The organism is Pseudomonas sp. 31-12 (assembly GCF_003151075.1).
Lineage (GTDB): Bacteria > Pseudomonadota > Gammaproteobacteria > Pseudomonadales > Pseudomonadaceae > Aquipseudomonas.
Map to the genome: position 1 here is coordinate 6,345,343 of NZ_CP029482.1, position 230,686 is coordinate 6,576,028.

Annotated in this window: 209 protein-coding genes, 4 pseudogenes and 1 riboswitch (1 of these 214 cut by a window edge); of the genes and pseudogenes, 96 read left to right on the forward strand and 117 right to left on the reverse strand. The window is 59.9% G+C overall.

Annotated features, from left to right (window positions below; genetic code table 11):
- The 7 genes from purU to DJ564_RS30085 form a co-directional block, all read right to left on the reverse strand.
- On the reverse strand, positions 1-309 hold the start of the coding sequence (gene purU, locus DJ564_RS30055) for a formyltetrahydrofolate deformylase (protein ID WP_109635419.1). The gene continues 549 nt to the left of window position 1, outside the view; 309 of the gene's 858 nt are visible here — the first part of the coding sequence; the start codon lies at positions 307-309; its stop codon lies beyond the left edge, outside the window.
- 195 nt (positions 310-504) lie between these two features.
- On the reverse strand, positions 505-1,137 hold the full coding sequence (locus DJ564_RS30060) for a sarcosine oxidase subunit gamma (RefSeq protein WP_109635421.1): 633 nt from the start codon (positions 1,135-1,137) through the stop codon (positions 505-507).
- Between the two features lie 129 nt (positions 1,138-1,266).
- Complete coding sequence (locus tag DJ564_RS30065) at positions 1,267-4,284, reverse strand: sarcosine oxidase subunit alpha (protein WP_109635423.1); 3,018 nt, start codon at positions 4,282-4,284, stop codon at positions 1,267-1,269.
- The gene (locus tag DJ564_RS30070; protein WP_109635425.1) at positions 4,281-4,610 is read right to left on the reverse strand and encodes a sarcosine oxidase subunit delta; all 330 of its coding nucleotides are present in this window, start codon (positions 4,608-4,610) and stop codon (positions 4,281-4,283) included. The genes DJ564_RS30065 and DJ564_RS30070 overlap by 4 nt, the downstream gene beginning before the upstream one ends.
- Before the next feature lie 14 nt (positions 4,611-4,624).
- The gene (locus tag DJ564_RS30075; RefSeq protein ID WP_007947735.1) at positions 4,625-5,875 is read right to left on the reverse strand and encodes a sarcosine oxidase subunit beta; all 1,251 of its coding nucleotides are present in this window, start codon (positions 5,873-5,875) and stop codon (positions 4,625-4,627) included.
- 23 nt (positions 5,876-5,898) lie between these two features.
- Positions 5,899-7,152 carry a serine hydroxymethyltransferase gene (gene glyA / locus DJ564_RS30080; protein ID WP_109635427.1) on the reverse strand — a complete coding sequence of 418 codons (1,254 nt, stop codon included), beginning with the start codon at positions 7,150-7,152 and terminating at the stop codon, positions 5,899-5,901.
- A gap of 283 nt (positions 7,153-7,435) precedes the next feature.
- Positions 7,436-8,152 (reverse strand): TraX family protein, encoded by a 717-nt coding sequence (locus DJ564_RS30085; protein ID WP_109635428.1) that lies wholly within the window; start codon positions 8,150-8,152, stop codon positions 7,436-7,438.
- A gap of 133 nt (positions 8,153-8,285) precedes the next feature.
- On the opposite strand from DJ564_RS30085, the gene DJ564_RS30090 reads away from it, so the two are divergent.
- Together DJ564_RS30090 and DJ564_RS30095 are read left to right on the forward strand one after the other, a co-directional pair.
- Complete coding sequence (locus DJ564_RS30090; RefSeq protein WP_109635430.1) at positions 8,286-9,326, forward strand: low specificity L-threonine aldolase; 1,041 nt, start codon at positions 8,286-8,288, stop codon at positions 9,324-9,326.
- Between the two features lie 264 nt (positions 9,327-9,590).
- Positions 9,591-10,415 (forward strand): NAD(P)-dependent oxidoreductase, encoded by an 825-nt coding sequence (locus DJ564_RS30095; protein ID WP_109635432.1) that lies wholly within the window; start codon positions 9,591-9,593, stop codon positions 10,413-10,415.
- Positions 10,416-10,638: 223 nt separating this feature from the next.
- Here the strand turns inward: DJ564_RS30095 and gbcB are convergent, their stop codons facing one another.
- Positions 10,639-11,739, reverse strand: a complete 1,101-nt coding sequence (gbcB, locus tag DJ564_RS30100; RefSeq protein ID WP_109635434.1) for a glycine-betaine demethylase subunit GbcB — start codon at positions 11,737-11,739, stop codon at positions 10,639-10,641.
- 283 nt (positions 11,740-12,022) lie between these two features.
- Between gbcB and gbcA the strand changes: the two genes are divergently transcribed.
- On the forward strand, positions 12,023-13,318 hold the full coding sequence (gene gbcA / locus DJ564_RS30110; RefSeq protein WP_109635436.1) for a glycine-betaine demethylase subunit GbcA: 1,296 nt from the start codon (positions 12,023-12,025) through the stop codon (positions 13,316-13,318).
- A 682-nt stretch (positions 13,319-14,000) separates the two neighbouring features.
- Here gbcA and DJ564_RS30115 read toward each other — a convergent pair.
- The 8 genes from DJ564_RS30115 to DJ564_RS30155 all read right to left on the reverse strand — a co-directional run bounded on the left by DJ564_RS30115 (position 14,001) and on the right by DJ564_RS30155 (position 23,800).
- A complete protein-coding gene (locus DJ564_RS30115) occupies positions 14,001-15,170 on the reverse strand; it encodes a retropepsin-like aspartic protease (protein WP_109635437.1) in 1,170 nt (389 codons plus the stop codon).
- A 79-nt stretch (positions 15,171-15,249) separates the two neighbouring features.
- On the reverse strand, positions 15,250-15,816 hold the full coding sequence (locus tag DJ564_RS30120; protein WP_109635439.1) for a GNAT family N-acetyltransferase: 567 nt from the start codon (positions 15,814-15,816) through the stop codon (positions 15,250-15,252).
- A gap of 144 nt (positions 15,817-15,960) precedes the next feature.
- The gene (locus tag DJ564_RS30125; RefSeq protein WP_109635441.1) at positions 15,961-16,731 is read right to left on the reverse strand and encodes an electron transfer flavoprotein subunit beta; all 771 of its coding nucleotides are present in this window, start codon (positions 16,729-16,731) and stop codon (positions 15,961-15,963) included.
- 15 nt (positions 16,732-16,746) lie between these two features.
- On the reverse strand, positions 16,747-17,967 hold the full coding sequence (locus DJ564_RS30130; protein WP_109635442.1) for an electron transfer flavoprotein subunit alpha/FixB family protein: 1,221 nt from the start codon (positions 17,965-17,967) through the stop codon (positions 16,747-16,749).
- Positions 17,967-19,916: a dimethylglycine demethylation protein DgcB gene (gene dgcB / locus DJ564_RS30135; protein WP_109635444.1), complete on the reverse strand. Its 1,950-nt coding sequence runs from the start codon at positions 19,914-19,916 to the stop codon at positions 17,967-17,969. The genes DJ564_RS30130 and dgcB overlap by 1 nt, the downstream gene beginning before the upstream one ends.
- Positions 19,917-20,136: 220 nt before the next feature.
- The gene (gene dgcA / locus DJ564_RS30145) at positions 20,137-22,197 is read right to left on the reverse strand and encodes a dimethylglycine demethylation protein DgcA (RefSeq protein WP_008151900.1); all 2,061 of its coding nucleotides are present in this window, start codon (positions 22,195-22,197) and stop codon (positions 20,137-20,139) included.
- 15 nt (positions 22,198-22,212) lie between these two features.
- Complete coding sequence (locus DJ564_RS30150) at positions 22,213-22,743, reverse strand: DUF5943 domain-containing protein (RefSeq protein WP_008033249.1); 531 nt, start codon at positions 22,741-22,743, stop codon at positions 22,213-22,215.
- A gap of 79 nt (positions 22,744-22,822) precedes the next feature.
- Positions 22,823-23,800, reverse strand: coding sequence for a dipeptidase (locus DJ564_RS30155; protein WP_008033250.1), 978 nt, complete (start codon positions 23,798-23,800; stop codon positions 22,823-22,825).
- Between the two features lie 237 nt (positions 23,801-24,037).
- Here DJ564_RS30155 and DJ564_RS30165 point away from each other — a divergent pair, with 237 nt between their 5' ends.
- Complete coding sequence (locus DJ564_RS30165; protein WP_109635449.1) at positions 24,038-24,439, forward strand: lysozyme inhibitor LprI family protein; 402 nt, start codon at positions 24,038-24,040, stop codon at positions 24,437-24,439.
- Positions 24,440-24,443: 4 nt separating this feature from the next.
- Here the strand turns inward: DJ564_RS30165 and DJ564_RS30170 are convergent, their stop codons facing one another.
- Together DJ564_RS30170 and DJ564_RS30175 are read right to left on the reverse strand one after the other, a co-directional pair.
- Positions 24,444-25,682 (reverse strand): type II toxin-antitoxin system HipA family toxin, encoded by a 1,239-nt coding sequence (locus DJ564_RS30170; RefSeq protein ID WP_109635451.1) that lies wholly within the window; start codon positions 25,680-25,682, stop codon positions 24,444-24,446.
- On the reverse strand, positions 25,679-25,975 hold the full coding sequence (locus DJ564_RS30175) for a helix-turn-helix transcriptional regulator (RefSeq protein ID WP_109635452.1): 297 nt from the start codon (positions 25,973-25,975) through the stop codon (positions 25,679-25,681). Before DJ564_RS30175 ends, DJ564_RS30170 begins: the two co-directional genes overlap by 4 nt.
- Before the next feature lie 218 nt (positions 25,976-26,193).
- Here DJ564_RS30175 and DJ564_RS30180 point away from each other — a divergent pair, with 218 nt between their 5' ends.
- The 3 genes from DJ564_RS30180 (at position 26,194) to DJ564_RS30190 (ending at position 29,501) form a co-directional block, all read left to right on the forward strand.
- Positions 26,194-26,613 carry a DUF3010 family protein gene (locus DJ564_RS30180; RefSeq protein ID WP_109635454.1) on the forward strand — a complete coding sequence of 140 codons (420 nt, stop codon included), beginning with the start codon at positions 26,194-26,196 and terminating at the stop codon, positions 26,611-26,613.
- 91 nt (positions 26,614-26,704) lie between these two features.
- A complete protein-coding gene (locus tag DJ564_RS32110) occupies positions 26,705-27,826 on the forward strand; it encodes an RHS repeat protein (protein ID WP_162556252.1) in 1,122 nt (373 codons plus the stop codon).
- Positions 27,827-27,848: 22 nt separating this feature from the next.
- Positions 27,849-29,501 carry an RHS repeat-associated core domain-containing protein gene (locus tag DJ564_RS30190; protein WP_162556253.1) on the forward strand — a complete coding sequence of 551 codons (1,653 nt, stop codon included), beginning with the start codon at positions 27,849-27,851 and terminating at the stop codon, positions 29,499-29,501.
- 58 nt (positions 29,502-29,559) lie between these two features.
- Here DJ564_RS30190 and DJ564_RS30195 read toward each other — a convergent pair whose 3' ends face one another.
- Positions 29,560-30,510, reverse strand: coding sequence for a GlxA family transcriptional regulator (locus DJ564_RS30195; protein WP_109635460.1), 951 nt, complete (start codon positions 30,508-30,510; stop codon positions 29,560-29,562).
- Between the two features lie 196 nt (positions 30,511-30,706).
- On the opposite strand from DJ564_RS30195, the gene choX reads away from it, so the two are divergent.
- The 6 genes from choX (at position 30,707) to DJ564_RS30225 (ending at position 36,316) form a co-directional block, all read left to right on the forward strand.
- Positions 30,707-31,651, forward strand: a complete 945-nt coding sequence (choX, locus tag DJ564_RS30200) for a choline ABC transporter substrate-binding protein (protein ID WP_109635461.1) — start codon at positions 30,707-30,709, stop codon at positions 31,649-31,651.
- Between the two features lie 75 nt (positions 31,652-31,726).
- The gene (locus tag DJ564_RS30205; RefSeq protein WP_109635463.1) at positions 31,727-32,614 is read left to right on the forward strand and encodes a 3-keto-5-aminohexanoate cleavage protein; all 888 of its coding nucleotides are present in this window, start codon (positions 31,727-31,729) and stop codon (positions 32,612-32,614) included.
- Between the two features lie 210 nt (positions 32,615-32,824).
- The gene (locus DJ564_RS30210; RefSeq protein ID WP_109635464.1) at positions 32,825-33,790 is read left to right on the forward strand and encodes an L-carnitine dehydrogenase; all 966 of its coding nucleotides are present in this window, start codon (positions 32,825-32,827) and stop codon (positions 33,788-33,790) included.
- Positions 33,791-34,013: 223 nt separating this feature from the next.
- Positions 34,014-34,490, forward strand: coding sequence for a thioesterase family protein (locus tag DJ564_RS30215; RefSeq protein WP_109635465.1), 477 nt, complete (start codon positions 34,014-34,016; stop codon positions 34,488-34,490).
- 14 nt (positions 34,491-34,504) lie between these two features.
- On the forward strand, positions 34,505-35,665 hold the full coding sequence (locus tag DJ564_RS30220) for a gamma-butyrobetaine dioxygenase (RefSeq protein WP_109635467.1): 1,161 nt from the start codon (positions 34,505-34,507) through the stop codon (positions 35,663-35,665).
- 387 nt (positions 35,666-36,052) lie between these two features.
- A complete protein-coding gene (locus DJ564_RS30225; RefSeq protein WP_109635469.1) occupies positions 36,053-36,316 on the forward strand; it encodes a hypothetical protein in 264 nt (87 codons plus the stop codon).
- Positions 36,317-36,441: 125 nt separating this feature from the next.
- On the opposite strand, the gene DJ564_RS30235 is transcribed toward DJ564_RS30225, so the two are convergent.
- On the reverse strand, positions 36,442-37,545 hold the full coding sequence (locus DJ564_RS30235; RefSeq protein ID WP_109635472.1) for a GlxA family transcriptional regulator: 1,104 nt from the start codon (positions 37,543-37,545) through the stop codon (positions 36,442-36,444).
- Between the two features lie 573 nt (positions 37,546-38,118).
- Positions 38,119-39,495 (reverse strand): L-serine ammonia-lyase, encoded by a 1,377-nt coding sequence (locus DJ564_RS30240; RefSeq protein WP_109635474.1) that lies wholly within the window; start codon positions 39,493-39,495, stop codon positions 38,119-38,121.
- A gap of 435 nt (positions 39,496-39,930) precedes the next feature.
- On the opposite strand from DJ564_RS30240, the gene DJ564_RS30245 reads away from it, so the two are divergent.
- From DJ564_RS30245 to choV, 3 genes are all read left to right on the forward strand, one after another.
- Positions 39,931-40,881, forward strand: coding sequence for a choline ABC transporter substrate-binding protein (locus DJ564_RS30245; RefSeq protein WP_010466989.1), 951 nt, complete (start codon positions 39,931-39,933; stop codon positions 40,879-40,881).
- A gap of 77 nt (positions 40,882-40,958) precedes the next feature.
- Positions 40,959-41,804 carry a choline ABC transporter permease subunit gene (gene choW, locus DJ564_RS30250; protein ID WP_109635476.1) on the forward strand — a complete coding sequence of 282 codons (846 nt, stop codon included), beginning with the start codon at positions 40,959-40,961 and terminating at the stop codon, positions 41,802-41,804.
- Positions 41,801-42,979, forward strand: a complete 1,179-nt coding sequence (gene choV / locus DJ564_RS30255) for a choline ABC transporter ATP-binding protein (RefSeq protein ID WP_109635477.1) — start codon at positions 41,801-41,803, stop codon at positions 42,977-42,979. Before choW ends, choV begins: the two co-directional genes overlap by 4 nt.
- 197 nt (positions 42,980-43,176) lie before the next feature.
- On the opposite strand, the gene DJ564_RS30260 is transcribed toward choV, so the two are convergent.
- On the reverse strand, positions 43,177-45,126 hold the full coding sequence (locus DJ564_RS30260; RefSeq protein WP_256597533.1) for a BCCT family transporter: 1,950 nt from the start codon (positions 45,124-45,126) through the stop codon (positions 43,177-43,179).
- Between the two features lie 379 nt (positions 45,127-45,505).
- Between DJ564_RS30260 and betI the strand changes: the two genes are divergently transcribed.
- The 9 genes from betI (at position 45,506) to yccS (ending at position 59,628) form a co-directional block, all read left to right on the forward strand.
- Entirely contained in the window at positions 45,506-46,099 is a 594-nt protein-coding gene (gene betI / locus DJ564_RS30265) for a transcriptional regulator BetI (RefSeq protein ID WP_008151939.1), read from the forward strand.
- A gap of 109 nt (positions 46,100-46,208) precedes the next feature.
- Positions 46,209-47,681 (forward strand): betaine-aldehyde dehydrogenase, encoded by a 1,473-nt coding sequence (gene betB / locus DJ564_RS30270; RefSeq protein WP_109635480.1) that lies wholly within the window; start codon positions 46,209-46,211, stop codon positions 47,679-47,681.
- A gap of 216 nt (positions 47,682-47,897) precedes the next feature.
- Complete coding sequence (gene betA, locus DJ564_RS30275; RefSeq protein WP_109635482.1) at positions 47,898-49,601, forward strand: choline dehydrogenase; 1,704 nt, start codon at positions 47,898-47,900, stop codon at positions 49,599-49,601.
- Positions 49,602-49,878: 277 nt separating this feature from the next.
- Entirely contained in the window at positions 49,879-51,321 is a 1,443-nt protein-coding gene (locus DJ564_RS30280; RefSeq protein WP_109635484.1) for a TldD/PmbA family protein, read from the forward strand.
- Positions 51,321-52,658, forward strand: a complete 1,338-nt coding sequence (locus DJ564_RS30285) for a TldD/PmbA family protein (RefSeq protein WP_109635486.1) — start codon at positions 51,321-51,323, stop codon at positions 52,656-52,658. Before DJ564_RS30280 ends, DJ564_RS30285 begins: the two co-directional genes overlap by 1 nt.
- Positions 52,659-52,832: 174 nt before the next feature.
- Complete coding sequence (gene mdtD / locus DJ564_RS30290; protein WP_109635487.1) at positions 52,833-54,260, forward strand: multidrug transporter subunit MdtD; 1,428 nt, start codon at positions 52,833-52,835, stop codon at positions 54,258-54,260.
- A 291-nt stretch (positions 54,261-54,551) separates the two neighbouring features.
- Positions 54,552-55,889: an ATP-dependent RNA helicase DbpA gene (gene dbpA / locus DJ564_RS30295; protein WP_256597534.1), complete on the forward strand. Its 1,338-nt coding sequence runs from the start codon at positions 54,552-54,554 to the stop codon at positions 55,887-55,889.
- 144 nt (positions 55,890-56,033) lie between these two features.
- On the forward strand, positions 56,034-57,212 hold the full coding sequence (locus DJ564_RS30300) for an NAD(P)/FAD-dependent oxidoreductase (protein ID WP_109636239.1): 1,179 nt from the start codon (positions 56,034-56,036) through the stop codon (positions 57,210-57,212).
- A 232-nt stretch (positions 57,213-57,444) separates the two neighbouring features.
- Positions 57,445-59,628: a YccS family putative transporter gene (yccS, locus tag DJ564_RS30305; protein WP_109635491.1), complete on the forward strand. Its 2,184-nt coding sequence runs from the start codon at positions 57,445-57,447 to the stop codon at positions 59,626-59,628.
- Between the two features lie 122 nt (positions 59,629-59,750).
- On the opposite strand, the gene DJ564_RS30310 is transcribed toward yccS, so the two are convergent.
- Positions 59,751-60,488 carry an ABC transporter substrate-binding protein gene (locus DJ564_RS30310; RefSeq protein WP_109635492.1) on the reverse strand — a complete coding sequence of 246 codons (738 nt, stop codon included), beginning with the start codon at positions 60,486-60,488 and terminating at the stop codon, positions 59,751-59,753.
- A 257-nt stretch (positions 60,489-60,745) separates the two neighbouring features.
- On the opposite strand from DJ564_RS30310, the gene DJ564_RS30315 reads away from it, so the two are divergent.
- Entirely contained in the window at positions 60,746-61,198 is a 453-nt protein-coding gene (locus DJ564_RS30315; protein ID WP_109635494.1) for a GNAT family N-acetyltransferase, read from the forward strand.
- A gap of 96 nt (positions 61,199-61,294) precedes the next feature.
- Here the strand turns inward: DJ564_RS30315 and DJ564_RS30320 are convergent, their stop codons facing one another.
- The 3 genes from DJ564_RS30320 to DJ564_RS30330 are packed head-to-tail and all read right to left on the reverse strand — an operon-like array spanning position 61,295 to position 64,266.
- Positions 61,295-61,591, reverse strand: a complete 297-nt coding sequence (locus DJ564_RS30320; protein ID WP_090178776.1) for a helix-turn-helix domain-containing protein — start codon at positions 61,589-61,591, stop codon at positions 61,295-61,297.
- A 13-nt stretch (positions 61,592-61,604) separates the two neighbouring features.
- Positions 61,605-62,096, reverse strand: coding sequence for a M48 family metallopeptidase (locus tag DJ564_RS30325; RefSeq protein ID WP_109636241.1), 492 nt, complete (start codon positions 62,094-62,096; stop codon positions 61,605-61,607).
- Positions 62,097-62,142: 46 nt separating this feature from the next.
- Positions 62,143-64,266 (reverse strand): bifunctional diguanylate cyclase/phosphodiesterase, encoded by a 2,124-nt coding sequence (locus DJ564_RS30330; RefSeq protein WP_109635495.1) that lies wholly within the window; start codon positions 64,264-64,266, stop codon positions 62,143-62,145.
- A gap of 323 nt (positions 64,267-64,589) precedes the next feature.
- Between DJ564_RS30330 and DJ564_RS30335 the strand changes: the two genes are divergently transcribed.
- The 5 genes from DJ564_RS30335 (at position 64,590) to DJ564_RS30355 (ending at position 70,839) form a co-directional block, all read left to right on the forward strand.
- The gene (locus tag DJ564_RS30335) at positions 64,590-65,258 is read left to right on the forward strand and encodes a polysaccharide lyase family 7 protein (RefSeq protein WP_109635497.1); all 669 of its coding nucleotides are present in this window, start codon (positions 64,590-64,592) and stop codon (positions 65,256-65,258) included.
- A gap of 927 nt (positions 65,259-66,185) precedes the next feature.
- Positions 66,186-67,322 (forward strand): hypothetical protein, encoded by a 1,137-nt coding sequence (locus DJ564_RS30340; protein ID WP_109635499.1) that lies wholly within the window; start codon positions 66,186-66,188, stop codon positions 67,320-67,322.
- A gap of 103 nt (positions 67,323-67,425) precedes the next feature.
- Complete coding sequence (locus DJ564_RS30345; protein ID WP_109635500.1) at positions 67,426-68,565, forward strand: hypothetical protein; 1,140 nt, start codon at positions 67,426-67,428, stop codon at positions 68,563-68,565.
- Positions 68,566-68,788: 223 nt separating this feature from the next.
- A complete protein-coding gene (locus tag DJ564_RS30350) occupies positions 68,789-69,829 on the forward strand; it encodes a hypothetical protein (protein WP_109635502.1) in 1,041 nt (346 codons plus the stop codon).
- Between the two features lie 38 nt (positions 69,830-69,867).
- Positions 69,868-70,839, forward strand: a complete 972-nt coding sequence (locus DJ564_RS30355) for a hypothetical protein (protein ID WP_109635504.1) — start codon at positions 69,868-69,870, stop codon at positions 70,837-70,839.
- A gap of 42 nt (positions 70,840-70,881) precedes the next feature.
- Here the strand turns inward: DJ564_RS30355 and DJ564_RS32280 are convergent.
- The 7 genes and pseudogenes from DJ564_RS32280 to tkt all read right to left on the reverse strand — a co-directional run.
- Positions 70,882-71,182 (reverse strand): annotated as a pseudogene (locus tag DJ564_RS32280) (class II fructose-bisphosphate aldolase); the annotation flags it as partial.
- A gap of 233 nt (positions 71,183-71,415) precedes the next feature.
- Positions 71,416-72,480 carry a class II fructose-bisphosphate aldolase gene (gene fba / locus DJ564_RS30365; RefSeq protein ID WP_109635505.1) on the reverse strand — a complete coding sequence of 355 codons (1,065 nt, stop codon included), beginning with the start codon at positions 72,478-72,480 and terminating at the stop codon, positions 71,416-71,418.
- Positions 72,481-72,770: 290 nt separating this feature from the next.
- Positions 72,771-73,103 carry an MliC family protein gene (locus DJ564_RS30370; protein WP_109635507.1) on the reverse strand — a complete coding sequence of 111 codons (333 nt, stop codon included), beginning with the start codon at positions 73,101-73,103 and terminating at the stop codon, positions 72,771-72,773.
- A gap of 56 nt (positions 73,104-73,159) precedes the next feature.
- Complete coding sequence (locus DJ564_RS30375; protein WP_010466937.1) at positions 73,160-73,381, reverse strand: hypothetical protein; 222 nt, start codon at positions 73,379-73,381, stop codon at positions 73,160-73,162.
- 34 nt (positions 73,382-73,415) lie between these two features.
- Positions 73,416-74,579: a phosphoglycerate kinase gene (locus tag DJ564_RS30380; protein WP_109635509.1), complete on the reverse strand. Its 1,164-nt coding sequence runs from the start codon at positions 74,577-74,579 to the stop codon at positions 73,416-73,418.
- A 12-nt stretch (positions 74,580-74,591) separates the two neighbouring features.
- Complete coding sequence (epd, locus tag DJ564_RS30385) at positions 74,592-75,644, reverse strand: erythrose-4-phosphate dehydrogenase (RefSeq protein ID WP_109635511.1); 1,053 nt, start codon at positions 75,642-75,644, stop codon at positions 74,592-74,594.
- Positions 75,645-75,795: 151 nt separating this feature from the next.
- Entirely contained in the window at positions 75,796-77,793 is a 1,998-nt protein-coding gene (gene tkt / locus DJ564_RS30390) for a transketolase (protein ID WP_109635512.1), read from the reverse strand.
- A gap of 273 nt (positions 77,794-78,066) precedes the next feature.
- Between tkt and DJ564_RS30395 the strand changes: the two genes are divergently transcribed.
- From DJ564_RS30395 to DJ564_RS30410, 4 genes are all read left to right on the forward strand, one after another.
- The gene (locus DJ564_RS30395) at positions 78,067-79,062 is read left to right on the forward strand and encodes a metalloregulator ArsR/SmtB family transcription factor (RefSeq protein ID WP_109635514.1); all 996 of its coding nucleotides are present in this window, start codon (positions 78,067-78,069) and stop codon (positions 79,060-79,062) included.
- A gap of 18 nt (positions 79,063-79,080) precedes the next feature.
- Positions 79,081-80,271 carry a methionine adenosyltransferase gene (metK, locus tag DJ564_RS30400; protein WP_010466931.1) on the forward strand — a complete coding sequence of 397 codons (1,191 nt, stop codon included), beginning with the start codon at positions 79,081-79,083 and terminating at the stop codon, positions 80,269-80,271.
- A 248-nt stretch (positions 80,272-80,519) separates the two neighbouring features.
- Positions 80,520-82,193 (forward strand): NAD-dependent DNA ligase LigB, encoded by a 1,674-nt coding sequence (ligB, locus tag DJ564_RS30405; RefSeq protein WP_109635516.1) that lies wholly within the window; start codon positions 80,520-80,522, stop codon positions 82,191-82,193.
- 97 nt (positions 82,194-82,290) lie between these two features.
- Positions 82,291-82,686: a DUF1090 domain-containing protein gene (locus DJ564_RS30410; RefSeq protein WP_109635517.1), complete on the forward strand. Its 396-nt coding sequence runs from the start codon at positions 82,291-82,293 to the stop codon at positions 82,684-82,686.
- A gap of 92 nt (positions 82,687-82,778) precedes the next feature.
- Here the strand turns inward: DJ564_RS30410 and DJ564_RS30415 are convergent, their stop codons facing one another.
- Positions 82,779-83,228 carry a cytochrome c gene (locus tag DJ564_RS30415; RefSeq protein ID WP_109635519.1) on the reverse strand — a complete coding sequence of 150 codons (450 nt, stop codon included), beginning with the start codon at positions 83,226-83,228 and terminating at the stop codon, positions 82,779-82,781.
- Between the two features lie 128 nt (positions 83,229-83,356).
- Here DJ564_RS30415 and DJ564_RS30420 point away from each other — a divergent pair, with 128 nt between their 5' ends.
- Positions 83,357-84,541 (forward strand): murein transglycosylase A, encoded by a 1,185-nt coding sequence (locus DJ564_RS30420; protein ID WP_109635520.1) that lies wholly within the window; start codon positions 83,357-83,359, stop codon positions 84,539-84,541.
- A 145-nt stretch (positions 84,542-84,686) separates the two neighbouring features.
- On the opposite strand, the gene DJ564_RS30425 is transcribed toward DJ564_RS30420, so the two are convergent.
- Both DJ564_RS30425 and DJ564_RS30430 read right to left on the reverse strand, forming a co-directional pair.
- Positions 84,687-85,070 (reverse strand): MAPEG family protein, encoded by a 384-nt coding sequence (locus DJ564_RS30425; RefSeq protein WP_109635522.1) that lies wholly within the window; start codon positions 85,068-85,070, stop codon positions 84,687-84,689.
- Between the two features lie 40 nt (positions 85,071-85,110).
- Entirely contained in the window at positions 85,111-85,944 is an 834-nt protein-coding gene (locus DJ564_RS30430) for an EamA family transporter (protein WP_109635523.1), read from the reverse strand.
- Between the two features lie 221 nt (positions 85,945-86,165).
- On the opposite strand from DJ564_RS30430, the gene DJ564_RS30435 reads away from it, so the two are divergent.
- Positions 86,166-87,335, forward strand: coding sequence for an MFS transporter (locus tag DJ564_RS30435; RefSeq protein ID WP_109635525.1), 1,170 nt, complete (start codon positions 86,166-86,168; stop codon positions 87,333-87,335).
- Positions 87,336-87,514: 179 nt separating this feature from the next.
- Positions 87,515-88,780, forward strand: coding sequence for a sodium:proton antiporter (locus tag DJ564_RS30440; RefSeq protein WP_109635526.1), 1,266 nt, complete (start codon positions 87,515-87,517; stop codon positions 88,778-88,780).
- On the opposite strand, the gene DJ564_RS30445 is transcribed toward DJ564_RS30440, so the two are convergent.
- Both DJ564_RS30445 and DJ564_RS30450 read right to left on the reverse strand, forming a co-directional pair.
- Positions 88,781-89,668, reverse strand: a complete 888-nt coding sequence (locus tag DJ564_RS30445; protein ID WP_109635528.1) for a formate/nitrite transporter family protein — start codon at positions 89,666-89,668, stop codon at positions 88,781-88,783. It abuts the gene before it with no gap.
- Between the two features lie 205 nt (positions 89,669-89,873).
- Positions 89,874-90,278 (reverse strand): acyl-CoA thioesterase, encoded by a 405-nt coding sequence (locus tag DJ564_RS30450; RefSeq protein ID WP_109635529.1) that lies wholly within the window; start codon positions 90,276-90,278, stop codon positions 89,874-89,876.
- Positions 90,279-90,476: 198 nt separating this feature from the next.
- Positions 90,477-90,579: riboswitch (S-adenosyl-L-homocysteine riboswitch) on the forward strand.
- A gap of 23 nt (positions 90,580-90,602) precedes the next feature.
- On the opposite strand from DJ564_RS30450, the gene ahcY reads away from it, so the two are divergent.
- The 4 genes from ahcY (at position 90,603) to DJ564_RS30475 (ending at position 96,139) form a co-directional block, all read left to right on the forward strand.
- Positions 90,603-92,012, forward strand: coding sequence for an adenosylhomocysteinase (gene ahcY, locus DJ564_RS30455; RefSeq protein WP_077747242.1), 1,410 nt, complete (start codon positions 90,603-90,605; stop codon positions 92,010-92,012).
- Between the two features lie 193 nt (positions 92,013-92,205).
- Complete coding sequence (gene metF, locus DJ564_RS30465) at positions 92,206-93,051, forward strand: methylenetetrahydrofolate reductase [NAD(P)H] (protein WP_109635533.1); 846 nt, start codon at positions 92,206-92,208, stop codon at positions 93,049-93,051.
- A 175-nt stretch (positions 93,052-93,226) separates the two neighbouring features.
- The gene (locus DJ564_RS30470) at positions 93,227-94,042 is read left to right on the forward strand and encodes an ABC transporter substrate-binding protein (RefSeq protein ID WP_109635534.1); all 816 of its coding nucleotides are present in this window, start codon (positions 93,227-93,229) and stop codon (positions 94,040-94,042) included.
- A gap of 222 nt (positions 94,043-94,264) precedes the next feature.
- The gene (locus tag DJ564_RS30475) at positions 94,265-96,139 is read left to right on the forward strand and encodes a DEAD/DEAH box helicase (RefSeq protein ID WP_109635536.1); all 1,875 of its coding nucleotides are present in this window, start codon (positions 94,265-94,267) and stop codon (positions 96,137-96,139) included.
- A gap of 275 nt (positions 96,140-96,414) precedes the next feature.
- Here DJ564_RS30475 and DJ564_RS30480 read toward each other — a convergent pair whose 3' ends face one another.
- From DJ564_RS30480 to DJ564_RS30490, 3 genes are all read right to left on the reverse strand, one after another.
- Positions 96,415-96,999, reverse strand: coding sequence for a YceI family protein (locus DJ564_RS30480; protein WP_109635537.1), 585 nt, complete (start codon positions 96,997-96,999; stop codon positions 96,415-96,417).
- 32 nt (positions 97,000-97,031) lie between these two features.
- Positions 97,032-97,583: a cytochrome b gene (locus tag DJ564_RS30485; protein WP_109635539.1), complete on the reverse strand. Its 552-nt coding sequence runs from the start codon at positions 97,581-97,583 to the stop codon at positions 97,032-97,034.
- Positions 97,584-97,847: 264 nt separating this feature from the next.
- Positions 97,848-99,599 (reverse strand): flavin monoamine oxidase family protein, encoded by a 1,752-nt coding sequence (locus tag DJ564_RS30490; RefSeq protein WP_109635541.1) that lies wholly within the window; start codon positions 99,597-99,599, stop codon positions 97,848-97,850.
- Positions 99,600-99,821: 222 nt separating this feature from the next.
- Between DJ564_RS30490 and DJ564_RS30495 the strand changes: the two genes are divergently transcribed.
- Positions 99,822-101,228 carry an adenosylmethionine--8-amino-7-oxononanoate transaminase gene (locus tag DJ564_RS30495; protein WP_109635542.1) on the forward strand — a complete coding sequence of 469 codons (1,407 nt, stop codon included), beginning with the start codon at positions 99,822-99,824 and terminating at the stop codon, positions 101,226-101,228.
- Between the two features lie 179 nt (positions 101,229-101,407).
- The gene (locus DJ564_RS30500; RefSeq protein ID WP_109635544.1) at positions 101,408-102,127 is read left to right on the forward strand and encodes a 16S rRNA (uracil(1498)-N(3))-methyltransferase; all 720 of its coding nucleotides are present in this window, start codon (positions 101,408-101,410) and stop codon (positions 102,125-102,127) included.
- A 74-nt stretch (positions 102,128-102,201) separates the two neighbouring features.
- On the opposite strand, the gene DJ564_RS30505 is transcribed toward DJ564_RS30500, so the two are convergent.
- The 3 genes from DJ564_RS30505 to DJ564_RS30515 are packed head-to-tail and all read right to left on the reverse strand — an operon-like array spanning position 102,202 to position 104,742.
- Complete coding sequence (locus DJ564_RS30505; protein ID WP_109635545.1) at positions 102,202-103,104, reverse strand: transporter substrate-binding domain-containing protein; 903 nt, start codon at positions 103,102-103,104, stop codon at positions 102,202-102,204.
- Positions 103,105-103,131: 27 nt separating this feature from the next.
- Positions 103,132-103,482 (reverse strand): RidA family protein, encoded by a 351-nt coding sequence (locus tag DJ564_RS30510; RefSeq protein WP_109635547.1) that lies wholly within the window; start codon positions 103,480-103,482, stop codon positions 103,132-103,134.
- A gap of 18 nt (positions 103,483-103,500) precedes the next feature.
- Entirely contained in the window at positions 103,501-104,742 is a 1,242-nt protein-coding gene (locus DJ564_RS30515) for a D-amino acid dehydrogenase (RefSeq protein ID WP_109635548.1), read from the reverse strand.
- A 106-nt stretch (positions 104,743-104,848) separates the two neighbouring features.
- Here DJ564_RS30515 and DJ564_RS30520 point away from each other — a divergent pair, with 106 nt between their 5' ends.
- Positions 104,849-105,757, forward strand: a complete 909-nt coding sequence (locus DJ564_RS30520; protein WP_109635550.1) for a LysR family transcriptional regulator — start codon at positions 104,849-104,851, stop codon at positions 105,755-105,757.
- A 5-nt stretch (positions 105,758-105,762) separates the two neighbouring features.
- On the opposite strand, the gene DJ564_RS30525 is transcribed toward DJ564_RS30520, so the two are convergent.
- A complete protein-coding gene (locus tag DJ564_RS30525; RefSeq protein ID WP_109635552.1) occupies positions 105,763-106,380 on the reverse strand; it encodes a hemolysin III family protein in 618 nt (205 codons plus the stop codon).
- A gap of 129 nt (positions 106,381-106,509) precedes the next feature.
- Between DJ564_RS30525 and DJ564_RS30530 the strand changes: the two genes are divergently transcribed.
- Positions 106,510-107,424: a LysR substrate-binding domain-containing protein gene (locus tag DJ564_RS30530; protein ID WP_109635553.1), complete on the forward strand. Its 915-nt coding sequence runs from the start codon at positions 106,510-106,512 to the stop codon at positions 107,422-107,424.
- Positions 107,425-107,509: 85 nt separating this feature from the next.
- Here DJ564_RS30530 and madM read toward each other — a convergent pair whose 3' ends face one another.
- The 11 genes from madM to DJ564_RS30590 form a co-directional block, all read right to left on the reverse strand.
- Positions 107,510-108,274: a malonate transporter subunit MadM gene (gene madM, locus DJ564_RS30535; protein ID WP_010466889.1), complete on the reverse strand. Its 765-nt coding sequence runs from the start codon at positions 108,272-108,274 to the stop codon at positions 107,510-107,512.
- Between the two features lie 5 nt (positions 108,275-108,279).
- The gene (madL, locus tag DJ564_RS30540; protein WP_010466888.1) at positions 108,280-108,672 is read right to left on the reverse strand and encodes a malonate transporter subunit MadL; all 393 of its coding nucleotides are present in this window, start codon (positions 108,670-108,672) and stop codon (positions 108,280-108,282) included.
- Positions 108,673-108,737: 65 nt separating this feature from the next.
- The gene (gene mdcH / locus DJ564_RS30545; protein WP_109635555.1) at positions 108,738-109,649 is read right to left on the reverse strand and encodes a malonate decarboxylase subunit epsilon; all 912 of its coding nucleotides are present in this window, start codon (positions 109,647-109,649) and stop codon (positions 108,738-108,740) included.
- Positions 109,646-110,257 carry a malonate decarboxylase holo-ACP synthase gene (locus DJ564_RS30550; protein ID WP_109635556.1) on the reverse strand — a complete coding sequence of 204 codons (612 nt, stop codon included), beginning with the start codon at positions 110,255-110,257 and terminating at the stop codon, positions 109,646-109,648. Before DJ564_RS30550 ends, mdcH begins: the two co-directional genes overlap by 4 nt.
- Entirely contained in the window at positions 110,251-111,054 is an 804-nt protein-coding gene (gene mdcE / locus DJ564_RS30555; protein ID WP_109635558.1) for a biotin-independent malonate decarboxylase subunit gamma, read from the reverse strand. The genes DJ564_RS30550 and mdcE overlap by 7 nt, the downstream gene beginning before the upstream one ends.
- Complete coding sequence (locus tag DJ564_RS30560; protein ID WP_109635559.1) at positions 111,051-111,902, reverse strand: biotin-independent malonate decarboxylase subunit beta; 852 nt, start codon at positions 111,900-111,902, stop codon at positions 111,051-111,053. The genes mdcE and DJ564_RS30560 overlap by 4 nt, the downstream gene beginning before the upstream one ends.
- Positions 111,895-112,194: a malonate decarboxylase subunit delta gene (locus DJ564_RS30565; RefSeq protein WP_109635561.1), complete on the reverse strand. Its 300-nt coding sequence runs from the start codon at positions 112,192-112,194 to the stop codon at positions 111,895-111,897. The genes DJ564_RS30560 and DJ564_RS30565 overlap by 8 nt, the downstream gene beginning before the upstream one ends.
- Positions 112,194-113,051 (reverse strand): triphosphoribosyl-dephospho-CoA synthase, encoded by an 858-nt coding sequence (locus tag DJ564_RS30570; protein ID WP_109635562.1) that lies wholly within the window; start codon positions 113,049-113,051, stop codon positions 112,194-112,196. Before DJ564_RS30570 ends, DJ564_RS30565 begins: the two co-directional genes overlap by 1 nt.
- Positions 113,051-114,721, reverse strand: coding sequence for a malonate decarboxylase subunit alpha (gene mdcA / locus DJ564_RS30575; RefSeq protein WP_109635564.1), 1,671 nt, complete (start codon positions 114,719-114,721; stop codon positions 113,051-113,053). Before mdcA ends, DJ564_RS30570 begins: the two co-directional genes overlap by 1 nt.
- Positions 114,722-114,952: 231 nt before the next feature.
- Complete coding sequence (locus DJ564_RS30585) at positions 114,953-115,378, reverse strand: hypothetical protein (RefSeq protein WP_109635568.1); 426 nt, start codon at positions 115,376-115,378, stop codon at positions 114,953-114,955.
- On the reverse strand, positions 115,341-115,970 hold the full coding sequence (locus tag DJ564_RS30590; RefSeq protein ID WP_109635569.1) for a nucleotidyltransferase domain-containing protein: 630 nt from the start codon (positions 115,968-115,970) through the stop codon (positions 115,341-115,343). Before DJ564_RS30590 ends, DJ564_RS30585 begins: the two co-directional genes overlap by 38 nt.
- 304 nt (positions 115,971-116,274) lie before the next feature.
- Here DJ564_RS30590 and DJ564_RS30595 point away from each other — a divergent pair, with 304 nt between their 5' ends.
- On the forward strand, positions 116,275-116,661 hold the full coding sequence (locus DJ564_RS30595; RefSeq protein WP_109635571.1) for a DUF6124 family protein: 387 nt from the start codon (positions 116,275-116,277) through the stop codon (positions 116,659-116,661).
- Positions 116,662-116,773: 112 nt separating this feature from the next.
- Here the strand turns inward: DJ564_RS30595 and DJ564_RS30600 are convergent, their stop codons facing one another.
- The 6 genes from DJ564_RS30600 to pilG form a co-directional block, all read right to left on the reverse strand.
- Entirely contained in the window at positions 116,774-117,229 is a 456-nt protein-coding gene (locus tag DJ564_RS30600; protein ID WP_109635572.1) for a chemotaxis protein CheW, read from the reverse strand.
- Positions 117,222-123,122: an Hpt domain-containing protein gene (locus tag DJ564_RS30605; RefSeq protein ID WP_109635574.1), complete on the reverse strand. Its 5,901-nt coding sequence runs from the start codon at positions 123,120-123,122 to the stop codon at positions 117,222-117,224. The genes DJ564_RS30600 and DJ564_RS30605 overlap by 8 nt, the downstream gene beginning before the upstream one ends.
- Positions 123,123-123,174: 52 nt before the next feature.
- On the reverse strand, positions 123,175-125,232 hold the full coding sequence (locus DJ564_RS30610; RefSeq protein ID WP_109635575.1) for a methyl-accepting chemotaxis protein: 2,058 nt from the start codon (positions 125,230-125,232) through the stop codon (positions 123,175-123,177).
- A 154-nt stretch (positions 125,233-125,386) separates the two neighbouring features.
- Complete coding sequence (locus tag DJ564_RS30615) at positions 125,387-125,926, reverse strand: chemotaxis protein CheW (RefSeq protein WP_109635577.1); 540 nt, start codon at positions 125,924-125,926, stop codon at positions 125,387-125,389.
- Between the two features lie 10 nt (positions 125,927-125,936).
- Positions 125,937-126,302 carry a twitching motility response regulator PilH gene (pilH, locus tag DJ564_RS30620; protein ID WP_109635579.1) on the reverse strand — a complete coding sequence of 122 codons (366 nt, stop codon included), beginning with the start codon at positions 126,300-126,302 and terminating at the stop codon, positions 125,937-125,939.
- Positions 126,303-126,359: 57 nt separating this feature from the next.
- Complete coding sequence (pilG, locus tag DJ564_RS30625) at positions 126,360-126,764, reverse strand: twitching motility response regulator PilG (protein WP_010466861.1); 405 nt, start codon at positions 126,762-126,764, stop codon at positions 126,360-126,362.
- A gap of 234 nt (positions 126,765-126,998) precedes the next feature.
- On the opposite strand from pilG, the gene gshB reads away from it, so the two are divergent.
- The 7 genes from gshB (at position 126,999) to DJ564_RS30660 (ending at position 133,076) form a co-directional block, all read left to right on the forward strand.
- Complete coding sequence (gshB, locus tag DJ564_RS30630) at positions 126,999-127,952, forward strand: glutathione synthase (RefSeq protein ID WP_109635581.1); 954 nt, start codon at positions 126,999-127,001, stop codon at positions 127,950-127,952.
- A 77-nt stretch (positions 127,953-128,029) separates the two neighbouring features.
- Entirely contained in the window at positions 128,030-128,929 is a 900-nt protein-coding gene (locus DJ564_RS30635) for an energy transducer TonB (RefSeq protein ID WP_109635582.1), read from the forward strand.
- 242 nt (positions 128,930-129,171) lie between these two features.
- Complete coding sequence (locus DJ564_RS30640; protein WP_109635583.1) at positions 129,172-129,744, forward strand: YqgE/AlgH family protein; 573 nt, start codon at positions 129,172-129,174, stop codon at positions 129,742-129,744.
- Positions 129,744-130,181 (forward strand): Holliday junction resolvase RuvX, encoded by a 438-nt coding sequence (ruvX, locus tag DJ564_RS30645; RefSeq protein ID WP_005792259.1) that lies wholly within the window; start codon positions 129,744-129,746, stop codon positions 130,179-130,181. Before DJ564_RS30640 ends, ruvX begins: the two co-directional genes overlap by 1 nt.
- Positions 130,182-130,272: 91 nt before the next feature.
- Positions 130,273-130,776 (forward strand): bifunctional pyr operon transcriptional regulator/uracil phosphoribosyltransferase PyrR, encoded by a 504-nt coding sequence (gene pyrR, locus DJ564_RS30650; protein WP_109635584.1) that lies wholly within the window; start codon positions 130,273-130,275, stop codon positions 130,774-130,776.
- Between the two features lie 27 nt (positions 130,777-130,803).
- Positions 130,804-131,808, forward strand: coding sequence for an aspartate carbamoyltransferase catalytic subunit (locus DJ564_RS30655; protein WP_007897943.1), 1,005 nt, complete (start codon positions 130,804-130,806; stop codon positions 131,806-131,808).
- Complete coding sequence (locus tag DJ564_RS30660; protein WP_109635586.1) at positions 131,805-133,076, forward strand: dihydroorotase; 1,272 nt, start codon at positions 131,805-131,807, stop codon at positions 133,074-133,076. The genes DJ564_RS30655 and DJ564_RS30660 overlap by 4 nt, the downstream gene beginning before the upstream one ends.
- A 94-nt stretch (positions 133,077-133,170) precedes the next feature.
- Here DJ564_RS30660 and DJ564_RS30665 read toward each other — a convergent pair whose 3' ends face one another.
- A complete protein-coding gene (locus tag DJ564_RS30665; RefSeq protein WP_109635587.1) occupies positions 133,171-133,602 on the reverse strand; it encodes a TM2 domain-containing protein in 432 nt (143 codons plus the stop codon).
- A gap of 249 nt (positions 133,603-133,851) precedes the next feature.
- On the opposite strand from DJ564_RS30665, the gene DJ564_RS30670 reads away from it, so the two are divergent.
- The gene (locus DJ564_RS30670) at positions 133,852-134,469 is read left to right on the forward strand and encodes a C40 family peptidase (RefSeq protein ID WP_109635589.1); all 618 of its coding nucleotides are present in this window, start codon (positions 133,852-133,854) and stop codon (positions 134,467-134,469) included.
- 142 nt (positions 134,470-134,611) lie between these two features.
- Here the strand turns inward: DJ564_RS30670 and DJ564_RS30675 are convergent, their stop codons facing one another.
- A complete protein-coding gene (locus tag DJ564_RS30675) occupies positions 134,612-135,646 on the reverse strand; it encodes a type IV pilus twitching motility protein PilT (protein WP_109635591.1) in 1,035 nt (344 codons plus the stop codon).
- A 56-nt stretch (positions 135,647-135,702) separates the two neighbouring features.
- On the opposite strand from DJ564_RS30675, the gene DJ564_RS30680 reads away from it, so the two are divergent.
- The 10 genes from DJ564_RS30680 to DJ564_RS30725 all read left to right on the forward strand — a co-directional run bounded on the left by DJ564_RS30680 (position 135,703) and on the right by DJ564_RS30725 (position 142,806).
- Positions 135,703-136,389 (forward strand): YggS family pyridoxal phosphate-dependent enzyme, encoded by a 687-nt coding sequence (locus DJ564_RS30680; protein WP_109635593.1) that lies wholly within the window; start codon positions 135,703-135,705, stop codon positions 136,387-136,389.
- Between the two features lie 35 nt (positions 136,390-136,424).
- The gene (gene proC, locus DJ564_RS30685) at positions 136,425-137,243 is read left to right on the forward strand and encodes a pyrroline-5-carboxylate reductase (RefSeq protein ID WP_109635595.1); all 819 of its coding nucleotides are present in this window, start codon (positions 136,425-136,427) and stop codon (positions 137,241-137,243) included.
- A gap of 24 nt (positions 137,244-137,267) precedes the next feature.
- Positions 137,268-137,855 (forward strand): YggT family protein, encoded by a 588-nt coding sequence (locus DJ564_RS30690; protein WP_010466835.1) that lies wholly within the window; start codon positions 137,268-137,270, stop codon positions 137,853-137,855.
- The gene (locus DJ564_RS30695; RefSeq protein WP_109635596.1) at positions 137,855-138,151 is read left to right on the forward strand and encodes a DUF167 domain-containing protein; all 297 of its coding nucleotides are present in this window, start codon (positions 137,855-137,857) and stop codon (positions 138,149-138,151) included. The genes DJ564_RS30690 and DJ564_RS30695 overlap by 1 nt, the downstream gene beginning before the upstream one ends.
- A 286-nt stretch (positions 138,152-138,437) precedes the next feature.
- On the forward strand, positions 138,438-139,577 hold the full coding sequence (locus DJ564_RS30700) for a homoserine O-acetyltransferase (RefSeq protein ID WP_109635598.1): 1,140 nt from the start codon (positions 138,438-138,440) through the stop codon (positions 139,575-139,577).
- Between the two features lie 7 nt (positions 139,578-139,584).
- The gene (gene metW, locus DJ564_RS30705; protein ID WP_010466828.1) at positions 139,585-140,205 is read left to right on the forward strand and encodes a methionine biosynthesis protein MetW; all 621 of its coding nucleotides are present in this window, start codon (positions 139,585-139,587) and stop codon (positions 140,203-140,205) included.
- Between the two features lie 25 nt (positions 140,206-140,230).
- Positions 140,231-140,665 (forward strand): DUF4426 domain-containing protein, encoded by a 435-nt coding sequence (locus DJ564_RS30710; protein ID WP_109635600.1) that lies wholly within the window; start codon positions 140,231-140,233, stop codon positions 140,663-140,665.
- Entirely contained in the window at positions 140,662-141,258 is a 597-nt protein-coding gene (rdgB, locus tag DJ564_RS30715; RefSeq protein WP_109635601.1) for an RdgB/HAM1 family non-canonical purine NTP pyrophosphatase, read from the forward strand. The genes DJ564_RS30710 and rdgB overlap by 4 nt, the downstream gene beginning before the upstream one ends.
- Entirely contained in the window at positions 141,255-142,460 is a 1,206-nt protein-coding gene (hemW, locus tag DJ564_RS30720) for a radical SAM family heme chaperone HemW (RefSeq protein ID WP_109635603.1), read from the forward strand. The genes rdgB and hemW overlap by 4 nt, the downstream gene beginning before the upstream one ends.
- Positions 142,461-142,482: 22 nt before the next feature.
- Complete coding sequence (locus DJ564_RS30725; protein ID WP_109635605.1) at positions 142,483-142,806, forward strand: DUF3392 domain-containing protein; 324 nt, start codon at positions 142,483-142,485, stop codon at positions 142,804-142,806.
- 132 nt (positions 142,807-142,938) lie between these two features.
- Here DJ564_RS30725 and trmB read toward each other — a convergent pair whose 3' ends face one another.
- The 4 genes from trmB to DJ564_RS30745 all read right to left on the reverse strand — a co-directional run bounded on the left by trmB (position 142,939) and on the right by DJ564_RS30745 (position 145,191).
- The gene (gene trmB / locus DJ564_RS30730; RefSeq protein WP_083375541.1) at positions 142,939-143,664 is read right to left on the reverse strand and encodes a tRNA (guanosine(46)-N7)-methyltransferase TrmB; all 726 of its coding nucleotides are present in this window, start codon (positions 143,662-143,664) and stop codon (positions 142,939-142,941) included.
- A 9-nt stretch (positions 143,665-143,673) separates the two neighbouring features.
- Positions 143,674-144,468 carry a thiazole synthase gene (locus tag DJ564_RS30735; RefSeq protein ID WP_109635606.1) on the reverse strand — a complete coding sequence of 265 codons (795 nt, stop codon included), beginning with the start codon at positions 144,466-144,468 and terminating at the stop codon, positions 143,674-143,676.
- Between the two features lie 60 nt (positions 144,469-144,528).
- Entirely contained in the window at positions 144,529-144,729 is a 201-nt protein-coding gene (thiS, locus tag DJ564_RS30740; protein ID WP_007897898.1) for a sulfur carrier protein ThiS, read from the reverse strand.
- Between the two features lie 90 nt (positions 144,730-144,819).
- A complete protein-coding gene (locus DJ564_RS30745) occupies positions 144,820-145,191 on the reverse strand; it encodes a DUF423 domain-containing protein (RefSeq protein WP_109635608.1) in 372 nt (123 codons plus the stop codon).
- A 74-nt stretch (positions 145,192-145,265) separates the two neighbouring features.
- Here DJ564_RS30745 and mtgA point away from each other — a divergent pair, with 74 nt between their 5' ends.
- Positions 145,266-145,988, forward strand: coding sequence for a monofunctional biosynthetic peptidoglycan transglycosylase (gene mtgA / locus DJ564_RS30750; protein ID WP_109635609.1), 723 nt, complete (start codon positions 145,266-145,268; stop codon positions 145,986-145,988).
- A gap of 188 nt (positions 145,989-146,176) precedes the next feature.
- On the opposite strand, the gene rpoH is transcribed toward mtgA, so the two are convergent.
- The 4 genes from rpoH to ftsY form a co-directional block, all read right to left on the reverse strand.
- Positions 146,177-147,031, reverse strand: a complete 855-nt coding sequence (gene rpoH, locus DJ564_RS30755) for an RNA polymerase sigma factor RpoH (protein ID WP_007897890.1) — start codon at positions 147,029-147,031, stop codon at positions 146,177-146,179.
- A 113-nt stretch (positions 147,032-147,144) separates the two neighbouring features.
- Positions 147,145-148,167, reverse strand: a complete 1,023-nt coding sequence (gene ftsX / locus DJ564_RS30760) for a permease-like cell division protein FtsX (protein ID WP_109635611.1) — start codon at positions 148,165-148,167, stop codon at positions 147,145-147,147.
- Positions 148,164-148,835 carry a cell division ATP-binding protein FtsE gene (ftsE, locus tag DJ564_RS30765; RefSeq protein ID WP_010466809.1) on the reverse strand — a complete coding sequence of 224 codons (672 nt, stop codon included), beginning with the start codon at positions 148,833-148,835 and terminating at the stop codon, positions 148,164-148,166. Before ftsE ends, ftsX begins: the two co-directional genes overlap by 4 nt.
- Positions 148,832-150,331, reverse strand: coding sequence for a signal recognition particle-docking protein FtsY (gene ftsY / locus DJ564_RS30770; RefSeq protein WP_109635613.1), 1,500 nt, complete (start codon positions 150,329-150,331; stop codon positions 148,832-148,834). The genes ftsE and ftsY overlap by 4 nt, the downstream gene beginning before the upstream one ends.
- Before the next feature lie 344 nt (positions 150,332-150,675).
- On the opposite strand from ftsY, the gene DJ564_RS30780 reads away from it, so the two are divergent.
- The 5 genes from DJ564_RS30780 to DJ564_RS30800 are packed head-to-tail and all read left to right on the forward strand — an operon-like array spanning position 150,676 to position 156,014.
- On the forward strand, positions 150,676-152,031 hold the full coding sequence (locus tag DJ564_RS30780; RefSeq protein ID WP_109635615.1) for a pitrilysin family protein: 1,356 nt from the start codon (positions 150,676-150,678) through the stop codon (positions 152,029-152,031).
- Positions 152,024-153,514 carry a pitrilysin family protein gene (locus tag DJ564_RS30785; RefSeq protein ID WP_109635617.1) on the forward strand — a complete coding sequence of 497 codons (1,491 nt, stop codon included), beginning with the start codon at positions 152,024-152,026 and terminating at the stop codon, positions 153,512-153,514. The genes DJ564_RS30780 and DJ564_RS30785 overlap by 8 nt, the downstream gene beginning before the upstream one ends.
- A complete protein-coding gene (gene rsmD / locus DJ564_RS30790) occupies positions 153,514-154,125 on the forward strand; it encodes a 16S rRNA (guanine(966)-N(2))-methyltransferase RsmD (protein ID WP_109635619.1) in 612 nt (203 codons plus the stop codon). Before DJ564_RS30785 ends, rsmD begins: the two co-directional genes overlap by 1 nt.
- 56 nt (positions 154,126-154,181) lie before the next feature.
- Positions 154,182-155,180 (forward strand): hydrolase, encoded by a 999-nt coding sequence (locus tag DJ564_RS30795; protein ID WP_109635620.1) that lies wholly within the window; start codon positions 154,182-154,184, stop codon positions 155,178-155,180.
- 3 nt (positions 155,181-155,183) lie between these two features.
- On the forward strand, positions 155,184-156,014 hold the full coding sequence (locus DJ564_RS30800; protein WP_109635622.1) for an AraC family transcriptional regulator: 831 nt from the start codon (positions 155,184-155,186) through the stop codon (positions 156,012-156,014).
- Positions 156,015-156,139: 125 nt separating this feature from the next.
- On the opposite strand, the gene DJ564_RS30805 is transcribed toward DJ564_RS30800, so the two are convergent.
- Both DJ564_RS30805 and DJ564_RS30810 read right to left on the reverse strand, forming a co-directional pair.
- Positions 156,140-156,994, reverse strand: coding sequence for a sulfurtransferase (locus tag DJ564_RS30805; RefSeq protein WP_109635623.1), 855 nt, complete (start codon positions 156,992-156,994; stop codon positions 156,140-156,142).
- Between the two features lie 33 nt (positions 156,995-157,027).
- The gene (locus DJ564_RS30810) at positions 157,028-157,699 is read right to left on the reverse strand and encodes a TetR/AcrR family transcriptional regulator (RefSeq protein WP_109635625.1); all 672 of its coding nucleotides are present in this window, start codon (positions 157,697-157,699) and stop codon (positions 157,028-157,030) included.
- Between the two features lie 148 nt (positions 157,700-157,847).
- Between DJ564_RS30810 and DJ564_RS30815 the strand changes: the two genes are divergently transcribed.
- The 5 genes from DJ564_RS30815 (at position 157,848) to DJ564_RS30835 (ending at position 162,556) form a co-directional block, all read left to right on the forward strand.
- Positions 157,848-159,278 (forward strand): coniferyl aldehyde dehydrogenase, encoded by a 1,431-nt coding sequence (locus DJ564_RS30815; RefSeq protein WP_109635626.1) that lies wholly within the window; start codon positions 157,848-157,850, stop codon positions 159,276-159,278.
- Between the two features lie 27 nt (positions 159,279-159,305).
- On the forward strand, positions 159,306-159,851 hold the full coding sequence (locus DJ564_RS30820) for a twin-arginine translocation pathway signal protein (protein ID WP_109635628.1): 546 nt from the start codon (positions 159,306-159,308) through the stop codon (positions 159,849-159,851).
- 160 nt (positions 159,852-160,011) lie between these two features.
- A complete protein-coding gene (locus DJ564_RS30825; protein WP_109635630.1) occupies positions 160,012-161,607 on the forward strand; it encodes a GMC family oxidoreductase in 1,596 nt (531 codons plus the stop codon).
- 115 nt (positions 161,608-161,722) lie between these two features.
- Complete coding sequence (gene coaD / locus DJ564_RS30830) at positions 161,723-162,202, forward strand: pantetheine-phosphate adenylyltransferase (RefSeq protein ID WP_109635631.1); 480 nt, start codon at positions 161,723-161,725, stop codon at positions 162,200-162,202.
- 102 nt (positions 162,203-162,304) lie between these two features.
- Positions 162,305-162,556, forward strand: a complete 252-nt coding sequence (locus DJ564_RS30835; protein ID WP_048722619.1) for a YfhL family 4Fe-4S dicluster ferredoxin — start codon at positions 162,305-162,307, stop codon at positions 162,554-162,556.
- Positions 162,557-162,716: 160 nt separating this feature from the next.
- On the opposite strand, the gene DJ564_RS30840 is transcribed toward DJ564_RS30835, so the two are convergent.
- From DJ564_RS30840 to DJ564_RS30850, 3 genes are read right to left on the reverse strand one after another with little or no spacing between them, the layout of a single operon-like run.
- Positions 162,717-163,040, reverse strand: a complete 324-nt coding sequence (locus tag DJ564_RS30840; protein ID WP_109635633.1) for a multidrug transporter — start codon at positions 163,038-163,040, stop codon at positions 162,717-162,719.
- Between the two features lie 54 nt (positions 163,041-163,094).
- Entirely contained in the window at positions 163,095-163,907 is an 813-nt protein-coding gene (gene mutM, locus DJ564_RS30845) for a bifunctional DNA-formamidopyrimidine glycosylase/DNA-(apurinic or apyrimidinic site) lyase (protein ID WP_109635635.1), read from the reverse strand.
- Positions 163,908-163,952: 45 nt separating this feature from the next.
- Positions 163,953-164,768 carry an HDOD domain-containing protein gene (locus DJ564_RS30850; RefSeq protein WP_169857237.1) on the reverse strand — a complete coding sequence of 272 codons (816 nt, stop codon included), beginning with the start codon at positions 164,766-164,768 and terminating at the stop codon, positions 163,953-163,955.
- Positions 164,769-165,078: 310 nt separating this feature from the next.
- Here DJ564_RS30850 and DJ564_RS30855 point away from each other — a divergent pair, with 310 nt between their 5' ends.
- The 5 genes from DJ564_RS30855 (at position 165,079) to ilvD (ending at position 172,056) form a co-directional block, all read left to right on the forward strand.
- Positions 165,079-166,275: a class I SAM-dependent rRNA methyltransferase gene (locus DJ564_RS30855; protein WP_003195152.1), complete on the forward strand. Its 1,197-nt coding sequence runs from the start codon at positions 165,079-165,081 to the stop codon at positions 166,273-166,275.
- Between the two features lie 426 nt (positions 166,276-166,701).
- The gene (locus DJ564_RS30860; protein ID WP_109635636.1) at positions 166,702-167,781 is read left to right on the forward strand and encodes a SagB family peptide dehydrogenase; all 1,080 of its coding nucleotides are present in this window, start codon (positions 166,702-166,704) and stop codon (positions 167,779-167,781) included.
- The gene (locus tag DJ564_RS30865) at positions 167,778-168,755 is read left to right on the forward strand and encodes a diiron oxygenase (protein ID WP_109635638.1); all 978 of its coding nucleotides are present in this window, start codon (positions 167,778-167,780) and stop codon (positions 168,753-168,755) included. The genes DJ564_RS30860 and DJ564_RS30865 overlap by 4 nt, the downstream gene beginning before the upstream one ends.
- A complete protein-coding gene (locus DJ564_RS30870; RefSeq protein WP_109635640.1) occupies positions 168,748-169,956 on the forward strand; it encodes a multidrug effflux MFS transporter in 1,209 nt (402 codons plus the stop codon). The genes DJ564_RS30865 and DJ564_RS30870 overlap by 8 nt, the downstream gene beginning before the upstream one ends.
- Positions 169,957-170,214: 258 nt before the next feature.
- On the forward strand, positions 170,215-172,056 hold the full coding sequence (gene ilvD / locus DJ564_RS30875) for a dihydroxy-acid dehydratase (protein ID WP_007945541.1): 1,842 nt from the start codon (positions 170,215-170,217) through the stop codon (positions 172,054-172,056).
- 197 nt (positions 172,057-172,253) lie between these two features.
- On the opposite strand, the gene DJ564_RS30880 is transcribed toward ilvD, so the two are convergent.
- Positions 172,254-173,309 carry a phosphorylcholine phosphatase gene (locus DJ564_RS30880; protein ID WP_109635642.1) on the reverse strand — a complete coding sequence of 352 codons (1,056 nt, stop codon included), beginning with the start codon at positions 173,307-173,309 and terminating at the stop codon, positions 172,254-172,256.
- A gap of 242 nt (positions 173,310-173,551) precedes the next feature.
- Here DJ564_RS30880 and DJ564_RS30885 point away from each other — a divergent pair, with 242 nt between their 5' ends.
- Positions 173,552-174,943 carry an L-cystine transporter gene (locus DJ564_RS30885; protein ID WP_109635644.1) on the forward strand — a complete coding sequence of 464 codons (1,392 nt, stop codon included), beginning with the start codon at positions 173,552-173,554 and terminating at the stop codon, positions 174,941-174,943.
- A 122-nt stretch (positions 174,944-175,065) separates the two neighbouring features.
- Here DJ564_RS30885 and DJ564_RS30890 read toward each other — a convergent pair whose 3' ends face one another.
- Positions 175,066-175,578 (reverse strand): dihydrofolate reductase, encoded by a 513-nt coding sequence (locus DJ564_RS30890; RefSeq protein WP_109635646.1) that lies wholly within the window; start codon positions 175,576-175,578, stop codon positions 175,066-175,068.
- 85 nt (positions 175,579-175,663) lie between these two features.
- On the opposite strand from DJ564_RS30890, the gene DJ564_RS30895 reads away from it, so the two are divergent.
- Both DJ564_RS30895 and DJ564_RS30900 read left to right on the forward strand, forming a co-directional pair.
- On the forward strand, positions 175,664-177,043 hold the full coding sequence (locus tag DJ564_RS30895) for a DUF2868 domain-containing protein (protein ID WP_109635648.1): 1,380 nt from the start codon (positions 175,664-175,666) through the stop codon (positions 177,041-177,043).
- Positions 177,036-178,412: a GTPase/DUF3482 domain-containing protein gene (locus DJ564_RS30900; RefSeq protein ID WP_109635649.1), complete on the forward strand. Its 1,377-nt coding sequence runs from the start codon at positions 177,036-177,038 to the stop codon at positions 178,410-178,412. The genes DJ564_RS30895 and DJ564_RS30900 overlap by 8 nt, the downstream gene beginning before the upstream one ends.
- 118 nt (positions 178,413-178,530) lie before the next feature.
- Here the strand turns inward: DJ564_RS30900 and DJ564_RS30905 are convergent, their stop codons facing one another.
- The 8 genes from DJ564_RS30905 to DJ564_RS30945 all read right to left on the reverse strand — a co-directional run bounded on the left by DJ564_RS30905 (position 178,531) and on the right by DJ564_RS30945 (position 188,136).
- Positions 178,531-178,953 (reverse strand): hypothetical protein, encoded by a 423-nt coding sequence (locus DJ564_RS30905; RefSeq protein ID WP_109635651.1) that lies wholly within the window; start codon positions 178,951-178,953, stop codon positions 178,531-178,533.
- Between the two features lie 85 nt (positions 178,954-179,038).
- On the reverse strand, positions 179,039-179,605 hold the full coding sequence (locus tag DJ564_RS30910; protein WP_109635653.1) for a phosphonate degradation HD-domain oxygenase: 567 nt from the start codon (positions 179,603-179,605) through the stop codon (positions 179,039-179,041).
- Complete coding sequence (locus DJ564_RS30915) at positions 179,602-180,738, reverse strand: TIGR03364 family FAD-dependent oxidoreductase (protein ID WP_109635654.1); 1,137 nt, start codon at positions 180,736-180,738, stop codon at positions 179,602-179,604. The genes DJ564_RS30910 and DJ564_RS30915 overlap by 4 nt, the downstream gene beginning before the upstream one ends.
- A gap of 143 nt (positions 180,739-180,881) precedes the next feature.
- On the reverse strand, positions 180,882-181,907 hold the full coding sequence (locus tag DJ564_RS30925; protein ID WP_109635657.1) for a putative 2-aminoethylphosphonate ABC transporter substrate-binding protein: 1,026 nt from the start codon (positions 181,905-181,907) through the stop codon (positions 180,882-180,884).
- Positions 181,908-181,948: 41 nt separating this feature from the next.
- Complete coding sequence (locus tag DJ564_RS30930) at positions 181,949-183,673, reverse strand: putative 2-aminoethylphosphonate ABC transporter permease subunit (protein ID WP_109635659.1); 1,725 nt, start codon at positions 183,671-183,673, stop codon at positions 181,949-181,951.
- Positions 183,673-184,749: a putative 2-aminoethylphosphonate ABC transporter ATP-binding protein gene (locus tag DJ564_RS30935; RefSeq protein ID WP_109635660.1), complete on the reverse strand. Its 1,077-nt coding sequence runs from the start codon at positions 184,747-184,749 to the stop codon at positions 183,673-183,675. Before DJ564_RS30935 ends, DJ564_RS30930 begins: the two co-directional genes overlap by 1 nt.
- Before the next feature lie 227 nt (positions 184,750-184,976).
- The gene (locus DJ564_RS30940; RefSeq protein ID WP_109635662.1) at positions 184,977-185,840 is read right to left on the reverse strand and encodes a LysR family transcriptional regulator; all 864 of its coding nucleotides are present in this window, start codon (positions 185,838-185,840) and stop codon (positions 184,977-184,979) included.
- A gap of 16 nt (positions 185,841-185,856) precedes the next feature.
- Positions 185,857-188,136, reverse strand: coding sequence for a heavy metal translocating P-type ATPase (locus tag DJ564_RS30945; RefSeq protein WP_109635663.1), 2,280 nt, complete (start codon positions 188,134-188,136; stop codon positions 185,857-185,859).
- An 84-nt stretch (positions 188,137-188,220) separates the two neighbouring features.
- On the opposite strand from DJ564_RS30945, the gene cadR reads away from it, so the two are divergent.
- Positions 188,221-188,670, forward strand: coding sequence for a Cd(II)/Pb(II)-responsive transcriptional regulator (gene cadR / locus DJ564_RS30950; RefSeq protein WP_109635665.1), 450 nt, complete (start codon positions 188,221-188,223; stop codon positions 188,668-188,670).
- A gap of 125 nt (positions 188,671-188,795) precedes the next feature.
- Here the strand turns inward: cadR and DJ564_RS30955 are convergent, their stop codons facing one another.
- From DJ564_RS30955 to DJ564_RS30965, 3 genes are all read right to left on the reverse strand, one after another.
- On the reverse strand, positions 188,796-189,767 hold the full coding sequence (locus DJ564_RS30955; RefSeq protein ID WP_109635666.1) for a thymidylate synthase: 972 nt from the start codon (positions 189,765-189,767) through the stop codon (positions 188,796-188,798).
- A 48-nt stretch (positions 189,768-189,815) separates the two neighbouring features.
- Positions 189,816-190,628 carry a prolipoprotein diacylglyceryl transferase gene (gene lgt, locus DJ564_RS30960; protein WP_109635668.1) on the reverse strand — a complete coding sequence of 271 codons (813 nt, stop codon included), beginning with the start codon at positions 190,626-190,628 and terminating at the stop codon, positions 189,816-189,818.
- Positions 190,629-190,702: 74 nt separating this feature from the next.
- A complete protein-coding gene (locus tag DJ564_RS30965; protein ID WP_109635669.1) occupies positions 190,703-191,485 on the reverse strand; it encodes a sulfite exporter TauE/SafE family protein in 783 nt (260 codons plus the stop codon).
- A 135-nt stretch (positions 191,486-191,620) separates the two neighbouring features.
- On the opposite strand from DJ564_RS30965, the gene DJ564_RS30970 reads away from it, so the two are divergent.
- Positions 191,621-192,367, forward strand: a complete 747-nt coding sequence (locus DJ564_RS30970; RefSeq protein ID WP_109635670.1) for an NRDE family protein — start codon at positions 191,621-191,623, stop codon at positions 192,365-192,367.
- Positions 192,368-192,575: 208 nt separating this feature from the next.
- Here DJ564_RS30970 and ptsP read toward each other — a convergent pair whose 3' ends face one another.
- Together ptsP and DJ564_RS30980 are read right to left on the reverse strand one after the other, a co-directional pair.
- Positions 192,576-194,855, reverse strand: a complete 2,280-nt coding sequence (gene ptsP, locus DJ564_RS30975; RefSeq protein ID WP_109635672.1) for a phosphoenolpyruvate--protein phosphotransferase — start codon at positions 194,853-194,855, stop codon at positions 192,576-192,578.
- A gap of 22 nt (positions 194,856-194,877) precedes the next feature.
- Entirely contained in the window at positions 194,878-195,357 is a 480-nt protein-coding gene (locus DJ564_RS30980; protein ID WP_007945562.1) for an RNA pyrophosphohydrolase, read from the reverse strand.
- Between the two features lie 143 nt (positions 195,358-195,500).
- Between DJ564_RS30980 and DJ564_RS30985 the strand changes: the two genes are divergently transcribed.
- On the forward strand, positions 195,501-196,157 hold the full coding sequence (locus DJ564_RS30985; protein ID WP_109635673.1) for an HAD family phosphatase: 657 nt from the start codon (positions 195,501-195,503) through the stop codon (positions 196,155-196,157).
- 121 nt (positions 196,158-196,278) lie between these two features.
- Here the strand turns inward: DJ564_RS30985 and DJ564_RS30990 are convergent, their stop codons facing one another.
- Both DJ564_RS30990 and ilvA read right to left on the reverse strand, forming a co-directional pair.
- A complete protein-coding gene (locus DJ564_RS30990) occupies positions 196,279-196,704 on the reverse strand; it encodes a DUF2269 domain-containing protein (protein WP_109635675.1) in 426 nt (141 codons plus the stop codon).
- A gap of 39 nt (positions 196,705-196,743) precedes the next feature.
- Complete coding sequence (gene ilvA, locus DJ564_RS30995) at positions 196,744-198,258, reverse strand: threonine ammonia-lyase, biosynthetic (RefSeq protein ID WP_109635677.1); 1,515 nt, start codon at positions 198,256-198,258, stop codon at positions 196,744-196,746.
- A 334-nt stretch (positions 198,259-198,592) separates the two neighbouring features.
- Between ilvA and rpiA the strand changes: the two genes are divergently transcribed.
- A complete protein-coding gene (rpiA, locus tag DJ564_RS31000) occupies positions 198,593-199,267 on the forward strand; it encodes a ribose-5-phosphate isomerase RpiA (protein WP_109635678.1) in 675 nt (224 codons plus the stop codon).
- 128 nt (positions 199,268-199,395) lie between these two features.
- On the opposite strand, the gene DJ564_RS31010 is transcribed toward rpiA, so the two are convergent.
- From DJ564_RS31010 to DJ564_RS31030, 4 genes are all read right to left on the reverse strand, one after another.
- Positions 199,396-200,313 carry an SdiA-regulated domain-containing protein gene (locus tag DJ564_RS31010; RefSeq protein ID WP_109635680.1) on the reverse strand — a complete coding sequence of 306 codons (918 nt, stop codon included), beginning with the start codon at positions 200,311-200,313 and terminating at the stop codon, positions 199,396-199,398.
- A gap of 105 nt (positions 200,314-200,418) precedes the next feature.
- Positions 200,419-201,348 carry an SdiA-regulated domain-containing protein gene (locus tag DJ564_RS31015; RefSeq protein WP_109635682.1) on the reverse strand — a complete coding sequence of 310 codons (930 nt, stop codon included), beginning with the start codon at positions 201,346-201,348 and terminating at the stop codon, positions 200,419-200,421.
- A gap of 267 nt (positions 201,349-201,615) precedes the next feature.
- The gene (locus DJ564_RS31025; RefSeq protein ID WP_109635683.1) at positions 201,616-202,281 is read right to left on the reverse strand and encodes a fumarylacetoacetate hydrolase family protein; all 666 of its coding nucleotides are present in this window, start codon (positions 202,279-202,281) and stop codon (positions 201,616-201,618) included.
- A gap of 36 nt (positions 202,282-202,317) precedes the next feature.
- On the reverse strand, positions 202,318-203,712 hold the full coding sequence (locus DJ564_RS31030) for an FAD-binding oxidoreductase (RefSeq protein WP_109635685.1): 1,395 nt from the start codon (positions 203,710-203,712) through the stop codon (positions 202,318-202,320).
- Positions 203,713-203,912: 200 nt separating this feature from the next.
- Between DJ564_RS31030 and serA the strand changes: the two genes are divergently transcribed.
- Positions 203,913-205,142 carry a phosphoglycerate dehydrogenase gene (gene serA, locus DJ564_RS31040; RefSeq protein WP_109635687.1) on the forward strand — a complete coding sequence of 410 codons (1,230 nt, stop codon included), beginning with the start codon at positions 203,913-203,915 and terminating at the stop codon, positions 205,140-205,142.
- A gap of 63 nt (positions 205,143-205,205) precedes the next feature.
- Here the strand turns inward: serA and DJ564_RS31045 are convergent, their stop codons facing one another.
- Complete coding sequence (locus tag DJ564_RS31045) at positions 205,206-205,631, reverse strand: DUF4399 domain-containing protein (RefSeq protein ID WP_109635689.1); 426 nt, start codon at positions 205,629-205,631, stop codon at positions 205,206-205,208.
- Between the two features lie 135 nt (positions 205,632-205,766).
- On the opposite strand from DJ564_RS31045, the gene DJ564_RS31050 reads away from it, so the two are divergent.
- Positions 205,767-206,354, forward strand: coding sequence for a transporter substrate-binding domain-containing protein (locus DJ564_RS31050; protein ID WP_109635691.1), 588 nt, complete (start codon positions 205,767-205,769; stop codon positions 206,352-206,354).
- A gap of 219 nt (positions 206,355-206,573) precedes the next feature.
- Here DJ564_RS31050 and DJ564_RS31055 read toward each other — a convergent pair whose 3' ends face one another.
- Positions 206,574-207,059: a DUF523 domain-containing protein gene (locus tag DJ564_RS31055; protein ID WP_109635692.1), complete on the reverse strand. Its 486-nt coding sequence runs from the start codon at positions 207,057-207,059 to the stop codon at positions 206,574-206,576.
- Between the two features lie 2 nt (positions 207,060-207,061).
- The gene (locus DJ564_RS31060) at positions 207,062-207,694 is read right to left on the reverse strand and encodes a 2OG-Fe(II) oxygenase (protein WP_109635694.1); all 633 of its coding nucleotides are present in this window, start codon (positions 207,692-207,694) and stop codon (positions 207,062-207,064) included.
- Between the two features lie 123 nt (positions 207,695-207,817).
- Between DJ564_RS31060 and DJ564_RS31065 the strand changes: the two genes are divergently transcribed.
- Positions 207,818-208,570: a DUF2059 domain-containing protein gene (locus tag DJ564_RS31065; RefSeq protein ID WP_109635695.1), complete on the forward strand. Its 753-nt coding sequence runs from the start codon at positions 207,818-207,820 to the stop codon at positions 208,568-208,570.
- Positions 208,571-208,674: 104 nt separating this feature from the next.
- Here the strand turns inward: DJ564_RS31065 and DJ564_RS31070 are convergent, their stop codons facing one another.
- Positions 208,675-209,622 (reverse strand): alpha/beta hydrolase, encoded by a 948-nt coding sequence (locus DJ564_RS31070; protein ID WP_109635697.1) that lies wholly within the window; start codon positions 209,620-209,622, stop codon positions 208,675-208,677.
- A gap of 97 nt (positions 209,623-209,719) precedes the next feature.
- On the opposite strand from DJ564_RS31070, the gene DJ564_RS31075 reads away from it, so the two are divergent.
- Together DJ564_RS31075 and DJ564_RS31080 are read left to right on the forward strand one after the other, a co-directional pair.
- Positions 209,720-210,298, forward strand: coding sequence for a DUF6436 domain-containing protein (locus tag DJ564_RS31075; RefSeq protein ID WP_109635698.1), 579 nt, complete (start codon positions 209,720-209,722; stop codon positions 210,296-210,298).
- 102 nt (positions 210,299-210,400) lie between these two features.
- Positions 210,401-212,812, forward strand: coding sequence for a penicillin acylase family protein (locus DJ564_RS31080; protein WP_109636242.1), 2,412 nt, complete (start codon positions 210,401-210,403; stop codon positions 212,810-212,812).
- 127 nt (positions 212,813-212,939) lie between these two features.
- Here DJ564_RS31080 and DJ564_RS31085 read toward each other — a convergent pair whose 3' ends face one another.
- The gene (locus DJ564_RS31085; RefSeq protein WP_109635699.1) at positions 212,940-213,905 is read right to left on the reverse strand and encodes a GlxA family transcriptional regulator; all 966 of its coding nucleotides are present in this window, start codon (positions 213,903-213,905) and stop codon (positions 212,940-212,942) included.
- A gap of 336 nt (positions 213,906-214,241) precedes the next feature.
- On the opposite strand from DJ564_RS31085, the gene DJ564_RS31090 reads away from it, so the two are divergent.
- Positions 214,242-214,883 (forward strand): HD domain-containing protein, encoded by a 642-nt coding sequence (locus tag DJ564_RS31090; protein WP_109635701.1) that lies wholly within the window; start codon positions 214,242-214,244, stop codon positions 214,881-214,883.
- 134 nt (positions 214,884-215,017) lie between these two features.
- On the opposite strand, the gene DJ564_RS31095 is transcribed toward DJ564_RS31090, so the two are convergent.
- From DJ564_RS31095 to DJ564_RS31130, 8 genes and pseudogenes are all read right to left on the reverse strand, one after another.
- A complete protein-coding gene (locus tag DJ564_RS31095) occupies positions 215,018-215,911 on the reverse strand; it encodes an ABC transporter permease subunit (protein WP_010466694.1) in 894 nt (297 codons plus the stop codon).
- Entirely contained in the window at positions 215,908-216,789 is an 882-nt protein-coding gene (locus DJ564_RS31100; RefSeq protein WP_178082364.1) for an ABC transporter permease subunit, read from the reverse strand. Before DJ564_RS31100 ends, DJ564_RS31095 begins: the two co-directional genes overlap by 4 nt.
- A gap of 35 nt (positions 216,790-216,824) precedes the next feature.
- Positions 216,825-217,967: an ABC transporter ATP-binding protein gene (locus DJ564_RS31105; RefSeq protein WP_109635704.1), complete on the reverse strand. Its 1,143-nt coding sequence runs from the start codon at positions 217,965-217,967 to the stop codon at positions 216,825-216,827.
- 72 nt (positions 217,968-218,039) lie between these two features.
- Positions 218,040-219,137: a polyamine ABC transporter substrate-binding protein gene (locus DJ564_RS31110; protein ID WP_109635707.1), complete on the reverse strand. Its 1,098-nt coding sequence runs from the start codon at positions 219,135-219,137 to the stop codon at positions 218,040-218,042.
- Positions 219,138-219,325: 188 nt separating this feature from the next.
- Positions 219,326-220,438, reverse strand: coding sequence for a polyamine ABC transporter substrate-binding protein (locus DJ564_RS31115; RefSeq protein ID WP_109635708.1), 1,113 nt, complete (start codon positions 220,436-220,438; stop codon positions 219,326-219,328).
- A gap of 169 nt (positions 220,439-220,607) precedes the next feature.
- On the reverse strand, positions 220,608-221,972 hold the full coding sequence (locus DJ564_RS31120; RefSeq protein ID WP_109635710.1) for an aspartate aminotransferase family protein: 1,365 nt from the start codon (positions 221,970-221,972) through the stop codon (positions 220,608-220,610).
- Between the two features lie 58 nt (positions 221,973-222,030).
- On the reverse strand, positions 222,031-223,389 hold the full coding sequence (locus DJ564_RS31125; RefSeq protein WP_017341357.1) for a glutamine synthetase family protein: 1,359 nt from the start codon (positions 223,387-223,389) through the stop codon (positions 222,031-222,033).
- A 103-nt stretch (positions 223,390-223,492) separates the two neighbouring features.
- Positions 223,493-223,807 (reverse strand): annotated as a pseudogene (locus DJ564_RS31130) (gamma-glutamyl-gamma-aminobutyrate hydrolase family protein); the annotation flags it as partial.
- A gap of 278 nt (positions 223,808-224,085) precedes the next feature.
- Here DJ564_RS31130 and DJ564_RS31135 point away from each other — a divergent pair.
- Together DJ564_RS31135 and DJ564_RS31140 are read left to right on the forward strand one after the other, a co-directional pair.
- A complete protein-coding gene (locus DJ564_RS31135; protein WP_109635714.1) occupies positions 224,086-225,462 on the forward strand; it encodes a glutamine synthetase family protein in 1,377 nt (458 codons plus the stop codon).
- 228 nt (positions 225,463-225,690) lie between these two features.
- Positions 225,691-226,329: a TetR/AcrR family transcriptional regulator gene (locus DJ564_RS31140; protein ID WP_109635715.1), complete on the forward strand. Its 639-nt coding sequence runs from the start codon at positions 225,691-225,693 to the stop codon at positions 226,327-226,329.
- 201 nt (positions 226,330-226,530) lie between these two features.
- Here DJ564_RS31140 and DJ564_RS31145 read toward each other — a convergent pair whose 3' ends face one another.
- From DJ564_RS31145 to ssuE, 6 genes and pseudogenes are all read right to left on the reverse strand, one after another.
- Positions 226,531-226,746: a molybdopterin-binding protein gene (locus DJ564_RS31145; protein ID WP_003229256.1), complete on the reverse strand. Its 216-nt coding sequence runs from the start codon at positions 226,744-226,746 to the stop codon at positions 226,531-226,533.
- A 33-nt stretch (positions 226,747-226,779) separates the two neighbouring features.
- Entirely contained in the window at positions 226,780-227,586 is an 807-nt protein-coding gene (gene ssuB, locus DJ564_RS31150; RefSeq protein ID WP_109635717.1) for an aliphatic sulfonates ABC transporter ATP-binding protein, read from the reverse strand.
- A complete protein-coding gene (ssuC, locus tag DJ564_RS31155; protein ID WP_109635719.1) occupies positions 227,583-228,365 on the reverse strand; it encodes an aliphatic sulfonate ABC transporter permease SsuC in 783 nt (260 codons plus the stop codon). The genes ssuB and ssuC overlap by 4 nt, the downstream gene beginning before the upstream one ends.
- A gap of 8 nt (positions 228,366-228,373) precedes the next feature.
- Positions 228,374-228,892 (reverse strand): annotated as a pseudogene (locus DJ564_RS32230) (LLM class flavin-dependent oxidoreductase); the annotation flags it as partial.
- Positions 228,884-229,843: pseudogene (locus tag DJ564_RS31160) on the reverse strand (sulfonate ABC transporter substrate-binding protein); the annotation flags it as partial. The pseudogenes DJ564_RS31160 and DJ564_RS32230, both read right to left, overlap by 9 nt.
- A gap of 90 nt (positions 229,844-229,933) precedes the next feature.
- Positions 229,934-230,527, reverse strand: coding sequence for an NADPH-dependent FMN reductase (gene ssuE / locus DJ564_RS31165; RefSeq protein WP_109635722.1), 594 nt, complete (start codon positions 230,525-230,527; stop codon positions 229,934-229,936).
- Between the last annotated feature and the right edge of the window lie 159 nt (positions 230,528-230,686).

Below are 230,686 nucleotides of genomic sequence, written 5' to 3' on the forward strand. Positions count from 1 at the left end.
GAGGCAGTGATCGGCCTTGGAAACCATGATCACCACTTTTGGCCGGTAGTTCGGCTCGGTCAGCTCGAAGACCATGCCGAAGGCTTGACCACGTTCCGCCAAACCTGCGCGGAAGGCTTGTTCGTCGAAGCCGTCAGGCTGGCGGAATTCCACGCGAATGAAGAAACGGCCCGAAAGCCGGTCATCGAAGGAATGGTGCTCGGTGACGTAGCAGCCCTGCTCGAACAGAAAGCGGGTCACCGCGTCCACGGTGCCGAGAACGCTTGGGCAGTCGGCGGTCAGAATCCATGTGTCTGGGGCGCGGCTCATAGTGCGGTGACTCCTGCTGCTACATCTGTGATCAGAGAGAACTCTGTGGCGAGGGAGCTTGCTCCCGTTCGGCTGCGAAGCAGTCGTAAATCCAGCAAACGCGGTGTGTCAGTCAGACCGAGCAATCAGGATTTAGGGCCGCTGCGCGACCCAACGGGGGCAAGCCCCCTCGCCACAAAAGCTCCCTCGCCACGATTACGCCTGGACGCTCAGGCCGTATTCGGCCGCCGCATCCTGCAACCACAACCACCAGTAATCCGAGAAGCTGCGGCGGATCAGCAGTTCCCAGGTGTCTTCGGCGGTGTGGCGGATCACCAGTTGCGACTTGGCGAACACGGTGCCGACTGCCTTGCCCACCGGGAAGCTGTTGGGGTGCACGTCGTAGCTGGTGGATTTCATCAGCACCTGGCGCACATTCGGGCCGCTCAGTTCGAGGATCTGCTGGCCGCCGCTGACGTTGGTGATCGCAATATGCAGATCGCCCAGCGCTTCACGCAGTTTTTGCTCGGCGGCGAATTCTTCACCGGTCGGCACGATCAGCAGCCATTCATCCGGCCCCATCCATTGCAGGCTGGTTTCGCCTTTGACCACGACGGTCAGCGCACCTGGCAGCTCGATGCCGAGGCCCTTGTGCACGCCTGCGGCGAAGGCAGCATCGTGGCCATCGCCACGAATGGTCAGGTGGCCGAGGAGTTTTTTCTCACGCACGATCACGCCGGCGCTTTTGCGGCCCTTGCCCACCAGGCTGGCGAGGTCGGCATGATGCAGCGACGACTCGGCCTTGGCCCCAGTGGTTGGGCGTTGTTGGTAAACATTGGCTGCGGTCATAAAGCACCTTTCCTGAATTCGTGTGCCCTGTGGGAGCGGGCTTGCCCGCGATGGGAGCGACGCGTTCTGCCTGAAGCACCGCGTTATCGTTCATCGCGGGCAAGCCACGCTCCCACAGGTACTGTGGTGTTACACGTTCTGGCGATCGCCTTTCGGATCGAAGAACACCGAAGAAACGATTTCCGCCTCGATCACGCTGCCATCCGCCAGCGGTGCGAACACCCGCTCACCGATGCGCTTCAAACCGCCCTTCACCACGCCCATGGCAAACGAATAGCCCAGGGAGTTGTGCAGGTAGCTGGAGGTGACGTGACCGACCATCGTCATCGGAATCGTCTGTTTGGTGTTGAACACCAGTTGCGCCCCTTCCGGCAGCCATTTGGTCGGATCGATCGGCTTCAGGCCCACCAGCTGTTTGCGCTGGTCACGCACGCAGTCTTCGCGGTTCATGCCACGCTGGCCGATCCACGAGAACGGTTTGGTGCGACCGACACACCAGCCCATGTTCAGGTCGTCCGGGGTCATCGAGCCGTCGGTGTCTTGACCGACGATGATGAAGCCTTTCTCGGCCCGCAGAATGTGCATGGTTTCAGTGCCATACGGGGTCAGGTTGTACTGCTTGCCGGCCTCGACGATTTTCTCGAGAACGCCCATCGCATAGTCGGCTTGCACGTTGACTTCGTACGACAGCTCACCGGTAAACGAAATCCGGAAAATCCGCGCCGGCACACCGCCGACCAGCGCTTCTTTCCAGGTCATGAACGGGAAGGCTTCGTTGCTCAGATCGGCGTCGGTCACTTCGCTGAGCAGCTTGCGGCTGTTCGGCCCGGACAGGGTCATGGTTGCCCAGTGATCCGTCACGGACGTGAAGTACACCTTCAGGTCTGGCCATTCGGTCTGATGGTAGATTTCCAGCCATTGCAGCACGCGTGCAGCGCCGCCGGTGGTGGTGGTCATCACGAAATGGTTGTCGGCCAGGCATGCAGTCACGCCGTCGTCGAACACCATGCCGTCTTCTTTACACATCAGGCCGTAACGCGCCTTGCCCACATCGAGCTTGGTCCAGGCGTTGGTGTAGATGCGGTTGAGGAACTCGCGGGTGTCCGGGCCCTGGATGTCGATCTTGCCCAGGGTCGAAGCGTCCAGCAGGCCGACGCTGTCGCGCACGGCTTTGCATTCGCGTTTTACGGCAGCGTGAATGTCTTCACCGTTTTTCGGGAAGTACCAAGGACGCTTCCACTGACCGACGTCTTCAAACTCGGCGCCATTCTTCACGTGCCAGTGATGCAGCGCGGTGTGACGCACAGGTTCGAAGATGTGCCCACAGTGACGGCCGGCCACGGCGCCGAAGGTTACCGGCGTGTAGTTCGGGCGGAACATGGTGGTGCCCATTTGCGGGATGGTCACGTTCAGCGAACGGGCGGCGATGGCCAGGCCGTTGACGTTGCCGAGTTTGCCCTGGTCGGTACCGAAGCCCAGTGCGGTGTAGCGTTTGACGTGCTCGACCGACTCGAAGCCTTCGCGGGTCGCCAGTTCGATGGCGGCGGAAGTGACGTCGTTTTGCAGGTCGACGAATTGCTTGGGCCCGCGCGCGGTGCCTTTTTCATGCGGCACCTGGAACAGCGCCAGGGTGGGCTCTTCGAGACGGCTCAGGGCTTTCGGCAACGTGCCTTCGACCACGCTGAAACCGGCTTCGCTGGCTGCGCGAGCGCCGCCTTCAAAACCATCGGCCAACGAATCACCGAGGCCATAGACGCCGTTGATGCCACCGACGCACACGCGTTTCTGCGGTGCTTCGCCCGGTACGAAACCGAGGATGTCTTCACGCCAGGTCGGCTTGCCGCCCAAGTGCGAAGCCAAGTGAACCACCGGGCTGTAACCACCGGAGCTGGCGATCAAATCGCAATCGAGCCACTCGCCAGGACTGGTCACAGCGTGTGCTTTGACATCGATCGCGGCGACGCGAGCGGCGGTCACGTGTTTGCTGCCACGGGCCTCGATCACGGCGCTGCCGGTCAGGATGCGAATGCCTTTGGCGCGTGCTTCTTCAACCAGCGCTCCACGCGGATTGCTGCGGGCGTCGGCGATAGCCACGACTTGCAGGCTGGCGTCGAGCCAATCCAGCGCTACGCGGTAGGCGTGATCGTTGTTGGTCGACAGCACCAGTTTTTTGCCCGGTGCCACGCCGTAACGGCGCACGTAAGTCGACACAGCGCCGGCGAGCATGTTGCCCGGCACGTCGTTGTTGCCGTAAACCAATGGACGCTCGCAAGCACCAGTCGCCAGCACCACACGTTTGGCGCGAACCCGGTGGATGCGCTGACGCACCTGGCCAATCGGGGCGCGGTCGCCGAGGTGATCGGTCAGGCGCTCGTGAATGGTCAGGAAGTTATGGTCGTGGTAACCGTTGACCGTGGCGCGCGGCAACAGCAGCACGTCCGGGGTGTCTTTCAGCTCGGCGATGACGCTGGCGACCCACTCGGCCGCTGGTTTGCCGTCGAGGCTTTCGCGGGAATCGAGCAGGCTGCCGCCGAACTCTTCCTGCTCATCGGCGAGAATGACACGAGCACCGCTGCGCGCAGCTGCCAATGCAGCGGCCAGGCCAGCGGGGCCACCGCCGACGATCAGCACGTCGCAGTGCTGGTTCATGTAGTCGTAGGTGTCCGGATCGTTTTCGGTCGGCGAGCGGCCAAGACCGGCGGCCTTACGAATGTACTTTTCGTAAGTCATCCAGAACGATTGCGGGTACATGAAGGTTTTGTAGTAGAAGCCCGGCGGCATCAGCTTGCCGCCGACCTTGCCGAGAATCCCCATCATGTCGTTGTTCACGCTCGGCCAGCCGTTGGTGCTGGTGGCGACCAGACCTTGGTACAGCGCTTGTTGCGTGGCGCGTACGTTCGGGATCTGCGTAGCTTCGGTCGCGCCGATCTGCAGCACGGCGTTGGGCTCTTCGGCGCCGGCAGCGAAGATGCCGCGCGGACGGGAATACTTGAAGCTGCGACCGATGATGTCGACACCGTTGGCCAACAGGGCAGCGGCCAGCGAATCGCCTTCAAAGCCTTTGTAGACCTGGCCGTTGAAGGTGAAGCTCAACACTTTGTTGCGGTCGATCCGTCCACCGTTGGACAGGCGATTGATCTGGCTCATACCTTCTCTCCCAGAGCCGTCGTGGCCGCTTTCGGGCTATCGGTCTTGTCGGTGAACTGCGGCTTGGCGCCGATCTTGTAGGTCTCGAGAATCTCGTAGGTCACGGTGTCGCGGGTGGCGTTGAAATACTGACGGCAACCGGCGACGTGATCCCACAGCTCGTGGTGCAGACCGCGAGGGTTATCGCGGAAGAACATGTAGTCGCCCCACTCCTCGTCGGTGCAGTTGGTCGGATCCAGTGGGCGCGGGATATGCGCCTGGCCGGATGCGTGGAATTCCTCTTCGGAGCGCAGTTCGCCGCAGTGAGGACAGAAGATATGCAACATGGGGATTTCTCCTGTTAGTGGGCAACCGCAGCAGCGCCGTGTTCATCGATCAACGCACCGTTGTGGAAACGGTCGATGGAGAAAGGTGCAGCCAATGGGTGCATTTCACCCTTGGCCAGGCTCGCGGCAAACACGTTGCCCGAGCCAGGTGTTGCCTTGAAGCCACCGGTGCCCCAACCGCAGTTGAAGAACATGTTCGGGACCGGGGTTTTCGAAATGATCGGGCATGCATCCGGCGTGGTGTCGACGATGCCGCCCCACTGACGGTTCATGCGTACGCGCGACAGCACCGGGAACATCTCGACGATGGCCTGGATGGTGTGCTCGATCACCGGGTACGAACCACGCTGGCCGTAGCCGTTGTAGCCGTCGATACCGGCACCGATCACCAGGTCGCCCTTGTCGGACTGGCTGATGTAACCGTGTACGGCGTTGGACATGATCACGCTGTCGATAATCGGCTTGATCGGCTCGGACACCAGCGCTTGCAGCGGATGGGATTCGATCGGCAGACGGAAACCGGCGAGTTTGGCCATGTGCCCGGAGTTACCGGCGGTCACCACACCGACGCGCTTGGCGCCGATGAAGCCCTTGTTGGTTTCAACACCGATGCACACGCCGTTTTCCTTGCGGAAGCCGATCACTTCGGTCTGTTGAATCAAGTCCACGCCCAAGGCGTCAGCGGCACGGGCAAAGCCCCACGCCACGGCATCGTGACGGGCCACGCCGCCGCGACGCTGGACGGTTGCGCCCATCACCGGGTAGCGGGTGTTCTTGGAGCAGTCGAGGTACGGAATCTCGTCGGCCACTTGCTTGGCATCGAGCAGTTCGCCGTCCACACCGTTGAGGCGGTTGGCGCTGACCCGACGCTCGGAATCACGGATGTCTTGCAGGGTGTGGCACAGGTTGTAAACGCCGCGCTGGGAGAACATCACGTTGTAGTTCAGGTCCTGGGACAGGCCTTCCCACAGTTTCATCGCGTGTTCGTACAGGTGCGCCGACTCGTCCCACAGGTAGTTGGAGCGAACGATGGTGGTGTTGCGCGCGGTGTTACCGCCGCCCAGCCAGCCTTTTTCGACCACGGCCACGTTGGTGATGCCGTGTTCCTTGGCCAGGTAGTAAGCGGTCGCCAGACCATGCCCGCCACCGCCGACGATGACCACGTCATAGACCTTTTTAGGGGTCGGCGTGCGCCACATCTTCTGCCAGTTTTCGTGATGGCTGAGGGAGTGTTTGAAGAGGCCGAAGCCCGAGTAGCGTTGCATAGTCATTTACTCCAAAACCGCGCTCAGCGATAAACCGGGAAGTCCGCGCACAGGGCCGACACTTGCTGGGCAACATTGGCCTCTACATCGGCGTCGCCGAGGTTGTCGAGGATGTCGCAGATCCAGCCGGCCAGCGTGACGCACTGGGTCACCTTGAAGCCGCGCGTGGTCACCGCCGGGGTGCCGATGCGCAGGCCGGAGGTGACGAACGGCGACTGTGGATCGTTCGGGACAGCGTTCTTGTTCACAGTGATGTGGGCGCGACCGAGTGCTGCGTCCGCCTCTTTGCCGGTGAGGCCCTGACGGATCAGGCTGACCAGGAACAGGTGGTTATCGGTGCCGCCGGACACTACATCGTAGCCGCGTTTGATAAACACGCCGGCCATGGCCTGGGCGTTGTCGATCACTTGTTGCTGGTAGGCCTTGAAACCAGGTTCCAACGCTTCCTTGAAGCACACCGCTTTACCCGCGATCACGTGCATCAGCGGGCCGCCCTGGGCACCCGGGAACACAGCCGCGTTGAGCTTCTTCTCGATTTCTTCGTTAGCCTTGCACAGGATCAGGCCGCCACGTGGACCGCGCAGGGTCTTGTGGGTAGTGGTGGTGACCACATCGGCGTACGGCAGCGGGTTCGGGTACAGGCCGGCAGCGACCAGACCGGCGACGTGGGCCATGTCGACGAACAGCAGCGCACCGACCTTGTCGGCGATCTGACGGAAACGCGGGAAGTCGAGGGTCTTGGAGTAAGCCGAGAAGCCGGCAACGATCATCTTCGGCTTGCATTCGACGGCCAGGCGCTCGACTTCGTCGTAGTCAATCAGCCCGGTCTTGGTGTCGATGCCGTACTGCACGGCGTTGTACAGCTTGCCTGAGGACGACACTTTGGCGCCGTGGGTCAGGTGACCACCGTGGGCCAGGCTCATGCCCAGGATGGTGTCGCCCGCCTGGATTAGTGCCAGATAAACGGCGCTGTTGGCCGAGGAACCGGAGTGCGGCTGGACGTTGGCGTAATCGGCGCCGAACAGTTGCTTGGCGCGTTCGATGGCCAGGGCTTCAACCTTGTCGACGTGCTCGCAGCCACCGTAGTAGCGCTTGCCCGGATAACCTTCGGCGTATTTGTTGGTCAGGCCACTGCCTTGCGCTTCCATGACGCGTTTGCTGGTGTAGTTCTCTGACGCGATCAGCTCGATGTGATCTTCCTGGCGTTGCTCCTCGGCATTCATCGCCGCCAGCAGTGCATCGTCGTAACCCTGGATCTGGTCTTGCTTGCTGAACATCGCGTCTCTCCCAGCGGCATCTATGCGCCATTCGTCTCGGTAAGGCACCGGTGTTTCGACAGTGCCCTTTGATGCGATGGTATGACCGGCGCAGACAGGCCAAATGCCTACGGACGCCACGCAAAGGTGCGTTTACGACATGGGCTGAAATGGCTGACCGGACACAGTCTTCAATTCAGCCAGGATCCCCTGTGGGAGCGAGCCTGCTCGCGATAGCGGTGGGTCAGGCAACATCAATGCTGGCTGTGACGACCTCATCGCTAGCAGGCTAGCTCCCACAGGGTTATGCGGCGATATTGCGGACGAGTAACAGAAGCAAAAAATGCAGCGGATATAAGGCATACGCCCAACGTCGCATCGGCGGTGGCTGGAGATGTTTGGCATGTCGCAACAAGACCAGCCCCAGCAATGGCGCAATCAGACAAGTGGCGATGCCAAGGATGGCGGCACCATTACCGAAACGCGCGGAGTAAAACAGCACCTCCCATTGATTGGCCACCAGGCACACCAGCCCCGGCAACAGGCTGAAATACCAGGGCCGCTTGATCACCAGCAAGATCGCCAGCGGCAGCAGAACCCCGAAGAAACCAAACATCAGCCACTGCGGAAACAGCGCTGCCAGCACCAGGGCGCCGGCCGCGAGCAATCGCGATTGCAGCGTCCTGTCCTGCCAGCCACGCGCCACCAACAACCCCAGCGCCAACGTAGGCATCACGTTCAACGTGTCGGGATCAGGTATGAACAGCCGATACGGAATTTCACTGATGGCGCTGAACAGCAGCAACCAACCCAGATATCGCCACTGGCCGCCGGTTGTCACTGTGCGGCTCCGCGCCAGGTTGGCCGCCATCGCCAGACAAAACCACGGAAACGCCATCCGTCCCGGCACATACAGCAGATCGACGGAATAACCGATATATCGCAGGTGATCGAGCACCATGCTCAATAGCGCCAGCCACTTGAGCAGATCCAGTGCCCCATCCCTTTGCGTCATGTGCATAATTGCCCGTCGTCTTTGTATTGTTCTGTCAGACGCATCCCGTGTGCTCCCCGGATGATCTTCGGTAAAGTGCGCACCATCATTGACCACGAGACGCTTCACCATAAGCGTCTCGACCACGGAAAGCAGGGCCATGACCGATAAGAGCCAACAATTCGCCAGCGACAACTATTCCGGTATCTGCCCTGAAGCCTGGGCTGCCATGGAACAGGCCAACCACGGCCACCAACGCGCTTACGGCGACGATGAATGGACCGCTCGCGCGTCCGATGATTTCCGCAAACTGTTCGAAACCGACTGCGAAGTGTTCTTCGCCTTCAACGGCACCGCGGCCAACTCGCTGGCTCTGTCGTCGCTGTGCCAGAGTTACCACAGCGTGATCTGCTCGGAAACCGCCCACGTCGAAACCGACGAGTGCGGCGCGCCGGAATTCTTCTCCAACGGTTCCAAGCTGCTGATTGCCCGCACAGAAAACGGCAAGCTGACCCCGGAATCGATCCGCGAAGTCGCCCTCAAGCGCCAGGACATCCACTACCCGAAACCCCGCGTCGTGACCCTGACCCAGGCCACCGAAGTTGGCAGCGTCTACACCCCTGAAGAAATCCGCGCCATCAGCGCCACCTGCAAAGAGCTGGGCCTGAACCTGCACATGGACGGCGCGCGCTTCTCCAACGCCTGCGCATTCCTCGGTTGCTCGCCAGCGGACCTGACCTGGAAAGCCGGCGTCGACGTACTGTGCTTCGGCGGCACGAAAAACGGCATGGCGGTCGGTGAGGCGATCCTGTTCTTCAACCACAAACTGGCCGAAGACTTCGACTACCGCTGCAAACAGGCCGGGCAACTGGCCTCGAAGATGCGTTTCCTCTCTGCGCCGTGGGTCGGGATCCTGGAAAACGACGCCTGGCTCAAATACGCCAAACACGCCAACCATTGCGCGCAACTGCTGGCGGAACTGGTCAGCGACATCCCCGGCGTGGAACTGATGTTCCCGGTGCAGGCCAACGGCGTGTTCCTGCAACTCTCGGAACCGGCCATCGCCGCGCTGACGGCCAAGGGCTGGCGCTTCTACACCTTCATCGGCAACGGCGGCGCACGCTTCATGTGCTCGTGGGACACCGAAGAAGAACGCGTCCGTGAACTCGCGACGGATATCCGCGAAGTCATGTCCCACTGATTCCTTCAAACAGCAACCCGATCCCCTGTGGCGAGGGAGCTTGCTCCCGCTCGGCGGCGCAGCCGTCGTAGAACCAGCCAATGCGGTCTGCCAGACAGACCGCATTCTCAGTATTCGGGGCCGCTTCGCAGCCCAGCGGGAGCAAGCTCCCTCGCCACAAAACCCCTTTCCCCCTCCCCTGATCACTCACCCTGAAACTCTTGGTCTACATTGATTGGCGAGCCGCTTCTATCCGCTCAGACAACAATAATCAGGAGCGTACGCATGTCATTACAAGGCAAGACCCTGTTCATCACCGGCGCCAGCCGTGGCATTGGTCGCGAGATCGCACTGCGGGCCGCGCAGGACGGGGCCAATATTGTGATTGCCGCCAAAAGCGCCGAGCCCCACCCCAAATTGCCGGGGACGATTTTCAGCGTGGCGCAGGAAGTTGAAGCGGCGGGCGGCAAGGCGTTGGCTTTGCAGGTGGACGTGCGCGATGAGGTCGCGGTGCGTGACGCACTGGCCCAGGCCAACGAGCATTTCGGCGCTATCGATGCACTGATCAACAACGCCGGCGCGATCAAGTTGACTGGCGTCCAACACATCGAGCTCAAACGCTTCGACCTGATGCACCAGATCAACACCCGCGCCGTTCTCCTGTGCAGCCAGGCTGCTTTGCCCTATCTGAAAAAATCCAGCGGCCACATCCTCAACCTGTCGCCGCCGCTGAATCTGGCGAGCAAATGGTTCGCCCAGTACAGCCCCTACACCGTGACCAAATACGGCATGAGCATGCTGACGGTGGGCATGAGCGAGGAATTTGCCAGTTACGGCATCAGCGTCAACTCGCTGTGGCCGCAGACCATGATCGCCACGGCGGCGATCGAGTTTCAGCTGGGTTCACGGGAGTCGTTCAAACATGCGCGCACGCCCGCGATCATGGCGGATGCAGCCCATGTCATTCTGGACAGCAGCGGTCGCAGCATCACCGGGCGGTTGCTGATTGATGAGGAAATTCTGGGTGAGAACGGGGTGACGGATTTTGAAAGGTATCGGTTTGCGCCTGACACCACCGAGCCGCTGATGCCGGACCTGTTTGTTGGTTGAGTGATTTAGGGTGTCAGTTAAATCCGCCCCTAACCCTAACCCTCTCCCCAAAGGGGCGAGGGGACTGACCGAGGCGTTCTTGGAGCTACATCGACCTGAAATATCGGAGTCGAACTCAGGCTCTGAAACCAACGCAGATCTACTCCCTTTCCCCTCTCCCCACTGGGGAGAGGGCTGGGGTGAGGGGGTGGATCTTGAAGTTAATTAACCTTCCAGCCTCAAATCAAAACTCGATGCGCACATCACCCTTCGGCACGCTGCAGCACGACAGGATGTAGCCCTCGGCTTCGTCTTCCTCGGTAATCCCGCCGTTGTGGTCCATTTCGACCTCGCCCCCCAGCTTCAGCACCTTGCACGTTCCGCAGATGCCCATCCCGCAGGCCTTCGGGATCAGCAGGCCGAGCTTGGCCGCCGCCGCATGCACGGTTTCACCCGGGGCCACGCGAATGCTCTTGCCGGACGAGATAAATTCGACTTGATGCAGGTCCGCCAGATCGACTTCCGGCGCGTCCGCAGCAATTTCGGCCTGTTCCACCGCATCCGCACGGGCTTCCGGCGGCGTGGCACCGAACGATTCCTCGTGATAACGCGACATGTCGAAGCCGACTGCTTCGAGCATGCGCTTGACCGCGTTCATGTACGGCGTCGGGCCGCAGCAGAACACTTCGCGCTCCATGAAGTCCGGGGACATCAGTTCGAGCATCTTGTGGTTCAGGTAACCACGATAACCGGCCCACGGTTCGCCCAGACCATGCTTCTCGCAGATCAGGTGCAGGCTGAAGTTATCGATCCGCGACGCCATGTGTTCCAGTTCGCGGTGGTAAATGATGTCTTTGGGCGAACGGGCGCTGTGGATAAACACCATGTCGACGTTGCCGTTGGTGTCGTAGAACCAGCGCGCCATGGACATGACCGGCGTGATGCCGACGCCGCCGCTGAGGTACAAAACCTTCGGCGCAGTGAAGTCCATGGCGTTGAACAGCCCGACCGGCCCGTGCACCGCCAGCTCCTGGCCTTCGTGCAAGGTGTCGTGCAGCCAGTTCGAGACCTTGCCGCCCGGCACGCGCTTGATCGTCACCGAAAAGCTGTACGGCACCGACGGCGAGCTGGAAATGGTGTAGGAGCGCATGATCGGCACGCCTTCGATTTCCAGCTCCAGGGTGACGAATTGCCCCGGCTTGAAGAAGAACAGGATCGGCTGGTCAGCCATAAAGCAGAAGGTGCGCACATCCCAGGTTTCCTGGATGACTTTGACGCAACGGACGATGTGTCGACCGTTGGCCCAGGTCTGGGTGGTTACCGGATTCAGGAAGCTGTTGGACATGCTGTTCTCCACCGCCGATGGTCGGCCTTATGTTGGCGATTCTGCGTATAGCGCAGAACACCCATTTACCTATCTGCGACATTCACATACTTATCGCGACCAGCCCGCATCTACCGGGGGTTGCGCGTCGGGAACAGATTGGGCCATGTCGCCCATGGATAAGGTTCTGCCCAGCGCCGGCCCCACACTCGCTCCATACCAAGACACAATCTTTACACCTTGCGTAGCAAACCTGATTAGCCACTTTCGCCGGCCACACAGAATGGCCTTGAGGATCAAATCGATGGACGTCACCGCAAAAATCAGCCTGGGCGATCCGCTGGAACCCGCACGCAAGGCCACCGCACAGATGCTGCAAGAGCGCGAGCGCACTTTCTCGCTGCCGCAGCCGTTTTACTCTGACGAGCGGCTGTTTGATATCGATATGCAGGAGATCTTCCAGAAAGAGTGGTTGATCGCCGGCATGGCCTGCGAAATCCCGACCAAGGGCAACTACCTGACCCTGCAAGTCGGCAAGAACCCGATCATCGTGATTCGCGGCGCCGAAGGCGTGATCCATGCGTTCCACAACGTCTGCCGTCACCGCGGTTCGCGGCTGTGCACCAGTGAAAAAGGCAAGGTCGCCAAGCTGGTCTGCCATTACCACCAGTGGACGTATGAACTGGACGGTCGCCTGTTGTTCGCCGGCACCGAGATGGGCGCCGACTTCGACATGAAGCAGTACGGCCTCAAGCCGGTGAACGTGAAGACGGCCGGCGGCTACATCTTCATCAGCCTGTCGGAAAATCCGCCAGCCATTGATGACTTCCTGTCGACGCTGAACCATTACATGGAACCGTACGACATGGAGAACACCAAGGTGGCGATTACCACCACCTTGATGGAAAAGGCTAACTGGAAACTGGTGCTGGAAAACAACCGCGAGTGCTACCACTGCAACGCGTCGCACCCGGAGCTGCTGAAAACCCTGCTGGAATGGGATGACGTTACCGACCCGCGTGCCGACCAGGCCTTCAAGGACCACGTCGCCGCCTCCGCCGCTGCCTGGGAAGCCGAGAAGATTCCTTACGCCCACGCCAGCTTCGGCCTGCGTAACCGCATCGTGCGCATGCCGCTGCTCAAGGGCACCGTGTCGATGACCCTGGACGGCAAACAGGGCTGCGCCAAACTCATGGGCCGCATCAAGAACCCGGACCTGGGCTCGATGCGCATCCTGCACCTGCCGCACTCGTGGAACCACTGCATGGGCGACCACATCATCGTGTTCACGGTGTGGCCGATCAGCGCTCAGGAAACCATGGTCACCACCAAGTGGATCGTGCACAAGGATGCGGTTGAAGGTGTGGACTACGACGTGGATCGCATGCGTCAGGTCTGGGATGCGACCAACGACCAGGACCGTCGTCTGGCTGAAGAGAACCAGCGCGGGATCAACTCCACGGCGTACCAGCCAGGGCCTTACTCCAAGACCTATGAGTTTGGCGTGGTGAACTTTGTGGACTGGTACAGCGAGCGTCTGCTGAACAACCTCGGGGCCGAGCCTGCGCCTTACCTCAAAGGCGTTCCGGTTCAAGGCTGACCGATCCGCTGAGACAAAAAACCGCGAACATGTTTCGCGGTTTTTTTATTGTTCAAATTTCGACCAATCGCTTTAGAGCTGCCACTGGCATGGGGCTGTAGAGGTTCGCAAACAAGTTATCCACACCTCCACCCACAGCTAATGGGGACAAGTATGGATTTGCTCGAAACTTTCTCTTCATAAAGTGAATAAAAACCGTGACTTATCCAGAAGCAGGGTTTTGAACAGCGATTGGTTGTTTTTTGATCTATCACTTGCAGGGCACGTTGTACGTGGCTTGCAGTGGTTGGCGAACACGTTATCCACAGAAGCGCCAACAGACTTTGGGGGCAACTTTCACCGAACTGTGGAAAACCCGCGCAAAGCGCGGTAAATCAAGGTTTACGGCTGGTTTGCTCCGCTAAAACGGTGATTTGATCGTTTTTTGATCACCAGCCGGATAAGCCCGTTTTATATAGCCTGTAGCGGACAGCGAACATCTTATCCACAGATGCGCTAACAGAGATTGGGGGCAAGTATTAACGCTTGTGCAAAGTTATCCTCTGGAAAAAGCGTGGAAAAACCGCAAGTTAGCCTGGTTGTTTTTTGTACGAAGGCTTGCAGGGCTTGTTTTGTATGGGGTGCAGCGAAGGGCGAACACGTTATCCACAGAAGCGCTAACAGGGATTGTGGGTAAAACCGTTCAGCGCCTGTTGAAACACGACAAGCCAGCGTCGATGTCCAGATTGAGCTCATAGTCATCGAATGCCCGCCACCCGAACAAAATCGAAGGCACGTAGCGCCCCGCCAGTAACGACGGCGGGATCGTGAAGCTCGGGTAGTGTTTATAAGTGACCGGCGCGGTATGACCCGACAGATTCAACTCGCCCTGAAAGGTTTGGTAGTTGGGCCTCGCGGCGACGTGAACGGGAGAGCTGCCCGGCGCGGCGGACGTCAGGTAATCCACATTGCCGGTGTCGATAATCCCCAGGGTCGCCCGACGATCCAGCCGTGCGGCAATGGTTAATCGTTGATTGATGTCCATGCGCGTATAGGTGATCGGTGAATCACATCCGGTGGGAGGTCGGGCGTTGAGCTCCAGGGTTTTCTTCGTGACTTTCAGGCGTCCCAACTTGCCGATCAGGTCCAGACCCAGCAGGTTGTCCCGGTCACTGACAAACACCAGCACATTCCTGAACTCGCTTGCGCCGATCTTCAACGACTTGAGGATCCCGAGTTTGGCCGACAGGTCGCGCTCACCGTAAAAGGTGCTGTAGCCATAGTGAGAGTCGGTTAGCAGCTTGATCCCCATCTGCTTCGCGGTGACAGTGTTAACCCGTGTTTGCGGGGCGCCGGTGTCCAGGATGAAGCGTGACGTGAAGCCGTTCGCCGCGGTGACATCGATATAGGGCAGCACTTCGTCAGACACGTAATCGTCAGTGGGGGACGGGTAAATCGCGAGGACTTCGCGGCGCTGGGTTCTTTCCACGGAAAAATCGGCGACCGTGCGCAAGGTCACGATCGACTGGCTGCCAAACATGGAAAACAACACCTTGAGTTCCGGGTCGGTGCCGATAGCCCGGGCATGACGACGCTTGATTGCCAAGTAGTAATCGGGAAGCTGATTGGCGGCTTTGTCCTCGAAGATTCGGGCCAGAACGGTCACGGAGCAATTGAGGTTTTCATCAGCCGCCAACACCTTGTCGCACTGCTGCTTCATCTGCGCCAGAGAGGCTTTTCGTCCCGGTTCCGACGCCAGCCATTGGTAAAAATCAGGCTCTTTGCTGGTGTCGGCCGTCGAATACGGGGACACCACCAGAAGCACCATCACGGCACAGATCAGACATGTCTCACGTCGACTGACCGCGTTCATGGTCAACCCATTGTTGAAAACGCGTTGTATGAATTAGCGCTGCTGCCGGATCGGGCCGCTCATAAAGAAATGTAGCTCACTAGGGCCGATACATCAGGTAGGCCTCCCCCGTGACCCGGATCATCGGATGGGGCGTGATCTGGCAGGTGTCAACGATGCGGAAGCCATGACGCTCATAGAACCGACGAGCGCCAGTGTTGGCGGCGTAGTCGATCAGGCTCAAGCCGTTGAGCCCGAGCCGGTTGGCACGGTCGTAGGCGTAGGCGAGGAATTGCTTGCCCAGGCCCAGGTTCCGCCAGCCTTCATGCAGCGCGAGGCTGGAAATGTAGAGCGTGTCGGGGATTTCCATCTTCGCGTAAGGCGCCAGGACCGGATCGGTGGTCGGCTCTGCCAGCGGATCGTGGCGCATCACGTAGCTGTGCAGCATGCCGATGACGTTGCCATCGGCCTCGGCAATCAGGCAGTTCTGCCAAGAGAAATCCACGTCGTCACGGGCGTAACGAGTGGCGCCGACCTCCAGCAGATCCTGACCGGGCTGGGCCAGTTGGCTCCAGATGTAATCGGCAGCCCCCTCCGATGTTATTTGAAAGAGACGCGCAATCTCACGCGCATCGGCGCGCACTGCCGAACGGAATTCAACGGCCATTGTTTCCCCATAAATGTCGGTGACACGAACACCCTGTGGGAGCGAGCTTGCTCGCGAAGGCGGCGTGTCAGGCAATTCAAATGTCACTGACACACTGCATTCGCGAGCAAGCCCGCTCCCACAGTGGATAGTGGTGAAATTGAGTTAGCGGACCACGCCTTCTTCGATCAGTAACTTGAGAATGGCTTCGGCACCGGCCTGCGCCGTCACGCCTTTGAGCACTTGTCCACCGCCGCCACTGGCCTTGGCCGTCGCGGCTTTCATCCGGTCCGCGCCGCTCTTGGCCTTGATCACCTTCAAGCGTTTTGGCCGTGGCTTGGCCGGTTGCAGGGTAGCGACGGCCAGCAGTTCATCGTCGATGACTTCAACCTCGTCCGCCTGCAACACCCCGCGCCGCGCTGGGCCATAAGCGCTCTGCCGAGGCTTCGGTGCGGCGTTATCCACAGTCGCCAGAAACGGCAACCGAACCTTCAACCGACGGCGCTGACCACGAGGCAAAGCTTGTAGCACCAGCGCCGAACTGCCATCGATGGACTCCACCTGAGCCAGCCCGACCACCAGCGGCCAGCCAAGGCTTTCCGCCAGCAGGAACGGCAACATCCCCGAGCCTTCACCGGTTTCCGCCTGGCTGCCGGTCAGCACCACTTGCGCCCCAGCGTCACGCAGGTACGCGGTCAATGCCGGCAAGGCATCGGCGCCTTCCGGTTGTTCGAGCACATGCAGTTGTTCCAGGCCCATGCCCAGATAAGCGCGCAGCGCCGGCTCCGCAACATCGCCGGCATGCAGCACTTGCAGGTTATCCCCAGCCAGTTGCAGGCCCAGTTCCACCGCCCGCGCATCCTGCTCCGCGCGACGTGGCCGGCCGGAGGTCGGGTGGGCGCCGATGGACACCAGGCTGATGATTTTCGTGCTCATAACCCTTTCCTTTCCTTAAGCCGCATCGCGCTTGGCTTCGTTGCGGTAAGCCTCTACCGCCGCGATCAAGGCTTGAAGAATCTCGGCACTCTCGCCGATCACCGACAGGTCGGCCCGTTTGATCATGTCGCAGCCCGGATCGAGGTTGATCGCCACCACCTTGTCGCAGGCGCGGATGCCTTGCAGGTGCTGGATCGCCCCGGAAATCCCCACCGCCACGTATACCCGTGCCGTGACCCAAGTGCCGGACGCACCGACCTGACGGTCGCGGGCCATGAAGCCATCGTCCACCGCCACACGCGAAGCACCTTCGGTCGCGCCCAACGCTTCGGCCGTCCTGTGGAAAAGTCCCCAGTCCTTGACCCCGTTGCCGCCGGAGAAGATGAACTCGGCCTCGGCCATCGGAATCGCCGCCGGGTCCACCGCCACCGCGCCCAGATCTTCGATGCGCGACAAACTGCGCGCCACGGCTGTGGATAACTCCACCGGCAAGGCTTCGTGACGGGTTTCGCTGACCGGCTCGGCGCATTCGACGGCGGCCAGAATCAAGCGTGCAACCGGGCGCGCAAGGTCTTGTAAGCCAGCGCCGGCGCGGCCGATGCATTCCTGATCCTTGACCTGCCAGACCCGCGTGGCCGGGCGTTCGCCCAGTGCGGCGGCAAAGCGTCGACCGAGTTCACCGCCACCGCTGCGGCTATCGGGCAGCAGCCAATGGCGCGGGCTGAACTGGTTATCCACAGCCCGCAGACCCTGAACCCGTTGTTCCGGTGCATAACCGCTGAATTCGTCGCCTTCGAGTACCAGCAAGCGATCGACGCCCGCAGTGGCGAAGGCGTTTTCCTTGTGTTCGCCGAAGACCACGGCCAATACCGCGCCGTCCTTGCCGGCCAATTGATGCGCAAGGCCGAGCAAATCACGGTCGTGGCTGCTCAAGCGGCCGCCGACCATGTCCGGCACCACGCTGATGTAAAACGCAGGTGCAGGCACTTGATGCAGTGGCAATTGCACTTCAACCGCGGCCGAACGTTTGGTCGCCCCGCCCTGTTGAGCGCCGCTGCGGTCAATGCGCTTGATGCCGTTGGGGCCGATAAACCCGATGCCATGCAGATTTTTGCGGATGACACCGTTAGGGCCCATCCAGCTGTGTTGCGCCGGTTGCATGGCCGCGTGCAGCGGGTGCAGACGGTTACGGGCGATCCATTCGGCGCGGGGGTCGCGGCGGATAATGTCGCTCATCAGTGGGCCTCCGCAGGTTCACGTTGGGCCGGCGTGGTCGGCTTGCTTGGCGCGGCATCTTCGAGCAATGCGTCGGCCACCAGTTCGGCGATGTCCTTGATCAGCGGACGCGGTTCGACCACGCCTTCAAGCATCGCGGTGCACTGTGGACAACCCACGGCCACCAGTTCGGCGCCGGTTTCGCGGATGTCTTCCATGCGCATGTCGGGGATCCGTTGCTTGCCCGGAATGTCGGTGATCGGCGCACCGCCACCGCCGCCGCAGCAGCGCGAACGGAAACCGGAACGCTCCATTTCTTTGACTTCAATCCCGAGGGCGCGCAGCACTTCACGCGGCGCCTCGTATTCGCCGTTGTAGCGGCCGAGGTAGCACGGGTCGTGATAGGTCACGCTGCTGCCTTTGTGCTGGCCGAGATTGAGGGCGCCAGCACCGATGATTTCCGCCATGTAGGTGCTGTGGTGCTGCACGAGGTAGTTGCCGTCGAAGGCGCCGTACTCGTTTTTCAGCACGTGGAAACTGTGTGGGTCGCAGGTGACGATGCGGTTGAAGCTGTACTTGGCCAGGGTCTGGATATTGCGTTTGGCCAACAGTTGGAAGGTGGCTTCGTCGCCCAGGCGTCGGGCCACGTCACCGCTGTCGCGCTCTTCAAGACCCAGCACCGCGAAGTCGACCTTGGCCGCTTTCAGCACTTTGACGAACGCGCGCAAGGTGCGCTGGTTACGCATGTCGAAGGCACCGTCGCCGACCCAGAACAACACGTCGACCGACTTCTTCTCGCTCATCAGGGTGAGGTTCAAATCCGCCGCCCAGTTCATCCGCCCGCCCGGGGCGAAGCCGCCCGGGTTGTCGGTGGCGATCAGGTTTTCCAGGACTTCGGCGCCCTTGTTCGGGGTCGCGCCTTTTTCCAGGGTCAGATGGCGGCGCATGTCGACGATGGCATCGACGTGCTCAATCATCATCGGGCACTCCTCGACGCAGGCACGGCAAGTGGTGCAGGACCACAGCGTTTCGGCGTCTACCAGACCGTTAACGATCGGTTGATGCGGATTGCCGGCGTGTTCACCGATGGCTTTGCCCGGATACGGACTACCGGCGAACTTGGCGTCTGTGCCACCGGCCAGGCCGACGACCATGTCCTGAATCAGTTTTTTCGGGTTCAGCGGCTGGCCGGCGGCGAATGCCGGGCACGCGGCTTCACATTTACCGCACTGCACACAGGCGTCGAAACCGAGCAGTTGGTTCCAGGTGAAATCCTTGGGTTTTTCCACGCCCAGTGGCGCGTTCGGGTCATTCAGATCCAGTGGCTTCAAACCGGTGGAACGACCACCGCCAAAGCGTTCGGCGCGACGGTGCCAGGCCAGGTGCAGCGCCCCGGCGAAGGCGTGTTTCATCGGACCGCCCCAGGTCATGCCGAAGAACAGTTCCGACACGCCCCACAGCACGCCGACGCCGAGGATCGCTGCTACTACCCAACCACCGAAGTTTTCCGGAAGGATGCCAGCGACCGGCAGGGTCAACAGGAAGAAACTCGCCGAGAACGCCAACAGGCTTTTCGGCAGGCGCATCCACGGCCCTTTGGACAGGCGCGCCGGTGGGTTGCGACGACGCAGATACACAAAGATCGCACCGACGAACATCACCACCGTCATCAACAACAGCGCGTAGCCGAGGATGCGGTTATGCAGGCCGAAACCGTGCACCAGAATCGCCAGCACGATGGACGCCACCGCACCACCGGCCGTGGCGACGTGGGTGTTGGCGATGTATTTGTCCCGCGCCACGACATGGTGCAAGTCGACCATGTAGCGCTTGGGCATGGCGAACAGGCCGCCGATCAGGTCGACTTTCGAAGCCCGGCCCCGGCGCCACATAGCCACCCGCCGCAACGCGCCGAGGACAGCGAGGCCCAGGGCAGCGAACAACAGGATTGGAAGAAGGGTGTTCAACATGGTGGAGCTCCCAAAGACCTCGGGGTCTTGCACGGGTTCATGTGCGTGCCGATGAAGGCCTGACACCTACTGTGGCGAGGGGGCTTGCCCCCGTTCGGCTGCGAAGCAGTCGTAAACCGGCCAATGCGTTTGTCCTGACAGACCGCATTGGTTGATTTTGGGGCCGCTTCGCAGCCCAACGGGGGCAAGCCCCCTCGCCACAGGGATGGTGGTGATGCCGTTAGAAATCCTTACAGAGCCGCAACGCGTCATAGATCGCCGCGTGGGTGTTGCGCTGTGCCACGCAGTCGCCGATGCGGAACAGCAAGTAGCCGTCGCCCGCCTGGCTCAACGAAGGTTGCGGCTTGATCGCGAACAGGGCTTCGATGTCCATCTGGCCTTTGTTGCGCGAGCCTTCCTTCATGGCGTAGTAGATTTCTTCGTCCGGACGCACGCCGTTTTCGACGACGACCTGGTCCACCACCCGCTCCTCTTTGGCGCCGGTATATTCGTTTTCCAGCACCGCCACCAGCTTGTCGCCTTCGCGGTAGACCTTCTCCAGCATCATGTCCCCGGTCATGATTACTTCTTTGGGGTACATGCTGCGGTAGTAAGTCGGGAACGACGTACCGCCAATCGCCACGCCCGGCTTGATGTCGTCAGTGACAATCTCGACCTGGCTGCCCTTGTCGGCGAGGAAGTCCGCAGTGGACATCCCGGTGAACTCGCAAATGGTGTCGTAGACCAGCACGTTCTTGCCCGGTGCGACCTTGCCATCGAGGATGTCCCAGCTGCTGACCACCAGGCCTTCAGCCGCGCCCCAGTGTTCGTTCTGCTCCAGGAATGGATGGCCGCCGACGGCGAGCACTACCACGTCCGGACGCAGGTCGAGAATGGTTGCCGCATCGGCGGCCACACCCAAGCGCAAATCAACCTTCAGACGTGCCAGTTCCAGTTGGAACCAGCGGGTGATACCGGCGATCTGGTCGCGTTGCGGAGCTTTCGAGGCGGTGGTGATCTGCCCGCCGATGAATTCTTTCTTCTCGAACAAGGTCACGTCGTGGCCACGTTCGGCCGACACGCGAGCCGCTTCCATCCCGGCAGGACCGGCACCGACCACCACGACTTTGCGCTTCACACCGGTCGACTTTTCGATGATGTGCGGCACGCCCATGTATTCACGGGAGGTCGCGGCGTTCTGGATGCACAACACGTCCAGGCCTTGGTACTGACGGTCGATGCAGTAGTTGGCGCCGACACATTGTTTGATCTGGTCGACCTGGCCCATTTTGATCTTGGCGATCAGGTGCGGGTCAGCGATGTGGGCGCGGGTCATGCCGACCATGTCCACGTAGCCGCCTTCCAGAATGCGGGTTGCCTGGTTCGGGTCCTTGATGTTCTGCGCGTGCAGGACAGGAGCCTTCACCACTTCCTTGATACCGGCCGCCAAATGCAGGAATGGCTCCGGTGGATAACTCATGTTCGGGATAACGTTGGCCAGGGTGTTGTGAGTGTCGCAACCCGAACCCACCACACCGATGAAGTCGATCATGCCGGTGTCGTCGTAGTACTTGGCGATCTGCTTCATGTCCTCGTGGGACAAGCCGTCCGGGTGGAATTCATCACCGCACAGACGGATGCCGACGCAGAAATCCGGGCCGACTTCAGCCCGTACAGCCTTGATCACTTCCAGGCCGAAACGCATGCGGTTCTCGAAGCTGCCGCCCCATTCGTCGGTACGTTTGTTGACCCGTGGGCTCCAGAACTGGTCGATCATGTGCTGGTGCACTGCGGACAATTCAACGCCGTCCAGGCCGCCGGCCTTGGCCCGTGCAGCAGCGCTGGCGTAGTTGCCGATCACCCGCCAGATTTCTTCCGGCTCGATGGTTTTGCAGGTCGCACGGTGCACCGGTTCACGGATGCCCGACGGCGACAGCAGGGTTGGCCAATGCTCGCCGTCCCAACGGGAACGACGGCCCATGTGGGTAATCTGGATCATGATCTTGGCGCCATGCTTGTGCATGGCATCGGCCAGGTTCTGGAAGTGCGGAATGATCCGGTCGTCGGCCAGGTTGACCGACTTCCACCAGCCTTGCGGGCTGTCGATGGCCACGCTGGAGGAACCGCCGCAAATCGCCAGGCCGATCCCGCCCTTGGCTTTCTCTTCGTAATACTTGACGTACCGGTCGGTGGTCATGCCGCCGTCGGTCGCGTAGACCTCGGCGTGCGCGGTGCTGAGCACGCGGTTGCGGATGGTCAGTTTGCCGATCTGGATCGGCTGGAACATTGCTTCGAAAGCCATGGCGGGTTCCTCGACTTACAACGGCTTGACGGTGAACAAACCGTCGTCGTGGCCTTCTTCGGAGCCACCGTAGACTTGTTCGGCAACGGTGCGGATCTTGCTGCCGCGGGCCTGCAGAATCTGGTCCATGGCACCGGCAAACCAGCCAGTGAACATGTAATCGACCTTGCGCCCGACCTTGCCGTACACGTAGACGAACGCCGAGTGTTCGAGCTTGACGCTGGCAGTGCCTTTGTCGAGGTCGATGTCCTGGATCTTGAACAGACCCCAGCCGCGCTGCGACAGACGCTTCATGTAATGCTCGAACACCGCGACGCCTTCCAGGCCGTGGCATTCGGCTTCTTTTTCACACCAGTGCCAGGCGGATTTGTAGCCGGCCTTGTAAAGGATCTCGGCGTAGGCGTCGGCGCCCAGCACTTCCTCGATGCCCATGTGGTTGTTGACGAAGAAATGACGCGGTACGTACAGCATCGGCAGGGCGTCGGAGGTCCAGACACCGGTTTCGCTGTCGACTTCGATTGGCAATTGCGGGGCGATCTTGGCCATGGAAACTTAACTCCAGAAAAATTTGGGTGTTGCCCCCGGCGTGGATGGCCGGGGGAAAGGATTCGTCAGGTGCGGCGGCTTATTCGCCCCAAACGTCTTTCAAGACGTTGACCCAGTTCTCGCCCATGATCTTGCGGACCACGCGCTCGGAGTGGCCGCGTTTGAGCAGGGTTTCGGTCAGGTTCGGGAACTCGCCGACGGTGCGGATGCCCAGCGGGTTGATGATCTTGCCGAAGCTGGTCAGGCGGCGGGCGTAGCCCTTGTCATGGGTCAGGTATTCGAAGAAGTCCTGGCCATGGCCCTGGGTGAAGTCGGTGCCGATGCCGATGGCGTCTTCGCCGACGATGTTCATGGTGTATTCGATGGCTTCGGCGTAATCGTCGATGGTCGAATCGATGCCCTTGGCCAGGAACGGCGCGAACATGGTCACACCGACGAAACCGCCGTGATCGGCGATGAACTTCAGTTCTTCATCGGATTTGTTGCGCGGGTGAATTTTCAGACCCGACGGGAGGCAGTGGGAGTAGCACACCGGCTTCTTCGATTCGAGGATGACTTCTTCAGAAGTCTTGGAACCGACGTGGGACAGGTCGCACATGACCCCGACGCGGTTCATCTCGGCAACGATCTCGCGACCGAAACCCGACAGGCCGCCATCGCGCTCGTAGCAACCGGTGCCCACCAGGTTCTGGGTGTTGTAGCACATCTGCACAATACCGACGCCGAGCTGCTTGAACACCTCGACATAGCCGATCTGGTCTTCAAAAGCGTGGGCATTCTGGAAGCCGAAGAGGATGCCGGTCTTGCCCTGCTCCTTGGCCTTGCGGATGTCGGCGGTGGTGCGCACCGGAATCACCAGGTCGCTGTTCTCGCGGATCAGCTTCTGGCTGGCAGCGATGTTGTTGACGGTGGCCTGGAAGCCCTCCCACACCGACACGGTGCAGTTGGCCGCGGTCAGACCGCCCTTGCGCATGTCTTCGAACAGCTCACGGTTCCACTTGGCAATAATCAGCCCGTCGATAACGATGCTGTCGGCGTGCAATTCGGCTGGGCTCATCAGGCTGTCCCCTATTAGCGATTCATGCGCCGAATCGTGTGCCGGCGCTTTGGGGCCAGCATATGCCTGAGGACCGGGGCAGCCGGGTGCAAAAACGACAGGGGGTTTGCCGAAAGCGTCAATCCGCGACAAAGGGTCGTTGATGGACGCAATCGCCCACCTGTTCAAGGGCCGTTGCTTGGGCCAGAATTCGCTGCATTACTGAATTGGCACTGAAAAAATAGGGGCTGCGTCGCAATGAGAACGATCTTCCTGGCTTTGGCACTGATAGCGACCGGCGTACACGCGGCTGAAGAGGCTGACGACAACCCCTGCGACAAGGTCGAAAACGACGTCCAGACCCTGGAGTGCTCCGCCTACAGCAGAACCACCGCCGAAGACCTGCTCAAAGACAACTACCAAAGCCTGAACGAGCGCATGCAGACGGCCTACGGCAAGAACCCGGCGCAACTGACCGACATCACCGCCAAGCTCAAGGCTGCGCAGCAGCAATGGCTGAAGACCCGAGACGCGGATTGCGCGGTAGAAGCGTTTCCGGCGACCAGCGGTAGCAAGGCGTTCACCATTGCGCTGAATGATTGCGTGGCGCGGATGAGTGATGAGCGGTCGGAGTTTTTGGAGTCGATTGGGCAGGAGTGAGGCGTTAGAGCGCCTGCCACATTGACTCAAGAGCGGTCAGCAATTTTTTGCTTGCCGTTTTATCGATCTCCAGCTCGGCGCAACAGATATTCCACTCGGAAAAAGCATCCAGCGTTTGTTCTATGTAGCGTTCGGGCTCGAGGAAACTGAAAGGTTTGCACACCTCAATCAAAGCCTTGCGTGTGGGTGTACCTCTTCCCGCGAATGCTGTGGTGTGCTCGACGCCGCGCCCTGCGGTACTGGAAAAGGTCAGGTCGTAGGCCGGTGCCATTTTCCAGCCATCCTTGCCGCCAAAAAACGAAAAGTTCTTCGCATGATCGTCGTGATTATGAGCGAGCGCGTTAAAGACCATCAACCGAGCCATTTTGTCGACCTCGGCCGCGTCCTTGGTCATTGCCCAGGTCGCTCGTAGCAAATCACTGTAATCAAGGCTTGGCGTGCGGAAGTCGGCGTATAAAATCGCCGCAGCGGTCAGCATGTGGCGCTTGGCACCGTCTTCCCGATCAAAGCGTTTCGTGGCGAAAAATTGCTCTGTCCCCTTGATCGTTTCTACCTGAAACAGTTTCGACTCGGAAATCTCGACCCCGGCCCGGCGAGCCGTCAGAGCATAAGCCTGCTCAATAGCGCCGCTATCTCGATGCTCCTCCTCGCAGCGAAATTTGATCAACCAGTGCTCATATCCCTTGGGCATTTTACCGAATGACGAAATAGCGCGATGCTTGTCCGGCGAAAGGCCAATGACCGCTTTGGGACGGGCACCACCGGGGGAGCCACCCGCCAATCGCAGAGAATTGATGACCTCGTCGGCGCTACCTGCAAGTATTGTTTGTGAAGCCTCGTAGAGCGCAGCCAGATCGAGGTCTTCGTCTGCTTCAACAGTTTCAAACATCGGCACGTATTCAAGCGCGCCCATGCTGCGATTGCCCATATAGGCCAGACGATCCAGAGGGCCGATTGCGTGACGCTCGACGCCCAACTGACTACGAAAGAACCGATCCATCAGCAGCAATCCCCAGCCATCGGGCAACGAATCGCTGAAGGCACCGTGCAGGCCGTTGAACAGCAGCGGATCAGCCGCCTTCTGGGGTTTGACCGAGAAATCCATATGAAACGGCGCAAGGTTGAATCCTTTCGCTAACCAACCCGGATCATAAGAAAAGAACACACCCTGACGAGGGATCGCGACCAGTTCACCGACCCGTGATCCTTGATGCATGACGCTGAGTGCGTTGATGGGTTTCATTGTCGGCCACGAGCCCTTTCGTAGTTTTTCAGTTCTTGAAGCGTCAGCGATTGAGGCGAGGCGAACAAATTCGTCAACGGTTCCTCCGCCCCGAGGCAGATTGCAATCAGCAACAAGCCATCCAAAGAAATCTTGCCCGTCGTTTCAAAGCGCTTGATATTCGACTCCGGGACACCTGATTTTTGCGAGAGCGTACGTCGCGAAAGGTTTTTGCTGAGTCTCAGACGCTTGGCGTTCCCGGCGATCTGTATGGCGATCTCACCGGGGGAGTAGAGGATATGGGTAAGGGCCATGAGTCGACCTCAAGAGGAATGTGAGCAAGTGTAGCAGCGCGATAGATACATATTAGATATAGGACAACATTAAGCCTTATATTCAATTTTATACGCAATAAAAGACAATATTTTGTCCATTAAATTTAATCATTAATTTCAATCTGGACGTTGTGCGCACCCGCTACATTTGTCACTTGAGCTATAAGCACCGCTTCACCTACCGGAAAGGGATCGAAATGAAAATCTGCGGCATAGAAATCAAAGGCAGCGAAGCGATCATCGCCGTGGCCTCGCTGGACGGTCAGACGCTTAGCCATGTCGCCCTGGCCACCAAGAAAATCGCCCTCGACGATGACGACGAAGCCGCGAACGTCAAAGTCTTTGCCGCTCAGGTGGCGTCGTTTGTGCGTGAGAATTCCATCGACCGGATCGCGATCAAGAAGCGCAGCAAGAAAGGTGAGTTTGCCGGTGGGCCGACCACGTTCAAGATCGAGGGCGTTTTTCAGTTGCTGGAGAGTTGCGAGGTGACGTTGCTGTCGCCGCAGACCATTAATGCGCAGAACAAGAAGTTTGACTTTGCGCTGCCGGAGACGCTGAACAAGTATCAGCATGAAGCCTTCAAAGCCGCCTGTTCAATGTTGATGAAAAGCCGGTAGGCAGCGGTGTCCACCTGTAATTTCTGACAGTAGACGGGAACTTCGAATGACGTAAGCATAGGTCTGGTTTCTAGTCAGGTGCTCCAGACCAATGATGAGCGATTCGACGGCCAACATTCATCACAATACCCCCCTGCTCTGGGGGAACGATCCGCGCGGCCTGACCATCAGGACCGTGGCTTATGAGCGTCGTGATTCCGGTCTCGCTCAGGCACGCATCTCTCGCCAGGAGTTCAATGCACACGGACGCTTGAATTCACAATGGGATTCCAGGCTTCTGGAAAACGGGAGGGGGCCGAACCTCTCGACCATTTTCACGTTGTCAGCCCAACCAATACTCACAAGAAGCGTTGATTGCGGCTGGCGCGTGCTGCTTCTGGGCCCCGCCCATCAACTCCTGCGCGCGTGGGATGGTCGTCATAGTCAGCAACAGATCAAGTACGACGGACTGCTGCGCCGAACTGAAGTGACGGAATACCTCCAAAATGAAGCGCCCTCTGTGACCGAGCGACTGATCTATGCCGATAGTCGCCCCGAACATGCTCGACACAATCAATGCGGTCAACTGATCAGCCAATTTGATTCAGCAGGACATCTTGAGATTGCGGAGTTCGACATACAGGGTCGGAGACTGAGCGAAACCAGACGGTTCTTGAGCGACTTGCAGACACCAGACTGGTCATCCAACCCGGATGAAAACACCACAAGGCTCGAAATTGAATCAAACATCACTCGCAAGAAATACAACGCTCTGGGTGCCGTACTGAATCAGACCGATGCGCGAAACAATCAGCAGATAAGGCTCTACGACGTCGCAGGACAACTTCAAAAGGTTCAGCTAAAACGCCCGAATCTACCCGTCAAAACATTGCTTAGCTACATCACTTACAGCGCAACAGGCAAGGTAGAAAAGGAGACGACAGGTAACGGCGTACAGACGACTCGCCTGTATGAACCCGAATCCGACCGATTGATTGATTCAATACACTGTCGCGGGTCCGGATCACGACTTTCAAAATTGTTTCTATCGCTACGACCGAGTCGGCAATATCTGCGAAATCCAGGACCTGGCACAACCGACGCGTTACTTCCGAAACCAGCGGACCGCGGCTGTCAGCACGTTCAAATACGACACCCGCTATCAACTGATCGAAGCCACAGGTCGCGAATCCGTACCCAATGCTCAGGGTCCGGCCCTTCCCGAATTGCATAAACCGACTATCGATCCCACTCGAATGGGCAACTACAAGCAGACATTTACCTACGACCCGGCGGGAAACCTGAAAACCCTTTGCCATGCAGGAAGTCACCCCTACACCGTCGAAATGGCCATTGACCCCGCAAGCAATCGCAGCCTGAAAAAACCTGACGTGGGTGAACCTGATTTCACGGGCAGCTTCGACAGTAATGGCAACCTGCTGATGTTGTCGCCAGGGGCGGAAAAAATGCGATGGGACGCCCGTAATAGACTGACTGAAGTCATTCAAGTCGCCCGTCGACAAGAACAGAACGACACTGAATCCTATTGGTATGACAGCGACGGCCAACGATTACGCAAAGTCATACATACCAAGACCAGCGCCTTGATGCGAACAGCCGAAGTTCGTTTTTTGCCAGGGCTGGATATTCATTACGACCCTGACGGAGAAACCCGTCATGTCGTCAATATCGAAGCGAGCCACAGCCGGGTTCAGTCGCTGCACTGGCTCACTGACCCGCCGGAAGGCATGGCTAACAATCAGATTCGCTACAACCTGGTTGACCACCAAGGTTCCTGCACTCTTGAGGTGGACGAAGAGGCAGGCTTGCTGACGCAAGAAGGCTATTACGCGTTTGGCGGTACGGCGTGGTGGGCTGCCCGCAGTGACGTCGAGTCCAGGCACAAAAGTATTCACTACAGTGGTAAAACACGGGATACCAGCGGGCTGGTCTACTACGGGTATCGGTACTACGCCCCTTGGCTGTTTCGCTGGATTAATCCTGACCCTGCGGGGTCGGTCGACGGTCTGAACCACTTCCGGTTTTGTAGGAACAACCCCGTTACCTACAAAGACTTCACAGGGGCGCAATCGGTCATCAATGGCGATGGACCGGACGATATCAAGTTGCCGAGCGATATGACCCCCGAGCAAATCGAGACTATTCAATTATCCAAAGGCAAAGGGGCGATGTTAACGGGAACAATCGTGCATCAGATCAGCCTGCCCAAACAGTTCAAGCTCGATAACATGAGCCGCGAAACGTTCAAAAACGCCGGTCCTGGAACAGCATTTACGGCGATCGCCAATGTCTACACAGGAGATATTTACTTTTCCCCACTGGAGTCAAACGCTCGTAGCCTGCCGCCCACCAATCGAACCCGAACCGAATCCTTCGTCACCCACACTCGCCTGGGCAAAGTACCTAACCCGCCAATTGCACATCAGGGCGGTGGCGAGAACCCAAGTCATACGCAGCTGGCTCAACGTGTAGGTCTTGATCAAAAAGACGCGGTTGGTTTCGCCTTGAGTAGCGGTCTAAATCGCGGCATCTACAACATGACCTTCATGTCACGGTCCAGCCAAAACACTCCGCTTGTTGATGATGACTCGAATGACCGACTGAGTTATGTCGATCAAAAAGATCTGCAGAAATATAAATTCGTGACGGAAAGCAGCGGAGGAGTCCTTACCCGGACGCATCAAGTCAGCGTGCTGCCACCTAAGTGGGGGAATGCCATTTATGACTACTTGTCGGGTGAGTTGGGGGAAGACAGTCATGACCAGGACCCCAACGTGTTTGCCAGCAAAACGCGCTCCGAACCGACGGCGTTTGCGCCGCCACCGCCGCCTCCAATGTTGATGGCACAGAAACCGAGTCAGTCGTTACGTCCTCGGGTGGTGCATTAGAAAAAATGCCTATCCCGCACGCCTCAGGATTATTGAGGAGCCGCACGCGTGCCGAAGCCTAGGCTTGCGCTGCCGTTCCTCTACGATCCTCCCGCGGACACCGTGCAAACCGCGCCCGATAACTGCGGGTGAAATACGACGGTGATTCAAACCCGCACGCAATACTCACCTCCAGCACGCTCATGTCCGTCTGCCGCAGTAGCTGCCGTGCCTTTTCCAGCCGTAATCTCAGGTAGAAATTGCTCGGCGTGTCGTTCAGGTGCAGCCGAAACAATCGCTCCAGCTGCCGTCGCGTCACCTTGATCGACTCCGCCAATTCCAGCGTGCTCAGCGGCGGTTCGCTGTGCTGCTCCATCTCCCCGATCACATGCACCAGTTTCTTGTTACTGATGCCATACCGCGTGGCGACTTCCATGCGCTGGTGGTCTTTGCGTGGGCGGATGCGGCCGAGCACGAATTGTTCGCTGACCTGAATTGCCAGTTCCGGGCCGTGGGACTGGGCGATGAGGTCGAGCATCAGGTCGATGGACGCAGTACCGCCGGCTGAGGTGATGCGGCGGCGGTCGATCTCGAACAGTTCCTGGGTGACGCTCAGTTGTGGATAGGATTCCTTGAAGGCATCGATGGCTTCCCAGTGCAGGGTCAGGCGATGGCCGTCGAGCAGGCCGGCTTCGGCGAGGACGAAGCTGCCGGTGTCGATGGCGCCGAGGGTCACGCCCTCGTTGTCCAGGCGGCGCAGCCAGTGCTCCAGCGCGGGCGTGGCGAATTTCAGCGGTTCGAAACCGGCGACCACCAACAGGGTTGCACCTTTCTTCAGCGGTTCCAGCGCTGCGTCGGCGTTGACCGACATGCCATTACTGGCTAGAACGGCCCCGCCGTCAGCGCTCAGCACGTGCCAGCGATACAACTCGCCACGAAAGCGATTGGCGACCCGCAACGGCTCGATCGCTGAGATAAACCCGATGGCCGAGAAACCCGGCATCAACATGAAGTAGAAATCCTGGGACATGGAGCGCACTCGGTTGACGGGTAGCGTGTGGACGTTGATACGCCACTTGCGAGTGGCATTCAAGAGGTCAGGTCGCTGCAGTGCAAGAGCTGGTCGCCGTAGTGCGTTTTAACGGGGGCATTGGTGCGTAACTTGGTCATCACCGGCGCACGAAGATGCCGGGCCCCACAATAACGAACTGCCGAGGAAAACTGAGATGAAACGACTGATCAGCAGCTGTGTTCTTGCACTCAGCGGTACCGCCTTCTTGAGCGCCAGCGTCATGGCGGCCGAACCTGCTTCATGCCAGAACGTGCGCATGGGCGTGGTGAACTGGACCGACGTGATCGCCACCAGCGCCATGACCCAAGTCCTGCTCGATGGCCTCGGCTACAACACCAAACAAACCAGCGCCTCCCAGCAAATCATCTTCGCCGGGATCCGCGACCAGCGCCTGGACCTGTTCCTGGGCTACTGGAACCCGTTGATGACTCAGACCATCACGCCTTTCGTCGACGCCAATCAGGTCAAGGTGCTTGAAGCGCCAAGCCTGAAAGACGCCCGCGCCACCCTCGCCGTACCGACGTATCTCGCCGACAAGGGCCTGAAAACCTTCGCCGACATCGCCAAGTTCGAAAAAGAACTGGGCGGCAAGATTTACGGCATCGAGCCAGGCTCGGGCGCCAACACCCAGATCAAGGCGATGATCGCCAAGAACCAGTTTGGCCTCGGCAAGTTCCAGTTGGTCGAGTCCAGCGAGGCCGGCATGCTCGCGGCGGTGGATCGCGCCGTGCGCCGCAAAGAAGCCGTGGTGTTCTTCGGCTGGGCGCCGCACCCGATGAACGTCAACGTGCAGATGACTTACCTCACCGGCAGCGAAGACGCTCTCGGCCCGAACGAAGGCATGGCCACGGTCTGGACCGTCACCGCGCCGAAATACGCCGAACAATGCCCGAACATCGGCAAATTGCTGAGCAACCTGACCTACACCGCCGAAGACGAGAGCCGGATGATGCAACCGCTGCTCGATCACAAAGACGCTTTCGAATCGGCCAAGCAATGGCTGAAAGATCACCCGCAAGACAAGCAACGCTGGCTCGAAGGAGTGACCACCTTCGATGGCAAACCGGCCGCTGAGAATTTGAAACTGACCAGCAAATAAACCCCGATTGAACCACCGCATCGCAGCCCTGCGGGGCTGCGAACGGAATCATCACGCCTGTAAGGAACCCGCCTCATGAACCACGACGTCATCATCACCTGCGCACTCACCGGTGCTGGCGACACGACCAGCAAGAGCCCACACGTGCCGGTCACCCCGAAACAAATCGCCGCTGCCGCCGTGGAAGCCGCCAAGGCTGGCGCCACCGTCGTTCACTGCCACGTTCGCAACCCGGAAACCGGCAAGTTCAGCCGTGATGTGGCGCTGTACCGCGAAGTGATGGAGCGCATCCGCGAAGCCGACGTCGACATCATCGTCAACCTCACCGCCGGCATGGGCGGTGACCTGGAAATCGGCGCGGGCGAGAATCCGATGGAGTTCGGCCCGACCACAGATCTGGTCGGCCCGCTTACCCGTCTGGCCCACGTTGAAGAGCTGCTGCCGGAAATCTGCACCCTCGATTGCGGCACCCTGAACTTCGGCGACGGCGACACTATTTACGTGTCCACTCCAGCCCAGCTGCGCGCTGGCGCCAAACGCATTCAAGAGCTGGGCGTGAAGGCCGAACTGGAAATCTTCGACACCGGTCACTTGTGGTTCGCCAAGCAGTTGATCAAGGAAGGCCTGCTCGACGACCCGCTGTTCCAGCTCTGCCTGGGGATCCCGTGGGGCGCCCCGGCCGACACCACCACCATGAAAGCCATGGTCGACAACCTGCCGGCGAACGCTGTGTGGGCCGGGTTCGGGATTGGTCGCATGCAAATGCCGATGGCGGCGCAAGCAGTGCTGCTCGGCGGCAACGTGCGGGTCGGTCTGGAAGACAACATCTGGCTGGACAAGGGTGTGCTGGCGACCAACGGCCAACTGGTCGAACGCGCCTCGGAAATCCTCAGCCGCCTCGGCGCCCGCGTTCTGACCCCGGCGGAAGGCCGGGCAAAAATGGGCCTGACCAAGCGCGGCTGACCCCACACCACACATTTCACCCGTGGGAGCGGGTGTGGCGAGGGGATTTATCCCCGTTCGACTGCGAAGCAGTCGCAGAACATTGCATGCGGTGTGGCTGACACACCGCGGTTGCAGGTTTTGGGGCCGCTTCGCGACCCAACGGGGATAAATCCCCTCACCACAAAACCCCGCTCCCACAGGGATCACCGAATCTTTTAGGAAGTCGCCATGAGTTTTATCACTGATATCAAAACCTTCGCAGCGTTAGGCAGCGGTGTCATCGGCAGCGGTTGGGTGTCCCGCGCCCTCGCCCACGGCCTCGACGTTGTCGCCTGGGACCCGGCGCCCGGTGCCGAAGCCGCGCTGCGCAAACGCGTCGCCAATGCCTGGGGTGCGCTGGAGAAACAAGGCCTCGCGCCGGGTGCCTCGCAGGATCGGTTGCGCTTTGTCGCGACCATTGAAGAGTGCGTTCGAGACGCAGACTTCATTCAGGAAAGCGCCCCTGAACGCCTCGATCTGAAACTGGAACTGCACAGTAAAATCAGCGCGGCGGCCAAGCCCAACGCCTTGATCGGCTCCAGTACTTCGGGCCTGTTGCCGAGCGAGTTTTACGAGAGCTCGACGCACCCTGAACGTTGCGTGGTCGGACACCCTTTCAACCCGGTTTACCTATTGCCATTGGTGGAAGTGGTCGGCGGCAAAAACACGGCGCCTGAGGCGATTCAAGCGGCAATGAAAGTGTATGAATCCCTGGGCATGCGTCCGCTGCACGTGCGCAAGGAAGTGCCGGGGTTTATCGCCGACCGCTTGCTCGAAGCGCTGTGGCGTGAGGCGCTGCACCTGGTCAACGACGGTGTGGCAACCACTGGCGAGATCGACGATGCGATCCGTTTTGGCGCGGGGTTGCGCTGGTCGTTCATGGGCACATTCCTGACCTACACCCTGGCGGGTGGCGATGCGGGGATGCGCCACTTCATGGCCCAATTCGGTCCGGCGTTGCAGTTACCGTGGACTTACCTGCCAGCGCCGGAGCTGACCGACAAGCTGATCGATGATGTGGTGGACGGGACCAGTGATCAGTTGGGCGATCACAGCATTTCCGCGCTGGAGCGCTATCGTGATGATTGCTTGCTGGCGGTGCTTGAAGCGGTGAAGACCACCAAAGAGAAGCATGGGATGGCGTTTAGCGAATGATTGCACTTGGCTTGAGATCCCCCTCACCCTAACCCTCTCCCCAGAGGGTAGAGGGGACTGACCGAGGTGTTCTTAGAGCGACATCGACCTGAAAGAACTGAGTCGAACTCAGGCTTTGAACAGCATGGAGATCGGCCCCCTTTCCCCCTCTCCCCTATGGGGAGAGGGCTGGGGTGAGGGGTGGATCTTGAATTACAACCAAATCCTCAAGCGGACACTCGTCATGCCCACCCTAACCACCCACCAAACCAAAATCATCCCCGACTGGGTCGACTACAACGGCCACCTGCGCGATGCCTTCTACCTGCTGATTTTCAGCTACGCCACCGACGCGCTGATGGATCGCCTGGGTATGGACAGCAACAACCGCGAAGCCAGCGGCAATTCGTTGTTCACCCTCGAACTGCACCTCAATTACCTGCACGAGGTGAAGCTCGACGCCGACGTCGAAGTGCACACCCAAATCATCGGCCACGACAGCAAACGCCTGCACCTCTATCACAGCCTGCATCTGGTCGGTGACGACAAGGAACTGGCGGGCAACGAGCAAATGCTCCTGCACGTCGACCTCGCCGGGCCGCGATCCGCATCGTTCAGCGAAGACACCTTGAGCAAGCTGCAAGCCATCGTCGCCGAGCAAGCCGACCTGCCTACCCCCGCCTACATTGGCCGAGTGATCGCGTTACCCCCTAAAAAATAACAAGGAGATCGCCATTGAACACCGCCGCTTTTGCCGACTTCCGTACCTACCCGTTGATCAGCGCGTTGACCGCCGTGCATACCTTGGCGGACCGAATTCAAGTGCAGTGGGCTGACGGCCGGGTCAGCCCGTTTCATCATCAATGGCTTCGCGACAACTGCCCGTGCGCGCAATGCGTCTACACCGTGACCCGCGAGCAAGTGCTGGAAATCGTCGACGTCGCAGAGGACCTGACGCCGACAGCGGCACACCTCGATGCCGAAGGTTGCCTCAGCGTCGAATGGCACGACGGCCACCTCAGCCGCTTCGACCCGGGCTGGCTGCGGGCTCACGCCTATGACGACGAGTCCCGCGCCGAGCGCCGGGCTGGCAAGCCAACATCCAGGCTGTGGAAAAGCGACTTGCAGCTGCCGGTGTTCGACTACCAGGCGCTGATGAACGACAACGACGCCCTGCTGCAATGGCTGCTGGCGGTGCGCGATATCGGCCTGACGCAAGTGCGTGGCGTGCCCACCGAAACCGGCTCGCTGAAGCTGATTGCCCAGCGGATTTCCTTCATCCGCGAGAGCAATTTCGGCGTGCTGTTCAACGTGCAATCCAAGGCCGACGCCGACAGCAATGCCTACACCGCTTTCAACCTGCCGCTGCACAGCGATTTGCCGACCCGGGAGTTGCAACCGGGGCTGCAATTTCTGCATTGCCTGGTCAATGACGCGGACGGTGGCGAGAGTATTTTCGTCGACGGATTTGCCATCGCCCACGCACTGCGCGAGGAAGATCCCGAGTCGTTCAAGGCCCTGTGTGAAATCCCCGTGGAGTTTCGCAACAAGGACCGTCACAGCGACTATCGCTGCCTGGCACCGATCATCGCCCTGAATGCGTTGGGGCAGGTTTCGGAGATCCGCATGGCGAACTTTCTGCGGGGGCCATTTGATGCCTCGATTGAGGACATGCCCAAGCTATACCGGGCGTATCGGCGGTTTATTGCGATGACCCGTGAAGCGCGCTTTCGGGTGATGACGCGGCTCAATCCCGGCGAGTTGTGGTGCTTCGACAACCGCCGCACTCTCCACGCCCGCAATGCGTTTGATCCCGCCAGCGGCGCCCGGCATTTCCAGGGATGCTATGTCGATCGTGACGAGTTGTTGTCGCGAATATTGGTGTTACAACGCTAGACCGCGTCATCGTTCATCGCGAGCAGGCTCGCTCCCACAGTTGACCGGGTTCTCACTGAGGAATGCGGTTAAATGTGGGAGCGAGCCTGCTCGCGATGGCGTCTGCACAGGCGACACAAACCCTCTGATTCACAGGCAAAAAAAACCCCGATCAAGCCGTGACAAGATCGGAGTTGAGGAGGGTACTGTTGAGGAGCCGTTGCGCGAGGGTGACCAAACCTTCGTGTTGCCAGCTGAGCCCAGTGTGCCCACTCCCATGATTCACAAGTTAGCCGAAAACGACCTGTTCATAGGTATTGCGGCCATTGCGACAAATCGTCCTTGCCGCCACCCCCTGCCCCTACGAGAATCGATCCACGACACCGTTCCCTGAAGAAGGATTGCGTCATGATGTACGCCGATTTGATAGACCAGGAAGACCTGTTGGGCCAGCTCAAGGCATTGGGATTTGCCGTGCCCCCTGGCGCTAACGCCGAGCAGGCCTGCGAGTGCGCGGTACGAGGTTTGAACAACGAACGGGCAACGGAACTGCGGACCATGGTCAAGCAGATGTACACCAGCAGCGCGACCATCCTGCCGGCCGTGCGCCAGGCCATCGACAAGCAGTTGCTGCCGGCACTGGCGGAGTATCAACAAAGCCGTAGCGCCTGACCTGTGGCGAGGGGCCTTGCCGGATCGCCGCATCGCCCCGTTCGGCTGCGCAGCAGTCGTAAAATCCTGGGGTCGCTGCGCAACCCAACGGGGGCAAGCCCCCTCGCCACAACAGCCAGCCCGGTTTAGAGCCTTACGCTGGCAAACGTCGACTCATTGCGCGCCTGACTCAGCGCCGACAACGGCCCGGACAGCGGCGACAGCACCAACGCCTGCGGCAGCGGCATCATCGCCACCTGTTGTGTGGTGTTGGAGCCTACGCGCTCGTCACGCGGCGGAATGCCGAAGTATTCGCGGTAGCACTTGGAGAAGTGCGGCGTGGACACGAAGCCGCACACCGACGCCACTTCGATGATCGACATCGGCGTTTGCTTGAGCAACTGCCGGGCACGGATCAGGCGCAGTTTCAGGTAATAACGCGACGGCGAGCAGTGCAGGTATTTTTGGAACAGGCGCTCCAGCTGACGACGGGAAACAGCGACATACACCGCCAGTTCGTCGAGGTCGATCGGCTCTTCCAGGTTGGCTTCCATCAGCGCAACGATTTCCTGCAACTTCGGCTGGTTGGTGCCGAGCATGTGCTTGAGCGGCACACGCTGGTGATCCTGCTCGTTGCGGATGCGCTCGTAGACGAACATCTCCGAAATCGCGGCGGACAGTTCACGGCCGTGATCGCGACTGATCAGGTGCAGCATCATGTCCAGCGGCGCCGTGCCGCCAGAGCTGGTGAAACGGTTACGGTCGAGGGTGAACAGGCGTGTGCTCATGGCCACGCGCGGAAACGCTTCCTGCATCGAAGCCAGGCATTCCCAGTGCACGCTGCAATCAAAACCGTCCAGCAGGCCGGCGCAGGCCAGGGCCCAACTGCCAGTGCAGACCGCGCCGAGACGACGGGACTGACGCGCCTGGCTTTGCAGCCACGAGACGTGTTCACGGGTAACGGTGCGCTGAATGCCGATGCCGCCGCAGACAATGATGGTGTCCAGAGGCGGGGCTTTGTGCATGGAGCAATCGGGGGTGATCTGCAGACCGTCACTGGCCCAGACCTGACCGCCGTCGACGGTGAGTGTGGTCCAGCGATACAGCTCGCGACCGGACAATTGGTTGGCCATGCGCAGGGGTTCCACTGCGGAGGCCAGAGAAATAAGCGTGAAATTGTCCAGCAGCAAAAAGCCGATGGATTGAGGCGCACGGTTCTGGGGTTGAGCCCCGGAGTTGAACGTCGTCATCGCGGTATCTCCTCACACAAAGCGGGTGATGGCCTCAGGCGGAGGCTCTTGTTATTGCCATCGTTCTCGCGTGGGAGACGGGCTTTGTAATGACAGAGCAATTGCCATGCCTAAAGTTGAATGGTCATTCAATAACTCCTGAAAACGACGTCGCGGCGTGTCTATATAAGCCGTGCGCTGAGTGGGGGTTATAAGTGCCATTATCGGCGGCAGGCGCTCTGCCCCGTTGGGCTTGAGCAAATCGGTAGCACTTGTGGGAACAGGGCTACGGCGACCTGATGGAGAGTGTCACCGCAAGCACAGGTGACAGGCGGTAATGGCCAATCTGGATCCCGGATCTTGGACAAGTGGCTTATCTGTAAGCGACGCTCTAAAAGGTGGCGCGGTCGGGATTATGTGTTCACTTAGCGCGCAGTTTTGACTGGTCTTCTCTGGCAAATGACCTTTCTGTGGCGAGGGGATTTATCCCCGTTCGGCTGCGCAGCAGTCGTAAAGATTCTGGGGCCGCTTCGCGACCCAACGGGGATAAATCCCCTCGCCACAAAAGCCCCTCGCCACAAGGTCAACTCGGTCTCAGCACTCGACCGCGCTTACCGCCAAACCACCCCGCGATGTCTCTTTATATTTGTCATGCATGTCAGCGCCGGTATCGCGCATGGTGCGGATCACCCGATCCAGCGAGATAAAGTGCTGACCATCCCCGCGCAACGCCATCTGCGCCGCGTTGATGGCTTTCACCGCGGCAATCGCATTGCGCTCGATGCACGGCACTTGAACCAGCCCGCCCACCGGATCGCAGGTCAGGCCCAGGTTGTGTTCCAGACCGATTTCCGCCGCGTTGCACAGTTGCTCCGGCGTGGCGCCAAGGATCTCCGCCAAGCCAGCCGCCGCCATTGCGCAGGCCGAACCAACCTCGCCCTGACAACCGACTTCCGCACCGGAAATCGAAGCATTCTTCTTGCACAGAATCCCCACCGCTGCAGCACTGAGGAAATAGTCGACCACGTTGGCGTCCGTCACCGCTTCACTGAATTTCATGAAGTAGTGCAACACCGCCGGGATGATCCCCGCCGCGCCATTGGTCGGCGCCGTCACCATGCGCCCGCCCGCAGCGTTCTCTTCGTTGACCGCCAGAGCGAACAGGTTGACCCATTCCATGGCGCTCAAGGTCGAGCCGATGACGTTGGGTTTACCCAGCTCTTGCAGGCTGCGATGCAACTTGGCCGCGCGACGGCGCACATTCAGCCCGCCGGGCAAGATGCCTTCGTGTTTCAGGCCTTGATCGACGCAATCCTGCATGGCGCGCCAGAGCTTCATCAGGCCACTGCGGATTTCATCCTCGCTGCGCCAGACTTTCTCGTTGGCCATCATCAATTCGGCGACGCGCAGGTTGTGCTGCTTACAGAGGCTGAGCAGTTCGACAGCGCTGGAGAAGTCGTACGGCAATACGGTGCGATCCAGATCGACCACACCGCTGGAAGCCTGCGCTTCGTCCACGACAAAACCGCCGCCGATGGAATAGTAGGTGTCGCGATGCAGTTCACCGTGATCGCCTTCGGCAACCAGGGTCATGGCGTTGGGGTGGAAAGGCAGGTTTTCGTCGATCAGGCGCATGTCCCGGGCCCAGATAAACGGCACCGACAGGCGACCATCGAGCAACAGTGTGTGGGTCTCGCGCAGGGTGGCGATACGGATGCCGATTTGCGACGGATCAATCGCGTCCGGCCACTCGCCCATCAGGCCCATGATCACCGCGTTGTCGCTGCCGTGACCAATGCCGGTGGCCGACAGTGACCCATAAAGCTGAACTTCGACGCGCCGCACTTGTTCCAAAAGACCCTGCTCACGCAAACCTTGCACGAACAGCGCGGCGGCCCGCATGGGTCCAACGGTGTGCGAACTGGAAGGGCCGATGCCGATTTTGAACAGGTCGAAAACACTGATAGCCATTACTGCCGAACTCCTGGATGTGCCAACTCCAGGCGCAAAAGCGCCCAGTGACGGAGCTGCTACGCTCAAGCTGCAATCCGCCGGGATGGCCGCATCATCAGGCTTTTGCCGTGTCGTTCGACGTCTCACACCGACGCACTCATGCTCAGCAACGCCGCGGGCGTTTTACGCTGCGTTTTCGCCGTTTTTTTGCGGATCAGTGGGGTAAAGGGGGCTGAAAAAAGCTGTAAACGACGTCACCGACACTGGATGCGACCATCCCTGTACTGGTTACGACGCCCCCTGTAGGCGTCAGATTTTCACTGGTACATGATCGTATCGACTCGATTGCAAGGCGCCGTGGTAGAGCTGTCTCCAAAACGCCATCCAACCGCAACCTATAAGTGCGGTGGTCCAGTCGGAACACTGCCAAAAAAAACACCAAGGAGTCCATCCATGAAAGGTTCCCCGTCGTTGTTGTTGGCCGCCATGCTGAGTCTGCCATTACTGGCTCAAGCTGCAGAACCCGCTCAATGCAGCACCGTAAACTTCTCCGATGTCGGCTGGACTGACATTACTGTCACCACCGCCACCACCAGCGTCGTTCTCGATGCCCTGGGCTACAAAACCAAAACCACGATGATTTCCGTCCCGGTGACCTACAAGTCCCTGGCTGACGGCAAGAACATGGATGTGTTCCTGGGTAACTGGATGCCGACCATGGAAAACGACATCAAGGCCTACCGCGATGCCGGCACCGTGGAGACCCTGCGCGCCAACCTCGAAAACGCAAAATACACACTCGCCGTGCCCGAAGAGTTGTATAACAAGGGTCTGAAAGATTTCGCCGACATCGCCAAGTTCAAGAAAGAACTCGACGGCAAAATCTACGGCATCGAACCAGGCAACGACGGCAACCGCCTGATCCAGAGCATGATCGACAAGAACGCCTTCGGCCTGAAAGACGCCGGCTTCAAGGTGGTCGAGTCCAGCGAGGCAGGCATGCTCTCGCAAGTCGATCGCGCCCAGCGCCGCAACACCGCCGTGGTGTTCCTGGGCTGGGAACCGCACCCGATGAACACTCGTTTCAAGATGAAGTACCTGACAGGCGGCGACGACTTTTTCGGCCCGAACTTCGGTCAGGCGACCATCTTCACCAACACCCGCAAGGGCTACGCGCAGGAATGCAGCAACGTCGGACAGTTGCTGAAAAACCTGGTGTTCACCCTCGACATGGAAAGCACGCTGATGGGCAACGTCCTGGACGACAAAATGAAGCCTGACGCGGCCGCCAAGGCCTGGCTGAAAAAGAATCCACAGGTGCTCGATACCTGGCTCGCTGGCGTGACCACCATTGACGGTAAACCAGGCCTGGAGGCCGTGAAAGCCAAGCTCGCGCAGCCTTGAATTAAGAAGCACCGCTTACGCCGGGCGGGTTCGCTCGCCCGGGCTGTTTATTTCCTTGCATGCGGACGTTCACTACCATGCTGATTGATCAGAAAATACCTCTAGGCCAGTACATCGCAGGCTTCGTTGAATGGTTGACGCAACACGGCGCCAACACCTTCGACGCCATCGCCGTGTCACTGGAAACGATGATCCACGGCGTGACTTTCGCGCTGACCTGGTTCAACCCGCTGGCATTGATCGGCCTCATCGCGCTACTGGCACACTTCATTCAACGAAAGTGGGGGCTGACCGTTTTCGTCATCGCTTCCTTCCTGCTGATCCTCAATCTGGGGTACTGGCAGGAAACCATGGAAACCCTCGCCCAGGTGTTGTTCGCGACCCTGGTCTGCGTGGTCATCGGCGTGCCGTTGGGCATCGTCGCCGCGCACAAACCGATGTTCTACACACTGATGCGTCCGGTGCTCGATCTGATGCAGACCGTGCCGACGTTTGTGTACCTCATTCCTACCCTGACCCTCTTCGGTCTGGGTGTGGTCCCGGGCCTGATCTCCACGGTAGTGTTCGCGATTGCCGCGCCTATCCGCCTGACCTACCTGGGTATCCGCGATGTTCCCGCAGAATTGATGGACGCCGGCAAAGCCTTCGGCTGCTCGCGCCGTCAACTGCTCGCACGCATCGAATTGCCCTACGCCATGCCAAGCATCGCGGCCGGCATCACCCAGTGCATCATGCTGTCGCTGTCGATGGTGGTGATCGCGGCACTGGTGGGCGCCGACGGCCTGGGCAAACCCGTGGTCAACGCACTGAACACTGCTGATATCGCCCTGGGCTTCGAAGCCGGCCTGGCGATCGTATTGCTGGCGATCATGCTCGACCGTATCTGCAAACAACCCGACGCTAAAGTAGGGGGTGACGCATGAGCATTATTCGCTTCGAAGACGTCGACGTAATCTTTTCCAAAGACCCGCGCGAGGCGCTCAAGCTTCTCGACCAGGGCATGACCCGCGACCAGATCCTGAAAAAGACCGGGCAGATTGTGGGCGTTGAAAAAGCCAGCCTGGACGTCGAAAAAGGTGAAATCTGCGTATTGATGGGGTTGTCCGGCTCCGGTAAATCCAGCCTGCTTCGCTGCATCAACGGCCTCAACACCGTCAGCCGCGGCAAGCTGTTCGTCGAGCACGAAGGCAGGCAGATCGATATCGCGTCCTGCACCCCGGCAGAGCTGAAAATGATGCGCACCAAGCGCATTGCGATGGTGTTCCAGAAATTCGCCCTGATGCCTTGGCTGACGGTGCGCGAGAACATCAGTTTCGGTCTGGAAATGCAGGGTCGCCCGGAAAAGGAACGGCGCAAGCTGGTGGACGACAAGCTTGAGCTGGTGGGCCTGACCCAGTGGCGCAACAAGAAGCCTGACGAACTCTCCGGCGGTATGCAGCAACGCGTGGGCCTGGCCCGTGCACTGGCGATGGACGCCGACATTCTGCTGATGGACGAACCGTTCTCGGCACTCGACCCGCTGATCCGCCAAGGCCTGCAAGACGAACTGCTGGAACTGCAAAGCAAGTTGAACAAAACCATCGTGTTCGTAAGCCACGACCTCGATGAAGCCCTGAAGCTCGGCAGCCGTATCGCGATCATGAAAGACGGCCGGATCGTGCAGTACAGCAAGCCTGAAGAAATCGTGCTGAACCCGGCAGACGACTACGTGCGGACCTTCGTCGCGCACACCAACCCGCTGAACGTTCTGTGCGGTCGCAGCCTGATGCGCACCCTGGACAACTGCAAACGCATCAACGGTTCGGTGTGTCTCGATCCGGGCGGCGATTCGTGGCTGGACCTGGCCGAAGGCAACACCATCAAGGGCGCCCGCCAGAACGGCGCGAGCCTGGACCTGCAGAACTGGATTCCAGGGCAAGCGGTTGAAGGCCTGGGACGTCGGCCAACGCTGGTGGACTCCAACATCGGCATGCGCGATGCGCTGCAGATTCGTTATCAGACGGGCAACAAGCTGGTGCTGCACGACAACAACAAGGTTGTGGGAATTCTGGGCGACAGCGAGCTGTACCACGCGCTGCTCGGCAAGAACCTGGGGTAAGGCAGCAGACACAAAAACGCCGCGAGAGGATCGCGGCGTTTTTGTTTATGGGATATCGGGTGATGCAGCGTTGCAGTTGCAACCCCCATCGCCAGCAGGCTGGCTCCCACATTGGAATGCATTCTCTTGTGGGAGCCAGCCTGCTGGCGATGAAGCCGACGCGGTGCTTCAGAGCGAAACACCGCGTCCTTGATTACTTAGCTATAGACCCGACCAAGGAGCTGCCGATGGCTTTCAAACTGATCGAGCACGTCACGGGTGATCTGATCCTGAGTGAAGCCCATCAAGTCGTAATCCTGGCTGCCGTTGTGCAGGTAAACCTCGGCGCGGTAGTAGCGCGCACGCGGTTCATCAGCGCTTTCAGCCGAGACCGTATCGCTCGCCGCCGCCAGATAGCCATCCAGGCTCACTTCGTAGACAAAAGGGTTGCCCTCTTCCATCTCGATGCGCACACCCATGCAACGCTTGGATTTACCCAGCAACGTTTGCACTTCCAGGCCTTGACCGCGCAATTGCACCGCCGCCTCTTCCAGCGCCGGGCTGACTTGCTTGTCCATGAAGCGCTGAACGATCGACTGGTTCGGTTGCAGGTCCAGCTGCGTCAGACGCTCGCTGAAACCACGACGACCGCGCGCTGCGAGTTCCGCTTGCTCCTGTTCGATCTGCACGTCCTGGCGCATGGCCTTGTGCAAGCCGAACATGAAGAACACCAGCACCACCGAGAACGGCAGACCGGCCAGCACCACCATGGTTTGCATGGCTTCGAAGTTACCGGCGAACAGCAGGCCGATGGTCACCAGCGTAATCACCGCCGACCAAAAGATCCGCAGCCAGAGCGGGGCGTCTTCGTCAACATTGCCGCCCTTGCAGGAAAGGTTGGCCATCATCACCGCGCCAGAATCCGCCGGGGTCAGGAACAGCACGAAACCGACGAAGATCGACACGCCGATCACAATCTTCGACGCCGGGTAATGCTCAAGCAGCTGATAAATCGCCATCGACGGCTGTTCCAGCGCCGTCTTCCCGAGCTCCACCGCCCCATGGTTCATCACCAGGTCCAGGGCCGAGTTACCGAAGATCGACAGCCACGCCAGAGTGAAACCCAGCGGGATCAGCAGCACGCCGGCCACCAGTTCGCGCACCGTGCGACCACGGGAAATACGCGCGATAAACATGCCGACGAATGGGGCCCAGGAAATCCACCAGGCCCAGTAGAACAAGGTCCACAGGCCCATCCAGCGCTCGCTCTTCTCGCCACTGCCTTCGTACACATAGAGGTCGAAGGTTTTCAGTACGATACCGTTGAGGTAGTCACCGATGTTCTGCACGAAGCCGTTGAGCAGGTGCAACGTCGGGCCGAACAGCAGCACGAAAATCAGCAGGCCGCTGAACAGCACGATGTTCAGGTTGGACAGACGACGAATGCCGTTTTCCACGCCGGACACGGCGGCGATGGTCGCCACGGTGCTCATCACAATGATCACGATCAGCAGGTTGGTGTTGTTGTGTTCCATGCCGAACAGGTTTTCAAGGCCCGACGACACTTGCAGCGATCCAATCCCCAGGTTCGTCACCAGACCCAGCAGGGTCACGAACATGCCGAAACCGTCCACCGCGTGACCGGCCGCGCCTTTGACCCAGCGCTCGCCCACCAGCGGATACAGCGCCGAACGCAACGCCAACGGCTGGTTATGACGGTAGGCAAAATACGCCACCGCCAGGCCGACCAAGGCGTAGATCGCCCAGCCATGCAGGCCCCAATGCAGGAACGTCAGCTGTACAGCCTGACGGGCGGCCATATTGCTGCCGGCCACGCCTTCCGGCGGATTGAAGTAGTGGTCCAGCGGCTCGGAAGCACCGAAGTACAGCAGCGAAATGCCGATACCCGACGAGAACAGCATCCCCGCCCAGGCGCCGTAGCTGAAGTCCGGGGTGTCGTCCTTGCTGCCCAGCTTGAGTTTGCCGTAGGACGAAAACGCCAGGCCGACGACGAATACCAGATAGGCAGCGATCACTACCATGTAGTACCAGCCGAAGCTGCGGGACAACCAGGCCTGGGCGATACCGAGCAATCTGCCGGCCTCTTGCGGGGCGATGATCAGAATGGCGGTCAACAACAGAATCAACGCGGTAGAGGTGTAGAACACCCAACCGTTGACCGTCACCTTCTGGGGTGGGGTCTTTATAAGAGAGGCAGAACTCATGGCACAGATGCTCCAGGCAGTGCGAGAGAAGAACACAAGGCAACGCGTTACCCGACTAATCGGTTAGTTGGCAGCCGACCGACGGGTGATATAAAGAGACCCCGAAAAAAGCCCGAAGCCCGGGAGCGCCAGTGCGCGTGGGTTTCGAGCGTTTTCGGATGTCGTTTTTCCGCCCACTACACGTAGGAAAAACCTGTAGGCAGCGACGATTTGTCGCAGATCTTATTCTTTGTTGATTGAACGTTCAATCAAAACAAAATAGACTGGCCTTCAATCCGATAGACGTTTGACGTCCACCGGAAGGCCTAAGGAGATGTGCAAGATGCCCAAGGTCGGTATGCAACCCATCCGCCGCCAGCAGTTGATCGAAGCCACATTGCAGGCGGTCGATCAGGTCGGAATGGGGGACGCCAGCATTGCGCTGATCGCCCGTTTGGCCGGTGTCTCGAATGGCATCATCAGTCACTATTTTCAGGACAAGAACGGCCTGATTGCTGCCACAGCGCAGTATCTGATGAGTGTCCTCAGCGAGAACGTCACCGCGCGCCGTCAGGCGCTGGAGGACAGCAGCCCGCGGGCGCACCTCCAGGTGATCATCGAAGGCAACTTCGACGCCAGCCAGGTCAATGGCCCGGCAATGAAAACCTGGCTGGCCTTCTGGGCCACCAGCATGCACCACCCGTCTTTGCACAGGTTGCAGCGGATCAACGATCACCGCCTGTATTCCAACCTGTGCTGCCAGTTCCGCCGTGTACTGCCGCTGGATGATGCACGCAGCGCAGCACGAGGCCTGGCAGCCCTCATCGACGGTTTGTGGTTGCGCGGAGCCCTGTCGGGAGATGCTTTCGACACTGAGCAAGCGCACCAGATCGCTTACGAATACATGGATTTCCAACTGGCCAAGCAGGTGAGTTAGAGCACACATAACCGCTCAACCCCTGAACTGCTACTGATCGGTGTTGCCACACCTATATGGCTTCACCGCAGTGGTCAACGCCAACCACTTATGCACTTGCGAGGACTTTATGGCCCGTTTCGAACTGCAAAAACTCTACATCGATGGCGGCTACAGCGACGCCAGCAGCGACGCCACTTTCGAAGCCATCAACCCGGCTAACGGAGAAGTCCTCGCAAAAGTACAGCGTGCGACCAAAGAAGACGTCGAACGCGCTGTGGTCAGCGCCGAAAAGGGCCAGAAAATCTGGGCCGCGATGACCGCCATGGAGCGTTCGCGCATCCTGCGTCGTGCCGTGGACATCCTGCGCGAGCGCAACGATGAACTGGCAGCCCTGGAAACCCTGGACACCGGCAAGTCGTTCTCCGAAACCAAGTATGTCGACATCGTCACCGGTGCTGACGTGCTGGAATACTACGCAGGCCTGGTGCCCGCCATCGAAGGCGAGCAGATCCCGCTGCGTACCACGTCGTTCGTCTACACCCGTCGCGAGCCGCTGGGCGTCGTGGCCGGTATCGGCGCGTGGAACTACCCGATCCAGATCGCCCTGTGGAAATCCGCTCCTGCCTTGGCAGCCGGTAACGCGATGATCTTCAAGCCAAGCGAAGTCACTTCCCTGACCACGCTGAAACTGGCCGAGATCTACACCGAAGCAGGCCTGCCAGCCGGCGTGTTCAACGTCCTGACCGGCAGCGGCCGTGAAGTCGGCACCTGGTTGACCGAGCACCCGCGCATCGAAAAAATCTCCTTCACCGGCGGTACCGACACCGGCAAGAAGGTCATGGCCAGCGCTTCCGCTTCGTCGCTGAAAGACGTGACCATGGAACTGGGCGGCAAATCCCCGCTGATCATCTTCGACGACGCCGACCTCGATCGCGCCGCCGACACCGCGATGATGGCCAACTTCTATAGCTCCGGCCAGGTCTGCACCAACGGCACTCGCGTGTTCGTACCGACTCACCTGAAAGCCGCTTTCGAAGCCAAAATCGCCGAGCGCGTTGCCCGTATCCGCATCGGCAACCCGGAAGACGAAAACACCAACTTCGGCCCGCTGGTCAGCTTCGCCCACATGGAAAGCGTGCTGGGTTACATCGCCAAAGGTAAGGAAGAAGGCGCTCGCGTGCTGTGCGGCGGCGGTCGTCTGACCGAAGGCGAATTCGCCAAAGGCGCGTTCGTGGCACCGACCGTGTTCACCGACTGCACCGACGAGATGACCATCGTTCGCGAAGAAATCTTCGGCCCGGTGATGGCGATCCTGACTTACGACACCGAAGAAGAAGTGATCCGTCGTGCCAACGACACCGACTTCGGCCTGGCTGCCGGTATCGTCACCAAGGACCTGAACCGCGCTCACCGCGTGATTCATCAACTGGAAGCCGGTATCTGCTGGATCAACGCCTGGGGCGAGTCCGACGCCAAGATGCCGGTCGGCGGCTACAAGCAGTCAGGCGTGGGCCGTGAGAACGGCATCAGCTCGCTGAACAACTTCACACGCATCAAATCGGTACAGGTCGAACTGGGCGATTACGCCTCGGTTTTCTGATCTGCGCGAAGTCTGGAGCGAACGCCATTGTGGCGAGGGGATTTATCCCCGTTGTGCCGCGCAGCGGCCCCTATCCAGACACCGCGACTCTTCAGATAGAACCAGTCGCTGAGTTTACGACTGCTGCGCAGCCGGACGGGGATAAATCCCCTCACCACAGGTTGCGCGGCGTCAAGGCGATCTGCGACCTGACCAACTTCAAAGAGGGTGCATTCAATGTCCCAAGAATTCGATTACATCATCATCGGTGCCGGCTCGGCCGGTAACACCCTGGCGACCCGTCTGACTGAAGACGAAGGCGTCACCGTCCTGCTGCTCGAAGCAGGCGGCCCGGACTACCGTCTGGACTTCCGTACGCAAATGCCGGCCGCCCTGGCGTTCCCGCTGCAAGGCCGTCGGTACAACTGGGCCTACGAAACCGATCCAGAGCCACACATGGACGGTCGCCGGATGGAATGCGGTCGCGGCAAGGGCCTCGGCGGTTCTTCGCTGATCAACGGCATGTGCTACATCCGTGGCAACGCGATGGACTACGACAACTGGGCCAAGCTTCCAGGTCTGGAAGACTGGGATTACTTGAACTGCCTGCCGTATTTCCGCAAGGCTGAAACCCGCGACATCGGCCCGAACGACTACCACGGTGGCGACGGTCCGGTCAGCGTGACCACGCCGAAGGCCGGCAACAACCCGTTGTTCCACGCGATGGTTGAAGCAGGCGTGCAAGCCGGTTACCCGCGCACTGAAGACTTGAACGGTTACCAGCAAGAAGGCTTCGGCCCGATGGACCGTACCGTGACGCCGAACGGCCGTCGCGCCAGCACCGCTCGCGGTTACCTGGACGTCGCCAAGAAGCGTTCGACCCTGACCATCGTCACCCACGCGTTGACCGACAAGATCCTGTTCGAAGGCAAGCGTGCCGTTGGCGTGCGTTACCTGATCGGCGCCGCTGAAGAGCGCGTTGAAGCCCGTGCCCGCAAAGAAGTACTGCTGTGCTCCGGCGCCATCGCTTCGCCGCAGATTCTGCAACGCTCCGGCGTCGGCCCGGCCGAACTGCTGAACAAGCTCGACATCCCGGTGGTCCATGACCTGCCAGGCGTCGGCGAAAACCTGCAGGATCACCTCGAGCTGTACCTGCAATACGCCTGCACCCAACCGGTCTCGCTGTACCCGTCGCTGCTCTGGTACAACCAGCCGGCCATCGGTGCCGAATGGCTGTTCAACGGCACCGGCATCGGCGCCAGCAACCAGTTCGAAGCCGGCGGTTTCATCCGTACCCGCGAAGAATTCGATTGGCCGAACATTCAGTACCACTTCCTGCCAGTTGCCATTAACTACAACGGCAGCAACGGCGTGAAAGAGCACGGTTTCCAGGCACACATGGGTTCCATGCGTTCGCCGAGCCGTGGTCGCATCCAGGCCAAGTCCAAGGATCCGCGCGAGTACCCAAGCATCCTGTTCAACTACATGGCCACCGAGCAGGACTGGCAGGAATTCCGCGACGGCATCCGCCTGACCCGTGAAATCATGCAACAGCCTGCACTGGACGCTTTCCGTGGCCGCGAAATCAGCCCGGGCATCAACGTGCAAACCGATGAGCAGCTCGACAAGTTCATCCGCGAACACGCCGAAACCGCGTTCCATCCGTCCTGCTCGTGCAAGATGGGCACCGACGACATGGCCGTGGTCGATGGCGAAGGTCGTGTGCATGGCCTGCAAGCCCTGCGTGTGGTCGATGCCTCGATCATGCCGATCATCACCACCGGCAACCTGAATGCGCCAACGATCATGATCGCCGAGAAAATCGCCGACAAGATCCGTGGTCGCCAGCCATTGCCGCGCAGCAAGGCTGATTACTTCGTTGCCGGCGATGCGCCGGTGCGTGGCAAGCCGCTGCGGGATGTGAGCCTGACTGCCCAGTAAGACCGTTACACCGCGTCACGGCCAATCGCGAGCAGGCTCGCTCCCACAAGGGATCTTCTGTGAACACAGATTCTGTGAACACCCAAGATCAACTGTGGGAGCGAGCCTGCTCGCGATGGGGCCTGACCAAACGCCCCACATTTCCCGGTTATCCCTTCCTACATCGCACCGCCCTTGATCCTACCCCCCGCCCAGGCCTAATCTAGCGCCACGCAAACGTTTCACCCCCCCTTCGCAACACCGCTGCACCGCCACTCCAGACCAAGGAGGTTCCTGAATGTTCGATTTCCACCCCCAGCTCAAGCAGCGCTTCGCTGCCTTGCGCACGGGCGCTGAATTCTTTTCGCTGCGTTATGTGCGCGAGTCCGGCCAGTACCTGTCGGTGCGCAAGAATGTCGCCGAACCTCCAAGCCTGAGCCGTGACGAAGGCGCGATGCTGACCGTGCGCGTCAACGGCGTCGAAGCCTACGCCGCGACCAACGATCTGTCGCAACAAGGCCTGCAAGCCGCGCTGGAACGAGCCGAGCAACAAGCCCGCCGACTCAAGCCCCACGCCCTGCTCGACCTGCGCGAGCAAGCCGTCTCCAGCGACCGCGCCGACTACTTTTCGCCGAACCTCGACCAGCCCTTCCCGTCCCTGAGCGATTGCTACCAACTGCTCGGCGCCGAATCCGCGTCCGTGCCCAAGGACGAGCGTCTGGTGAACTGGCAGGTGAGCATCGGCATCACCCACGTCGAGCAGATCTACCTCAACAGCGCCGGCGCGGAACTGCGTCAGGCCCAACGTTTCGTCTACCCGGGCCTCGATGTCACCGCCTACGACGGCAGCGACAGCCAGACCCGCAGCCTGGGTCGCGAGAACTTTGGCCAGCAAGGCAGTGCCGATGTCATCAGCCGCTGCGGCCTCGTCGGTGCCGGCCCAAAAGTCGCCGATCAGGCGCTGCAATTACTGCTGGCGCCCAACACTCCGCAAGGCCCGCGCGATTTGCTGTTAATGCCCGACCAGATGATGCTGCAGATCCACGAATCCATAGGTCACCCGCTGGAACTGGATCGCATCCTCGGCGATGAACGCAATTACGCCGGCACCAGTTTCGTCAATGCAGAAGACTTCGGTCATCTGCAATACGGCTCGAAACTGCTGAACGTAACCTTCGATCCCGATATTCCCGAGCAACTCGCCAGCTACGGCCATGACGACGACGGCACGGCCGCGAGCAAGCAATTCCTGATCAAAGAAGGCCTGTTGCTGCGTCCATTGGGCGGTGCGCTGTCGCAATTCCGTGCCGGCATGGACGGCGTCGCCAACAGCCGCGCCTGTGGCTGGAACCGTCCGCCGATCGACCGCATGGCCAACCTGAACATCGAGCCCGGCGATCAGCCGCTGGAACAACTGATCGGCAACATCGAGCACGGCATTATGATGTCGACCAACCGTTCTTGGTCCATCGACGATGCGCGCAACAAGTTCCAGTTCGGTTGCGAATGGGCGCAGTTGATCGAAAACGGCGAGCTCAAAGGCGTGGTGAAGAACCCGAATTACCGGGCGATTTCCGCGCACTTCTGGAAGAGCCTCAGCGCCGTCGGCGACGCCAGCACCTTCAAGGTCCTGGGCACGCCGAACTGCGGCAAGGGCGAACCGAATCAGGTAATTCGCGTCGGCCATGCCTCGCCGGCCTGCGTGTTCAGCAACGTAGATGTATTTGGGGGAGACGCCTGATGAGTACGTCAAACACTCAGGCCGAGTCGTTCAAAGCCTTGGTCAATTGGCTGCGCGATGCGATTCGCGAGCCGGAGCAATTCACCCTCAGCTACGCCGCCGAGTCCTCGGCCTTCGTGCGCTTCAATCACGGCAAGGTGCGTCAGGCCGGTCAGGTGCAGCAAGCGAGCGTCGGTTTCAAATTGATTAACGAAGGCCGGCATGCCGACCTCAACATCACCCTGGCCGGTGATCAGGAAGTCGACCTTCAGCGGCTGGCCGAAGGTCTGCAACAATTGCGCGAAACCTTGCCGCTGCTGCCGCAGGATCCCTACCTGATGCTCAACAACAATGGTTGGCAGAGCAAGAACGTGCAAACGCATCCGCTGCCGGACACCGAGCAAGTGGTGGCCGAAATCACCCAAGCCGCCGAGGGTCTGGATCTGGTGGGTTTCTACGCTGCCGGGCCGATCAGTCGTGGTTTCGCCAGTTCTTCGGGGGCCTTCGGCTGGCATCAGGCCAACAGCTTCAACTTCGATTTCAGTCTGTTCCACGACAACGGCCAAGCGGTGAAAGCCAGCTACGCCGGGCACGACTGGAGCAGCGAAGGATTTGCCAGGCGATTTGCGCAGGCGCGCGAGCAGTTGGAATTCCTGGGCAAACCGCAACGCACCCTGGCGCCGGGTCAGTACCGCGCCTATCTGGCGCCGGCCGCCCTGGGGGAAATCATGGACATGCTGGGCTGGGGTGGTTTCTCGGCGCAGTCGATTGCCAGCAAACACAGTCCGTTGCAGAAGCTGTATGCGGGCGACAGTTCATTCAGTCCATTAGTGTCGGTCGATGAAAAGGTCAGCGGTTCCTTGAGCCCGGCGTTCTCCGGCGAAGGTTATCCGCGCAGCGATCTCGGCTTGATCGTCGAAGGCAAGGCCGGCGCGCAGATGGTCAGTTCACGCAGCGCCGCCGAGTACGGCCTGACCGCCAACGGCGCCAGCGGTGGTGAAATGCCGAGTGCGGTGAACATGGCAGCCGGCACGTTGCCTGACGCAGAGATTCTCAAGCAACTGGGCACCGGTTTGTACATCAGCAACCTCTGGTACCTGAACTACTCGGATCAACCGGCGGCACGCCTGACTGGCATGACGCGGTTTGCGACCTTCTGGGTCGAGAACGGCGAGATCCAGGCGCCGGTGAGCACCATGCGCTTTGATGACAGTGCCTACAGCTTGCTCGGTTCGCAGCTGGAAGCGTTGACCGAAGAACGTGAGCTGATGTTGTCGGCCAGCACCTACAGCCAGCGGGCCACAGCTTCAGCGTTGTTGCCGGGCGCGCTCGTCAGCAAACTGACCTTGACCCTGTAAACACAAAACCTGTGGCGAGGAGGCTTGCCCCCGTTGGGCTGCGCAGCGGCCCCAAAACCAGCAAACGCGCTTCATCAGACATACCGCATTTGCCGGAACTACGACTGCTTCGCAGCCGAACGGGGGCAAGCCCCCTCGACACAGGGCCCGAGCACTACCTGACGAAGAGGTCCCATGCCCAACCGCCTGCCTCTCGACGCTGTCACCGCCCGCTGGGTGCCGTGGGTCGTCGCCATCGCTTTCTTCATGCAATCCCTCGACGGGACCATCCTCAACACCGCCCTGCCCGCCATGGCCCGCGACCTGGCCGAAGATCCGCTGCGCATGCAGGGCGTGATCATTGCCTACATGCTCACCGTCGCACTGCTAATCCCCGCCTCGGGCTGGATCGCCGACCGCTTCGGCACCAAGAAAATCTTCTTCGGCGCGATTCTGCTGTTCAGCCTCGGCTCGCTACTCTGTGCGTTGTCGAGCACCCTGAGCATGCTGATCGGCGCCCGGGTGATCCAGGGCCTGGGCGGTGCGCTGATGCTGCCGGTCGGCCGATTGGTGGTACTGCGCGCCTACCCGCGCTCGGAACTGGTGCGGATCATGGGCTTCATCACCATTCCCGGCCTGCTCGGCCCGTTGATCGGCCCGACCATGGGCGGCTGGATGGTCGAATACCTGACCTGGCACTGGATCTTCCTGATCAACTTGCCGGTGGGCGCCGTCGGTTGCTACGCCGTATGGAGGTTCATCCCCGACCTGCGTGGCAGCGAACGCACCCGCTTCGACAGCCTCGGCTTCTTGCTGTTTGGCGCAGCGATGGTGCTGATCACCATCGCCATGGAAGGCCTCGGCGAACTGCACCTGCCGCACCTGCGCGTGATGTTGCTGCTGTTCGGCGGCATGGCGTGTCTGGCGGCGTATTGGCTGCGCGCCGGGCACATCGATAATCCGCTGTTCGCGCCGTCGCTGTTCAAGACCCGGACGTTTGCCGTGGGCATCCTCGGCAATCTGTTCGCCCGTTTGGGCAGCGGCGCCTTGCCGTTCCTTGTGCCGTTGCTGCTGCAAGTGGCGCTGGGTTATTCGCCGTCCCAGGCCGGGATGAGCATGTTGCCGCTGGCCGCTGCGGCGATGGTCGCCAAGTCGGTGGCGCGGCCGCTGATCGAGCGTCTGGGCTATCGCATTGTGCTCACCGGCAACACCCTGGCGCTGGGGCTGATGCTGGCGAGCATGGGCCTGGTCAGCGAGCAGACGCCGTACTGGCTGCTATTGGTGATGCTGTCGATTCTGGGGGCGATCAACTCCTTGCAGTTCACCGCCATGAACACCGTAACCCTGATCGACCTCGACGACGCCAGCGCCAGCAGCGGCAACAGCCTGCTGTCGGTGGTCGCGCAATTATCCCTGAGCCTCGGTGTTGCCTGTGCCGGCGCCTTGCTCGGCGGCTTTACCGCAGAGATCGGTAACGACGGTGTGGACACGGTGCTGGGTGCGTTCCAGCTGACCTTTGTAACGGTCGGGATCATGGCGATGCTGGCCGCGACGATCTTCTCCCAGCTCTCAAAGGAAGACGGACGGCGCGTCAAACGTCCGGAAGAGCACATCGAACACTGAACCGGATACTCGTGGTGAATGATTTATCTGTGGCGAGGGGATTTATCCCCGTTGGATTGCGCAGCAATCCTGAGAAGGTTGATGCAGTCAGTCTGGCCCACCGAGGAGGCAGATCAAAGGGGCGCTACGCACCCCAACGGGGATAAATCCACTCGCCACAAGGTTTGCGTTCGTCCAGAACATTCGAGGTAAGTGACCGGGGACTGATACACTGCGCGACATTTTGTTTTGCAGGCCAGTCCCGTGACCACCATCGCCACCGCTTTTAATACTTTGCCGCTGTCCGCCGCCATGCTGGCTAACCTCGACTCCCTCGGTTATGCCCAGATGACGCCGATCCAGGCGCAAAGCTTGCCGGTGATCCTCAAGGGGATGGACCTGATCGCCCAGGCCAAGACCGGCAGCGGCAAGACCGCCGCCTTCGGTATCGGCCTGCTGAACCCGATCAATCCGCGCTTCTTCGGTTGCCAGGCGCTGGTCATTTGCCCGACTCGCGAACTGGCCGACCAGGTCGCCAAGGAAATCCGTCGTCTGGCCCGCGCCGAAGACAACATCAAGGTCCTGACCCTGTGCGGCGGCGTGGCTTTCGGCCCGCAGATCGGCTCTTTGGAGCACGGCGCGCACATCATCGTCGGCACCCCGGGCCGCATTCAGCAGCACCTGCGCAAGGGCTCGTTGATTCTCCATGGCCTCAATACCCTGATCCTCGACGAAGCCGACCGCATGCTCGACATGGGCTTCTACGATTCCATCGAAGAAATCATCGCCCAGAGCCCTGAACGTCGTCAGACTCTGCTGTTCTCCGCCACCTACCCGACGGGCATCAAGCAATTGGCGGCGAAGTTCATGCGTAACCCGCAGGTCGTGAAGGCCGAGGCGCTCCACGACGACACGCAGATCGAGCAGCGTTTCTACGAGATTTCCCCGGAAGAGCGCATGGACGCCGTGGTCAAAGTCCTCGCGCATCATCGTCCCGCGTCCTGTGTCGCCTTCTGCTTCACCAAGCAGCAGGTTCAGGAAACCGTCGATCACCTGACCTCCAAAGGCATCTCCGCCGTCGGCCTGCACGGCGATCTGGAACAGCGTGACCGTGACCAGGTGCTGGCCATGTTCGCCAACCGCAGTACTTCGGTACTGGTCGCCACCGACGTCGCCGCTCGCGGTCTGGACATCGATGCGCTGGACATGGTGATCAACGTCGAACTGGCCCGTGACTCGGAAATCCACATTCACCGTGTCGGCCGTACCGGTCGCGCTGGCGAGAAAGGCATCGCGATCAGCCTGGTCGCACCGTCCGAAGCGCACCGCGCCCAGGCCATCGAGCAACTGCAGAAGTCGCCGTTGAGCTGGGATCAGCTGGACAACCTCAAATCCCAGGGCGGCGCACCGCTGCTGCCGGTGATGAGCACGCTGGTCATTGGCGCTGGCCGTAAAGACAAGGTTCGTCCGGGCGACATTCTTGGCGCACTGACGGGCGATGCCGGTATTCCGGGCGCTCAGGTCGGCAAGATCGCGATTTTTGACTTCCAGGCCTATGTGGCCGTGGAACGCGGGATCGCCAAGCAAGCCTTGCAGCGCCTGAACGACGGCAAAATCAAAGGCCGTTCGCTGCGCGTTCGCATCCTCTAAGAACGCCGCGCCCCCTGTGGGAGCTGGCCTGCCAGCGATGGCATCGACTCGGTCTGACTGGTAAACCGAGTCGATGCCATCGCTGGCAGGCCAGCTCCCACATTTGATTGCATTCCAGATCAGCTCTTGTATGAGGACATCGTTTTGCGCTCTACCGAAGTCGTGATCATTGGCGCTGGCGCCGCAGGGTTGATGTGTGCGCTGACCGCCGCCGGGCGTGGGCGCAAGGTGATGTTGCTCGACCATGCGAACAAGGCCGGCAAGAAAATCCTGATGTCGGGCGGTGGCCGCTGCAATTTCACCAACATGTACACCGAACCTGGCAATTTCCTCTCGCAGAACGAACACTTCTGCAAATCCGCACTGGCGCGCTACACCCAGTGGGATTTCATCGGCATGGTCGCCAAGCACGGCGTGCCGTACCACGAGAAGAAACTCGGCCAGCTGTTCTGCGATAACAAATCCAGCGACATCCTCGAGATGCTGCTCAACGAGTGCGATCAGGTTGGCGTCAGCCTGCACCTGGACACGTCGATCCAGACCATCGAGAAGCTCGAAAGCGGTTATTTGCTGGACACCACGCTGGGCCAGATCACCTGTGAATCCTTGGTGATCGCCACCGGAGGTCTGTCGATTCCGACGCTGGGCGCCACCGGTTTCGGTTATCAAGTGGCCAAGCAATTCGGCCACGACTTGCTGCCAACCCGCGCCGGCCTGGTGCCGTTCACCATCACCGATCAGCTCAAGGAACTGTGCACCGAGCTGTCCGGCACCTCGGTGGATTGCCTGGTGAGCTGCAACGATCAGAGCTTTCGCGAGAACATCCTGTTCACCCACCGCGGCCTCAGCGGTCCGGCGATTTTGCAAATTTCCTCGTTCTGGGAATCCGGCGATACGGTTGAGATCAACCTGATGCCAGACCACGACGTGCCGACCTGGCTGCAACAACAGCAAGCAGAACGCCCGAACAGCGAGTTGAAAACCCTGCTCGGTGAAATCTTCACCAAGAAGATGGCCAACCTGCTGGCGGACAACTGGTTCGTTTCCAAGCCGATGAAGCAGTACACCCACGCCGAAATCGCCGACATCACCGAAAAACTGGCGAGCTGGAAAGTGGTTCCTGCCGGGACTGAAGGCTACCGCACTGCCGAAGTGACGCTGGGTGGCGTTGATACTCATGAAGTGTCGTCCAAGACTATGGAATCGCTGAAAAGCCCTGGCCTGTACTTCATCGGCGAAGTCCTCGATGTCACCGGGCACCTGGGTGGCTTCAACTTCCAGTGGGCCTGGGCCTCCGGATACGCCGCTGCGCAATTTGTTTGATTAACGGGTGTACACAAATCAAATGTGGGAGCGGGCTTGCTCGCGAATGCAATCTGTCAGTCGCCATAGATATTGACTGACACACCGCTTTCGCGAGCAAGCCCGCTCCCACATTTGTTATGCGTTGATATTTAAAGGAACAGATTTTGCTGTCAGATGTGATCGGCGCCATTGCGTCGGCGTCATTACTGGCTCAATTTAGCGGCATTGCCTCGGAAGGCCTTCGCACTTCATGTCATCGACCTCATTTCGTCAGTCTCTGCGCCGTCTCTGGGCGCTGGATAAATTCAGCTACAGCGTGCGGGTGTTCATCGCCCTGACCGGCAGCATGGCCGTCTGTTGGTATCAGGATGAAATGGGGCTGTTGATCCCGTTGTTCCTGGGGATCATCGCCAGCGCCCTGGCCGAGACCGACGACAGTTGGCAGGGCCGCCTCAACGCGCTGGCCGTGACGCTGGTGTGTTTTCTGGTCGCCGCGCTGTCGGTCGAATTGCTGTTCCCTTATCCCGTCTTTTTCATCATCGCCTTCGCCCTCGCCGCTTTCTGTCTGACCATGCTCGGCGCCCTCGGCGAGCGCTATGGCGCGATTGCCTCGGCGACGTTGATTCTGTCGGTGTACACCATGATCGGCGTCGACCAGCGCGGCGGCGCGGTCACCGATTTCTGGCACGAACCGGTGCTGCTGGTGGCCGGTGCGGCCTGGTACGGCTTGCTCTCGGTGCTGTGGCAGGCGATGTTTTCCAACCAGCCGGTGCAGCAGAGCCTGGCGCGCTTGTTCCGTGAGTTGGGTTATTACCTGAAACTCAAAGCGTCGCTGTTCGAGCCGATCCGGCAGATGGACGTGGAAGCGCGCCGTCTGGAACTGGCCCAGCAAAACGGACGCGTGGTGGCAGCACTCAATGCGGCCAAGGAAATCATCCTGCACCGGGTCGGCAATGGTCGGCCGGGCTCGAAGGTCAGCCGATACCTCAAGCTGTATTTCCTCGCCCAGGACATCCACGAGCGCGCCAGCTCTTCGCACTACCCTTACAACGCGCTGGCCGAGGCGTTCTTCCACAGCGACGTGCTGTTCCGCTGTCAGCGCCTGCTGCGCCAGCAAGGCAAAGCCTGCCGGGCGCTGGCGGAATCGATCCAGATGCGCCAGCCATTCATCTACGACGCCAGCTTCGCCGAAGCGTTAAGCGACCTGCACGCTTCCATCGAGCACCTGCGCATCCAGAGCAATCCGGCCTGGCGCGGTCTGCTGCGTTCATTGCGGGCCTTGGCCGCCAACCTCGGCACTCTCGACCGCTTGCTCAGTGACGCCAGCAACCCCGACGCCCTCGCCGACGCCACCGACAGCAGCCTGCTCGACCGCTCGCCGCGCAACCTCAAGGATGTGTGGATTCGCTTGCGCACGCAGCTGACGCCGACCTCTCTGCTGTTCCGTCATGCACTGCGCCTGCCCCTGGCGCTGAGCATCGGTTACGGCATGGTGCATTTGATTCACCCGTCGCAGGGTTACTGGATCATCCTCACCACGCTCTTCGTCTGCCAGCCGAACTACGGCGCCACTCGGCGCAAACTTGGCCAGCGGATTATCGGCACCGCGATCGGCCTGACGGTGGCGTGGGCGCTGTTCGACCTGTTCCCCAATCCGCTGGTCCAGTCGTGCTTCGCGATTGCTGCCGGGGTGGTGTTCTTTATCAACCGCACCACCCGCTACACCCTGGCCACCGCCGCGATCACCCTGATGGTGCTGTTTTGCTTCAACCAGGTGGGCGACGGCTACGGGCTGTTCCTGCCGCGACTCTTCGATACCTTGCTCGGCAGCCTGATCGCCGGGCTGGCGGTGTTCCTGTTCCTGCCGGACTGGCAGGGCCGACGCCTGAACAAAGTGCTGGCCAACACTCTGACCTGCAACAGCATTTACCTGCGCCAGATTATGCAGCAATACGCCGCCGGCAAAAGCGACGACCTGGCCTATCGCCTGGCCCGACGCAACGCGCACAACGCTGACGCGGCACTGTCGACGACGCTGGCCAACATGCTCATGGAACCGGGGCATTTCCGTAAGGAAGCGGATGTCGGGTTTCGTTTCCTGGTGTTGTCGCACACCTTGCTCAGCTACTTGTCGGGCTTGGGTGCGCACCGTGAAACCCAGTTACCGGCGGATGTTCGCGAGCATTTGATCGATGACGCGGGCGTGAGCCTGGCGGCCAGCATCGACGAGATCGCCCAAGGGCTGGCAAGCAAACAGCCGATTGCGATTCAAAGCGATGCGGAAGAGGCGCTGGCCAATACGCTTGAGCAAATGCCGGATGAGATCGATGAAGGGCAGCGGCTGGTGCAGACGCAACTGGCGTTGATTTGCCGGCAGTTGGGGCCGTTGCGCACGTTGGCGGCGCATCTGATCAAGGACACCAGCGAAGCCTGAGATCTGTGGTGACTGGGCGGGCCTCTTCGCGGGCAAGCCCGCTCCCACATTTGGAATGCGTTCCCTTGTGGGAGCGGGCTTGCTCGCGAAGGGGCCATCAGCCGCACCACAAATCTTCGGCTCTACATCCCATGCTGCTTCATCAACCGCTCATAACTCCCATCAGCCTTCATCTCCGCAATCTCACGGTCGAAACTGGCGACGATCTGTTCATGCTGCGGATTCTTCAGGCTGACCAATATGTGCAGGCTGTTCTCGCTCAGCGGTTTGGGCAGGAACTCCACTGAATTGCGCACCTTGGATGATTCCCGAGCCAGGTAATAACGGGCGACGTATTCATCTTCAAGCGTCAACTTGACCCTATCCGCCGCGACCATGCGCACGGCCATGGCGAAGTTATGCACAGGGACTTTCTGCAGCGACACGTCTTCGTCGAATTCCGATGAATAGGCATACCCGCGCACCACCGCAATCGGATAGGTGTGCAGTTGCTGCAGGTTGTTGAACTCTATGGGCGCGTCCTTGCGCTTGAGAAAGCGCACGCGGTTGATCAGGTATTCGCCGGAGAACTGGCCCAGTTTGGTGCGTTCATCGGTGTACCAGGCGTTGACCAGCACGTCGTACCGGCCCTCGCCCACCCCGAGCAACGCTCGCGCCCAAGGCACTTGTTCGAAATCACTGGCGTAACCGGCCCGGGCCAGCGCGGTGCTGACGATGTCCGTGGCCAGGCCGCCATTGACCAGCGTGGCGTCGGTAAACGGCGGCCAGGCGTCCGCGACCAGACGCAGCTTTTCTGCTGCCGCGCTCTGTGTCAGCAACAGCAGCACGATCAAAGCACAAGCTTGATGCAATCGCGGCATGCCAGAAATCCTTAGCGGGCGCGTTGCCCGGCGTGTTTTTCAGCCAAAACTCCAAGACTCATGTACCGACCAGCCAGGTACTCAACATTAGCTCATTGGAGCCACTGCACAGCGCTTCATCGCAGATTACACAAAGAAGACAACGCCGCGCGAAATGAATGGTGGCATTTTGGCCTTTGTCACAGATTTCTCCGCCATAAAGACATCTATCGCCGGGACGCTTAGTATCGGAACGACGTTGCTCAAGGAAAGTGAAGATGACAATCGATTGGGTCTGCAAACACCACAGCGATCTGGGGAAAGAGCAGCTGTACGCCATTCTGCAGTTACGCGCTGAAGTGTTCGTCGTTGAACAGAAATGTGCTTATCAGGATGTCGATGGCCAGGATCTGCAAGGTGACACCTGCCATTTGATGGCGTGGGACGGGGATCGGCTGGTGGCCTATCTACGCTTGCTCGACCCAGAAACACAGGGCGGCGACGTGGTGATCGGGCGGGTGATCATTGCACCTGGCGCCCGTGGCAATGGTCTGGGACATGAGTTGATGGCCCAGGCGTTGAAGCAGGCAGGGAAACGCTGGCCTGAGGTGCCGATCTATCTCTCGGCGCAATCGCATTTGCAGGGGTATTACGGGCGATACGGGTTTGTGGTGGCGGGTGAGGAGTTTCTAGAGGATGACATTCCGCATATCGGGATGCGTCGCCTTTAAGGGCCCCATCGCGGGCAAGCCCGCTCCCACAGGTACAGTGAAATCCCTGTGGGAGCGGGCTTGCCCGCGATAGCGTCAGCCGCAACACTGAAAATCTCAGGGATATTCCAACACCGCTTTAATCTGCCGCAAATTGCGCTCGATCCACCCCCGATCAATCGCCCCCCACTCGCGAATCCGATAGCGTCCCGCATGATTGCGCGCCCCCTCTTCCTGCTCGAACTCGCAAATGATGTCCAGGTCCGCCAACGCCGCAATCGTATCCTGCGCCGTGCGCCGGGGCATGCCGGTCACTTCGGTAAGCGCCGGGACACTGCTCGCCAACCCGCTATCGATCAGGTACGCCACGTACAACCGGCGATAGAAGCTGCTTTTGGTTTTGCTTACATCCATCCAGTCACTCCCTTTACTGCATATCCCGCCACGTCAGGTACACCCGCAGATCAAACTCCACCTGGTGATACCCCGGCAACATGTGTTCGCAGAGCTTGTAGAACGCCTTGTTGTGATCCGATTCCTTAAAGTGCGCCAGCTCATGCACAACGATCATTTTCAGAAACTCGGAGGGCGCTTCCTTGAACAACGAGGCCACGCGGATTTCTTTCTTGGACTTGAGCTTGCCGCCCTGCACCCGCGAGATCGTCGTGTGCAAACCGAGTGCGCGGTGGGTCAGGTCGAGGCGGTTGTCGAATAGCACCTTGTCGATGGCCGGCGCATTGCGCAGGTATTCCTGTTTGAGATCCAGCGCGTAGGTGTACAGCGCCTTGTCACTCTGCACTGCGTGTTTTTCCGGGTAGCGCTGGCTCAGGTAGTCGCCCAGCCGATCTTCGACGATCAACTGGCGCACCTGGTCTTGCAAAGCAGCGGGATAGGCCTGGAGGTATTTCAACGCGGTCATCAGGGGCGGCAACACAATCACGGAAAAGGTCGCCAGTGTAGCGAATTCAGCCGGTCAGCGCGCTCCAGTCAAACGGCTCCACAAAGTCGCCAGCGTCTTCGGCCATCATCGGCCGCCCCACCAGAAAACCTTGCACGTACTGGCAACCATTGGCTTGCAGCCACTCATATTGCGCAATGGTTTCCACCCCTTCGGCAATCACCAGCATGCCGTATTGCTTGCACAGATCGATCACATTGCGTACCAGCGCCGCATCCCGTTCGGACGCCGGCAATCGAGCGATCAGATGCCGATCAAGCTTGAGCGTGTCCAGCTCCAGGTCGCGCAGATGCGCCAGTGAGCACGGCCCGGAACCGAAATCATCCAGCGCCACCCGCACCCCGAGATTGCGTAGCAGGCGCAACGTCTTGCGGGTTTCTTCGGGGTTTTGCATCAACGCTTCTTCCGTCACTTCGACTTCCAGATGACGGGGCTGCAAACCGTGACGCTCCAGCACCTGGCGCAATTCAGTGACCAGATTGGGCATGCCGAACTGAGTGCTGCTCAAGCTGACGCCCAACACCAGATCCTCGGCGAACAAGGTTTCCCAGGCTTTGCGCTGGCCAGCCCCGCGATGGTAAATCCAGCTGCCCAGACGACTGATCAGCCGCGCCTCTTCCAGCAATGGCAAAAACAGCCCCGGCGGTACATCGCCGACACTCGGGTGTTGCCAGCGCAGCAACGCTTCAAAGCCACGAATCTGCCCGCTGCCAATGGCCACCTGCGGCTGATACACAAGGTTGAAATCACGGTTCTCAATGGCGGCGCGCACGCTTTCTTCGAGCATCAATCGCGAGCGTGCCCGACCGTTCATGTCGTGGTCGTAGAAACGGTATTGCTGGCGGCCGGCACGTTTCGCTTCGTACATGGCGATGTCCGATGCACGCAGCAAGCCATCAAGATTTGAACCGCAATCCGGGTAAGTGGCGATGCCGATGCTGGCGCCCAACGCGATATCCAGGCCATCAATCTGCTGACAGATCGACACCCGCTCGATGAGCTTCTCCGCAATCTTCGCCGCTTGCTCCGGGAACTCCAGATCCAGCAGCGCCGTGAACTCGTCGCCGCCCATGCGCGCCAAAATGTCGAAGGGCCGCAAACAGGCTTTCAATTGCTCTGACACCCAGCGCAGCACTCGGTCGCCGGCATCGTGACCGAGGGAATCGTTGACGCGTTTGAAGCCGTCGAGGTCCAGATACAACAGCACCCAAGCACTATCGGACCGTTCGCCGCGCAGCAGCAGATTTTCAACCGTCTGGTAAAAACCGCGACGGTTGAGCAGCCCGGTCAGCGGATCCGTCACCGCCTGGAATTCCAATTGCTGATGCAGATGGCGCACCACCGACATGTCCAGCACCGTCACCACCATCGCATGCTGCTCGCTGGGCAAAGGCGCGCAAGACAGCGCCACCGGCACTTGCTGGCCGGGCGCCGTTCGCAGCAGCGCATCGTGCAGGCGCAGTGTTTCGCCACGTTTGTAACCGGTGTAAAGATCAGAATCCGCCCAGACCGGGATATGCGGTTTTTGCAGGAAATCCAGAAACTCCCGGTCTTGCAGGTCCTTCACCGTTGCATTGAGCAAGCGCGACATTGCCGGGTTGGCAAAGCGGATCAGACCGTCCTCACCGACCACCAGGATGCCTTCGGCGGCATTGTCCAGCACCGAGGCATTAAACGCGCGCGCGACCTCCAGATCGTGGCTCAGGCGCTGCAACGCACGGCGATTGCGCTGATGCTCGAGCAACGCCTGGACTTTTGGCTTGAGAATTTGCGGGTCGAACGGCTTGAACAAGTAATCCACCGCGCCACTGGCATAGCCCTTGATCACGGCGTCCTGGGACTGTTCGTTGGCGGTCAGGAAAATAATCGGCGTAAGACGGGTTCGCTGGCTGCCGCGCATCAGGCGCGCCACTTCAAAACCGTCCATGCCCGGCATCTGCACATCCAGCAGCACCAGGTCGACATCGTGTTCGAGTAAAAGACTGAGGGCCTCAAAACCGGAAGCCGCGGTAATAACCTGCCAATCCTGGCGCTGGAGCAACGCGCGCATGCTGATCAGATTTTCAGGGTAGTCATCGACGATTAAAAGGATCGAGTTGCCTTCAGCTGGCGTGGGGGGCGCGCATTCCATGCTGCTTCTCTTGTTCGGGGCGTCAGGCCGGTTTCTCGTGAAAACCGGACAAATACTGAGCCTTCACTCTAGACCGGGATCCGCAAAAGCAGAAGCAGCCAATGCGCCATCATTTAACCATCACGTACATTTGCCGACTAACGGTCGCTTCTACAGCCCCCTGAAACCGGGAAAGATGGCCTTTTAACAGGATTTTGACGCCATCCGTTTGTCATTTACGCATTAACAAATTGAACTTCTACGCTTATAAGGACTGCCCCCAAGGCGCGTGCCAGAGCTTCTGGCACGCGCGTGCAGTAAAAAATTCGTGGAAGCTTTTGTCTATGATCGATCTCGCAACCTGGAACCTCAGCGTTCCTGTCGGCAATCCGCCGTACACCGTCGACACGCCAAAACTGGTGAACGGCTTCAAGGATCAATACTTCCACTCCGACACCGGCACCCTGTTTTTCTGGTCACCGGTCACCGGTTCCAAAACTGAAAATGCAAAATACCCCCGCACCGAACTCCGCGAAACCTACAGCAACGGCACCCTGAAAAACTGGCTCTACCCGGACGCCGACAACTCCCTGCGCGCCACCCTCGCGGTCAACCAGGTACCGAGCACAGGCAAAATCGTCATCGGCCAGATCCACGCCTATGAAAGCCAGAAACCCATGGTGAAGCTCGAGTATCAGTACAAGACCAGCACACAGTCGGGCAACATCGTCGCCAAGGTACGCATGCGCCCGGATGACGACGATGGTCGGGTCATCACCATCGCCACCGGGGTGAAACTTGACCGGGAGTTTTCCTACCTCATCCACCTGAGCCCGGGCGGCGCGCTGGGCATCAGTGCGGCGGGTTATCAGTGGGACACCGACATCAGCAAGACCTGGCGCGACAAGCCGCTGTACTTCAAGGCCGGGGTCTATGTGCAAGACCACACCGGGTACACCAGCGAAGGCGGGAAAGTGACGTTCAGCAAGCTGGATATTGATCACGATAAGTAAACCCCGCAGCCCGCAATCCCTGTAGCAGCTGCCGAGCAGCGCGAAGCTGCGTCCGACTGCAAAGCAGTCGTAAAACCACCTGACGCGTTTTTTCAGGAGAAAGCGGTTGCCCGGATTGCCACCGGACGCAGGCTCGACAGCTGCTACAAACCAATCATCTGAGCGTCCGAAAAACTCGTAGGACGCCTCCGACCGTGGCGAGGGAGCTTGCTCCCGCAGGACGGCGAAGCATCCGCACACCCTGCCACCCCATTCCCCCAGATCCACCGTACCGCCCCAGTTGCGCCGGATGCGCCGCCGAACGGGAGCAGGCTCCCTCGCCACAGGGACCGCGCAACGGTCCTACACCCCGGGGTTCCAGCTATCAAAGTCGCCGCCTATAGATCGCCCCGTCGCTGACAGCAGTCGGCGATAGGGCTTCGCAACCCTACCGAGTTAGACCACAAAAACCGTCAAAATACGAAACGGGCAGCATTTGCCCGTACTCATCTTTTATGGTGCCTATGCGCGGGAAACCTTTAGGGTTTACCGGGTCTTGACCGCTCGGTCTGCGAACCAACGGATAGTTGCCATCCAATTTGTTTCGCAACAAACGATGGATAATTCTTTCTTATAGTTAAGAATTTTCCAAGTTTAATCACCTACCGCCCCGCCACTTTACCCTATGTATCACTTCGCCACCGATCACCCCGTCTTGTCCGTCGTTTAGCCGCTAAATAAATGCCTTCAGGCTGCCCCATATTTTATTTTCTAAAAATGGAAACCTTTCTCTAATGCGACAACTTCGCCCGGGATGTCGCGAACCGCAATAAGAAAAGCACCAAACATAACTAAAGCGTCTAAAAAACTGTTACTTCTTACAGTTTCGCTTTATTCCACCGCCTGATTAACTACTCCTCACACAACTAAAAATTATTCGAGAAAAACATGACAACTTTAACCGTCTACTTCTGCGGCACCAGTTCCAGCAAATTTGATAACAACAATGCAAATTACTGGAACGGGGAGCTTATCTCTACGCTTGCTCAAAACAATCTGGGCAAGGAATTTGCCGAGTGGATCGTGATCAACGGTCCAGGAAGTGGCAACTTGCAAGATGATGAACTTTTTACAAAACCGGCCGGTTATTATAAGTGGAATGGAACATTATTTGGTGCGGGGTGGGAGGAAAATGTAAAACATGCAACGCATATTATGAAGGGTAAATTCGACTGGCAGCGAGAAACTTTAACTCAAGAAAACTACCAACAACTTCAGAATGCAGGTATCCCAATAAACGAAGTCACAACCGAAGGTTGCTGGTTCTGGCGAAAGTACGACTATGGTAGTCGCCATGTCACACAACAACAACTGCAAGAACAAATTATCAAAACATTCCGCAGAGACGGAATAATTCCTACTCAAGTCAATCTTGTTGGCTGGAGCCGTGGCGGAATCAGTTGTCATATGCTGGCCAACGACATGCTTAACGATAGCGAACTTCGGGATATACCAGTAAACATACTTGCTATTGATCCCGTTCCGGGACTTTTATATTCAAAAGATAAAAAGGTAGAAATCGGTAGCAACGTCAAAAAATATGTAGCCTTCTATGCTAGGGACGAACGATCAAGGGGATTTGACTGCGTCGTTCCGAAAACGTGTGCATACACCGAGATCTACATTTATCCAATGGCCGGGCGCCATGCGACGTTGGTAGGTAATGCGTCAGTTACCGGTGCACACGGAGATAAAGTACTCCCGGAACCAGGTGAAATAATCCGCCATTACGCTGAAACTTGTTTAAGCCGCTGGGGTGTGCCTATGCAAAAAAAACTCAATTTAACAATCGCAGAACTTGATGAAAAATTAACAAAAATAAAAAACGACTTCGGAAAATATACCGTCATGCGCAGCACAACATATCCTACCGGCAGTAACGAAACTTCGGGAGAACGTACCATATCATCAGGTAGCGAAACTACCAATTTTACAGCAATGAGCGGCGACCGATTTACACCGAATAAGGGACTTTCCGTTGGACATATCTTGACCAGTGAATATTTTTGCGACATCGCTTATTAAAGTACACGTGCAATCACCTAAACAATATTGAAAATATTATTTATTCAAGCACAAGAAATTCAGGATAGCTAACCTATCATTAGCCAAGAGAAGGAACTTCATAATGTCCGATCAACCAGTGAACCTCATCACTCCCGCTCCCATTCTTACCCCCGACGAGATTGCGTATATTAAAAAATACGTCTGGCGGGCGAGTGGACTCAGCGCAAACCTTGAACAAATGAATGATTTTTGGGGAGATGAGAGAACGCCTATAAACTATGAAGAAACTACCACTCTTTACAGCGACGGCATAGTCCGCTTTATCAATAAGGTTGTGAAGCACGCAAAAGAGTGGCCAATTATAGAAACCGACTTAAAAGGTTATTGTTCAACAGCGTCACAAAACTACCAAATCTTCGAGACACAGGTTCTTTCAATAGTGGACACGATCGAAAACCTGTCAGGATACATTGATTACTCCCGTACTCTTCAACAACAAATTGATGCATCACTGGAAAATCCGTCTTCATCTTATTGTCCTTTATGCAATGAAGATCTTGCCAGGCTCTCAGATATTAAGCTTAATATCGACAGTACAAAACCCCACCTCGAAGAACTGGAGAAAGGCAGCAAAGATATTGGCGCAAGCATCATGTCATTTAAAACATCTCTAATGAACATTGTTCAAACAGGTAATGATAGCTATGTGAACTTGGATACAGCGACAGAGATGGCCGAAAAATTGAATTTCATACCGATGGAACAATACCAACGAGTATTTTTCAACACCTACATGAGCATTATACTTGGCCTAGTGCTAAAGGTGATAAAGGAGGCTTCCGGTCAGCCGGTAGAAAACATTGAAGCTGCCGTGACCGCACAGTTGCACCCTAATCATGTAAAAGAATACGACGATACACTTAACGACTTGCCCGTTGACAGTAGAGCCCCGGTAATTGCATTAATAACGCAAACAAAAAAAGGACAAGTCTTATTCCGACAGTTAGAAAGCATGCATGACTGGCTGAAATTGTTTGACAAGCCTTTGACCGATGCCAATAAAGGCGTCGGACAAGTTCGGACCCTCTGGACGAATACAGCTGTAGAACTGGACCGTATTAACGCTAGGGTTACACAAGTGACGCAGTACTCGGATCTGCAGAGTGTTGTGAAATCCCTGAAGTCAGCACTGAAGACTTGGCAAGAAACCGATAAAAACCTACGAACTTTAAATGAACTACTAGAACGAGTTTACCAATAGATCCCTCCATCACTGCTTTATAGAATATTCCGCTATTAATTCTTAACGACAGCAAAAAAAAGACAAACCGCTACTGGCGTCGTTTGCCGACACCAACAGCCGAGTTGACTTTGAGCAGATCAACTTTCGTATTGTTCAATAGGACCATTTCAAAACCCACACACAAACCTTTGTAATGCCCCATACAGCGTTCAAAACACCAACCCATTAAAGGAAACTTATCATGACATACAGCGAGAACTATCCTATTCCCGTAGTAACCGAAAATGATGTATTTGTCATTGAACGCTATGCCAGGAGCGGCAAGGCTATTCCTACAACAGAAGCCGGAGTGCAAGCCAAGTACAAGGACGCAAAGCCAGAATGGTTAAAAGACATAACGGCAAACTTTTGTATAATCAACACACACGCTAATTCTTGGGAGAGTGTTCAATCAAACATGATTGAGGTTGCGGCTCTTCTAGTGGGCTTTGCAAAAGACCTTCGCGAATACGGGGATGAAGCCGTCAATATTATTAAAGCCATGGACGGTTATAAGACGCACAAAATTGCAGACTTGACACCAGACCAGCTTGATCAATTTCCTAGTATATCGCTGGATAACGGCGATCAAGAAAACATCCGCGGATTAGATAAAACAGTGGGCTATATAAAAAATTCAATTGCAGAAAAACGAGGCCGTAGCGTCACCATACTAAACGAACTTAGAACTTTTCAAAGAACGATCAGCGAAACAATTAAACCATGGGTCGGGTCAATGATAACCAGTTCGAACCCTGACAAGTTGGACGAAGAAATTTCAGATTTAACAACCCGACTCCTAAAACTCAAAGATGATAAGACAGCCGCTGCCGGGCTCAAAAAATACTCGCAAGATGATACAACACATAAACCTCATATGTTGTACGAATGGGCCCACGGCAAGAAAAGCATCTCAGATGACCCTACAGTGAGGGCGCTGGCCAAACAGATAGAAGATAGTATCGCCCTACTCAGCCAAGACAAAAAATTTAAGGGTTTTCTTCAAATTCTCCACACCAGCATGATTTCGTTATATGACGTAGTCACGCCTGCCATCACCGCTGTCATTCAACTTCAAAGTCATTGGACAGCGACCGAAAAACTTGTTTCTCACTCATCCGATCAATTCACGAGCTACAAACTGTTAGGCCAATTTGTTAACAGAATGGAGGAGATGTTAGGTGATTGGCGTACTGTTGAGCAAAACTCTTCGGCGCTACAAGAAGCGTTTAGAATTCAGTAATAAGTTTCTTCCCCACCCCCCGATTGAGAATTTTAAGAATGAGCATTGTCAACCTTGTAAAACCGAATCTTCTGGCAACAAAAGACTGCCGAGACTATATCAGCTACTATGCAAACATAAAGCTTAGCAATATTGCAAACGAAACATTAAAGAGTGATCTCCTAGCCGTTGCAAAATATCAAACAGGTGTAGACCAGAGCGTCAATGACATCGTACGCAGCAGCATTGATTTAATGAATTCGGATGACATCCAAAATGTACTGAATGATTATGACTTAGCTCCAGAATATAAAAACGATCTTAAAACCATTATTGAGCAGAGAAAAAAAGATTTTCTTGCATTACGCAACACTCTTCAGAAGAAGACATATAACCTTGATACAATGAGCTACACAAGCAACCAATATAGATTGGACGAGTTAAGACTGACACTTAAAAACTTACAAGACGTTGCTATAAAAGATAAATCTACGCCTCACTATGATCAACTTCTAACGGCAAGATATGAACTTGACGTATCAATTGACGCGATTCAAAATCAGAGTACATTAGATAAACTAGCGCCTATATTGAACCAAGTGATCAAGACAGCCCAGGATGTTCTGGACAAACCAGCTGATTTCAAAAAGAAGTTAATCGACCAAGGATTGACTATTGCGGCAAGTGCATTAAAATTGTACCAAGAACAAGTCCGCTTAGAAAATATGATATCCGCTCGTAGCAATATCATTGGCCAACTTAATAATCGCGAACTACGCGCCGATGATATTGATCGCCAAATCAAAGCCTGCGTTAATGAAATCAATGATATAAAAGAATACGAATCTATCCCAACTATAAAAAAACAATACGTTGATGAGGCCAATAAAATACTCACTTCTTTTGACTCATTCATTGCTGTTGTATTTTCAAATGAAGACCCGAAAGAAAGTGCAAGTAGTTTCTTAATGTACGCTCCTGCATTTCATGCATATACAGATACTCTCTTCCGGGAATGGCTCCGCGGTTAAATAGAGGGGCGATCATATTGATCGCCCCTTACCCAACCAGTTTTACCACTTTCCTATCATTGCAGTCGTAGCCTGCACACAGCCCGTTGCTTTACCCGTCGCGTCCAATGAGATCTGCTTGATCTTCGAAGCGCTACCCCAGCGCCGAAAGCTTCGTAACGAGGGATACTCACGTCACGCATCGCACTAACGGACACGCAGAAGAATTCGAGTGGATCGAATTTTTTCGGGTTTTGCACCGGTAGATGCCAAACGCAGGTCAGTTGATATTGACCTTACGCACGCTATGCTTGAGGACTTCGCAAATCTCTTCAACCGGGACACCGTAGGTTTCTTTGATGTCGAGCTGACCGATGAAGTTCGCAGCGCTAATCAGAGGCACCAACACCTTGGGCTGCACTCCCGAAACACCCGACTCGAAGCAGTGTCTACGAGAATTGCGAGAACGCCTTGCGAGACGTCCGCCGAAAACGAGAAAAGCCCTGCAAGCGTAAACCTGCAGGGCTTCTCGGTCAGGTGACCATCTCATTAAACCCGCCTCTCGGCGGGTTTTTATGCGGTTCAAACACTAAAGACTTAATTAACCTTAGCGTTCAACTCACCCTTCAAATACCGCTGATACATCCCTTCCAACGAGATCGGTTTGATCTTCGAAGCATTACCGGCAGTACCGAAAGCCTCATAACGAGCAATACAAACATCACGCATCGCCGTCACAGTCGCGCCGAAGAACTTACGCGGATCGAACTCGCTCGGGTTGGTGGCCATCAGGCGACGCATTGCACCGGTGGACGCCAGACGCAGGTCAGTATCGATGTTGACCTTACGCACGCCGTGCTTGATGCCTTCGACGATTTCTTCAACCGGCACGCCGTAGGTTTCTTTGATGTCGCCGCCGTACTGGTTGATGATCGCCAGCCAGTCTTGTGGAACCGAAGACGAACCGTGCATCACCAGGTGGGTGTTCGGGATGCGCTTGTGGATTTCTTTGATGCGGTCGATGGCCAGCACGTCGCCGGTAGGCGGCTTGGTGAACTTGTACGCGCCGTGGCTGGTGCCGATGGCGATGGCCAGGGCGTCGACCTGGGTGCGTTTGACGAAGTCAGCGGCTTCTTCCGGGTCGGTCAGCATTTGGCTGTGATCCAGAACACCTTCGGCGCCGATGCCGTCTTCTTCACCGGCCATGCCGGTTTCCAGCGAACCCAGGCAGCCCAGCTCGCCTTCTACCGAAACGCCGCAGGCGTGAGCCATGGCCACGGTTTGTTGGGTGACGCGCACGTTGTAGTCGTAGTCGGTCGGGGTCTTGCCGTCTTCGCCCAGGGAACCGTCCATCATCACCGAGCTGAAGCCCAGTTGGATGGAACGCTGGCAGACGTCAGGGCTGGTGCCGTGGTCCTGGTGCATGCACACCGGGATGTGCGGGAATTCTTCGATTGCCGCCAGGATCAGGTGACGCAGGAACGGTGCGCCGGCGTATTTGCGAGCACCGGCCGAAGCCTGGACGATCACCGGGGAGTCAGTCTTGTCAGCGGCTTCCATGATGGCGCGCATCTGCTCAAGGTTGTTGACGTTGAAGGCTGGAACGCCGTAGCCGAACTCGGCTGCGTGGTCCAGCATCTGGCGCATGCTGATAAGTGCCATTGTGTGTGTCTCTCCCGGTTTGGGTCGTTAATCGTGCCAGCCTGCCGGAGCGGCGGCGGCTATTCAAGTTATTGCAGATCGGGGGTTGGCCCGGGCTGCGAATTCGGTACAACATAAATCCTGAGTGTGACGAAGAACCTGTGGCGAGCGAGCTTGCTCGCGTTCGGCTGCGAAGCAGTCGTAAACCGGCCGACGCGGTCTTTCTCAAACACGGTGTCGACTGGCTTTAGGAGCGCTTCGCACTCCAGCGGGAGCAAGCTCCCTCGCCACAAAAGTCCTGCAATCGGCTCCTACTGCGCTTTACAACCGCGGCCAATCAAATCATTGGTGGCGACCCAGTAAACCAGGCCTTCCTCACCTTTTACGTGAAACGCCAGCATGTCGTTGCTGTACAGCGAACCTTCGGCGCCCGGCTCAAGCTTCAAGCGGTATATCTGATCGGCCCCGCCGAGGCGCACGTCGACTTCCTTGCGGCTGTCGTCGGTGTAGCGCCAGAGCACTTTGGCCTGGCTGTCGCAGGTCCAGGTGGTCCAGTTGTCCGTCGATTCGGCAGGCGTGAACAGGTTGAAACTGGAGCAACCGGCCAGCAATGCCAACGCCGTAACGGCGATAAAACCTTTCATCCATGTTCCTCGGCTGACGGCGCACGCCGCCAGCCCTGAGTAAAGTGTCTGACCCGTCAAGGGCAACCATGTTCCTTGGCCGGGGTCTGGGTCTCGTATTTCTCCAGGCCATCGGGTCCGGAGCGCTTGTTGATCACCGGGTTGGTTTCCGCTTGCCAGTCGGCCTGGTAGCAGCCTTTTTCCACCGACTGCGGCGCAGGTTCCGGCTTGGCTTTTGGGTTACTCCCGCAAGCCACCAGCATACCCGCCGCGATCAACAGCGCTAACGGCTTGACCATGGGAACACTCCTTTGCGTGGTCAAATGGGCGACCTCAGGCCTTGGCCCGGCTTTCCAGGACTTCAACGGCTGGCAACACCTTGCCTTCCACGAACTCGAGGAACGCACCGCCACCGGTAGAAATGTAGGAGATCTGATCGGCCACGCCATATTTATCAATGGCCGCCAGGGTGTCGCCCCCGCCAGCGATCGAGAACGCCGAGCTTTCCGCGATGGCCTGGGCCAGGACTTTGGTGCCGTTACCGAACTGGTCGAATTCGAACACGCCAACAGGGCCGTTCCACAGGATGGTCTTGGACGACTTCAGCAGCTCGGCGAAATTCGCTGCAGTCTGCGGGCCGATATCCAGGATCATGTCGTCGGCGACCACGTCAGCAATCAGCTTGACGGTAGCGGTCGCGCTTTCAGCGAATTCCTTGGCAACCACAACGTCGACTGGCAGCGGCACGCTGACTTTGGCGGCGATTTCGCGCGCGGTATCCAGCAGGTCCGGCTCGTACAGGGACTTGCCGACCGGGTGACCGGCAGCAGCCAGGAAGGTGTTGGCAATGCCGCCGCCGACAATCAGTTGGTTGCAGATCTGGCTCAGGCTGTTCAGTACGTCGAGCTTGGTCGAGACCTTGGAGCCGGCAACGATCGCAGCCATTGGCTGAGCCGGGGCGCCCAGGGCTTTGCCCAGTGCGTCCAGTTCAGCAGCCAGCAGCGGGCCAGCCGCGGCGACTTTGGCAAACTTGGCCACGCCATGAGTCGAACCCTCGGCACGGTGAGCGGTGCCGAAGGCGTCCATCACGAACACATCGCACAGGGCGGCGTATTGCTGGGCCAGTTCGTCAGCGTTCTTTTTCTCGCCTTTGTTGAAGCGCACGTTTTCGAACAGCACGATGTCGCCGGCTTTCACGTCGACGCCGCCCAGGTAATCGGCGACCAGCGGCACTTCACGGCCCAGGGCCTTGCTCAGGTAATCAGCGACAGGCTTGAGGCTGTTCTCGGCCGAGAACTCGCCTTCGGTCGGACGGCCAAGGTGCGAGCAGACCATCACGGCCGCGCCTTTTTCCAGGGCCAGCTTGATGGTCGGCAGCGAAGCCAGGATACGCGCATCGCTGGTGACAACACCGTCCTTGACTGGGACGTTGAGGTCTTCGCGGATCAGTACGCGCTTACCTTGCAGATCGAGGTCGGTCATCTTCAACACGGTCATGGGTCGCATTTCCTACTGTTTTGGAGAGGCTGCTGTTTGCAGATAGTGTTCCGCAACGTCCAGCATTCGGTTGGCAAAACCCCATTCGTTGTCGAACCAGGCCAGGATGTTCACCAGCCGCGGGCCGGAAACTCGGGTCTGACTGGCATCGACGATGGCCGAATGTGGGTCATGGTTGAAATCACAGCTTGCATGGGGGAGCTCGGTGTAGGCCAGAAGGCCTTTGAGCGGGCCGCTGGTGGCGGCCTCGCGCAGGATCCGGTTGACCTCGGTGGCGTCGGTGTCGCTGACGGTCTGCATCGTAATGTCGAGGCAAGACACGTTAACCGTCGGCACTCGCACGGCTTTGGCCTGAATTCGCCCGGCAAGTTCCGGCAGCAGGCGTTCGATGCCACGCGCCAGACCAGTGGACACCGGAATCACCGACTGGAACGCCGAACGCGTGCGGCGCAGGTCTTCGTGATGATAGGCGTCGATGACCGGCTGATCGTTCATCGCCGAGTGAATGGTGGTGATCGACACGTATTCCAGACCAATGGCCTGATCCAGCAGGCGCAACAGCGGCACGCCGCAGTTGGTGGTGCAGGACGCGTTAGACACCAGCAGCTCATCACCGGTCAGGCAATCCTGGTTCACGCCGTAGACGATGGTGGCGTCGACATCCGCCTCGCTGGCCATCGGCTGGGAAAACAGCACACGCGGTGCGCCGGCGTCGAGGAAGCGCTGGCCATCAGCACGCGTGTGGTAAGCGCCGGAGCACTCCAGCACCAGATCGACGCCCAGCGACGCCCAATCGATGCCTTCGGGGGTGGCACTGCGCAGGACCTTCACGCAGTCGCCATTAATATGCAGACAATCGCCGTCGACCTTCACTTCGCCGGGAAAACGCCCGTGAGTGGAGTCGAAGCGTGTCAGGTATTCGATGCTGGCCATGTCCGCCAGATCGTTGATCGCGACAATTTCAAACCCGGCCTTTTCGCCTCGCTCAAACAACGCACGCAAGACGCAACGACCAATCCGGCCGTAGCCGTTGAGTGCAACTTTGTAAGGACGCGGTTGAGGCATGGGGTTCTCGATTACCGTGGTGAATCTGTCATTGCAGTGTTGCCTGACCGACCGCTATCGCGGGCAAGCCCGCTCCCACATGGGCGGTGTAAATCCCTGTGGGAGCGGGCTTGCCCGCGATAGCGTCAGTCCAGACGACACATTTTCTGGATCAGTCTTCCAGCAGCTCTTCAGCCTGACCCAGGATGTTTTCCAGGGTGAAGCCGAACTCTTCGAACAAGGCCGGCGCAGGTGCCGACTCGCCGTAGGTGGTCATGCCGATCACGCGACCTTCCAGGCCCACGTACTTGTACCAGTAGTCCGCGTGGGCGGCTTCGATGGCGATACGGGCACTGACTTGCAACGGCAGGACCGCTTGCTTGTAGCCGGCGTCCTGGGCATCGAACACGCTGGTGCACGGCATTGAAACGACGCGAACCTTGCGACCTTGTTCGGTGAGCTTGTCGTAAGCCTGAACCGCAAGGCCGACTTCGGAACCGGTGGAGATCAGGATGAGCTCAGGCTCGCCCGCGCAATCCTTCAACACGTAACCGCCACGGGCGATGTCGGCGATCTGCAGTGCGCTGCGTTCCTGATGCTGCAGGTTCTGACGCGAGAAGATCAGCGCCGAAGGGCCGTCCTTGCGCTCGATGGCTGCTTTCCAGCAAACGGCCGATTCAACGGCATCGGCTGGACGCCAGGTGTCGAGGTTCGGCGTGCTGCGCAGGCTGGTCAGTTGCTCGATCGGCTGGTGAGTCGGGCCGTCTTCGCCCAGACCGATGGAGTCGTGGGTGTAGACGAACACCACGCGTTTCTTCATCAGCGAAGCCATGCGTACTGCGTTGCGAGCGTATTCCATGAACATCAGGAAGGTCGCGCCGTAAGGCACCAGACCGCCATGCAAGGCCACCCCGTTCATGATTGCGCTCATGCCGAATTCGCGAACGCCGTAGTACATGTAGTTGCCACTGGCGTCTTCAGCCGAAACGCCTTTGCAACCTTTCCACAGGGTCAGGTTGGAACCGGCCAGGTCAGCGGAGCCGCCGAGCAGTTCAGGCAACAGCGGGCCGTAGGCATTCAATGCGTTCTGGCTGGCTTTACGGCTGGCGATGGTTTCGCCCTTGGCCGCAACTTCAGCGATATAAGCCGAAGCTTTTTCGGCGAAGTCTTCCGGCAGGTCGCCGCCCAGACGACGGACCAGTTCGTTGGCCAACTCAGGGAAAGCCGCGGAGTAGGCAGCGAAACGCTGGTCCCACTCGGCTTCGGCCGCGCGGCCGGCTTCCTTGGCGTCCCACTCGGCATAGATGTCGGCCGGGATTTCGAACGGACCGTGGTTCCATTTCAGCGCAGCACGGGTCAGCGCGATTTCCGCGTCACCCAATGGAGCACCGTGGCAGTCTTCTTTGCCTTGCTTGTTCGGCGAACCGAAACCGATGGTGGTCTTGCAGCAGATCAGGGTCGGTTGCTCGCTTTTGCGTGCAGTCTCGATCGCGATCTTGATTTCTTCCGGGTCGTGACCGTCGACGTTGCGGATCACCTGCCAGTTGTAGGCTTCGAAACGCTTAGGGGTGTCATCGGTGAACCAGCCTTCGACTTCGCCGTCGATGGAGATGCCGTTGTCATCGTAGAAAGCGATCAGCTTGCCCAGACCCAAAGTACCGGCCAGGGAGCCGACTTCGTGGGAAATGCCTTCCATCATGCAGCCATCACCCAGGAACACGTAGGTGTGGTGGTCGACAACGTTGTGGCCAGGACGGTTGAACTGCGCCGCCAGGACTTTTTCAGCCAGGGCGAAACCAACCGCGTTGGCCAGGCCTTGGCCCAGTGGACCAGTGGTGGTTTCAACGCCCGGGGTGTAGCCGAATTCCGGGTGACCCGGGGTGCGGCTGTGCAGCTGGCGGAAGTTTTTCAGGTCATCGATCGACAGGTCGTAGCCGGTCAGGTGCAGCAGCGAGTAGATCAACATCGAGCCGTGACCGTTGGACAGCACGAAGCGGTCACGGTCGGCGAACGATGGATTGCTCGGGTTGTGCTTCAGGTAGTCACGCCAAAGTACTTCGGCGATATCCGCCATACCCATCGGGGCACCGGGATGGCCGCTGTTGGCTTTTTGCACGGCATCCATGCTGAGGGCACGAATGGCGTTGGCACGCTCACGACGGCTGGGCATCGCTGTTCTCCTGCGGGTTCTGTATCGAGAGTGAATAAAACGAAACGGAAAAAAGGCGAGCATTTTCCCTCACCGACCCGCCTCGGGGCAATGACAGATAGTCATCTGAAGGCGTTTTTCCAATGGTTAACAGCGGTTTCGACTGATGAAACCTTTCTGCAGTTCGTTTGTTGACTGAACCTAACGTCTGTAAGTGCCATCTATCGACCAATATCAAAACTTTTTGATATTGCCCTTGCGATGATTTCTACCCGTCACTAGACTGCTGGCCTTATGAATTTACGCGTGCCTTCCATTCGACATGACGATTGCGATGAGCTGGCGGCCCTGTGCAAGGCCGGCGGCGATCCTCTGCGGCTGAATGTATTGCGCGCACTGGCCAACGATTCGTTTGGCGTACTGGAACTGGCGCAGATTTTCGGGATTGGTCAATCCGGCATGAGTCACCACCTCAAGGTCTTGGCCCAGGCCGACCTGGTGGCGACCCGCCGTGAAGGCAACGCGATTTTCTACCGTCGCGCCCTGCCCCACACCGACCTGCTGGGCGGCAAGCTGCACGCCGCCTTGCTCGAAGAAGTGGACAACCTGACCCTGCCGGACGATGTGCAGTCGCGGATTGCTCAGGTCCATGGGCAACGAGCGGCGGCCAGCCAGGACTTTTTCTCCCGGGTGGCGGAGAAGTTTCGCGCCCAGCAAGACTTGATCGCCGGCCTACCGCAATACCGCGAAAGCGTGGTGACGTTGCTCGACAAGCTGAGTTTCAGTGACGACGCGACGGCCATCGAAGTCGGCCCCGGCGACGGTGAATTCCTGCCGGAACTGGCGCGCCGCTTCACCCAGGTGACGGCGCTGGACAACAGCCCGGCGATGCTCGAACTGGCGCGTCAGGTCTGCGAACGTGAAACGCTGGCTAACGTCAGCCTGCAACTGGCCGATGCATTGAATGGCGTCAGCCTTCAGGCCGATTGCGTTGTACTGAACATGGTGCTGCACCATTTCGCCGCGCCGGCCGAAGCGCTCAAGCACATGGCCGATTTGCTGCAACCGGGCGGTAGCCTGCTCGTGACAGAGTTATGTAGCCACAACCAGAGTTGGGCCAGGGAGGCCTGCGGTGATCTGTGGTTGGGGTTTGAACAGGACGATTTGGCCCGTTGGGCCACCGCTGCGGGACTCGTTCCCGGGGAAAGCCTCTATGTAGGCTTACGTAATGGTTTCCAGATCCAGGTCCGCCATTTTCAGCGACCGGCTGGCGACACTCACCATCGGTAAATTCAGGAAAAAATCGAGATGAGCGAATACTCCCTCTTCACCTCCGAGTCCGTGTCCGAAGGGCATCCGGACAAAATCGCCGACCAGATTTCCGATGCGGTGCTGGACGCCATCATTGCTGAAGACAAGTTCGCCCGTGTGGCGTGCGAGACGCTGGTCAAGACCGGCGTGGCAATCATTGCAGGTGAAGTCACCACGTCGGCCTGGGTCGACCTGGAAGAAATCGTGCGTAACGTCATTCTGGACATCGGCTACAACAGCTCCGATGTCGGCTTCGACGGTGCCACTTGCGGCGTGATGAACATCATCGGCAAGCAATCCCCTGACATCAACCAGGGTGTCGACCGTGCCAAGCCTGAAGACCAGGGCGCCGGCGACCAGGGCCTGATGTTCGGCTACGCCAGCAACGAAACCGACGTGCTGATGCCAGCACCGATCACCTTCTCGCACCAGCTTGTGCAAAGGCAAGCCGAAGCCCGTAAATCCGGCCTGCTGCCTTGGCTGCGCCCGGACGCCAAGTCCCAAGTGACTTGCCGTTACGAAGGCGGCAAGGTGGTCGGTATCGACGCTGTTGTTCTGTCGACCCAGCACAACCCGGAAGTGTCGTACAAAGACCTGCGCGAAGGCGTGATGGAGCTGATCGTCAAGCACGTACTGCCTGCCGAACTGCTGACCAAAGACACCCAGTTCCACATCAACCCGACTGGCCAGTTCATCATCGGTGGCCCGGTAGGTGACTGCGGCCTGACTGGTCGCAAGATCATCGTCGACAGCTACGGCGGCATGGCCCGTCACGGCGGCGGCGCGTTCTCCGGTAAGGATCCATCGAAGGTTGACCGTTCGGCTGCCTACGCCGGTCGTTACGTGGCCAAGAACATCGTTGCCGCCGGCCTGGCCGAACGTTGCGAAATTCAGGTTTCCTACGCGATCGGTGTTGCCCAGCCTACGTCGATCTCGTTGAACACCTTCGGCACCGGCAAGATCAGCGACGACAAGATCGTCAAACTGGTTCGCGAAATTTTCGACCTGCGTCCATACGCGATCACCACCATGCTCGACCTGCTGCACCCGATGTACCAGGAAACCGCTGCGTATGGCCACTTCGGTCGTACCCCGGCAACCAAGACTGTGGGCGAAGACACCTTCACCACGTTCACCTGGGAAAAGACCGACCGCGCCGACGATCTGCGTACTGCAGCCGGCCTGTAAGACTTTCCTGGCGGTACCAAAAGCTCCGCACGGTTCGCCGTGCGGGGCTTTTTATTGCGCGCAATTCGATAGAACGCAGCCTCGTTTCACTCGACAGCGGCTACAAAAATATCTGTAGGAGCTGTCGAGTGAAACGAGGCTGCGATCTTTTGATCTTTATATCGAAACACACCGAAAAACATCGCTGCTGCCGACGCCCGAAAGCTGACTAACCTTGAAAGCATTCCCCCTGAGCAAGGACGCTCACGATGCTTCTGCGCCTGTTTTCCGCTTTGTTCCTGACCCTGTTTTGCCTGAGCTCAACGGCCAACGACTGCCCCGACTGGTCACCCGCCCGCGCCCTGGACGAAATTACCGCCCTGCAACAACAAATCGATTTCTGGGACGACCACTATCACCGCAACGGACGCTCACTGGTCGCCGACGAAATCTATGATCAGTCCCGCGCACGATTGAGCGAATGGCGTGAATGTTTTGATTTGAGCCTGGCGCCCGACCCCTTGCGCACGGCGGGCGGCAAGATTGCCCACCCCATCGCCCACACGGGCCTGGAAAAACTGCGAGATGGGCCGGCGGTCGAGCATTGGCTACGCAAGCGCGATGACATCTGGATACAGCCCAAGGTCGACGGCGTGGCCGTGACGTTGATCTATCGCAACGGCTCGCTGCATCAGGCGATCAGTCGGGGTGATGGCTTGAACGGTCAGGACTGGACCGCATCGGCCCGACTGATTGAAGCCATCCCCCGACAACTGCCGCAACCCCTGAATTTGCTGGTGCAAGGCGAACTCTATTGGCGCCTGACCGACCATGTGCAAGCCAAGGCAGGCAGCCTCAATGCCCGCTCCACGGTGGCCGGGTTGATGGCTCGCAAGGAGCTGAACGCCGAACAGGCCCGTGGGATCGGGTTGTTTGTCTGGGACTGGCCACAAGGTCCGGCAAGCCTGCCGGCCCGCGTGGCGGCGCTCGGTGAAATGGGTTTTCCGAGCACGGCGCCTTACAGTCAGCCGATCAAGGGATTCGCCGACGCGCAACGATGGCGCGATCACTGGTACCGCACGCCCCTGCCCTTCGCCAGTGATGGCGTCGTTTTGCGCCAGAGTCAGCGTCCATCCGCCGAACGCTGGCAGGCGCGGCCGCCTTTCTGGAGCGCTGCCTGGAAGTACCCCTTCGCCCAGGCACTGGCCGAAGTGCGCAAGGTCCATTTCAAGATTGGGCGCACGGGCCGGATTACGCCGGTGCTGGATCTAACACCAGTGAAGCTCGATGACCGACAGATCAAGCGAGTGAGCGTCAGCTCCCTGCAACGCTGGGAGGCGCTGGATATCCACCCCGGGGATCAGGTGTCCATCAGCCTGGCGGGCCTGACCATTCCAAGGCTCGATGGCGTCGTGCTGCGCAGTACCGAACGCACTGAATTGAACGTGCCATCGGCAGCAGACTTTCATCAATTGAGTTGCTGGCAACCAACACCAGGCTGCGAGAGCCAATTCCTCGCACGCCTGGCCTGGCTCAGCAGCAAACAGGGACTGGCTTTGCCTCATCTCGGCCCTGGCACCTGGGAGAAACTTTTCGAAACAGGCCGCCTCAACAGCCTGCTGGATTGGTTGACCCTCGATGCTCAAGAGCTTGCTAACATTGATGGCTTCGGCAAACGCAGCGCGGCTCGCCTTTTAAACAGTTTCAACAGCGCCCGGCAACGTCCGTTCGCTCGCTGGCTCAAAGCCTTGGGGTTGCCACCCACCGGCCAGGCACGGCTTGCCGATTCATGGCAGGAACTGGCGAATCGAAACACCGAACAATGGCAGGCAGAAGCCGGTATCGGCCCGGGACGCGCGGCGCAGTTGAACGCCTTTTTTCGCGACCCGCACGTCCTGGCACTGAGTCAAACATTACGCATGGCCGGGATTGACGGCTTTTAAACGCCGAGACACCTGGCAGCCCGGGAACCCAAAGGTGGCGACGGGCTCAAACGCCCATCGCCACATCGACCCGATTGCCTTTGCACATGGAGCTTTTATGAAATTTCTTTCACCGCTCGCCTTGCTGACCCTTTGCAGCGTGATGGCCGCTCCCCTGATGGCCGCCGAAGAAGCCCCGGAACTGACCGGCTGTGCCGCGAAGAAACAGGGGATCATCAATCAGATCGAACTGGCCAAATCCCACGGCAACGCCGAACAGCAGGCCGGCCTCGAAACGGCCCTGAGCGAAGTCACCGCCCATTGCACCGACGCCTCGCTGAAGAAGGAACGGGAAAACAAGGTGCTCGACGCCAAGCATGAAGTCAGCAAGCGTCAGGCCGACCTGGACAAAGCCATGAAGAAAGGCGACCCGGAGAAGATCAACAAACGCAAAGACAAACTCGCCGAGTCTCGCAAGGAATTGCAGGACGCACTCGATGAGCTGGATAAATAAGCCATTACAGAATCGTGCGGCTTGCCTGTGGCGAGGGAGCTTGCTCCCTCGCCACAGTTGCGCAGCAGGTCTCCCCAGATCACACCCGAGAATCAATGATCCCGAAATTCTTTATGGCAGGCACTGCAGGCATCTTCGACTTTCTGTACCGCCGGCCCCAGGTTACTGGCCTTGTAAGGTTGAACCTTGCTGGCAATCACCAATTCACCGGTGGCGGCTTCAAGGGTGCGGGCCATTTCCTGGAAGCGTGTCTGCTGCTGCCACACATTGTCCTTGGCGCTGGTGTGATCTTCTTCGCGCACCTGCGGGAAATGTTTCCACGGCTCACGGGACAACGTGTCGAGCTTCACGGCGCCTGCCTCGAATTTCGGACCGTCGAAGGGAATACGACCACGCAACATGCCGCCCAAGTCTTCGCCGGTCTTGAGCATCTGTTTGAAGATCGCCTTGCGTTGGCCCAGTGGCGAACTCGGGTCGACACCACCGCAAGCAGACAACGTCAGGCAGGCCAGCAATACAACAGAAAGTCTTTTAAGAGTCATGTTGGCTTCAGGTCACGGGAAACGGCGGCCAGTATCCTCGTGTCATCGGCAAAGACCAATAGCCCTATTATCAATACAGGTTGTTTGAGCGCATGGAGCACTCAGGCAACCGGCAAAGGAATTACTCCATGAACAGCCGTTTCAAGGCATGGCGTCACCACCTCGCGTGGACTCTTCCAATGGTGGCCGTGCTCGCTGGCTGCACCGGCGGCGACAAAAGCACGCCTAAAACCCACGCACTGGCGACTTACTCCAGCGCCACTTGGGAAGCACTGCCGGCCGTGTCCGACAACGACCTCGTCGCCGGTTTCGGCTCGTGGCGCAGCGCCTGCACCCGACTCAAGGCCGACCCGGTCTGGGGTGCGACCTGTGCGGCTTCAGCTAATGTGCCGCAAACCGCCAACGACATCCGCGGCTTCCTCAAGCAGAACCTCGACGTCTACGGCCTGCGCGCCGCCAATGACAACCCCAACGGTTTGATCACCGGCTATTACGAGCCGGTCTACCCCGGCAGCCTGACTCAGACCGAAGTGGCAAACATTCCGGTGTACGGCGTGCCCGAGGACATGATCATCGTCTCCCTGGACAGCATCTACCCCGAGCTAAAAGGCAAACGCCTGCGCGGCCGCCTCGAAGGTCGCGTGCTCAAGCCTTACGACGATGCGGCAACGATTGAGACCAATGGGGTGAAGGCGCCAGTGGTTGCCTGGCTGACCGACCCGATGAACCTGCAATTCCTGCAAATCCAGGGTTCGGGTCGCATCCAGCTCGACGATGGTCGTCAGTTGCGCATTGCATATGCCGATCAGAACGGCCATCCGTACCGGCCAATCGGGCGCTGGCTGGTGGAGCAAGGCGAGCTGAAGAAAGAAGACGTGACCATGGGCGCCATCAGCACATGGGCCAAGGCCAATCCGTCGCGCATTCCGGAACTACTGGGCAGCAACCCGAGTTATGTGTTCTTCACCCGCAACCCGGACAGCAACGAAGGGCCTCGCGGCTCGCTGAACGTTCCGCTGACCGCCGGTTACAGCGCGGCAGTGGACCGCAAGGTGATACCGCTGGGCAGTCTGTTGTGGCTGTCCACCACCAAACCGGACGGCACCGCACTGGTACGGCCCGTGGCAGCGCAAGACACCGGCGGCGCGATTGCCGGCGAAGTGCGTGCGGACCTGTTCTGGGGCACCGGCGAGGCCGCCGGGCAATTGGCCGGGGACATGAAACAGCAGGGGCAGATCTGGATGCTGTGGCCTAAAGGCGCGGCGTTGCCGCAAGTGCCGCAGGTGGCTGATGCGGTGAAGGCGAATCCTTAAGTTCTACGGTGGCTGATGCATAGCCTTCGCGAGCAAGCCCGCTCCCACATTTAATACAGGTCGCACACCAATCAAATGTGCACTGAAGATCAAATGTGGGAGCGGGCTTGCTCGTGAAGGGGCCGGCACAATCACCGAAGAATTTTCAGACCGACACCACAAAGAAACTGACAATCAACCCCATCCCCACAAACCACACCAGCGACCGCAAAATCGCCCAGTCTGCCAGGTAGCAAATGATGTACAGCAGCCGACTGGTGATAAACAGCACCGCCAGCACGTTGACCGTCACCAGCTGCGCCGTACCCACCAGATGCGCCACAATCACCGCCGCCGCGAACGCCGGGGTCACTTCAAAACTGTTCAGTTGCGCCGCATACGCGCGTCTACCCAAACCATTCAGCGAATCAAGAAAGTCCCGGGGGTCATGGTTGTCTTGCAGCCCAAACCTGCCACTGACCTTGGCAATGCCCGTGCAGATATAAGGCAGGAAGATCGCGATCAAAACGCACCACAGAGCAACCGTCATAAAGCAGTCCTTTCTTCAGTTTTAGAAATTCGGGGCCCGGTCAAAACTTCATCACCAACATGCCGATCAGTACCAGCCCACAGGCTAAGAGCCTTGGCCTGCCGAAAGGTTCTTTCAGGTACCGCATGCCGAACAGCACGACCAGGATCACGCTGATCTCGCGCAACGCTGCCGCTTCGGCAATCGATCCCAGTTGCATCGCCCACAGCACCAGAGCGTAGCTGAACAACACGCAGAACCCGACCGCCAGACCCAATCGCCACTGTTCTCGCCAGAACAGCATGAACGCCGGGCGCTTGCGCACCAACGCCAGCAACGGGAACGGCCAGGCGCTGAGCAGCGTGACCCAGACCAGATAATCCAGAGGGTGCGACCAGCGCCGCAGCGCCTGGCCATCGATGAAGGTGTAGCAGCCGATGCACAGGCCGATCAGCGCCACCACCGGCAACATCGACCACGGCAGACGCGCCCCGCCTCCGCCCTGCCAGAGCAGGCATAGCATGCCGAACGGGATCAGCAGGATTCCGAAGATCTGCTGGTTCGTCAGCACTTCCCCGGCGAAGATCAGCGTCAACGCCAGCACCACCAGCGGCGACAGCCCACGCATCAACGGATAGACCAACCCGAGGTCGCCGACCCGATAGGCCTGGATCAGCAGGTAGCGATAGAGCAGTTCGAACGCCGCCGATGCCAGGATCCATGGCCAGATTTCAATCGTCGGCAGCGCCACGAACGGCAGCATCAGGGCGACAAACAACATCGCGACGCTGTCCATGCAGGCCACCACCAGCAGCCGTTCGGCGCTGAACTTGATCAGGGTATTCCACGCCGCGTGCAACAGCGCCGCCACCAACACCAGAGCCGTCGCAAGCACGGCACACTCCTTTTGTTAACCGCCGCGCCTCCTGCAAGAAGCGCGTGGATAATTGATTCGCCATAGGTCAGCAGCTGTTTATACTGCAAGCGACCACGCCGCACTCAGTTGCGCACAGACTAATTCCAATAATTTCTGCCCCTGCCCGCTCTCTTCGAGAACGGTCATCGGCATGCGTATGCCTGATCAAAGCGTCAAGACTACCGACAGAGACCTTGCGCATGCCACTCGCCTTGCTTGCCCTCGCTGTTGCCGCGTTCGGCATCGGCACCACTGAATTCGTCATCATGGGCTTGCTGCCCGACGTCGCCCGCGACCTCGCCGTGAGCATTCCCCACGCTGGCCTGCTGATCACCGGCTACGCCCTGGGCGTGGTGTTCGGGGCGCCGATCCTCGCGATCGGTACCGCCAACATGCCGCGCAAAGCCACACTGCTGGGCATGACGCTGATGTTCATCCTCGGCAACGTGCTGTGCGCACTGGCGCCGAACTACGCCACGCTGATGGCCGCGCGCGTGGTCACCGCGCTGTGCCACGGTGCGTTCTTCGGCATCGGCTCGGTGGTCGCGGCCGGGCTGGTCGCACCGAACAAACGGGCGCAGGCCATTGCCATGATGTTCACCGGCCTGACGCTGGCCAACGTGCTCGGCGTGCCATTGGGCACCGCGCTCGGGCAATACGCCGGCTGGCGCTCGACGTTCTGGGCGGTCTCGGTGATCGGTGTGATTGCCGCGTTAGCGCAGTGGCTCTGGCTACCGAAGGACATCGCGATGGACAAGGCCAACCTCGCCAGCGAGTTCAAAGTGCTGGGCAAGGTCAATGTGCTGTTGGCGTTGGGCATGAGCGTACTGGCGTCGACCAGCCTGTTCAGCGTGTTCACCTACATCGCGCCGATCCTGCAGGACATCACCGGTGTCAGCCCCCACGGCGTGACGATCATGCTGCTGTTGTTTGGCGTCGGCCTGACGGCGGGCAGCATGCTCGGCGGACGTCTGGCGGACAGCCATTTGTTGCCTTCATTGGTGGGCATGGCGCTGGCCGTCGCGGTGGTATTGGCTGCGTTCAGCCAGACCAGTCATTCGGTGATTCCGGCGGCGATCACGCTGGTGCTGTGGGGGATTTTCGCGTTTGCCCTGTGCCCGATCCTGCAACTGCTGATCATCGATCAGGCGCATGAAGCACCGAACCTCGGTTCGACGCTGAACCAGAGCGCCTTCAATCTCGGCAACGCGGCCGGTGCGTGGATTGGCGGGCTGGTAGTTGCCAGCGGTGCGGATCTGGCGGACCTGCCGTGGACCGGCGCGCTGGTCAGTGGCCTGACGGTGATGACGGCGTTGTTCTACATCTATCTGCAACGTCGCGGTGCGACTGCGGTCAATGTGTCCGGCTGAATCATTGCGTCGCTGCTGACACCGCTATCGCGAGCAGGCTCGCTCCCACAGTGGATCTCCAGTGCACACAGATTCTGTGTACGACCGAATTCCATGTGGGAGCGGGCTTGCTCGCGAAGAAACAGACTCGCTGCAACTGTCTGAAACCCCATTTCTCACCCCCCATCCAAGGACCCCGGATGCTCGAGCTTGTCGCTGCCTTTATCTGCCTCACCACCCTCCTCACCTACGTAAATTTCCGCTTCATCGGCTTGCCTCCAACCATCGGAGTCATGGTCACGGCGCTGATGTTTTCCCTGCTGCTGCAAGGTCTGAGCTTTCTCGGCTACCCCGGCCTTGAAGAACGTATCCAGCAGTTGATCGGCCAGATCGATTTCGGCGATCTGCTGATGAACTGGATGCTGTCCTTCCTGCTGTTCGCTGGCGCCTTGCACGTCAACCTGAATGACCTGCGCAGTTATCGCTGGCCCATCGGACTGCTGGCGACTGTCGGCGTATTGATTGCAACAGCGGTGATCGGCAGCCTCGCCTATTACATTTTTGCCCTGTTCGGCTGGCACGTGAGCTTCCTCTATTGCCTGCTGTTCGGCGCGCTGATTTCCCCCACCGACCCGATTGCGGTCCTCGGCGTGCTGCGAACCGCCAATGCGTCCAAGCCTCTGAAAACCACCATCGTCGGCGAGTCGCTGTTCAACGACGGCACGGCCGTCGTGGTCTTCACCGTGCTGCTGGGCATCGCACAACTCGGTGAAACCCCGACCGTCGGCGCCACGGCGATGCTGTTTGCACACGAAGCGATTGGTGGCGTGCTGTTTGGCGGGCTGATCGGTTATCTGGTGTACCTGATGATCAAGAGCATCGAACAGCATCAGATCGAGGTCATGCTGACCCTGGCGCTGGTGATCGGCGGCTCGGCCATGGCGTCGGAGCTGCATGTATCCGCGCCGATCGCGATGGTCGTCGCCGGCCTGATCATCGGCAACCTGGGCCGCAACCTGGCGATGAACGACATGACCCGCAAGTACCTGGACGGTTTCTGGGAACTGCTCGACGACATGCTCAACGCCCTGCTGTTCGCCCTGATCGGCATGGAGTTGTTGCTGCTGCCGTTCAACTGGCTGCACGTGCTGGCCGCGAGTTTGCTGGCACTGGCGATTCTGCTTTCGCGCCTGCTGACAGTCGCACCGGCCATCCTGCTCCTGCGGCGCTGGCGCACAGTCCCGCGCGGGACGATCCGGATTCTGACTTGGGGTGGTCTGCGCGGTGGTGTTTCGGTCGCGCTGGCCTTGGCCCTGCCGCTGGGCCCGGAGCGAGACTTGCTGTTGAGCATCACCTACATCGTGGTGCTGTCGTCGATCCTGTTGCAGGGTCTGAGCATCGGCAAACTGGTCAAGCACGTGACTCGGGACGAGCCTGCGCCAGCGGCACAGGCCGAGCATCACTGATTATTTTTTGCTCTTCTGCGGATCGGGCGCCTGGCCCTGATCCGCCGTCTTCTTCGGCGGTCCGCTCTCACTGCGGATCTGCGCATGGCTGATCAGCGCGAAGATAAAGCTGCCGCCGATGATGTTCCCCGCCAGCGTCGGCCCGGCGAACACCAGCCAGAAATCCTTCCACGGCAACTCGCCGGCAAACACCAGGTACGAGACTTCGGCCGACCCCACCACGATGTGGGTGAAATCCCCGAGCGCCATCAGGTAGGTGATGAGGATGATGATCCACATCTTGGCGCTCTCCATGGACGGGATCATCCAGACCATGGTGGCAATCATCCAGCCCGAAACGATGCCTTTGGCGAACATCTGGCTGGCGTCGTTCTCCATGATCTTGCGGCCGATATCGAGAAAAGCCAGATCGGTCTTGCTGTCGAAAATCGGCAGATGCAACATCACGTAGGCCACCAGCAACGTGCCGCAGAGGTTGCCTACCAGCACCACCGACCACAGGCGTAGCAGCCGGCCGAAATTGTTCAGTGTGGGTTTGGTCATGATCGGCAGCACGGCCGTCAGGGTGTTCTCGGTGAACAGTTGCTGACGGGCCAGGATCACCGCGAGAAAGCCTGCGCAGTAACCGAAGCTGGCGATGACCTTGAAGCCTTCACCGTCCGGCAGTCGGGAATTGAGCAGACCCATGGCCATCAGCGACAGGCCCATGGTCAGGCCAGCGGCCAGGGCCGACCACCACAAAGCGGCGACACTGCGCTCGAGTTCCTGATCGCCCTGGGTGCGGATGATTTCGTGCAGCACCGCGGCGCGCGGTGGCTGGTTCTTGTCGACGTCGTGCTGTTCTTCCGGCGACAGGTTTGGGGTTTTGCCTTCTTTCTTGGCGTCCATAAAGCTCCGGAACCGGTGGTGTGTCATGTAGGTACGACACGCGGGGTTCGGAGCTGTTCACTGGTCCGCTGAATCATCGTTGAACCGTAGCCCGCCTTCGCGAGCAAGCCCGCTCCCACAGAGGATCTTCAGCGAACGCAATTCCGGTGAACGACTGAGATTAAATGTGGGAGCGGGCTTGCTCGCGAAGGGTGCGCCGCCGATATCACTCGCTGGCAATATCATCCTTGAACTGGTCTTTGACGTACTTGATCTCGGTCTGGCCGTGTGGCGCAGGCAAACCGTCTTCACCCAGATTGACGAAGACAATCTTGTCCACCGTCAGGATGCTTTTGCGAGTGATCTTGTTGCGCACTTCGCACTTCAGGGTGATCGAGGTGCGACCGAACTCGGTGGCGGTGATGCCCAGTTCGATGATGTCGCCCTGGCGCGAGGCGCTGACGAAGTTGATCTCGGAAATGTACTTGGTGACCACACGCTGATTGCCCAGCTGGACGATGGCGTAGATCGCCGCCTCTTCGTCGAGCCAGCGCAACAGGCTGCCGCCGAACAGCGTGCCGTTGGGGTTGAGGTCTTCGGGTTTTACCCATTTGCGGGTGTGGAAATTCATATTCACTCCTGAGCGTCTTGCCGAATGATGGGGGGCATCATGGCAGAGCCCGGCCTAGAGCTCTATTGGGCATCGACTATGGCCTCGATTACCGTTCGGACATTCATCAACAGAAACGCTTTGGAAGATAAGAATAGCCCGCTATAATCGCCACCGTTTCAAAACGGTAACGTTCACTTGCTACCGTTTTCCCGCCACCTGTCCGAGGGGCGCTGCAGCAGGTTCGACCTGTCAGGCTCGGATGGGGCGTTGACTGGCCATGATTGGCCGGACACTAAACGCACAACGGCGCCCATTCGCATACATTACGAATGGAGGCTCATCATGAGCGCTGTTATCACGCCTGCAGATTTTAACGATTACAAAGTGGCCGACATGTCCCTGGCTGCCTGGGGCCGTCGCGAAACCATCATCGCCGAATCCGAAATGCCTGCCCTGATGGGTCTGCGCCGCAAGTACGCCGGTGAGCAGCCGCTCAAAGGCGCAAAAATCCTCGGCTGCATCCACATGACCATTCAGACTGCCGTGCTGATCGAAACCCTGGTTGCCCTGGGTGCCGAAGTGCGTTGGTCGTCCTGCAACATTTTCTCGACTCAAGACCAGGCCGCTGCTGCTATCGCTGCTGCCGGTATCGCGGTTTATGCCTGGAAAGGCGAAACCGAAGAAGAGTACGAGTGGTGCCTGGAGCAAACCATCCTCAAAGATGGCGCGCCTTGGGATGCCAACATGATCCTCGACGACGGCGGCGACCTGACCGAGCTGCTGCACAAGAAATACCCGGCGATCCTGGACCGCGTCCACGGCGTCACCGAAGAAACCACCACTGGCGTTCACCGCCTGCTGGACATGCTGGCCAAGGGCGAGCTGAAAATCCCGGCCATCAACGTCAACGACTCGGTGACCAAGAGCAAGAACGACAACAAGTACGGCTGCCGTCACAGCCTGAACGATGCGATCAAGCGCGGTACCGACCACCTGTTGTCCGGCAAGCAAGCGCTGGTCATCGGTTACGGTGACGTGGGCAAGGGCTCCGCTCAGTCCCTGCGTCAGGAAGGCATGATCGTTAAGGTTTCCGAAGTCGACCCGATCTGCGCCATGCAAGCCTGCATGGACGGCTACGAGCTGGTTTCGCCGTTCATCGACGGTATCAACAACGGCACCGAAGCCAGCATCGACAAAGCCCTGCTGGGCAAGATCGACCTGATCGTGACCACCACCGGCAACGTCAATGTTTGCGACGCAAACATGCTCAAAGCCCTGAAGAAGCGCGCTGTTGTCTGCAACATCGGCCACTTCGACAACGAAATCGACACTGCTTTCATGCGCAAGAACTGGGCATGGGAAGAAGTGAAGCCACAGGTTCACAAGATCCACCGTACCGGTCCTGGCGCATTCGATGCCCAGAACGACGACTACCTGATCCTGCTGGCCGAAGGCCGTCTGGTTAACCTGGGTAACGCCACCGGTCACCCAAGCCGCATCATGGACGGTTCGTTCGCCAACCAGGTTCTGGCGCAGATCTTCCTGTTCGGCCAGAAGTACGCCGACCTGTCGCCAGCCCAGAAAGCCGAGCGCCTGACCGTTGAAGTACTGCCGAAGAAACTCGACGAAGAAGTGGCCCTGGAAATGGTCCGCGGTTTCGGCGGCGTTGTGACTCAACTGACCAAGACCCAGGCCGACTACATCGGCGTGACCGTCGAAGGCCCGTTCAAGCCGCACGCTTACCGCTACTGATCGACCTGCAGCCTGCTCTCCCTTGTGGGAGCGGGTCTGTGTGGCGAGGGAGCTTGCTCCCGCTCGACTGCGAAGCAGTCGCAAAGCTTTGGGGTCGCTGCGCGACCCAGCGGGAGCAAGCTCCCTCTCCACACAAACCCGCTCCCACACGGGATATGCAAGCCTCTGGCTTCCCGTTTTCAAGGGTATTCCCATGTCCCAAGACCGTCGCTACAGCTTCGAGTTCTTCCCTACGAAGACCGACGCTGGGCATGAAAAGCTACTCGCCACTGCCCGTCAGCTGGCCACGTACAACCCCGATTTCTTTTCCTGCACCTACGGCGCTGGCGGTTCGACCCGTGATCGCACGCTCAATACCGTGTTGCAGCTCGAAAGCGAAGTCAAAGTCCCGGCTGCACCGCATTTGTCCTGCGTTGGCGACAGCAAGGACGACCTGCGCGGCCTGCTGACTCAATACAAGGCAGCTGGCATCAAGCGTATCGTTGCCCTGCGCGGTGACCTGCCTTCGGGCATGGGCATGGCCAGCGGCGAATTGCGCCACGCCAACGACCTGGTTCAATTCATTCGTGAAGAAACCGGCGATCATTTCCACATCGAAGTCGCTGCTTATCCGGAGATGCATCCGCAAGCGCGCAATTTCGAAGACGATCTGAACAACTTCGTGCGCAAGGCCAACGCTGGCGCCGACAGTGCGATCACCCAGTACTTCTTCAACGCCGACAGCTACTTCTACTTCGTCGAGCGTGTGCGGGCGATGGGCGTGAACATCCCGATCGTGCCGGGGATCATGCCGATCACCAACTACAGCAAGCTCGCGCGCTTCTCCGACGCTTGCGGTGCGGAAATCCCGCGCTGGATCCGCAAGCAGCTGGAAGCCTACGGCGACGACACCCAGAGCATTCAAGGCTTTGGTGAGCAAGTCATCACCGAAATGTGCGATCGCCTGCTGCAAGGTGGCGCGCCGGGGCTGCACTTCTACACACTGAACCAGGCTGAAGCGAGCCTCGCGGTGTGGAACAACCTGAAGCTGCCTCGTTAAAAGCAAGATCAAGAGATCGCAGCCTCGTTTCACTCGACAGCTCCTACAAGGGAATACGTACTCTATAGGAGCTGTCGAGTGAAACGAGGCTGCGATCTTTTGCGTTTAACGCCCGAACCAGAGCTTCTGGATCCGGTTTCTGGCTCTTTATGATTTCTCGTCGTAATCTCAAGCCATGCCCCTGATCGCACAGTTATTCACCGTGTTTCTTTTCTCTTGCCTGAGCTTTGCCGCCCGGGGCGAGAAGCTGCGCATTGTCACCGAGCCGTGGGCGCCGTACGTCTATGAGCAAGACGGCAAATCCCTGGGCCTGGATTACGAAACCACGGCGATCGTGTTCAAACGTCTGGGGATTGAAGTGGACTGGCAGTTCCTGCCATGGAAACGCTGCCTGTCAATGCTTGAAACGGGTCAGGCGGATGGCGCGCTGGATATTTTTCACAGTGATGAACGCGACGCCACGTTGCTCTACCCCAGCGAACCGCTGTCAGATGTCGAGTTCGTGATGTTCTACGCCAACGAGCGCCCCCATCCCTTCCGCACCCTGGACGACCTGAAAGGCCTGACCGTCGGCACTTCGCCAGGCTACCTCTACAGCAAGGATTTCAGCGATTCGACCCTGTTCACCCGGGAGCCGGCGCCGACCCACGAAGCCAATTTCGGCAAACTGGTACGCGGGCGGATCGACCTGTTGATCACCGATCGCCGGGTCGGCCAGCATTTGCTCGACGAATTGGGCATCCGCGACAAGATCACTGAAAACCCGACAGTCATCAGCCATCAGAGCCAGTTTTTGGCGGTACGCCGTAATGCGGGCATGGATTTACTGGTGCAGCGTTTCGGTGCCGAGCTCAAGCGCTTCAAGCGCGAGCCCGCCTACGCTGAGCTGAGCGCCCGTTATGGCGCGGGGCCCGGCACCGGAGGGCAACCCACCGCCACCACCACCGCCACCGTAAAAACCGTTGAGCAGCAGGAAAGCGGCGCGCAGTGATTGCTCTGTTATACTCCGGCGTTCCCGCCAGGCTCACGCCCGGACGCTCGGACTTGTTCAAGGCATCTCGATCCGCTACAGCGCAGCTTTCCAGCCCGCGCGAGCGCTCCAGACGAGCTTTCAAGGCCCAGCAGGACCGGACGGGATTGCGTTCCTCTTAAACGCCATTCGCGCCAGGCAAGACTCCCATTGGGCCAAGCCCTAACTAAAACAGGATTACTCATGTCCTTTGCTTCCCTCGGTCTCTCCGAGGCTTTAGTCCGCGCCATCGAGGCAGCGGGCTATACCGAGCCTACTCCGGTGCAACAGCGGGCTATCCCCGCCGTGTTGCAAGGTCGCGACCTGATGGTCGCGGCACAGACAGGTACTGGTAAAACCGGCGGCTTCGCCCTTCCGATTCTGGAGCGGTTGTTCCCCAATGGTCACCCGGACAAATCCCAGCGTCACGGCCCGCGCCAACCGCGCGTACTGGTCCTGACCCCTACCCGCGAACTCGCGGCTCAAGTCCACGAGAGCTTCAAGGTCTATGCCCGTGACCTGAAGTTCGTCAGCGCCTGCATCTTCGGCGGCGTCGGCATGAACCCGCAGGTTCAGGCCATGTCCCGCGGTGTTGACGTGCTGGTGGCCTGCCCCGGCCGCCTGCTCGACCTCGCCGGTCAAGGCAGCGTCGATCTGTCCCACGTGGAAATCCTCGTGCTGGACGAAGCCGACCGCATGCTCGACATGGGCTTTGTCCATGACGTGAAGAAAGTCCTGGCTCGTCTGCCGAGCAAACGCCAGAACCTGCTGTTCTCGGCGACGTTCTCCAAAGACATCACCGACCTCGCCGGCAAACTGCTGCACAACCCGGAACGCATCGAAGTCACGCCGCCGAACACCACGGTCGAGCGCATCGAGCAACGCGTCTTCCGCCTGCCAGCCAACCACAAGCGTTCGCTGCTGGCGCACTTGATCACCGCTGGCGCCTGGGAACAGGTCCTGGTGTTCACCCGCACCAAGCACGGCGCCAACCGTCTGGCCGAGTACCTGGACAAACACGGCCTCAGCGCCGTCGCGATCCACGGTAACAAGAGCCAGAACGCCCGCACCAAAGCCCTGGCCGACTTCAAGGCCGGTGAAGTGCGCATCCTCGTCGCCACCGACATCGCCGCTCGCGGCCTCGACATCGACCAGTTGCCACACGTGGTCAACTTCGAACTGCCGAACGTCGACGAAGATTACGTTCACCGTATCGGCCGTACCGGCCGTGCCGGTCGTTCGGGCGAGGCGATCTCACTGGTCGCTCCGGACGAAGAAAAGCTGCTGAAAAGCATCGAGCGCATGACCAAGCAGAAGATTGCCGACGGCAACCTGATGGGCTTCGATTCCAGCGCTGTAGAAGCCGAGAAACCGGAAGTCCGTGAGCGTCCGGATGTGCGTAACCCGCGCAACCCACGTGGCCCGCGCGGCGACGGTCCGAACGGCACTGGCGGTGGCGGCGGTCGTAAAGACAAGGGCAAGGACAAGGGCGGCAAGGAAAAAGCGCCTGCCACTGGCCGAGGCGATCGCCCGGCCCGTGAACACAAGCCGCGCGAAGGTACCCCGGCTCGCGAACAACAGCGTCCAGCGCCACGTGCTGCTGCTGATCGTGCTCCGGACGAGTTCCTGGACGACGACATCGATAACTTCGGTAACCGCGTCGACTATGTGCCTCAAGCCAAACCGGCTCAGGGCCGTGGCCGCCGTCCGGGTGCTCCGGCACAAGGCACGGCAGCGGGCGCTGGTGCTCCACGCACTGGCGGCAAGCCTCAGGGTCGCCAAAGCGGTCCGCGCAGCAGCGACGGCGCCACCACCGGCACGCCACCGGCCAAGCGCAGTGGCCCACGCAACGGCGCTCCACGTGACGGCCAGGCCCGTCGCGAAGAGTCGCGCAACCGCCGTCCGGCCCGTGACGAACAGCCGCGTTCCGAACCTGCCGTGCAAAACCCGCGCGGCCCGGCTCCGAAGATCATTCACAAGGAGTCGAAAACCGATCGTTTCCCGACTCCAGAGCAACTTGATCAACTGCCAGGCCGTCCGCGTGGTGAGAAGCCAGCGTTGCTGACCCGCAACCGCTGATTTAGCACTGCAACGAAAATGCCCCGGATCGCGAGATCCGGGGCATTTTTGTTTTCTGAGGGTGAGCACAAATCCTCAACTCACTAATGAACCCCTTGTGGGAGCGGGCTTGCTCGCGAAGGCCGTGTCAGTCGACATCAATGTTGAATGACACACCGCATTCGCGAGCAAGCCCGCCCCCACAGGGGATCTGTGGTGTCCCTTTCCAATTGTGCCAGGCAATAAAAAACGCCCCCGACCATAAGGCCGGGGGCGTTTTTGTGTCAGCGCGAAAATTACTTCGCTTTCACACCTTCAAACGAAACGTACAGCTCGACCGCGTCGGACGCTGGGCCCAGGTCTTTCTGCTTGCCGAAATCGGAACGCTTGATGCTGGTAGTACCTTCGAAGCCGGCACGGTAGCCGCCCCATGGATCCTTGCCTTCGCCCAGGAAAGTAGCCTTGACCACCACTGGTTTGGTCACGCCAAGGATGGTCAGGTCGCCGGTCACGTCGGCAGTGTCTTTGCCAGCGGCGTTTTTACCGGTGGATTTGACGCTGGTGGAGACGAACTTGGCTTTGGAGCCGTTCAGGAAGTCTTTGCTGGCGATGTGCTTGTCGCGCTCGGCATGGTTGGTGAACACGCTGGCGGTGTTCACGTTGAACTCGATCTTGCTGTCTTCAGGCTTGGCAGCGTCGAAGCTGAACGTGCCGTCGATGTCCTTGAAGGTACCGGTGATGTAGCTGTAGCCCAGGTGGCTGATCTTGAAGTCAACGAAGGCGTGCTGGCCTTCCTTGTCGACGACGTAGTCAGCCGCCATCACATTGGCGGACAACAGAGCAGAACCGATTGCCAGAGCAGCGAGTGTTTTTTTCAACATGCTTTCTATTCCTTTGGAGTCGAGGTTGAACTTCAGGCTTTGCGACCCAGCATTCGAGTGAGGGTCGAATCACGATCGATAAAGTGGTGCTTCAATGCTGCCAACGCATGGAGACCGGAAAAAATTACCAGCGCCCACGCCAGATACAGATGAATCACACCGGCGGTGTCTGCCTGGTCCGGTAGTCCGGAAACCAGCGCAGGAACTTCAAACAGGCCAAACACCGAAATCCCGACACCGTCTGCGGTGGAAATCAGGTATCCGGCAATCATCACAGCAAACAGACTGAGGTACAGGAACGAATGACCGAACTTGGCGCCAAGACGCGTCATGCGGCTATACGTTTCCAGTGTCGGCGGTGGCGGGCTGACAACGCGCCACAACACCCGAAGGACCATGACGGCCAACAACACCAGGCCAATGCTCTTGTGCAATTCCGGCGCGTCTTTGCGCCAGGTGCTGTAGTAGTCGAGACCGACCATCCACAAGCCCAACGCAAACAAACCAACGACCGCCAGCGCCACGCCCCAATGCATGAAGATGCTGACCCAACCGTAGCGGGAAGAAGAGTTACGTAGCTGCATTGCCCAAATCCTGTGAGAACTGCGACCAAGACTATCGACTTATCTATCGAATTAAAGCGGAAAATTTTGCTTTGAAATATCGAGAAATACGATCAAGAGTCTGAAATAGATCAGTTAAGGAAAGATTAAAGACCAATGTGTGAGAAAAAATGAAGGCAACCAAGGAACACCTGCGCCACAGGATTTATTCGATTCTTGTGATTGGTTTCCTTCAGGCATAAAAAAACGCGGCATTTCTACCGCGTTTCTTTGAGTGCCAAAAGCTTACTGGGCTTTGGTTTCCGTTGCCGGGGTTGTAGAAGTTTTTGCCGCTGGTTTCTTCGCGGTTTCAGCCTTCTTCGCCGGGGCTTTGGCCGGAGCCTTTTTGGCTTCGGTCTTGGCAGCAGGCTTTTTCACCGGGGCTTTCTTGGCCGGCTCGGCTTTCGCTGGAACCACTGGCTTAGGCGCTTCAACCGGTGCAGGTGCTGGAGTCGGCGCTGGAGCCGGTGTCGGAGCGACTGGAGCCACTGGCTCTGGCGCCTTGACCGGTGCCGGCTTGTCATCCGAACCACCGAACAGGTTGGTGAAGAAGTTACCTTTCTTCGCCGCCACCGCACCCGTCGCTACAGCGGTCGCTGCCGGCACAACCTTCGCAGGCTCAAACGATTTGCCCGCCGCCAGGTCTTCAACCTGACTGGCCGCGCGCTGACCGGTGCGCAATGCGCCTTCCAGTGTGCCCGGGTACAAGGTGTCGGTGTGCTCGCCAGCGAACGCTACGCGCTGCAGCGGACGTTCCCACAAGCGCCAGTACTTGCTGATCTGGCCCGGGCCGAAGGCCAGGTAAGCGCCGCCCATCGACGGGTCGGTGCTGTAGCGGCGGATTTCATAACCGGTGAACGAACCGCGCGCCTGTGGATAAAACGCGTGCAGACGGATCAGCACCTGGTCGACCATCTGCTTGTCGCCGAACGCCTGCATGACACGCGCGTTGTCGCCGGACAGGTTGATCACCACATTGGCGCCGCCCTTCAGCGCCGGCTCGACCCACAACATGCCCAGGCCGGTGTTGCTGTAGATCTCGCCGGACATGCGCGCCTTGCTTTCCCATACCGGCGTCTTGAACTTCAGCATGATCTGGTCACGCCAGCCGTAGTTGGTGCCTTTGATGGCGCCCAGGTGCTGGGCATCCAGCGCCGGGATCATCTGGATCTTGTTCAGGGCGCGCAACGGCACGGCCACCACCACGTAGTCAGCCTGATAGCCGACGCTGCCGACTTTGACGGTCACGCCGTCCTTGTCCTGGTTGATGGACGACACCGGGGAACTGGTCTTGATGGTTTTCAGCTGTTTGACGAAAGCCTGGGCCAACACCGGGCTGCCGCCGAGCAGGCGCGAAGCGCGCAGGTCACGGTCGGAGACGCCACGGTAAACACGGCTTTGCTGTGCGAAATACAGCAGCGACAGGCGCGAAGGTTCGTCGTAACGGGTACGAATCTGCTGGTTCACCAACTGACGTGCCGTGGCTGGCAAGGTCAGACGGTCAAGCCAGTTGGAGACGTTGATCTGATCCAGAGCGTGCAGCGTACTGTTGGCCGCCGGGTTCTGCGGATCCTCGATCGAACGCGCCAGATCATCCACGGTCTTTTCGTAGCGCTTGAGCGCTTCGGCGGTGGCCGGCTCCTTGGTGGCCAGATCGGCAGCGGTGTAATACACGCCATCGATCAGGTAGCTCGGGACACGCACGAATTCAGGGGCTGGCGTGGTGCTCAGCTTGAAGGTCGAGACGTATTTGTTCAGCACCGGCTGGGTCTTGTCGTTGCCGATCCACTCGCTGGTGGCCATGCCGGAGCGACCGCCCAGGCTCGGCTTGGCTTCCAGCAGGGTCACCTGCCAGCCTTTGTTCTGCAGTTCGTAAGCCGCCGTCAGGCCCGAGAGCCCGCCGCCGATCACGATCGCCGTTTTATCCTTGGCCAGCGCAGACACGCTGAACAGCCCCAACATCACCAGCGCACAGGCGCGCAGCCAACCAGCAGACATTCAGCGAACTCCGGAAATACACGAGAAAATAGCGGTTTCACGAGTCAGACGACTCAAAGAACCGCGAAGAATACGTTAGCCATCAAAAGGCCGCCAGCGACGTCTATCGACCTATACAAAGTAGCTCAATCGACACAATGGGTTGTCCCCGTGCGATGCATTGCATAGGCTTGCGCGATTGTTTGCCCGCGAAACCAGCGAGCCGCCTCGAGGAGACTGAACATGGGCCTGAATAACCAGTGGATGCAACGCGATCTCGCGGTGTTGTGGCATCCCTGCACCCAGATGAAAGACCACGAACAGCTGCCGCTGATCCCGATCAAGCGCGGTGAAGGCGTGTGGCTGGAAGACTTCGAAGGCAAACGCTACCTCGACGCCGTCAGCTCCTGGTGGGTCAACGTTTTTGGCCACGCCAACCCGCGCATCAACCAGCGCATCAAGGACCAGGTTGATCAGCTGGAGCACGTGATCCTCGCCGGGTTCAGCCATCAACCGGTGATCGAGTTGTCCGAGCGTCTGGTGAAGATGACGCCGGAAGGCCTGACCCGGTGCTTCTACGCCGACAACGGTTCGTCCTGCATCGAAGTCGCGCTGAAGATGAGCTTTCACTACTGGCTCAACCGCGGCCAGCCGAACAAGAAACGCTTTGTCACCCTGACCAACAGCTACCACGGCGAAACCATGGCGGCGATGTCGGTGGGCGACGTGCCGCTGTTCACCGAAACCTACAAGGCGCTGCTGCTGGACACCATCAAGGTGCCGAGCCCCGATTGCTACCTGCGCCCGGAAGGCATGAGCTGGGAAGAACACTCGCGCAACATGTTCGCCGCCATGGAACAGACGCTGGCCGAGAATCACGACACCGTCGCGGCAGTGATCGTCGAACCGTTGATCCAGGGCGCCGGCGGCATGCGCATGTACCACCCGGTGTACCTCAAATTGCTACGCGAAGCCTGCGACCGCTACGGCGTGCATCTGATTCACGACGAAATCGCCGTCGGCTTCGGCCGCACCGGGACCATGTTTGCCTGTGAGCAGGCCGGCATCCGCCCGGACTTCCTCTGCCTGTCCAAGGCCCTGACTGGCGGTTACCTGCCGCTGGCGGCGTGCGTGACCACCGAAGATGTCTACAGCGCTTTCTACGACGACTACCCGACCCTGCGCGCCTTCCTGCATTCGCACAGCTACACCGGCAACCCGCTGGCGTGCGCGGCGGCGTTGGCGACGCTGGATATCTTCGAAGAAGACAACGTCATCGAGAACAACAAGGCATTGGCTCAGCGCATGGCCTCTGCCACTGCGCACCTGGTCGATCATCCGAACGTTTCGGAAGTGCGCCAGACGGGCATGGTGCTGGCCATCGAGATGGTCAAGGACAAGGCGACGAAAGAAGCCTATCCGTGGCAGGAACGTCGCGGTTTGAAGGTGTTCCAGCATGCGCTGGAGCGTGGTGCTTTACTTCGTCCGTTGGGCAGCGTGGTGTACTTCCTGCCGCCGTACGTGATTACGCCGGAGCAAATCGATTTCCTGGCGGAAGTGGCCAGCGAAGGCATCGACATCGCGACCCGTGACAGCGTCAGCGTGTCGGTACCGAAAGACTTCCACCCCGGCTTCCGCGATCCGGGCTAAAGACCCATGCAGTTCCCCTGTTGTGAGGGGATTTATTGTGGTGAGGGGATTTATACCCGTTGGGCTGCGAAGCGGCCCCAAAAATGGGACTGCTGCGCAGTCCAACGGGGATAAATCCCCTCGTCACAAATAGTCAGCAGCCACAAAAGCAACTCCGATCCAATTTTTCGAGACCCAGCATGAGACTGTCCCGCTTCTTTATCGACGCCCCCTTGAGCACCGGCGAACACGAGTTGCCCGAGGCCCAGGCCCATTACATCAGCCGTGTGCTGCGCATGGCCGAGGGTGATGCGCTGCAACTGTTCGACGGCTCGGGCCATGAGTTTCGTGCCACGCTGGTGGAGGTCGGCAAGAAGCGCGTTGTCGTGCAGATCGATGAAAGCTTCGCCGGGCAGGTCGAGTCGCCGTTGCAGATCCATCTCGGCCAGGGCTTGTCCCGTGGCGAGCGCATGGATTGGGCGATTCAGAAAGCCACCGAGTTGGGCGTCACCGAAATCACGCCGATCTTCAGCGACCGATGTGAAGTCCGGCTGAAGGATGAGCGCGCCGACAAACGCCTGATGCACTGGCGCCAAGTGGCAATCAGCGCGTGCGAGCAATGCGGGCGTTCACGGGTGCCGGTGATTCATCCACCGCTGTTGTTGGCGGACTGGTTGAAGCAGAGCGAGGCTGAGTTGAAGTTGGTGCTGCATCCGGTGGCTGAGCCGTTGGTGAGTCATGCGAAACCGGCAACCTTGGCGTTTTTGATTGGCCCGGAAGGCGGGTTGTCCGACGCTGAAGTCGAGCAGGCCAAGGCTGACGGTTTTCACGCCGCCCGCCTCGGCCCTCGCGTATTGCGCACCGAAACCGCGCCCGTCGTTGCATTGGCGGTAGCGCAACAACTGTGGGGCGACTTCTAGAGCCCCGTGGCGAGGGGATTTATCCCCTCGCCACGGGTCTACAAGACATAAAACAGCATCTGATCGTTCAGAAACTACTGCACCGGATCACTCACCGGCTTGGCGATGATTGCCTTCAACTCGCTGGTCATCGGGAATTCCAGGTTCAAGCCTTTGGGCGGTATCGGCTGCTGGAACCAGCGGTTGTAGATGCTGTTGATTTCCCCTGAGCTGTACAGGTCGGCCAGCGTGGCGTTGACCAGTGCCAGGAACTGCGGATCATCTTTGCGCACCATGCAGCTGTAGATTTCTCGCGACTGCTCCTCGCCCACCACCACCCACTTATGCGGATCGCGGGCCTTGGCGCGCTCACCGTAGAGCAACGCGTCGTCCATATAGAACGCCGCCGCCCGACCCGACTGCAGCATCTGGAACGCTTCGCCATGGTCCTTGGCGCTGATCACGAACATGTCGATCTTGTGATCGACGTTGTAGCTCTTCAGAAACCGTTCATTCGTGGTGCCGGCGGTGGTCACGACGTTCTTGCCGCGCAAGTCGGCGAAACTCTTGATGCCGCTGTCCTTCGCCGTGAGCAACTGCCCCTTCACGTAGATGAACCCGTAGGAAAACGCCACTTGCTGCATACGCTCTGCGGTCACGCCGGTGGAGCCGCACTCAAGGTCGACGGTGCCGTTCTGCACCAGCGGAATGCGCGTTTGCGAGGTCACCAGGTTGTACTTCACCTGCAAATCCGGCAGTTCAAGCTTTTGCTTGATGCGCTCGACAATCTTGCTCGCCAGGTCCACCGAATAGCCCATCGGCTGCCCCGTGTGATCACCCACGTAGGAGAACGGCACCGAGGCATCGCGATAGCCCAGCGTGATGCTCTTGGCATTGGCGACCTTGTTCAGCGTGCCGGTCAGCGGCGCTTCGTTTGCCTGGACCTGGCTGGCGAGCAGCAGGCCGAGGGTGCAGCCGATCAACGTGATTTTTTGCATTGTTATTCTCCGTTGTGGGTCAAGCGATTAGCGGCGGGCGGCGATTACGGTGATTTCCACCAGCACCTCTGGACGAGCCAGTTGCGCCTGTAACGTGGTGCGGGTCGGCGCATTGCCCGGTGACAGCCACTGCGTCCAGACCTCGTTCATGGCGGCGAAATCGCGGCCAATGTCATTCAGGTAAATGGTCGCGTTAAGCAGATGATCCTTGTCGCTGCCAGCCTCGGCCAGCAACGCATCGATCTTCGCCAGCACCTCGGCGGTTTGGCCGGTGACGTCGGGGCTGTCACCCGGCACCTGTCCCGAGAGAAACACCAGATCGCCAAAGGTCACCGCGCCAGAGAGTCGGCTGTTGCTGTTGATACGGTTGATGCTCATCGGTTTTTCCTTTTCAAGTCAGGCGACGCGGGGTGCGAGGCCGTGCATTTCAATTGAAGGTGCGCGCCGGGCGATCAACTCGCTGAGCAACCGGGCGCTGCCACACGCCAGGGTAAAACCCAGGGCACCATGGCCGAGGTTGAGCCAAAGATTGCGGTACGCCGTGGCGCCAATCAACGGCACGCCGCTGGGGGTGGCCGGGCGCATGCCGGCCCACTCGATGGCGGCGTCGTAATCGCCGGCCTTGGGCAAGGTTTCCTGCGCCTGGCGCTTGATCAGCGCCAGCCGTCTGGGGTCGAGCGCCGGGTCGAAGCCGACAATGTCGACCATCGCCGCCACGCGCAGTTGTTCACCAATGCGGGCGTAAACAATCTTGCGGTTGTAATCGGTGATGCTCAGGTCCGGCGCACGATGCTCGGCGCGGATCGGCAAAGTCAGGCTGTAACCCTTGAGCGGGTACAGCGGCAAGTTCATGCCCGGCAGCGCCAGCGCCGGACTGCGATGTCCGGCGGCAATCACCAATTGCTCGACCGGCAGCACCTGCGACCCCATTTCTATGGCCTGCACCGCGCCGGCTGCGTGGCGAATGCCGGTGACCTTGTGGCCGAGCAAAAACTCGCAACGCCCCGACGCCTTGAGCCGAGCCAGCAGTTGCTGACAGAAAGCATGGCAATCGGCGACTTCTTCGTCAGGGGTATAAATCGCACCCACAAACGGCGCCTCGGCGAGTGCAGGCTCCAACTGTGCACACTCAGCCCGGGACAACACTTGTTGCTGTTGCGGATCGGCCAAACCCTGGCGAGCATGTTCGAAACTTGCCGCTTCACGAAACGTCACCAGTTTGCCATTGCGCCGCCAGTCGAACCCGTCGAGGCGATCTTCGTCGCGCCAGCCTTGCAGCGTGGACTGGCTCAACAGCGCCAGACGCAACAGGTGCGCGCCGTTGCGCTGATTCACCGAACGACGGCAGGCCGCCAGGAAGGACGCCATCCAGCGCCATTGCGCCGGGTCCAGGCGCGGACGCAGCTTCAGCGGCGAGTCACCGCGCAACATCCAGCCAAGTGCCTGCAACGGAACGCCGGCATCGGCCAGTGGCGCGACGTAACGGTAGGACAACTGGCCGCCGTTGGCGAAACTGGTCTCGCTGCCCAACGAATCCCGGGCCTCGACCAGCGTCACGTCGACGCCCTCGCGCACCAGTGCGTAAGCCGTCGTCAGGCCAATGACGCCACCACCGATGATGCAAACCCGCTGAGCCATGTCTGTCCTTAACCGTTGTTGAAACAGGCTTCAGGTTAGGACCAGGTGACAGACCTTGAACAATGCATAAAGATGCCTGACCCATAAACAAAGGTTATGGACTGCCATGCGACTGCGACACATCGAGATTTTCCAGGCCATCCGCCAGACCGGTTCAGTCAGTGGCGCTGCCCAGTTGCTGCACGTGTCGCAGCCGGCGGTGAGCAAAGTGCTGCAACACGCCGAACAGCAACTGGGCTTCCCGTTATTCCTGCGGGTGCGCGGGAAATTGCAGGCCACGCCCGAAGCGCTGGAGCTTGAGCGCGAAGTCGACAAGGTCACCGAAAGCCTGCAAGGCGTGCGACGTCTGGCCCAGAGCCTGCGTCGCGAGCCGGGTCACAGCGTTCGGATCGGCGCGATCCCGGCGCTGGCCCTGTCGCTGCTGCCACCGGCCATCAACGAGTGGACGCAACGCTACCCGGACATTGTCTGCGAGCTGTCCAGTGCCCACAGCCGTGAGCTGATGCAGAACTTGCTGATGCGTGAAGTGGATGTCGCGCTGACCTTGCAACCGCCAGATCACCCGGGCCTGAAGGCACAGGTCTTGGCCTGCGGGGTTTTGGTGGCGCTGGCGCCGTTGGGTTATTGGACCGATGACGCCTTGAGCCAACCGTTGCCGTTGATCGAACTGGCCGGTGCGCCGCTGATTGGCCTGTCCAGCGCTGACCCACTGGCGGCCAGGCTCGACAGCTACCTTGAGGCGGTCGATCCGCCGCCGCGGGTACGCATCGCGGTGCAAACCTATTCACTGGCGCGGGCGATGGTTGAATCCGGCGCCGGGCTGGCGGTGATCGATCCGTTTACCGCGCTCGGCGCATCCCCCGCCACCACGGCGATTCGACCGCTGGCGCCCGCGTTACCGATCACCTTGTATGCAGTCACCCGCGCCGACGAACCGCCGCCCCACACCTTGAGCGACTTGTTGCAGGTGTTCAGCCGACGGGCGCAGGCGCAACTGGATCGCTTGATCCCTTAGAGACCTCAAAGGACATAAAACAAAATCGCGACAAAGTGCAGCACACTCCCCGCGATCACGAACAAATGCCAAATCCCGTGCGCATGCCGCAGCCGATGATCCAGCGCAAAAAAGACAATCCCCACGGTGTACAACACCCCGCCCGACGCCAGCCAGGCAAAACCGGTACTGCCCAGCGCCGCGAGCAATGGCTTGACCGCCACCAGCACAATCCAGCCCATCACCGCGTAAATCACGATCGACAAAACCCGCGCTTCCGACCGCGGCTTGATCTCTTGCAGGATGCCGATCAGCGCCAGCCCCCAGACAATCCCGAACAACGTCCAGCCCCACGGCCCGCGCAGGGTCACCAGGCAGAACGGCGTGTAGCTGCCGGCAATCAGCAGGTAGATCGAAAAGTGATCGACCTTCTGCATGATCGTTTTCTTACGCCCGCGCACGCTGTGGTAAACGGTCGACGCGCTGTAAAGCACCATCAAGGTAAACCCGTAAATCGCCACGCTGACGATCTTCCATGGGCTGCCGTCCATGCTGGCAATCACCAGCATCCACACCACCCCGACCGTCGCCGCCACCGCCCCGACCAGATGCGTCCAGGCGTTCAATCTTTCCCCGTGATACATGTATTGCTTCCCTCAAAATTCGCTACAACAGTGCGCAAGGCTCAGGCCTTGAGATTAAAAGCGCAATGTTTCAGATCACAATTCCCCTCATACGTGCACAATCGAGCCATTCGACCAAGAGTCCACGCCATGCTGATCGACGAAGAGTTGACCCTGAAAAAACTCGAGGTGTTCCTCGCCTTCATGCGCACCGGCAACCTGGCCCGGGCCGCCGCCGAGTTGCAGACCAGCAACGTCAGCGTGCACCGTGCCATTCACTCCCTGGAAAGCGCTTTGCGCTGCCCGTTGTTCAAGCACGAAGGCCGCAACCTGACACCGCTGGAAAGCGCTTATGTGCTGGAAGAGCGGGCGCAGAAGCTGATTCAGGACGTGGTCGAAACCGTGCGCCTGACCCGCGAAGCGGCGGGGTTTTCGGCTGAACGCTTCAAGCTTGGCTCGTTGTATTCGCTGACGGTGAAGACCGTGCCGCAGCTGATCATGGGCCTGAAGATCCGCCGCAGCGAGCTCAACATCGACCTGATCCTCGGCTCGAATTTCGACCTGCTGTACAAGCTCAAGAACATGGAAGTCGACGCGATCCTGGTGTCCCTGGACGACAGCGTCAACGACCCGGACTGCGAGCAGATACCGCTGTTTTCCGATGACATCTTCCTGGCCACACCGGCGGATTCGAAATTTGCCCAACGGGCGGAAGTGGACCTGGCCGAAGTGCGCGACGAAACCTTCATCACGCTCACTCAGGGGTTTGCCACGCACCAAGACGGCAATCGGGTGTTCAAGCAGGCGGGGTTCGAGCCGAAGGTCGCGATGCAGGTCAACGACATCTTCACCCTGCTGAGCATGGTCAGTTCAGGGGTGGGTTATGCGTTGCTGCCGGGGCGGATTGCGGCGGTGTATGAGAACCGGGTGAAGCTGATCCCGTTGCAGGAAAAGTATCGGTTGCAGCAGCACATCGGCGTGGTGTTTTTGAAGGCCAAGGAGCGTGATCCGAATCTGCTGGCGTTGCTGGCGGAGTGTCGGATGTATGCCAACCGCAATGCTTGAAAGCGCGGCGCCTGCATCGCGGGCACGCCACGCTCCCACAGGGGAATGCATTCCGATGTGGGAGCGTGACTTGCCCGCGAATACATCAGCCCATTAATCCGCGCATGATCAGAAACAGCAACGAAGGCCCGAGTAAACAGCCTAATGCCGTGTAGAACGCGGCGGTCAGGCAACCATAAGGCACCAGTTTCGGATCCGTGGCGGCCAACCCGCCCGCCACACCGCTGGATGTCCCCATCAAGCCCCCGAAGATCACCGCACTGCGCGGGTTGTTCAGACCAATCATTGGCGCCACGAACGGCGTCATGACCATCACCAGAATGGCTTTGATCAACCCTGCCGCAATCGACAGCGCCATGACCTCGGAACTGGCACCGATGGCTGCCCCGGTCACCGGACCGACGATATACGTCACGGCCCCGGCGCCAATGGTGGTCAGGCTTACCGCATCGGTGTATCCGAAGGCCATGGCCACCGCGACACCGGCGATGAACGAGGTTCCGACGCCGACGAACAACGCCAGTACTCCGACAAAACCTGCACGTTTGAGCTCATCGACACTGACACCGAACGCCGTCGCCACAATGGCGAAATCGCGCAACATGGCACCGCCCAGCAGGCCGATCCCGGACAGCAACGGGATGTCCACCACGCCTTTCTGGCCACCGGTCAACGCACCACCGACATACGACAGCAACAGGCCGAGCAAAATGGCGATGGCCGAGCCGTGCAAGCGGCCTTTAGTGAACGTATTGGAAATCCAGTAGGACACCCACATGGTCACGCCGACAATCAGAAAGCCGCTGATCAGGCCGTAACCGGTAATTACCTTCATCATCGATTCGTACATGGCGATCACCCTACCGTCTTCGGAGGAATGACCGAGGCGGGTTCCTTGTTGCCGATGCGTACCAGCACCGGCACCAAGGCAAAGGCGATAACCACCGCTGCCGTCCCCGCCAGAATCGCCATCGGCCCGCCCTTGAGTGCGCCATAGACGTTTTGTTGCGCCGCCATGGCGACGACGATCGGGATATAAATTGCGCTCCAGAACTCCACGCCCTGCTCTGTCTTGCCTTTGAACCAACCACTTTTATTCAGGTAACTGCCGAGGCCGATCAACAGCAGCATCGCAATACCTACACCGCCAACGTTGGCCGGTACGCCAATCAGCTTGCCAAGCAGTTCACCGACAAAAATACCCACCAGGGTACAAAAGGCGAGAAACGCCACACCATAAATAATCATTGTTGTTGTCCTCAAAGTGCATCGTCGAATGTTGTTTTTGTTGTTCGAAGGCTTGAGTCGGTGGTCTAGGGTTGGCGGCTTCCCTCCTCACGCAACAGCGCCTGCAAGGTGTCGAGTCGAGCACCGTCGAAGGCAATCACGGTGCCCTGCTCGAACACCCGGCGCGCCAGCCCGGTCAGCACCGCACCGGGCGGCAGTTCGATCTGTAGACGCACGCCACGCTCGTAAGCGCTTTGCACGGTGCCGCGCCAATCCACCACGCGGCACATGTTGAAAGCCAGGTCGTCGCGCAAAGCTTCGATGTTGATGATCGGCCGGGCGCGGCTGCCGCTCAGGTAGCCCAATGTCGGTGTTTTCAGTTGCACGTTGGCGAAGGCTTCGGCCAGGGTTTTCGCCGGAGCTTCCAGCAGCGGGCAATGGGAAGGCACGCTGACGACCAGGCGTTTGGCCAATCCGGCACCGCGACCTTTCGCCAATTCGGCAACGGACTTCATAGCAGCATCGCTGCCGGCGATGACCACCTGATTATCAGCATTGATGTTGGCCAGATAAACCGGCGTATCGATGCTGTGAACCTGCGCCAGCAACCCTTCCACGGTCGCCAGCTCCAGGCCGATGAGCGCGGTCATGCCGTAGCCCTGTGGATAAGCTTGCTGCATCAACTCGCCACGCAGGCTGACCAGATGCAGCGCATCGCTGAAGCTCAGGGCGCCCGCCACCACCGCTGCCGGGTAGGCACCGATGGACAATCCCGCCACGTAATCCGGCGCCATTGATAACTGGCGTGAAGCCGCAACGCCGGCAATCAACAGGCACAGCTGAACGGCCCGTGTCGACGTCAACGCCTCGGCCGAATCCAGCAGCAAAGTGTCTTCGCCAAGCACGTCACTCGCCTCGATCACCGTTTCGCGAGGCAAACGATGGAGCATGCCCGGCTGCTGCGCGCCTTGCCCTGGGAACACCAGCAAACTGCTCACGCTGCTTGCTCCCACGGATCAATGACCAGGCAGGCCTCACGGGCGTTTTTCAGCAAAACCCGACGGGCAGCACCAGCCCATTCGCGCAGGGCGACGGCGCCGAACGGTGTTTGCAACTGCATGTCCACCTGGCACGCAGCCGTGTCCAGAATCTTCAGCAGCGCCTGCGCTTTCAGTCGATCCATTGGTTGCGGTGTGCGCAGGATCAAGTCGAGATCACTGCGCTCATGCAACGCTTGAACACCACTGGCCAGTTCAAACCCGGCACTGCCGCTGACACCCCACACCCAACCGCAACCATCGAGCATCGGCCGCAGTTGATCGAGGGCACGCAACGCCAATACATCCCGGTCGATAGAAACATGACAAAGCGCTTCCGGCCGTACCCGACGCGAAATCGCATCGATCGACATCACCGCTGCAAAGCGCTGCTCACGCAACCGCCCACGTACCCCGACCGCGATGTGATCCGGCGTACTCAGCGCACGCCGAACCACCACCGGCTGACCTGCGCGGATCGACTCGATCACCCACGCAGGCGCGTCCATCGGCAGCTGTTCTAGAGTCATGCCCCAGAGCAGGTCGTGGGCCAGAAAGGTATTCACCACTGCGCTCTCAGCAGTTCGCGAACCTTGCTCGATGCAGCGCGGTTGCTCGCACCCAATCGACCGCTCAGGTCTCGCCCCGTCGCGGCAACATCGCCGATTGCCTGATCCAGACATTCAGCCACTCGCGCCAAGTCGGCTGCGGTTGGCTGTTCAATCTGCTCGACCGACAAGGTTTCCCACAGCAATCCAAGGCTCGCGTAGCTGTCGATGTCATACGCCATCGGTGGCACGCTGGCAGCCAACGCTTCAAGCTCCTCGACGCTGCGCAACGTCACCCGCGCCGCCGACGCCTTGCCCATCGCATGCACCATCACGCCCGGATCACGCAGGGCAATCAAGCGATTGGCCTGATACCCGTGCGCCAGAAACGCCCCGGACATCGCCTTGCCCACCAGCAAACCGATCACCGCATGGCCGGCCAACCGCGCGCGGGCATAACTGTCTGCCGCGCCGGCCAAGGCCTGATGAATGCCGAGCGCTTCTTCGCGCCGACCGTAAGCCTGGCTGGGCACATCGACGATGGCGATCAAGGCGCGCTTGTGCGGTTTATCCAGATCGGTTGCGATGACTTCGTCCACAGCCTTGGCCAGGCCCCAGCCCTCCAGCAGACCGACCTCGCCATTGCGGGCGCGGGCGAAACGGTTGTCGGGATCAGCCACCACGGCAATAAACCGAACTGGTTGATCACCCAACACACCATCAGCCACCTTTAAGGAAGCGGGCAAACCTTCGACCGGTTTCGCGCCAGCGCTCAAGGCGTTGAACCAGTTCAAACCTCTCAGGGAATACGTGCTCATGAGCGCTCTCCTTGATACAGATCGCGAACCACTGACGGTTCAATTTGCGGCTCGGCGTCCAGACGGGCCAGCCGTTGCAGGAACAGATCAGCCTGACGGCTGCGTTGTTGTTCCGGCAAACCTTGCTTGAGCAATTCGCCGACCTGCTGCTGAATCTGCGCCACATCATCGGCGACATAACGGTCCGCCAAACCACTGGCGAAACGCTGCTCGCCACCCGTCAGGCTCCAGATGAAAGGACGGTCGCGGGAGTCATATTCCTCAAGCCCCGCTTCCTGTTCGATCACTTGCGGGCCGTTCAAACCAAGCCGCGCTTCCTGAGTCACCAGCAAATAGCTGCACAACCCGGCGGCAATCGACATGCCGCCAAAGCAGCCGACGCTGCCGGCAACGACACCCACCACCGGCTGGTACTGGCGCAGATCGACAATCGCCGCATGAATATCGGCAATCGCCGCCAGCCCGAGGTTGGCTTCCTGCAAGCGCACGCCACCGGTTTCCAGCAGCAACACGGCGCGGGTCGGAATGCCGTTGCGGTTATCTTCGGCGGCCAGTTCCAGCGCACCGGCCATTTTCGCCCCACCGACTTCGCCGAGGCTGCCGCCCTGAAACGCGCCTTCGATGGCGGCGATGACCACCGGTAATCCACCGATGCTGCCCTTGGCGATCACCACGCCGTCATCGGATTGCGGCACCACGCCCTGGCGCAACAGCCACGGCGACATGACGCGTTGAAACGGGTCTAGCAGTTCGCGGAAGGTGCCAGGGTCGAGCAAGGCTTTCGCCCGTTGCCGGGCGCCGAGTTCGACGAAGCTGTGCTTGTGTAGGAGTTCTTTACTGTCAGTCATGACCGATCTCCTCAAAGCCTTGTTCCAGACGCAAACGCACCACGCCGGGTGTCGCGCCGAAATCATGGATATCGATGGCCATCGCTGGCGGAGTCTGACCGTCGAACATCCGTGCAAACAGGTGCTGCCAGCGTTGTTGCGCGCCATTGACCGAGGTCTGCACCTTAATCGTCAGCGTGCCCGCCTGACCCGGTTCGATCAGCACTTCCAGATCGCCCGAACCGACACAGCCCACCAGCGTACGGCCCCGTGGCGGCTGCCCGGCGGGGAATTCAAAGGATAAGGTTTCCATCAGAAAGCTCCGGACTCGATGCGGTCGATAAACAGGCAGGCGGCGAGCAAATCCGCGGCACCACCGGGCGACGCATTCAATGCGATTAATTGTTCGTCCAGCTCGTGCAAACGGCGGCGACCAGCGAGGCTGGCGCTGCCACCGGCGTCGAGTACGGCCTGGGCACCGAGTTGCATGGTCTGCAGACCGTGTTCGCCAGCGCGGTAGAGCACGCAGGTGTCGGCCAGATCCGTCATGATCGCCAGCAAGGCATCGAGCCGGGCGTTCTGCTCACCATGGCCAACGGCACGGCTGCGTTTGAGTTGCGGCAGTGCCCGTTGCTGCACCGACGGAAAGCCCAGTTGAGCTTCCTCACGGGCACCGCGCACGCCATAGCGTTGGGCGACTTGAGCGCCATGGCTGAGTGGACGTGGCGCGTAACGGTCATCAAGTAGCGCGAGGCGTGCTGCGCGCACAGCAATCGAACCTGCGGCACTGGATTCAGGTTCAAGCGCGCAGGCCGTGACCAACAGACCCAAGGCCCAGATCGCCCCGCGATGAGTGTTCACGCCGCCGGTGGTGGCGAGCATCGCTTGCTCCCCTTCCCGACCAATGCGCCCGACGGCTTCGCGCAGCGGCACGCCGACTTCGCCAAGCTCAATGGCCGCTTCCGCCATTTCCTTGAACGCAGGCCACAGGGACAGCGCCGAGGCGTGCATCAGCCCGAGGTGCAAATCGGTATGGGCGCCATTGCCACGACGGTCGACCAATGCCGGTTTCGGCGACAGGTCCGCTTCGTCGATCAGCGCGTCCACGGCCAGGTCCGCCAGCCGTTCAGCCAGGGAAAGCGTTTTCGGTTGCAGGTTGAATGCGTGCATTACCAGCTCCTGAACTTGGCGGGCGGGTTGTAGAGGCCACCGGACCACTCGACCAGATCCGCCACGCTTTTGGCGGCGAGCAATTCGCGGGTGGCGTCGGTGCGGCGAATGCCGAGGTCTTCGGGCAAGGCGATCAGGCCTTCGCGGCGCATGCGTGCGGTGTCTTTGGGGTTGTGGCGCAGGCCGATGGCGGTCACTCCGGCGACGGCGGCGATCATCGCCTGACGTTCTTCCAGCGAGCGGGCCTTGTACAGATAGGCGATACCTTCTTCGGTCAGCAGGTGGGTGACGTCGTCGCCGTAGACCATGATCGGCGCCAGCGGCATGCCGCTTTTCTTCGCCACTTCTATTGCATCGAGGGTTTCGACGAAGGTCGGTTTGCCGCCTTCCTGGAAGGTCTCGACCATTTGCACCACGAGTTTTTTACCGCGTTCGAGCAAGGCTTCGGGCGCATCCTCATGACGCATGTCGAGCCAGGCCGGCGTGCTGTGACGGCGACCGCGCGGGTCGTGGCCCATGTTCGGCGCGCCGCCGAAACCGGCCAAACGACCACGCGTTACGGTAGAGGAATGGCCGTCGCCATCGACTTGCAGGGTGGCGCCGATGAACAGGTCCACCGCGTATTGCCCGGCCAGTTGGCAGAACATTCGGTTGGAACGTAGAGATCCGTCGCGCCCGGTGAAGAACACGTCGGGGCGCGCGGCGATGTAGTTTTCCATCCCCAGTTCAGTGCCGAAGCAATGCACGCTTTCGACCCAGCCACTTTCGATCGCAGGGATCAGCGTCGGGTGCGGATTGAGCGTCCAGTTGCGGCAGATCTTGCCTTTGAGGCCGAGGGATTCGCCGTAGGTCGGCAGGATCAGTTCGATGGCGGCGGTGTTGAAACCGATGCCGTGGTTCAGCGACTGGACGTTGTGTTTCTCGTAGATCCCACGAATCGCCATCATCGCCATCAACACGTGCACAGGCTTGATGTGCCGTGGGTCGCGGGTGAACAGCGGTTCGATGTAGAACGGCTTGTCGGCCACCACCACGAAATCGACCCAGGACGCGGGGATGTCGACGCGCGGCAGGTCGCTGACATCGTCTACCAGTTGATTGACCTGGACGATGACGATGCCGTCGCTGAAGGCGGCCGGTTCGATCAATGCGGGGGTGTCTTCGGTGCTCGGGCCGGTGTAGATGTTGCCGGCACGGTCGGCCATGAAACCGGCCGAGAGCACGACGTTGGGAATCAGGTCGACCACCAGCCGCGCATAGAGCTCGATGTAGGTGTGGATCGCGCCGATTTCCAGCAGGCCGTCTTCCAGCAACTGGCTGATGCGCAGGCTTTGGGTGCCGGCAAAGGAGAAGTCGAGCTTGCGGGCGATTCCGCGTTCAAACAGGTCCAGGTGCTCGGAGCGGCCGACGCTGGGCATGATCATGTGCAGGTCATGCAGCTTGGCGGGATCGGCCTTGGCCAGGGAGCGGGAGAGGAAATCCGCCTGCTTCTGGTTATTGCCCTCCAGCACCACACGGTCGCCGGGCAGGATCAAGGCCTCCAGCGCTGCGACGATGTTGTCGGTGGGCAGCACCACACCGTCGGCCAGACCGCGCACAAGCTCGAGACGCCGCTGCTTTTCGCTGCGCCGCCGCGTCCATCGCGAGTCGGGGGATATTGTTGTTGTCATGACCACTCCACGGGTTCGCTGTCGTGGGAGTCACCTTAGGAGTGTTGGGTGGGGGGCATCAATCAAGCAGAGCGTTGGATCGTTACGGCCAGGGTAATGGTTTCCAGGGCCGACGCCATCGCGAGCAGGCTCGCTCCCACATTGGATCTGCGGCGCACACAAAACCCCTGTGGGAGCGAGCCTGCTCGCGATGGGGCCAGAATGGTCGCCGCAGTTTTCAATGAAGAATAATTACAGCCCTGCCATCTGCTGTTGCACATGAACTAGCAACTGTTCAGCACTTTCCAACAGCTGCGCCAACAACGCCGGATCTTCATCCATATAGCCTTCGTACTCCGCCAGGTTCCGTCGCTCATGGCACAGGGCGAACAACCGAACCTGTACTTTGCCGATATCTGCGGTATGAACCAGACACTGGAACACCAGATATCGCTTGTCCGAACGGTAGCCACACAAGCGAAGAGCTGTCAGTGCAAGCGCGTGGGCAGCGTTGTAAGCCAGGTCGAATCGACTTGCGAAGGACAGCGAGCATGTTTGCGCATCTTTCAATCGATCCACAGCCGAACGCATCAACCCGTCACATTCCTTGCGATCCGGCGGCTCGGCTTTCAGTCCGCCGCTACGTAACAGGTTCTCCAGATTCTCGTTGCTGCCCATCCTTGGACTCCAAAGGGTTTTCCCCCATCAGGTTGATCTTGTCCTGCTGCGCTACCCGCACGACGAAGCTGTTTTCAGCCGCCAGTTTTGCGGCCCAGTCATCGGGGGTGTAGAGCGTCGGATTGAGGACGCGGCCTAATTGCTCCTCCAGAGGCATAAGCCGCTCCATCACTTCACTGTAGTGCAGGCCTTCGCCGATCAGCATGAGATCAATGTCACTGGATGCGTTTGCCGAATCCTTGGCGATTGAACCGTACACAAATGCCCAGGTGATCTGTTCAGCAAAGGGTTGAAGCGCCTGACGCAGAGGCTCGGCAATGCCAAACGTTTTGCGGGCGATGCCCAACAGCTCGGCATAGATCGGGCACTGCGGATTGGCTTGATAGTGGGTCTGGTTGCCCTGGCGGCTCAGGGTCAACACGCCTGCCTGTTGCAACCGATCCAGCTCGCGCATGAGGCTGCCTTTACCCACTTGAGCCCAGCGGGCGATCTCGTTGGCGTAAAAACTTCGGTCGGGTTTGCCGAACAACAAGCCCAGCACTTTTTGCTGAGTGGTGGTGAACAGGGCTTCGCTGAGGGAAAGGTTTTTCACAGTGGCAACCGATGAGTCCCAAAAAGGGAACGATAGGTCCCTTTTTGGGAATCTTCAACCTTCGACGGCCGATTGGGGGTTTGTGTTTAAAAGTTTGTCCGCAGAAACGGTGAGAGGCTACGCGGTCTGGCGTCGCGGCCTACAGCAATGCCGGAAGCCGCTGACTGGTGGGGTTTTGCGCTGATCGTTATCGTTTATGGATCGCTGACAATTCAGCGATCGGGTCTGGAACCCCCGAAAAGACGGAGAAAAAGCGCCATTCATTTCGAATGGACCAACGCCAATCTGTAATCGGAAACTCATAATGTCCAAGGTAACGACCAACCCAGCAGATAACACTGACACCGACTCCCAAGCTTCCCTCGAAGCCGAGAAGCTCAAGGAAGCCGCCGACCGTGCCTTCGCCCATTACTTCCCCCCCGCCCATGAAAAACCGGGCAAGCGCCGCAAACACCCCCTCTTCACCGTCTCCCCCGACATAGACACAGAAGCCCTTCTGGCCAACGCCTCCGAAGACTTGCTGTCGATCAGCGCCATTGCGGCCGATCTGGCGGACGATGTTGAAGGTTCGCGCCGGTCGGTAGCCTTGGCGCTTAGCCGTATGGCGGATGGGGTGCAGTTGTTGGTGGAGCGGGCGCTGGATCATAACGAGGCGTTGCAGATGCAGATGCGGGCTCAGGCCAAGGTTTAGTCGTCAGGTTTGAGGTGAATTGAAGGCCGCCATCGCGAGCAGGCTCGCTCCCACAGGTTTTGCGTACGCCGCAAATTCAATGTGGGAGCGAGCCTGCTCGCGATGGGGCCAGTCAGATCAACCCGGCATTCACAAGTAGTTTTTCCAGCGCCAGCAAGTCAGGGACTTTGGCGACTTGCTCCCCCACCTGCACCGCCGCCTGTTCCAGCGGACACAACGGCACATCGACATAACTCAACTGACTGTCGAGCTTGTACGACCGCGGAATCCCCTGCACCAGCAACGCAATGAACTTCAGCTCCGGCCGCCCACCGAGCGCATTGAGAATCACGATCCGCGCGCGCTCGCCGATGACGATTTTCTGGCCGCACGCCGACTCGAAACTCAGCAACGGAATCTGCCGGTCCCGCCACGTCACCAACCCCAGGTACCACGGCGGCGTGTCCAGATCGAACGCCCCCGGTTGATAGTCAATCAACTCCGCCACCGCCACGTTCGGCAGGATCAGACTGCGGTCGGCCAAGGGCAACAGCAGGCCGGTGAGGTTGCTGGTGCGATGCTCAAGCATGGGTTTTGCTCCACAACGCGATGCTGTCGAGCAGCACCGATTCCTGGTACGGCTTGCCGAGGTAGTCGTTGACGCCGATGGCCATGGCGCGGTCGCGGTGTTTCTGGCCGGTGCGGGAGGTGATCATGATGATCGGCAGGTGCTGCAAACGTTCGTCGCTGCGCACTTGGGTCGCCACTTCGAAACCGTCCATGCGCGGCATTTCGATGTCCAGCAGCATCACGTCCGGCAGGTGATCTTCGAGCAGCAGCATGGCGTCGACACCGTCCTTGGCGGTCAGCACGCTCATGCCGTGGCGCTCCAACAGACGGCTGGTGACCTTGCGCACGGTGACCGAATCGTCGACCACCAGCACCAGCAGCGGTTTATGCGGCTCGACCTCAACGTCTTGTGTCGCCGGCTGTTGCGGCACACGGGCCTGCATGGCGCGGATCGGCGCGAGCAAATCGAGAATCAGCACCACCCGGCCATCGCCCAGAATCGTCGCCCCGGACAGCCCCTGCACCGCCGCAAACTGCGGGCCGAGGCTTTTGACCACGATCTCGCGTGTGCCGGCCATGGAATCAACTTGCACGGCGATATGCCGCTCGTTGCATTGCACCAGCAACACCGGCAGCGGCAGGCTCTGGCCCAACAGTTTCGGACGAGTGCTGGTTTTCAGCAGCTCGCCCAGATAACACAGTTCATAACGCTGCCCGGCGTATTCGTAAGTCGGCGGATCAAGCCGGTAATGCCCTTCGAGTTCATTGGGCAACACGCGAACGATGCCATCGATGGTGTTCAGCGGGATCGCGTATTGATCTTCCAGGCACTGCACCATCAACGCACGGTTGACCGACACGGTGAACGGCAGGCGAATCCGGAAATGCACGCCCTGCCCCGGTGTCGAGTCAATGACCATGGTACCGCCGAGTTGCCGAACCTCTTCGTGAACCACGTCCATGCCCACGCCACGCCCGGAAATCTGGGTGATTTTCTCGGCGGTGGAGAACCCCGGTTGCAGGATGAATTGCAGCACGTCGCGGTCGCTGATATCGGCGTCCGCGGCCAGCAGGCCGCGCTTGATCGCCTTGCGCCGCACTGCCTCCAGCGGCACGCCGGCGCCGTCGTCGCGGATGTCGAAAATGATGTCGCCGCCCTCGCGGGACAGGTCGAGGGTGATCCGCCCTTGAGCCGGTTTGCCCGCCGCGATACGCACCTCGGCCGATTCCAGGCCGTGGTCCACGGCGTTGCGCAGCATGTGTTCCAGCGGTGCCGCCATGCGCTCAAGCACGTTACGATCCATCTCGCCTTCGGCGTTGCCGACGATAAATTCGACGTCTTTGCCCAGCTCACCGGAAACCTGGCGGACGATGCGCTTCAAACGCGGCAACATGCGCTCGAACGGGACCATGCGCGTACGCATCAGGCCTTCCTGCAATTCGGTGTTAATGCGGCCCTGTTGTTGCAGCAGGTTTTCCGCGTCCTGATTGCGTCGGTCGAGGGTTTCCTTGAGGTCGAGCAGGTCGGAGGCGGATTCGAACAGCGCCCGCGACAGTTGCTGCAACTGCGAGTGACGGTCCATTTCCAGCGGATCGAATTCTTCGTAGCCCAGGCGTTCGGCGTCGACTTGCTGACGACTGAGTATCCGTCCCTGGGTTTCGGTATCGAGTCGACGCAACTGATCGCGCATGCGCTCGATGGTGGTTTCCATCTCGCTCAGGGCCACCTGCGCATCGTTGACCTGTTGCTCGATACGGCCACGGAAGATCGACGTTTCGCCAGCCAGGTTGACCAGGTCATCGAGCAGTTCGGCCGAGACCTTGACCATGTCGGCGCCCGCTTCGGGTTGCGGCGTCGGGGCGTCGGGTTTCGGTGTGGCGGGCACCACCACCGGCGTATCAGGAACGGATGGATGACTGAAATTCTTGATCGCGTCGATCAACCGATCGGGCGAGGGCAACGGCTGGCCGGCGCGGCTGGCATCGAGCATTTGCGCCAGTCGGTCGTGACTGCTTTGTAGCAGCGCGAACAGCGCCGGGGTCGGTTGCAGCACGCCAGCGGACAGGCCTTCGTAGAGGAATTCCAGCTCGTGGGCGAGGTCGCCGATGGGGGCGATTTCCACCATCCGCGCGCCGCCCTTGAGCGTGTGCAGGTCGCGCAACAGGGTTTCCACTTCCTGACGGTTCGACGGCTCGGCTTGCCAGCGCACAAGGGCCGCGCCGGAGTTTTCGATGATGTCGAAACCTTCCTCAAGGAAGATCTCCAGCAGCTCGGGATCATGGCCCGGCGAGTCATTAGCCGGCGCGGGCTCCGCCGCTTCGGCAGTGTTGGTGTTGCCGTGGCGGAACTCGCGAATCGCTTCGATCAGTTCGTTCGGGGCGCCCAGGGTGTGCTGGTTCTGCAACTGCTCAAGCAGCACCGCGAGGCGGTCATGGCTTTGTTGCAGCAGCTGCGCCAGGGTTTCACTGTGGCTGTAACGGCGGTCCACCAGGCCTTCGTAAAGGCTTTCCAATTCATGAGCCAGGTCGCCGACCGGCTCGACCTCGGCCATCCGCGCCCCGCCCTTGAGGGTGTGTAAATCGCGCTGCAAGGATGACAACGGCGCGGCGTTGTCCGGGTCGCTCAGCCAGCGCTGCAAGGCCTGGCCGGCGCTCTCGAGAATATCCACTGCCTCTTCGAGGAAGATCGAAACGATCTCGTCATCGAGTTCGACCTGAGTCGCGGTCTGTTCCAGTTCTGCGGTGGCGCTGCCCAGTTCGCGGATGCTCAGGGTGCGGCTGCCGTCGCTGCGGATCAGGCCCATGGACGACGGATCCAGGCTTTCATCGAGCAAGCCACGCAACGCCCGGATGCGCTCCGGTTGTGGGCTGACTTCCTGACCGGCAGCCAGTTCGTCGAGCATGTTGATCAGCGCTTCGTGGGCGCTTTGCGCCTCGTGGAAAAAGCGGTCGCTGACCGCCAGGCTGCTCTCTTCCACCGCACCGTACAGGTCGAGCAACGCTTCGCAGAGTTCGTCCACCGGGTGCAGATCGGCGAGGTGCGCGCCTTCACCCAAAGTGGTCAACTCATCCAGTAACGCGCTGAGTTCCTGACGCTCGCCGGGGTGCTGCTGCCAGCGCTGCAACAGGCTTTCGGCGTCGAGCAGGATGTCCATGCCCTGGGCCAGGAAGTTGTTGATCAGCTGCGGATCACGCTTGATCCGCAGCGCGGTGTTCGGCGCTTTCAACAATGCGTCCAGACGCTCGGCGAGCAGCGTTTTGGTGCGCTCGATAAGTGAATCAGCATCCGGTATCTCGGCCAGCGGATCATCCTTGAGTTGCCGCAGCCCGAGACGGAACAGACCTTCGGCTTCCAGCAGCAGTTCGACTTCGTCGAGGTCGAGGGCGATCAGGTGCGCCTTGTATTCGCGGGCGAGTTGATCCAGCGGCGTCGCCAGCTCGGCGATCGGCAATACGCCGGCCATCGAGGCGCTGCCCTTCAAGGTGTGCAATGCGCGCTGCAACTCGTCACTGGCCTGCAGCGGCACATGCTCGGCGGCTTGGTCGAGGAAGCGGTTGAGGCTGGCGAGATGGGTCTCGGCTTCTTTGCGGAAGATCTCCAGCAACAGCGGATCGAGGGCCGCGACGTCTTGGGTGTCTTCATCGCTGGCAGGTAAATCGCCCTTGGCGAGGGCATGGGCGCGCGCGGCCAGTTGATCGACCTGGTTGCATTGGCGCTGGGCATTGGCGGCAAATTCAGCCACCAGATCCGGTAGCAGATCCAGTGCATCGCGGAGCAATTGTTGCACCGCCGCCCCCGGCGCAACGCTGTGCTCCAGCACGCGGTTGAGCAGGTTTTCCACGGCCCACGCCAGCTCGCCCAGCACCAGCGCGCGGACCATTCGGCCACTGCCTTTCAAGGTGTGGAACGCCCGGCGCAATTCAATCAACGCGGCTTTATCGTCCGGATTGGCCGTCCAGCGCGGCATGTATTCCCGGAGGATTTCCAGGACTTCGTCGGTTTCTTCGAGGAAGACTTCCCGCAGCTCATCGTCCACCGGTTCTTCGCCGGCGGGCGGTGGCAACAGGCTGCCCGGTGTAGTCAGGGCCGGCGGATTGACCGAAGACACCGGGCTGGCCAAGACGTCGGCCAGCGACTGGACGGTATCCGGATCCTCAAGCGCCTGCAGGTCCTGCATCACTTGGGCTTCACTCGGGCTGAGCACATCCTCGAGCATCGGCACTTGCTGTTCGCTGGGGAAAAACCCGAGGGATGCCAGGCTTTTTTCCGCCACGTCGAGCAGTTGTTCGCCCGGTGCCTCGGGGTCGTCGCTCAGACGCTCCAGGTAATACTCGATGCTGGTGATGACGTCGGCCAGGTTGTCCAGTTCCTGCCAGCCGGGCTGGCCCGGATCGAGCAGCAGATGTTCGCGAATGAAGTGGTTGCAGGCTTCGATCAGGCTCGCCGCACGGCTCAACGGGATCATCGACAGCGCGCCGCGCACCTGGGTCAGCAACGCCGGTAATGCCTGCAAATGCTGGCGATCCCAGTCAGCGTCGATGTAGTCGACGATCATGTCCTTGGCCTGTTGCAGGCAGATGCGCGCTTCCTTGATCACGATCTGGTGGATCTGCGTCAGATCGGTGGTCGGCAGGTGGCTTTCTTCCTGGCTCTCCGGCTCCACGGTGCCGACCATGCCGGCCAGTGTCGCTTCGACGTAGAGCAAGGCCCCGGCGACGTCCATCAGGATCGCGTCGTTGGGTTCGCGTTGGCCCTGGGCAAGGCTCAGCACCACCGCCAGTTGATCGATGATGACTTTGCGCGGCTGGCCGAAACCCAGCACCGCCAGGGTGTCGGCGATTTGCCGCAACGGCGCCAACAGGGTCTCCAGGTCAGAGGTGTGCTGGCGGTCGCTGCGCACAAACAGGTCGAGGCGTTCCTTGACCCGCACCAGCTCTTCACAGAGCGCGGCCAGCACCGAGCGCATGGCGTCACGGTCGGGACCGGCCAGGCGGGCGCGTTCTTCGTCCACCATTGCGCTGTCAGGCAGCGCGTCGTCCAGTGAGTAACGATCTTTCATGGTCAGCATCTGCCCGGTGGGATGTTCGGCCTTGGCAATGTAGAACAGCAAACTCTTGAGCAACTCTGGCGGTGCCGGCTGATTGATGCCGCGTATGCCTTGTTCGAGCAGGCGCTTGAGTTCTTTGTCGGCGTCCTTGAACAGGCTGCGCAGCGCCGGGCTATTGGCGATCGAGCCCCCGCGCATGCCTTCGACCAGCGCCGAGGCGACTTGCCACAACGGGCTCAGGGGTGCGTTGCCGCACAACCCTTCAAGGCGTGAAAAAACCTTGGTCAGATAACCGAGGTTATTGTCGTCATCCTGCTCGCGCAGCAATCCGACCAACGCCATTTGCAGCATCTGCCGCAACTTGCGCAGCACATTGGGTAAATCCGCCGGTTCAAGCAGTGCCAGCGACGCTTCGTCCAGCGCCGGCAGGTCGGGCAGTTGCGGACTGAACAGGCTGGTTTCCGACAGCAGGGTTTCGCCCCGGGCACTGCGCAAGTCGTTGATCAGCGGCAGCACCACCAAGGGTAGGTCACGGCGTGCACCTTGCACCCGGTCGAGGTAAATCGGCAGTTGCCCGAGGGCTTGCAGCAACAGGTGAAGCGCCTCGTCGCGATGGCTGACGCGGTTCTGTTGCAAGGCGGTGGTCAGGTGTTCCATTTCTTCGGCGAGCAGGGCCGCGCCGTAGAATTCGACCATCTGCAAACTGCCGTGGACCTGATGGATGCACGCCAGGCAATCGCTCAGGGCGTGCGTCGCCTGGGGGTCATCAAGCAGGGTTTCGATCGCTTGATGAGCCACTTTCAGCGTTTCGGCAATCTCGCCTTTGACCCACTCGAGGGCCACATAGTCGTGCCGATCACCCATAACCACTCCAAATCACTGCTCTACTCAAAAAAACCGAACGCCTGCGGGCGCTTCACACTTTATCCGCTGCCTGCGCCTTGGCCGCCGGCAAGGTGAACCCGGACACCGAGCGCCGCAGCTGGCTGGCCATTTTCGCCAGGTTGCCGATGCTCTCGGCGGTGGCGGTCGAGCCCGATGACGTCTGCGTGGTGATCTGCTGGATCACGTTCATCGTCAGGGAAATCTGACCGGCCGAAGACGTCTGTTGCTGCGCGGCATTGGAAATACTCTGGATCAGCGCCGCCAGGGTCTTCGATACGCCTTCGATTTCTTCCAGGGCCACCCCGGCATCCTGCGCCAGACGCGCGCCGCGCACCACTTCGGTGGTGGTTTGTTCCATGGAAATCACGGCTTCGTTGGTGTCGGTCTGGATCGCCCGCACCAGGGTTTCGATCTGCCGGGTGGCGGCGGACGAACGCTCGGCCAGGCGTTGCACTTCGTCAGCCACCACCGCAAAACCGCGCCCGGCGTCACCGGCCATCGAAGCCTGAATCGCCGCGTTGAGCGCGAGGATGTTGGTCTGATCGGCAATGTCATCGATCAGGCTGACAATGTCGCCAATTTCCTGAGAAGACTCGCCCAGGCGCTTGATGCGCTTGGCGGTGTCCTGAATCTGCTCGCGAATGTTGTCCATGCCGTGGATGGTGTTGTGCACCACCTCGTTGCCCTTGTTGGCGATTTCCACCGAACGTTCCGCTACCGCCGAGGATTCGGCAGCGTTGGCCGAGACCTGGTCGATAGACTGCGCCATGTCGTTGATCGCGGTGGAGGCTTCGCTGATCTGTTGCGCCTGATGTTCCGAAGCCTGGGCCAGGTGCATGGCGGTGGCCTGGGTTTCCTGCACGGCGGCGGCAACCTGGCCGGCGGTGAGGTTGATGGTCGCCACCAGGTCGCGCAGTTGATCGACGGAATAGTTGATCGAGTCGGCGATGGTCCCGGTGAAGTCTTCAGTCACCGAGGCGGTCACGGTGAGGTCGCCGTCAGCGAGGTCTTCGATCTCGTCAAGCAGGCGCATGATCGCGTTCTGGTTGCGCTCATTCTTCTCGGCGGTTTCACGCAGCTGACGATTGGTTTCGCGCACCATCACCAGGCCTATGAGGATGATCGACATCAGCGCCAGCAGGCCCAGCACGTAGCCACCGATGGTGTCGGTGTCGCGTCCGCCAGCGAGGTTTTCAAAACCGGTGGCCAGGAGCGAGGCTTCGTCGAGCAGGGTCTGTGACAGGCTGAAAATGTTGGTCGCCGATTCGCGAACCTTGAACAGCTCCGGCGAGGTTTCGAGGATTTCATCCACCGAGCCGGAGACGAATTCGAACAGCTCGGAAATTTCGGTCAAGCGTGCGCGCGCGTCGCGGTCTTCGACCTGGCTGACTCGCAGCGAAGTATTGCCCTGGAGCATGCCGTTGAGCACCTGACCGAACCGCGCGGCGTCACGACCGAACGCGTCGGCGGCCTGTTGCGAGTTTTCATCGCCGGACAGCACGGTGTTCACCGCGCCCAGGATGCGTTCGGCCAGCAGCGACTGACGCTGGGCCATGGCCACCTGAGCGGCCGGTGCGCCGCGCTGCAAGAGGATCTCGACAACTTTTTCGTATTCGACCTGCAACTGCGGCACGGTTTCGGCCAGGGTGGCGGCGACCTGATGCAGCGACAGCACGGTCTGCTCGCTGGAGAGGATCGCATCGGTGTTTTTCAGCAGGCGTTCCCAATCCAGCTGCACGGCGCGCATTTCCGGGCGCACGGCAGACGGTGCCGGCGGCAGGCCGGTGGCCGGGTCGCCCTTCTTCAGGTAACCCCAGCGCTGGGCGAAGTCGTTGCGCGCATCGCTCAGCAGCTTGAACGCCGCCGCTTTGCCGGCCGCGGCTTCGGTGGCGTTCTTGGCGATGCGTTGGGACAGCACGCGCAGCTCGCCGGCGTGGCCGATGTACTGTTTGTCGTACGTGGCTTGTGTGTTGAGGTACGCGAAGTTGGCGAACAGCAGCATGATGAAGATGATCAGCGCGATGAACAGCACGATGATCTGCGAGCGGCTGCGCGATCCTTCTGGCTTGCCTGTTTTTGTTTTTATCATCGGTCCTCGCCTGTTAACCCACACCTGTAAACCTAGCCAAGACCCCTGTGGGAGCGAGCCTGCTCGCGATTCAGGCGCCGCATTGCATCAGGATCACCGCGTTATCGTTCAATCGCGAGCAGGCTCGCTCCCACATTGGATCTGGTCATTTCGTTTACAGCGCTACATGCATGAAACTTTGCGACTGCGCCAACGTAAACGGGCTGAATATTTGCCACGTTTGCTCACGCTGAAACCGGCCTTGGACGAACGCTGCGATCGGCCCGTGCAGATCGGCCATCGCCACCGGCTCCAGGCTGTCCTGGGCAAAGTGCTGCAAACCGAAGACTTCATCGACCATCAACCCGGCAAACACTTCGCCGTGCTCCACCACCAACACCCGACGCTGTTTGCGCAGGGTCGACTGCTCATGGCCGAAGAAACTGCACAAATCCATGATCGGCAGCAATCGCCCCCGCAGGTTGGCCACGCCCTTGACCCAGGGTTTGACGCCCGGCAATTGGGTGAAACGCGGTTCGTGCAGGACCTCGCTGACTTCGCCCATGGGCGCGACGTACCAGTGCTCGCCCAGGCGAAAACCGATGCCGCTCCAGCGATCCTGCCGGGTCGGCTGGGACGGCAGATCCGCCGCCAGCAGGCGACAGCGCTGGTCGATCTGCAGCAGCAGTTCGAAAGCCGTCAGCGACTCGGTCATGGCCGCACGATCAACCGGCCAGCACGTTGTTCAGGGTTTTGATCAGGGTGTCTTCGTCGACCGGTTTTGTCAGGTAATCCTTCGCGCCCTGACGCGTGCCCCAGACCTTGTCGGTTTCCTGATCCTTGGTGGTGATGATGATCACCGGGATGTGCCCGGTGTCCGGATCTTTGGTCAACTGGCGGGTCGCCTGGAAACCGTTGAGGCCGGGCATGACGATGTCCATCAATACCGCGTCAGGTTTTTCCTGACGGGCCAGGGCCACGCCGTCGGCGCCGTTTTCGGCCTTCAACACTTCATGACCGTGCTTTTCCAGCATGCCGGTCAGTTTGTACATTTCAGTCGGCGAGTCATCGACGATCAGAATACGTGCCATGGTCTTCCCCATTCTTGTCGACGCCGGGCCCGCTGGCCGAGCGTCACTGTGCGTGTCCTACTGCGGCAAAACGGCGGCGAAACCCGGTACATGGGCCTGGATCGCGTTCAGCAGTTCTTCCTTGCTGAAAGGCTTGGTCAAAAACTGGTCGGAGCCGACAATGCGCCCCTTGGCCTTGTCGAACAGCCCGTCCTTGGACGACAGCATAATCACTGGCGTGGACTTGAACGCACTGTGGTTCTTGATCAGCGCGCAGGTCTGATAGCCATCCAGGCGCGGCATCATGATGTCGACAAAAATGATGCCGGGGTGATTGTCGGCAATCTTCGCCAGGGCATCGAAACCATCGATGGCCGTGATGACTTCACACCCCACGTTCTTCAACAGCGTTTCGGCGGTGCGGCGAATCGTCTTCGAATCATCGATCACCATGACCTTCAAGGCGCTGGAATGCTGTTCCATAAATGCTCTGCCGTCGCCTTTGCGAATCAAATTGTCCATTTCCGATAACCGGAGGCTCGAAACCCTTGATGTTTAAGGGCCAGAACGATATGGCAGCCTTTTTAGCACAGTCTCCATAACCAATCTATCGGCCGACCTTCGCGGTGGTTTTTCCTTGACCGGGAACACAGCGGGAGCCAATCTGACGGCACTTTTTCGTGTCCATCCGGACCACCCAAATTCGAGGAAAAACCCATGAGCGTTCGCGTCGGGATTGTCATGGATCCTATTGCCAGCATTTCCTATAAAAAGGATAGCTCGCTGGCCATGCTGCTGGCCGCACAGAAGCGCGGCTGGGAACTGTTCTATATGGAACAGAGCGATTTGTACCAGGCCGAAGGCGAAGCCCGGGCGCGGATGCGTCCGCTGAAAGTGTTTGCCAACCCGGAAAAATGGTTTGAACTGGAAGCCGAGACCGACGCGCTGCTGAGCGATCTGGACGTGATCCTGATGCGCAAGGATCCGCCGTTCGACATGGAGTTCGTCTACTCCACGTATCTGCTGGAACAAGCCGAGCGCGCTGGCGTGCTGGTGGTCAACAAACCGCAGAGTCTGCGCGACTGCAACGAAAAGCTGTTCGCCACCCTCTTCCCGCAGTGCACGCCGCCGACCATCGTCAGCCGTCGCCCGGACGTGCTGCGTGAATTCGCCGATCACCACGGCGACGTGATCCTCAAGCCGCTGGACGGCATGGGCGGTTCGTCGATCTTCCGTCACACCGCCGGCCACCCGAACCTGTCGGTGATTCTCGAAACCCTGACCTTGCACGGCAAGCAGCAGATCATGATCCAGGGTTACCTGCCGGCGATCGTCGATGGCGACAAACGCATCCTGATGATCGACGGCGAGCCGGTGGATTACTGCCTGGCGCGGATCCCGGCTGCCGGTGAAACCCGTGGCAACCTTGCGGCCGGTGGTCGTGGCGAAGCCCGTCCGCTAACCGACAAGGATCGCTGGATCGCCGCCCAGGTCGGCCCGACCCTGCGTGAGAAAGGCTTGCTGTTCGTAGGCCTGGACGTGATCGGCGAGCATCTGACGGAAATCAACGTCACCAGCCCGACCTGCATTCGCGAGATTGATAATGCGTTCGGCACCGACATCGGCGGGATGCTGATGGATGCCATCGATCAGAAGCTAAAGGCTCGTTGATATAGAACAGCCAAGAAACGACCAACATTGCGTTATCATCCGCGGCCTGTGAAAAACGCGATGTTGGTTTTTTTGTCATGACGCTCCCGTCCGATCTACCCGCTGAACTCGCCCATCGTGGCGTGCGCCCGGCCGATCGCCTCGGATTTACCCTGTTTCTCGCGGCGTTGATTCACCTGGCCTTGCTGTTGGGCGTCGGGTTCACGATGGTCGAACCCAAGCAAATCAGCAAAACCCTGGAAATCACCCTCGCCACCTTCAAGAGCGAAAAGAAGCCGACGAAGGCTGACTTTCTCGCCCAGGAAAATCAGGAAGGCAGCGGCACCCTGGATAAAAAGGCGATTCCCAAGACCACCGAGGTCGCGCCCTTCCAGGACAACAAGGTGCAGAAAGTCACGCCACCGCCGGCCGCCAAGCCGCCAGTGCCGGAAGCCGCGCCCAAGGCTGCCGTGACCACCGTTGCGCCGAAGCCGAAAAAAGCCCCGGCCAAGAACGAAGAGGTCAAGCCACTCACCAAACCTGCCGTGGCGGCACCGACGTTCGACACTGAACAGCTGTCCAGCGACATCGCCAGCCTGGAAGCGGAACTGGCCAACGAACAACAGCTTTACGCCAAGCGCCCGCGCATCCACCGCCTGAGCGCTGCTTCCACCATGCGTGACAAAGGCGCCTGGTATAAGGACGAGTGGCGCAAGAAGGTCGAGCGCATCGGCAACCTGAATTACCCCGACGAAGCGCGACGCAAGCAGATCTACGGCAATTTGCGCCTGATGGTCTCGATCAACCGCGATGGCTCGCTGTATGAAGTATTGGTGCTGGAATCCTCCGGGCAACCGCTGCTGGACCAGGCGGCGCAGCGCATTGTGCGACTGGCGGCACCGTTTTCACCGTTTACCGGGGATTTGTCGGACATTGACCGGCTGGAAATCATCCGCACGTGGAAATTCGCCCGCGGGGACCGGTTGTCCAGTAATTGATCGGAGATTTTCTGCCAAGTGTTACCTCTGTGGCGAGGGAGCTTGCTCCCGCTGGGCAGCGAAGCAGCCCCAAAACCTGCAGGCCTTGTGTTTCCTGACACACCGCAACGATCAGATGACGACTGCTGCGCAGCCGAACGGGAGCAAGCTCCCTCGCCACAGGGTCCTGCGGTGGCTTCAATCACCATTTCCAACGCATCCCCAGCTTGTCAGTTCGCCCCTCCAACGCCACACTAGCGCTCATGAAGAACGTCAGCCCCAGCTACCTCAAGCATCACTTCCTGATCGCCATGCCTCACATGGCCGACCCGAACTTTGCGCACACCTTGACCTACATCGTCGAGCACACGGCCAATGGTGCCATGGGGCTGGTGGTCAACCGCCCGCAAGACCTGAATCTGGCCGATATCCTCGAGCAATTGCGCCCCGACATTGAACCACCCGTGCTCTGCCAGCATGTGCCGATCTTTATCGGCGGCCCGGTGCAAACCGATCGCGGCTTTGTCCTGCACCCCTCGGGCAAAACCTTCCAGGCAACCGTTGATCTGGAAGGCGAGCTTTCCTTGTCCACCTCCCAGGATGTGCTGTTCGCCATCGCTGACGGCGTCGGCCCGGCCAAAAGTGTGATCGCCCTCGGTTATGCCGGCTGGGAAGCCGGGCAGCTCGAAGCCGAACTGGCGCAGAACGCCTGGCTCACCTGCCCGTTCGACGCCGATATCCTGTTCAACACCAGCAGCGAACTGCGCCTGGAAGCGGCGGCCAAGCACCTCGGGGTCAATCTCAGCCTGCTGACCAGCCAGGCGGGCCACGCCTGATGGCCCTGCGACTGATTCTGGGTTTCGACTACGGCACCAAACAGATCGGCGTTGCGGTCGGCCAGGTAATTACCGGCCAGGCCCGCGAGCTGTGTACCTTGAAGGCACAAAACGGTATTCCCGACTGGAATCAGGTCGAAGCCCTCATTAAAGAGTGGAAACCCGACGCTGTAGTCGTCGGCCTGCCGCTGAACATGGACGGCACGCCAAGCGACATGTGCCTGCGCGCAGAGAAATTCGCCCGTCGCCTCAATGGCCGCTACAACCTGCCCTTCTATACCCACGACGAACGCCTGACCACCTTCGAAGCCAAGGGTGAACGGCGTGATCGTGGCGGACAAAAGGGCAGCTATCGCGACAACCCGGTCGACGCCATCGCCGCCGCCCTGCTGCTGCAAGGCTGGCTCGACGAAAACACCGCACTGTTCGAATCCTGAAGAGCCGTCACAGCGTCTCTCTTAGCTACAACCCGAGCCAAACCCCGCAGCCTTACTCAAAGGCAGGGCTCGGGCCCAAGAAGGAGCAACCATGAGCCTGCCCAATCCCGCCGAACTGATCAGCCAGATGGCGATCCGTCTCAAGGCACACCTGGAACACCGTGGCATCAGCGAACCGCGCTACATCGGCATTCGTACCGGCGGCGTCTGGGTCGCCCAGGCGTTGCTCGAAGAACTGGGCAGCGATTCGCCCCTCGGCACCCTGGACGTGTCCTTCTACCGCGACGATTTCAGCCAGAACGGCCTGCACCCGCAAGTGCGCCCGTCCGCCCTGCCGTTCGAAATCGAAGGCCAGCACCTGGTGCTGATCGACGACGTGCTGATGAGCGGTCGGACCATCCGCGCCGCCATGAACGAGCTGTTCGACTACGGCCGCCCGGCCAGCGTGACGTTGGTGTGCCTGCTGGACCTGGACGCCGGTGAGCTGCCGATCCGCCCGAACGTGGTCGGCGCGACGCTGGAACTGGTCGCTCACGAGCGCGTGAAGCTGTCCGGCCCGGAGCTCAAGCTCGAACTGCAAGACCTCGCCCTTTAATTCGCCCTATTGAGAGTCCCCCTCGCGATGACGCCTCTAGAAACCAAGCGCCCGCTGCAGCTCAATGATCAGGGCCAGCTGCGACACTTCCTCTCGCTCGACGGTTTGCGCCGCGAGTTGCTGACGGAAATCCTCGACACCGCTGACTCGTTCCTCGAAGTCGGCGCCCGGGCGGTGAAGAAAGTCCCGCTGCTGCGCGGCAAGACCGTGTGCAACGTGTTCTTCGAGAACTCCACCCGCACCCGCACCACCTTCGAACTGGCGGCCCAGCGCCTCTCGGCCGACGTGATCACGTTGAACGTGTCGACATCGTCGGCGAGCAAGGGCGAAACCCTGCTCGACACCCTGCGCAACCTGGAGGCCATGGCTGCCGACATGTTCGTCGTGCGCCACGGTGATTCCGGCGCGGCACACTTCATCGCCGAACATGTCTGCCCGCAAGTGGCGATCATCAACGGTGGCGACGGCCGTCACGCGCACCCGACCCAAGGCATGCTCGACATGTTGACGATCCGTCGGCACAAGGGCGGTTTCGAAAACCTTTCGGTGGCCATCGTCGGCGACATCCTGCACTCGCGCGTCGCGCGGTCGAACATGCTCGCGCTGAAAACCCTCGGCTGCCCGGACATCCGCGTCATCGCGCCGAAAACCCTGCTGCCGATCGGCATCGAGCAATACGGCGTGAAGGTCTACACCGACATGACCGAAGGCCTGAAAGATGTCGACGTGGTGATCATGCTGCGCCTGCAACGTGAACGCATGACTGGCGGCCTGCTACCGAGCGAAGGTGAGTTCTACCGCCTGTTCGGCCTGACCACCGCGCGCCTCGCCGGGGCCAAGCCGGATTGCATCGTCATGCACCCAGGACCGATCAACCGCGGGGTAGAGATTGAGTCGGCGGTGGCCGACGGTCCGCACTCGGTGATCCTCAACCAGGTCACCTACGGCATCGCGATTCGTATGGCCGTGTTGTCCATGGCCATGAGCGGGCAGACTGCCCAGCGCCAATTCGAGCAGGAGAACGCCCAGTGAAGCTCAGCATTCTCGGCGCCCGCGTCATCGATCCAGCCACGGGCCTGGATAAAGTGACCGACATTCATATTGAAGCCTGCAAGATCGTCGCTTTGGGCGCCGCGCCAGCCGGTTTTGTGCCCGTCGACACCCTCGACGCCAAAGGCCTGGTGGCCGCCCCTGGCCTGGTTGACCTGAACGTCGCCCTGCGCGAGCCGGGCTACAGCCGCAAAGGCTCGATCGTCAGCGAAACCCGCGCCGCTGCAGCCGGTGGCGTGACCAGCCTGTGCTGCCCGCCAAAAACCAAGCCGGTGCTCGACACCTCGGCTGTGGCCGAACTGATCCTCGACCGCGCCCGCGAGGCCGGCAACACCAAAGTGTTCCCGATCGGCGCCCTGAGCAAAGGCCTGGACGGCGAACAGCTGGCGGAACTGGTCGCCTTGCGCGATGCCGGTTGCGTGGCGTTCGGCAACGGCCTGGAGAGCTTCCGCAATACCCGCACGCTGTGCCGGGCGCTGGAATACGCGGCGACCTTCGACCTGACGGTAATTTTCAATTCGCAGGACCATGACCTGGCCGAAGGTGGTTTGGCCCACGAAGGCCCGACCGCCAGTTTCCTAGGTTTGCCGGGCATTCCGGAAACCGCTGAAACCGTGGCGTTGGCCCGGGATCTGCTGCTGGTCGAGCAAAGCGGCGTGCGTGCGCACTTCAGCCAGCTCACCAGCGCGCGCGGCGTGGCCCTGATCGCTCAGGCTCAGGCTCGTGGCTTGCCGGTGACCGCCGATGTGGCGCTGTATCAGCTGATCCTGACCGACGAAGCGCTGATCGACTTCAGCAGCCTCTACCACGTCCAGCCGCCGCTGCGCACCCGCGCCGACCGCGATGGCTTGCGTGCCGCAGTGAAGTCGGGCGTGGTTTCGGCCATCTCCAGCCATCACCAGCCGCACGAACGCGACGCCAAACTGGCACCGTTTGGCGCAACCGAGCCGGGTATCAGCAGTGTTGAACTGCTGCTGCCGCTGGCGATGACGCTGGTGGAGGATGGGTTGCTGGATCTGCCGACGTTGTTGGCGCGCTTGAGCATCGGGCCTGCCGAGGCGTTGCGTTTGCCAGCGGGCAAGTTAGCCGTAGGCGGGCCGGCGGACATCGTGCTGTTTGATCCCGCGGCATCGACCGTGGCCGGTGAGACCTGGCTGTCCAAGGGTGAGAACTGCCCGTTTATTGGGCATACCCTTCCGGGCGTCGTGCGCTACACCCTGGTGGATGGGCGCATTAGCCACCAGGCTTAACACTGAGTTGTCCCAATCGCTAGCAGGGCTAGCTCCCACACAGGATCTGTGAACAACACAAATCCCCTGTGGGAGCTAGCCTGCTAGCGATGGCTTACTGGAAAGTGCCGCGATTCTGAGCGTTGCGCACGGACACCTGGTCATTCAGCGTCCAGAAGTCATACAAAACCCCCAGAAAGAACAACCCGCCCGTCACCAGGTACAGCAATCCGCTGATCCACTTCCCCTGATACATCCGGTGCACGCCGAATACCCCGAGAAACGTCAGCAGAATCCACGCCACGTTGTACTCGATGGGCCCGGCGGTAAAACGCAGGTCCGCTTCACGGTCCATGGCCGGGATCAGGAAGACGTCGATCAGCCAGCCAATGCCCAACAATCCAAAGGTGAAAAACCAGATCGTCCCGGTCACTGGCTTGCCGTAATAGAAGCGGTGAGCCCCGGTAAAACCAAAAATCCACAGCAGGTAGCCGATCATTTTGCTGTGCGTGTCTTGCTGCGGGCCGGCCTGTTGATAGGTGTTCATGAAGGACCTCGATTCACGCGATAGATAAATATTCTTGAATTCTTTGTGACTTTTTTACAGGTTGCCGACGTATGGCAAATGTTAACGTGGGTTCCGTCAAAGCCTTATACCACCTGAGTTCTGTCCGACAATTGCGTCCATTTGCCGCTTATTTGGTTCCGTTGAGCACAACTTGAATCGACCAACGGCCTCGGAAGGGCAAAAAACTCTGTTATAAAGTTGCGCGCTAACCTATATGAGCCTTGCCTAATGCGTCCATTTTTCAAGACATGGCTAACCATTTGCCTTTTGATGCCACTGGCCGCCCACGCCACCAATCGTGAGCAACGTCTTCCAAACGTTAATGGTTACACCCAAAAATCCCATGTTTCTGCTCCTTCGAGCAAAAACAAGAAATCCGAAAAACGTGCTCCACAGCTGGTCAGCAAAAGCAGCCTTGTTCCGCCGATGGCGACCAAGGAAAGCAGCAACGTGCTGAGTCGCGCCGTCAACGTCCTCGGTACACCTTACCGTTGGGGCGGCAGCAGCCCAAGTAAAGGGTTCGATTGTAGCGGCCTGGTGAAATACGCGTTCAACGACGCCACGTTCGACCTGCCGCGCACATCGAATGCCATGGCCAGCGGTCATGGCGAGAAAGTCGATCGCAAGGATCTGAAGCCGGGCGACCTGATTTTCTTCAACATCAAGAGCCGTCGGGTCAATCACGTTGCCATCTACCTGGGCAACGACCGCTTCATCCACGCACCGCGCCGTGGCAAGTCGGTGTCCATCGACACCCTGAAGAAACCGTACTGGGAAAGCCACTACGTGGTTGCCAAGCGGGTTCTGCCGAAAGAGAAGAACACCATCCAGGTTGTTCAGCGCTAATTGATTGACGCCCTCCTGAAGGCGGGCATTTGTGGCGAGGGAGCTTGCTCCCGCTGGGCTGCGAAGCGGCCCTAAAAAACCGGGAGCGCTGCGCACTCCAGCGGGAGCAAGCTCCCTCGCCACAGGTCCGCGTTTTCAACCCTCAGAAATTATCCGGCGACCGCGCCTTCTCCCGCGCATGCTCCCGGCTGATCAAGCCCTTGGTCACCAAGTCCTTCAAGCACATATCCAGCGTCTGCATCCCCAGATTGCCCCCGGTCTGAATCGACGAGTACATCTGCGCCACCTTGTCTTCGCGGATCAGGTTACGGATTGCCGACGTGCCGAGCATGATTTCGTGCGCCGCAATCCGCCCGCCACCGATCTTCTTGATCAAGGTCTGCGACACCACCGCCAGTAACGACTCGGACAGCATCGAACGCACCATCGACTTCTCGTCCCCCGGAAACACGTCCACCACCCGGTCGATGGTCTTGGCCGCCGATGTGGTGTGCAGCGTGCCGAATACCAAATGGCCAGTCTCGGCGGCGGTCAGCGCCAGGCGAATGGTCTCCAGATCACGCATCTCCCCCACCAGAATCACGTCCGGGTCTTCCCGCAGCGCCGAGCGCAGGGCCGTGGCGAAGCTGCGGGTGTCGCGATGGACTTCGCGCTGATTGATCAGGCATTTGCGCGATTCGTGGACGAACTCGATCGGGTCTTCGATGGTGAGGATGTGGTGATGGCGATGGTTGTTCAGGTAATCGATCATCGCCGCCAGGGTGGTGGACTTGCCGGAACCGGTGGGGCCGGTCACCAGCACCAGGCCGCGCGGAGCCTCGGTGATCTTGCGAAACACCTCGCCCATGCCGAGGTCGTCCATGCTCAGGACCTTCGACGGGATGGTCCGGAACACCGCGCCCGCCCCCCGGTTCTGGTTGAAGGCATTGACCCGGAAACGCGCCACGCCGGGCACTTCGAAGGAAAAATCAGTTTCCAGGTGTTTCTCGAAGTCCACCCGCTGGGTGTCGTTCATGATGTCGTAGATCAGCTCGTGCACCTGTTTGTGGTCCAGGGCCGGCAGGTTGATGCGCCGCACATCGCCGTCAACGCGAATCATCGGTGGCAGTCCGGCAGACAGGTGCAGGTCGGATGCGCCCTGTTTAGCGCTGAAGGCCAGCAGCTCGGTGATATCCATAGCGCTCCTCAATTCCAGTAGAATGCCGCCAACCTTCAAACCGCCGGCGCCTCTTGATGTCCACGATAGCAGACAACATTCTTCAGGTTAGTTCGCGCATCCGCGCCGCCGCCCTTGCCGCCCACCGCGACGAGCACAGTGTTCAACTGCTGGCGGTGAGCAAGACCAAGCCTGCCGAGGCCGTGCGCGAAGCGTATGCCGCAGGCGTGAGCGATTTTGGCGAGAATTACTTGCAGGAAGCCCTGGGCAAACAGCTCGAATTGGCCGACCTGCCCTTGATCTGGCACTTCATCGGCCCCATTCAATCGAACAAGACTCGCGCTATCGCCGAGCACTTCGCCTGGGTGCATTCCGTGGATCGCTTGAAAATTGCACAACGTCTGTCCGAGCAACGTCCGGCCGATCTGCCTCCCTTGAACATTTGCATCCAGGTCAACGTCAGCGGTGAAGCCAGCAAATCCGGCTGCACCCCGGCCGACCTGCCGGCCCTGGCCAAGGCCATCAGCGAATTGCCGCGCATCACGTTGCGCGGGTTGATGGCGATCCCTGAGCCGACTGAAGATCGCGCCGCCCAGGACGCCGCTTTTGCTGCCGTGCAAAGCCTGCAAGCCAGCCTGAACCTGCCGCTCGACACACTTTCCATGGGCATGAGCCACGACCTCGAATCGGCCATCGCCCAGGGCGCCACTTGGGTCCGCATCGGAACGGCCCTGTTTGGCGCTCGCGACTACGGTCAACCATGAACAATGGCTGACGCCTCTCTTTATAAGGACCTGACATGAGCAAGACTCGTATTGCCTTTATCGGTGCCGGAAACATGGCTGCCAGCCTGATCGGCGGCCTGCGCGCCAAAGGTCTGGACGCCGCGCAAATCCGCGCCAGCGATCCGGGCGCCGACACCCGTGCCAAGGTGCAGGCCGAACACGGCGTTGAAGTTTTCGCGGAAAACGCCGATGCCATTCAAGGCTCGGACGTGGTCGTGCTGGCGGTCAAACCCCAGGCGATGAAAGCCGTGTGCGAAGCGATTCGCCCAAGCCTGAAGCCGAATCAACTGGTGGTTTCGATTGCGGCCGGCATCACTTGCGCGAGCATGAACAACTGGCTTGGTGCCCAGCCGATCGTGCGCTGCATGCCCAACACCCCGGCGCTGCTGCGGCAGGGCGTCAGCGGTTTGTTTGCCACGGCCGAAGTGAATGCTGAACAACGCCAGCAAGCTGAAGAACTGCTGTCGGCCGTCGGTATTGCCCTGTGGCTGAACGAAGAGCAGCAACTGGACGCGGTCACCGCCGTCTCCGGTTCGGGCCCGGCGTACTTCTTCCTGCTGATCGAAGCCATGACCGCTGCCGGCGTGAAGCTCGGCCTGCCAGCGGACATCGCCGCTCAACTGACGGTGCAAACCGCATTGGGCGCCGCACACATGGCGGTTGCCAGCGATGTCGACGCGGCTGAATTGCGTCGTCGCGTGACCTCGCCTGCGGGCACCACGGAAGCAGCAATCAAATCGTTCCAGGCCGGTGGCTTCGAAGCGCTGGTCGAAAAAGCACTCGGCGCCGCTGCGCACCGCTCGGCCGAGATGGCTGAGCAACTTGGCCGTTAATCAGCTCTTACAAAGGAATCAATGATGCTTGGACTCAATGACGCTGCCATTTTCATCATCAAAACCCTGGGCAGCCTGTACCTGCTGATCGTACTGATGCGCTTCATCCTGCAACTGGTTCGGGCGAATTTCTACAACCCGCTCTGCCAGTTCATCGTGAAAGCCACTCAACCGTTGCTCAAGCCGCTGCGCCGGGTCATCCCGAGCATGTTCGGGCTGGACATGTCGTCACTGGTATTGGCGCTGATCATTCAGATGCTGCTGATTGCGGTGATCCTGCTGCTCAAAGGCTTCATGGTCGACTGGCTGTTCCTGGTGCCGTGGGCGCTGATCGCGCTGTTCTCGCTGTTTTTGAATATTATTTTCTGGGCGATGATCATCAGTGTGATTCTGTCCTGGGTCGCCCCGGGCAGCCACAATCCGGGTGCAGAGCTGGTCGCGCAGATTACTGAACCGGTACTCGCCCCGTTCCGTCGGATCATTCCGAACCTGGGCGGCCTCGATATCTCGCCGATCTTCGCGTTTATCGTGATCCAGTTGCTGCAAAGCTGGCTGATCCCGCGCCTTGCGAACTTCGCCCTCATGCCGATGGGGCTGCTCGGCCTGATCTGATGAGCTACTTTCGCTGGGACGGTGACGACCTGATTCTGGAGTGTCACCTGCAACCGGCAGCCCGCAGCGATGATTTCTGCGGGCTGCACGGCGATCGGCTGAAGATCCGCCTGACGGCACCACCGGTTGAAGGCAAGGCCAATGCGTATCTCATGGCGTTCCTAGCCAAGGCGTTTGGCGTGTCCAAGAGTCAGGTCAGTTTGATCAGCGGGGAGCTGAACCGGCAGAAACGGGTGCGGATCTGTTCGCCGAAGAAGCTGCCGGATTTGCCTGGGTTGGTGATGCGTTCGCGATGACTGTGGGTTGCGGCATAGAGCCACCCCTCACCCCAGCCCTCTCCCCATAGGGGAGAGGGGAAAGGGAGCAGATCGGGGACTTTTCAGAACCTGCGTTCGACTCAGACTTTCAGGTCGATGTAACTCAAAAAAACAACTCGCTCAGTCCCCTCGCCCCTTTGGGGAGAGGGTTAGGGTGAGGGGCGATCTCCAGCCGAGTAGCCATTTCCCAAACACCTCGGCCTTAGCTTGCCGCTAACCCCACCGGTCTTTAGACTTACGCCTCATTTCAACGAGAGCAGGGTCGATGCCAACTGCCTTTCCCGCCGATTCTGTTGGTCTGGTGACGCCGCAAGTGGCGCACTTCAGTGAACCCCTGGCCTTGGCCTGTGGCCGTTCGCTCCCAGCTTATGACCTGATTTACGAAACCTACGGCACGCTGAATGCCACGGCGAGCAACGCCGTGCTGATCTGCCACGCCTTGTCCGGTCACCACCACGCTGCCGGCTTCCACAGCCCTGACGATCGCAAACCCGGTTGGTGGGACAGCTGCATCGGCCCCGGCAAGCCGATCGACACCAACAAATTCTTCGTGGTCAGCCTGAACAACCTCGGCGGCTGCAACGGTTCCACCGGCCCGAGCAGCGTCAACCCGGAGACCGGCAAGCCGTTCGGCGCCGACTTCCCGGTGCTGACCGTGGAAGACTGGGTGCACAGCCAGGCGCGTCTGGCCGACCTGCTCGGCATCCGCCAATGGGCTGCCGTGATTGGCGGCAGTCTCGGCGGCATGCAGGCGATGCAGTGGAGCATCACTTACCCTGATCGCATTCGCCATTGCCTGGCCATCGCCTCGGCTCCCAAACTGTCGGCGCAGAACATCGCCTTCAACGAAGTGGCGCGCCAGGCGATCCTCACCGACCCCGAATTCCACGGCGGTTCGTTCCAGGAAGCGGGCGTGATCCCCAAGCGCGGCTTGATGCTGGCGCGAATGGTCGGGCACATCACCTACCTGTCGGATGACTCGATGGGTGAAAAATTCGGCCGTGGCCTCAAGAGCGAAAAGCTCAACTACGACTTCCACAGCGTCGAGTTCCAGGTCGAAAGCTACCTGCGTTATCAGGGTGAAGAGTTCTCCGGGCGTTTCGATGCCAACACTTATTTGCTGATGACCAAGGCGCTGGACTACTTCGACCCGGCAGCTAACTTCGACGATGACCTGGCGAAGACCTTCGCCCATGCCCAGGCCAAGTTCTGCGTGATGTCGTTCACCACCGACTGGCGCTTCTCCCCTGCCCGCTCGCGGGAACTGGTGGACGCGCTGATGGCGGCCAAGAAAGACGTCTGCTACCTCGAGATCGACGCTCCGCAAGGCCACGACGCCTTCCTGATTCCGATCCCGCGTTACTTGCAGGCCTTCAGCAATTACATGAACCGCATTACGTTGTGAGAAAGCCATGAGAGCTGATCTGGAAATCATCCAGGAATGGATCCCCGCCGGCAGCCGCGTGCTCGACCTCGGTTGCGGCGATGGCGAATTGCTGACCTGGCTGCGCGATAACAAGCAAGTCACCGGCTATGGCCTGGAAAACGACCCGGACAACATCGCCGAGTGCGTGGCCAAGGGCATCAACGTCATCGAGCAGGACCTGGACAAGGGCCTGGGTAACTTTGCCAGTAACAGCTTCGACGTCGTGGTCATGACCCAGGCGCTGCAAGCTGTGCATTACCCGGACAGAATCCTCGACGAAATGCTGCGGGTCGGCCGCCAGTGCATCATCACCTTCCCCAACTTCGGTCACTGGCGTTGCCGCTGGTACCTGGCGAGCAAGGGCCGGATGCCGGTGTCCGAGTTCCTGCCGTACACCTGGTACAACACGCCGAACATCCACTTCTGCACCTTCGAAGACTTTGAAGCACTTTGTCGCGAACGTGAAGCGAAGGTCATTGATCGGCTTGCCGTGGATCAACAGCACCGCCACGGGTGGGCCAGTAAGCTATGGCCTAATCTATTAGGTGAAATCGGTATTTACCGCGTCAGCAGCCCAGGGCTGCAGGATCACAAGATTGCGGTCTGACCACGACATTCCAAGGAGAACGATCATGGGTCGTCTAGCGCTGTTTGTACTTACTGCCTGCCTGAGCGTCACCGCGATGGCCGCCGACGTCATCAAAGGTGATCGTCAGGAAAAGTTTGGCGATGTGACGGTGCATTACAACACCTTCAACTCCACCTTCCTGACACCCGATATCGCTAAAGCCGCTGAGCTCACCCGCAGCAAGAATCAAGGCGTGATCAACGTTTCGGTGATCAAGGACGGCAAGCCGCTGATAGCTCAAGTCAGTGGTACGGTCAAAGACCTGACCAGCCAAAGCGTGCCGCTGAAATTCAAACAGATCACCGAACAAGGCGCGATCTACTACATCGCCCAGTTCCCGGTCGACCAGCAGGAAGTCCGCACCTTCGAGATCAAGGTGCAGAGTGGCGACAAAACCAACACCATCAATTTCAACCAAGAGCTTTTCCCCGGCGAATGATCAACTTCACGCAGCTCGTACTGGCCAGCCACAACGCCGGCAAACTCAAGGAACTCCAGGCCATGCTCGGTGCGTCGGTGCAACTGCGCTCGATCGGCGAGTTCAGCAGCGTCGAGCCTGAAGAAACCGGCCTGTCGTTCGTCGAAAACGCCATCCTCAAGGCCCGCAATGCCGCGCGCATCTCCGGTCTGCCGGCGCTGGCCGACGATTCCGGGCTGGCAGTGGATTTCCTTGGCGGTGCGCCGGGCATCTACTCGGCCCGTTACGCCGATGGCCAAGGCGATGCGGCGAACAACGCCAAACTGCTCGACGCCATGAAAGACGTGCCGGAAGCCGAGCGCGGCGCGCAGTTCGTCTGCGTGCTGGCGCTGGTGCGTCACGCCGACGATCCGTTGCCGATCCTCTGCGAAGGCCTGTGGCACGGACGCATCCTGCACGCTGCCAGTGGTGAACACGGGTTTGGCTACGACCCGCTGTTCTGGGTGCCGTCGCGCGATTGCTCCAGCGCCGAGCTGAGCCCGAGCGAGAAAAACCTCATCAGCCACCGCGCCCGTGCAATGGATCTGCTGCGCCAGCGTCTAGGCCTGTTATGACCCTTGAATCATCCGCATCACCGCTGATCTTCGGCGGTGCCGCCTCATCGCCTCGAGCGGCGCTCCCCGTGCTGCCGCCCTTGGCGTTGTACATCCACATCCCGTGGTGTGTGCGCAAATGCCCTTATTGCGACTTCAACTCCCACACCGCCAGCCCGGTGCTGCCGGAGCAGGAGTACGTCGACGCGTTGCTGGCCGACCTCGATCAGGACCTGCATGCGGTTTACGGCCGTGAACTGAGCTCGATCTTCTTCGGCGGCGGCACGCCGAGCCTGTTCAGCGCCGAAGCCTTGGGCCGTTTGCTCAAAGGCGTCGAGCAGCGCATCCCGTTTGCCAGCGACATCGAAATCACCCTGGAAGCCAATCCGGGCACCTTCGAGCAAGAGAAATTCGTCGCCTACCGCGCGCTGGGCATCAATCGCCTGTCGATCGGCATTCAGAGTTTCCAGGAAGAGAAACTCAAGGCGTTGGGGCGAATTCACAACGGCGACGAAGCGGTTCGAGCCGCCGGCATGGCGCGTCAGGCCGGGTTCGATAATTTCAACCTAGACTTGATGCACGGCTTGCCGGATCAGTCGCTGGACGATGCGTTGAGCGACCTGCGCCAGGCCATCGCCCTGAAACCGACCCATCTGTCCTGGTATCAGCTGACGCTGGAGCCGAACACGGTGTTCTGGAACCAGCCACCGACGCTGCCGGAAGACGACACGTTGTGGGACATTCAGGAAGCCGGCCAGGCGCTGCTCGCCGAACACGGTTACGCGCAATACGAGGTCTCGGCCTATGCGCAACCCGGTCGCCCGGCGCGGCATAACCTCAATTACTGGAGCTTCGGCGACTTCATCGGCATCGGCGCCGGCGCCCACGGCAAGCTCAGCCATCCGGACGGGCGCATCGTGCGCACCTGGAAGACGCGCCTGCCGAAGGATTACCTGAACCCGGCGAAAAGCTTCAAGGCTGGCGAGAAAGCGCTGACCAACGAAGAGCTGCCGTTCGAGTTTTTGATGAATGCGTTGCGCCTGACTGAGGGCGTCGAGTCGCGGCTGTACCCGGAACGCACCGGGCTGAGCCTGGAAAGCCTCGCCGAAGGCCGCCGGGAAGCCGAACAAAGCGGCCTGTTGCAGGTCGAACCGTCACGTCTGGCGGCGACCGATCGCGGACAGCTGTTTCTCAATGACTTGCTGCAAACATTTCTGAGCTGATTTCAGCCTTAGGGGAAAACGAATGGATTTGATACTCGACCTGCTCGCCACCGTCTCCCGCTGGAGCCGCAGCAACCTGTCGGAGATTTCTCTGGCCTTGGTGGGCTGCCTGTTGGTGTTGTTCGGCGCGGACATCAAAGGCTGGGTCGACCAACGCCTGGGCAGCATCGCCGGCGCGTTACGCGTGCCGTTGCTCGCTCTGGTGTGCATGGTCGGCAGCGGCGTGGCACTGATCTACGCCACGCCATGGATCATCAAAGGCCTGAGCCAGTTCAACAACTACAGCCTGGCGCCGGTGTTGTTGGTGGTGCTGGTGCTGATCGGCGTTGTAGCTGACCGCCGCTGACTTTTGACTACACCCAAAACAACTGTGGGAGCGAGCCTGCTCGCGATGGCGTCATAACATTCAACATCTTCGTTGACTGTCAGACCGCAATCGCGAGCAGGCTCGCTCCCACAGTTTTTACAGCGATACGGCTCAGGACTGTTTTTCGAACTTCAGGTCCCACACGCCATGCCCAAGACGTTCGCCGCGGCGTTCGAACTTGGTGATCGGGCGTTCGGTCGGGCGCGGGACGCATTTGCCGTCTTCGGCCAGGTTGCGATAACCCGGCGCGACGTTCATCACTTCCAACATGTACTCGGCATACGGCTCCCAGTCGGTGGCCATGTGCAGGATGCCGCCGACCTTCAACTTGCTGCGCACCAGCTCAGCGAAGGACGCCTGAACGATACGGCGCTTGTGGTGGCGGCTCTTGTGCCACGGGTCCGGGAAAAACAGCATCAGGCGATCGAGGCTGTTGTCGGCCACGCAACGGTTGAGCACTTCGATCGCGTCGCAATCGTAGACCCGCAGATTTGTCAGGCCCTGTGTCAGCACGCCATTGAGCAGCGCGCCCACACCCGGACGGTGCACTTCCACGCCAATGAAATCCTGTTCCGGCGAGGCTGCGGCCATTTCCAGCAGCGAATGGCCCATGCCGAAACCGATTTCCAGCGAACGCGGTGCCGAGCGACCGAATACCTGGTCGAAGTCCACCGGCGCGTCGGCCAATGGCAGCACGAACAGCGGCGTGCCCTGGTCCAGACCACGTTGCTGGCCTTCGGTCATGCGCCCGGCGCGCATCACAAAACTCTTGATGCGGCGATGTTGGCGCTCGTCGCCTTCTTCCGTCTGGATTGGCGTGTCGTTTGATTCAGTCATCAATGGCTCTTACTTGATCAGACCATCCAGCGGCGAGGAGGCGCTGGCATAGAGTTTTTTCGGCATGCGGCCGGCGAGGTAGGCCAGGCGGCCCGCGACGATGGCGTGTTTCATGGCTTCAGCCATCATGATCGGCTGCTGGGCGTGGGCGATGGCCGAGTTCATCAGCACTGCTTCGCAACCCAGTTCCATGGCGATGGTGGCGTCGGAAGCGGTACCGACACCGGCATCCACCAATACGGGAATCTTGGCTTCTTCGAGGATGATCTGCAGGTTGTACGGGTTGCAGATCCCCAGGCCCGTGCCGATCAGACCGGCCAGCGGCATCACTGCAATAACACCAATTTCCGCCAGTTGACGGGCAATGATCGGGTCATCGCTGGTGTAGACCATCACGTCGAAGCCTTCCTTGACCAGCACTTCGGCGGCCTTGAGGGTTTCGATCACGTTGGGGAACAGGGTTTTCTGGTCCGCCAGCACTTCCAGCTTCACCAGGTTGTGGCCACCGAGCAGCTCACGGGCCAGGCGGCAGGTGCGCACAGCCTCGGTCGCGTCGAAGCAACCGGCGGTGTTCGGCAGGAAGGTGTAGCGATCCGGCGACAGGACTTCGAGCAGGTTCGGTTCGCCCGGGCTCTGGCCGAGGTTGGTGCGGCGAACGGCGAAGGTCACGATCTCGGCACCCGAGGCTTCGATGGCCAGGCGGGTTTCTTCCATGTCGCGGTACTTGCCGGTGCCTACCAGCAAACGCGACTGGTAAGTACGACCGGCCAGGACGAAGGGCTTGTCGCTACGAACGATGCTCATGGGAAATCCTCTGTAGGGGTGAGGTTCTTGCAGAATTCTGTGCTCTTGCGGGCCGGGCGACTAGCCACCGCCGATGGCGTGGACGACTTCGACGCTGTCGCCGTCGTTCAGCGTGGTTTCCGCATGCTGGCTGCGCGGGACGATATCCAGATTGAGCTCGACCGCCACCCGGCGTCCGGTCAGTTCCAGACGGGTCAGCAGGGCCGCAACGGTTTCACCGTCGGGCAGTTCAAGGGATTCGCCGTTCAACTGAATGCGCATGCCGGAAGCCGCCATCATTTTTAGGGGCTGGCATTCTAGCCCGATCAGTCTTGGCGACCCAAGCCATTCGTCATGAAATGGACCGCCCGGTCAGCTCAACCGCCAGGCGGCAAGCCCCAGGCAGAACCAGCCGACCAGGAATGCCAGGCCGCCGAAGGGTGTGACGATCCCGAGCTTGCTGACACCGGTCAGTGTCAGCAGGTACAGACTGCCGGAAAACAGCAGGATGCCGATGGCAAACGAGGCGCCAGCCCAGGTCATCAAGCGCCCAGGAATCTGCGTGGCCAGAAATGCCACGCCCAGCAGGGCCAGGGTGTGCACCAATTGGTAGGTGACGCCGGTGTGGAAAATTGCCAGGTATTCAGGCGTCAGACGGTTTTTCAGGCCGTGGGCGGCGAACGCGCCAAGGGCAACGCCAGTGAAGCCGAAGAAAGCGGCCAGCATCAGAAAGCCACGCAGCATGAAGAACTCCAGTCAGACTCGATCCACAGGGTCTGTATAATGGCCCGCTCAACGGGTTCGGCCAAGCCATCTCTATGCTGCGTTTATTTTTGCGACGATTCACGAAGGCCCTGCTCTGGTTCGCGGGTGGCAGCGTATTGCTGGTGCTGATCTTTCGCGTGGTACCGCCACCGGGAACCGCGTTGATGGTCGAGCGCAAGGTCGAATCCTGGTTCGACGGCGAGCCGATTGACCTGCAACGCACGTGGAAACCCTGGGATGAAATCTCGGACGACCTGAAAGTCGCGGTGATCGCGGGCGAGGATCAGAAATTCCCGGAGCATTGGGGTTTTGACTTTGGGGCGATCCAGAAAGCCTTGGCCCATAACGAGCTCGGCGGTTCGATTCGCGGTGCCAGCACCCTGAGCCAGCAGGTCTCGAAGAATCTGTTTTTGTGGTCCGGCCGCAGCTGGCTGCGTAAAGGCCTGGAGGCGTGGTTCACCGGGCTGATCGAAGTGCTCTGGCCCAAGCAGCGGATACTTGAGGTGTACCTGAACAGCGTCGAGTGGGATGACGGGGTGTTTGGCGCAGAAGCGGCGGCCCGGCATCACTTTGGCGTTGGTGCCAAGTCTCTTTCCCGGCAGCAGGCGAGTTTGCTGGCGGCTGTGCTGCCTAACCCGCGGGTTTGGAGTGCGAGTCATCCGACCAACTATGTTGCGCGCAGGGCTGGGTGGATTCGTCAGCAGATGAGTCAGTTGGGGGGCGATAGCTATCTGGTTGGCATCAATGATTCGCGCCGGGCGCCTTGGTCCCAATAACACTGCAAAACCCCTGTGGGAGCGAGCCTGCTCGCGATAGCGGTAGATTATTCAACATCTGTACCGACTGACCTGACGCCATCGCGAGCAGGCTCGCTCCCACAGGGGCCGGCGCCAGCCGGATAAATGGGCACAAAAAAAACGCCCCGATCAATGATCGGGGCGTTTTTTATTGCCTGCTTGCTGCGTTAAGCGGCAATCGACAACTTGAGCTTGTTCATGGCGCTCTTTTCGAGCTGACGAATACGCTCGGCCGACACGTTGTACTTCTGCGCCAGGTCATGCAGCGTGGCCTTCTCTTCCGCCAGCCAGCGCTGGTAGAGGATGTCACGGCTGCGGTCGTCCAGCACTTCCAGCGCTTCGTGCAGGTTGTGGTTGGAGTTGTCGCTCCAATCGGCATCTTCCAGTTGACGGGCCGGGTCGTACCGGTGGTCTTCCAGATAGTTGGCCGGCGACTGGAAAGCACTGTCGTCGTCCGCTTCCGCGGCCGGGTCGAAGGCCATGTCATGGCCGGTCAGGCGACTTTCCATCTCGCGCACTTCCCGCGGCTCTACGCCGAGGCTTTCCGCCACACGGTGGACTTCCTCGTTGTTCAGCCACGCCAGGCGTTTCTTCTGGCTGCGCAGGTTGAAGAACAGCTTGCGCTGGGCCTTGGTGGTCGCGACTTTCACAATGCGCCAGTTGCGCAGGATGAACTCGTGAATTTCCGCCTTGATCCAGTGCACCGCGAACGAAACCAGACGCACACCCATTTCCGGGTTGAAGCGCTTAACGGCCTTCATCAGGCCGACGTTGCCTTCCTGGATCAGGTCAGCCTGAGCCAGGCCGTAGCCGGAATAGCTACGGGCGATATGTACGACAAAACGCAGGTGGGCGAGCACCATCTGCCGAGCCGCCCCCAAATCCTGCTCATAATAGAGACTCTCGGCCAGTTCACGCTCCTGCTCCGGCGTCAGCAATGGAATGCTGTTCACGGTGTGCACATAGGCCTCCAGGTTCGCACCCGGGACCAGAGCATATGCAGGTTGCAAAGAATTGGTCATACGAAAAAACCTCCGACTTACATAACTCGTGCAGTTCAGCACTGCGAAAATTGACCGGAAACCGAAAGACAAGTTCCCATAAACGCTGAAAGGTCAATACGAGCAAAATGATACTACTTAGGCGCAAGCTCCCTCAGGTGGCGTGCGACTGCAATCCATGCACCGATATACCCCAACAGCACCGCGCCAAGCAAGAGAGACAGACCATCGGCCACTGGCACTCCGGCCAATGCGAAATCACTGCCGTACAAACCGGCCAGCCCGACGACCGCGTCGTTCAGCCAATCAAGGCCAAACGCCAATACGCCCCATGAAAGAATCCCCGCACCGAAGCCGTAAAGCGCACCCATATAAAGAAAGGGCCTGCGCACATAGCTGTCCGTGCCGCCGACGAGTTTAATCACTTCTATCTCTGTGCGGCGGTTTTCAATATGAAGACGAATGGTATTGCCTATCACCAAAAGTAATGCAGAAACCAGAAGCACAGTCAGACCGAAGACAAAACGGTCACCCAGCTTGAGGATCGCTGCCAGACGCTCGACCCAGACTAGATCAAGTTGCGCCTGTTGTACCTTCGGCAACTCGGAAAGTTTTTGTCGTAATGCTTCAAGCGTGGGCTTGTCGACCTCGTTCGGCGTTACCAGAACCACGCCAGGCAGCGGGTTTTCCGGCAATTCCTTGAGCGCCTCGCCCAGGCCGGACTGTTGCTGGAACTCTTCCAGCGCCTGATCACGACCGACATATTCCGCATCTGCCACACCAGGCATGCTTTTGATCTGCTCACGCAACGATTCGCCTTCAGCAGGGCTGGCCTCGAGTTGCAGGTACAGGGAAATCTGCGCCGCTCGCTGCCAGGAGCCGCCCAGACGCTCGACGTTACTTAGCAAAAGTGACAGGCCCATCGGCAAACTCAGGGCAACCGCCATCACCATGCAGGTGAAAAAGCTGCCGATCGGCTGCTTGCCCAATCGACGCAGGCTGTCCAGTAAACTGGCGCGATGACTTTCAACCCAGGCGCGGAACAGCGTGGCGAAATCCGGGCCGTCGTCATCGTCGCGTTTTTTCTTCTGCGGTTGCGGATCGGCGGCTTTCGGCGCCACACGCTCGGAAACCTTGGGGCTGCGTGTCGCACTCATACGCCCGCCTCCCCGTCGCCGATCAATCGGCCGCGTTGCAGCGTCAGCATGCGATGACGCATGCGGGCGATCAGCGCGAGGTCGTGACTGGCGATCAACACGCTGGTGCCCAGACGGTTGATGTCTTCGAACACGCCCATGATCTCGGCCGCCAGGCGCGGGTCGAGGTTACCGGTCGGTTCGTCCGCCAGCAGCAAGGCCGGTCGATGGACGATGGCGCGGGCGATGCCGACGCGCTGTTGCTGACCGGTGGACAGGTCGCCGGGGTACAGATCGGTTTTATCCGACAGCGCCACGCGCTCAAGTGCCGAATCCACGCGCTTGACGATCTCGGCCTTCGACAGACCGAGGATCTGCAGGGGCAGCGCGACGTTGTTGAACACCGTGCGATCGAACAGCAACTGGTGATTCTGGAACACCACACCGATCTGCCGGCGCAGGTAAGGAATCTGCGCGTTGCTGATGGTGGCGAGGTCCTGGCCGGCCAGCAGCAATTTGCCGGTGGTCGGACGCTCCATCGCCAGCAGCAGCCGCAACAAGGTGCTTTTACCGGCACCGGAATGGCCGGTCACAAACAAAAACTCCCCCCGGCGGACTCGAAAACTCAGCTCATGCAAGCCGACGTGACCGTTCGGGTAGCGTTTACCGACCTGTTCGAAACGAATCATGAACGCTCCCGCTCGGCAAACAGTGCCTGGACAAAGGGTTCTGCTTCAAAAGTACGCAAGTCGTCGATGCCTTCACCGACGCCGATGTAGCGAATCGGCAAACCAAACTGCTTGGCCAGGGCGAAAATCACCCCGCCCTTGGCGGTGCCGTCGAGCTTGGTCAACGCCAGACCGGTCAGTTCGACGGTCTGGTTGAATTGCTTGGCCTGGCTGATGGCGTTTTGGCCAGTACCGGCGTCGAGCACCAGCAGCACCTCGTGCGGCGCGTCGGCGTCGAGTTTGCTGATGACACGGCGAACCTTCTTCAACTCTTCCATCAGGTTGTCTTTGGTGTGCAAGCGACCGGCGGTGTCGGCGATCAGCACGTCAATGCCACGGGCCTTGGCGGCTTGCACGGCATCGAAGATAACCGAAGCCGAGTCGGCGCCGGTGTGCTGGGCGATGACCGGGATCTTGTTGCGCTCGCCCCAGACCTGCAATTGCTCGACGGCGGCGGCGCGGAAGGTGTCACCGGCTGCGAGCATGACTTTCTTGCCCTCGAGTTGCAGTTTCTTCGCCAGCTTGCCGATGGTGGTGGTCTTGCCGGCGCCGTTGACGCCGACCACCAGAATCACGAAAGGCTTGTTCTGCGAGGTGATTTTCAGCGGCTGCTCGACAGGCTTGAGCATCGCGGCGAGTTCAGCCTGCAGGGATTTGTAAAGCGCGTCGGCGTCGGCCAGCTCTTTGCGCGCGACCTTTTGGGTCAGGCGCTGAATGATCACCGAGGTCGCCTCGACGCCAACGTCGGCGGTCAGCAGACGGGTTTCGATGTCTTCGAGCAACTCGTCATCGATGATTTTCTTGCCGAGGAACAGGCTGGCCATGCCTTCGCCGATGCTGGCGCTGGTCTTGGACAGGCCTTGCTTGAGGCGAGCGAAGAAACCGGCTTTGGTTTCTTCGGTGCGCGGCGGCTCGGCCGGGGCTTCGACGGGAACGGCGGGCGCGGCGACTACCGGGGCAATCACGGGGGCAGGCGCAGGCGCTTCAACCACAGGAGCGACGAACGCAGGAATCACCGGTTCTGGAGCTACCGGCTCAGGTTCGGCCACGACAACTGGCGCAACGACAGGCTCGATAAGCGGCGCCTGAACAGGCTCTGGCGCAAAGGCAGTCGGGGCAGGAATCGGCGGCGTCACATGCGGCGCCAGTGCATCTTCGACCAAGGCCACCGGCTCTTCCGCCACCGGCAACGTCAGCCACGGCTCTGGAGCGGGTGCCAGCGGCTGCTCGGCAATCACTTCAGGTTCAGCCTCAGCGACCGGTTGCAGCACCGGCTCGGCCATCGGCAGGACAACCGGCACCGGCTCTTCTTCTATTACCGGCGCAGGTGTTGGCTCAGGCAGTGGTTGTGGCTGTTCGACGACGGGTTCCTGCGGCTTTTTGCGCAGCCATCCGAACAGGCTTTTCTTCTCGCCAGCCGCAGCTGGGGTCTTCTTGTCGTCGTTGGAACCAAACATGGAGGACGGCTATCTCACGGTAGCGACGCGCCTAAGGGCGCCCCGGCAAATAAATATTCGATGCAGAACAGACTGCGATTGACCCAGCTTGTTCACGCGCAACATTTTGTCGAGGTGCAAACTGCACCTCAAAGGTTGACTAATACGAAGGACTGGAACGGCATCGTCGGCGAAAACGCAGAGTTTAGCTGACAAACTCAAAGCTTCCGCAGGTAACCCATGCAACCTTCCGGCCGATCAAAGGCCTGATAGGCGTGGCCGCCAGTAAAACGGACCAGTATCCTAGCACCCTCTCGCCCGCCGACGCTAAGACCTAGCGGGCAGTCCCAAAGGTTTAAAAACGAATGAATGCTTTAGCCCGCCGCGCTGCAGGCCTGCTGCTCAGCACAGTTTGTCTGCCCCTCTCGGCCCTGGCTGCCGATCCACAACCCACCCACGAATTCACTCTGGATAACGGCCTGAAGGTCGTTGTGCGCGAAGACCATCGCGCGCCAGTGGTGGTTTCCCAAGTCTGGTACAAGGTCGGCTCAAGTTACGAGACGCCGGGCCAGACCGGTTTGTCCCACGCCCTGGAGCACATGATGTTCAAGGGCAGCGAGAAAGTCGGCCCGGGTGAAGCTTCGCTGATCCTGCGCGACCTCGGCGCCGAAGAAAACGCGTTCACCAGCGATGACTTCACTGCTTATTACCAAGTGCTGGCCCGCGACCGCCTCGGCGTGGCCTTCGAGCTGGAAGCCGACCGCATGGCCAGCCTGCGTCTGCCGGCCGACGAGTTCGCCCGTGAGATCGAAGTCATCAAGGAAGAACGTCGCCTGCGCACCGACGACAAGCCGATGTCCAAAGCCTACGAGCGCTTCAAGGCCATGGCTTACCCGGCTAGCGGTTACCACACGCCGACCATCGGCTGGATGGCTGACCTGGACCGCATGAAAGTCGAAGAGCTGCGCCACTGGTACCAATCCTGGTACGTGCCGAACAACGCCACGCTGGTGGTGGTCGGCGACGTGACCCCGGACGAGGTCAAAACCCTGGCCCAGCGTTATTTCGGCCCGATTGCCAAACGCGACGTGCCACCGGCGAAAATCCCTGTGGAACTGGCCGAGCCCGGCGAACGCCAGATCACCCTGCACGTGCAGACCCAACTGCCGAGCCTGATGCTGGGCTTCAACGTACCGAGCATCGCCACCGCTGAAGACAAACGCTCGGTCAACGCCTTGCGCCTGATCTCGGCCCTGCTCGACGGTGGCTACAGCGGACGCATCCCGACGCAACTGGAACGCGGCGAAGAGCTGGTGTCCGGCGGTTCGTCGAGTTACGACGCCTACACCCGCGGCGACAGCCTGTTCACCTTGTCCGCGACGCCGAACATCCAGAAAAAGAAAACCATGGCCCAGACCGAAGCGGGCCTGTGGAAGCTGCTCGAACAGCTGAAAACCACCGCGCCGTCCGCCGAAGAACTGGAACGCGTCCGCGCCCAGGTCATCGCCGGCCTGGTCTACGAGCGTGACTCGATCACCAGCCAGGCCACCTCCATCGGCCAACTGGAAACCGTCGGCCTGTCCTGGAAGCTCATGGACACCGAACTCGCCGACCTCGAAAGCGTGACACCGGAAGATATCCAGAAAGCCGCCAAGCTGTATTTCACCCGCGAACGTCTCAGCGTCGCCCATGTACTGCCACTGGAGACGACTCATGAGTGAGCGTAAAAATCCCCGTCTGGCCCTGATCGGCCTGATCGCAGCCGTGCTGATCGGCTCCGCTGCGTTTTATCTGTCGAAAAGCGATGACACCAAGGCCAGCGAAGCGCTCGACAAGGCCAAGTCCAGCCAGAAGCTGCAATCGCTGACCGAACTCGACGGCAAGGCACCGAGCCACCGTTCGCTCGACGTCCAGACCTGGAACACCGCCGAAGGCGCCAAGGTGATGTTCGTCGAAGCCCGCGAGCTGCCGATGTTCGACCTGCGCCTGATCTTCGCCGCCGGCAGCAGCCAGGACGGCAACGCGCCCGGTCTCGCGATGCTGACCAACGCGATGCTCAACGAAGGGGTGGCCGGTAAAGATGTCGGCGCCATCGCTCAGGGCTTCGAAGGCCTGGGCGCAGATTTTGGCAACGGCGCGTTCAAGGACATGGCACTGGCTTCCCTGCGCAGCCTCAGCGCCGCGGACAAGCGCGAACCTGCGCTGAAGCTGTTCTCTGAAGTCGTCGGCAAGCCGACCTTCCCTGCCGACTCCTTTACGCGCATCAAGAACCAGATGCTCGCCGGTTTCGAATACCAGAAGCAGAACCCCGGCAAACTGGCGAGCCTGGAGCTGATGAACCGCTTGTACGGCGATCACCCCTATGCACACTCCAGCGACGGCACGGCGAAAACCGTTCCGGCGATTACTGCGGCGCAACTCAAGGCGTTCCACGAGAAAGCTTACGCAGGTGGCAATGTGGTGATTGCGCTGGTGGGTGACTTGTCCCGCGCTGAAGCCGAAGCGATTGCCGCGCAAGTCTCCAGCGCGCTGCCAAAAGGCCCGGCTTTACCGAAAATCCCGCAGCCTGAAGAACCGAAAGCCAGCATCGGGCACATCGAGTTCCCGTCCAAGCAAACCAACCTGATGCTCTCGCAACTGGGCATCGACCGTGACGATCCGGACTACGCTGCGCTCTCCCTGGGCAACCAGATCCTCGGCGGTGGTGGTTTTGGCACTCGCTTGATGAGCGAAGTGCGCGAGAAGCGTGGCCTGGCATACGGCGTCTATTCGGGCTTCACCCCGATGCAGGCGCGCGGCCCGTTCATGATCAACCTGCAAACCCGCGCCGAGATGAGCGAAGGCACCCTGAAACTGGTGCAGGACGTCCTCGCCGACTACCTTAAAACCGGGCCGACCCAGAAAGAGCTCGACGACGCCAAGCGTGAACTGGCCGGCAGCTTCCCGTTGTCCACCGCCAGCAACGCCGATATCGTTGGGCAACTGGGCGCGATGGGTTTCTACAACCTGCCGTTGACCTACCTGGATGACTTCATGCGTGAGTCGCAGAGCCTGACCGTCGAACAAGTCAAAGTTGCACTGAACAAACACCTGAGCACGGATAAAATGGTCATCGTCAGCGCTGGCCCGACCGTGCCGCAAAAGCCGTTACCGGCCCCAACTGATAAACCTGCCGAGCAGCCGCTCGGGGTTCCGGAGCATTAATGGCCACTCGTCCTAAAAAACCCGTTCACAACGTACACAACGGCGTGAACCAACTGCGCATCATCGGTGGCGAATGGGGCAGCCGCAAGCTCAGCTTCCCGGACGCCCCGGGTCTGCGCCCGACCCCGGACCGGGTGCGTGAAACCCTGTTCAACTGGCTCGCGCCGTACGTGGCCGGGGCCAAAGTGTTTGACCCGTTCGCCGGCAGCGGCGCGTTGTTCCTGGAGGCCTTGTCCCGTGGCGCGGCGATGGGTCAGGCGCTGGACGCCAGCAACATCGCGGTCGCCAGTATCAAGGAACACCTGGGAACACTGCGCTGCACCACCGGCCAGATCCAGACCGCCGATGCGCTGCGCTATCTGGAAACCCAGACCGCGACCGCTTACGACCTGGTGTTCCTCGACCCGCCGTTCAACCAGGATCTGTTGCCGACCGTGTGCACGCTGCTTGAAGAGCGTCAGTGGCTGGCCAATGAAGCCTGGATCTACACTGAAAGCGAAAACGCGCCGTCGAGCCTTGGCTTGCCGGGCAACTGGCGCCTGCACCGGGAGCAGAAATCCGGGCGGGTGTATTACGCATTGTGGCAACGTATGGCAGAGATCGCCGGTTAATCGACCGGCCTGAAAAAGGTGCGCACCGGTTGCGCACCGCTGCATCGAGAGCAATCGTGTCCTTTCCGTCAGAACGTTTCACCCCCGCCTTGGGCCTCGGCAACCCGCACCTGCAAACGTTGTGGGGACCGCTGTGGCGCAAAACCACGCACATCGAACGCGAGCGCGAGCGCTTGTGGCTTGAGGATGGCGACTTTCTCGACTTGGACTGGCACGGCCCACACACCGCCGATGCGCCGCTGGTGCTGGTGCTGCACGGGCTGACCGGTTCTTCGAATTCGCCTTACGTGGCCGGGGTGCAGAAAGCGCTCGGTGCCCAGGGTTGGGCCAGTGTCGCGTTGAACTGGCGCGGTTGTTCGGGCGAGCCGAATCTGTTGGCGCGCAGCTACCATTCCGGTGCCAGTGAAGACTTGGCCGAAGCCATCAAACACCTGCGGGCCAAGCGCCCTCTCGCCCCGCTCTATGCGGTCGGCTATTCCCTGGGCGGCAATGTCTTGCTCAAGCATTTGGGCGAAACCGGCAGTGACAGCGGCGTGTCGGGTGCCGTGGCGGTGTCGGTGCCCTTTCGTCTCGATCATTGCGCCGATCGTATCGGCCAGGGTTTCTCCAAGGTGTATCAGGCGCATTTCATGCGCGAGATGGTCGCCTACATCAAGAACAAGCAGCGCCAGTTCCAGCATGACGGGCGCGAGGAGGGACTGGCGGCATTGGCGGCGCTGGGCTCGCTGGAGAACATGCGCACGTTCTGGGATTTCGATGGCCGGGTCACGGCGCCGCTCAATGGTTTTGTCGATGCCGAGGATTACTATCGCCGCGCTTCGAGCCGGTATTTCCTGGGAGAGATCCGCACACCGACCTTGATCATCCAGGCAGCCGACGATCCCTTCGTATTCCCCCATAGCTTGCCGCAAGCGCCAGAATTGTCGGCCTCCACTGAATTCGAGCTGCAAGCCAAGGGCGGGCATGTCGGTTTTGTCGACGGTTCGTTCCGGCAACCAGGTTATTACCTGGAGCGCCGTATTCCGCAGTGGCTGAGCACCGTGGGTCGCGGGTAAGCCATGGACGCCGATCAGGGCGAGTCGATCCGTTTCTGGCAAACGGCGCCGTTGGCCGGCGTCGAGTTATTGTCCGCACGCTACATCGAACATCGCTTCGCGCCCCATGTGCATGACGGTTATGTGATCGGCATGATCATGGCCGGCGCCCAGCGTTATCGCTATCGCGGCGCCGAACACCTGGCCGGCAGCGGCACGCTGGTGTTGATCAACCCTGATGAACTGCACACCGGCCACAAAGGCACGGAGGATGGCTGGTTGTACCGGGCGTTTTACCCGGACAGCGGGCAGATTCTCTCGCTGCTGGACGAACTGGAGTTGCCGACCACCAACCTGCCGGGGTTTGGCGCGACGCTGTATCGCGATCCGGATCTGGTGAAGGGTTTCTGCCAATTGCATCGCTTGCTGGAAAGTCCGTCCACGGCCCTGCAACAGCAAACGGTCTGGCGCGAGATGATGCTGTTGTTGCTGCAACGTCATGCGGCCGTGCCGGTTGCCGGCAAACCCGGCAAGGAACACCGGGCAGTGACGCTGGCCAAGGACCTGCTGCAAGCGCAATTGGCCGCGCCACCTTCGCTGGAAGAACTGGCGGCAGCGGTCAACCTGTCACCGTTCCACTTCGCCCGGGTGTTCCGCCGTGCCATGGGCATGCCACCGCACACCTGGCTGATGCAGCAACGCATCGCTCGGGCGCGGGTGTTATTACAGAATGGGTGTTTGCCGCTGGAGGTTGCGACGCAGCTGGGATTTGCCGACCAGAGTCATCTGAGTCGGCAGTTCAAGCAGGTTTACGGGGTGGGGCCGGGGGCGTATCGCAGTGCCCGGCTGTTCTGAAATCTCGAAACAACCCCAATACCCTGTGGGAGCGAGCCTGCTCGCGATAGCGGTTTAACATTCGACATCTCTGCCGCATGATCCACCGCTATCGCGAGCAGGCTCGCTCCCACAGAGTTTTGTGTTTATTCGCCGGTTGCGATGCCGTGCGCGGGATCGTTGATCCACTCGCTCCACGACCCGGCATACAGCGAGCCCAACGGATAACCCGCCAGGCACAGTGCGAACAGGTTATGGCAAGCCGTGACGCCGGATCCGCAGTACGCCACCAGATCAGCCGGCGCACGATCACCGAGTTTCGCGGCAAAGCGCTGCTTGAGCTGATCCGCCGGCAGGAAATGCCCGTCGCTGCCCAGGTTCTCGGTGAACGCCGCACATTGCGCGCCGGGAATGTGCCCGGCAATCGGGTCGATAGGCTCGACTTCGCCCTTGAAACGCGGCAATGCCCGGGCATCGAGCAAGGTCAGCGCGGGTTGGCCGAGACGTTGTTGAAGCTCTTCAGCACTCACGATCAGCGCATTGTCCGGCGTCCCGTTGAAGGTGCCACGCTCGATATCACACGCATCCAGACTCAGCGGCAAACCCGCCGCGTGCCAGGCCTTGAGCCCGCCATCGAGGATGAACACGCCGTCACGCTTGCCCAGCCAGGCCAGCAACCACCACGCCCGCGCCGCATAGGCACCCGGGCCGTCATCGTACAAAACCACTTCACTGTCGACGTTGATGCCCCAGGCTTGCAGGCGCTCGATCAAGTCTTCAGGTTCAGGCAGCGGATGGCGCCCGGTCACACCCTTGACCACGGTCCCGCTCAAATCACGCTCAAGATCGGCAAAGCTCGAGCCGGCGATGTGCCCTTCGGCATAGCTGCGCTGGCCGTAGTCCGGGTCTTCGAGGGCAAAACGACAATCCAGAATCACCAGCCCAGGCTGCTCCTTTTTCAGGTCCAACGCTTGCGGGCTGATCAGTTGCGCAATGGGCATAACGGGCTCCTGTGATTAAGTCGGTCTTAGATCCTACTGCACTTCTTCCAGGGCCTGGGCCAGTGGCACGTAAAACTCTTCATACAACGCGTTGACCGCGTCGCGTGACTGGTCCGTGACGAAACCGGCCTCAAGCACCAGCACCTGATACACCCCACGTTTAATCGCCTGCTCGCTCAGGTGATTGGAGTTTTCCCGCGTGGTGCACAGAAAACGCACCCAGGACGTCAGGATAATCCAGGCATTGAGCGTCAGGGATTCGATCTGGACCTTGTCCATTTGCAGGATGCCGGCGTCGACGAAGGCGGCGTAGATGTGGGTGCCATGGATCAGGCAGCGCTGGGAGAAACGCCGATAACGGGCGGCCAGTTCTGGATCGCTGTCGAGCAAATGCTCAAGATCTCGATGCAAAAACCGGTAGCGCCACATCGCCGCCAGCAGCTCCTGAAGGTAGAAGCGCTTGTCTTCCACCGTGGACGCGCGGCCCTGGGGCGGGCGCAGGAAGCTGTCCACCAGGCTTTCGTACTCACTGAACAGCACGGCGATAATCGCCTGCTTGTTGGGGAAGTGGTAGTACAGGTTGCCCGGAGAAATCTCCATGTGGGCAGCAATGTGGTTGGTGCTGATGCTGCGCTCGCCCTGTTGATTAAACAGCTCCAGGCTGTTCTGCACGATGCGCTCGCTGGTTTTGATCCGAGGGGCCATGGCTTGAGCTTTAATTCAGAGTGCGTTGGCGGGCATCTTACGACCTATCGGCGAGTGGATAAAACCATGCTGTACTCAGGATGCCATTTGACTTTCTAGAGCATAGACTCTAAAAAGTGCCTCATTACAACAAAAACCGGAGCCGATCATGACCGCCGACATCGCTTACCTGCAGAACCTGCAACAGCCTCTGGACGAGCTCCAGGCCCTGTTCGATGCGCAGCGTGCGGCGTATGCAGCCAACCCGATGCCGCCGGCCGCCCAGCGCCAGCAATGGCTCAAAGCCCTGCGGGATCTGCTGAGCAATGAACGCCAGGCCTTGATCGATGCGATCAGCCAGGACTTCAGCCACCGCAGCGCCGATGAAACCCTGCTCGCCGAACTGATGCCCAGCCTGCACGGCATCCATTACGCCAGTCAGCACCTCAAAGGCTGGATGAAAGCCTCGCGGCGCAAGGTCGGTATCGCGTTTCAGCCGGCGTCGGCCAAAGTGGTTTACCAGCCGCTGGGCGTGGTCGGCGTGATCGTGCCGTGGAACTACCCGCTGTATCTGGCCATCGGGCCGTTGGTGGGTGCGTTGTCGGCGGGCAATCGGGTGATGCTCAAACTCAGCGAGTCGACCCCCGCCACCGGTTTGCTGCTCAAGGAGTTGCTCGGCCGGATCTTCCCGCAAGACCAGGTCTGCGTAGTGCTGGGCGAGGCGGATATCGGTGTCGCGTTCTCACGGCTGCGTTTCGATCACCTGCTGTTCACCGGCGCTACCAGCATTGGCAAACACGTGATGCGCGCGGCGGCTGAAAACCTGACCCCGGTGACCCTTGAACTGGGCGGCAAATCCCCGGCCATCGTGTCCCTCGACGTGCCGCTCAAGGACGCCGCCGAGCGCATCGCTTTCGGCAAGACCCTCAATGCCGGACAAACCTGCGTGGCCCCGGACTACGTGCTGGTGCCGGAAGATCGCGTGGGCGCTTTCGTCGAAGCCTATCGGCACGCGGTTCGCGGGTTCTATCCGACACTGGCCGACAACCCGGACTACACCGCCATCATCAATGACCGGCAACTGGCGCGGCTCAACGACTACGTCAGCGACGCCACCAGCAAAGGCGCGCTGCTGATTCCGTTGTTCGATCAGGGCCAGGGCCGGCGCATGAGCCATAGCCTGCTGCTCAACGTCAGCGACGACATGACCGTGATGCAGGACGAAATCTTTGGCCCGCTGCTGCCGATCGTGCCGTACAAGACGCTTGATGAGGCGTTTGCCTACATCAATCAGCGACCTCGTCCGCTGGCGCTGTATTACTTCGGCTACGACAAGCGCGAACAAAACCGCGTCCTCCACGAAACCCATTCCGGCGGTGTTTGCCTCAACGACACCTTGCTTCACGTGGCGCAGGACGATATGCCGTTCGGCGGCATCGGCGCCTCGGGCATGGGCCACTACCACGGCCACGAAGGCTTCCTGACCTTCAGCAAGGCCAAAGGCGTGCTGATCAAGCAACGCTTCAACGCGGCGAAACTGATTTACCCGCCGTACGGAAAAGCCATTCAGAAACTGATCCAGAAACTGTTTATCCGCTAACGATCACGCCGCCGGGTAATAACAATAATGAGCCCAAGCCTGTCCGATACACCCGCGCTGTCACGGCGCGGCCTGCTTAAATTCAGCCTCGGCGCGAGTGCTTTCCTGGCCACCGCCGGAGTGGGTGCGAGCCTCAGCGGCTGCTCATCGAGCATCCCGGCCAGTGGTTTCGCGATTTTGCGCAGCGGTGACCTGCTGTTTCTGCGGGCGCTGATCCCGGTGATGATCGAGGGCGCCGTGGCTGCCGAGAAGATGCCGAAGGCCGTCGATGAAACCCTGCACTGCCTGGATAACGGTCTGAATCACCTGTCGCCGGAAATGCTCAAGCTCACTCAGCAATTGTTCGACGTGCTGGGGATGGCGGTGACCCGCGGGCCGCTGACCGGGATCTGGGGCAGTTGGGAAAACGCCAGTGCCGATGAGATCCGGCATTTTCTCGATCGTTGGGAAAACAGTTCGTTGAGCCTGCTGCGCATGGGGCATAGCTCGTTGCTGCAACTGGTGATGATGGCGTGGTACAGCCGCGCAGAATCGTGGGTGCATTGCGGGTATCCCGGACCGCCTACAGTTTGAGACCGAGGCGCCCCCTTCGCGGGCAAGCCACGCTCCCACAGGATTTGAGGTGGACCACCTTTTTGTGAACGACTCGGAACCTGTGGGAGCGGGCTTGCTCGCGAAGACGTCAGCCGCCTCACCACCGCATCCAAACTCATAACAACAAGAGAACCCGAAGATGCCCGTACCCGACCCGTTCCGCGAAGGCATGACCCGTGGCTGGAAAACCTACAACGGCTCGCAACTGACCCAGGACCTGACCCTCGAAGCGGACGTGGCTATCATCGGCAGCGGCGCGGGCGGCGGCACCACCGCGGAAATCCTCAGCGCCGCGGGCTACAAGGTTCTGCTGATCGAAGAAGGCCCGCTCAAGACCAGCAGCGACTTCAAGATGCTCGAAGACCAGGCTTACACCAACCTCTATCAGGAAGGCATCGGTCGCATGAGCAAGGACGGCGCGATCACCATCCTCCAGGGCCGCGCGGTAGGCGGCACGACGTTGATCAACTGGACATCAAGCTTTCGCACCCCCGACCCGACGCTTGAGCATTGGGCCAAGGAGCATGACGTCAAAGGCCACAGCCCGGCCGACATGGCGCTGTGGTTCGAGAAAATGGAACAGCGCCTGGGCGTTGCGCCGTGGATGGTTCCGCCCAACGCCAACAACGACGTGATCCGCAAAGGCTGCGAACAACTCGGATACGCCTGGCATGTGATCCCGCGCAACGTGCGCGGTTGCTGGAACCTTGGCTATTGCGGCATGGGCTGCCCGACCAACGCCAAGCAATCGATGATGGTCACGACCATTCCCGCGACCCTGGAAAAGGGCGGTGAGCTGCTCTATCTGGCCCGCGCCGAAAAGCTCTCGATCAAGGATGGCAAGGTCACGGGCCTGCAATGCGTGGCGATGGACGACCGTTGCGTCGCGCCTACCGGACGTACGATTACGGTCAAGGCGCGGCATTACGTGCTGGCGGGCGGCGGGATCAACAGCCCGGCGCTGCTCCTGCGCTCGGAAGCGCCCGATCCGCACAAACGGTTGGGCAAGCGCACGTTCCTGCATTTGGTGAACATGTCTGCCGGGCTGTTCGACGAGGTGATCAATCCGTTCTACGGTGCGCCGCAGTCGATCTATTCCGACCATTTCCAATGGCAGAACGGCACCACCGGCAAGATGTCCTACAAACTCGAAGTCCCGCCGCTGCACCCGGCGCTGGCCGCCACTTTGCTCGGTGGTTTCGGCAAGGAAAACGCCGCGCACATGGAAAACCTGCCTCACACCCACGCGATGCTGGCGCTGTTACGCGATGGTTTTCATCCGGACAGTCCCGGCGGCAACGTCGAATTACGCGGCGACAACACGCCGGTGCTCGACTATCAGGTTTCACCCTATGCCTGGGACGGCTTGCGCCGGGCCTTCCACAGCATGGCCGAAATCCAGTTCGCCGGCGGCGCCAACGCGGTGATGCCGATGCACGCTGACGCGCGCTACGTGAAAACCCTGGCGGAAGCGCGCACGTTGATCGACGGTTTGAGCCTTGAGTTGTATCGCACCCGCCTGGGCAGCGCTCATGTGATGGGCGGTTGCGCCATGGGCGAGGACCCGAAAAACGCCGTGACCGACAGCCTCGGCCGGCACCACCAGATCAGCAATCTGTCGATCCACGACGGCTCGCTGTTCCCCACCAGCATTGGCGCAAACCCGCAATTGTCGGTCTACGGGCTGACGGCGCAACTGGCGACTTCCCTCGCCGAACGTTTGAAAAACCCATGAAAACCGAGAATATTCCAATCGTCTATAGTGCTTTCTTACCCAACAGGCGACTTGGCCGACCGGGAAGGCTGCGATACCATCCGACTCCCCAACGGACTCCCGCCAGGACGACGCGATGAACCGAGTGTTGTACCCAGGTACCTTCGACCCTATTACCAAGGGCCATGGCGACTTGGTCGAACGCGCCGCGCGCCTGTTCGATCATGTGATCATCGCCGTCGCTGCCAGCCCGAAGAAAAACCCGTTGTTTCCCCTGGAACAACGAGTGGCGCTGGCCCGCGAGGTCACTAAACATCTGCCGAACGTTGAAGTCGTCGGCTTCTCGACGTTGCTGGCGCACTTTGCCAAAGAGAAGAACGCCAACGTGTTCCTGCGTGGCTTGCGCGCGGTGTCGGACTTCGAATACGAATTTCAGCTGGCCAACATGAACCGCCAACTGGCGCCGGATGTGGAAAGTCTGTTTCTTACCCCGTCCGAGCGTTATTCGTTCATTTCCTCCACGCTGGTCCGTGAAATCGCAGCGTTGGGCGGCGATATCACCAAGTTCGTCCACCCTGCGGTGGCGGATGCCCTCACCGAACGCTTCAAGAAGTAACGACCGCTCAAGCGGCGCCCGCGTGCACTGTGGGCGCCAATGCGGCACAATTGCGCGCATTGGTTTATTGCGCCCGGGCCTTGCGCCCCGGCTGGAGTTAGCATGTCCCTGATCATCACCGACGATTGCATCAACTGCGACGTCTGCGAACCCGAGTGCCCGAACGCCGCCATTTCCCAAGGCGAAGAGATCTACGTGATCGACCCGAACCTGTGCACGCAGTGTGTCGGCCACTACGACGAGCCTCAGTGCCAGCAAGTGTGCCCGGTGGATTGCATTCCACTGGATGAAGCACATCCGGAGACTGAAGAGCAGTTGATGGCCAAGTATCGGGTTATTACCGGGAAGGCTTGAGGCAGGCTTTTTTGTAGCGCCTGTGCCGGCCTCATCGCGAGCAGGCTCGCTCCCACAGTGGACTTGTGGTGTTCACATCATTTGATTCACAACACAAATCAAATGTGGGAGCGAGCCTGCTCGCGATGAGGCCATCAGGTACACCGAAGATGTAACTGATTCACTCCCGCTGCTCAAACCCCTCCCCGATACACCCCAGGCACCTTACAAACGCAGCCCTCGCCGGATCAACCACCAACGCCTGCCCCGCATCGCCAACTCCGCCACCCAGCGCGGTAAACGGCAACGACACCACAAACGCCCCGGCACCGATCACCGTCGCCACGACCAGCAAGGGTCGGGCGATCAATAAGTCGCCGAGCATGGCGTAGGCCGGGGGATTCTGGATGGTATAGCGCGGGTCACCGCTGCCGCTACTTGCCGCCAGCGCGGGCGCACCGACGCTCAGCAGCAGCGCAAAAACAAGGGTTCGAAACGAGTTCATGACACGATCCTTCGGCTAGGCAGTGAGAACACTGACTATAGACCGTAGGTCGTATCAGCTCTGGCAGCGTGGGCAAAAGACGCTGGCGCGCTGCCCCAGTTTCACTTCCCGCAGCTCGGTGCCACAGACTTTGCACGGTTGACTGCCACGTCCGTAGACGAACAATTCCTGCTGGAAATACCCCGGCTGACCGTCGCCGCCGATAAAGTCCCGCAACGTCGTGCCGCCACGCTCGATGGCGGCAGCCAGAATACGTTTGATCTCGATCGCCAGTTTCAAATAGCGCGCTCGGGAAATGCTCTTGGCTTCACGACGCGGGTCGATGCCGGCGGCGAACAGCGCTTCGGTCGCATAAATATTGCCGACGCCGACCACCACCGCGTTATCCATGATGAACGGCTTGACCGCCATGGATCGTCCGCGAGACTGCTGGAACAAGCGATCGCCATCAAACAGGTCGGTCAACGGCTCCGGCCCCAGGCGAATCAGCAGTTCATGGTTGAGCGGATCGAGGCTCCAAAGCATCGCGCCGAACCGACGCGGGTCGGTATAACGCAGGGCCAGCCCGGACTCGAGTTCGATGTCCACGTGCTCATGCTTGGCCGCCGGCATACCGACTTCCACCAGTCGCAGATTGCCCGACATGCCCAAATGGCTGATCAGCGTGCCGACTTCGGCATTGATCAACAGGTACTTGGCCCGCCGTTCCACCAGCACGATGCGCTGGCCGGACAGGCGCACATCCAGGTCTTCAGGAATCGGCCAGCGCAAGCGGCGGTCACGCACGATTACCCGGCTGACGCGCTGGCCTTCCAGGTGCGGCGCAATCCCGCGGCGGGTGGTTTCGACTTCCGGCAGTTCAGGCATGGTGTTCTCGAATCAGGGCTCTCGAATAAATGAAGCAGTCGATGCTCAGCGGTGAGCGCCGAGGTCGCGAATCGTTTGCTTGAGGGTCTCGAAGTCGTAGTCCGAAAGGCCGACATAATCGAGCACCAGATGCCCGATGCTGTTCCATTCGTGGTCTTCGGTCTGATTACCCAGCACCCGGTAAGACGCACAAATGTGCTCGGCCATTTTCAGGATCGCCAGCAGGTTCTTGAGCTGGGCATTGCGCGAAGACTCGTCGCTGAAGATCGCCAGGGCGTTGTGGTGATTGGCGATCGCGGCGGTCACATGCTCCGGCAGGCGCCAGGACTTGGCCGTGTAATAACCGACCACCGCGTGGTTGGTGTTGAACACCCGGTTCTCGGTGTCGACCACCCGGCATTCGGCGCTGGCGTTAGCGTAGGCCTCTTCCAGGACGGTCATGTAATTGGGGAAACGCTGCAACATCAGCGGCACGCCGCAGTCGTGGAACAGCCCCAGCGCGTAGGCTTCATCGCCGGCCTGGGCGCCGATGCGCTTGGCCAGGGTCAGGCAGGTCATCGCCACGTCCTGAGCGGTATCCCAGAACCGATTCAGGGTGACGATGGTGTCGTCATTCATCTCGCCCTTGATCGACTGCGCGTTGATCAGGTTGATGATCGAACGGCTGCCCAGCAGGTTCACCGCGCGCTGGATCGAGGCGATCTTGTTACTCAAGCCGTAATACGGCGAGTTGACGATCTTCAGCAAGGCGCCAGAGAGCCCCGGGTCCTGGGAGATCAGCTTCGCGATCACTTCCAGATCCGGGTCGGGCATGTACTGCTCCATCTGCAAATCCACCATGATTTGCGGCTGGGCAGGCACGCTGATGCCTTGCAGGGACTGTTGAATCTGTTCGGAAGTCAGCTCTTGGGACATAAGTACACACTCTGGGCCAGGGGGCGATTCTAACCTTTATAAAGTTGGATCCGACACACCGGCCGACACATTGGCGAAAGTTTCATCGTTGGCGCTGCATTCAAAATCGCCTTCGCGAGCAGGCTCGCTCCAGGTCATGCGCTAACCCTGTGGGAGCGGGCTTGCTCGCGAAGGCGTCATCAGCGTTTCATCGCCCACCCAGCCCGCCACAACTCTCAACACGCTATACTCCCGCTCTTTTTTCCGGAGCGACGTCATGTCCCTGCCTAGCCTGCGCCTCAAAGCCAACGCCGACCGTCGCCTGCGAAACGGCCACTTGTGGGTCTACAGCAACGAAATCGATGTAGCGGCGACCCCTTTGCACGGTTTTCAAGCCGGCGACCAGGCGATCCTCGAAGCCGCCGGCGGCAAGACGCTTGGCATCGTGGCCATGAGCCCGAACAACTTGATTTGCGCCCGCCTGCTGTCGCGCGACATCAAGTTGCCGCTGGACAAGTCGCTGCTGGTCCATCGCCTGAACGTTGCGCTGTCCCTGCGCGATCGGCTGTTCGACAAGCCGTTCTATCGCCTGGTCTACGGCGACTCCGACCTGCTGCCAGGTCTGGTGGTCGATCGTTTCGGCGACATCCTTGTGGTGCAGATCGCTTCGGCGACCATGGAAGCCCATAAAGAAGACGTGATCGCCGCACTGACCCAAGTGCTCAAGCCAAGCGGCATTCTGTTCAAGAATGATTCCGCCGCCCGTGACGCCGAAGGCCTCAACCGTTATGTCGAAACCGTGTTCGGCCTGGTGCCGGAGTGGGTCGCGCTGGAAGAGAACGGCGTGAAATTCGAAGCCCCGGTCATCCAGGGTCAGAAAACCGGCTGGTTCTACGACCACCGCATGAACCGCGCGCGCCTGGCCCCTTATGCCAAAGGCAAACGCGTGCTGGATCTGTACAGCTACATCGGCGGCTGGGGTGTGCAAGCGGCCGCGTTCGGTGCCAGTGAAGTCTTCTGCGTCGATGCCTCGGCCTTCGCCCTCGATGGCGTCGAGCGCAACGCCGCGCTGAACGGTTTCGCCGAGAAAATGACCTGCATCGAAGGCGACGTGTTCGAAGCCCTAAAAGAGCTGAAAGCCAGCGAAGAACGCTTTGACGTGATCGTTGCCGACCCGCCCGCCTTCATCAAACGCAAGAAAGACATGAAGAACGGTGAAGGCGCCTACCGTCGCCTGAACGAGCAAGCCATGCGCCTGCTCAGCAAGGACGGCATCCTGGTCAGTGCATCGTGCTCGATGCACCTGCCGGAAGACGATCTGCAGAACATTCTGCTGACCAGCGCTCGTCATCTGGACCGCAACATCCAGATGCTCGAGCGCGGCGGTCAGGGCCCGGATCACCCGGTTCACCCAGCCATTGCCGAAACCCGCTACATCAAGAGCATCACCTGCCGGTTGCTGCCAAACAGCTGATGACACCGGTTTGACGGGGAGCCAGCCGGCTCCCCGCTTTATTATCTGTTACTGACCCACCCTCAAACTTCCTACACTTGCGATCCTACAAACTTGCAGGACGTTTCTCTGCATCTTTAACTTTAAAGAATACGACTGACAAAACTTGTTCACACCCTTGATCATTCCGACAAAATTACTGGAAGTTTCCTACCCAATATCGCCTTGATAAGCGCTCATTACGCTCTATGATTAAGCGTGTCACAACGAAGTGACACTCACTTTCAATTACAAGGAGTTCCAAATGAAAGCAATTACTCTGGAAGTTAACAGCATCGCCAACCTGGCTTTTCTGGTTGCCCCTAAAGCCCGCTAAGTAAATGAGACGCTGGGGAGTGCCGGCTACCCAGCGTTTTCCATGGCCTTGCCCAGAGCGAAACGCCCATCATGCAGATCAGCCCTCACTTATTCATACTTCCTCGTACGCCCGGTCAAATAGTTTGGGATTACAAGAATCACAAGCAGTTTGAACTGAACCTCAAATATTCCACCCGTCTGGCAGAACTTGTCGACAACCCAAAAAAGTTCAACGAACGCAATACAATTGACACCCAGTTACTTAGCGCTGGAATACTGACAACAGCAACAGTAGACAATATTGAATGGGGCTGGGACGAACTCTCGAAGATATTTCATATCGGCACCAAGAACATTCCTTGCGAACACATCCCGCAAAATATTAATGAATGGTCAAAACAATACCTTGATCATTGCACCGACGTGCTGAGCACACCCTCGCCGAAAGCCAGGCGCTCGGAACGCTTGGGTGGCGAGCTGATTGCCCTGCCAAAACCTTCCTGCCTGCCGGAAGGCTCCCTGGCAAATGCCTTGGTCAATCGCAAAACCTGCCGCACGTTCACCGGTGAAGCGGTTTCCCTCGAAGCCGTGAGTACATTGCTGTACCTGTCCCTCGGCTATCTGCATGAGCGCGAAAACGACATCGACGAAAGCATCGTCGAAGGTCTCGGCGCCCGGCGAAGCAGCCCGTCCGGTGGCGGACTGAATGCCTGCGAAGGCTTTCTCCTGGCGCAAAACGTAAGCGACCTGCAACCCGGCCTCTACGCCTACCACCCCGCCGGGCACGCACTGAGTTTCGTCAATCCGCTGCCCGCAGAGCCTTTGGGGCAATTGATGTGCGGGCAACACTTCATCAATAACCTGCCCGCAGGCCTGTTCATCACCAGTCGATTCGACAAGCTGTGGTGGAAGTACGAGCACTCACGGGCCTACCGAATGGCCTACGTCGAAGCCGGCCACATTTCTCAGACCTTTCAACTGGCGGCCACTTCGCTGGGGTTGAACACCTGGCTGACCGGCGCCTTGACCGATGATCGGGTCGAAGCGCTGTTGGGACTTGAAGACAGTGCAGAGCAACCACTGTTTTTTGTCGGCTGCGGCCAGAGCGACGGACAAGTGATGTGCAAGGAGTTGAAAGCGCTGCTGAGCGATCGGGAGCAGGAACAATGACCGAGCCCCTCAACGACCCTGCGTCCTACCCCGCCTCATGGGCCAATCGTTTCACGCTTGGAGACTGGAATACCCGGGCCTCGGTGCGCATCAGCGACCACGCCTATCAACTGCCCTCGGACCTGGGACGGCAACTGGAAACCCGCCACTGGTTTCCGCCATCCTTTTTGCCTTACCTGAAACACCCGGCGGTCAAAGCGGCCGGCAGTTCGATTGTTCATCGCCTGACCGCCAATCATCTGGTGTATTTCCTCGACTACACCACCCTGCTCGAACACCGCATCGTCAACCGATCCGTGGAAACCATCGTCCACAACGAACTGGGTATTTCCATCCCCCCTCGGATGAAAACCGCCGCGCTGCAGCTTTACACCGACGAGGCTTATCACGCGCTGTTCTCCAACACCCTCGCCGAGCAGATTGCCGACATTTACGGCATGACTGATCGCCCGGTCATGCCCCAGCGGATTGCCCGGCTGAACGCCCTGATCGACCGCACACCGGACAAGCACAAGGCACTGGCGTGGTTTCTCGTCGGCTTCGTCTCGGAAACGATTATTGCCAAGGAACTGCTCGACGTTTGCCGCGACACATTGGTCAGTAGCGTTCAGGAAATGCTTCGGGACCACCTTGCCGACGAGGCACGGCACAGTCGCTACTTTTGCGAAGTATTCCATTATCTGTGGTTGCAACTGAGCTGCGGCCAACGCACGTTCACCGCCAGGCTGCTCCTGGAAATCCTGCTGGTTTTCTTTGAAGTCGATGAACGCTGGCTTGGCGAAAGCCTGTGCAGCGCCAGCCTGAGCGAAACGTCTGTCGCGCAAATCCTTTGTGATCTGACCGGCCCGCAAGCACAGCGCCTGCGCGCCCGGTCGGGTGCAAGTGCCACGCTGGACGCCATGAAAAAAGCGGGCTTCTTCGATCTGCCTGCCAATCGGCAACTTTTCTACAGGGCAGGGCTTCTCGATGAATGACAGAAACCGTGTAGCCCGTGTCGCACAACATCGTGTCATGGTCATTCTGTTGATGACCATGACACTGCTAGGCGTTTTCCCCCTGGATGTGGTGCTTCCGTCCTTTCCCGATCTTTCCGACTACTTTCGGACCTCGCCGTCCGATATCGCCCTGTCCGTCAGCCTGTTCGCCATTGGCCTGGCGTTATCCGTGGTGCTGGTCGGACCGCTGTCAGACTTGTGGGGGCGCAAGAAGCTGCTACTGGCCGGTATCGCAATCGCGGTGATCGGTGCGGCGGGGTGCGTGGCGTCCCGCGAGTACAGCTGGTTTCTGTTCTTTCGGGTGATCCAGGCCGTGGGTTGCGGATCGTTCGTCCTGTCACAGGCACTGGTTCAGGATCTGTTCGTTGGCAAGGAACAGGAGCGAATCAGAATCTGGATGGTGACCGGCGGCGGGGTGTTCATTTCGATTTCGCCGCTGCTGGGGACGTGGTTGCAATTGCAGTTGGGCTGGCAGGGCAGCTTTTATGTGTTTATCACCCTGGCTGTCATTGTCTGGCTTAAAGCCTTTTTCCTGCTCAGGGAAAACTCGCACCTGCACAACCCGACACCTGAACGAATTTTCAGTGCCTATTGGCGGGTGTGCTCGGATGTTCGTTTCATGGGTTACTGGTTGATTTCAGCCTTGGCCTTCGCCTGCCATTTCTCGTTCATCGTCACTTCACCAATCATTTTCATGGAGCGGCTGGCGCTTTCACCTTACGAGTTTGCCTGGGCGTTGCTGCTGTATGGCGTGGCCTATGTGTTTGGAGGGATTGTCGCCAGCGCCCTGCATCGGCGGCTGCAGGCCAACACGCAGATAGTCATTGGCCTGGTACTGATCGCTTTGTCCGGGCTGGTCATGCTGTGGTTGGCGGAACAGTTCGGGCTCACTGCGGCGGTGGTGCTGATACCCATGCTGATTTGTACGGCAGGCACCACCATTGCCAGACCCATCGCCAACTCCAAAGCCATGAGTCTCTACCCACAGAATGCCGGAACCTCTACATCGGTCGGCGGCGTGTTGATTTTCATGTCCGGCGGCGTGATCAGCGTGGTGATCAACCTCGCCTCCGAAGATTTGACCACAGCGCTGGCCCTGTGCTTCCTGACCTTGAGTGCCACGGGTCTCGGCTTGAATGTACTGATTACACGACGGCATCTGGCGCTGAACCCGGGCTGAAACCTGCCAGTCGTCATCCCGCACGTTGTGTCAGCGCCGGATCAACGCTTCCCGGCATTCCCTCCTGACGCCAGCCGTGTAGAATCGCGACATTCATCGCCAGTCATCCCCCGGCGGGTTTATGAGCTCAAGCTGAAGCGCGCGGCGATCCCGCAAAGTTATCGGCAACTTCCGGACACACGGCCATTTCTGGGTGTTCCAGACGTCAATAGAAGCTCACTTCCCTTTTGATACCTGATTAGCCGCCCGGAGTGCTTCATGCCTGATTACCGCTCGAAAACATCCACCCATGGCCGCAACATGGCCGGCGCCCGCGCACTGTGGCGCGCCACGGGGATGAAAGATGACGACTTCAAAAAGCCGATCATCGCCATTGCCAACTCGTTCACCCAATTCGTACCGGGCCACGTCCACCTCAAGGACCTCGGCCAGCTGGTCGCCCGCGAAATCGAACGCGCCGGTGGTGTAGCGAAAGAATTCAACACCATCGCCGTGGATGACGGCATCGCCATGGGTCACGACGGCATGCTCTATTCGCTGCCGAGCCGCGAGATCATCGCTGACTCCGTCGAGTACATGGTCAACGCCCACTGCGCCGACGCCATCGTCTGCATTTCCAACTGCGACAAGATCACCCCCGGCATGCTGATGGCGTCTCTGCGCCTGAACATCCCGGTGATCTTCGTTTCCGGCGGCCCGATGGAAGCCGGCAAGACCAAACTGGCCAGCCACGGTCTCGACCTCGTCGACGCCATGGTCATCGCCGCCGACTCCAGCGCTTCTGACGAGAAAGTCGCTGAGTACGAGCGCAGCGCCTGCCCGACCTGTGGTTCGTGCTCCGGCATGTTCACCGCCAACTCGATGAACTGCCTGGTCGAAGCCCTGGGCCTGGCGTTGCCGGGCAACGGTTCGACCCTGGCCACCCACAGCGACCGCGAACAGCTGTTCCTGCAGGCCGGTCGCACCATCGTCGAGTTGTGCAAACGTTATTACGGCGAGAACGACGAATCGGTATTGCCGCGCAACATTGCCAACTTCAAGGCGTTCGAAAACGCCATGACCCTGGACATCGCCATGGGCGGCTCCACCAACACCATCCTGCATTTGCTGGCCGCCGCCCAGGAAGCCGAGATCGATTTCGACCTGCGCGACATCGACCGTCTCTCCCGCCACGTGCCGCAACTGTGCAAAGTCGCGCCGAACATCCAGAAGTACCACATGGAAGACGTGCACCGTGCCGGCGGGATCTTCAGCATCCTCGGTTCCCTGGCCCGTGGAGGTCTGCTGCACACCGACCTGCCGACCGTGCACAGCAAAACCCTGGCCGAAGGCATTGCCAAGTGGGACATCACCCAGACCGACGACGAAGCCGTGCATCACTTCTTCAAGGCCGGCCCTGCGGGCATCCCGACACAAACCGCGTTCAGCCAGTCGACCCGCTGGGAAACCCTGGACGACGACCGTGAAAACGGCTGCATCCGGAGCGTCGAACACGCCTACTCGAAAGAAGGCGGCCTGGCCGTTCTCTACGGCAACATCGCGCTGGATGGTTGCGTGGTGAAAACCGCAGGCGTCGACGAATCGATCCACGTGTTCGAAGGCAACGCGAAAATCTTCGAAAGCCAGGACAGCGCCGTACGCGGCATCCTCGCTGACGAAGTAAAAGCCGGCGACATCGTGATCATCCGTTACGAAGGCCCGAAAGGCGGCCCGGGCATGCAGGAAATGCTCTACCCGACGTCGTACCTGAAATCCAAAGGCTTGGGCAAAGCCTGCGCCCTGCTCACCGACGGTCGCTTCTCCGGCGGCACCTCGGGCCTGTCCATCGGCCACGCTTCGCCAGAAGCCGCTGCAGGCGGCGCGATTGGTCTGGTGCAGGACGGCGACAAAGTGCTGATCGACATTCCGAACCGCTCGATCAACCTGTTGATCAGCGACGAAGAAATGGCCGGGCGCCGCGCCGAGCAGGATCAGAAAGGCTGGAAGCCTGTGGAAAAACGTCCGCGTAAAGTGACCACTGCGCTGAAGGCCTACGCTCTGCTGGCAACCAGCGCCGACAAGGGTGCCGTGCGTAACAAGGCGATGCTCGACGGGCTGTAAGTCTTAACCGTTGAACAAAAAATGCCCCGCCAAGCGCGGGGCATTTTTTTGTGGCCAACTCGGTCAAATGTGGGAGCGGGCTTGCTCGTGAAAGCGGTGTATCAGTCGACATCAATGTCGGATGTGACGACCTCTTCGCGAGCAAGCCCGCTCCCACATTTGTTCCGTGTTGCCAGTGAGAGTGAGCTTGGCCTCGCTTACTGAATTTCTTCAGGCTTGACGATCACCCAGTTCTTGTCCGCCGTCACGGGTAACCCTTCCTTGGCCTGAGCCGCGGCGTGCTTGGCCATCATGCCGTTAATCTGGGTCATGTATTTGTCCTTGCGGTTGACCCACAAGTGGATGCCGCCCTTGGCCACGTCGACGCTGTGGAACAGCATGAAACCGTCGCTGGTCGGAGTGTCGCCGCCCACCAGCACCGGTTTTTTCCATTCATCGATATAGGTCAGGATCGCCGCTTGTTTACCCGCCATCCAGGTTGCCGGGGTCCACAGGTACGGGGTCAGTTCGAGGCCGAGGTTGGCTTTCTCGTCATACTTGCCCGCGGTGATTTGCTTGCGTGCCGTGGTCAACTCGCCCGACTTCGGGTCCTTGAGCAACAGACTCACACCAATGACGTTTTGCGGTTTCACGTTGTAGCCGTACTTCGGATCGGAAGCGACCATGCGCACCAGCTCTTCGGAGGCGGCGGTCATCACGTAGACCTCGATGCCGTTCTCCATCAGCTTGTTGTAGAGCTCTTTCTGACCGGTGAAGATTTTCGGCGGGTTGACGTCGAGGTTCTTCACCACATCGCCTTCGTAATAAGTGGCCGGCACTGGTTTGCCCGAAGCCATCAGCTCATCGACGTAGCCTTTGAGTTCCTGGAGGGTGAAACCGGAGAACACTTGGGCGACCCATGGATAGCAAACCATGTCGTCGAGTTCGCAGAGGCGATAGTAGTAGCTGAACAGGCTTTCCTTATGGTCGGCGGTGTCCTTGAACGGAATCAGTTTCAGGGAGGGGTCGAGTTTCTCGCGGGTGATCAGGCCCTTGTTTTCCATGTACGGCAGCAACGACTCTTCGAGGTCGTAGCGGTAACTGGTGTTGTCCATGTCGAACACCGCGTAGTTACCTTTGTTGGCGTTGGCCGCAATCATCGCGTCCAGCGCCTTGGCCTGATCGGCTGGCCAGTGTTTCAAATCCGTGGCAAAGGCTTGGCCGGCAAGTCCAAGACACAGTGCGGCAGCCAGAAATTTCGGTGCGAGCTTCATCGGCGGTTTCTCCCTGATCCAAAGATATCGACGCTAACAAATAAGTGTGACAGCTCTCGTCTGCCAGCGACTGCTCACGTCCCTTTCACGCCAAGTGCATCCCCGACAACGACATCGGCTTATTCCAAAAACGACGGATTCCATACGTTTTCGGTATTAATTCATTGCAAATCAAGCTGTTAGGCTTGCCGGTTCGCAGCTGCCCCGGAAGGTGGCTGGCACAAGTCTCTCTCGGAGTTCACATGAATCTGCCGCTGATCCTCAATCTGCTGGTATTCCTCGCCCTGCTCTTTGGCTTGGCGCAAACCCGTCATACGGCGTGGAGCTTAGCTAAAAAAGTCCTGCTCGCATTGGTGTTGGGCGTGGTGTTCGGTGTGGCGCTGCACACGATTTACGGTGCCGGCAACCCGGTGCTGAAAGCCTCGATCGGCTGGTTCGATCTGGTGGGCAACGGTTACGTGCAGTTGCTGCAAATGATCGTCATCCCGCTGGTGTTCGCCTCGATCCTCAGCGCCGTGGCCCGTCTGCACAACGCCTCGTCGCTGGGCAAGATCAGCTTCCTGACCATCGGCACGCTGTTGTTCACCACTGCCATCGCGGCGCTGATCGGTATCGGCCTGACCAACCTCTTCGGTCTGACCGCCGAAGGCCTGGTGGCCGGAACACAGGAAATGGCCCGTCTGCAAGCCATTCAGAACGATTATGCGGGCAAGGTTGCCGACCTGAATGTGCCGCAGCTGCTGCTGTCATTCATTCCGCAAAACCCGTTCGCCGACCTCGCCCGCGCCAAGCCGACCTCGATCATCAGCGTGGTGATCTTCGCGGCGTTCCTCGGTGTCGCGGCGCTGCAACTGCTCAAGGATGACGTCGAGAAAGGTCAGAAAGTGATCAACGCAATCGACACCCTGCAGGCCTGGGTGATGCGTCTGGTGCGTCTGGTGATGAAGCTGACCCCGTACGGCGTCCTGGCGCTGATGACCAAAGTGGTCGCCGGTTCCAACCTGCAAGACATCATCAAGCTCGGCAGTTTTGTGGTGGTTTCCTACATCGGCCTGGGCCTGATGTTTGTGGTCCATGGCCTGCTGGTGTCGGCGGCCGGGATCAACCCGCTGCGGTTCTTCCGCAAGATCTGGCCGGTGCTGACGTTTGCGTTCACCAGCCGTTCGAGCGCGGCGACGATTCCGCTGAGCATCGAAGCGCAGACCAGCCGCCTGGGTATCCCGCAGTCCATCGCCAGTTTCGCCGCTTCGTTCGGCGCGACCATTGGCCAGAACGGCTGTGCCGGTCTGTACCCGGCGATGTTGGCGGTGATGGTGGCGCCGACTGTCGGCATCAACCCGCTGGACCCGCTGTGGATCGCGACGCTGGTGGCGATTGTGACCTTGAGTTCGGCCGGTGTGGCGGGCGTGGGCGGTGGCGCGACGTTTGCTGCGCTGATCGTGCTGCCGGCGATGGGTTTGCCGGTGTCATTGGTGGCGCTGCTGATTTCGGTTGAGCCGCTGATCGATATGGGCCGCACGGCGTTGAACGTGAGTGGTTCGATTACGGCGGGGGCGATTACCAGCCAGATGATGCAGCAGACGGATAAAGAGCTGCTGGGGGCGGATGAGCATGCGGAGTTGGCGCACGCTTAAATTCTTCAGCGCCTGATCTGGCCTCATCGCCAGCAGGCTGGCTCCCACAGGGATTTGGGGTGTTCACACAATCTGTGTTTCACCTCAAACCCACTGTGGGAGCCAGCCTGCTGGCGATGCTTTCAGGCCTTTTCCCAAACTTCAAAGTTGTACGCTGGTTTGTCGCCTTCAGCCGGATTCGGGGTGTTGGACACCAATGTCCACTGCGTCAAATCAAACTCCGGAAACCACGCGTCCCCTTCCGGGCTCAACGCCACGCGCGTCAAATACAGCCGATCCGCCTGCGCCAACCCCTGCGCATATAACTGCGCCCCGCCAATCAACATCACCTCATCGACGCCCTGCTCGTTCGCCCATTCCTGCGCGCGAACCACGGCCGCCTCCAGCGACGGATAAACTTCCGCGCCTTCCAGCACCAGGTCCGCCTGACGGCTGACCACGATGTTCAACCGGCCCGGCAGCGGACGACCGAGGGAATCCCAGGTCTTGCGACCCATGATGATCGGCTTGCCGAGGGTGGTGGCCTTGAAGTATTTGAAGTCCCCCGGCAAGTGCCAGGGCATGCTGTTGTCGACGCCGATCACACGGTTTTCACCGAGGGCTGCGATCAGGCTGAGGGGAAGTGATTTAGTCATGCCGGCGAGGATACCAGAGCCTCCCGTACCCCGATAAGCGCCACAGCGGTTATGCTCACAGCTCATTTGAGCGACGGGATGCCGCGTGACGGAACTGACTCCACTGCAAAACCTCTGGCTGACCGAGACGGTGCGCCTGCGTGAAGAACACGCCGGCCCCCTGGATGATCTGGAAGCCAACCGACTGGCCCGCAGCGCCGGCGGCGACCTGCCGACGCGGATTCAGCGTCGGGCGGTGTGGCTGGCCGAACGCGACGGCTTGGCCGACGCCCTCAAACATTGGCTGCAAGGCGCGCGACTGGCGCTGATCGTCATGGCAGTGCTGGCCATCGTCAGTGGCGCGGGCCTGGCATTCGCCGCGCTGGGTGACGGCCAGACACCGGTGAATGTGTTCTGGGCCCTGGGCAGTCTGCTGGGGCTCAATCTGATTCTGCTGTTGAGCTGGGCATTGGGCCTGGTGTTTGCCGGTGAACACGGCGCCAGCCTCGGACGCTTGTGGCTGTGGCTCAGCGAAAAACTCGCTCGCGATGCCAAAGCCGCGCAACTGGCGCCGGCCCTGCTGCTGTTATTGCAGCGACGCAAACTCAATCGCTGGGCGATCGGCGCGCTGGTCAACGGCTTGTGGTTGCTGGCGATGCTCAGCGCCCTGGCAATCTTGCTGACGTTGATGGCGACCCGGCGCTACGGCTTTGTCTGGGAAACCACCATTCTGCGCGGCGACACCTTCGTCGCCATGACCCAGGCTCTCGGCGCGCTGCCGGCCTTGCTCGGTTTCAGCGTACCGAGCGTGGAGATGATCCGCGCCAGTGGCGATGCAGCGCTGAACATCGAAAGCGCCCGTCAGGCCTGGGCCGCATGGCTGGTCGGCGTGTTGCTGGTCTACGGCGTGTTGCCGCGTCTACTGCTGGCGCTGTTCTGCCGCTGGCGCTGGACCTCCGGCCAAGCCGCGTTGCGCCTGGATTTGAACCTGCCCGGTTATGCCCAACTGCGCGAACGCCTGATGCCCACCAGCGAACGCCTCGGCATCAGCGATGCCGCGCCTGCGCAACTGCATCGCGTCGAAAGCGGCGTCAGTGAGCAGCAAAGCGACGGCGCGTTGCTGGTGGCCATCGAGCTGGACGATCAACGCCCGTGGCCGCCGCCACTGCCGAAAACCGTGAACAACGCAGGCATTCTCGACAGCCGCGAGTCGCGCAACAAACTGCTCGAACAGCTGAGCCGTTTTCCTCCGGCACGCCTGGCGATTGCCTGCGATCCGCGTCGCTCACCGGACCGTGGCAGCCTGGCCCTGATCGCCGAACTGGCGCGCAATGCCGCCGCCACCCGTGTCTGGTTGCTGCAAGCGCCGCCCGGCGAAGCACTGGATGCCGAACGCCTCGGCGACTGGCATGTGGCGCTGCAACAGCTGGACCTGCCATTCGCCGATTGCGTGCCTGTGAACTGGCTGGAGACCGGTCATGACTAATGCCTGGAAAGCGCCTTTGAAACTGGCGGTGGTCGGCCACACCAACGTCGGCAAAACCTCGTTGCTGCGCACCCTCACCCGGGATGTCGGTTTCGGCGAAGTGTCCCATCGCCCCAGCACCACCCGCCACGTCGAAGGCGCGCGGTTGTCGGTGGACGGCGAGCCGTTGCTCGATCTCTACGACACGCCTGGCCTTGAAGACGCCATCGCCCTGCTCGACTATCTCGAACGCCTGGAACGTCCCGGCGAACGCCTCGACGGCCCGGCACGGCTGGCCCGATTCCTCGAAGGCAGCGAAGCCCGCCAGCGCTTTGAACAGGAAGCCAAAGTGCTGCGGCAATTGCTCGCCTCGGACGCCGGCCTGTATGTGATCGATGCCCGGGAGCCGGTTCTGGCCAAGTACCGCGACGAACTGGAAGTGCTGGCCAGTTGCGGCAAACCACTGCTGCCGGTACTGAATTTCGTCAGTAGCGCCAACCATCGCGAGCCGGATTGGCGTGAAGCCCTGGCACGCTTGGGCCTGCATGCCCTGGTGCGTTTCGACAGCGTTGCACCGCCCGAGGATGGCGAGCGTCGCCTCTATGAAAGTCTCGCCCTGTTGCTGGAAAACTCCCGCGAACAACTGGAGCGCCTGATCGCCGATCAACAGGCTCAACGCCTGGCCCGTCAGCAAAGTGCGGCGCGGTTGATTGCCGAGTTGCTGATCGATTGCGCCGCGTGCCGGCGCAGTGTGGTCAGCGATGCGGAACAGGAACAGCAGGCGATCAGCGAACTGCGCAAAGCCGTTCGCCAACGGGAGCAGCGTTGCGTTGAAGGCTTGCTCAAGCTCTACGCCTTCCGCCCACAGGACGCAGCGGCCAGCGATCTGCCGCTGCTCGATGGCCGTTGGGGCGATGATTTGTTCAACCCGGAAACCCTCAAGCAATTGGGTGTTCGAGTCGGTGGCGGTATCGCTGCCGGTGCGGCCGCCGGTGCCGGGGTCGACTTGCTGGTGGGCGGCCTGACCCTCGGCGCAGCGGCGCTGGCCGGTGCGATTGCTGGCGGCGCCCTGCAAACCGCGCGCAGTTATGGCAGCCGGCTGATGAGCAAGATCAGAGGTCAGCGAGAATTGACGGTCGACGACAGCGTGTTGCGGCTGTTGGCCCTGCGTCAGCGGCAGTTGCTGCAAGCGTTGAACGTGCGCGGGCATGCGGCGATGGACAGCATCCAGGTGGCCACGCCGCAGGACAAGACCTGGCGCGAAGGCAAACTGCCCGAAGCCTTGAACAAAGCACGGGCGCATCCGCAGTGGTCGTCGCTGAATCCGCAGGCGAAGTTGAGTCAGGCGGAGCGGCAGGAGCAGATAGAGGCGTTGGCGCAGCAGCTATAAACCCTGGTGATTGTGGTGCCTGGGCTGACCTCATCGCGAGCAGGCTCGCTCCCACAGTTGGAATGCGTTCCCCTGTGGGAGCTAGCCTGCTAGCGATGGCTGCGACTCGGTTTCGCGGTCATGCGCTGATCTTCAAGAACTCCCGTACCAACGCCCTGACCCGATTGCGATCCGTGCGATTGGCTCGCCCGTCGTTGTCCACGTCCGAACTCAGAATCAGTTCGAACACCCCATCGTTATCAAGATCACGGACGGCGGCTTTATAGGCAATCACTGGCCCTTCATGAAAATGCAGGCGCACCGTTTCAGGCGTGCCGTCTGCGGATGGATTCTGCGAGAAGATGCGCAAGTGGCGCGCCTCACCTTCACCGCTGTTGAACCAGGCGCACTTCAAATAGGTGTTGCCCAACGCCTTCATACGCTGCCGGTCAGTCTCTGTCACCTCACGCGGCATTTGCTCCTCTTCATGAAACCGGAAACGAACCGTATCCGCCGCCCCTGCCCCGCTTCGATCCTGTGCAATCACTTCCAAATAACGCATCCGTGCACTTCCTTGCGAAAAGCCCAGGCTGAGCTGTTGCCGCAAGGTAATCGATCCGCCGTTTCGCTATTGCCTGTGAGACAACTCAACGCGACTCGCCGGACAAGAGGTTCACTGCCTTGCGCTTCAACACCTCGAGATCCATCACCGGAACCCACTGCTCCTTGGCCAACTCATCCCACTGCCGCATGGGCAAACTGACTTTGCACAATGGGTCCTGTTCGAAGGCTTCAGCCTCGGAAGCCGTCATCACCCCGCCTTGATATTCCAGGGTCCGGCGGCTGGCTTCGCTCAATCGTTCGTAGTACCCGGGCTCTTTGAGCGTCAGATATCGCTTGGCCTGAACGTGGTATTCCACCAGCCGCGCCAGGCGCTCGCTGAAACCTGCACGACGCAAGTAATCGGCGCCCAGACGCTCGTGGCTGACCACGCCGAAGCCGCCCATGTTCTCGGTGCTCTCGCCGCAGATATGCCCGATGTCGTGGAAGAACGCGGCCAACACCACTTCATCATCAAAGCCTTCGGCCATGGCCAGTTCGGCCGCCTGGGACATGTGTTCGATCTGCGACACCGGCTCGCCGATGTAGTCGCTGTCGCCAAAGCGCTCGTACAAACCGAACACCTGGGCAATCACGTGTTCATGACGCGTCATATGTTTTCCCCCAACACTTGAGCGACATTGCGTTCGGCCATCGCCGGCCCGACGCTCATGCCGACGCCGGTGTGCATCAGTGCCACCCTCACACCGGGCATCGGCCGCAGGAACGAGAACGGCGCCGGCCCTCGTGAACCATAGACACCCTGCCAGCGTTCGACCACTTGCACCTTGCAGCCGAGGGTTTGTTCAGCGAGTTCGATCATCCAGTTATCCACTTGCTCGGCGTTGAACGGCGACGGATCGCGGCCGTAATGGTGGGAGTCGCCGATGATCAATTCGCCATAAGGCGTCGGGCTGATCAGCAGGTGGATGCCGTTTTCATGCAGGTGCGGTTCCTCGCGCAGGATTTGCGCCTGCACCGCCGCCGCTTCCGGCAGATCGGCGAAGGCGCCGTAGTGCACGCAACTTAACCCGGTGAGCAATGCGTGTTGCAGATTGAGGTTGATCTGCGGTCGGGCGCGGAGCATTTGCAGGCGGCAGATTTGCGGGTTGAGCGCGGCGATCGGCTCGGCCAGCAAGGTCTGATAGTCGTGGCCGGAGCAGACGATGATCTGCTCGGCGCTGAAGGTGCCGGCGGTGCTGTGCAGGCGACCCGGTTCGATGTCGCGCACCAGGGTGGAGAAGTGAAACTCGACGCCGAGGTCGCGGCGCAGGTAGTCGATCAACGCAGGAATCGCTTCGCGGGAATACAGTTGTTGATCGTCCTGGCCGTGCAACGCGGCGCGGTGATGGCGGAACTGGCCACCGTAGAGATCGCGTAAAGCAGCACCGCGCAGCAGGTCGACGCGGTAACCGTGTTCCACGGCGCGGCCGGTGCAGAAAGCTTCGAGCAGGTGTTCTTCGGCTTCGGTGCGGGCGAACAGGTACGAGCCGTTGCGTTTGAGTTGCAGGCCGGCCAGGTGTGCCCATTGGCCCCAGATGTCGCGGCTGGCCCTGGCCAGTTCGAGCATCGGGCCCGGGGGTTGGCCGGTGACGAGGGCTTGGCCGAAATTGCGGACCGAGGCGCCCAAGGGGGTTTCGCTACGTTCGAAAACCGCGACTTTGAGACCGCGCCTGGCGGCGGCGTAGGCGTGGGACAGGCCGAGGATGCCGGCGCCGACGATCAGCATGTCGTTGTGTTGTGTCATGTGGATTTGTCCTGAGTTCAAAGCCGCCATCGCTGGCAAGCCAGCTCCCACAGGGTCTCTGGTGTTCACAAAACCTGTGTTCACCCTGAATCCCTGTGGGAGCTGGCTTGCCAGCGATGGGGCCCTGTCAGCCGATAGAGATCTTACTTGGCAGCCACTTTCTCGGACTTGCCGTCATAGCGCTTGCGCCACTCGGTCAGGATCTCGTCGCGATGCTTCGACGCCCAGGCAAAATCGTTTTTGATCAAACGCTGCTCGTAATCCGCCGGCAATTCGGTCTGCGGCTTGGCAATCCCCGGCTGCGCGAGCACCGCGAAGTTCTCTTTATAAAGCTCCATCGCCGCCGGGCTGGCCGAGAAGTCAGCCAGTTTCTTCGCGGCGTCTTCATGCGGTGTGCCTTTGATCACAGCGGTCGCTTCGATCTCCCAGCCCAGGCCTTCCTTCGGCAGGATGATGTCCAGCGGTGCGCCCTGGCGCTTCAACTGAACAGCCGGGTATTCGAAGGATATGCCGATCGGAAACTCTCCCGCCGCCGCCAGTTTGCAAGGCTTGGAACCGGAGTGAACGTACTGGCCGATGTTCTGGTGCAGGTCGTCCATGTACTGCCAGCCCTGCTTCTCGCCGAAGGTCTGCAGCCAGGCGCTGACGTCGAGGAAACCGGTGCCGGACGAGGCCGGGTTGGGCATGACGATCTTGCCTTTGTACTCAGGCTTGGTCAGGTCCTGCCAGCTCACCGGTTTGGTCAATCCCTGTTTCTCGGCTTCGACGGTGTTGAAGCAAATGGTCGCGGCCCAGACGTCCATACCGACCCAGGCGGGCGGGTTGGCGGCGTCGCGGTAGTTGCCACCGATCTTGCCCAGGTCTTTCGGCGCGTAGCTTTGCAGCATGCCTTGCTGATCGAGGATCGCCAGGCTCGACGCCGCCAGGCCCCAGACTGCGTCAGCCTGTGGGCGAGCTTTTTCGGCCAGCAGTTTGGCGGTAATGATCCCGGTGGAATCGCGCACCCACTTGATCTCGATGTCCGGGTTGGCTTTTTCGAAGGCTTCTTTGTAGGTCTTCAGTTGCTCGGCTTCGAGGGCGGTGTACACCGTCAACTCGGTTGGCGCCGCGAAGGCGTTCAGGCTGAAAGCGGTGAGGACAGCAGCGGCCAGGGCCAGGGGCTTGAACATGATCTTTTCCTGTTTTGAGTTGAGGTTTGCGGGATGGGGAATCAATTGCCAGGCGCGGTCTGCCGCCAGGCCTGAGAGCGGCGCAGCAACCCGCGCGAAGCCCAGGCCAGCAGCAGGGACACGCCCGCCGAGGTAAAGAGAATCAGGGTCGACATCGCCGCCGCGCCGCCGACGTTGCCGGCATCGTCCATGTTCAGCACCGCCACCGCCGCGAGGATGGTGTCGGGGCTGTAGAGGAAGATCGCCGCCGAGACGGTGGTCATGGCCGAGACGAACAGGTAGCGCACGATGTCCAGCAGCGCCGGCAGGCAAATCGGCACGGTGACCCGCAGGTAGTGCCGATACAGCGGCGCCTTGAGCGACAGTGCGGCGGCTTCGAACTCGGCGTCGAGCTGGCGCAGCGCCGTGGTCGCGGTCATTTGCGCGGTGGTCAAATAGTGAGCAATGGTGCAGACCACCAGAAGAGTCATGGTCCCGTAGAGCACATGCAGCGGGTTGCCGCTGAGGTTGAAGAAAAAAACGTAACCCAGGCCCAGCACCAGACCTGGCACCGCCATCGGTACGAAACTGAGCATGCGCAGGGTCAGGTTCAGTCCGCGCTGGCCCTTGGTTTTTTCCATCAGGTAGGCGCCGGTGAAAATCAGCACGCTGCCGATCAACGCCGTGCACAGGGCCATCTTCACGCTGTTGCCGTAGGCCAACCAGCCGCCGCCCGCGGTGTCGTTGAACTGGTAGTGGTTGAGCGACAGCGACAGGTTGTACGGCCAGAATTTCACCAGTGAGGAGAACACCGCCATGCCGAACACCAGCAGCAACACCGCGCAGATCAACAGCACGATGACCAGGTAGCAACCGTCCCGCAGCTTCGACGGTGCCGGTTGAAACACCTGAGCCCGGCCGCTCATGGAATCGCCGTGACGTCGACGCAACCAGGCATCGACCCCGAAACTGAACAGTGCCGGCAGTAACAGAACCATACCGATCAAAGCGCCGCGACCGAATTGCTGCTGGCCGACCACCGCTTTGTAGGCCTCCAGCGCCAGCACTTGATAATCGCCACCGACCACCACGGGCACGCCGAAGTCAGTGATGGTCAGGGTGAACACCAGACAAAACGCCGCGAACACGGCCTGACGCGTTGCCGGCCAAGTAATGCTGCGAAAGGCCCTTGCCGGACTGGCGCCCATGCTGGAGGCGGCATCGAACAGTCGCGCATCCGCCAGGGAAAGCGCCGACAGAAGAATCATCAAGGCGTGTGGGAAGGTGTAGATGACCTCGCCCAGAACAATGCCCCAGAAGCCGTAGATATTGTCCGAGAGCAAACCGCGCAGCATGCCCTGGTTGCCGAACAGATAAACCAGCGCAATCCCCGGCAACATCGACGGCGCCATCAAGGGCAGCAGCGACATCCCGCGCCAGATGCCTTTGCCGGGAATCAACGTGCGTTGCAGCGCGTAGGCAAACAGGTAGGCCAGCGGTACGACAATCGCCGCGACGCTGAGGGACACTTTCAAACTGTTGCCCAGCAACCAGTGGAAGTTCGCACTGGTCACCAGTTCACGAGCCGCGACCAGGCCGCCACCCTGCCCCGCTTCCGAGCTGAAACCGCGCCAGAAGATCGCCAGCAACGGCATCAACACCGCGATGCCAAGCAACACCAATAAAAGGACTTTGCCACCGACCACGAACACCCGGTCGCCGATCTCGGCACGGGAGGTCTGCCGAACCTGCTTGTGCGGTATCGGCAGCGCGATGTTCGCGCTCATCAGGCAAACACCTGCAGGCTGCGTGGCGGCAAGGCGACCATGATTTGCTGCGCGCCAAGACGCGGCATCGCTTCCGGTGCCAGTTCCGCCAGCAAGGCGTGGCCGGGCAGTTGATCGAGTTCGAAGCTCATGCGGCAGCGGTTGCCGAGGAAGGTGATTTCGCGAACCTTGGCCGGAAACAGGTTTTCTTCGTGTACCGGCGGGTTGACGTTGATCGCCTCCGGGCGGCAGAACAGACGGCCCGACGTGGTTTTGGCGCTGCCATCCACCAGGCGCATGCTCATTCCGCCGACCTGGGCGTGGCTGTCGCTGCTGCGGCTGAATGGCAGCCAGTTGCCCTGGCCGACAAACTCCGCCACAAACGGTGTGGCCGGGCGGTCGTAGATTTCCTGCGGCGTGGCGTACTGCTCGACCTTGCCGTTGTTCATCACGGCGATGCGGTCGGCCATCAGCATGGCCTCGTCCTGATTGTGCGTGACCATCAAGGTGGTAACGCCGAGGTTGCGTTGCAATTGGCGCAGTTCGGTGCACAGATGCTCGCGAACCCGGGCGTCGAGAGCCGACATCGGTTCGTCGAGCAACAACAAGGACGGCGCTGGCGCCAATGCCCGAGCCAGTGCGACACGCTGCTGTTGGCCGCCGGACAGTTGGCCGGGGTACTTTTTCTCACTGCCGGTCAGGCCGACCAGTTCCAGCATCTGACCCACGCGTTTTCGCACTTCATCGCGACCACTGCCAGCGAGGCCGTAGGCAATGTTCGCTTCGACGGTGAGATTGGGGAACAGCGCGTAGGACTGGAAGAGAATGCCGTAGTCCCGCGCCTGGGGTGCCAGGTGGGAAACGTCGCGATCGCCGAGGTACAACTCGCCGCTGTCCTGTTTCTCCAGACCGGCGATGCAGCGCAGCAAGGTGGTTTTGCCACAGCCCGACGGGCCCAGCAGACACACCAGCTCACCGGCGGCGACGTCGAGGGAAACATTGTCCAGCGCGGTGAAGGCGCCAAAGCGTTTCTGCACGCCGCGCACCTTCATTGGGGCGCCGGGGTTGGTCAGGGCAGTTGTGATCGAGTGGTTCATGGACAGACCTCATCAAGCAGATGAGAGCCATCCTAGGTTTGTAATGCGTCGGTCATGTGGCAGTGAGGCAAAAACGGCTGATAGTGGTATTCGGGGATTTGGGTTGAATGGAACGAGCAATGAATAACCTGTGGCGAGGGAGCTTGCTCCCGTTGGACTGCGCAGCCGTCCCATTTTTTGGCGCCGCTTCGCAGCCCAGCGGGAGCAAGCTCCCTCGCCACAGAGGTCTATGCTGGCGCCATTTCCTGCGCCAACCCCAGAAACGCCGCCGGCAACCGCGCGCCTTTGCGTTCCTTCAGGCAGTACAAATACTCTGGAATCTGCGGTGCATTCTCAATCGTCAGCACCCGCAGTTGCGGGTCATGCGGCACTTCCTGCCGGGCAATGATGCTGATGCCGATGTTACGCAGCACCGCCTCGCGAATCGATTCACGGCTGCCAATCTCCAGCAACGGCCCGAAACTCACCCCGGCGCTGGCCAGTAACTCTTCGGTCAAGCGCCGAGTCGTAGAACCGGACTCGCGCATCAGCAACGTATGCCCGACCAACGCACTCAGCGGCACATGATCATGCACCGCCAGCGGATGATTGCGATGCACCGCCAGCACCAGCGGATCGCTGCCGAGCACCCGGCGAATCAGCCGCGTATCGTCGAGCAACTGCGACGACGCCGCGACATCCACCCGGTAATCCTCCAGCGCTTCGAGCACTTGCTGGGAGTTACCGATCTCCACCGACACTTCCACCTGCGGCAAGCGCTCGCGAAAGGTCTTCACCAGGTCGAGGATGTAATACGGCGCGGTGGCGGCGATGCGCAGCGTGCCCTGGACCTGACCGCTGTTGCGCAGGAAAAACTCGATGTCGGCTTCCTGCTGCAACAGCGCCTTGACCATCGGCAGCAACCGCGCGCCTTCATCGCTGACGCTGAGGCGGCGGCCGCCACGGTAGAACAGCTCCACCGAGTACTGGCTTTCCAGATTACGGATCTGCGTGGTCACCGTAGGCTGGCTCAGGCCGAGCTTTTTTGCCGCCAAGGTGATGCTGCCCAGTCGGGCCACCATGTAAAACGCCTTCAGCTCGGCACTCAGCACACCCGTTCCTCATCGCTTATTTGCGCAGCAGGCGCAAACCATTGAACACCACCAACAGGCTCACGCCCATGTCGGCAAACACCGCCATCCACATGGTGGCGATCCCGGCGAAGGTTACCCCAAGAAAGATCGCCTTGATGACCAACGCGAGGGCGATGTTCTGTTTGAGGATACTCGACGTCTGCCGCGACAGACGAATGAACGTAGGGATCTTGCGCAGATCGTCGTCCATCAGGGCGACATCGGCGGTCTCGATGGCGGTATCGGTGCCGGCCGCCGCCATGGCGAAACCGATCTCGGCCCGGGCCAGCGCCGGCGCATCGTTGATGCCGTCGCCGACCATGCCGACGCGATGACCCTGTGCATAAAGCGCCTCGATGGCTTGCAGCTTGTCGGTCGGCAGCAGATCGCCCTTGGCCTCGTCGATGCCGACTTGTGCAGCAATCGCCTGAGCCGTGTGGACGTTGTCGCCGGTCAGCATCAGGGTTTTGATGCCCAGGTCGTGCAGTTGCTGGATCGCTTCGCGGCTGGATTCTTTCACCGTATCGGCCACGGCAAACAGCGCCAACGGGCCGGATGTGTCGAGTAACAGCACCACCGATTTGCCCTGTTTTTCCAGCGCGAACAGCTTCTCTTCCAGCGCCGGCGAACACAGGCCCAAATCTTCCACCAGGCGATGGTTGCCCAAGTGATAGACCTGGCCATTGATTTCCCCGCGTACACCGCGGCCGCCCAGGGCTTCAAAGTTATCCACAACCAGCGGCGCGAATTGTTTATCCACCGCCGCATTGGCGATGGCCAACGACACCGGATGATCCGAACGACCGGCCAGGGCTGCTGCAATCGCCGGGGCGGTACCGTCAGCGGTTGGATCAAGCGACAAATAATCGGTCTGCACCGGTTTGCCGTGGGTGATGGTGCCGGTCTTGTCCAGGGCCAGGTAATCGAGCTTGTAACCGCCCTCCAGGTAAACACCGCCCTTCACCAGGATGCCTTTGCGCGCCGCTGCCGCGAGGCCGCTGACGATGGTCACCGGGGTGGAAATCACCAACGCGCAGGGGCAAGCGACGACCAGCAACACCAGCGCCCGGTAGATCCAGTCGAACCAGACGGCGCCCATGAACAGCGGCGGAATCACGGCGACGGCGAGGGCCAGCAGGAATACCGCAGGGGTATAGATTTTCGAGAACTGATCGACGAAGCGCTGGGTCGGTGCTCGCGCGCCCTGGGCCTGCTCCACGGCGTGGATGATCCGCGCCAGGGTCGAGTTATTGGCCGCAGCGGTCACGGTGTATTCCAGCGAGCCCGCCTGGTTGATGGTGCCGGCGAAGACTTTATCGCCCACGGTCTTCTCGATCGGCAGGCTTTCGCCGGTGATCGGCGCCTGATCGATGGTCGAACTGCCCGACACCACTTCACCGTCCAGGCCAATCCGCTCGCCGGGACGCACCCGCACGCGCACACCGAGTTCGATGGTCTTGACGTCTTGCTCGACCCAACTGCCGTCGGCTTGCTGCACCGTCGCCTGTTCCGGGGTCATCTGCATCAGGCCGCCAATGGCGTTACGGGCCCGGTCCAGCGACTTGGCTTCGATCAACTCGGCCACGGTGAACAGAAACATCACCATCGCCGCTTCCGGCCATTGGCCGATCAATATCGCGCCGGTCACCGCGATGCTCATCAAGGCGTTGATGTTCAGGTTGAGGTTCTTGAGTGCGATCCAGCCTTTCTTGTAAGTGGTGAGCCCGCCACTGAGGATCGAAACCAGCGCGATGATGGCTACCACCCAAATCGGTGCGGCGTCGGTGAAGTGGATCACTTCTGCAGCCAGCGCACCCACGCCGGACAGCGCCAGGGGCCACCAGTGTTTTTTCTCGGGGATCGGTGCTGGCGCTTCGCTGCCCTGCTCCATCGGTTCGGCCACCATGCCCAGCGACTTGATCGCCTCGATAATCGGCGCAGTGCTCGGCAGGTCATGGGTCACGCCCAGGACCCGATTGATCAGGTTGAATTCGAGTTGCTGCACACCCGCGAGCTTGCCCAGTTTGTTCTGGATCAGCGTCTGCTCCGTCGGGCAATCCATCGCGTCGATGCGAAAACTGCTCAACCGTGCGCCGTCAGTCGGCTTGTCGCTCAACTTGATCAGCGAAGGCGCTGCCACTTTTGAGGAACAGCAAGAATCTCCATGCCCGCCATGCTCATGCTTCTGCACAGGCTGCAGCTTGTGGCTGTGATCGTGATCGTGATCGTGATCGTGACCAGCCTCGGGTTTGTGGGTGTGAAGGGAATCGCTCATTGGTTGCGTCCATGAAGGTGCCTGTTGCCAAGTAAAGACCCTGTAGCCACTATAGGGTCAAGCACCTATTTGGAGATTGTCGTCATGAAGATCGGAGAACTGGCGAAACTCACTGACTGCGCCGTCGAAACCATCCGTTACTACGAGCGCGAAAACCTGCTGCCGGAACCGGCCCGCAGCGACGGCAACTACCGCGTCTACACCCAGGCCCACGCCGAACGCCTGACCTTCATCCGCAACTGCCGCACCCTCGACATGACCCTCGAAGAGATCCGCAGCCTGCTGGCCCTGCGCGACAGTCCGCAGGATCAATGTGAAAGCGTGAATGCGTTGATCGACGAGCATATCCATCACGTGAAGGCGCGGATCGATGGGTTGATGGCGTTGCAGACACAACTGCTCGACCTGCGCCAACGCTGTGGTGAGGGGCCGGATATTGATCAGTGCGGGATTTTGCAAAGGCTGGAAGTGAGTGGCGGGGTTGTGACGACGGAGGTGGAGCATTCTCATGTCGGCCGAAGCCACGGCCATTGAGCCCAACACAGAACCCAAAGTGGGAGCTAGCCTGCTAGCGATAGCGGTTTTTCAGTCACATCATTACTGGATGTGCCGTCGCTATCGCTAGCAGGCTAGCTCCCACAGGGGTATTGCGTGCTACATCAGACCGCCATCGGCGCGGTCATCGGCGCGTGGTGCTGATAACCCTCAAGCGAAAAATCGCTCGGCTCGATTAACTCCAGCCACTGCGGCTGATACTCACCGGTCTTGGCAAACTCCGGCACTCGATCACTGATCACCAGCTTCGGCATCGGGAACGGCTCGCGCTTGAGCTGTTCATTGAGCATGTCCAGGTGGTTTTCGTAGACGTGGGCATCACCGATGAAATAGGTGAACCAGCGCGGCGTGTAGCCGGTCAGGCGACCGATCAGGCTCAGCAACGCAGCGCCTTCGGTGAGGTTGAACGGCGTGCCCAGGCCCAGGTCGTTGGAGCGGATGTAGAGGGTCAAAGAAATCTCTTTGGTCTCGACATTCGGGTGGAACTGGTACAGCAAATGGCACGGCGGCAGGGCCATTTCATCGAGCTGCGCGACGTTCCAGCCATGGAACAGGATGCGGCGGCTGCCCGGGTCTTTGATGATGGTGTCGACACACTGGCGGATCTGGTCGATCGCCTTGTACAGCACCACGTAGGCCTGACCGTCTTCTTCGCCTTCAGCGATCTGACGATAACCCTGGCTCAGAGTTTGCTCGATGGCGGCTTTGTTGCTGACCGGGATCTGCTTGTACGCCGGCCATTTGCGCCATTGCACGCCGTAGATCTCGCCGAGGTCGTCTTCGCCCTGACGGAACGGGTTGGCCAGCCACTGCGCGTTTTCGTTGGCGTTCTGATCCCAGACCTTGCAGCCCAGGGCGCGGAATTCGGCGGCGTTGTTCACGCCACGCAGGAAACCACACATCTCGCCGATGGCCGATTTGAAGGCCATCTTGCGCGTGGTGATCGCCGGAAAACCTTCTTTCAGGTCATAACGCAGCATCGCGCCCGGAAAGCTGATGGTGTTCACGCCGGTGCGGTTGGCTTGCTTGGTGCCGTTCTTGATGACGTGGGCGACCAGTTCGAGATATTGCTTCATGAATTACCTGTGTCCTTGAACCCGGGGTCGTCACCCCGGGATTCGAATTTATACGGCTGCAGCCGGAGTCGCCGGGGCGCGGTGATACGCCAGCCAGATCAGGAACAGCCCGCCGACGATCATCGGTACGCACAGTACCTGGCCCATGGTCAGCCAGTTCCAGGCCAGATAGCCCAGTTGCGCGTCCGGTACACGGACGAATTCGACGATGAAACGGAAGATGCCATAGAACAGCGCGAACATACCGGAAACCGCCATGGTCGGCCGCGGCTTGCGCGAGAACAACCAGAGGATGGCGAACAGCGCCACGCCTTCGAGGGCGAACTGATACAGCTGCGACGGGTGGCGCGGCAGCTGCGCCGGATCGCTGAACGGCGGGAAGATCATCGCCCACGGCACGTCGGTCGCCTTGCCCCACAACTCGGCGTTGATGAAGTTGCCGATGCGCCCGGCGCCCAGGCCGATCGGCACCATCGGCGCGACGAAGTCCATCAGCTGGAAGAACGACTTGTTGTTCTTCTTGCCGAACCACAACGCTGCCAGCATCACGCCGATGAAGCCGCCGTGGAACGACATGCCGCCCTTCCAGACCTCGAAAATCAGCGTCGGGTTGGCCAGGTAAGCGTGCAGATCGTAGAACAGCACATAACCCAGGCGACCGCCGACGATAACGCCCATCGACATCCAGAAGACCATGTCGGAGAGTTTCTCCTTGGTCCAGGTCGGGTCGAAACGGTTGAGCCGGCGCGATGCCAGCAGCCACGCACCGCCGATGCCGATCAGGTACATCAGACCGTACCAGTGGATTTTCAGCGGACCGATGGCCAGGGCCACCGGGTCGATCTGCGGGTAAGGCAGCATTGCGACTCCTTGTTAGAGTTGAACCAGAATTCCCGGGCGACGCTGTCACCTCAGGATTAAGCCAGCATTTCGGGCTAGAGAAGGAAGCTCAGGCCTACGCAGAACAGCAAAGCGGCAAACAACCTTTTCAGCAACTTCGGCGACAGCCTGTGGGCCAGTCGCGCGCCGAGACGGGCGAACACCATGCTGGTCAGGGCAATCCCCAGCAGCGCCGGCAAATAAATAAAACCGAGACTATGGGCCGGCAGCAGCGGATCGTGCCAGCCCAGAATCATGAAACTTAATGCACTGGCCAAGGCGATGGGCAGACCGCACGCCGACGAAGTCGCCACGGCTTGCTGCATCGGCACGCTGCGCCAGGTCAGGAACGGCACGGTCAACGAGCCGCCGCCAATGCCGAAAATCGCCGAGGCCCAGCCAATCACACTGCCGGCCACGGTGAGACCGAGTCTGCCGGGCACCGTTCGACTGGCCTTGGGTTTGACGTCCAGCGCCAGTTGCGCGGCGATGATCAGCGCAAACACACCGATGATCTTTTGCAGGTTCGGGCCGGAAATCGCTTCGGCCGTCAGCGCCCCGAAACCGGCGCCCATCAGAATGCCCACGGTCATCCACACGAATATCGGCCAACGCACGGCGCCGCGACGGTGATGTTCGCGGACCGCATTGACCGATGTAAAGATGATCGTCGCCAGGGACGTGCCGACCGCCAGGTGGGTCAGGATCGAAGCGTCGAAGCCCTGCAAGGTGAAACTGAACACCAGCACCGGGACGATGATGATCCCGCCGCCAACCCCGAACAGCCCGGCCAGCACGCCTGCGCAGGCGCCCAGCGCCAGATAGAGCAGAAATTCCATGGCCGTCCTTATACGCTTCTCAAAAAAAGCACCGGCATAGTAACGGATGCAGGGGCCACGGCTCCACTACGCAAGGCGATGGAACGACAAGCGACGACTGCGTAGAGTGGGCAAAAAACACACAAGGACCACCTTATGTGCCTGATTGTTTTTGCCTGGCGACCGGGCCACACCCAGCCGCTGATCGTGGCGGTCAACCGCGACGAGTTCTATGCCCGGCCCAGCCAGCCTCTGGCGCAATGGCCGCACGCACCGCACGTTTACGCCGGTCGCGACCTGGAAGCCGGCGGCACCTGGCTCGGTATCGGGGCCAACGGGCGCTTTGCTGCGCTGACCAATATTCGCGATCCGCACCAGCCTCCTTCGCGAAAATCCCGGGGTGAGCTGGTGGCGGGTTTCCTCTTGGGCAACATGCCGATTGATGATTACTTGAACGACATTGTCGGACGCTCGCTGGAATATGCCGGGTTTAATCTGCTGATCGGTAATGCCAACGAACTGTGGCACTTCAATGCGCGCGAGTCTGAGGCGGTGATGCTGCCACACGGGGTTTATGGGTTGTCGAATGCCGGACTGGATACACCGTGGCCAAAACTGCTCAAGGCACGGGCGGCGTTGGAGGGAGTGTTGGAAGATCCGCAGCCAGAGGCATTACTGGCGTTGCTGAATGATCCGCAGACCGCACCGTTTGCCGAGCTGCCGGATACCGGCGTTGGGCTGGCGACCGAGACGTTGTTGTCGAGCGTGTTTATTGCGAGCCCCACGTACGGGACGCGGGCGAGTACGGCATTGATTGTTCAGGCGGACGGGACGCGGCATATGGTCGAACGGAGTTTCGGGCCGTATGGGGGGCATTTGGGGGAGGTTGAGGTGCGGGTTTAGATTGTGAGGTGTCAGTTAGAACCACCCCTCACCCTAACCCTCTCCCCAAGGGGTAGAGGGGACTGACCGAGGTGTTCTTTCGAGCTACATCGACCTGAGATATCGAGTCGAACTCATATTAGAACAGCATGAAGATCGGCCCCCTTTCCCCCTCTCCCCTCTGGGGAGAGGGCTGGGGTGAGGGGTCGATTTTAGAGGCGCCGTAGGTTTAGAGAGCCTTGACCGCAGCCGGATTGACCATCTTCGCCAACCCAAGGTTCTTCAGCGCCAATTGCAGCGAGCTGTGGATAACTTGCGGATTGTCGATGGTCATCAGCTCGGCCAGCAATTCCTTGGCCTTGCTGAGATTGACCTGACGCAGCATCCACTTCACTTTCGGCAGGTTGGTGGCGTTCATCGACAGGCTGTCGAAGCCCATCGCCATCAACAGCACCGCCGCCGCTGGGTCACCGGCCATCTCGCCGCAAATACTGACTGGCTTGCCTTCGGCATGAGCATCACGCACCACGCTCTGCAGGGCTTGCAGCACCGCCGGATGCAGGTAGTCGTAGAGGTCGGCAACCCGCGGGTTGTTTCGATCCACTGCCAGCAGGTACTGGGTCAGGTCGTTGGAGCCGACCGACAGAAAGTCCACTTGCCGCGCCAGCTCCTTGGTCTGATAAACCGCCGCCGGAATCTCGATCATCACGCCGATCGGCGGCATGGGCACATCGCAGCCTTCGTCGCGGACTTCGCCCCAGGCCCGGTGAATCAGGTGCAAGGCTTCTTCGAGTTCATGGGTGCCGGAGATCATCGGCAGCAGAATCCGCAGGTTGTTCAGGCCTTCGCTGGCCTTGAGCATCGCGCGGGTCTGCACCAGGAAGATTTCCGGGTGGTCGAGGGTGACGCGAATGCCGCGCCAGCCGAGGAACGGGTTGTCTTCCTTGATCGGGAAGTACGACAGCGACTTGTCACCGCCGATGTCCAGGCTGCGCATGGTCACCGGTTGCGGGTGGAACGCGGCGAGTTGCTCGCGATAGATCGCCAGTTGCTCCTTTTCGCTCGGGAACCTCTGGTTGATCATGAACGGCACTTCGGTACGGTACAGACCGACGCCTTCGGCGCCACGCTTCTGCGCTCGCGCCACGTCCGCCAGCAGGCCAGTGTTGACCCACAGCGGCATGCGATGGCCATCGAGGGTCACGCACGGCAAGTCGCGCAGGGAGTCGAGACCGAGCGCCAGTTGTTTCTCTTCCTCCACCACTTCGGCGAACTGCTTGCGCAGCACGTCGCTGGGGTTGGTGTAGACCTCGCCGCGATTGCCATCGACGATCAATTCAATGCCGTCGACCTTGGCATAAGGCAGGTCGACCAGGCCCATCACCGTCGGGATGCCCATCGCCCGGGCGAGGATCGCGACGTGGGAGTTGCCTGAACCGAGGACCGAGACCAGGCCGACCAGCGTGCCTTCCGGCACCTCGCCGAGCATCGCCGGCGTCAGTTCTTCGCTGACCAGAATGGTTTTTTCCGGGTAGATCAGGTTCTGCTGACGCTCTTCCTGCAAGTAGGCGAGCAAACGGCGGCCAAGGTCCTTGACGTCCGAGGCGCGCTCACGCAGGTAGGCGTCGTCCATCAATTCGAAACGGTTGACGTGCTCGGTGACCACTTGGCGCAACGCGCCCTGGGCCCACTGACCGGTCTTGATCACCGTGGTCACTTCGTTGCCCAGCGCTTCATCGGCGAGCATCATCAGGTAGACGTCGAACAAGGCCCGCTCTTCAGGGCGCAGCTGCGAGGCCAACTTGGCGGACAACGCACGCATGTCGGCGCGCACGCCTTCGATGGCGGTCTTGAACAGTCCGAGTTCGGCTTCGATATCGGTGATGGTCTTGTCGGGCACCACGTCCAGATCGGCCGGCGGCAGCATGACCACCGCGGTCCCGACCGCCGCACCCGGAGAACCCGGTACGCCGACGAACTTGGCTTCCTGGATGCCTTTGCCCTGACGGCCCAGGCCACGGATCGAACCGGTGGCTTCGGCGTGGGCGATAACACCGGCAAGCTGCGCGCTCATGGTCACGAGGAAGGCTTCTTCACCTTCATCGAACTGGCGGCGTTCTTTTTGCTGGATGACCAACACGCCGACGACGCGGCGGTGGTGAATGATCGGCGCCCCGAGGAAGGAGGCGTAGCGCTCCTCGCCGGTTTCGGCGAAGTAACGATAGCGCGGGTGATCCGCGGCGTTTTCGAGGTTCAGGGGTTCTTCGCGCGTGCCGACCAGGCCAACCAGACCTTCGTTGGGCGCCATGCTGACTTTGCCGATCGAGCGCTTGTTCAAGCCCTCGGTCGCCATCAGCACAAAGCGGTTGGACTCAGGGTCAAGCAGGTAGACCGAGCAGACCTGGCTGCCCATGGCCTCTTTGACGCGCAACACAATAATCCCCAACGCCGCCTTGAGATCCTTGGCGGAGTTAACTTCCTGGACGATCTTGCGCAGCGTATTGAGCATGGCTCGGGGTCGAACTCCGTCGTCAGTCGCGCGTTAAAAGGCGCGGGGCAAGCTCTTTGAGAGCGCGTCGATACACCTCGCGCTTGAATGTCACCACCTGGCCCAACGGATACCAATAACTGACCCAGCGCCAGCCATCGAACTCCGGTTTACCGGTCAAATCCATCCGCACCCGCTGCTCGTTGGAGATCAGGCGCAGGAGAAACCATTTCTGTTTCTGGCCGATGCACAGCGGTTGGCTGTGCGTCCTGACCAGACGTTGCGGCAAACGATAGCGCAACCAGCCCCGGGTGCAGGCGAGAATTTCAACATCTTCGCGCTCAAGACCCACTTCTTCGTTCAACTCGCGATACAAGGCGTCTTCCGGCGTCTCCTGGGGGTTGATCCCGCCCTGTGGAAACTGCCAGGCATCTTGATTGATACGGCGAGCCCATAGCACCTGTCCGGCATCATTCGTGAGAATGATCCCGACATTGGGGCGGAAACCATCGGGGTCGATCACGGCAACAACCTCGCAAACGCATGTCGCCGCATTGTTCCACAAAGGTTGTGAAGGCAGCAACGAGCCGACCTACCTTATGTGCACTCTTGTGAAAAGTCCGTATTCTGGACGCCTTTCTACAGACTTTTCAGCGAGTAACTGCAATGCGGCTGGCTTTATTCGACTTGGACAACACGCTTTTGGGCGGTGACAGCGACCACGCCTGGGGCGATTACCTGTGCGAGCGCGGTTTCCTCGACGCCGTCGCCTACAAGGCACGCAACGACGAGTTCTATCAGGATTACCTGGCCGGCAAGCTGGATAACGATGCCTACCTGAACTTCTGCCTGGAAGTCCTCGGCCGCACCGAGATGGCCACGCTGGATCAATGGCACCTGGATTACATGCGCGATTGCATCGAGCCGATTGTGCTGCCCAAGGCTATTGAATTGTTGGCCAAGCACCGTGACGCTGGCGACAAATTGGTGATCATCACCGCGACCAACCGCTTCGTTACCGGGCCGATTGCAGCACGCTTAGGCGTTGAGACCCTGATCGCCACCGAATGCGAAATGATCGACGGCCGTTACAGCGGGCGTAGCACCGATGTCCCATGCTTCCGTGAAGGCAAGGTGACCCGGTTGATTCGCTGGCTGGAAGAGACCGGCCACAATCTGGAAGACAGCTATTTCTACAGCGATTCGATGAATGACCTGCCGTTGCTGGAGCAAGTGGCGAATCCGATCGCTGTCGATCCGGATCCTAATTTGCGGGCCGAGGCTGAGAAGCGGGGTTGGCCGGTGATTTCGTTGCGCGGCTGATATCGCCTTCGCGAGCAAGCCCGCTCCCACAATTGATCTTCAGTGGACACAGGATTTGTGTACAGCCGAGATCAATGTGGGAGCGGGCTTGCTCGCGAAGGGGCCGACTCGGTCTGTAGCCTTAAACCGGCTTGGCGCCCATCAAACCCGCAATCGCGATGAAACAAACAAAGCTGAACAGTGCGAGGGCAAAGGTGAACTTGCCGTTCCCCGCCGGCGCCTTGCGCAACTTGTTCAGTCGCACCAGCAACCAGAACCAGCCCAACGCCGCCACGGTGTAGAGCACACTGGAAGCCAGCAGCCAGGTCTGCCCCAACGGCCAGCCCACCAGATGCACCATCCACCAGCCGGTGAACGGCATGCTCAGCAACGCCAGGCCCATCAGCAGCCAGACAAACACTCGCGGCCGCTGCAGCGTGCGTGCCGCAGCAGTCGCATCGCCATTACGCCGCGTTTGCCAAACCCATATCCCCAAGCCCAGCGCACAGCCCAACAATATTGCCGTCGCCGCGGTGTGCGCCATTTTCAGGGCGGTTAACGTTTCCATTGTTCGATGTCCTTAAGGTCTGCCCACCAGCGTAGCCGCTCAGCCGAGAAACAGCTGATAGGCCGGGTTATCACTTTCATCCCAGTACGGGTAGCCGATTTCTTCCAGCGCCGCAGGAACCAGGTGACGTTCATCGTGAGGCACTTGCAGGCCCGCGACCACACGGCCATCGGCCGCGCCGTGGTTGCGGTAGTGGAACATCGAGATGTTCCAGCGCCCGCCGAGCTTGTTGAGGAAGTTGAACAGCGCGCCCGGACGCTCCGGGAATTCGAAGCGCAGGATCACTTCATCGACCACGTGGGCCGCGCGACCGCCCACCATGTGGCGGATGTGCAACTTGGCCAGTTCGTTGTCGGTCAGGTCCAGCACCGGGAAACCCTGCTCGCCGAGGCTGGCGATCAGCGCGCTGCGCGGGTCGGTTTCCGGATGCGTCTGCACGCCGACGAAGATGTGCGCTTCGCTGCCAGTGTTGTAGCGGTAGTTGAATTCGGTGATCTGGCGCTTGCCGATGGCTTCGCAGAACGCCTTGAAGCTGCCCGGTTTCTCGGGGATGGTCACAGCGATGATCGCCTCGCGACCCTCGCCCAACTCGGCGCGCTCGGCGACGTGGCGCAGGCGGTCGAAGTTGACGTTGGCGCCGGAGTCGATAGCCACGAAGGTGTGTCCGGTGACGCCGCGTTGCTCGACGTACTTTTTGATCCCGGCCACGCTCAGGGCGCCGGCAGGTTCGGTGATCGAGCGGGTATCGTCGTAGATATCCTTGATCGCCGCGCAGATCTCGTCGGTGCTGACGGTGATCACTTCATCGACGTAGTCTTTGCAGATATCGAAGGTGTGCTGACCGATCTGCGCCACGGCGACGCCATCGGCAAAGAGGCCCACGGTCGGCAGTACCACACGCTCGCCGGCCGCCATAGCCGCTTGCAGGCAGTTGGAATCGTCCGGCTCGACGCCGATGATCTTGATTTCAGGCCGTAGGTACTTCACGTACGCCGCGATCCCGGCGATCAATCCGCCACCGCCCACCGGAACGAAAATCGCATCCAGACGCCCCGGGTGCTGGCGCAGAATCTCCATGGCCACCGTGCCCTGCCCGGCAATGGTGTGGGGATCGTCGTACGGGTGGATGTAGACGTAGCCTTTTTCGTCGACCAGTTTCAGCGAGTAGGCCAGGGCTTCCGGGAACGAATCCCCGTGCAGCACCACTTTGCCGCCGCGGGAACGCACGCCTTCGACCTTGATTTCCGGGGTGGTCTTGGGCATGACGATGGTGGCTTTCACGCCCAGCACTTTCGCCGCCAGGGCCAGGCCCTGCGCGTGGTTACCCGCCGAAGCGGTGACCACACCGCGAGCGCGCTCTTCATCGCTCAGTTGGGTCAGCTTGTTGTAGGCACCGCGAATCTTGAACGAGAACACCGGCTGCAAGTCTTCGCGCTTGAGCCAAATGGAGTTGCCCAGCCGCTCGGAGAGCTGGCGGGCCGTCTGCAATGGGGTTTCTACGGCAACGTCATAAACGCGCGAGGTGAGGATCTTTTTGACGTACTGTTCGAGCATCGGAAAGCATCACTGAGCGGGTTGGGCAGGGCCAAGGAGTCTAACCCGGCTTTCGGGCGGACGACCACACTAAACAGGTGGTTTTAGACACCATCGAACCCTTGTGGCGAGGGAGCTTGCTCCCGCTGGAGCGCGAAGCGGTCCCCTGCATTCTTTCAGACATACCGTGCAAACAGGTTTTGCGTCTGCTGCGCAGCCGAGCGGGAGCAAGCTCCCTCGCCACAAGGACCGCATCGTTTCCAACGCACCATCAGCCAATCGGGCAATGACCTTCCCTGCCCCGAAGCCTATAATGCCGGCCTTTCGTTCCCTCCTTCGGCACCTCGGAGCCCGCATGACCCAGGATCAACTCAAACAGGCAGTGGCTCAGGCCGCCGTCGACTTCATCCTTCCGAAACTCGACGACAAGAGCGTCGTCGGGGTCGGCACCGGCTCCACCGCCAACTGCTTCATCGACGCCCTGGCCAAGCACAAAGGCGCGTTCGATGGCGCGGTCGCCAGTTCCGAAGCCACCGCTGCCCGCCTCAAGGGCCACGGCATTCCGGTGTATGAGCTGAACACCGTCAGCGACCTGGAGTTCTACGTCGACGGCGCCGATGAAAGCGACGCGCACCTGAACCTGATCAAGGGCGGCGGCGCAGCCCTGACCCGCGAGAAGATTGTCGCGGCCGTGGCCAAGACCTTTATCTGCATCGCCGATGGCAGCAAACTGGTGCCGGTACTTGGCGCGTTCCCGCTGCCGGTCGAAGTGATCCCGATGGCCCGCAGCCACGTGGCTCGCGAGCTGGTGAAGCTCGGTGGCGACCCGGTTTACCGTGAAGGCGTGCTGACCGACAACGGCAACATCATCCTCGACGTGTTCAACATGCAGATCACCAACCCGGTTGAGCTGGAGACGCAGATCAACGCGATCGTTGGCGTGGTCACCAATGGTCTGTTCGCGGCGCGTCCGGCGGATTTGCTGCTGCTGGGCACCAGCGAAGGTGTGAAAACCCTGCGCGCCCAGTAAATCTGGCACGCCGATAAACCTGTGGGAGCGGGCTTGCTCGCGAATGCGGTGTGTCAGTTGATAGAAATGTCGACTGACACACCGCGTTCGCGAGCAAGCTCGCTCCCACATTGGTTTTGCAGTGTTGGTCAGGGCTGCGGTGGTTTCTTGAAGACGTAGAACAGGTTGGGTTCGCTGACGAGGTACATCGTGCCATCGTCATCCATCGCGATGCCTTCCGCCTGCGGCACTGTCTTCTGCAAACCCTGACGCCCCTTGCTCAGTGACATGGTGCTCAGCGGTCGCCCGTCCACATCCAGTTCCAGAATCAGTCGCGACTCGTCGGACAGCGCCAGCAAATGGCCGCTGCGCTCGTCGTATTGCAGGCTCGACAGGTCCCGCACGAACATCCCGGCATCGCGCTTGGGGTTGTTGACCACGTGCACCGCGTAGGATTTCTCCGGGTTGTAATGCGGGAAGCCCTGCACTTCGTAGATCAGCATCGGGTCGCGTTCCTTGGCGACAAACAAGCGCTTGCCCACCGAGTCGTAAGCCAGGCCTTCGAAACCCTTGTTGCCGCTCATGTGCACACCAAGAGTCATCTGCTCGGCGTCTGCCGCGTCGAGGAATGTGGTGTCCTTTTCCAGATGAATCTTGATCAGCCGTTGCTCGCGCTCATCGGTGATCACGTAAGTGTCGGCGCTGATGAACTCCACCGCCTCCGGATCACCGAAGCCCACCAGTGAAATGCGTCGAATGATCCGACCGTCCAGCGACAGCTCGATCAGCTCGGCGTTTTTGTTGGTGACGGTGAACAGGCTTTTGCGCACCGGATCGAAGGTCAGCGCCGACACGTCGTCGTTCAGCCCATCGATGACCCGGGCTTCGATTTCCACCCGATATTGATCCAGACCGATGGACTCGCTGCTCAGCGGTTGCCAGAGGGTGTGCAGGTTGAACCAGGCGCGCTCGAACAGACGCATGTATTGGCCGATCGCAACCAGCACGACCAAGGCAATCACTGTCAGGATCAAAATAAGGGGTTTGGGACGGGCAAGTCGGCGCATTAAGTCGAGCTCGGAAACAGAAACAGGCGGATGAAATATCACGCCTGTATGAATTCAAGCTTAATGGCCAGTTGCCTTTGACCACAACTGCTGGATTCGCGGCGTCTATTTCTGCTTTTCGAAACGGTAGAACAGGTTCGGCTCACTCACCATGTACAGCGTGCCCGCATCGTCCATGGTCACGCCTTCGGCACGGGGAATGGTCTTCTTCAAGCCGTTGAAGCCGCCCAGCAAGGTCATGAAGCTGACCTGCTCACCCTTCTCGTCCAGCTCCAGCAACAAGTGTGAATCGGCGGACAGCACCAGGGTGTGGCCTGTGCGCGGGTCGATGGCCAGTCCCGACAGGTTGCGGATGTCCAGTTCGTCATTGGCGAGTTTCTGCTTGTCGCCCTTGAGGGCCTGGCTGCCGTCGCTTTTCCAGCTGAACAGCGCCGGCGGACGCTCCTCACCCAGGAGGATTTGCTGATTGCGCGAGTCATAGACGATGGCTTCGAAGGCCTTGTTCTGGTCCTTCGAAGGGCCGAGGTCGTATTTCGGGAAGTTGGCGATTTTCAGTTCGCGAGTGTCGGCATCGACCTTGACGATGGAGAGCATGTGTTCACGCTCATCGACGATGGCCAGCATGCCGTTGCCCATCACGGTCAGGCCTTCCGGGTTGCTCCAGCCCACCAGCGGCATCTTGCGCAGGACGTCGCCCTGCAAGCTCAGCTCAACGAGGAACGGGTTCTTGCCCATGACCGAAAACAGGGTTTTGGTTTGCGGGTCGTAGGCCAGGTCCGACGCTTCGTCCTTCTCCATGCCCGGCAGCAGCTTGGCGTCGATCACCGCGCGGTAATCCGGCAGCCAGATACTTTCCTGACGCTCGTCCGGGCTTTCAAAGCGCTCACGCAGCCAGAGCACACCGCGATCATCCCAATGCATCGCAAAGGCGAGGCCATAAGCGGCGGCGGCCACCAGCAAAAGCCAGGAATACCAACGCATGACGAAGCGCGAGCGGCGGGCAGTTTTGACAGTGGGCAGCGGTCGAGAGGCCATTCAGGATGCGTTCCAGAAATTCAGGCTACGGGTAATAGCACAATTGGGACCGGCTCAGACGCCAGAATCCGCGGAATTATCCAGACAAGATGTGAAAAAAACGGGAAATGGCGGGATTGCCATGTGCAGACACAGAACTTGAGACAACCAAAAACCAATGTGGGAGCGAGCTTGCTCGCGATGAGGCCGTGTCAGTCAACTGAGATGTCGAATGACAAGCCGCTATCGCGAGCAAGCTCGCTCCCACAGGGTTTTGCGGTGTTTCGGTTAGCGGACGCTGCTGGTGAAGCGGCTGGCGCCCGGCAATTCGATTACCAGTTCATCACCGACATTCAGCGGACCAACACCCACCGGCGTGCCGGTCAGGATCACGTCACCGGCCTGCAGCGAGAAGCAGCCGGCCATGTGCTGGATCATCGGCACGATCGGGTTAAGCATGGCGCTGCTGTTGCCGTCCTGGCGCACTTCGCCATTGATGGTCAGGCGAATGCCGATGTCGGCCAGGTCGGCGAAGGTGCTGCCGGACACGAACGGCGCAATCACCGCTGCACCGTCGAAGGACTTGGCGATTTCCCACGGCAGGCCCTTGGATTTCAGCTCGGCCTGCTTGTCGCGCAGCGTCAGGTCCAGGGCCGGGGCGAAACCGGAAATCGCATCCAGCACTTCTTCACGGCTTGGCTTGGTCGACAACGGCTTGCCGATCAACACCGCGATTTCCGCTTCGTAATGCACCGAGCCGCGCTCGATCGGAATGCTGAAACCGCCTTCCAGCGGCACCACGCAACTGCCCGGCTTGATGAACAGCAGCGGCTCGGTAGGCACCGGATTATCCAGTTCCTTGGCGTGTTCGGCGTAGTTACGGCCGATGCACACCACTTTCCCCAGCGGGAAATGAATACGCGTACCGTCGACATACTGGTGCTGATAGCTCATTACCGACTCCTGTTCCGTAGCACTTAAGTTCGAAAGTCAAACAGCGAAGATTTTGCCCGGGTTCATGATCCCGTTCGGGTCGAACACCGCCTTGACGGCTTTCATGTACTCGATCTCAACCGGCGAGCGGCTGTAGGTCAAGTAATCACGCTTGGTCATGCCCACGCCGTGCTCGGCGGAAATCGAGCCGTTGTACTTCTCGACGGTCTCGAACACCCACTTGTTGACGGTCGCGCACTTGGCGAAGAACTCGTCCTTGCTCAGGTTTTCCGGCTTGAGGATGTTCAAGTGCAGGTTGCCGTCGCCGATGTGACCGAACCAGACGATTTCGAAGTCCGGGTAGTGTTCGCCGACGATCGCGTCGATTTCTTTCAGGAACGCAGGGACTTTCGACACGGTGACCGAAATGTCGTTCTTGTACGGCGTCCAGTGGGAAATGGTTTCGGAGATGTACTCGCGCAGCTTCCACAGGTTTTGCAACTGGGTTTCACTCTGGCTCATCACGCCGTCCAGCACCCAGCCCTGCTCGACGCAGTGCTCGAAGGTTTCCAGGGCGTGGTTGGCCACTTCTTCAGTGGTCGCTTCGAATTCCAGCAGCGCATAGAACGGGCAATCGGTTTCAAACGCCGCCGGTACGTCGCCGCGGGCCATGACCTTGGCCAGGGCTTTGTCGGAGAAGAATTCGAAAGCGGTCAGGTCGAGTTTGCTCTGGAACGCATGCAACACCGGCATGATCGAGTCGAAATCGGCAGTGCCGAGGACCATCGCGGTGAGGTTTTTCGGGGCACGGTCGAGGCGCATGGTCGCTTCGACGACAAAACCGAGTGTGCCTTCAGCGCCGATGAACAGCTGACGCAGGTCGTAGCCGGTGGCGTTCTTGATCAGGTCGCGGTTCAGCTCCAGCAGATCACCCTTGCCGGTGACGACTTTCATGCCGGCCACCCAGTTGCGGGTCATGCCGTAGCGAATCACCTTGATCCCGCCGGCATTGGTGCCGATATTGCCGCCAATCTGGCTCGAACCTGCCGATGCGAAGTCCACCGGGTAGTACAAGCCTTTTTCTTCGGCGACGTTCTGCAAATGCTCGGTGACCACACCTGGCTGGCACACGGCCGTGCGGTCGGTGAGGTTCACCTCGAGAATCTGGTTCATGTAGTCGAACGAGACAACCACTTCGCCATTCGCGGCCACGGCAGCGGCGGAAAGACCGGTACGCCCCCCGGACGGTACCAGCGCCACCTTGTGCTCATTGGCCCAACGGACAATGGCCTGGACCTGCTCGGTGGTCTTGGGGAACACGATGGCGGTCGGGGCTGGGGCGAAATGCTTGGTCCAATCCTTGCCGTAAGCATTCAGGGAGTCGGCGTCGGTCAGCACCTTGCCAGGCTCAACCAGGGTCTTCAGCTCATCAATCAGGGCAGGATTGGTCATCGACAGAACTCTCGAACAATTCATGGTCATCCTGAGAACGCTTCACGTCGCAGGAATGAGTGTTTAGCGGGGTGCGTATGCTAGCATACCGACCCCGCAGCATAGTGCCCAACGGCCTTCTGCGGCGACGGCATTCTTGCCGTCCGGGTCAGCGTCTGCTGGCTTCCTGCCATTTTTCTCCGGGATACAGGTTTACGCAGATGAGCAAGACTTCTCTCGATAAGAGCAAGATCAAGTTCCTTCTTCTCGAAGGCGTCCACCAATCGGCTGTCGACGTTCTCAAGTCGGCGGGCTACACCAGCATCGAGTACCTCACCGGTTCTCTGCCGGAAGCCCAGCTGAAGGAAAAGATCGCTGATGCGCACTTCATCGGCATTCGCTCTCGCACTCAACTGACCGAAGAGATCTTCGATCACGCGAAGAAACTGGTGGCTGTCGGCTGTTTCTGCATCGGCACCAACCAGGTCGACCTGAACGCGGCTCGCGAACGCGGCATCGCGGTGTTCAACGCACCGTACTCCAACACTCGCTCCGTTGCCGAGCTGGTGCTGGCCGAAGCGATCCTGTTGCTGCGCGGCATTCCTGAGAAAAACGCTTCCTGCCACCGTGGCGGCTGGATCAAGAGCGCGGCTAACTCCTTCGAGATCCGCGGCAAGAAGCTGGGCATCGTCGGTTACGGCTCGATCGGTACGCAATTGTCGGTCCTGGCGGAAGGCCTGGGCATGCAGGTGTACTTCTACGACACCGTGACCAAGCTGCCACTGGGCAACGCCACTCAGGTCGGCAACCTGCACGATCTGCTGGGCATGTCCGACATCGTCACCCTGCACGTTCCGGAAACCGCGGCGACCCAGTGGATGATCGGCGAGAAGGAAATCCGCGCCATCAAGAAGGGCGGCATCCTGATCAACGCGGCTCGCGGCACCGTGGTCGAACTGGACGCTCTGGCGGACGCGATCAAGGACAAGCACCTGATCGGCGCGGCCATCGACGTGTTCCCGGTGGAGCCTCGCTCCAACGACGAAGAGTTCGAAAGCCCGCTGCGTGGCCTGGACAACGTGATCCTGACCCCGCACATCGGCGGTTCCACCGCTGAAGCGCAAGCCAACATCGGCCTGGAAGTGGCAGAGAAACTGGTCAAGTACAGCGACAACGGTACGTCGGTATCGTCCGTGAACTTCCCGGAAGTGGCCCTGCCGGCTCACCCTGGCAAGCACCGCCTGCTGCACATCCACGAGAACATCCCGGGTGTGATGAGCGAGATCAACAAGGTCTTCGCCGAAAACGGCATCAACATCTCCGGTCAGTTCCTGCAGACCAACGAGAAAGTCGGCTACGTGGTGATCGACGTCGACGCCGATTACTCGGAAATTGCCCAAGAGAAGCTGCAGCACATCAACGGCACCATTCGTTGCCGCGTGTTGTTCTGACAGTGACGTGAGCGACAAAAAAAGGAGCCCTTCGGGGCTCCTTTTTCATGGGCGCTACTAACGTTACTTAACGTTGACGGTGATCTTCTCGGAGACGATCGGTGGATCGAAGGCCATATGGTTCATGTCGCCCAACTCCAACTGCAAGGTGTGCTTGCCAGGTGTCAGCGTCAGCTCGGTTTCGGTTTGCGCCTTGCCGAAATGAACGTGATTGGCATCTGCCGGGATGACTGCCCCTGCAGCCACGACATCCTTGGCATCAATCAGCAAATGGTGGTGACCAGTATTCTTGGTGGTATCGCCCGCTGGCGCCAACGCAACGTTCTCAACAGCGAATTTGACTTTGAAAGTTTGCGGGACAGTCCCACCATCTTCAGGAGAAACAATGGACACTTCAGCACCCTTGGGTGCCGGTGTAGCCGCACTGGCCAGCACCGAAACGCCCATCAGCAGGCCAGTCAACGCAGCACGTGACATAAACGTTTTCATTCTCTTCTCCAGTTTTTCCGTAAAATCCGCGTGGCCGAGACAACTTCACGGCCATTCGTTGTCGAAGGATCTCGACAACCATAGCAAAGCGAGCCTGAACCAGCGCATCGCAATAATGAATTCAAAGGAGTGACCATGCGTTTTTTGCCTGGCCTGATCTGCCTGCTACCCCTTTTGAGCCCTTTGGCTCATGCCGAACTGATTGACGATGTATTCGACCGCGGCGAATTGCGAATTGCTCTTGAGGCTAATACACCGCCCTTCAATTTCAAGGACGACGGCAAGCTCACCGGTTTCGAAGTCGAATTGGGCCAACTGCTGGCCAGTGAGCTGGATGTGCGGGCCGACTTTGTCGTCACTGATTCCAATGATCTGTTGCCCGGTGTTGAAACCGGTAAATACGACATCGCCATCAACCACATAGCAATGACCCCGGAACTGAAAGATCGTTTCGACTTCACCGAGCCTTACATTCACACCGATGCGCCATTGATCGCGCAGAAGGAAGAAGAGCCACGTTCGATCCTGCTGGTGCAGTCGCTGACGGAAGAAAAGCCGAAAGCCGCCCCGGCTGTGGACCTGGCGATTCCGTTTCAGAAAGGCAATCCGGCATTTCAAGCGAGCCTGGAAGCTGCTTTGAAGCGGATCAAGGCGGATGGGCGACTGGGGGCACTGGAGCAGAAATGGTTTGGGGCGGAGGCGAGTGTGGCGCCCAAACCTTGAGAATTTTGTCGCTCTCTAGATCCAGCCCCTCACCCTAACCCTCTCCCCAAGGGGGCGAGGGGACTGATCGTGGGGATCTGTAGAAATTTTGCGACCTGAAAGTCTTTGTGTTGAATCCATAATCGACTCGATCTTTCAGGTCGATGAATAGCGTCTGACACCTCGGTCAGTCCCTTCGCCCCTTGGGGAGAGGGTTAGGGTGAGGGGTTGGATTCTGGATCAGCCCAAAGCCCCCAAAGCCACCGCCACCTCAACCATCTCCAGTTCGCTGAAAACCTGAACGCCGTGACGCCTGAGCAACGCCGCAGTCACTCCCTCGCCACTCACCTTCACTCCACTGAACGTCCCGTCATAGGTCAACAAATTCCCGCAAGACGGGCTATTAGCCTTGAGCACCGCAATCCGGATGCCGTGCTTTTGCACCAGTTCCAACGCCTGATAGGCCCCCGAAAGAAACTCGGCACTCACGTCCTCTCCCTCGGTGTTGATCACAGAGGCGTGGCCATCCAGCACTTCACCGCCCTGCCCGCCCGGAATTTCCGCCGCGGCCCTGGGTGTCGGCAAACCACCGGCAACCTCTGGGCACAGCGGCACCACCCGCCCCTCATCAAGCCACTGCTGCAGCTGATCGAACGGCCCGCTCGCCCCGCCGTCGTACCGCACGCGGTGGCCCAGCAGGCAGCGGCTTACCAGAATTTTCTGCATGATCAGAACGGCTCGTTACCACGACGGCGGAACCAACCCGTCAATGACAGGCGATCCCGGGTCGCGGGCAGGACTTCGTGGGGCACCTCGCCCGACAGGAACACCACCAGGCATCCGCCGGTGGGCACCACATCGTGTTCGACGCCGCCCTTCAGGTACATGCGCAACTGACCGCCGTGCTCGGGTAGCCAGGCGTCGTTGAGGTAGATCACTGCCGAGACCATGCGCCGGTCATCATCACGAAAACGATCGACATGCTTGAGGTAAAACGCCCCGGGCGGGTACAGCGCGAAATGGCTTTCGAAATCTTCCAGGCCCAGGAAGAGCCCGCGATTCATCGCCTCGCGCAGACTGTCCATCAAACCCAAGTAACTGTCGCACGCCACCGCCTGACCGGGTTCGAGCCACTGGATGTGGTCGCCGCGAATGCCCTCGCGAATCTCCGACGTTGGCCCGCGTCCCACGGCCGCCGGGGCCAGTTCGCCCTCGGCTGCACGTTTACGGCACTCAGCCGCCAGTTCCCGGGTCAGACCCAGAGGCAGGAAAATATTCTGCTGCGACCAGCCGCGCTCGGCCAGGTCGTCGACGATACGTAACAGCAGCGGGTGATCAGAGGATATTTGCATGGCGCGCATAGTATTCCTGTGCCTGCAAATCCGACAGAGCCGCGCGGCGGAGGATTTGTCGGATTACTGATACGAATTCTCGACAAGTACGAAAGCCGCACGGAGAATAGTCGCCTGCTGACAGGAGTCCCTATGCGCCGTTTGCTTTTTTCACTGCTGATGCTCTGTGTGTTGCCCGCTTGGGCAGACGGCCACGACCAGTTGTACAAGGTCGCCGGTTGGCCAGATCAGCGCGCGCATTTTAACGACGCCCTCTCAGCCGCCCAACAGCGCTACCAGAACAGCCTGCCACCGGCGGTGTTCCAAGCCTTGGTCAACAACAGCAATCAACGCTTCGCCCCCCAGGCCGTGGACCAGCGCGCCGAAGCGCAACTGCGCAAAAGCCTCGCCGATCCGAAGCCCGCACTGACCTTCTTTCAATCGCCCCTGGGCAAGAAAATCGTCGCCGCCGAACTGCTGGCGACCCGCCGCGACCAACTGGCAAAAAACGCCAAGGGCTTGCCGAAAATTCAAGCCAGCGACAGCCGCATGCTGATCATCGGCCACCTGGCCCAAGCCCTGCCAGCTCGCGAGGCTGGCGCAGAAGTCAGCCTGGCGATTGCCGGCGTCGCGGCTGACAGCCTGAGTTCGATGATCCCGGGGTTGCTCGGCGGTGGTCAGGCTCAGGGAATGTTGAACGGTCAGCGCCAGCGGTTGATGGATCAGATCGGGGCCGATCTGAACAACACGCTGCTGTATGTCTATCGCGACTTGTCGGATGAAGAACTGGAAGAGTTCGCCACGTTTGCCGAGTCCACCGAGGGCAAGGCGTATTACCAGGCGGCGTTGGCGGCGATTCGGGCGGGGTTGGCGGTGGGGCAGGATCCGGCGAATCTCAGCCAGTAATCTTTAGCGCCTGATACACCGCCTTCGCGAGCAAGCCCGCTCCCACATTGGAATGCATTTCAACTGTGGGAGCGGGCTTGCTCGCGAAGAGGCCCTAACGGTCGCTAAAGATTCCGGCCCTTGATCCGCTTGCTCAAAAACCCGAAATACTCCTCCCGCATCGCCAGAGTCTCATTCGCCAAATGATGCCGCGCCTCCGGCAGCATCAACACCTGCGGCCGATCAAACTTGGCCTTCAACACCTCAAGGTTATGCTCCCAATCCACCGTCATGTCCGCCTGCCCCTGCACAATCAGCGGTCGCCGTGGGCTGTTCGGCGCTGCCTCGATGCGCTTGATCCACCGCGCCAACGCCCCAACCCACGCCGTTGGCAGTCGCAGCGGCTGCAACGGATCGGCTTGCAGGAACGGCAAGAAGTCCGGGTCGTTGGAGTTCTCGCTGAAGCGCCGGGCGATGGCTTTCACGAAAGGTTTGAGCAAGTAATAACTGAGCTGTGACCAGCCCCAGGCGCGCGGTCGAACCAGCGGTGAAAACAGAATCACCTGACCCTGGGCCGGACTGTTCACGCCCTGGTTGAGCACATGATCGATCACAATCGCGCCGCCGGTGCTCTGCCCACACAGGTGCCATGGCTGCGGAAGATCCAGCGACTGCGCCTCGGCAAACAACCCTTGCAGCGTGTGCTGATACTCGGCGAAATCCTTGATGCTCGCCCGCTCGCCGCTGGACAGACCATGCCCCGGCAAGTCGCAGGCAATCACCGCGAAGCCCTGATCCAGCGCCCACTCGATGACATGCCGGTAGAGCCCGGTGTGGTCGTAGAAGCCGTGGAACAGAAACAACGTCGCCTTCGCCCGCTCGGGCCACCAGACCTGGCTGACCACTTCATAGCCATCGACCTCGAAACGCCCCAGCCCGCTGCGCTGCGTTCGTCCCGGAAAATCCAGACCGTAGAACCGCTGATAGGCCAGCGCTTCCACGGAAAGCGGCTGCCACTCGGCCAGTGGCCGCAGGCTGGCACGCAAATGATCGGGGTCGAAAGTGGCAGACATGAACTATTCCAGAGCGCTAAACAGACTTTATGGGCCTGCGATATTCATCTGTCGCGGCAAGCATGGCAAGCTAGCCGCCCTTCGAGGATTGAAACCCATGCGTCCGGCCTACCGCACCACACTGCTTGCCAGCCTGCTCGCCCTCGTGTGCGCCGGCGTCTTGTGGGCGGCCTATGACTGGTTTCAGGGTCGCTACCTGCGCGCTTTCAGCTCGCACACTGCGGTATTTTCCGGCGACCCACTGCGCCTGCCCGACGATCTCGCCGGCCCCGGCGCCATTCGCCTGGTGCATTTCTGGGACCCGGCCTGTCCGTGCAATGTCGGCAATCAACAACACCTGACCGAACTGGTCGAGCACTACGTACCGCAGGGTGTGGAGTTTTACGCGGTACAAAAACCCGGCAGCCACGGTCAGTTGCCCAGCACCTTGAGCGGCCTGAAAACCATCACCGTGCTCCCGGGTTCCGAACAGATTCCCGCCAGCCCGGCGGTGGCGATCTGGGACCGCAGTGGCAAACTGGCTTATTTCGGCCCGTACAGCGAAGGCCTGACCTGCAATTCGAACAACAGCTTTATCGAGCCCATCCTGCAAGCATTGAGTGAAGGCCGCGCGGTGGGCGCCACCCATACGCTGGCGGTCGGTTGCTATTGCCCTTGGCCGGAGGGCGTGAAGTAAGGCAATCCTGACTTTTCCAGGACCGCGATGCCCGGCACAGGAGGTCTGTGCTACATGTTTGCAGCTCGCACGGGCGGCAATCCCGAAGAACAAGGAGTCACCATGAAACGCGTCCTGACCGTACTTGTATTGCTGATCGTCACGCTCGTCATCGGGGTCGGCGGGTACGTGTACATCAAGCAGCCGACGCGCCAGGGCCAGGTGGAGTTGCAGCATCTTCAGGGCTCGGTGACCGTGCGTTACGACGAGCGCGGCGTGCCGCATATCCGCGCCGAAAACGAAACCGACCTCTACCGCACCCTCGGCTACGTGCAGGCTCAGGATCGGTTGTTCCAGATGGAAGCCATGCGCCGCCTCGCCCGGGGTGAGCTGGCCGAAATCCTCGGACCGAAACTGATCGACACCGACAAACTGTTCCGCAGCTTGCGTATCCGGGAGCGCGCCGAGAGTTATGTGGCCGCACTGGATCGTCAGTCACCGGCATGGAAGGCGCTGGAAGCCTATCTGGATGGCATCAACCAGTATCAGGACACTCACGCGGCGCCCATGGAGTTCGACGTGCTGGGCATCCGCAAGCGTCCTTTCACCGCCGAAGACAGCATCAGCGTCGCCGGTTACATGGCTTACAGTTTCGCCGCCGCATTTCGCACCGAACCATTGCTGACGTTTGTGCGCGATCAACTGGGTGCCGAGTACCTGAACATCTTCGAACTCGACTGGCAGCCCAAAGGTGTGTTGGCCAAATCGCGCTCCACACCTGGCCCCGCCCTCGCCGCCGGTGACTGGAAAGACCTGAACGCTCTCGCCCGCCTCAGCGAACAAGCCCTGGCCGACAACGGCCTGCCGCAATTCGAAGGCAGCAATGCCTGGGTGATTTCCGGTAACCGCAGCAAAAGCGCCAAACCGCTTCTGGCCGGTGACCCGCACATTCGTTTCTCGGTGCCGTCGGTGTGGTACGAGGCGCAACTGTCGGCGCCGGGGTTCGAACTGTACGGCCATCATCAGGCGCTGGTGCCGTTTGCCTTTCTCGGCCACAACCTGGATTTCGGCTGGAGCCTGACGATGTTCCAGAACGACGACCTCGACCTGATTGCCGAGAAGGTCAACCCGGACAACCCGAACCAGGTCTGGTATCGCGGCAAATGGGTGGACATGGTCAACACTGAGCAACAGATCGCGGTGAAGGGCCAGGCGCCGGTCACGTTGACCCTGCGTCAGTCGCCCCACGGCCCGATCATCAACGACGCACTCGGCACCGCCGCCGGCAAGACACCGGTGGCCATGTGGTGGGCGTTCCTTGAAACGCCGAACCCGATCCTCGACGGTTTCTATCAGCTCAATCGCGCCGACACCCTGGCCAAGGCCCGCGCCGCAGCGGCCAAGGTTCAGGCGCCGGGCTTGAATATCGTCTACGCCAACGCCAAGGGCGACATCGGCTGGTGGGCCTCGGCGCTGCTGCCCAAACGCGCAGCCGGGGTGAAGCCCGGTTTCATCCTCGACGGCAGCACCAATCAGGCGGACAAGGAAGGCTTCTACCCGTTCAGCGCCAACCCGCAGGAAGAGAACCCGGCGCGCGGCTACATCGTCTCGGCCAACTTCCAGCCTGTCTCGCCGACCGGCATGGAGATTCCCGGTTACTACAACCTCGCCGATCGCGGCCAGCAACTCAATCGCCAGCTCAGCGACAAGAATGTGAAGTGGGACAACGAGGCCAACCAGAAGCTGCAACTGGGCACCACCACCGCTTACGGCCCGCGTCTGTTGGCGCCGCTGTTGCCGGTACTGCGTGAAGTGGTGAGCGATCCCGCCGAGCGGAAACTGGTCGAGCAACTGGCGCAATGGAAAGGCGATTACCCGCTGGATTCCACCAGCGCCACGCTGTTCAACCAGCTCCTGTTCAACCTGGCCGACGCGACAATGCACGATGAGCTGGGCGATGATTTTTTCGAGATTTTGCTTTCGACCCGTGTGATCGACGCTGCGCTGCCCCGCCTGGCCGCGACAGCCGACTCGCCGTGGTGGGATAACCGCAACACCCTCGGCAAGGAAACCCGTGCTGACACGGTGAAAGTGGCCTGGCAAGCGAGCATCGCCCATCTCAAGACCCTCCTTGGCACTGACTTCGCGCAATGGCAGTGGGGCAAGGCGCACACCCTGACCCATGGTCATCCATTGGGCATGCAGAAGCCGCTGGATCGAATCTTCAACGTCGGCCCGTTCGCGGCGCCCGGCACCCATGAAGTGCCGAACAACCTCTCGGCCAAGATCGGCCCGGCGCCGTGGCCGGTGACGTATGGCCCGTCGACCCGGCGTCTGGTCGACTTCGCCGACCCGGCCCACAGCCTGACCATCAACCCGGTCGGCCAGAGTGGCGTGCCGTTCGACAGCCATTACGACGACCAGGCTGAGGCGTATGTCGAAGGGATTTACTACGAGGCGCATTTCAATGACGAAGAAGTCACGGCCAATACGCGCAGTACGTTGAAGTTTTTGCCGGCGCGCAGTGCTCAGTAGATTTGTATTGGCTGGACTGGCCTCATCGCTAGCAGGCTAGCTCCCACAGTGATCCTGTGCACGCAGATCCATTGTGGGAGCTAGCCTGCTAGCGATGAGGCCCGCAAGAACAACGCATATTCATGGTTCAAACCATCGCCGCAAAGTTCTGCCTGAACTGCTGCGGCGTCACCCCCAGCCGGCGATTGAATACTGTGCGCATATGCTGGGCATCGCGAAACCCGCACTGATACGCCACGGTCTTGAGCGGCGAATGAGTACTTTCAAGCAGCACCCGCGCCGCATCCACCCTCGCCCGCTCGACGAATTCCGCCGGGGTGATTTTCGCTTCCTTGGCGAACACCCGGGAAAAATTGCGCGCGCTCATGTTGGCTGCGTTCGCCAAGTCGGCAATGGTCAAGTCGCCGGTCAGGTTGGCCAGAACGTAGAGCTGCACCAGCGCCACCGCCGATGTCGGTTCGGCATGGGGCGTGAGGAATGGACTGAACTGCGATTGCCCGCCCGAGCGCTGGGTGAACACCACCAGCCGCTTGGCCACGCTCAATGCCACTTCCGGCCCGTGGTCTTGCGCCAGCAAGTACAGCGACAAATCGATCCCCGCCGTCACCCCGGCCGAGGTGAAGAGCCCGCCGTCCTGAACGTAGAGGCGATCGGCATCCACCTGAGTCGACGGGCACAACGTGGCCAGCGCCGCGGCATCATCCCAATGGGTGGTAACGGTCCGTCCTTCGAGCAATCCAGCCCGGGCGAGCATGAACGCGCCGTTGCAGATCGAGCCAAACCGCTGCGAGCGCGCACAGGCATCACGCAACCACGCATCGAAGGCCGCGCCAAAATCCAGGAACGGCAACTGCGGTCCGCCGGCCACCAGCAGCAAGTCATAGCCCTCCAGCGATTCACTGAAATGCCGATGGGCATTGAGCGACAAACCGTTGGAGCACGCCATCATCCCGCGTTCGACACCGATGACCTCCAAACGGTAATGGTCTTGCGGCTCGAGGAAACGATTGGCTTCGGAAAACACATCCATGGGACCGGTGACGTCCAGCGACTGGACGCCGGCGAACACCACGATGGCAACGGTTTTTTGCATGGTTCGATTGCCTCTACGGATCACACTTACCTGTGGCGAGGGAGCTTGCTCCCGCTGGAGTGCGCAGCACTCCCATTCCTGTCACCACTGTTTGCCTGGTGTAATTGAGTTGCAGGTTTTGGGGCCGCTTCGCAGCCCAGCGGGAGCAAGCTCCCTCGCCACAAAAGCGTATTCGCCGGGAGCAAACTTAGCCAATCCGGGCGCAACAAGCGAGGTTGGCGCGATATGCATGCTCATTGGCCGGGATCGCAGCCATGGATCGATTGTCCGGTTTTGGAGGCGGGAACAGACTTGTTCCATCAGCGCCGCCACGGCGTTCCCCACGAGGAAAGCACCATGAGCAGCATCATTGCCGGTATCAAAATCCCTGACAGCGCGTTGGCCCGGGCCACCACTGAATACATCCGTGACGCCGAGTCTGACCTGCTTTATCACCACTCACGTCGGGTGTTCCTGTTCGGCGCCCTGAGCGGTGAGCGCAAGCAGTTGGCCTACGATCCGGAAATGCTCTACGTCGGCGCCATGTTCCATGACCTGGGCCTGGTGGAAGGTCATCGCACCGACGACGAGCGTTTCGAAGTCGATAGCGCGAATGCCGCCAAAGCGTTCCTCAAACCTTATGGCTTGTCGGATGGCGATATCGAACAGGTGTGGCTGTCGATCGCCCTGCACACCACGCCAGGCGTGCCGCAACACTTGCGGCCTAACGTGGCGCTGGTCACGGCCGGTGTGGAAATGGATGTGCTGGGTATCGACTACGCGGCATTCCCCACCGTGCAGCGTGAGGCAGTGGTGCATGCGCATCCACGGGGCGAAGGGTTCAAGGAATGCATCCTGTGCGCGTTCGCCAATGGCTTCAAACACAAACCGGACACCACGTTCGGCACGGTGAACGCAGATGTGCTGGTGGACAGCGAGACAGGGTTCAAGCCGATGAACTTCGTCGAGATCATCCGCAAATCCCCTTGGGTTTCCTAAAACGACTGTGGGAGCGGGCTTGCTCGCGAAGAGGCCGTGTCAGTCGATAGTGATGTCGACTGATACACCGCTTTCGCGAGCAAGCCCGCTCCCACATTTGGATCGGGGTTGGCCACATAATTGTGGCCAACGCTTTAAGCCGCTTCTGGCGCCTGCTGGGCGCGACGCACGTCCGGCTGTTTCCAGGAGTCGGCAGCGCTTTCTTCGATCGCCTGCTGGATCGCACGCTTGCGCGCTTCTTCGGCACGGCGGCTGAAGAACCAGACCAGGAAGGTCATCAGCGATACCGCCAGCAGAATCAGGCTGGCCACGGCGTTGATCTCGGGTTTAACCCCCAGACGCACCGCCGAGAACACTTCCATCGGCAGGGTCGTGGAACCCGGGCCCGATACGAAGCTCGCCAACACCAGGTCATCCAGCGACAGGGCGAACGACATCATGCCGCCGGCACCCAGCGAGGGCGCGATCATCGGGATGGTGATCAGGAAGAACACCTTCCACGGCCGCGCGCCCAGGTCCATGGCCGCCTCTTCGATGGACAGGTCCAGCTCACGCAAGCGCGCCGAGACCACCACCGCCACATACGCCGCACAGAACGTCGTGTGGGCGATCCAGATGGTGACGATGCCGCGTTCCTGTGGCCAACCGATCATCTGCGCCATCGCCACGAACAGCAGCAACAGCGACAGACCGGTGATCACTTCGGGCATCACCAGCGGCGCGGTGACCAGGCCACCGAACAGCGTGCGACCCTTGAAGTGGGTGATACGGGTCAGGACGAACGCCGCCAACGTACCCAGTGCCACCGCCGCCACCGCCGTGTAGCAGGCGATTTCCAGCGAGCGCACCACCGAGCCCATCAGTTGCGTGTTGTCCATCAAACCGACGTACCACTTGATCGACCAGCCACCCCACACCGTTACCAGTTTCGAGGCGTTGAACGAGTAGATCACCAGGATCAGCATCGGCGCGTAGATGAACAGCAAGCCCGCGATCAGCATGAAACTCGAGAAACGGAAGCGCTTCATTCTTTACCCTCCATTTCTTTGGCCTGACTACGGTTGAACAAGATGATTGGCACAATCAGGATCAGCAGCATGACCACCGCCAGCGCAGAGGCCACCGGCCAGTCACGGTTGTTGAAGAACTCTTGCCAGAGCACCTTACCGATCATCAGGGTTTCCGGACCGCCGAGCAGTTCCGGGATCACGAACTCACCCACCACCGGGATGAACACCAGCATGCAGCCGGCGACGATGCCGTTCTTGGACAGAGGGATGGTGATCTTCCAGAAGCTGTTGAACGTGCTCGAACCCAGGTCCGAGGCGGCTTCCAGCAGGCTGTTGTCGTGCTTCACCAAGTTGGCGTAGAGCGGCAGGATCATGAACGGCAGGTAGGAATAAACCACGCCGATGTACACCGCCAGGTTGGTATTGAGGATCTGCAGCGGCTCGTCGATCCAGCCCATGGTCATCAGGAAACCGTTGAGCAGACCGTTGTTGCTGAGGATGCCCATCCACGCATACACGCGGATCAGGATCGCGGTCCAGGTCGGCATCATGATCAGCAGCACCAGCACCGTTTGCATCTCTTTACGGGCACTGGCAATGGCGTAGGCCATCGGGTAGCCGATCAGCAGACAGAGGACGGTGCTGATCAGCGCCATCTTCAGCGAGCCAAGGTAGGCGGCGATGTACAACTCGTCGCCGGCCAGCATCGCGTAGTTGCCCAGGTTCAACAGCACCTGGAGCTTCTGGTCGATGAAGCTGTAGATCTCGGTGTACGGCGGGATGGCGACGTCGGCTTCGGCGAAGCTGATCTTCAGGACGATGAAGAACGGCAACATGAAGAACAGGAACAGCCAAATGAACGGAACCCCGATGACCAGTTGGCGGCCACCGGGAATTATTCGATTGAGGCGGCGTTTGAATTTGCGCATGTTCATGAGCGAAGTACCACGCCGCTGTCGTCTTCCCACCACACATAAACCTGGTCACCCCAGGTTGGGCGCTGGCCGCGGCGCTCGGCGTTGGCGACGAACGACTGGACGATCTTGCCGCTCGGCAGTTCGACGTAGAACACCGAGTGCCCGCCGAGGTAGGCGATGTCGTGGACCTTGCCGCTGGACCAGTTGTATTCGCAGGTCGGCATGGTCGGCGTCACCAGCAGTTTTTCCGGACGGATCGCGTAGGTCACGGATTTGTCCTGCACCGAGGTGCTGATGCCGTGGCCGACGTAGATCTGGCGGTCCAGGTCCTTGCAGGTGATGGTCGCGTAGCCTTCGGCATCGTCGATCACTTCACCGTCGAAGATGTTGACGTTGCCGATAAATTCACAGACCAGGCGGCTGGTCGGGGTTTCGTAGATGTCGATCGGGCTGCCGATCTGGGCGATCCAGCCCAGGTGCATGATCGCGATGCGCTCGGCCATGGTCATGGCCTCTTCCTGGTCGTGGGTCACCATGACGCAGGTTACGCCGACACGCTCGATGATCTCGACCAGCTCCAGCTGCATTTGCGAACGTAGCTTCTTGTCCAGCGCACCCATCGGTTCGTCGAGCAGCAACAGCTTCGGCCGCTTGGCCAAAGAACGCGCCAATGCCACACGCTGACGCTGGCCACCGGACAACTGATGCGGTTTGCGCTTGGCGTATTGCGTCATCTGAACCAGCTTGAGCATGTCCGCGACACGGGCATCGACTTCAGCTGCGGGGATTTTGTCCTGCTTGAGGCCGAAGGCGATGTTTTGCGCCACGGTCATGTGCGGGAACAACGCGTAGGACTGAAACATCATGTTGATCGGCCGCTCGTACGGCGGCATGTCGGTGATGTCTACGCCATCGAGGAAAATGCGCCCCTCCGTGGGCCGTTCGAAGCCTGCGAGCATGCGCAGCAACGTCGATTTGCCCGATCCCGAACCGCCGAGCAAGGCGAAAATCTCGCCTTTCTTGATTTCCAGGGACACATCGTCCACGGCAATCGTCTCGTCGAACTTCTTCGTGACCCGGTCGATTTTGACCAACACCTGTTTAGGTGTCTGGTCGCCCTCGAGGGCTTTCTTATAGGCGCCGGAGGCAACTGCCATTTACGAAACTCCCAGAAAAAAAGAGTGCAGTACGCCCGAGGTGGGCGAACTTGGATAGTTTGAGCCTTTCAGCTATTTACCCGACTTGACCTTGGTCCAGCTGCGGGTCATCAAACGTTGAATGTTTGGTGGTAATTCGACGGACACGTAGGTCTTGTCGAGGACGGCTTGCGGTGGATAAACCGACTCGTCGGTGCGGATGGACTGTTCCATCAACTTGTCCGAGCCAGGGTTGGGGTTCGCATAGCCAACAGAATCACTGACCTGTGCGATCACCTCGGGTTTCAATAAATAGTTGATGAAGGCGTGGGCCTCTTTGACGTTGGCCGCATCCTTGGGGATCGCCAACATGTCGAACCAGAGTGCGCCGCCCTCTTTCGGAATCGAGTAGGCGATGTTCATGCCTTTGCCGGCTTCTTCCGCACGGGCCTTGGCCTGGAACATGTCGCCCGAGAAACCGATGGCAATGCAGATGTCGCCGTTGGCGAGGTCCGCGATGTACTTGGAAGAATGGAAGTACGTCACGTAAGGCCGCACCGCCAGCAACTTGGCTTCGGCCTTTTTGTAATCTTCGGGGTTGGTGCTGTTGGCGTTGAGGCCCATGTAGTTGAGGACGGTGGGCATCATTTCATCGGCGGAATCGAGGAACGCCACGCCGCAGCTGTGCAGCTTCTTGATGTTCTCCGGCTCGAACACCGCGCTCCAGGAATCGATCTTGTCGACGCCGAGCACAGCCTTGATCTTGTCGACGTTGTAACCGATGCCGTTGGTGCCCCACAGGTACGGTACGGCGTACTGGTTACCCGGATCGTTTTGCTCAAGTCGCTTGAGCAAAACCGGATCGAGGTTGGAATAGTGGGTCAGCAACTTCTTGTCGAGCTTCTGGAAAGCACCCGCCTTGATCTGCTTGCCGAGGAAGTGGTTGGACGGCACGACCACGTCATAACCGGAACGCCCGGCCAGCAACTTGCCTTCCAGGGTTTCGTTGGAATCGAAGACGTCGTAGACCGGTTTGATGCCGGTCTCTTTCTGGAAGTCGGCCAGGGTGGTCGCACCGATGTAGTCCGACCAGTTATAAATATGCACAGTGCCGGCGGCCTGGACACTGACAGCGAGTGTCAGCCCGGCTCCGGCGAGTAATGCATTGCGCAACAAAGAAAAAATAGGCAAGTGGAGGTCCTCTAAAATTAGTTGGGCCCAAGTTGCCCCGCGTTACATGACAGGCATGGCTGCCCAGCAACAAAACCGGCGCGCAACTTACCCTCGAAAAACCGTTCCAGCAAAACTTTCTGTCATTTAATTACACCTGTTGCCGTCACCGCGCAGGCGACGGCAACAGGTTGTTGCCTCAAACCGGCTTATTTACCCGATTTGATCTTGGTCCAGCTGCGGGTCATGATCCGCTGGGTCGCGGCCGGCAAGTCGGCAATCGCGTACAGCTTGGCCAGCACGTCAGCCGGCGGGTAGATGCCCGGGTCGGCGGTGATTTCTTTATCAACCAATGCCGTGGCGGCCGCGTTACCGTTCGGGAAGCGTACGGCGTTAGTGATTTCAGCCATGATTTCCGGCTTCTGCAGGAAGGTCATGAACTTGTAGGCGCCTTCGACGTTTTCGGCATCTTTAGGGATGGCGACCATGTCGTAGAAGCTGCCGGCACCTTCTTTCGGAATGTTGTAACTGACTTTCACCTTGTCACCGGCTTCAGCCGCGCGGGACTTGGCCTGGTAGATGTCACCCGAGTAACCCACGGCCACGCAGATGTTGCCGTTGGCCAGGTCGGAGATGTACTTGGACGAGTGGAAGTAACCCACCGAAGGACGAATCTTCAGGAACAGTGCTTCGGCTTCGGCCAGTTGTTTTTTGTCCTGGCTGTCGGTTGGATAGCCCAGGTAGTGCAACGCCACCGGAATCATCTCGGTTGGCGAATCGAGGAAACTGATCCCGCACGACTTCAACTTGGCGGCGTTTTCAGGTTTGAACAGCAGGTCCCAGGAATTGGTTGGCGCATCGGCACCCAGTGCAGCCTTGACCTTGTCGGCGTTGAAGCCGATACCGATCGAACCCCACATGTACGGGAAAGCATGTTCGTTGCCCGGGTCGCTCACCGACACCGCCTTGAGCAGGTCAGTGTTCAGGTTTTTCCAGTTAGGCAGCTTGGACTTGTCCAGCTTCTGGTAAACGCCGGCCTTGATCTGCTTGGCCAGGAAGTTGTTCGACGGCACGACGATGTCGTAGCCGGACTTGCCTGCCAGCAACTTGGCTTCCAGGGTTTCGTTACTGTCGAATACGTCGTAGACGACTTTGATGCCGGACTCGGTTTCGAACTTCTTGATGGTGTCCGGAGCGATGTAGTCGGACCAGTTATAGACGTGCAACACCTTGTCGTCCGCCTGGACCGCACTCGCCATTATGCCCATCAGGGACAGGGCGAGGAGTGTCTTGCCAGCAAGCTTTTTTCCTAATGCCTTCATGCGTAATGCTCCAAATTTTTCTTTTTTGAACCACTTTGTTCAGCGGCCGAACCCGGACAACTGGAACCGCGGCTAGTCTGGCAAGATCCGAGGCGGACTTTCAAGGAAAGGCCACCCTTCAGAACTGCTCTGAGCGAAAGTTTCATGACTCCCGCCCAGAGCCTAGCACTTAGCCCTGCAACGCACTCAGGGTCAGGTCCAGGCACTTGCGTGCCTTGGTCACCAGCTCATCGATTTCAGCCTTGGTAATCACCAGCGGCGGAGCAATGATCATGGTGTCCCCCACGGCACGCATGATCAGGCCGTTGTCGAAGCAGAACGTGCGGCAGATCATGCCGACGCCCTTGCCTTCGTAACGCTTGCGAGTGGCCTTGTCCTGAACCAGTTCAATGGCCCCCAACAGACCGACACCACGCACTTCCCCCACCAACGGGTGATCGTTCAGTTCCCGCAAGCGTTTCTGCAAATACGGTGCCGTTTCGGCATGGACGCGCTCGATAATTTTTTCTTCGCGCAGGATGCGGATGTTTTCCAGCGCCACCGCAGCGGCCACCGGGTGACCGGAATAAGTGAAGCCGTGGTTGAAATCGCCACCTTCGTTGAGCACCGCGACCACTTCGTCACGCACAATCAGGCCACCCATCGGGATGTAGCCGGAAGTGAGGCCTTTGGCTATGGTCATCATGTCGGGCTTGAGGTCGTAGAAATCTGAACCGAACCACTCACCGGTGCGGCCGAAACCACAGATCACTTCGTCTGCCACGAACAGAATGTCGTACTTGGCGAGGATTTCCTTGATGCGCGGCCAGTAGGTCTCTGGCGGAATGATCACGCCGCCGGCGCCCTGGATCGGTTCGGCAATAAAGGCACCGACGTTGTCCACGCCGATTTCCAGAATCTTCTCTTCCAGCTGATTGGCCGCCCACACACCGAACTCTTCCGGTGTCATGTCGCCGCCTTCACTGAACCAGTAAGGCTGGGCGATGTGGACGATGCCCGGGATCGGCAAGTCGCCCTGTTCGTGCATGTAGGTCATGCCACCCAGGCTCGCGCCGGCCACGGTGGAACCGTGATAGCCGTTCTTGCGGCTGATGATGACTTTCTTCTTCGGCTGGCCCTTGATCGCCCAATAGTGGCGAACCATACGCAGCATGGTGTCGTTGCCTTCGGACCCGGAACCGGTGAAGAACACATGGTTCATGCCTTCCGGTGCGATGTCGGCGATGGCCTTGGCCAATTCGAGCACCGGCGGGTGGGCGGTCTGGAAGAACAGGTTGTAGTAAGGCAGTTCGCGCATTTGCTTGCTGGCGGCATCCGCCAGCTCATCGCGACCGTAGCCGATCGCTACGCACCACAGGCCGGCCATGCCGTCGAGGATCTTGTTGCCTTCGCTGTCCCAGAGGTAAACGCCCTTGGCGTTGGTGATGATCCGCGGGCCTTTCTCTTTCAGCTGCTTGAAGTCGCTGAACGGGGCCAGGTGGTGATCGTTGCTCAGGGTTTGCCATTCACGGGTTTGCGGGTTGTTGCTGGTCATGCGAATTCTCCTAAGATTTCGGTGAAGGGCGCCGCCAAGTGCAGCGGCGCCCGGCGCATCAGACGGCGAAGAGCAGGAATTCCCGCTCCCACGAACTGATCACGCGCTTGAAGTTTTCATGCTCGGCCCGCTTGACCGCGACGTAGCCAGTGATGAATTTCTTGCCCAGGTATTTCTCGATGGTCGCGCTGTTTTCCATACGTTCCAGCGCGTCTTCGATGGTCAGTGGCAGGCGCAGGTTGCGGCGTTCATAGCCACGCCCCACCACCGGCGCACTCGGGTTCAAGCCTTCGACCATGCCGATGTAACCGCAGAGCAGGCTCGCGGCAATCGCCAGGTACGGGTTGGCGTCGGCGCCCGGCAAGCGGTTTTCCACCCGACGGTTCTGCGGCCCGGCATCCGGAACCCGCAGGCCCACGGTACGGTTCTCTTCGCCCCACTCCACGTTCACCGGCGCCGAGGTGTCCGGCAGGAAGCGGCGGAACGAGTTGACGTTGGGTGCGAACAGCGGCAACAACTCGGGAATCAGCTTCTGCAAACCACCGATGTGGTGCAGGAACAGTTGGCTCATGGTCCCGTCTTCATTGGAGAAGACGTTCTTGCCGGTTTCGATGTCGATGATGCTCTGGTGCAAGTGCATCGCGCTGCCCGGCTCGCCGGTCATGGGCTTGGCCATGAAGGTGGCCGCCACGTCGTGCTTGAGTGCGGCTTCGCGCATGGTGCGTTTGAAGATCAGGATCTGGTCGGCCAGGGACAGGGCATCGCCGTGACGGAAGTTGATTTCCATCTGCGCCGTGCCGTCCTCGTGGATTAGCGTGTCGAGGTCCAGCTCCTGCAATTCGCACCAGTCATAGACGTCCTCGAACAGCGGATCGAATTCGTTCGCGGCTTCAATGGAGAACGACTGACGACCGATTTCCGGGCGCCCGGAACGGCCAATCGGCGGTTGCAGCGGGTAGTCCGGGTCGTCACTGCGCTTGGTCAGGTAAAACTCCATTTCCGGCGCGACAATGGGCTGCCAGCCTTTGTCGGCATAGAGTTTCAGGACCTTCTTGAGCACGTTGCGCGGCGACAGCTCGATCGGGTTGCCCTGCTTGTCGTAGGTGTCGTGGATCACCTGGGCGGTCGGCTCGATCGACCAAGGCACAAGGTAAACGGCGTTCTGGTCGGGGCGGCAAATCATGTCGATGTCGGCCGGGTCGAGCAGTTCGTAATAGATGTCGTCTTCGACATAGTCGCCGGTCACGGTCTGCAACAGAACGCTCTCGGGCAGGCGCATGCCTTTTTCAGCAATGAACTTGTTGGTCGGCGAAATCTTGCCCCGGGTGATCCCGGTCAAGTCGGCGATCATGCATTCGACTTCTGTGATCTTGTGGTCTTTCAACCAATCGGTGAGCTGGTCGAGGTTGTTACTCATAAATGCCTCTTAGGCTGAGTTTCCTGACTCTTATAAGTCAGGCGTTGTTTGACGCATGGGCGTCGCGTGATACAGATTGCCACTGCAGTGTCCGCGCGCAACTACCCACTCGGGTAATGGCGCGGGTCAGCGAGAGCGTAGTGGAACGTGCAGAATCATGGGCAGAAGCCGACGCGTTGGTCGGGCTGCCAGGGCGAAACGGTTCTATATTGGAAAGAGAGCCAGTAAAGAGAATGTCGTGCAGACCGTCCAGAATATCGGACGGGGACAGCAGATTCACCGGGGAAGGAAGAGTCGACATCACGCCTTTGGCAACGCTTGCCTTGGCGTGAACGCAACGATCGCCACTGATGTGATAAGCATGCAGACCGATCTGCCTTGAGCAGATGGCGACGCCGATTAACGGCAGGCGAGACATGAAGCACCCCGGTATTATTGCTGTTATGGGTTTGAATCGAGCTTAGCCTTGTTCATTTTTTTACACAACACCCCCGTAAAAAATACAACACGGCCCGCTCAAGCTCGCGGGCGCTAAAGCGCTCAAAGGCATAAAAACGCCCCAAACTGCCTCAAAAAAGCCCTACGGGCGCTTTTTTAGGGCAAAAAAGGCCTCGCTTGACTTCGGCATGCCGTTCGGGTTGACTGAAACCCGAAGAGATCAATGATTGATATTTTTAACAACAAAGGTGTTGCATCATGTCGGTACCCCCGCGTGCCGTTCAGCTTAACGAAGCGAACGCGTTCCTTAAGGAACATCCTGAGGTTCTGTACGTTGACCTTCTGATTGCGGATATGAATGGTGTGGTGCGCGGCAAGCGCATTGAACGCACCAGCCTCCACAAGGTTTACGAGAAAGGCATCAACCTGCCGGCCTCTCTATTTGCTCTGGATATCAATGGCTCGACGGTGGAAAGCACCGGCCTGGGCCTGGACATCGGCGATGCTGACCGAATCTGCTATCCAATCCCTGACACCCTGTGCAATGAGCCCTGGCAGAAGCGCCCTACCGCGCAACTGTTGATGACCATGCACGAACTCGAAGGCCAGCCGTTCTTTGCCGACCCGCGAGAAGTGCTGGCCAATGTAGTTCGCAAGTTCGACGAGATGGGCCTGACCATCTGTGCCGCGTTCGAACTGGAGTTCTACCTGATCGACCAGGAGAACGTGAACGGTCGTCCGCAACCGCCACGCTCGCCGGTATCCGGCAAACGCCCGCATTCGACCCAGGTTTACCTGATCGACGACCTCGACGAATACGTCGACTGCCTCCAGGACATTCTGGAAGGTGCGAAGGAGCAAGGCATCCCTGCCGATGCAATCGTCAAGGAAAGTGCCCCGGCGCAGTTCGAAGTGAACCTGCACCACGTGGCCGACCCGATCAAGGCCTGCGACTACGCGGTCCTGCTCAAGCGCCTGATCAAGAACATCGCCTACGACCATGAGATGGACACCACCTTCATGGCCAAGCCTTATCCAGGCCAGGCGGGTAATGGTCTGCATGTGCACATTTCGATTCTTGATAAAGAAGGCAAAAACATTTTTGCCAGCGAGGATCCCGAGCAGAACGCCGCACTGCGTCACGCGATCGGCGGTGTGCTCGAGACCCTACCGGCGCAGATGGCTTTCCTCTGCCCGAACGTCAACTCCTACCGTCGTTTCGGCGCACAGTTCTACGTGCCGAACTCGCCGTGCTGGGGCCTGGACAACCGTACCGTAGCGATCCGCGTGCCGACCGGTGCCGCCGATGCCGTGCGCATCGAACACCGTGTGGCCGGCGCCGACGCCAACCCGTATCTGTTGATGGCTTCGGTTCTGGCAGGCGTGCATCACGGCCTGACCAACAAGATCGAGCCGGGCGCGCCCGTGGAAGGCAACTCCTACGAGCAGAACGAGCAGAGCCTGCCGAACAACCTGCGCGATGCACTGCGCGAGCTGGACGACAGCGAAGTCATGGCCAAGTACATCGATCCGAAATACATCGATATCTTTGTGGCTTGTAAGGAAAGCGAGCTGGAGGAGTTTGAACACTCCATCTCCGACCTTGAGTACAACTGGTACCTGCATACCGTTTAAGCGGTTGCAGTAAAAACAAACGCCGCAGGCTGATAAGGCATGCGGCGTTTTTTTATGGCCGCCTTCGGCGGATCGCTAGCAGGCTAGCTCCCACAGTTGATCTCCAGTGAACATAAATTCTGTGTACACCGAAAATCTCTGTGGGAGCTAGCCTGCTAGCGATGGCGGCCGGGCAGACAACATAGATGCCTGCTCGTACAATGCCCCCTGCCCCGCAGGAGGACTCCAATGACGCGCACCGCCACCGTTCGCAAACCCCGCGCCCGCAGCCAGGCCCGGATCGATTCGATACTCGATGCCGCCCGCACGCTGCTGGCGGCCGAAGGCGTGGCCAGTCTGTCGATCTACAGCGTCGCCGAGCGCGCGGAGATCCCGCCCTCCTCCGTCTACCATTTCTTCGCCAGCGTCCCGGCGCTGCTCGAAGCCCTGACGGCCGACGTCCACGCCGCGTTCCGCGCCTGCCTGCAAGCACCCATCGACCACAACGCCCTCAGCGGCTGGCGCGACCTGTCGCGAATCGTCGAGCAGCGCATGCTCGACATCTACGGCGAAGATGCTGCCGCCCGCCAACTGATCCTCGCCCAGCACGGGCTGACCGAAGTCACCCAGGCCGACCGCCAGCACGACATCGAACTCGGCGACCTGATGCACAAGCTGTTCGATCATCACTTCGAACTGCCGAAGTTGCCAAGCGATGTCGATGTGTTCGCGCTGGCGATGGAGCTTGGAGATCGGGTGTATGCGCGCTCGGTGCAGCAGCATGGGCAGATTACGCCGCGCATGGCTGAGGAAGGGATGCGGGTGTTTGATGCGTATCTGGGGCTTTATCTGCCGCCGTATTTGCCGAAGCGCAGTATCCCAGCCTGAGATCTTTGTTGACCTTACTGGCCTCTTCGCGGGCAAGCCCGCTCCCACAGGTTTATTTGTCGCTCACAAAATCTGCGTTCCCTGGAGATCCTTGTGGGAGCGGGCTTGCTCGCGAAGGCCGCACCGCCAAATTCACTGATTCACACGCATAAAAAACCCCGAAGGACTCACGTCCTCCGGGGTTGTTCGCAGTCCACGCCCTTACAACTTGGCGATCGACACTTCGGTGGATTTCACAAACGCAATCACTTCGCTGCCGACCACCAGTTCCAGCTCTTTCACTGAACGGGTGGTGATCACCGAAGTGACGATGCCGGAAGCGGTCTGAACATCGATTTCCGACAGCACGTCGCCCAATACGATTTCCTTGATCGAGCCTTTGAACTGGTTACGAACGTTGATGGCCTTGATAGTCATGATGTTGATTCCTGTCGTTGGATAAAACTTGAGTTATTGAGCCCAGCGCAACTGCGTAGGCAAGGGTGAAACAGGTTCCGGTTCCGGCGGTTGGCCGGGCAGTGCGAGCACGCGATTGAGTACTTCGGTTTCCAGCGCCGCCAGCCGATGGGAGCCGCGGACCCGAGGGCGTGGCAACTCAACATGCAGGTCGAGGCCGACTTCGCCCTCTTCGATCAGGATCACCCGATCGGCAATCGCCACCGCTTCACTGACGTCATGCGTCACCAGCAACACGGTGAAACCGTGCTTCTGCCAGAGGCGTTCGATCAGTTGCTGCATTTCAATTCGGGTCAGGGCATCCAGCGCGCCCAGGGGTTCGTCGAGCAACAGCAAGCGCGGTTGATGGATCAGCGCGCGGGCCAGGGCCACCCGTTGCTTCTGGCCACCGGACAATGCGGCGGGCCACTCATTGGCGCGATCCGCCAGGCCCACCGATTCCAAGGCTTCCAGCGCTTGTGGCCGCCAGTTGCCCTTGAGCCCGAGACCCACGTTGTCGATAACCTTTTTCCACGGCAGCAGACGCGCTTCCTGGAACATCAACCGGGTGTCTTCCCGGGCATCGCTCAGTGGCGCGGAGCCAGCGAGCAATTCACCGCCAGTGGGTTTGTCGAGGCCGGCGAGCAGCCGCAGCAAGGTACTTTTGCCGCAGCCACTGCGACCGACCACGGCGACAAACTGACCGGCCGGAATGTGCAGATCGATCTCACGCAACACCTGCCGCGAACCAAAGGTCTTTTGCAGCTTGCGCACCACCAGCGGAATTCCGCGCAGCAGGCGTGGAGGTTGTTGAGCTGTCATGCGGCACCTCCTTTGGCAACCTGATACGCCGGATGCCAGCGCAGCCACACACGTTCAAGTCCACGGGCCGCGAGGTCGGCGAGTTTGCCGAGCACGGCGTACATCAGGATCGCCAGCACCACCACGTCGGTCTGCAAGAACTCCCGGGCATTCATCGCCAGGTAGCCAATGCCGGAGCTGGCGGAAATGGTTTCCGCGACGATCAGCGTCAGCCACATGAAGCCCAATGCGAAACGCACGCCAACCAGAATCGAAGGCAGCGCACCCGGCAGAATCACCTGACGAAACAGGCTGAAACCGGACAAGCCATAGCTGCGCGACATTTCCACCAACGCCGGATCGACGCTGCGGATGCCGTGATAGGTGTTGAGGTAAATCGGGAACAGCGTGCCCAGCGCCACCAGGAAAACCTTCGCCGACTCATCGATGCCGAACCACAGGATCACCAGCGGAATCAGCGCCAGATGCGGCACGTTGCGGATCATCTGCACCGAACTGTCGAGCAAGCGTTCGCCCCATTTCGACAGGCCGGTGATGAAGCCCAAGGCCAGGCCGACGCTGCCACCGATGGTGAAGCCCAGCGCGGCACGCCAGCCGCTGATTGCCAGGTGCGTCCAGATTTCACCGCTGCGCACCAGGCTCACGCCGGCCTCGATGACCGCGATCGGCGCCGGTAGAATCCGTGTCGACAACCAGCCCGCCGACACCGACAACTGCCACACTGCCAGCAGCAACACCGGCAACGCCCAGGGCGCGAGGTTGTGAATAATTCTCTTCATGGCGCGCCTCAGCTCCGGGACGCGGCTTTGGGAAGAATGTCGTTGGCGCCTTGGGGCAGCTCCGGACGTTCGATGTCGAGGTGCGGGAACAGCAATTGCGCAACGCGGTACGACTCTTCCAGGTGTGGATAACCGGAGAAGATGAACGTATCGATGCCCAGGTCTGCGTATTCCTTCACGCGAGCCGCCTCGGTCGGACCATCGCCCACCAGCGCCGTACCGGCACCGCCACGCACCAGGCCGACACCGGCCCACAGGTTGGGGCTGACTTCCAGGTTGTCGCGGCTGCCGCCATGCAGCGCGGCCATGCGTTGCTGGCCGACCGAATCGAAGCGCGCCAGCGGGGCCTGGGCACGGGCGATGGTTTCGTCGTCCAGATGGGAGATCAGCCGATCCGCCGCTTGCCAGGCTTCGGCATTGGTTTCGCGGACGATCACGTGCAAGCGAATACCGAAGCGCACGGTGCGATCGAGCTTCGCCGCTTTGGTGCGCACTTGTTCAATTTTCTCGGCAACGGCGGCCGGTGGCGTCCAGATCACGTCTTTGATGCTCAACTGCTTTGGAATCAGCTTGAGCTGGTAGAAGCTGTCGGCGATTTTCTGTTGGGCGGCGACCACTTCAGGCGTGAGGAACAACGCGCCGTAACCCTGGCGTTTCATCGAGATCAGGGTGATGTCCGCCGGCAAGCCGAGCAGTGGCGAAACCTGTTTGGTCACGTCTTCGGGATTGGCCTTGGACCACTCGCCGACGGCGCGCACTTCTTCCACGAGGGTCTTGATCACCTCAGGATTTTTCTGTGCGTAAGGCTTGGTCGCAAGGTAGAACTGGTGGTTGTCGACGATGCCCTGGCCATCGCGCAGGGTGCGCGCTTGCAGTTGCTGTTCGGCGGCAGCCTGGTACGGGTCCCAGATGACCCAGGCATCGACGCTGCCCCGTTCGAACGCGGCGCGGGCATCGGCCGGCGGCAGGAATACGGTCTGGATGTCGGTGTATTTGAGGCCGGCGTCTTCCAGCGCACGCACCAGCAAGTAGTGAACGTTGGAGCCTTTGTTCAGGACGACTTTCTTGCCCTTGAGGCCCTGCACCGTTTTGATCGGCGAGTCCTTCGGCACCAGGATCGCTTCGCTGTGGGGCGCGGGCGGTTCGTAGGCGACGTAGAGCAAATCGGCGCCAGCGGCTTGAGCAAATACTGGTGGGGTTTCGCCGGTAACGCCGAAGTCGATGGAGCCGACGTTCAAGCCTTCAAGCAGCTGCGGGCCGCCGGGGAATTCAGTCCATTGCACGTCCACGCCTTGGGCGGCGAGGCGTTTTTCCAACGTGCCTTTGGCTTTGAGCAGCACCAGGGTGCCGTACTTCTGATAACCGATTCGCAGGACGCCTTCATGGGAAGAAAGCGCTTGAGCTTGAGTAATGGCGCCGAAGGTGACAGCCGCTGCAAACAGAGCGACCAGACCACGACGCAAAATGACAGTGCGCATGGCGCTCTCCTTTTTGCAGTTGGGTTTTGGCTGCACCTGCTTGGCCGTTGGCGGCTGAGTAAGGTGGAGTGAAGCAAATGCGGGTAAGGCTTAAATGCTCCATCGAGCGCTCAACAAACGTTCGTTCAACAGGTTCGGATCGAGCGGCTTGGGCCGTCGGGCCATGGCGCTGAAAAACAGCTCCAACGATTCATTCAGTCGTTGTTCCAGCTCTGGCGCCAGCTGCGCCTGGGCGCTGCCTTCGGCGTAAGCGATCTGGCTGTCTACCGCGAAAATCCCGTGCAACATCTCTTGGGCTTTCAGCGCCGACAACACCGGCTTGAGCGCGTAATCCACCGCCAGCATGTGGGCGATGCTGCCGCCGGTGGCCATGGGCAAAACCACCTTGTGGTCCAACGCGCGCTCGGGCAGCAGGTCCAGCACGGTTTTCAGTGCGCCGGAGAACGACGCCTTATAGACCGGAGTGGCGATCAACAGGCCGTCGGCGTTTTCAATCTGTTGCAGCAGGTCGATCACCTTCGGGCTGTTGAAGCGGGCATGCAGCAAGTCTTCGGCCGGGAAGTCCCGCACCTGGTAACTCACCACTTCCACGCCTTGCGCTTGCAACCAGCGTTGGGAGCGATCCAGCAGCACCCCGGAACGGGAGCGTTGGCTGGGACTGCCACCGAGTGAGACGACCAGCATTCAGATGATTCCTTGAACGGTGTTGGCGATTCGCGGTTTGCGATCTCGCGTTGATGGAGGTGACCTTAGCAGGTGATTGCTATATCCATAAATCATATTTATTCATTTGGTTATTCCTTATAGAGATATAAGGAACGCTGATCTCCGGCCATAAAAAAA

Coding starts and splice junctions, on each gene's coding strand:
- DJ564_RS30060 (WP_109635421.1), bottom strand. CDS start 1,137: ATGACCGCAGCCAATGTTTACCAACAACGCCCAACCACTGGGGCCAAG.
- DJ564_RS30065 (WP_109635423.1), bottom strand. CDS start 4,284: ATGAGCCAGATCAATCGCCTGTCCAACGGTGGACGGATCGACCGCAAC.
- DJ564_RS30070 (WP_109635425.1), bottom strand. CDS start 4,610: ATGTTGCATATCTTCTGTCCTCACTGCGGCGAACTGCGCTCCGAAGAG.
- DJ564_RS30075 (WP_007947735.1), bottom strand. CDS start 5,875: ATGCAACGCTACTCGGGCTTCGGCCTCTTCAAACACTCCCTCAGCCAT.
- glyA (WP_109635427.1), bottom strand. CDS start 7,152: ATGTTCAGCAAGCAAGACCAGATCCAGGGTTACGACGATGCACTGCTG.
- DJ564_RS30085 (WP_109635428.1), bottom strand. CDS start 8,152: ATGCACATGACGCAAAGGGATGGGGCACTGGATCTGCTCAAGTGGCTG.
- DJ564_RS30090 (WP_109635430.1), top strand. CDS start 8,286: ATGACCGATAAGAGCCAACAATTCGCCAGCGACAACTATTCCGGTATC.
- DJ564_RS30095 (WP_109635432.1), top strand. CDS start 9,591: ATGTCATTACAAGGCAAGACCCTGTTCATCACCGGCGCCAGCCGTGGC.
- gbcB (WP_109635434.1), bottom strand. CDS start 11,739: ATGTCCAACAGCTTCCTGAATCCGGTAACCACCCAGACCTGGGCCAAC.
- gbcA (WP_109635436.1), top strand. CDS start 12,023: ATGGACGTCACCGCAAAAATCAGCCTGGGCGATCCGCTGGAACCCGCA.
- DJ564_RS30115 (WP_109635437.1), bottom strand. CDS start 15,170: ATGAACGCGGTCAGTCGACGTGAGACATGTCTGATCTGTGCCGTGATG.
- DJ564_RS30120 (WP_109635439.1), bottom strand. CDS start 15,816: ATGGCCGTTGAATTCCGTTCGGCAGTGCGCGCCGATGCGCGTGAGATT.
- DJ564_RS30125 (WP_109635441.1), bottom strand. CDS start 16,731: ATGAGCACGAAAATCATCAGCCTGGTGTCCATCGGCGCCCACCCGACC.
- DJ564_RS30130 (WP_109635442.1), bottom strand. CDS start 17,967: ATGAGCGACATTATCCGCCGCGACCCCCGCGCCGAATGGATCGCCCGT.
- dgcB (WP_109635444.1), bottom strand. CDS start 19,916: ATGTTGAACACCCTTCTTCCAATCCTGTTGTTCGCTGCCCTGGGCCTC.
- dgcA (WP_008151900.1), bottom strand. CDS start 22,197: ATGGCTTTCGAAGCAATGTTCCAGCCGATCCAGATCGGCAAACTGACC.
- DJ564_RS30150 (WP_008033249.1), bottom strand. CDS start 22,743: ATGGCCAAGATCGCCCCGCAATTGCCAATCGAAGTCGACAGCGAAACC.
- DJ564_RS30155 (WP_008033250.1), bottom strand. CDS start 23,800: ATGAGCCCAGCCGAATTGCACGCCGACAGCATCGTTATCGACGGGCTG.
- DJ564_RS30165 (WP_109635449.1), top strand. CDS start 24,038: ATGAGAACGATCTTCCTGGCTTTGGCACTGATAGCGACCGGCGTACAC.
- DJ564_RS30170 (WP_109635451.1), bottom strand. CDS start 25,682: ATGAAACCCATCAACGCACTCAGCGTCATGCATCAAGGATCACGGGTC.
- DJ564_RS30175 (WP_109635452.1), bottom strand. CDS start 25,975: ATGGCCCTTACCCATATCCTCTACTCCCCCGGTGAGATCGCCATACAG.
- DJ564_RS30180 (WP_109635454.1), top strand. CDS start 26,194: ATGAAAATCTGCGGCATAGAAATCAAAGGCAGCGAAGCGATCATCGCC.
- DJ564_RS32110 (WP_162556252.1), top strand. CDS start 26,705: ATGATGAGCGATTCGACGGCCAACATTCATCACAATACCCCCCTGCTC.
- DJ564_RS30190 (WP_162556253.1), top strand. CDS start 27,849: ATGGGCAACTACAAGCAGACATTTACCTACGACCCGGCGGGAAACCTG.
- DJ564_RS30195 (WP_109635460.1), bottom strand. CDS start 30,510: ATGTCCCAGGATTTCTACTTCATGTTGATGCCGGGTTTCTCGGCCATC.
- choX (WP_109635461.1), top strand. CDS start 30,707: ATGAAACGACTGATCAGCAGCTGTGTTCTTGCACTCAGCGGTACCGCC.
- DJ564_RS30205 (WP_109635463.1), top strand. CDS start 31,727: ATGAACCACGACGTCATCATCACCTGCGCACTCACCGGTGCTGGCGAC.
- DJ564_RS30210 (WP_109635464.1), top strand. CDS start 32,825: ATGAGTTTTATCACTGATATCAAAACCTTCGCAGCGTTAGGCAGCGGT.
- DJ564_RS30215 (WP_109635465.1), top strand. CDS start 34,014: ATGCCCACCCTAACCACCCACCAAACCAAAATCATCCCCGACTGGGTC.
- DJ564_RS30225 (WP_109635469.1), top strand. CDS start 36,053: ATGATGTACGCCGATTTGATAGACCAGGAAGACCTGTTGGGCCAGCTC.
- DJ564_RS30235 (WP_109635472.1), bottom strand. CDS start 37,545: ATGACGACGTTCAACTCCGGGGCTCAACCCCAGAACCGTGCGCCTCAA.
- DJ564_RS30240 (WP_109635474.1), bottom strand. CDS start 39,495: ATGGCTATCAGTGTTTTCGACCTGTTCAAAATCGGCATCGGCCCTTCC.
- DJ564_RS30245 (WP_010466989.1), top strand. CDS start 39,931: ATGAAAGGTTCCCCGTCGTTGTTGTTGGCCGCCATGCTGAGTCTGCCA.
- choW (WP_109635476.1), top strand. CDS start 40,959: ATGCTGATTGATCAGAAAATACCTCTAGGCCAGTACATCGCAGGCTTC.
- choV (WP_109635477.1), top strand. CDS start 41,801: ATGAGCATTATTCGCTTCGAAGACGTCGACGTAATCTTTTCCAAAGAC.
- betI (WP_008151939.1), top strand. CDS start 45,506: ATGCCCAAGGTCGGTATGCAACCCATCCGCCGCCAGCAGTTGATCGAA.
- betB (WP_109635480.1), top strand. CDS start 46,209: ATGGCCCGTTTCGAACTGCAAAAACTCTACATCGATGGCGGCTACAGC.
- betA (WP_109635482.1), top strand. CDS start 47,898: ATGTCCCAAGAATTCGATTACATCATCATCGGTGCCGGCTCGGCCGGT.
- DJ564_RS30280 (WP_109635484.1), top strand. CDS start 49,879: ATGTTCGATTTCCACCCCCAGCTCAAGCAGCGCTTCGCTGCCTTGCGC.
- DJ564_RS30285 (WP_109635486.1), top strand. CDS start 51,321: ATGAGTACGTCAAACACTCAGGCCGAGTCGTTCAAAGCCTTGGTCAAT.
- mdtD (WP_109635487.1), top strand. CDS start 52,833: ATGCCCAACCGCCTGCCTCTCGACGCTGTCACCGCCCGCTGGGTGCCG.
- dbpA (WP_256597534.1), top strand. CDS start 54,552: ATGCTGGCTAACCTCGACTCCCTCGGTTATGCCCAGATGACGCCGATC.
- yccS (WP_109635491.1), top strand. CDS start 57,445: ATGTCATCGACCTCATTTCGTCAGTCTCTGCGCCGTCTCTGGGCGCTG.
- DJ564_RS30310 (WP_109635492.1), bottom strand. CDS start 60,488: ATGCCGCGATTGCATCAAGCTTGTGCTTTGATCGTGCTGCTGTTGCTG.
- DJ564_RS30315 (WP_109635494.1), top strand. CDS start 60,746: ATGACAATCGATTGGGTCTGCAAACACCACAGCGATCTGGGGAAAGAG.
- DJ564_RS30320 (WP_090178776.1), bottom strand. CDS start 61,591: ATGGATGTAAGCAAAACCAAAAGCAGCTTCTATCGCCGGTTGTACGTG.
- DJ564_RS30325 (WP_109636241.1), bottom strand. CDS start 62,096: ATGACCGCGTTGAAATACCTCCAGGCCTATCCCGCTGCTTTGCAAGAC.
- DJ564_RS30330 (WP_109635495.1), bottom strand. CDS start 64,266: ATGGAATGCGCGCCCCCCACGCCAGCTGAAGGCAACTCGATCCTTTTA.
- DJ564_RS30335 (WP_109635497.1), top strand. CDS start 64,590: ATGATCGATCTCGCAACCTGGAACCTCAGCGTTCCTGTCGGCAATCCG.
- DJ564_RS30340 (WP_109635499.1), top strand. CDS start 66,186: ATGACAACTTTAACCGTCTACTTCTGCGGCACCAGTTCCAGCAAATTT.
- DJ564_RS30345 (WP_109635500.1), top strand. CDS start 67,426: ATGTCCGATCAACCAGTGAACCTCATCACTCCCGCTCCCATTCTTACC.
- DJ564_RS30350 (WP_109635502.1), top strand. CDS start 68,789: ATGACATACAGCGAGAACTATCCTATTCCCGTAGTAACCGAAAATGAT.
- DJ564_RS30355 (WP_109635504.1), top strand. CDS start 69,868: ATGAGCATTGTCAACCTTGTAAAACCGAATCTTCTGGCAACAAAAGAC.
- fba (WP_109635505.1), bottom strand. CDS start 72,480: ATGGCACTTATCAGCATGCGCCAGATGCTGGACCACGCAGCCGAGTTC.
- DJ564_RS30370 (WP_109635507.1), bottom strand. CDS start 73,103: ATGAAAGGTTTTATCGCCGTTACGGCGTTGGCATTGCTGGCCGGTTGC.
- DJ564_RS30375 (WP_010466937.1), bottom strand. CDS start 73,381: ATGGTCAAGCCGTTAGCGCTGTTGATCGCGGCGGGTATGCTGGTGGCT.
- DJ564_RS30380 (WP_109635509.1), bottom strand. CDS start 74,579: ATGACCGTGTTGAAGATGACCGACCTCGATCTGCAAGGTAAGCGCGTA.
- epd (WP_109635511.1), bottom strand. CDS start 75,644: ATGCCTCAACCGCGTCCTTACAAAGTTGCACTCAACGGCTACGGCCGG.
- tkt (WP_109635512.1), bottom strand. CDS start 77,793: ATGCCCAGCCGTCGTGAGCGTGCCAACGCCATTCGTGCCCTCAGCATG.
- DJ564_RS30395 (WP_109635514.1), top strand. CDS start 78,067: ATGAATTTACGCGTGCCTTCCATTCGACATGACGATTGCGATGAGCTG.
- metK (WP_010466931.1), top strand. CDS start 79,081: ATGAGCGAATACTCCCTCTTCACCTCCGAGTCCGTGTCCGAAGGGCAT.
- ligB (WP_109635516.1), top strand. CDS start 80,520: ATGCTTCTGCGCCTGTTTTCCGCTTTGTTCCTGACCCTGTTTTGCCTG.
- DJ564_RS30410 (WP_109635517.1), top strand. CDS start 82,291: ATGAAATTTCTTTCACCGCTCGCCTTGCTGACCCTTTGCAGCGTGATG.
- DJ564_RS30415 (WP_109635519.1), bottom strand. CDS start 83,228: ATGACTCTTAAAAGACTTTCTGTTGTATTGCTGGCCTGCCTGACGTTG.
- DJ564_RS30420 (WP_109635520.1), top strand. CDS start 83,357: ATGAACAGCCGTTTCAAGGCATGGCGTCACCACCTCGCGTGGACTCTT.
- DJ564_RS30425 (WP_109635522.1), bottom strand. CDS start 85,070: ATGACGGTTGCTCTGTGGTGCGTTTTGATCGCGATCTTCCTGCCTTAT.
- DJ564_RS30435 (WP_109635525.1), top strand. CDS start 86,166: ATGCCACTCGCCTTGCTTGCCCTCGCTGTTGCCGCGTTCGGCATCGGC.
- DJ564_RS30440 (WP_109635526.1), top strand. CDS start 87,515: ATGCTCGAGCTTGTCGCTGCCTTTATCTGCCTCACCACCCTCCTCACC.
- DJ564_RS30445 (WP_109635528.1), bottom strand. CDS start 89,668: ATGGACGCCAAGAAAGAAGGCAAAACCCCAAACCTGTCGCCGGAAGAA.
- DJ564_RS30450 (WP_109635529.1), bottom strand. CDS start 90,278: ATGAATTTCCACACCCGCAAATGGGTAAAACCCGAAGACCTCAACCCC.
- ahcY (WP_077747242.1), top strand. CDS start 90,603: ATGAGCGCTGTTATCACGCCTGCAGATTTTAACGATTACAAAGTGGCC.
- metF (WP_109635533.1), top strand. CDS start 92,206: ATGTCCCAAGACCGTCGCTACAGCTTCGAGTTCTTCCCTACGAAGACC.
- DJ564_RS30470 (WP_109635534.1), top strand. CDS start 93,227: ATGCCCCTGATCGCACAGTTATTCACCGTGTTTCTTTTCTCTTGCCTG.
- DJ564_RS30475 (WP_109635536.1), top strand. CDS start 94,265: ATGTCCTTTGCTTCCCTCGGTCTCTCCGAGGCTTTAGTCCGCGCCATC.
- DJ564_RS30480 (WP_109635537.1), bottom strand. CDS start 96,999: ATGTTGAAAAAAACACTCGCTGCTCTGGCAATCGGTTCTGCTCTGTTG.
- DJ564_RS30485 (WP_109635539.1), bottom strand. CDS start 97,583: ATGCAGCTACGTAACTCTTCTTCCCGCTACGGTTGGGTCAGCATCTTC.
- DJ564_RS30490 (WP_109635541.1), bottom strand. CDS start 99,599: ATGTCTGCTGGTTGGCTGCGCGCCTGTGCGCTGGTGATGTTGGGGCTG.
- DJ564_RS30495 (WP_109635542.1), top strand. CDS start 99,822: ATGGGCCTGAATAACCAGTGGATGCAACGCGATCTCGCGGTGTTGTGG.
- DJ564_RS30500 (WP_109635544.1), top strand. CDS start 101,408: ATGAGACTGTCCCGCTTCTTTATCGACGCCCCCTTGAGCACCGGCGAA.
- DJ564_RS30505 (WP_109635545.1), bottom strand. CDS start 103,104: ATGCAAAAAATCACGTTGATCGGCTGCACCCTCGGCCTGCTGCTCGCC.
- DJ564_RS30510 (WP_109635547.1), bottom strand. CDS start 103,482: ATGAGCATCAACCGTATCAACAGCAACAGCCGACTCTCTGGCGCGGTG.
- DJ564_RS30515 (WP_109635548.1), bottom strand. CDS start 104,742: ATGGCTCAGCGGGTTTGCATCATCGGTGGTGGCGTCATTGGCCTGACG.
- DJ564_RS30520 (WP_109635550.1), top strand. CDS start 104,849: ATGCGACTGCGACACATCGAGATTTTCCAGGCCATCCGCCAGACCGGT.
- DJ564_RS30525 (WP_109635552.1), bottom strand. CDS start 106,380: ATGTATCACGGGGAAAGATTGAACGCCTGGACGCATCTGGTCGGGGCG.
- DJ564_RS30530 (WP_109635553.1), top strand. CDS start 106,510: ATGCTGATCGACGAAGAGTTGACCCTGAAAAAACTCGAGGTGTTCCTC.
- madM (WP_010466889.1), bottom strand. CDS start 108,274: ATGTACGAATCGATGATGAAGGTAATTACCGGTTACGGCCTGATCAGC.
- madL (WP_010466888.1), bottom strand. CDS start 108,672: ATGATTATTTATGGTGTGGCGTTTCTCGCCTTTTGTACCCTGGTGGGT.
- mdcE (WP_109635558.1), bottom strand. CDS start 111,054: ATGAGCACGTATTCCCTGAGAGGTTTGAACTGGTTCAACGCCTTGAGC.
- DJ564_RS30560 (WP_109635559.1), bottom strand. CDS start 111,902: ATGACTGACAGTAAAGAACTCCTACACAAGCACAGCTTCGTCGAACTC.
- DJ564_RS30565 (WP_109635561.1), bottom strand. CDS start 112,194: ATGGAAACCTTATCCTTTGAATTCCCCGCCGGGCAGCCGCCACGGGGC.
- DJ564_RS30570 (WP_109635562.1), bottom strand. CDS start 113,051: ATGCACGCATTCAACCTGCAACCGAAAACGCTTTCCCTGGCTGAACGG.
- mdcA (WP_109635564.1), bottom strand. CDS start 114,721: ATGACAACAACAATATCCCCCGACTCGCGATGGACGCGGCGGCGCAGC.
- DJ564_RS30585 (WP_109635568.1), bottom strand. CDS start 115,378: ATGGGCAGCAACGAGAATCTGGAGAACCTGTTACGTAGCGGCGGACTG.
- DJ564_RS30595 (WP_109635571.1), top strand. CDS start 116,275: ATGTCCAAGGTAACGACCAACCCAGCAGATAACACTGACACCGACTCC.
- DJ564_RS30600 (WP_109635572.1), bottom strand. CDS start 117,229: ATGCTTGAGCATCGCACCAGCAACCTCACCGGCCTGCTGTTGCCCTTG.
- DJ564_RS30605 (WP_109635574.1), bottom strand. CDS start 123,122: ATGGGTGATCGGCACGACTATGTGGCCCTCGAGTGGGTCAAAGGCGAG.
- DJ564_RS30610 (WP_109635575.1), bottom strand. CDS start 125,232: ATGATAAAAACAAAAACAGGCAAGCCAGAAGGATCGCGCAGCCGCTCG.
- DJ564_RS30615 (WP_109635577.1), bottom strand. CDS start 125,926: ATGACCGAGTCGCTGACGGCTTTCGAACTGCTGCTGCAGATCGACCAG.
- pilH (WP_109635579.1), bottom strand. CDS start 126,302: ATGGCACGTATTCTGATCGTCGATGACTCGCCGACTGAAATGTACAAA.
- pilG (WP_010466861.1), bottom strand. CDS start 126,764: ATGGAACAGCATTCCAGCGCCTTGAAGGTCATGGTGATCGATGATTCG.
- gshB (WP_109635581.1), top strand. CDS start 126,999: ATGAGCGTTCGCGTCGGGATTGTCATGGATCCTATTGCCAGCATTTCC.
- DJ564_RS30635 (WP_109635582.1), top strand. CDS start 128,030: ATGACGCTCCCGTCCGATCTACCCGCTGAACTCGCCCATCGTGGCGTG.
- DJ564_RS30640 (WP_109635583.1), top strand. CDS start 129,172: ATGAAGAACGTCAGCCCCAGCTACCTCAAGCATCACTTCCTGATCGCC.
- ruvX (WP_005792259.1), top strand. CDS start 129,744: ATGGCCCTGCGACTGATTCTGGGTTTCGACTACGGCACCAAACAGATC.
- pyrR (WP_109635584.1), top strand. CDS start 130,273: ATGAGCCTGCCCAATCCCGCCGAACTGATCAGCCAGATGGCGATCCGT.
- DJ564_RS30655 (WP_007897943.1), top strand. CDS start 130,804: ATGACGCCTCTAGAAACCAAGCGCCCGCTGCAGCTCAATGATCAGGGC.
- DJ564_RS30665 (WP_109635587.1), bottom strand. CDS start 133,602: ATGAACACCTATCAACAGGCCGGCCCGCAGCAAGACACGCACAGCAAA.
- DJ564_RS30670 (WP_109635589.1), top strand. CDS start 133,852: ATGCGTCCATTTTTCAAGACATGGCTAACCATTTGCCTTTTGATGCCA.
- DJ564_RS30675 (WP_109635591.1), bottom strand. CDS start 135,646: ATGGATATCACCGAGCTGCTGGCCTTCAGCGCTAAACAGGGCGCATCC.
- DJ564_RS30680 (WP_109635593.1), top strand. CDS start 135,703: ATGTCCACGATAGCAGACAACATTCTTCAGGTTAGTTCGCGCATCCGC.
- proC (WP_109635595.1), top strand. CDS start 136,425: ATGAGCAAGACTCGTATTGCCTTTATCGGTGCCGGAAACATGGCTGCC.
- DJ564_RS30690 (WP_010466835.1), top strand. CDS start 137,268: ATGCTTGGACTCAATGACGCTGCCATTTTCATCATCAAAACCCTGGGC.
- DJ564_RS30695 (WP_109635596.1), top strand. CDS start 137,855: ATGAGCTACTTTCGCTGGGACGGTGACGACCTGATTCTGGAGTGTCAC.
- DJ564_RS30700 (WP_109635598.1), top strand. CDS start 138,438: ATGCCAACTGCCTTTCCCGCCGATTCTGTTGGTCTGGTGACGCCGCAA.
- metW (WP_010466828.1), top strand. CDS start 139,585: ATGAGAGCTGATCTGGAAATCATCCAGGAATGGATCCCCGCCGGCAGC.
- DJ564_RS30710 (WP_109635600.1), top strand. CDS start 140,231: ATGGGTCGTCTAGCGCTGTTTGTACTTACTGCCTGCCTGAGCGTCACC.
- rdgB (WP_109635601.1), top strand. CDS start 140,662: ATGATCAACTTCACGCAGCTCGTACTGGCCAGCCACAACGCCGGCAAA.
- hemW (WP_109635603.1), top strand. CDS start 141,255: ATGACCCTTGAATCATCCGCATCACCGCTGATCTTCGGCGGTGCCGCC.
- DJ564_RS30725 (WP_109635605.1), top strand. CDS start 142,483: ATGGATTTGATACTCGACCTGCTCGCCACCGTCTCCCGCTGGAGCCGC.
- trmB (WP_083375541.1), bottom strand. CDS start 143,664: ATGACTGAATCAAACGACACGCCAATCCAGACGGAAGAAGGCGACGAG.
- DJ564_RS30735 (WP_109635606.1), bottom strand. CDS start 144,468: ATGAGCATCGTTCGTAGCGACAAGCCCTTCGTCCTGGCCGGTCGTACT.
- thiS (WP_007897898.1), bottom strand. CDS start 144,729: ATGCGCATTCAGTTGAACGGCGAATCCCTTGAACTGCCCGACGGTGAA.
- DJ564_RS30745 (WP_109635608.1), bottom strand. CDS start 145,191: ATGCTGCGTGGCTTTCTGATGCTGGCCGCTTTCTTCGGCTTCACTGGC.
- mtgA (WP_109635609.1), top strand. CDS start 145,266: ATGCTGCGTTTATTTTTGCGACGATTCACGAAGGCCCTGCTCTGGTTC.
- rpoH (WP_007897890.1), bottom strand. CDS start 147,031: ATGACCAATTCTTTGCAACCTGCATATGCTCTGGTCCCGGGTGCGAAC.
- ftsX (WP_109635611.1), bottom strand. CDS start 148,167: ATGAGTGCGACACGCAGCCCCAAGGTTTCCGAGCGTGTGGCGCCGAAA.
- ftsE (WP_010466809.1), bottom strand. CDS start 148,835: ATGATTCGTTTCGAACAGGTCGGTAAACGCTACCCGAACGGTCACGTC.
- ftsY (WP_109635613.1), bottom strand. CDS start 150,331: ATGTTTGGTTCCAACGACGACAAGAAGACCCCAGCTGCGGCTGGCGAG.
- DJ564_RS30780 (WP_109635615.1), top strand. CDS start 150,676: ATGAATGCTTTAGCCCGCCGCGCTGCAGGCCTGCTGCTCAGCACAGTT.
- DJ564_RS30785 (WP_109635617.1), top strand. CDS start 152,024: ATGAGTGAGCGTAAAAATCCCCGTCTGGCCCTGATCGGCCTGATCGCA.
- rsmD (WP_109635619.1), top strand. CDS start 153,514: ATGGCCACTCGTCCTAAAAAACCCGTTCACAACGTACACAACGGCGTG.
- DJ564_RS30800 (WP_109635622.1), top strand. CDS start 155,184: ATGGACGCCGATCAGGGCGAGTCGATCCGTTTCTGGCAAACGGCGCCG.
- DJ564_RS30805 (WP_109635623.1), bottom strand. CDS start 156,994: ATGCCCATTGCGCAACTGATCAGCCCGCAAGCGTTGGACCTGAAAAAG.
- DJ564_RS30810 (WP_109635625.1), bottom strand. CDS start 157,699: ATGGCCCCTCGGATCAAAACCAGCGAGCGCATCGTGCAGAACAGCCTG.
- DJ564_RS30815 (WP_109635626.1), top strand. CDS start 157,848: ATGACCGCCGACATCGCTTACCTGCAGAACCTGCAACAGCCTCTGGAC.
- DJ564_RS30820 (WP_109635628.1), top strand. CDS start 159,306: ATGAGCCCAAGCCTGTCCGATACACCCGCGCTGTCACGGCGCGGCCTG.
- DJ564_RS30825 (WP_109635630.1), top strand. CDS start 160,012: ATGCCCGTACCCGACCCGTTCCGCGAAGGCATGACCCGTGGCTGGAAA.
- coaD (WP_109635631.1), top strand. CDS start 161,723: ATGAACCGAGTGTTGTACCCAGGTACCTTCGACCCTATTACCAAGGGC.
- DJ564_RS30835 (WP_048722619.1), top strand. CDS start 162,305: ATGTCCCTGATCATCACCGACGATTGCATCAACTGCGACGTCTGCGAA.
- DJ564_RS30840 (WP_109635633.1), bottom strand. CDS start 163,040: ATGAACTCGTTTCGAACCCTTGTTTTTGCGCTGCTGCTGAGCGTCGGT.
- mutM (WP_109635635.1), bottom strand. CDS start 163,907: ATGCCTGAACTGCCGGAAGTCGAAACCACCCGCCGCGGGATTGCGCCG.
- DJ564_RS30855 (WP_003195152.1), top strand. CDS start 165,079: ATGTCCCTGCCTAGCCTGCGCCTCAAAGCCAACGCCGACCGTCGCCTG.
- DJ564_RS30860 (WP_109635636.1), top strand. CDS start 166,702: ATGCAGATCAGCCCTCACTTATTCATACTTCCTCGTACGCCCGGTCAA.
- DJ564_RS30865 (WP_109635638.1), top strand. CDS start 167,778: ATGACCGAGCCCCTCAACGACCCTGCGTCCTACCCCGCCTCATGGGCC.
- DJ564_RS30870 (WP_109635640.1), top strand. CDS start 168,748: ATGAATGACAGAAACCGTGTAGCCCGTGTCGCACAACATCGTGTCATG.
- ilvD (WP_007945541.1), top strand. CDS start 170,215: ATGCCTGATTACCGCTCGAAAACATCCACCCATGGCCGCAACATGGCC.
- DJ564_RS30880 (WP_109635642.1), bottom strand. CDS start 173,309: ATGAAGCTCGCACCGAAATTTCTGGCTGCCGCACTGTGTCTTGGACTT.
- DJ564_RS30885 (WP_109635644.1), top strand. CDS start 173,552: ATGAATCTGCCGCTGATCCTCAATCTGCTGGTATTCCTCGCCCTGCTC.
- DJ564_RS30890 (WP_109635646.1), bottom strand. CDS start 175,578: ATGACTAAATCACTTCCCCTCAGCCTGATCGCAGCCCTCGGTGAAAAC.
- DJ564_RS30900 (WP_109635649.1), top strand. CDS start 177,036: ATGACTAATGCCTGGAAAGCGCCTTTGAAACTGGCGGTGGTCGGCCAC.
- DJ564_RS30905 (WP_109635651.1), bottom strand. CDS start 178,953: ATGCGTTATTTGGAAGTGATTGCACAGGATCGAAGCGGGGCAGGGGCG.
- DJ564_RS30910 (WP_109635653.1), bottom strand. CDS start 179,605: ATGACGCGTCATGAACACGTGATTGCCCAGGTGTTCGGTTTGTACGAG.
- DJ564_RS30915 (WP_109635654.1), bottom strand. CDS start 180,738: ATGACACAACACAACGACATGCTGATCGTCGGCGCCGGCATCCTCGGC.
- DJ564_RS30925 (WP_109635657.1), bottom strand. CDS start 181,907: ATGTTCAAGCCCCTGGCCCTGGCCGCTGCTGTCCTCACCGCTTTCAGC.
- DJ564_RS30930 (WP_109635659.1), bottom strand. CDS start 183,673: ATGAGCGCGAACATCGCGCTGCCGATACCGCACAAGCAGGTTCGGCAG.
- DJ564_RS30935 (WP_109635660.1), bottom strand. CDS start 184,749: ATGAACCACTCGATCACAACTGCCCTGACCAACCCCGGCGCCCCAATG.
- DJ564_RS30945 (WP_109635663.1), bottom strand. CDS start 188,136: ATGAGCGATTCCCTTCACACCCACAAACCCGAGGCTGGTCACGATCAC.
- cadR (WP_109635665.1), top strand. CDS start 188,221: ATGAAGATCGGAGAACTGGCGAAACTCACTGACTGCGCCGTCGAAACC.
- DJ564_RS30955 (WP_109635666.1), bottom strand. CDS start 189,767: ATGAAGCAATATCTCGAACTGGTCGCCCACGTCATCAAGAACGGCACC.
- lgt (WP_109635668.1), bottom strand. CDS start 190,628: ATGCTGCCTTACCCGCAGATCGACCCGGTGGCCCTGGCCATCGGTCCG.
- DJ564_RS30965 (WP_109635669.1), bottom strand. CDS start 191,485: ATGGAATTTCTGCTCTATCTGGCGCTGGGCGCCTGCGCAGGCGTGCTG.
- DJ564_RS30970 (WP_109635670.1), top strand. CDS start 191,621: ATGTGCCTGATTGTTTTTGCCTGGCGACCGGGCCACACCCAGCCGCTG.
- ptsP (WP_109635672.1), bottom strand. CDS start 194,855: ATGCTCAATACGCTGCGCAAGATCGTCCAGGAAGTTAACTCCGCCAAG.
- DJ564_RS30985 (WP_109635673.1), top strand. CDS start 195,501: ATGCGGCTGGCTTTATTCGACTTGGACAACACGCTTTTGGGCGGTGAC.
- DJ564_RS30990 (WP_109635675.1), bottom strand. CDS start 196,704: ATGGAAACGTTAACCGCCCTGAAAATGGCGCACACCGCGGCGACGGCA.
- ilvA (WP_109635677.1), bottom strand. CDS start 198,258: ATGCTCGAACAGTACGTCAAAAAGATCCTCACCTCGCGCGTTTATGAC.
- rpiA (WP_109635678.1), top strand. CDS start 198,593: ATGACCCAGGATCAACTCAAACAGGCAGTGGCTCAGGCCGCCGTCGAC.
- DJ564_RS31010 (WP_109635680.1), bottom strand. CDS start 200,313: ATGCGCCGACTTGCCCGTCCCAAACCCCTTATTTTGATCCTGACAGTG.
- DJ564_RS31015 (WP_109635682.1), bottom strand. CDS start 201,348: ATGGCCTCTCGACCGCTGCCCACTGTCAAAACTGCCCGCCGCTCGCGC.
- DJ564_RS31025 (WP_109635683.1), bottom strand. CDS start 202,281: ATGAGCTATCAGCACCAGTATGTCGACGGTACGCGTATTCATTTCCCG.
- DJ564_RS31030 (WP_109635685.1), bottom strand. CDS start 203,712: ATGACCAATCCTGCCCTGATTGATGAGCTGAAGACCCTGGTTGAGCCT.
- serA (WP_109635687.1), top strand. CDS start 203,913: ATGAGCAAGACTTCTCTCGATAAGAGCAAGATCAAGTTCCTTCTTCTC.
- DJ564_RS31045 (WP_109635689.1), bottom strand. CDS start 205,631: ATGAAAACGTTTATGTCACGTGCTGCGTTGACTGGCCTGCTGATGGGC.
- DJ564_RS31050 (WP_109635691.1), top strand. CDS start 205,767: ATGCGTTTTTTGCCTGGCCTGATCTGCCTGCTACCCCTTTTGAGCCCT.
- DJ564_RS31055 (WP_109635692.1), bottom strand. CDS start 207,059: ATGCAGAAAATTCTGGTAAGCCGCTGCCTGCTGGGCCACCGCGTGCGG.
- DJ564_RS31060 (WP_109635694.1), bottom strand. CDS start 207,694: ATGCGCGCCATGCAAATATCCTCTGATCACCCGCTGCTGTTACGTATC.
- DJ564_RS31065 (WP_109635695.1), top strand. CDS start 207,818: ATGCGCCGTTTGCTTTTTTCACTGCTGATGCTCTGTGTGTTGCCCGCT.
- DJ564_RS31070 (WP_109635697.1), bottom strand. CDS start 209,622: ATGTCTGCCACTTTCGACCCCGATCATTTGCGTGCCAGCCTGCGGCCA.
- DJ564_RS31075 (WP_109635698.1), top strand. CDS start 209,720: ATGCGTCCGGCCTACCGCACCACACTGCTTGCCAGCCTGCTCGCCCTC.
- DJ564_RS31080 (WP_109636242.1), top strand. CDS start 210,401: ATGAAACGCGTCCTGACCGTACTTGTATTGCTGATCGTCACGCTCGTC.
- DJ564_RS31085 (WP_109635699.1), bottom strand. CDS start 213,905: ATGCAAAAAACCGTTGCCATCGTGGTGTTCGCCGGCGTCCAGTCGCTG.
- DJ564_RS31090 (WP_109635701.1), top strand. CDS start 214,242: ATGAGCAGCATCATTGCCGGTATCAAAATCCCTGACAGCGCGTTGGCC.
- DJ564_RS31095 (WP_010466694.1), bottom strand. CDS start 215,911: ATGAAGCGCTTCCGTTTCTCGAGTTTCATGCTGATCGCGGGCTTGCTG.
- DJ564_RS31105 (WP_109635704.1), bottom strand. CDS start 217,967: ATGGCAGTTGCCTCCGGCGCCTATAAGAAAGCCCTCGAGGGCGACCAG.
- DJ564_RS31115 (WP_109635708.1), bottom strand. CDS start 220,438: ATGAAGGCATTAGGAAAAAAGCTTGCTGGCAAGACACTCCTCGCCCTG.
- DJ564_RS31120 (WP_109635710.1), bottom strand. CDS start 221,972: ATGACCAGCAACAACCCGCAAACCCGTGAATGGCAAACCCTGAGCAAC.
- DJ564_RS31125 (WP_017341357.1), bottom strand. CDS start 223,389: ATGAGTAACAACCTCGACCAGCTCACCGATTGGTTGAAAGACCACAAG.
- DJ564_RS31135 (WP_109635714.1), top strand. CDS start 224,086: ATGTCGGTACCCCCGCGTGCCGTTCAGCTTAACGAAGCGAACGCGTTC.
- DJ564_RS31140 (WP_109635715.1), top strand. CDS start 225,691: ATGACGCGCACCGCCACCGTTCGCAAACCCCGCGCCCGCAGCCAGGCC.
- DJ564_RS31145 (WP_003229256.1), bottom strand. CDS start 226,746: ATGACTATCAAGGCCATCAACGTTCGTAACCAGTTCAAAGGCTCGATC.
- ssuB (WP_109635717.1), bottom strand. CDS start 227,586: ATGACAGCTCAACAACCTCCACGCCTGCTGCGCGGAATTCCGCTGGTG.
- ssuC (WP_109635719.1), bottom strand. CDS start 228,365: ATGAAGAGAATTATTCACAACCTCGCGCCCTGGGCGTTGCCGGTGTTG.
- ssuE (WP_109635722.1), bottom strand. CDS start 230,527: ATGCTGGTCGTCTCACTCGGTGGCAGTCCCAGCCAACGCTCCCGTTCC.